Origin of the sequence: Wolbachia endosymbiont of Drosophila innubila (assembly GCF_021378375.1) — a bacterium.
Classification (GTDB): Bacteria; Pseudomonadota; Alphaproteobacteria; order Rickettsiales; family Anaplasmataceae; genus Wolbachia; species Wolbachia pipientis.
Map to the genome: position 1 here is coordinate 1 of NZ_CP076228.1, position 230,686 is coordinate 230,686.

201 protein-coding genes, 6 tRNA genes, 2 rRNA genes, 1 other RNA gene and 25 pseudogenes (1 of these 235 cut by a window edge) are annotated in these 230,686 nt (G+C 35.3%); 121 read left to right on the forward strand and 114 right to left on the reverse strand.

Going from position 1 to position 230,686, the window contains the following annotated elements; all coding sequences use genetic code 11:
* A complete protein-coding gene (gene dnaA, locus J4T77_RS00005; RefSeq protein ID WP_010962298.1) occupies window positions 1-1,383 on the forward strand; it encodes a chromosomal replication initiator protein DnaA in 1,383 nt (460 codons plus the stop codon).
* Between the two features lie 27 nt (window positions 1,384-1,410).
* On the opposite strand, the gene J4T77_RS00010 is transcribed toward dnaA, so the two are convergent.
* A complete protein-coding gene (locus tag J4T77_RS00010) occupies window positions 1,411-2,685 on the reverse strand; it encodes a metallophosphoesterase (RefSeq protein WP_190321089.1) in 1,275 nt (424 codons plus the stop codon).
* Between the two features lie 190 nt (window positions 2,686-2,875).
* Between J4T77_RS00010 and J4T77_RS00015 the strand changes: the two genes are divergently transcribed.
* From J4T77_RS00015 to J4T77_RS00050, 8 genes are all read left to right on the forward strand, one after another.
* Window positions 2,876-2,963 (forward strand) — tRNA-Leu (locus tag J4T77_RS00015).
* Between the two features lie 29 nt (window positions 2,964-2,992).
* Window positions 2,993-4,075, forward strand: coding sequence for a GTP cyclohydrolase II (locus J4T77_RS00020; RefSeq protein WP_010082649.1), 1,083 nt, complete (start codon window positions 2,993-2,995; stop codon window positions 4,073-4,075).
* A gap of 72 nt (window positions 4,076-4,147) precedes the next feature.
* Window positions 4,148-4,828 (forward strand): VirB8 family type IV secretion system protein, encoded by a 681-nt coding sequence (locus J4T77_RS00025; protein ID WP_190321090.1) that lies wholly within the window; start codon window positions 4,148-4,150, stop codon window positions 4,826-4,828.
* On the forward strand, window positions 4,815-5,615 hold the full coding sequence (virB9, locus tag J4T77_RS00030; RefSeq protein WP_174515708.1) for a P-type conjugative transfer protein VirB9: 801 nt from the start codon (window positions 4,815-4,817) through the stop codon (window positions 5,613-5,615). Before J4T77_RS00025 ends, virB9 begins: the two co-directional genes overlap by 14 nt.
* A 16-nt stretch (window positions 5,616-5,631) precedes the next feature.
* A complete protein-coding gene (locus J4T77_RS00035; RefSeq protein WP_010962301.1) occupies window positions 5,632-7,092 on the forward strand; it encodes a TrbI/VirB10 family protein in 1,461 nt (486 codons plus the stop codon).
* Window position 7,093: 1 nt separating this feature from the next.
* On the forward strand, window positions 7,094-8,086 hold the full coding sequence (gene virB11, locus J4T77_RS00040) for a P-type DNA transfer ATPase VirB11 (RefSeq protein WP_010962302.1): 993 nt from the start codon (window positions 7,094-7,096) through the stop codon (window positions 8,084-8,086).
* Window positions 8,087-8,116: 30 nt separating this feature from the next.
* Window positions 8,117-10,120 (forward strand): type IV secretory system conjugative DNA transfer family protein, encoded by a 2,004-nt coding sequence (locus J4T77_RS00045; protein WP_095742602.1) that lies wholly within the window; start codon window positions 8,117-8,119, stop codon window positions 10,118-10,120.
* 121 nt (window positions 10,121-10,241) lie between these two features.
* Complete coding sequence (locus J4T77_RS00050) at window positions 10,242-11,090, forward strand: P44/Msp2 family outer membrane protein (protein ID WP_190321091.1); 849 nt, start codon at window positions 10,242-10,244, stop codon at window positions 11,088-11,090.
* A 164-nt stretch (window positions 11,091-11,254) separates the two neighbouring features.
* On the opposite strand, the gene prmC is transcribed toward J4T77_RS00050, so the two are convergent.
* Window positions 11,255-12,094: a peptide chain release factor N(5)-glutamine methyltransferase gene (prmC, locus tag J4T77_RS00055; RefSeq protein WP_010962305.1), complete on the reverse strand. Its 840-nt coding sequence runs from the start codon at window positions 12,092-12,094 to the stop codon at window positions 11,255-11,257.
* A gap of 434 nt (window positions 12,095-12,528) precedes the next feature.
* Between prmC and J4T77_RS00060 the strand changes: the two genes are divergently transcribed.
* The 13 genes and pseudogenes from J4T77_RS00060 (at window position 12,529) to J4T77_RS00125 (ending at window position 29,112) form a co-directional block, all read left to right on the forward strand.
* The gene (locus J4T77_RS00060) at window positions 12,529-12,681 is read left to right on the forward strand and encodes a hypothetical protein (protein ID WP_007549315.1); all 153 of its coding nucleotides are present in this window, start codon (window positions 12,529-12,531) and stop codon (window positions 12,679-12,681) included.
* A gap of 525 nt (window positions 12,682-13,206) precedes the next feature.
* Entirely contained in the window at window positions 13,207-13,581 is a 375-nt protein-coding gene (rpsL, locus tag J4T77_RS00065; protein WP_006279787.1) for a 30S ribosomal protein S12, read from the forward strand.
* Window positions 13,582-13,586: 5 nt separating this feature from the next.
* A complete protein-coding gene (gene rpsG / locus J4T77_RS00070; RefSeq protein ID WP_007549313.1) occupies window positions 13,587-14,066 on the forward strand; it encodes a 30S ribosomal protein S7 in 480 nt (159 codons plus the stop codon).
* Between the two features lie 21 nt (window positions 14,067-14,087).
* Window positions 14,088-16,163, forward strand: a complete 2,076-nt coding sequence (gene fusA / locus J4T77_RS00075; RefSeq protein ID WP_190321092.1) for an elongation factor G — start codon at window positions 14,088-14,090, stop codon at window positions 16,161-16,163.
* A gap of 11 nt (window positions 16,164-16,174) precedes the next feature.
* A pseudogene (gene tuf / locus J4T77_RS00080) lies at window positions 16,175-17,348 on the forward strand (elongation factor Tu).
* A gap of 13 nt (window positions 17,349-17,361) precedes the next feature.
* Window positions 17,362-17,434: transfer RNA gene (locus tag J4T77_RS00090), tRNA-Trp, on the forward strand.
* 10 nt (window positions 17,435-17,444) lie between these two features.
* On the forward strand, window positions 17,445-17,654 hold the full coding sequence (gene secE / locus J4T77_RS00095; protein WP_006279543.1) for a preprotein translocase subunit SecE: 210 nt from the start codon (window positions 17,445-17,447) through the stop codon (window positions 17,652-17,654).
* Window positions 17,644-18,480, forward strand: coding sequence for a transcription termination/antitermination protein NusG (gene nusG, locus J4T77_RS00100; RefSeq protein WP_190321186.1), 837 nt, complete (start codon window positions 17,644-17,646; stop codon window positions 18,478-18,480). The genes secE and nusG overlap by 11 nt, the downstream gene beginning before the upstream one ends.
* Window positions 18,481-18,482: 2 nt before the next feature.
* A complete protein-coding gene (locus J4T77_RS00105) occupies window positions 18,483-18,923 on the forward strand; it encodes a 50S ribosomal protein L11 (protein ID WP_006279541.1) in 441 nt (146 codons plus the stop codon).
* 4 nt (window positions 18,924-18,927) lie between these two features.
* Window positions 18,928-19,581 (forward strand): 50S ribosomal protein L1, encoded by a 654-nt coding sequence (gene rplA / locus J4T77_RS00110; protein WP_190321094.1) that lies wholly within the window; start codon window positions 18,928-18,930, stop codon window positions 19,579-19,581.
* A gap of 12 nt (window positions 19,582-19,593) precedes the next feature.
* Complete coding sequence (gene rplJ / locus J4T77_RS00115; protein ID WP_006279539.1) at window positions 19,594-20,112, forward strand: 50S ribosomal protein L10; 519 nt, start codon at window positions 19,594-19,596, stop codon at window positions 20,110-20,112.
* A gap of 26 nt (window positions 20,113-20,138) precedes the next feature.
* On the forward strand, window positions 20,139-20,540 hold the full coding sequence (gene rplL / locus J4T77_RS00120; protein ID WP_190321095.1) for a 50S ribosomal protein L7/L12: 402 nt from the start codon (window positions 20,139-20,141) through the stop codon (window positions 20,538-20,540).
* Between the two features lie 58 nt (window positions 20,541-20,598).
* Window positions 20,599-29,112, forward strand: coding sequence for a DNA-directed RNA polymerase subunit beta/beta' (locus J4T77_RS00125; protein ID WP_190321096.1), 8,514 nt, complete (start codon window positions 20,599-20,601; stop codon window positions 29,110-29,112).
* Window positions 29,113-29,118: 6 nt separating this feature from the next.
* On the opposite strand, the gene dusB is transcribed toward J4T77_RS00125, so the two are convergent.
* Together dusB and J4T77_RS00135 are read right to left on the reverse strand one after the other, a co-directional pair.
* Window positions 29,119-30,081, reverse strand: coding sequence for a tRNA dihydrouridine synthase DusB (gene dusB / locus J4T77_RS00130; RefSeq protein WP_010962313.1), 963 nt, complete (start codon window positions 30,079-30,081; stop codon window positions 29,119-29,121).
* Window positions 30,082-30,106: 25 nt separating this feature from the next.
* Window positions 30,107-31,042 (reverse strand): Ulp1 family isopeptidase, encoded by a 936-nt coding sequence (locus J4T77_RS00135; RefSeq protein ID WP_190321097.1) that lies wholly within the window; start codon window positions 31,040-31,042, stop codon window positions 30,107-30,109.
* Window positions 31,043-31,374: 332 nt separating this feature from the next.
* Between J4T77_RS00135 and serS the strand changes: the two genes are divergently transcribed.
* Window positions 31,375-32,652 carry a serine--tRNA ligase gene (gene serS, locus J4T77_RS00140; protein ID WP_190321187.1) on the forward strand — a complete coding sequence of 426 codons (1,278 nt, stop codon included), beginning with the start codon at window positions 31,375-31,377 and terminating at the stop codon, window positions 32,650-32,652.
* Window positions 32,653-32,686: 34 nt separating this feature from the next.
* Window positions 32,687-33,958 carry a phosphoribosylamine--glycine ligase gene (purD, locus tag J4T77_RS00145; protein ID WP_190321098.1) on the forward strand — a complete coding sequence of 424 codons (1,272 nt, stop codon included), beginning with the start codon at window positions 32,687-32,689 and terminating at the stop codon, window positions 33,956-33,958.
* A 627-nt stretch (window positions 33,959-34,585) separates the two neighbouring features.
* On the opposite strand, the gene J4T77_RS00150 is transcribed toward purD, so the two are convergent.
* The 3 genes from J4T77_RS00150 to J4T77_RS00155 form a co-directional block, all read right to left on the reverse strand.
* Window positions 34,586-34,831, reverse strand: coding sequence for a hypothetical protein (locus tag J4T77_RS00150; protein WP_233641040.1), 246 nt, complete (start codon window positions 34,829-34,831; stop codon window positions 34,586-34,588).
* Between the two features lie 101 nt (window positions 34,832-34,932).
* Window positions 34,933-35,163: a WD_0033/WD_0034 family tandem repeat-containing protein gene (locus J4T77_RS07440; RefSeq protein WP_458695081.1), complete on the reverse strand. Its 231-nt coding sequence runs from the start codon at window positions 35,161-35,163 to the stop codon at window positions 34,933-34,935.
* A 38-nt stretch (window positions 35,164-35,201) separates the two neighbouring features.
* Window positions 35,202-35,924, reverse strand: coding sequence for a WD_0033/WD_0034 family tandem repeat-containing protein (locus tag J4T77_RS00155; protein WP_223823042.1), 723 nt, complete (start codon window positions 35,922-35,924; stop codon window positions 35,202-35,204).
* 393 nt (window positions 35,925-36,317) lie between these two features.
* Between J4T77_RS00155 and J4T77_RS06940 the strand changes: the two genes are divergently transcribed.
* Together J4T77_RS06940 and ltrA (J4T77_RS00160) are read left to right on the forward strand one after the other, a co-directional pair.
* The gene (locus J4T77_RS06940) at window positions 36,318-36,446 is read left to right on the forward strand and encodes a hypothetical protein (protein WP_255324786.1); all 129 of its coding nucleotides are present in this window, start codon (window positions 36,318-36,320) and stop codon (window positions 36,444-36,446) included.
* Entirely contained in the window at window positions 36,409-37,722 is a 1,314-nt protein-coding gene (gene ltrA, locus J4T77_RS00160) for a group II intron reverse transcriptase/maturase (protein ID WP_190321099.1), read from the forward strand. The genes J4T77_RS06940 and ltrA (J4T77_RS00160) overlap by 38 nt, the downstream gene beginning before the upstream one ends.
* A 101-nt stretch (window positions 37,723-37,823) precedes the next feature.
* On the opposite strand, the gene J4T77_RS00165 is transcribed toward ltrA (J4T77_RS00160), so the two are convergent.
* Window positions 37,824-38,024 (reverse strand): hypothetical protein, encoded by a 201-nt coding sequence (locus J4T77_RS00165; RefSeq protein ID WP_190321100.1) that lies wholly within the window; start codon window positions 38,022-38,024, stop codon window positions 37,824-37,826.
* A gap of 437 nt (window positions 38,025-38,461) precedes the next feature.
* Between J4T77_RS00165 and J4T77_RS00170 the strand changes: the two genes are divergently transcribed.
* The 3 genes from J4T77_RS00170 (at window position 38,462) to gatC (ending at window position 40,901) form a co-directional block, all read left to right on the forward strand.
* Complete coding sequence (locus tag J4T77_RS00170; protein WP_190321101.1) at window positions 38,462-39,328, forward strand: ankyrin repeat domain-containing protein; 867 nt, start codon at window positions 38,462-38,464, stop codon at window positions 39,326-39,328.
* A gap of 303 nt (window positions 39,329-39,631) precedes the next feature.
* Entirely contained in the window at window positions 39,632-40,558 is a 927-nt protein-coding gene (locus tag J4T77_RS00175; protein ID WP_233641041.1) for a ribose-phosphate diphosphokinase, read from the forward strand.
* The gene (gene gatC / locus J4T77_RS00180) at window positions 40,548-40,901 is read left to right on the forward strand and encodes an Asp-tRNA(Asn)/Glu-tRNA(Gln) amidotransferase subunit GatC (protein ID WP_010962323.1); all 354 of its coding nucleotides are present in this window, start codon (window positions 40,548-40,550) and stop codon (window positions 40,899-40,901) included. Before J4T77_RS00175 ends, gatC begins: the two co-directional genes overlap by 11 nt.
* Before the next feature lie 41 nt (window positions 40,902-40,942).
* Here gatC and J4T77_RS00185 read toward each other — a convergent pair whose 3' ends face one another.
* The 8 genes and pseudogenes from J4T77_RS00185 to J4T77_RS07135 form a co-directional block, all read right to left on the reverse strand.
* Window positions 40,943-42,205: a Tol-Pal system protein TolB gene (locus tag J4T77_RS00185; protein ID WP_233641042.1), complete on the reverse strand. Its 1,263-nt coding sequence runs from the start codon at window positions 42,203-42,205 to the stop codon at window positions 40,943-40,945.
* Window positions 42,206-42,210: 5 nt separating this feature from the next.
* Window positions 42,211-43,845: a ribonuclease J gene (locus J4T77_RS00190; RefSeq protein ID WP_190321102.1), complete on the reverse strand. Its 1,635-nt coding sequence runs from the start codon at window positions 43,843-43,845 to the stop codon at window positions 42,211-42,213.
* 209 nt (window positions 43,846-44,054) lie between these two features.
* Window positions 44,055-45,173, reverse strand: a complete 1,119-nt coding sequence (gene dnaJ, locus J4T77_RS00195; RefSeq protein ID WP_190321103.1) for a molecular chaperone DnaJ — start codon at window positions 45,171-45,173, stop codon at window positions 44,055-44,057.
* Window positions 45,174-45,255: 82 nt separating this feature from the next.
* Window positions 45,256-45,333: transfer RNA gene (locus tag J4T77_RS00200), tRNA-Arg, on the reverse strand.
* A 76-nt stretch (window positions 45,334-45,409) separates the two neighbouring features.
* The gene (locus J4T77_RS00205) at window positions 45,410-46,348 is read right to left on the reverse strand and encodes a hypothetical protein (RefSeq protein WP_233641043.1); all 939 of its coding nucleotides are present in this window, start codon (window positions 46,346-46,348) and stop codon (window positions 45,410-45,412) included.
* A gap of 214 nt (window positions 46,349-46,562) precedes the next feature.
* A pseudogene (locus J4T77_RS00210) lies at window positions 46,563-46,874 on the reverse strand (nuclease/transposase family protein); the annotation flags it as partial.
* Window positions 46,875-46,969: 95 nt separating this feature from the next.
* Window positions 46,970-47,074, reverse strand: coding sequence for an HNH endonuclease (locus tag J4T77_RS07130; RefSeq protein WP_190321188.1), 105 nt, complete (start codon window positions 47,072-47,074; stop codon window positions 46,970-46,972).
* 45 nt (window positions 47,075-47,119) lie between these two features.
* A complete protein-coding gene (locus J4T77_RS07135) occupies window positions 47,120-47,518 on the reverse strand; it encodes a group II intron maturase-specific domain-containing protein (RefSeq protein ID WP_190321106.1) in 399 nt (132 codons plus the stop codon).
* 169 nt (window positions 47,519-47,687) lie between these two features.
* Between J4T77_RS07135 and J4T77_RS00215 the strand changes: the two are divergent.
* Window positions 47,688-48,516 (forward strand): annotated as a pseudogene (locus tag J4T77_RS00215) (IS5 family transposase).
* Here J4T77_RS00215 and J4T77_RS06945 read toward each other — a convergent pair.
* From J4T77_RS06945 to J4T77_RS00235, 5 genes and pseudogenes are all read right to left on the reverse strand, one after another.
* Window positions 48,491-48,922, reverse strand: a complete 432-nt coding sequence (locus tag J4T77_RS06945; protein WP_369409699.1) for a reverse transcriptase domain-containing protein — start codon at window positions 48,920-48,922, stop codon at window positions 48,491-48,493. The pseudogene J4T77_RS00215 and the gene J4T77_RS06945 sit on opposite strands and share 26 nt — an antisense overlap.
* On the reverse strand, window positions 48,856-49,515 hold the full coding sequence (locus J4T77_RS06950; protein WP_317889180.1) for a reverse transcriptase N-terminal domain-containing protein: 660 nt from the start codon (window positions 49,513-49,515) through the stop codon (window positions 48,856-48,858). Before J4T77_RS06950 ends, J4T77_RS06945 begins: the two co-directional genes overlap by 67 nt.
* Before the next feature lie 567 nt (window positions 49,516-50,082).
* A pseudogene (locus tag J4T77_RS00225) lies at window positions 50,083-50,385 on the reverse strand (PD-(D/E)XK nuclease family transposase); the annotation flags it as partial.
* A gap of 52 nt (window positions 50,386-50,437) precedes the next feature.
* Window positions 50,438-51,817, reverse strand: a pseudogene (locus J4T77_RS00230) (IS4 family transposase).
* Window positions 51,818-51,871: 54 nt separating this feature from the next.
* Window positions 51,872-52,441, reverse strand: a pseudogene (locus J4T77_RS00235) (IS66 family transposase); the annotation flags it as partial.
* Window positions 52,442-52,780: 339 nt separating this feature from the next.
* Here J4T77_RS00235 and J4T77_RS06955 point away from each other — a divergent pair.
* The 9 genes from J4T77_RS06955 to J4T77_RS00275 all read left to right on the forward strand — a co-directional run bounded on the left by J4T77_RS06955 (window position 52,781) and on the right by J4T77_RS00275 (window position 61,658).
* Window positions 52,781-52,903, forward strand: coding sequence for a hypothetical protein (locus J4T77_RS06955; RefSeq protein WP_255322264.1), 123 nt, complete (start codon window positions 52,781-52,783; stop codon window positions 52,901-52,903).
* Window positions 52,904-52,908: 5 nt separating this feature from the next.
* Window positions 52,909-53,550, forward strand: a complete 642-nt coding sequence (locus tag J4T77_RS00240) for a protocatechuate 3,4-dioxygenase (RefSeq protein ID WP_010962336.1) — start codon at window positions 52,909-52,911, stop codon at window positions 53,548-53,550.
* A 96-nt stretch (window positions 53,551-53,646) separates the two neighbouring features.
* Entirely contained in the window at window positions 53,647-55,149 is a 1,503-nt protein-coding gene (locus J4T77_RS00245) for a leucyl aminopeptidase (RefSeq protein ID WP_190321108.1), read from the forward strand.
* A 694-nt stretch (window positions 55,150-55,843) separates the two neighbouring features.
* Window positions 55,844-57,031, forward strand: coding sequence for an MFS transporter (locus J4T77_RS00250; RefSeq protein ID WP_138264764.1), 1,188 nt, complete (start codon window positions 55,844-55,846; stop codon window positions 57,029-57,031).
* Between the two features lie 60 nt (window positions 57,032-57,091).
* Complete coding sequence (locus J4T77_RS00255) at window positions 57,092-57,397, forward strand: integration host factor subunit alpha (protein ID WP_010082582.1); 306 nt, start codon at window positions 57,092-57,094, stop codon at window positions 57,395-57,397.
* Complete coding sequence (locus J4T77_RS00260; RefSeq protein ID WP_006279880.1) at window positions 57,397-57,723, forward strand: MerR family transcriptional regulator; 327 nt, start codon at window positions 57,397-57,399, stop codon at window positions 57,721-57,723. Before J4T77_RS00255 ends, J4T77_RS00260 begins: the two co-directional genes overlap by 1 nt.
* 45 nt (window positions 57,724-57,768) lie before the next feature.
* A complete protein-coding gene (locus J4T77_RS00265) occupies window positions 57,769-58,365 on the forward strand; it encodes a murein hydrolase activator EnvC family protein (protein ID WP_006279879.1) in 597 nt (198 codons plus the stop codon).
* A 12-nt stretch (window positions 58,366-58,377) separates the two neighbouring features.
* Window positions 58,378-60,894, forward strand: a complete 2,517-nt coding sequence (gene leuS / locus J4T77_RS00270) for a leucine--tRNA ligase (RefSeq protein WP_010962340.1) — start codon at window positions 58,378-58,380, stop codon at window positions 60,892-60,894.
* Window positions 60,895-61,022: 128 nt separating this feature from the next.
* A complete protein-coding gene (locus J4T77_RS00275) occupies window positions 61,023-61,658 on the forward strand; it encodes a membrane protein (protein WP_010962341.1) in 636 nt (211 codons plus the stop codon).
* A 429-nt stretch (window positions 61,659-62,087) separates the two neighbouring features.
* On the opposite strand, the pseudogene J4T77_RS07445 reads toward J4T77_RS00275, so the two are convergent.
* Window positions 62,088-63,160: pseudogene (locus tag J4T77_RS07445) on the reverse strand (IS3 family transposase).
* A 136-nt stretch (window positions 63,161-63,296) separates the two neighbouring features.
* Between J4T77_RS07445 and J4T77_RS00295 the strand changes: the two are divergent.
* The gene (locus tag J4T77_RS00295) at window positions 63,297-64,004 is read left to right on the forward strand and encodes a pyridoxine 5'-phosphate synthase (RefSeq protein ID WP_190321110.1); all 708 of its coding nucleotides are present in this window, start codon (window positions 63,297-63,299) and stop codon (window positions 64,002-64,004) included.
* On the opposite strand, the gene J4T77_RS00300 is transcribed toward J4T77_RS00295, so the two are convergent.
* The 3 genes from J4T77_RS00300 to rplM form a co-directional block, all read right to left on the reverse strand.
* Complete coding sequence (locus J4T77_RS00300) at window positions 63,997-64,308, reverse strand: HU family DNA-binding protein (protein ID WP_010082594.1); 312 nt, start codon at window positions 64,306-64,308, stop codon at window positions 63,997-63,999. The two genes, J4T77_RS00295 and J4T77_RS00300, sit on opposite strands and share 8 nt — an antisense overlap.
* Before the next feature lie 146 nt (window positions 64,309-64,454).
* A complete protein-coding gene (gene rpsI / locus J4T77_RS00305) occupies window positions 64,455-64,910 on the reverse strand; it encodes a 30S ribosomal protein S9 (protein WP_233641045.1) in 456 nt (151 codons plus the stop codon).
* A 10-nt stretch (window positions 64,911-64,920) separates the two neighbouring features.
* The gene (rplM, locus tag J4T77_RS00310; RefSeq protein WP_190321190.1) at window positions 64,921-65,379 is read right to left on the reverse strand and encodes a 50S ribosomal protein L13; all 459 of its coding nucleotides are present in this window, start codon (window positions 65,377-65,379) and stop codon (window positions 64,921-64,923) included.
* A 129-nt stretch (window positions 65,380-65,508) separates the two neighbouring features.
* Here rplM and J4T77_RS00315 point away from each other — a divergent pair, with 129 nt between their 5' ends.
* The 13 genes from J4T77_RS00315 (at window position 65,509) to J4T77_RS00370 (ending at window position 76,287) form a co-directional block, all read left to right on the forward strand.
* Window positions 65,509-66,732 carry a TolC family protein gene (locus J4T77_RS00315; RefSeq protein WP_190321111.1) on the forward strand — a complete coding sequence of 408 codons (1,224 nt, stop codon included), beginning with the start codon at window positions 65,509-65,511 and terminating at the stop codon, window positions 66,730-66,732.
* 19 nt (window positions 66,733-66,751) lie between these two features.
* Entirely contained in the window at window positions 66,752-67,327 is a 576-nt protein-coding gene (locus J4T77_RS00320; protein ID WP_190321112.1) for a PopZ family protein, read from the forward strand.
* A 76-nt stretch (window positions 67,328-67,403) separates the two neighbouring features.
* A complete protein-coding gene (locus tag J4T77_RS00325) occupies window positions 67,404-67,982 on the forward strand; it encodes an RlmE family RNA methyltransferase (RefSeq protein ID WP_190321113.1) in 579 nt (192 codons plus the stop codon).
* Window positions 67,983-69,189: 1,207 nt separating this feature from the next.
* Window positions 69,190-69,918, forward strand: coding sequence for an ankyrin repeat domain-containing protein (locus J4T77_RS00330; RefSeq protein ID WP_233641046.1), 729 nt, complete (start codon window positions 69,190-69,192; stop codon window positions 69,916-69,918).
* 44 nt (window positions 69,919-69,962) lie between these two features.
* Window positions 69,963-71,492, forward strand: a complete 1,530-nt coding sequence (locus J4T77_RS00335) for an ankyrin repeat domain-containing protein (protein WP_223823066.1) — start codon at window positions 69,963-69,965, stop codon at window positions 71,490-71,492.
* Window positions 71,493-71,640: 148 nt separating this feature from the next.
* On the forward strand, window positions 71,641-71,952 hold the full coding sequence (locus tag J4T77_RS00340; RefSeq protein WP_015588824.1) for an ECH_0659 family protein: 312 nt from the start codon (window positions 71,641-71,643) through the stop codon (window positions 71,950-71,952).
* A 542-nt stretch (window positions 71,953-72,494) separates the two neighbouring features.
* Window positions 72,495-72,623, forward strand: coding sequence for a hypothetical protein (locus tag J4T77_RS06960; RefSeq protein ID WP_255324786.1), 129 nt, complete (start codon window positions 72,495-72,497; stop codon window positions 72,621-72,623).
* Window positions 72,586-73,704, forward strand: coding sequence for a group II intron reverse transcriptase/maturase (gene ltrA / locus J4T77_RS00345; protein WP_233641047.1), 1,119 nt, complete (start codon window positions 72,586-72,588; stop codon window positions 73,702-73,704). Before J4T77_RS06960 ends, ltrA (J4T77_RS00345) begins: the two co-directional genes overlap by 38 nt.
* A gap of 31 nt (window positions 73,705-73,735) precedes the next feature.
* Window positions 73,736-73,900, forward strand: coding sequence for a hypothetical protein (locus J4T77_RS00350; RefSeq protein WP_233641029.1), 165 nt, complete (start codon window positions 73,736-73,738; stop codon window positions 73,898-73,900).
* A 139-nt stretch (window positions 73,901-74,039) separates the two neighbouring features.
* Window positions 74,040-74,555, forward strand: a complete 516-nt coding sequence (locus J4T77_RS00355) for a head-tail connector protein (protein ID WP_233641048.1) — start codon at window positions 74,040-74,042, stop codon at window positions 74,553-74,555.
* 106 nt (window positions 74,556-74,661) lie between these two features.
* Window positions 74,662-75,072: a hypothetical protein gene (locus tag J4T77_RS00360; RefSeq protein WP_010962350.1), complete on the forward strand. Its 411-nt coding sequence runs from the start codon at window positions 74,662-74,664 to the stop codon at window positions 75,070-75,072.
* A complete protein-coding gene (locus tag J4T77_RS00365; protein WP_010962351.1) occupies window positions 75,047-75,436 on the forward strand; it encodes a phage tail tube protein in 390 nt (129 codons plus the stop codon). Before J4T77_RS00360 ends, J4T77_RS00365 begins: the two co-directional genes overlap by 26 nt.
* Window positions 75,437-75,501: 65 nt before the next feature.
* The gene (locus J4T77_RS00370; RefSeq protein ID WP_190321114.1) at window positions 75,502-76,287 is read left to right on the forward strand and encodes a hypothetical protein; all 786 of its coding nucleotides are present in this window, start codon (window positions 75,502-75,504) and stop codon (window positions 76,285-76,287) included.
* 463 nt (window positions 76,288-76,750) lie between these two features.
* On the opposite strand, the pseudogene J4T77_RS07450 reads toward J4T77_RS00370, so the two are convergent.
* From J4T77_RS07450 to J4T77_RS00400, 3 genes and pseudogenes are all read right to left on the reverse strand, one after another.
* A pseudogene (locus J4T77_RS07450) lies at window positions 76,751-77,827 on the reverse strand (IS3 family transposase).
* Between the two features lie 162 nt (window positions 77,828-77,989).
* Window positions 77,990-79,162: a porin gene (locus tag J4T77_RS00395; protein ID WP_190321115.1), complete on the reverse strand. Its 1,173-nt coding sequence runs from the start codon at window positions 79,160-79,162 to the stop codon at window positions 77,990-77,992.
* Window positions 79,163-79,224: 62 nt separating this feature from the next.
* Window positions 79,225-80,040: a PAS domain-containing protein gene (locus tag J4T77_RS00400; protein ID WP_190321116.1), complete on the reverse strand. Its 816-nt coding sequence runs from the start codon at window positions 80,038-80,040 to the stop codon at window positions 79,225-79,227.
* 496 nt (window positions 80,041-80,536) lie between these two features.
* Here J4T77_RS00400 and J4T77_RS06965 point away from each other — a divergent pair, with 496 nt between their 5' ends.
* The 5 genes from J4T77_RS06965 (at window position 80,537) to J4T77_RS00415 (ending at window position 82,976) form a co-directional block, all read left to right on the forward strand.
* Window positions 80,537-80,665: a hypothetical protein gene (locus J4T77_RS06965; RefSeq protein ID WP_255324786.1), complete on the forward strand. Its 129-nt coding sequence runs from the start codon at window positions 80,537-80,539 to the stop codon at window positions 80,663-80,665.
* Window positions 80,628-81,164, forward strand: coding sequence for a reverse transcriptase domain-containing protein (locus J4T77_RS06970; protein ID WP_255717892.1), 537 nt, complete (start codon window positions 80,628-80,630; stop codon window positions 81,162-81,164). The genes J4T77_RS06965 and J4T77_RS06970 overlap by 38 nt, the downstream gene beginning before the upstream one ends.
* A complete protein-coding gene (locus J4T77_RS06975; protein WP_255717897.1) occupies window positions 81,134-81,505 on the forward strand; it encodes a reverse transcriptase domain-containing protein in 372 nt (123 codons plus the stop codon). The genes J4T77_RS06970 and J4T77_RS06975 overlap by 31 nt, the downstream gene beginning before the upstream one ends.
* Before the next feature lie 100 nt (window positions 81,506-81,605).
* The gene (locus J4T77_RS00410; RefSeq protein WP_233640986.1) at window positions 81,606-81,941 is read left to right on the forward strand and encodes a hypothetical protein; all 336 of its coding nucleotides are present in this window, start codon (window positions 81,606-81,608) and stop codon (window positions 81,939-81,941) included.
* A 249-nt stretch (window positions 81,942-82,190) separates the two neighbouring features.
* Window positions 82,191-82,976 carry an enoyl-ACP reductase FabI gene (locus J4T77_RS00415; protein WP_190321117.1) on the forward strand — a complete coding sequence of 262 codons (786 nt, stop codon included), beginning with the start codon at window positions 82,191-82,193 and terminating at the stop codon, window positions 82,974-82,976.
* Window positions 82,977-82,992: 16 nt separating this feature from the next.
* On the opposite strand, the gene secD is transcribed toward J4T77_RS00415, so the two are convergent.
* A complete protein-coding gene (gene secD, locus J4T77_RS00420; RefSeq protein WP_458695082.1) occupies window positions 82,993-84,435 on the reverse strand; it encodes a protein translocase subunit SecD in 1,443 nt (480 codons plus the stop codon).
* On the opposite strand from secD, the gene J4T77_RS00425 reads away from it, so the two are divergent.
* A complete protein-coding gene (locus tag J4T77_RS00425; RefSeq protein ID WP_039964338.1) occupies window positions 84,335-84,616 on the forward strand; it encodes a hypothetical protein in 282 nt (93 codons plus the stop codon). The two genes, secD and J4T77_RS00425, sit on opposite strands and share 101 nt — an antisense overlap.
* Before the next feature lie 46 nt (window positions 84,617-84,662).
* On the opposite strand, the pseudogene J4T77_RS07455 reads toward J4T77_RS00425, so the two are convergent.
* The 3 genes and pseudogenes from J4T77_RS07455 to rsmA form a co-directional block, all read right to left on the reverse strand.
* Window positions 84,663-85,640 (reverse strand): annotated as a pseudogene (locus J4T77_RS07455) (IS3 family transposase).
* A gap of 63 nt (window positions 85,641-85,703) precedes the next feature.
* Window positions 85,704-87,197, reverse strand: coding sequence for an IMP dehydrogenase (gene guaB / locus J4T77_RS00440; protein ID WP_190321119.1), 1,494 nt, complete (start codon window positions 87,195-87,197; stop codon window positions 85,704-85,706).
* 116 nt (window positions 87,198-87,313) lie between these two features.
* Window positions 87,314-88,126, reverse strand: coding sequence for a 16S rRNA (adenine(1518)-N(6)/adenine(1519)-N(6))-dimethyltransferase RsmA (rsmA, locus tag J4T77_RS00445; RefSeq protein WP_190321120.1), 813 nt, complete (start codon window positions 88,124-88,126; stop codon window positions 87,314-87,316).
* A 78-nt stretch (window positions 88,127-88,204) separates the two neighbouring features.
* On the opposite strand from rsmA, the gene J4T77_RS00450 reads away from it, so the two are divergent.
* Window positions 88,205-88,277 (forward strand) — tRNA-Thr (locus J4T77_RS00450).
* A gap of 24 nt (window positions 88,278-88,301) precedes the next feature.
* Window positions 88,302-89,030 carry a triosephosphate isomerase gene (locus J4T77_RS00455; protein WP_015588848.1) on the forward strand — a complete coding sequence of 243 codons (729 nt, stop codon included), beginning with the start codon at window positions 88,302-88,304 and terminating at the stop codon, window positions 89,028-89,030.
* 74 nt (window positions 89,031-89,104) lie between these two features.
* Here the strand turns inward: J4T77_RS00455 and dprA are convergent, their stop codons facing one another.
* Window positions 89,105-90,193 carry a DNA-processing protein DprA gene (dprA, locus tag J4T77_RS00460; RefSeq protein WP_190321121.1) on the reverse strand — a complete coding sequence of 363 codons (1,089 nt, stop codon included), beginning with the start codon at window positions 90,191-90,193 and terminating at the stop codon, window positions 89,105-89,107.
* Between the two features lie 61 nt (window positions 90,194-90,254).
* Between dprA and J4T77_RS00465 the strand changes: the two genes are divergently transcribed.
* The 10 genes and pseudogenes from J4T77_RS00465 to J4T77_RS00510 all read left to right on the forward strand — a co-directional run.
* The gene (locus J4T77_RS00465; RefSeq protein WP_010082601.1) at window positions 90,255-90,629 is read left to right on the forward strand and encodes a ferredoxin family protein; all 375 of its coding nucleotides are present in this window, start codon (window positions 90,255-90,257) and stop codon (window positions 90,627-90,629) included.
* 193 nt (window positions 90,630-90,822) lie between these two features.
* Window positions 90,823-91,071, forward strand: a complete 249-nt coding sequence (locus tag J4T77_RS00470) for a hypothetical protein (protein ID WP_223823046.1) — start codon at window positions 90,823-90,825, stop codon at window positions 91,069-91,071.
* Between the two features lie 23 nt (window positions 91,072-91,094).
* Window positions 91,095-91,607, forward strand: coding sequence for a hypothetical protein (locus J4T77_RS00475; RefSeq protein ID WP_223823047.1), 513 nt, complete (start codon window positions 91,095-91,097; stop codon window positions 91,605-91,607).
* Between the two features lie 79 nt (window positions 91,608-91,686).
* A complete protein-coding gene (locus tag J4T77_RS00480) occupies window positions 91,687-92,640 on the forward strand; it encodes a D-alanine--D-alanine ligase (protein ID WP_010082603.1) in 954 nt (317 codons plus the stop codon).
* Complete coding sequence (locus J4T77_RS00485; protein ID WP_010962363.1) at window positions 92,621-93,379, forward strand: cell division protein FtsQ/DivIB; 759 nt, start codon at window positions 92,621-92,623, stop codon at window positions 93,377-93,379. Before J4T77_RS00480 ends, J4T77_RS00485 begins: the two co-directional genes overlap by 20 nt.
* An 833-nt stretch (window positions 93,380-94,212) precedes the next feature.
* Window positions 94,213-95,319, forward strand: coding sequence for a D-alanyl-D-alanine carboxypeptidase family protein (locus J4T77_RS00490; protein ID WP_190321122.1), 1,107 nt, complete (start codon window positions 94,213-94,215; stop codon window positions 95,317-95,319).
* Window positions 95,320-95,418: 99 nt separating this feature from the next.
* A complete protein-coding gene (locus tag J4T77_RS00495; RefSeq protein ID WP_010082606.1) occupies window positions 95,419-95,733 on the forward strand; it encodes a DMT family transporter in 315 nt (104 codons plus the stop codon).
* Between the two features lie 16 nt (window positions 95,734-95,749).
* Window positions 95,750-96,094 carry a DMT family transporter gene (locus J4T77_RS00500; protein ID WP_006279756.1) on the forward strand — a complete coding sequence of 115 codons (345 nt, stop codon included), beginning with the start codon at window positions 95,750-95,752 and terminating at the stop codon, window positions 96,092-96,094.
* Between the two features lie 266 nt (window positions 96,095-96,360).
* Window positions 96,361-97,318, forward strand: a pseudogene (locus tag J4T77_RS00505) (transposase); the annotation flags it as partial.
* A gap of 138 nt (window positions 97,319-97,456) precedes the next feature.
* A pseudogene (locus J4T77_RS00510) lies at window positions 97,457-97,641 on the forward strand (IS4-like element ISWosp8 family transposase); the annotation flags it as partial.
* A gap of 141 nt (window positions 97,642-97,782) precedes the next feature.
* On the opposite strand, the gene putA reads toward J4T77_RS00510, so the two are convergent.
* The 3 genes from putA to secB form a co-directional block, all read right to left on the reverse strand.
* A complete protein-coding gene (gene putA, locus J4T77_RS00515; protein WP_190321123.1) occupies window positions 97,783-100,923 on the reverse strand; it encodes a bifunctional proline dehydrogenase/L-glutamate gamma-semialdehyde dehydrogenase PutA in 3,141 nt (1,046 codons plus the stop codon).
* Window positions 100,924-101,057: 134 nt separating this feature from the next.
* Window positions 101,058-103,643: an aconitate hydratase AcnA gene (gene acnA / locus J4T77_RS00520; protein ID WP_190321124.1), complete on the reverse strand. Its 2,586-nt coding sequence runs from the start codon at window positions 103,641-103,643 to the stop codon at window positions 101,058-101,060.
* A gap of 14 nt (window positions 103,644-103,657) precedes the next feature.
* Window positions 103,658-104,161 carry a protein-export chaperone SecB gene (gene secB, locus J4T77_RS00525; protein WP_006279761.1) on the reverse strand — a complete coding sequence of 168 codons (504 nt, stop codon included), beginning with the start codon at window positions 104,159-104,161 and terminating at the stop codon, window positions 103,658-103,660.
* Between the two features lie 164 nt (window positions 104,162-104,325).
* On the opposite strand from secB, the gene J4T77_RS00530 reads away from it, so the two are divergent.
* The 8 genes and pseudogenes from J4T77_RS00530 to J4T77_RS07460 all read left to right on the forward strand — a co-directional run bounded on the left by J4T77_RS00530 (window position 104,326) and on the right by J4T77_RS07460 (window position 111,330).
* Window positions 104,326-104,976: a Tim44/TimA family putative adaptor protein gene (locus tag J4T77_RS00530; RefSeq protein ID WP_010962367.1), complete on the forward strand. Its 651-nt coding sequence runs from the start codon at window positions 104,326-104,328 to the stop codon at window positions 104,974-104,976.
* 17 nt (window positions 104,977-104,993) lie between these two features.
* On the forward strand, window positions 104,994-105,689 hold the full coding sequence (gene dnaQ, locus J4T77_RS00535; RefSeq protein WP_010082574.1) for a DNA polymerase III subunit epsilon: 696 nt from the start codon (window positions 104,994-104,996) through the stop codon (window positions 105,687-105,689).
* Between the two features lie 44 nt (window positions 105,690-105,733).
* Window positions 105,734-106,342 carry an SCO family protein gene (locus J4T77_RS00540; RefSeq protein WP_190321125.1) on the forward strand — a complete coding sequence of 203 codons (609 nt, stop codon included), beginning with the start codon at window positions 105,734-105,736 and terminating at the stop codon, window positions 106,340-106,342.
* A 69-nt stretch (window positions 106,343-106,411) separates the two neighbouring features.
* Complete coding sequence (locus J4T77_RS00545; protein ID WP_148142727.1) at window positions 106,412-106,633, forward strand: hypothetical protein; 222 nt, start codon at window positions 106,412-106,414, stop codon at window positions 106,631-106,633.
* A gap of 299 nt (window positions 106,634-106,932) precedes the next feature.
* A complete protein-coding gene (locus J4T77_RS06980) occupies window positions 106,933-107,055 on the forward strand; it encodes a hypothetical protein (RefSeq protein WP_010962370.1) in 123 nt (40 codons plus the stop codon).
* Between the two features lie 95 nt (window positions 107,056-107,150).
* Entirely contained in the window at window positions 107,151-109,538 is a 2,388-nt protein-coding gene (gyrB, locus tag J4T77_RS00550; protein ID WP_010962371.1) for a DNA topoisomerase (ATP-hydrolyzing) subunit B, read from the forward strand.
* A 93-nt stretch (window positions 109,539-109,631) separates the two neighbouring features.
* Window positions 109,632-109,889: a hypothetical protein gene (locus J4T77_RS00555; RefSeq protein WP_010962372.1), complete on the forward strand. Its 258-nt coding sequence runs from the start codon at window positions 109,632-109,634 to the stop codon at window positions 109,887-109,889.
* Between the two features lie 364 nt (window positions 109,890-110,253).
* Window positions 110,254-111,330, forward strand: a pseudogene (locus J4T77_RS07460) (IS3 family transposase).
* A gap of 122 nt (window positions 111,331-111,452) precedes the next feature.
* On the opposite strand, the pseudogene J4T77_RS00575 reads toward J4T77_RS07460, so the two are convergent.
* The 17 genes and pseudogenes from J4T77_RS00575 to J4T77_RS00655 form a co-directional block, all read right to left on the reverse strand.
* A pseudogene (locus J4T77_RS00575) lies at window positions 111,453-112,780 on the reverse strand (IS4-like element ISWen1 family transposase).
* 178 nt (window positions 112,781-112,958) lie between these two features.
* Complete coding sequence (ispG, locus tag J4T77_RS00580; protein ID WP_070356735.1) at window positions 112,959-114,239, reverse strand: flavodoxin-dependent (E)-4-hydroxy-3-methylbut-2-enyl-diphosphate synthase; 1,281 nt, start codon at window positions 114,237-114,239, stop codon at window positions 112,959-112,961.
* 25 nt (window positions 114,240-114,264) lie between these two features.
* Window positions 114,265-114,885 carry a TRP75-related protein gene (locus tag J4T77_RS00585; RefSeq protein ID WP_070356736.1) on the reverse strand — a complete coding sequence of 207 codons (621 nt, stop codon included), beginning with the start codon at window positions 114,883-114,885 and terminating at the stop codon, window positions 114,265-114,267.
* 197 nt (window positions 114,886-115,082) lie between these two features.
* Window positions 115,083-115,628, reverse strand: a complete 546-nt coding sequence (locus tag J4T77_RS00590; RefSeq protein WP_190321127.1) for a hypothetical protein — start codon at window positions 115,626-115,628, stop codon at window positions 115,083-115,085.
* A gap of 155 nt (window positions 115,629-115,783) precedes the next feature.
* Entirely contained in the window at window positions 115,784-117,898 is a 2,115-nt protein-coding gene (locus J4T77_RS00595; protein ID WP_010962378.1) for an FtsK/SpoIIIE family DNA translocase, read from the reverse strand.
* Complete coding sequence (locus J4T77_RS00600; protein ID WP_006279515.1) at window positions 117,899-118,177, reverse strand: YggT family protein; 279 nt, start codon at window positions 118,175-118,177, stop codon at window positions 117,899-117,901.
* A 193-nt stretch (window positions 118,178-118,370) separates the two neighbouring features.
* Window positions 118,371-118,610 (reverse strand): type II toxin-antitoxin system RelE family toxin, encoded by a 240-nt coding sequence (locus J4T77_RS00605; protein ID WP_233641050.1) that lies wholly within the window; start codon window positions 118,608-118,610, stop codon window positions 118,371-118,373.
* On the reverse strand, window positions 118,601-118,822 hold the full coding sequence (locus tag J4T77_RS00610; protein WP_190321128.1) for a hypothetical protein: 222 nt from the start codon (window positions 118,820-118,822) through the stop codon (window positions 118,601-118,603). The genes J4T77_RS00605 and J4T77_RS00610 overlap by 10 nt, the downstream gene beginning before the upstream one ends.
* Window positions 118,823-118,994: 172 nt before the next feature.
* A complete protein-coding gene (locus tag J4T77_RS00615) occupies window positions 118,995-119,216 on the reverse strand; it encodes a type II toxin-antitoxin system RelE/ParE family toxin (protein WP_233641051.1) in 222 nt (73 codons plus the stop codon).
* Window positions 119,197-119,418, reverse strand: a complete 222-nt coding sequence (locus tag J4T77_RS00620) for a hypothetical protein (RefSeq protein WP_190321130.1) — start codon at window positions 119,416-119,418, stop codon at window positions 119,197-119,199. Before J4T77_RS00620 ends, J4T77_RS00615 begins: the two co-directional genes overlap by 20 nt.
* A 98-nt stretch (window positions 119,419-119,516) precedes the next feature.
* Window positions 119,517-119,822 (reverse strand): type II toxin-antitoxin system RelE family toxin, encoded by a 306-nt coding sequence (locus J4T77_RS00625; protein WP_310732675.1) that lies wholly within the window; start codon window positions 119,820-119,822, stop codon window positions 119,517-119,519.
* Window positions 119,791-120,009 carry a hypothetical protein gene (locus J4T77_RS00630; protein WP_190321131.1) on the reverse strand — a complete coding sequence of 73 codons (219 nt, stop codon included), beginning with the start codon at window positions 120,007-120,009 and terminating at the stop codon, window positions 119,791-119,793. The genes J4T77_RS00625 and J4T77_RS00630 overlap by 32 nt, the downstream gene beginning before the upstream one ends.
* 200 nt (window positions 120,010-120,209) lie before the next feature.
* Window positions 120,210-120,647, reverse strand: a complete 438-nt coding sequence (locus tag J4T77_RS00635; RefSeq protein ID WP_006279412.1) for a ClpXP protease specificity-enhancing factor SspB — start codon at window positions 120,645-120,647, stop codon at window positions 120,210-120,212.
* Window positions 120,648-120,668: 21 nt separating this feature from the next.
* Window positions 120,669-121,008, reverse strand: a transfer-messenger RNA (tmRNA) gene (gene ssrA / locus J4T77_RS00640).
* A gap of 124 nt (window positions 121,009-121,132) precedes the next feature.
* Window positions 121,133-121,723: a CvpA family protein gene (locus J4T77_RS00645; RefSeq protein ID WP_190321132.1), complete on the reverse strand. Its 591-nt coding sequence runs from the start codon at window positions 121,721-121,723 to the stop codon at window positions 121,133-121,135.
* Window positions 121,724-121,780: 57 nt separating this feature from the next.
* Window positions 121,781-122,377 carry a riboflavin synthase gene (locus J4T77_RS00650; protein ID WP_010082169.1) on the reverse strand — a complete coding sequence of 199 codons (597 nt, stop codon included), beginning with the start codon at window positions 122,375-122,377 and terminating at the stop codon, window positions 121,781-121,783.
* Between the two features lie 181 nt (window positions 122,378-122,558).
* Window positions 122,559-124,287, reverse strand: a pseudogene (locus J4T77_RS00655) (hypothetical protein).
* A 146-nt stretch (window positions 124,288-124,433) separates the two neighbouring features.
* Here J4T77_RS00655 and pheS point away from each other — a divergent pair.
* From pheS to metK, 6 genes are all read left to right on the forward strand, one after another.
* The gene (pheS, locus tag J4T77_RS00660) at window positions 124,434-125,477 is read left to right on the forward strand and encodes a phenylalanine--tRNA ligase subunit alpha (protein ID WP_190321134.1); all 1,044 of its coding nucleotides are present in this window, start codon (window positions 124,434-124,436) and stop codon (window positions 125,475-125,477) included.
* A gap of 54 nt (window positions 125,478-125,531) precedes the next feature.
* A complete protein-coding gene (gene glmU, locus J4T77_RS00665; protein ID WP_223823048.1) occupies window positions 125,532-126,770 on the forward strand; it encodes a bifunctional UDP-N-acetylglucosamine diphosphorylase/glucosamine-1-phosphate N-acetyltransferase GlmU in 1,239 nt (412 codons plus the stop codon).
* A 1,158-nt stretch (window positions 126,771-127,928) separates the two neighbouring features.
* Window positions 127,929-128,231: a 50S ribosomal protein L21 gene (gene rplU / locus J4T77_RS00670; protein WP_010082251.1), complete on the forward strand. Its 303-nt coding sequence runs from the start codon at window positions 127,929-127,931 to the stop codon at window positions 128,229-128,231.
* Window positions 128,232-128,241: 10 nt separating this feature from the next.
* Window positions 128,242-128,511, forward strand: coding sequence for a 50S ribosomal protein L27 (gene rpmA / locus J4T77_RS00675; RefSeq protein WP_010082252.1), 270 nt, complete (start codon window positions 128,242-128,244; stop codon window positions 128,509-128,511).
* Window positions 128,512-128,520: 9 nt separating this feature from the next.
* Window positions 128,521-128,597: transfer RNA gene (locus J4T77_RS00680), tRNA-Ile, on the forward strand.
* Window positions 128,598-128,654: 57 nt separating this feature from the next.
* Window positions 128,655-129,827 (forward strand): methionine adenosyltransferase, encoded by a 1,173-nt coding sequence (gene metK / locus J4T77_RS00685; protein WP_190321136.1) that lies wholly within the window; start codon window positions 128,655-128,657, stop codon window positions 129,825-129,827.
* Between the two features lie 193 nt (window positions 129,828-130,020).
* Here metK and J4T77_RS00690 read toward each other — a convergent pair.
* Window positions 130,021-130,849, reverse strand: a pseudogene (locus J4T77_RS00690) (IS5 family transposase).
* Between the two features lie 115 nt (window positions 130,850-130,964).
* On the opposite strand from J4T77_RS00690, the gene J4T77_RS00695 reads away from it, so the two are divergent.
* From J4T77_RS00695 to ruvC, 4 genes are read left to right on the forward strand one after another with little or no spacing between them, the layout of a single operon-like run.
* Entirely contained in the window at window positions 130,965-131,552 is a 588-nt protein-coding gene (locus tag J4T77_RS00695; RefSeq protein WP_223823049.1) for a TenA family protein, read from the forward strand.
* A 44-nt stretch (window positions 131,553-131,596) separates the two neighbouring features.
* Window positions 131,597-132,256: a TenA family protein gene (locus tag J4T77_RS00700; protein WP_010962391.1), complete on the forward strand. Its 660-nt coding sequence runs from the start codon at window positions 131,597-131,599 to the stop codon at window positions 132,254-132,256.
* Between the two features lie 47 nt (window positions 132,257-132,303).
* Window positions 132,304-133,131, forward strand: coding sequence for a cytochrome c oxidase subunit 3 (locus J4T77_RS00705; protein WP_190321137.1), 828 nt, complete (start codon window positions 132,304-132,306; stop codon window positions 133,129-133,131).
* Entirely contained in the window at window positions 133,132-133,620 is a 489-nt protein-coding gene (gene ruvC, locus J4T77_RS00710; RefSeq protein ID WP_038199503.1) for a crossover junction endodeoxyribonuclease RuvC, read from the forward strand.
* 44 nt (window positions 133,621-133,664) lie between these two features.
* On the opposite strand, the gene ruvX is transcribed toward ruvC, so the two are convergent.
* Together ruvX and J4T77_RS00720 are read right to left on the reverse strand one after the other, a co-directional pair.
* The gene (gene ruvX, locus J4T77_RS00715; RefSeq protein WP_010082183.1) at window positions 133,665-134,132 is read right to left on the reverse strand and encodes a Holliday junction resolvase RuvX; all 468 of its coding nucleotides are present in this window, start codon (window positions 134,130-134,132) and stop codon (window positions 133,665-133,667) included.
* Window positions 134,133-134,435: 303 nt separating this feature from the next.
* Window positions 134,436-134,621, reverse strand: a complete 186-nt coding sequence (locus tag J4T77_RS00720; RefSeq protein WP_138264918.1) for a hypothetical protein — start codon at window positions 134,619-134,621, stop codon at window positions 134,436-134,438.
* 696 nt (window positions 134,622-135,317) lie between these two features.
* On the opposite strand from J4T77_RS00720, the gene gatB reads away from it, so the two are divergent.
* Together gatB and J4T77_RS00730 are read left to right on the forward strand one after the other, a co-directional pair.
* Window positions 135,318-136,742, forward strand: a complete 1,425-nt coding sequence (gene gatB / locus J4T77_RS00725) for an Asp-tRNA(Asn)/Glu-tRNA(Gln) amidotransferase subunit GatB (RefSeq protein ID WP_190321138.1) — start codon at window positions 135,318-135,320, stop codon at window positions 136,740-136,742.
* 261 nt (window positions 136,743-137,003) lie between these two features.
* Window positions 137,004-139,145: an ankyrin repeat domain-containing protein gene (locus J4T77_RS00730; RefSeq protein ID WP_369409701.1), complete on the forward strand. Its 2,142-nt coding sequence runs from the start codon at window positions 137,004-137,006 to the stop codon at window positions 139,143-139,145.
* 91 nt (window positions 139,146-139,236) lie between these two features.
* Here J4T77_RS00730 and J4T77_RS00735 read toward each other — a convergent pair whose 3' ends face one another.
* The 6 genes from J4T77_RS00735 to J4T77_RS00760 form a co-directional block, all read right to left on the reverse strand.
* Window positions 139,237-139,656 (reverse strand): YqaA family protein, encoded by a 420-nt coding sequence (locus tag J4T77_RS00735; protein WP_010962395.1) that lies wholly within the window; start codon window positions 139,654-139,656, stop codon window positions 139,237-139,239.
* Window positions 139,657-139,662: 6 nt separating this feature from the next.
* Window positions 139,663-141,036, reverse strand: a complete 1,374-nt coding sequence (gene cysS / locus J4T77_RS00740; protein WP_190321140.1) for a cysteine--tRNA ligase — start codon at window positions 141,034-141,036, stop codon at window positions 139,663-139,665.
* A complete protein-coding gene (locus tag J4T77_RS00745) occupies window positions 141,029-141,685 on the reverse strand; it encodes an exopolysaccharide biosynthesis protein (RefSeq protein WP_233641052.1) in 657 nt (218 codons plus the stop codon). Before J4T77_RS00745 ends, cysS begins: the two co-directional genes overlap by 8 nt.
* 90 nt (window positions 141,686-141,775) lie before the next feature.
* Window positions 141,776-142,432 (reverse strand): exopolysaccharide biosynthesis protein, encoded by a 657-nt coding sequence (locus J4T77_RS00750; RefSeq protein ID WP_190321142.1) that lies wholly within the window; start codon window positions 142,430-142,432, stop codon window positions 141,776-141,778.
* A gap of 166 nt (window positions 142,433-142,598) precedes the next feature.
* On the reverse strand, window positions 142,599-142,766 hold the full coding sequence (gene tatA, locus J4T77_RS00755; protein ID WP_190321143.1) for a twin-arginine translocase TatA: 168 nt from the start codon (window positions 142,764-142,766) through the stop codon (window positions 142,599-142,601).
* Between the two features lie 128 nt (window positions 142,767-142,894).
* The gene (locus J4T77_RS00760) at window positions 142,895-143,668 is read right to left on the reverse strand and encodes an ABC transporter ATP-binding protein (protein WP_190321144.1); all 774 of its coding nucleotides are present in this window, start codon (window positions 143,666-143,668) and stop codon (window positions 142,895-142,897) included.
* 147 nt (window positions 143,669-143,815) lie between these two features.
* Between J4T77_RS00760 and J4T77_RS00765 the strand changes: the two genes are divergently transcribed.
* Window positions 143,816-143,892 (forward strand) — tRNA-Arg (locus J4T77_RS00765).
* Window positions 143,893-143,993: 101 nt separating this feature from the next.
* On the opposite strand, the gene uvrC is transcribed toward J4T77_RS00765, so the two are convergent.
* From uvrC to def, 10 genes are all read right to left on the reverse strand, one after another.
* Window positions 143,994-145,811 (reverse strand): excinuclease ABC subunit UvrC, encoded by a 1,818-nt coding sequence (gene uvrC / locus J4T77_RS00770; protein WP_190321145.1) that lies wholly within the window; start codon window positions 145,809-145,811, stop codon window positions 143,994-143,996.
* Complete coding sequence (gene glyS, locus J4T77_RS00775; protein WP_233641053.1) at window positions 145,795-147,912, reverse strand: glycine--tRNA ligase subunit beta; 2,118 nt, start codon at window positions 147,910-147,912, stop codon at window positions 145,795-145,797. Before glyS ends, uvrC begins: the two co-directional genes overlap by 17 nt.
* A gap of 3 nt (window positions 147,913-147,915) precedes the next feature.
* On the reverse strand, window positions 147,916-148,755 hold the full coding sequence (locus J4T77_RS00780; RefSeq protein ID WP_190321147.1) for a glycine--tRNA ligase subunit alpha: 840 nt from the start codon (window positions 148,753-148,755) through the stop codon (window positions 147,916-147,918).
* Window positions 148,756-148,799: 44 nt separating this feature from the next.
* Window positions 148,800-149,558 carry a phosphatidylglycerophosphatase gene (locus J4T77_RS00785; RefSeq protein ID WP_190321148.1) on the reverse strand — a complete coding sequence of 253 codons (759 nt, stop codon included), beginning with the start codon at window positions 149,556-149,558 and terminating at the stop codon, window positions 148,800-148,802.
* 146 nt (window positions 149,559-149,704) lie between these two features.
* Window positions 149,705-150,700 (reverse strand): porphobilinogen synthase, encoded by a 996-nt coding sequence (hemB, locus tag J4T77_RS00790; protein ID WP_190321149.1) that lies wholly within the window; start codon window positions 150,698-150,700, stop codon window positions 149,705-149,707.
* Window positions 150,693-151,718, reverse strand: a complete 1,026-nt coding sequence (gene nuoH, locus J4T77_RS00795; RefSeq protein WP_038199678.1) for an NADH-quinone oxidoreductase subunit NuoH — start codon at window positions 151,716-151,718, stop codon at window positions 150,693-150,695. Before nuoH ends, hemB begins: the two co-directional genes overlap by 8 nt.
* Window positions 151,702-153,750, reverse strand: coding sequence for an NADH-quinone oxidoreductase subunit NuoG (nuoG, locus tag J4T77_RS00800; protein WP_190321191.1), 2,049 nt, complete (start codon window positions 153,748-153,750; stop codon window positions 151,702-151,704). The genes nuoH and nuoG overlap by 17 nt, the downstream gene beginning before the upstream one ends.
* 5 nt (window positions 153,751-153,755) lie before the next feature.
* Window positions 153,756-153,968, reverse strand: a complete 213-nt coding sequence (locus J4T77_RS00805; RefSeq protein ID WP_006279675.1) for a hypothetical protein — start codon at window positions 153,966-153,968, stop codon at window positions 153,756-153,758.
* 935 nt (window positions 153,969-154,903) lie between these two features.
* Window positions 154,904-155,725: a uracil-DNA glycosylase gene (locus J4T77_RS00810; protein ID WP_010082207.1), complete on the reverse strand. Its 822-nt coding sequence runs from the start codon at window positions 155,723-155,725 to the stop codon at window positions 154,904-154,906.
* Window positions 155,715-156,254 carry a peptide deformylase gene (gene def / locus J4T77_RS00815; RefSeq protein ID WP_190321150.1) on the reverse strand — a complete coding sequence of 180 codons (540 nt, stop codon included), beginning with the start codon at window positions 156,252-156,254 and terminating at the stop codon, window positions 155,715-155,717. The genes J4T77_RS00810 and def overlap by 11 nt, the downstream gene beginning before the upstream one ends.
* Before the next feature lie 138 nt (window positions 156,255-156,392).
* Here def and ftsA point away from each other — a divergent pair, with 138 nt between their 5' ends.
* A complete protein-coding gene (gene ftsA, locus J4T77_RS00820; RefSeq protein ID WP_190321151.1) occupies window positions 156,393-157,631 on the forward strand; it encodes a cell division protein FtsA in 1,239 nt (412 codons plus the stop codon).
* A 132-nt stretch (window positions 157,632-157,763) separates the two neighbouring features.
* The gene (gene map / locus J4T77_RS00825) at window positions 157,764-158,546 is read left to right on the forward strand and encodes a type I methionyl aminopeptidase (protein WP_095742848.1); all 783 of its coding nucleotides are present in this window, start codon (window positions 157,764-157,766) and stop codon (window positions 158,544-158,546) included.
* A gap of 27 nt (window positions 158,547-158,573) precedes the next feature.
* On the opposite strand, the gene J4T77_RS00830 is transcribed toward map, so the two are convergent.
* A complete protein-coding gene (locus J4T77_RS00830; RefSeq protein WP_010962408.1) occupies window positions 158,574-159,821 on the reverse strand; it encodes an MFS transporter in 1,248 nt (415 codons plus the stop codon).
* Window positions 159,822-160,039: 218 nt separating this feature from the next.
* On the opposite strand from J4T77_RS00830, the gene rsmH reads away from it, so the two are divergent.
* Window positions 160,040-160,984, forward strand: coding sequence for a 16S rRNA (cytosine(1402)-N(4))-methyltransferase RsmH (gene rsmH / locus J4T77_RS00835; RefSeq protein ID WP_010962409.1), 945 nt, complete (start codon window positions 160,040-160,042; stop codon window positions 160,982-160,984).
* Complete coding sequence (ftsL, locus tag J4T77_RS00840; protein ID WP_010962410.1) at window positions 160,981-161,292, forward strand: cell division protein FtsL; 312 nt, start codon at window positions 160,981-160,983, stop codon at window positions 161,290-161,292. Before rsmH ends, ftsL begins: the two co-directional genes overlap by 4 nt.
* A gap of 301 nt (window positions 161,293-161,593) precedes the next feature.
* Here the strand turns inward: ftsL and J4T77_RS00845 are convergent, their stop codons facing one another.
* Window positions 161,594-161,893 carry an NADH dehydrogenase ubiquinone Fe-S protein 4 gene (locus J4T77_RS00845; RefSeq protein ID WP_010962411.1) on the reverse strand — a complete coding sequence of 100 codons (300 nt, stop codon included), beginning with the start codon at window positions 161,891-161,893 and terminating at the stop codon, window positions 161,594-161,596.
* Between the two features lie 145 nt (window positions 161,894-162,038).
* Between J4T77_RS00845 and J4T77_RS00850 the strand changes: the two genes are divergently transcribed.
* Complete coding sequence (locus tag J4T77_RS00850; RefSeq protein ID WP_010962412.1) at window positions 162,039-162,650, forward strand: 50S ribosomal protein L25/general stress protein Ctc; 612 nt, start codon at window positions 162,039-162,041, stop codon at window positions 162,648-162,650.
* Window positions 162,650-163,198, forward strand: coding sequence for an aminoacyl-tRNA hydrolase (gene pth / locus J4T77_RS00855; RefSeq protein WP_070356754.1), 549 nt, complete (start codon window positions 162,650-162,652; stop codon window positions 163,196-163,198). Before J4T77_RS00850 ends, pth begins: the two co-directional genes overlap by 1 nt.
* 2 nt (window positions 163,199-163,200) lie before the next feature.
* Here pth and J4T77_RS00860 read toward each other — a convergent pair whose 3' ends face one another.
* Both J4T77_RS00860 and ubiH read right to left on the reverse strand, forming a co-directional pair.
* Entirely contained in the window at window positions 163,201-164,163 is a 963-nt protein-coding gene (locus tag J4T77_RS00860; RefSeq protein ID WP_006279689.1) for an IS481-like element ISWpi4 family transposase, read from the reverse strand.
* 441 nt (window positions 164,164-164,604) lie between these two features.
* Window positions 164,605-165,753, reverse strand: a complete 1,149-nt coding sequence (gene ubiH, locus J4T77_RS00865; protein ID WP_010082229.1) for a 2-octaprenyl-6-methoxyphenyl hydroxylase — start codon at window positions 165,751-165,753, stop codon at window positions 164,605-164,607.
* Window positions 165,754-166,321: 568 nt separating this feature from the next.
* Between ubiH and J4T77_RS00870 the strand changes: the two genes are divergently transcribed.
* Entirely contained in the window at window positions 166,322-166,951 is a 630-nt protein-coding gene (locus J4T77_RS00870; RefSeq protein ID WP_010082230.1) for a hypothetical protein, read from the forward strand.
* Between the two features lie 74 nt (window positions 166,952-167,025).
* On the opposite strand, the gene J4T77_RS00875 is transcribed toward J4T77_RS00870, so the two are convergent.
* The 3 genes and pseudogenes from J4T77_RS00875 to J4T77_RS07155 form a co-directional block, all read right to left on the reverse strand.
* Window positions 167,026-168,048 (reverse strand): Mrp/NBP35 family ATP-binding protein, encoded by a 1,023-nt coding sequence (locus J4T77_RS00875; protein WP_190321152.1) that lies wholly within the window; start codon window positions 168,046-168,048, stop codon window positions 167,026-167,028.
* Window positions 168,049-168,055: 7 nt separating this feature from the next.
* Window positions 168,056-168,367: pseudogene (locus J4T77_RS00880) on the reverse strand (nuclease/transposase family protein); the annotation flags it as partial.
* A 95-nt stretch (window positions 168,368-168,462) separates the two neighbouring features.
* A complete protein-coding gene (locus tag J4T77_RS07155; RefSeq protein WP_190321188.1) occupies window positions 168,463-168,567 on the reverse strand; it encodes an HNH endonuclease in 105 nt (34 codons plus the stop codon).
* A 373-nt stretch (window positions 168,568-168,940) separates the two neighbouring features.
* On the opposite strand from J4T77_RS07155, the pseudogene J4T77_RS07465 reads away from it, so the two are divergent.
* Window positions 168,941-170,028, forward strand: a pseudogene (locus J4T77_RS07465) (IS3 family transposase).
* Between the two features lie 48 nt (window positions 170,029-170,076).
* On the opposite strand, the gene J4T77_RS00905 reads toward J4T77_RS07465, so the two are convergent.
* The 7 genes and pseudogenes from J4T77_RS00905 to J4T77_RS00935 form a co-directional block, all read right to left on the reverse strand.
* On the reverse strand, window positions 170,077-171,480 hold the full coding sequence (locus J4T77_RS00905) for an NAD(P)H-dependent flavin oxidoreductase (RefSeq protein WP_138265073.1): 1,404 nt from the start codon (window positions 171,478-171,480) through the stop codon (window positions 170,077-170,079).
* A 347-nt stretch (window positions 171,481-171,827) separates the two neighbouring features.
* Window positions 171,828-172,415: a dephospho-CoA kinase gene (gene coaE, locus J4T77_RS00910; protein WP_006280338.1), complete on the reverse strand. Its 588-nt coding sequence runs from the start codon at window positions 172,413-172,415 to the stop codon at window positions 171,828-171,830.
* Between the two features lie 295 nt (window positions 172,416-172,710).
* A pseudogene (locus tag J4T77_RS00920) lies at window positions 172,711-173,888 on the reverse strand (ribonuclease D).
* A gap of 37 nt (window positions 173,889-173,925) precedes the next feature.
* On the reverse strand, window positions 173,926-174,060 hold the full coding sequence (locus J4T77_RS06985; RefSeq protein WP_010962423.1) for a hypothetical protein: 135 nt from the start codon (window positions 174,058-174,060) through the stop codon (window positions 173,926-173,928).
* A 710-nt stretch (window positions 174,061-174,770) separates the two neighbouring features.
* Window positions 174,771-177,264, reverse strand: a pseudogene (gene mutS, locus J4T77_RS00925) (DNA mismatch repair protein MutS).
* A gap of 274 nt (window positions 177,265-177,538) precedes the next feature.
* Window positions 177,539-178,345 (reverse strand): ankyrin repeat domain-containing protein, encoded by an 807-nt coding sequence (locus J4T77_RS00930; RefSeq protein WP_010962425.1) that lies wholly within the window; start codon window positions 178,343-178,345, stop codon window positions 177,539-177,541.
* Window positions 178,346-178,530: 185 nt separating this feature from the next.
* A complete protein-coding gene (locus J4T77_RS00935; RefSeq protein ID WP_006279522.1) occupies window positions 178,531-178,713 on the reverse strand; it encodes a hypothetical protein in 183 nt (60 codons plus the stop codon).
* Between the two features lie 397 nt (window positions 178,714-179,110).
* Between J4T77_RS00935 and J4T77_RS00940 the strand changes: the two are divergent.
* A pseudogene (locus J4T77_RS00940) lies at window positions 179,111-179,817 on the forward strand (TerC family protein).
* Window positions 179,818-179,849: 32 nt separating this feature from the next.
* On the opposite strand, the gene guaA reads toward J4T77_RS00940, so the two are convergent.
* The 3 genes and pseudogenes from guaA to J4T77_RS00955 all read right to left on the reverse strand — a co-directional run bounded on the left by guaA (window position 179,850) and on the right by J4T77_RS00955 (window position 185,326).
* Entirely contained in the window at window positions 179,850-181,412 is a 1,563-nt protein-coding gene (guaA, locus tag J4T77_RS00945; RefSeq protein ID WP_233641060.1) for a glutamine-hydrolyzing GMP synthase, read from the reverse strand.
* 978 nt (window positions 181,413-182,390) lie between these two features.
* Window positions 182,391-184,175 carry a ribonucleoside-diphosphate reductase subunit alpha gene (locus J4T77_RS00950; RefSeq protein WP_233641061.1) on the reverse strand — a complete coding sequence of 595 codons (1,785 nt, stop codon included), beginning with the start codon at window positions 184,173-184,175 and terminating at the stop codon, window positions 182,391-182,393.
* Between the two features lie 75 nt (window positions 184,176-184,250).
* A pseudogene (locus tag J4T77_RS00955) lies at window positions 184,251-185,326 on the reverse strand (class I SAM-dependent DNA methyltransferase).
* Window positions 185,327-185,661: 335 nt separating this feature from the next.
* Between J4T77_RS00955 and J4T77_RS00960 the strand changes: the two are divergent.
* Both J4T77_RS00960 and rrf read left to right on the forward strand, forming a co-directional pair.
* Window positions 185,662-188,427: ribosomal RNA gene (locus tag J4T77_RS00960) — 23S ribosomal RNA — on the forward strand.
* Window positions 188,428-188,493: 66 nt separating this feature from the next.
* Window positions 188,494-188,600, forward strand: a 5S ribosomal RNA gene (gene rrf, locus J4T77_RS00965).
* An 85-nt stretch (window positions 188,601-188,685) separates the two neighbouring features.
* Here rrf and J4T77_RS00970 read toward each other — a convergent pair.
* The 3 genes and pseudogenes from J4T77_RS00970 to rpmH form a co-directional block, all read right to left on the reverse strand.
* A complete protein-coding gene (locus J4T77_RS00970; RefSeq protein WP_010082134.1) occupies window positions 188,686-188,949 on the reverse strand; it encodes a hypothetical protein in 264 nt (87 codons plus the stop codon).
* Window positions 188,950-189,034: 85 nt separating this feature from the next.
* A pseudogene (rnpA, locus tag J4T77_RS00975) lies at window positions 189,035-189,310 on the reverse strand (ribonuclease P protein component); the annotation flags it as partial.
* 67 nt (window positions 189,311-189,377) lie between these two features.
* Entirely contained in the window at window positions 189,378-189,512 is a 135-nt protein-coding gene (gene rpmH, locus J4T77_RS00980) for a 50S ribosomal protein L34 (RefSeq protein ID WP_006279898.1), read from the reverse strand.
* 107 nt (window positions 189,513-189,619) lie between these two features.
* Here rpmH and pstC point away from each other — a divergent pair, with 107 nt between their 5' ends.
* The 4 genes from pstC (at window position 189,620) to J4T77_RS01000 (ending at window position 193,198) form a co-directional block, all read left to right on the forward strand.
* On the forward strand, window positions 189,620-190,708 hold the full coding sequence (gene pstC, locus J4T77_RS00985; RefSeq protein ID WP_038199744.1) for a phosphate ABC transporter permease subunit PstC: 1,089 nt from the start codon (window positions 189,620-189,622) through the stop codon (window positions 190,706-190,708).
* A gap of 101 nt (window positions 190,709-190,809) precedes the next feature.
* On the forward strand, window positions 190,810-192,237 hold the full coding sequence (gene atpD, locus J4T77_RS00990) for a F0F1 ATP synthase subunit beta (RefSeq protein ID WP_190321193.1): 1,428 nt from the start codon (window positions 190,810-190,812) through the stop codon (window positions 192,235-192,237).
* A 12-nt stretch (window positions 192,238-192,249) separates the two neighbouring features.
* Window positions 192,250-192,594: a F0F1 ATP synthase subunit epsilon gene (locus J4T77_RS00995; protein ID WP_233641063.1), complete on the forward strand. Its 345-nt coding sequence runs from the start codon at window positions 192,250-192,252 to the stop codon at window positions 192,592-192,594.
* A gap of 424 nt (window positions 192,595-193,018) precedes the next feature.
* Complete coding sequence (locus J4T77_RS01000; protein WP_223823054.1) at window positions 193,019-193,198, forward strand: ankyrin repeat domain-containing protein; 180 nt, start codon at window positions 193,019-193,021, stop codon at window positions 193,196-193,198.
* Window positions 193,199-193,291: 93 nt separating this feature from the next.
* Here J4T77_RS01000 and J4T77_RS07470 read toward each other — a convergent pair.
* Window positions 193,292-194,271, reverse strand: a pseudogene (locus J4T77_RS07470) (IS3 family transposase).
* A 105-nt stretch (window positions 194,272-194,376) separates the two neighbouring features.
* Entirely contained in the window at window positions 194,377-195,087 is a 711-nt protein-coding gene (locus J4T77_RS01015; protein WP_010082280.1) for a class II aldolase/adducin family protein, read from the reverse strand.
* Between the two features lie 280 nt (window positions 195,088-195,367).
* On the opposite strand from J4T77_RS01015, the gene J4T77_RS01020 reads away from it, so the two are divergent.
* Window positions 195,368-195,991 (forward strand): hypothetical protein, encoded by a 624-nt coding sequence (locus J4T77_RS01020; protein WP_190321158.1) that lies wholly within the window; start codon window positions 195,368-195,370, stop codon window positions 195,989-195,991.
* Here J4T77_RS01020 and tsaB read toward each other — a convergent pair.
* The 3 genes from tsaB to J4T77_RS01035 form a co-directional block, all read right to left on the reverse strand.
* Window positions 195,986-196,561: a tRNA (adenosine(37)-N6)-threonylcarbamoyltransferase complex dimerization subunit type 1 TsaB gene (gene tsaB / locus J4T77_RS01025; protein WP_190321159.1), complete on the reverse strand. Its 576-nt coding sequence runs from the start codon at window positions 196,559-196,561 to the stop codon at window positions 195,986-195,988. The genes J4T77_RS01020 and tsaB overlap by 6 nt on opposite strands.
* The gene (locus tag J4T77_RS01030; protein ID WP_006280118.1) at window positions 196,561-197,691 is read right to left on the reverse strand and encodes a cation:dicarboxylate symporter family transporter; all 1,131 of its coding nucleotides are present in this window, start codon (window positions 197,689-197,691) and stop codon (window positions 196,561-196,563) included. The genes tsaB and J4T77_RS01030 overlap by 1 nt, the downstream gene beginning before the upstream one ends.
* Before the next feature lie 128 nt (window positions 197,692-197,819).
* Entirely contained in the window at window positions 197,820-198,809 is a 990-nt protein-coding gene (locus J4T77_RS01035) for a ribonucleotide-diphosphate reductase subunit beta (RefSeq protein WP_006280119.1), read from the reverse strand.
* 131 nt (window positions 198,810-198,940) lie between these two features.
* On the opposite strand from J4T77_RS01035, the gene J4T77_RS01040 reads away from it, so the two are divergent.
* The gene (locus J4T77_RS01040; protein ID WP_190321160.1) at window positions 198,941-199,279 is read left to right on the forward strand and encodes an outer membrane protein assembly factor BamE; all 339 of its coding nucleotides are present in this window, start codon (window positions 198,941-198,943) and stop codon (window positions 199,277-199,279) included.
* A 472-nt stretch (window positions 199,280-199,751) separates the two neighbouring features.
* Here J4T77_RS01040 and J4T77_RS01045 read toward each other — a convergent pair whose 3' ends face one another.
* On the reverse strand, window positions 199,752-199,898 hold the full coding sequence (locus J4T77_RS01045) for a hypothetical protein (RefSeq protein ID WP_233641064.1): 147 nt from the start codon (window positions 199,896-199,898) through the stop codon (window positions 199,752-199,754).
* A gap of 78 nt (window positions 199,899-199,976) precedes the next feature.
* Window positions 199,977-200,597, reverse strand: coding sequence for a hypothetical protein (locus J4T77_RS01050; protein WP_022626225.1), 621 nt, complete (start codon window positions 200,595-200,597; stop codon window positions 199,977-199,979).
* A gap of 172 nt (window positions 200,598-200,769) precedes the next feature.
* On the opposite strand from J4T77_RS01050, the gene J4T77_RS01055 reads away from it, so the two are divergent.
* The 4 genes from J4T77_RS01055 (at window position 200,770) to J4T77_RS01070 (ending at window position 203,067) form a co-directional block, all read left to right on the forward strand.
* Complete coding sequence (locus tag J4T77_RS01055; RefSeq protein WP_038199734.1) at window positions 200,770-201,801, forward strand: PDDEXK nuclease domain-containing protein; 1,032 nt, start codon at window positions 200,770-200,772, stop codon at window positions 201,799-201,801.
* 76 nt (window positions 201,802-201,877) lie between these two features.
* Window positions 201,878-202,024, forward strand: coding sequence for a hypothetical protein (locus J4T77_RS01060; protein WP_190321162.1), 147 nt, complete (start codon window positions 201,878-201,880; stop codon window positions 202,022-202,024).
* The gene (gene recO / locus J4T77_RS01065; protein WP_010082260.1) at window positions 202,008-202,730 is read left to right on the forward strand and encodes a DNA repair protein RecO; all 723 of its coding nucleotides are present in this window, start codon (window positions 202,008-202,010) and stop codon (window positions 202,728-202,730) included. Before J4T77_RS01060 ends, recO begins: the two co-directional genes overlap by 17 nt.
* A 172-nt stretch (window positions 202,731-202,902) precedes the next feature.
* Window positions 202,903-203,067, forward strand: coding sequence for a hypothetical protein (locus J4T77_RS01070; RefSeq protein WP_010962440.1), 165 nt, complete (start codon window positions 202,903-202,905; stop codon window positions 203,065-203,067).
* Between the two features lie 122 nt (window positions 203,068-203,189).
* Here the strand turns inward: J4T77_RS01070 and J4T77_RS01075 are convergent, their stop codons facing one another.
* From J4T77_RS01075 to J4T77_RS01135, 13 genes and pseudogenes are all read right to left on the reverse strand, one after another.
* The gene (locus tag J4T77_RS01075; RefSeq protein WP_190321163.1) at window positions 203,190-204,572 is read right to left on the reverse strand and encodes a PleD family two-component system response regulator; all 1,383 of its coding nucleotides are present in this window, start codon (window positions 204,570-204,572) and stop codon (window positions 203,190-203,192) included.
* Window positions 204,544-204,840 carry a Sec-independent protein translocase subunit TatB gene (tatB, locus tag J4T77_RS01080; protein WP_010082258.1) on the reverse strand — a complete coding sequence of 99 codons (297 nt, stop codon included), beginning with the start codon at window positions 204,838-204,840 and terminating at the stop codon, window positions 204,544-204,546. The genes J4T77_RS01075 and tatB overlap by 29 nt, the downstream gene beginning before the upstream one ends.
* Before the next feature lie 4 nt (window positions 204,841-204,844).
* Window positions 204,845-209,569, reverse strand: a complete 4,725-nt coding sequence (locus tag J4T77_RS01085; RefSeq protein WP_233641158.1) for an NAD-glutamate dehydrogenase — start codon at window positions 209,567-209,569, stop codon at window positions 204,845-204,847.
* A gap of 27 nt (window positions 209,570-209,596) precedes the next feature.
* Window positions 209,597-212,158, reverse strand: a complete 2,562-nt coding sequence (gene clpB, locus J4T77_RS01090) for an ATP-dependent chaperone ClpB (RefSeq protein ID WP_190321164.1) — start codon at window positions 212,156-212,158, stop codon at window positions 209,597-209,599.
* Between the two features lie 388 nt (window positions 212,159-212,546).
* On the reverse strand, window positions 212,547-212,690 hold the full coding sequence (locus J4T77_RS01095) for a hypothetical protein (RefSeq protein WP_173862902.1): 144 nt from the start codon (window positions 212,688-212,690) through the stop codon (window positions 212,547-212,549).
* Between the two features lie 446 nt (window positions 212,691-213,136).
* A pseudogene (locus J4T77_RS07165) lies at window positions 213,137-213,382 on the reverse strand (PD-(D/E)XK nuclease family transposase); the annotation flags it as partial.
* A gap of 62 nt (window positions 213,383-213,444) precedes the next feature.
* Complete coding sequence (typA, locus tag J4T77_RS01105) at window positions 213,445-215,274, reverse strand: translational GTPase TypA (protein WP_010962447.1); 1,830 nt, start codon at window positions 215,272-215,274, stop codon at window positions 213,445-213,447.
* Between the two features lie 105 nt (window positions 215,275-215,379).
* Window positions 215,380-215,976, reverse strand: a complete 597-nt coding sequence (pyrE, locus tag J4T77_RS01110; protein WP_190321165.1) for an orotate phosphoribosyltransferase — start codon at window positions 215,974-215,976, stop codon at window positions 215,380-215,382.
* 3 nt (window positions 215,977-215,979) lie between these two features.
* Window positions 215,980-217,164, reverse strand: a complete 1,185-nt coding sequence (locus J4T77_RS01115) for a dicarboxylate/amino acid:cation symporter (protein ID WP_010082165.1) — start codon at window positions 217,162-217,164, stop codon at window positions 215,980-215,982.
* Window positions 217,165-217,362: 198 nt separating this feature from the next.
* Window positions 217,363-218,688 carry a dihydroorotase gene (locus J4T77_RS01120; RefSeq protein WP_022626228.1) on the reverse strand — a complete coding sequence of 442 codons (1,326 nt, stop codon included), beginning with the start codon at window positions 218,686-218,688 and terminating at the stop codon, window positions 217,363-217,365.
* Window positions 218,689-218,810: 122 nt separating this feature from the next.
* On the reverse strand, window positions 218,811-219,698 hold the full coding sequence (locus J4T77_RS01125; protein WP_223823056.1) for a hypothetical protein: 888 nt from the start codon (window positions 219,696-219,698) through the stop codon (window positions 218,811-218,813).
* 84 nt (window positions 219,699-219,782) lie between these two features.
* Window positions 219,783-220,612: pseudogene (locus J4T77_RS01130) on the reverse strand (IS5 family transposase).
* A gap of 20 nt (window positions 220,613-220,632) precedes the next feature.
* The gene (locus tag J4T77_RS01135; RefSeq protein WP_223823057.1) at window positions 220,633-220,968 is read right to left on the reverse strand and encodes a hypothetical protein; all 336 of its coding nucleotides are present in this window, start codon (window positions 220,966-220,968) and stop codon (window positions 220,633-220,635) included.
* Between the two features lie 168 nt (window positions 220,969-221,136).
* Between J4T77_RS01135 and J4T77_RS01145 the strand changes: the two genes are divergently transcribed.
* The 6 genes from J4T77_RS01145 to J4T77_RS01165 all read left to right on the forward strand — a co-directional run bounded on the left by J4T77_RS01145 (window position 221,137) and on the right by J4T77_RS01165 (window position 226,036).
* Window positions 221,137-223,263, forward strand: a complete 2,127-nt coding sequence (locus J4T77_RS01145) for a heme lyase CcmF/NrfE family subunit (protein ID WP_190321166.1) — start codon at window positions 221,137-221,139, stop codon at window positions 223,261-223,263.
* 173 nt (window positions 223,264-223,436) lie between these two features.
* Entirely contained in the window at window positions 223,437-224,387 is a 951-nt protein-coding gene (locus J4T77_RS01150) for a hypothetical protein (protein ID WP_233641066.1), read from the forward strand.
* A 246-nt stretch (window positions 224,388-224,633) separates the two neighbouring features.
* Window positions 224,634-224,762 (forward strand): hypothetical protein, encoded by a 129-nt coding sequence (locus tag J4T77_RS06990; RefSeq protein WP_255324786.1) that lies wholly within the window; start codon window positions 224,634-224,636, stop codon window positions 224,760-224,762.
* Window positions 224,725-225,525, forward strand: coding sequence for a reverse transcriptase domain-containing protein (locus J4T77_RS01155; RefSeq protein WP_233641067.1), 801 nt, complete (start codon window positions 224,725-224,727; stop codon window positions 225,523-225,525). Before J4T77_RS06990 ends, J4T77_RS01155 begins: the two co-directional genes overlap by 38 nt.
* Window positions 225,526-225,557: 32 nt before the next feature.
* A complete protein-coding gene (locus tag J4T77_RS01160) occupies window positions 225,558-225,704 on the forward strand; it encodes a hypothetical protein (protein ID WP_233641028.1) in 147 nt (48 codons plus the stop codon).
* Window positions 225,701-226,036 carry a hypothetical protein gene (locus tag J4T77_RS01165; protein WP_233640986.1) on the forward strand — a complete coding sequence of 112 codons (336 nt, stop codon included), beginning with the start codon at window positions 225,701-225,703 and terminating at the stop codon, window positions 226,034-226,036. Before J4T77_RS01160 ends, J4T77_RS01165 begins: the two co-directional genes overlap by 4 nt.
* 361 nt (window positions 226,037-226,397) lie before the next feature.
* Here the strand turns inward: J4T77_RS01165 and gatA are convergent, their stop codons facing one another.
* A complete protein-coding gene (gene gatA / locus J4T77_RS01170) occupies window positions 226,398-227,867 on the reverse strand; it encodes an Asp-tRNA(Asn)/Glu-tRNA(Gln) amidotransferase subunit GatA (protein WP_190321271.1) in 1,470 nt (489 codons plus the stop codon).
* 389 nt (window positions 227,868-228,256) lie between these two features.
* Between gatA and mtaB the strand changes: the two genes are divergently transcribed.
* The gene (mtaB, locus tag J4T77_RS01175; protein ID WP_190321270.1) at window positions 228,257-229,483 is read left to right on the forward strand and encodes a tRNA (N(6)-L-threonylcarbamoyladenosine(37)-C(2))-methylthiotransferase MtaB; all 1,227 of its coding nucleotides are present in this window, start codon (window positions 228,257-228,259) and stop codon (window positions 229,481-229,483) included.
* Between the two features lie 66 nt (window positions 229,484-229,549).
* The gene (locus J4T77_RS01180; protein ID WP_190321269.1) at window positions 229,550-230,461 is read left to right on the forward strand and encodes a P44/Msp2 family outer membrane protein; all 912 of its coding nucleotides are present in this window, start codon (window positions 229,550-229,552) and stop codon (window positions 230,459-230,461) included.
* Window positions 230,462-230,468: 7 nt separating this feature from the next.
* Here the strand turns inward: J4T77_RS01180 and J4T77_RS01185 are convergent, their stop codons facing one another.
* A protein-coding gene (locus J4T77_RS01185) for a type II secretion system protein GspD (protein ID WP_223823097.1) crosses the window boundary here: on the reverse strand, window positions 230,469-230,686 show its final stretch. 1,270 nt of this gene lie beyond the right edge of the window; only the last 218 of its 1,488 coding nucleotides appear in the window; its start codon lies off the right edge, out of view; the stop codon is at window positions 230,469-230,471.

A 230,686-nucleotide genomic window follows, 5' to 3' on the forward strand; every position in this document is an offset into this window, starting at 1 on the left:
ATGAACTTAACTAGCCCTAAGGTTTCTACTATGTTTTTTGATCAGATTATTACAGTAACGGATCACAATGTTACTTGGGAAAAAATCCAAAATTGTCTTTATAATCTTTATGGAGAAGCAACATATAATAGCTGGCTGAGTTCACTAAAATTTGTCAGTAGCAGAAATGGGGAAGTTCTTTTATCCGTGTCAACAAGGTTTATAAAAGAGTGGATTACAGTTCATTACATGAAAAAAATATTATCATTATGGCAAAGCGAAGATAAAAGTATACGTTCTATTGATATTCAAGTAATTGAGGAGAGGAATTCAAATTTTAATGTTATACTAAAAAACAGAGAGGAAAGTAATCATAATCTTGGTTCGCCGCTGGATCCAAGGTTCACCTTTGATAATTTTGTAGTGGGAAAGCCAAATGAATTAGCATTTACGGCGGCAAAGCGTGTGGCAGAATCTATAGATCCAATATTAGGCAGCAATCCTTTGTTTCTATATGGTGGAGTGGGACTTGGTAAAACACATCTAATGCATGCTATAGCTTGGCACATAGTCAATTCCCCATCAGCAAAAAGAAAAGTGGTGTATTTATCAGCAGAGAAATTCATGTACCAATATATTACAGCGCTGCGAAGCAAAGATATTATGTTATTTAAAGAGCAATTTAGATCAGTAGATGTATTGATGGTAGATGATGTGCAATTTATCAGTGGTAAAGATAGTACACAAGAAGAATTTTTTCACACTTTCAATGCATTGATAGACCAAAATAAACAATTGGTTATATCAGCTGATAGGTCTCCTAGTGATCTTGATGGAGTGGAAGAAAGAATAAAATCACGACTCGGTTGGGGGTTGGTGGCAGATATTAATGAAACAACTTTTGAATTAAGGCTTGGTATATTGCAGGCAAAAGTGGAGCAGATGAATATGTATGTTCCGAAAGATGTCCTAGAGTTTTTAGCAAGGAACATAAAATCTAATATAAGAGAATTAGAAGGAGCATTAAATAAGGTTACCCATACCTCATTAATTGGAAGAAGTATGACGGTAGAATCAGCTAGTGAAACCCTAATCGATCTTCTTAGGTCAAATCATAGGTCAGTCACAATAGAAGAAATACAAAAGAAAGTAGCTGAATTTTTCAATATAAAGGTTGCAGATATGCAATCCAATAGAAGGCTTCGCAGTCTTGCAAGGCCAAGACAAATAGCTATGTATTTTGCCAAAAAATTTACGCAAAAAAGCCTACCAGATATTGGGAGAAACTTTGGTGGCAGAGACCATGCTACTGTTATACATGCAGTAAAACAAGTAGAAAATTTTATAAAGACCGACTCAAAATTTGCTGATGAAATCAATCGATTAAAAAAAATGTTTAAGTAGCGTTTTTAAAATAGCTAATAACAAATCCTAAAATGAATCGACTATAGTTTTAATCCGTTTAAGTTTAAAATCTTCTGTTAGCTTCGCAGAATACATTTCCTTATTGTGTTGATTATAGAAGGTAAATTCGTGATCATCTAAATTTAGTATTGCAAAGCCAAAGCCAAAAAAGTTTCTAACCTCGTGTGCTAAGTAGTTTTTACCATTTGAATAGTCAAATTCTACATTTTGATAAACAGATTCTTGATCTTGAGCGTGTAATGATGCACCACCGTTTCCAACTATAATTTGGTCTGGAACATTATCCATTAATAAAATCTGGGCTATATGAATGTGGCCAGAAACTATGGTAGTAACATTGCTTGGAAATTTATCTCCAAAAGCTTCGATTTGTGTAAGATTACCATGGCTTTTTAATGTCAAAAATTCTTTTTTTGGAGATCTCCAAAGCGGTTTATGAGTTAAAAACCACATGGGCTTGTCAGAACTATTTTGTATCAATTTATCAAATTGCCTCTCAAAAGCATCAATTGTGCTTTGGGTTGTAAAAATATCCTCACCGGATGAAGAGTCGAAGATAAAAAATTTCATCGGTCCAGCATCTAAGGACCAACTAGAAACGAAGTTTCCACATTTTTCAGACGAAAAGGGGTATGAATCTAGATACCTGAACCATCCTTCATAAGCTCTATCACAACTCTCATGGTTTCCACGAACAAAAAGGAAAGGGGATTGTGATAAAATATCCTTTGCAGGCTCAAACCAATCAGCGTACCAAACTTCTTTATTATATCCATAAATATCGCCACACTTTTTTGTATTTCTACATTTTGTTTGTCTATAATGATAATCACCAACATGGATAATTAAATCTGGTTTATGAAGGGCGATTGAATCTAAATTTTTTTTTAAAGGCCAGCTATCTACCGAATTACATTCCTGCTGAAATAACATATTTATTCTACAGCCCGTGTCACCAATGAAAGCAATTTTATTAACCTTTTTTGGTAATATAGGAACCCGTAGATCCTCAATACTAATGTTTTTGGCACTTGTTTGTACTGTCAGTTCACAAACTGTTTCGTTATGACCACCATTGTTAATTAAGCTGCGATTCAGCATTTCTGTTTCCTTGCCATCAACATAAACAATGGGACACATGTCATTGTCCGTAATTGCGCGTATGCTTAGTTTATTTTCTGGGATAACTTGAGACCATGTGTATAATATTTGTGCATGGACGAAATGAAAGCTAGTTATAAGAGAGAGAGCTAAAAAAATAAAGATATTAGCTATATTCATTTGTATAAAAACCTAAGTTAAAAATTAGTAGTAAGGTTATCTTAAATGATTAAAATTTATAATCACAAAATTCATAATCAAATTATACAAACAATTTCTAAATTATTCTAGTATCAGATTGACACTCTAGATGAAAAATTCTAAAATGATTAAGTAATTTAAAATAATTATATAAAAACTAGAATATAGTGCGGCCGTGGTGGAATTGGTAGACACGCAGCGTTGAGGTCGCTGTGGCTCATAAGGCCTTGGAAGTTCAAGTCTTCTCGGCCGCACCAGTTTTTATCGCTGTTTAATATGGGTAAAAATGTTTATAGGAAATCAGAGTAGCAATAAGGTAGAAAGAGCTATCAGCGAAATCAGGCGCGGTCGGCCAATTGTAATATATGATGAAAGTAATTACCTATTGTTTGCTGCTGCTGAGGCTTTAGAAAGAGATTTATTTAATCAATACAAGCTTACATCAAGTAATGTATATGTTACTTTAACTTCAAGTAAGGTAAAATACATATCTCAGAATAAAGAACATAACAGCAAACGTCTGTTGGTGAATAATTTTGATGAACTGCTCTATTTAATAAACTGTTCAAAGGAAGATTGCATAAAAGAGTTGCAATGCTCAAAGACAATAGATGAATGTGCTATTGCCTTGCTTAAGTTCTCAGAATTATTGCCATACGCGTTAGTGGCTGATATGACTTTTGAGAATAACCATGAAATGCGAAATTGGTGCGAGAAAAATGACGTTATTGCACTGGACACGTCATTCATAAATAATTTTCAAGAAAATCAGGATGTATATGAAGTGTGCAAAACATCATTATTTTTAAAACAGACTCAAGAAGTAAATATCATATCTTATAGAACCGAAAGTGGTGGAAGAGAACATCATGCAATTATCATTGGCAATCCAGATAAAGATGACGAACCATTAGTGAGAATTCATTCTTCGTGCTATACGGGTGACTTGTTAGATAGCTTGTCATGCGATTGCAGAAGTCAGTTACATCAAGCAATTCAAATGATAGCTGACTCTGGAAGTGGTATTATATTGTATTTGATGCAAGATGGAAGAGGCATTGGTTTAACTAATAAGTTAAGAGCGTACAGTATGCAAAGAGGACATAATCTTGATACTGTTGATGCAAATAGAATATTGGGTTTTGAAGATGATGAAAGGAGTTTTGCTGTTGCAGCTAAAATGCTTAAGAAATTGAACATTAACAAAATCCAATTACTTACAAACAATGATAGGAAATTGTCAGAATTGGAAAGTAGTGGTATAGGAGTTACAAAGTGTCTACCACTTATTGTGGAACGTAATAAATATAACGATTCATATATGGAGACAAAGTTTGGTAAATTAGGCCATAGATTAAGAGTTTTTTAGCTTTTTTGCTGTAACTACTTTGTTAATTTGCTATGTTTATTAACATAAGTTAAGATTTTTAGGAATACTAAAATGCTAAGATTTTTTAAGCGAGAAAAAAATACTGAATCCTTAGATAAGGATATAAATTGGAATTCAAACCGCTACAGCACAGTTATTGCTCAAAGGAATATTCTACTTTTATTTGCATTAATATTATTAGCAACGATCTCTATCAGCATATTAGTCATATTTAAAATTAGCACAAGTAGCACTATTGAGCCATTTGTTATAGAAATTGACAAGAAATCAGGAATAGTGCAATTGGTTGATCCTGTCACAGTAAAACAGTATTCTGCAGATGAAGCGCTAAACGATTATTTTATTTCAGAGTATATAAAAGCAAGGGAGGTTTTTGATCCATATCATTATAATTATAACTATTATACAAAGGTGAGGTTGTTTTCCTCACCTGATGTGTATAATGAATTTAGAAATTATGTAGGATCGCAGAATATGGATGATCTTTTTAATTTATATTCAGATACCAAAAGTGAATTTAAAATTCGCTCAATTCAAAAGTTGGGTAACGATGCTCTTCAGGTGAGATTTTTTGTGGAATTTACACGGAAAGATAGAAGTTCTACGAGAAAAAATAAGATAGTTATTATGTCATATAGATATGCATCGCTTGAAATGGATGATCAGCAAAGATATATTAACCCATTAGGATTTCAAGTTATTTCATATAGAGTAGATGATGAATATGTATAGGATATTATTAGTTTTAGCTTTACTTGTAAGTGGCAATTTAAACGCATCCATTAATTATAATGAGCCTATTTCTATAGATAGTAGAATAAAGACTTTTGTGTATAGCCCTAATGAAGTATTTACGGTGGTTTTTAGTCAGGGTTACTATTCTTATATTGAATTTGCGGAAGGAGAAAAAGTTAAAAATATCGCTGTTGGTGATGCATCAAGTTGGAAAATTAATCCTTATGACAATAAATTGCTTATCATGCCATTTGAAGTTAGTAGTCGCACTAACATGATTATTACGACAACTAAAAAAAGAAATTACATTTTTGATTTAATCTCAAGGCCAAACTACGATAAATACCCGGATACTGATGCTAAGAAAGTAGATCACGATTATTCTGCTGAAAAGGATATATCTTACGTAGTACGTTTTTATTATCCTCAAGAAGAAGGTGAATTTGATGTTGATTTAGATGAGGTTTCTTTACCTACTCAAATGCAATATACTACAGACAAGCTAGAAAAAATAATACAAGAAAATGATACGAAGTACAATTATACATATATTGATGAAGGTGGTAATGCGGATATAGTTCCGATCGAGTTATTTGATGATGGTTATTTAACCTATTTAAAATTTAGAAATAATAATAAAATACCTCAGGTTTTTGTAGAAGGGGAGGATAAACCTTGTAAAAGGCTGTTATTTGATGATTATGTTATAATAAAAGGAGTACATAAAAAGCTATTTATGCGTTATGAAGATGGTGAAGTTGAAATTATAAATAGGTCACTTTAGCTGTGGTACATGCAATATGAATAAAGAAAGGCGTAACAATTCAGAAGATGAATCAGAAATAGAGAATAAGGTAGTAACAGTTGGCTCTAATCAAGGTCATAGGGCATTGATGGTCATTATTTTAGTGCTTCTGGCTGGTGGAGTGTATTATCTCTATTTTAGTCCTTCTCCTAAAGAGGGTTCAGAAGTTATTAAAAAAGAGGAAACAAAGCAAAACGTTCAAGAATTGAAAGGAAAGTTGGAACAAGTTCCAGATAATGTAATGGTTCCTGAAAGAATAATAACTGATCCCTTACCACCCTTACCTCCTCTTCCTACACCACTAATCATACCAGAAATAAAACAAATTAGAAAAGAAGAAGTGATGAAAAAAGAAGAAGAGAAACCAAAAGAAACTCCTGTGTCAAATATACCTATTTTGCCAAAGCAAAATTTTCCTTCTAGTAATGTTATGGGCAATTTACCTACCTCGTTTCCTACAATAGGGGGTGGCGGTTATCCTAGAGACAGACGTAGTGCACAGATGTTGACAATTTCAGGTGGTAGTGGAGAGAACAAGGCTGCTGATGCTATTTTATCCGACACTTCAGCACAATCGAGCAAAGCTACCAGAGTAGGAAAGCTTGGTTTAATGATTACTCAAGGTAAAATTATTGATGCTGTTCTTGAAACTGCAATAAACTCTGATCTGCAAGGAATGCTGCGTGCTATGGTGAGTAGAGATGTTTATGCAGAAACTGGTGATACAGTTTTAATACCTAAAGGCTCAAGATTGATAGGCAGTTATTCATTTGACTCGAATGTTGCTAAATCTCGTGTAAATATAAACTGGAATAGAGTGATTCTGCCACATGGAATAGATATTGCAATCTCATCACTTAGTACTGACGAGCTTGGTAGAGCAGGAATAGCAGGAATAGTTGATAACAAAATAGTAAGTGCGTTATTCTCTTCGGTGACACTTGCTGGTGTTTCGATTGGTTCTGCTGTTATAGGGCAAAAGGCTTCTAATCTTGTTGATACGCTAACTGTCAGAGATGCAGTAAAGTCTATCACTGCAACCGAAATAGATTTTTCTTCTCTCCAACTCATTATTGACCCAGAAAAGAAGATATCTAGTGACAAATGGAAATTAGGCCTTGGGGCTATCGGAAGAATTCGGAGTGCCAAAAGCAGACAAGATTTACTAAAAATAATGAAAGAGGAAATAGCAAAAGCACTAGGAATTGAAGAAGACGAGGTAAATATAAGCCTGGAAATTGTAAATCAACTGTTAGAACAAATTCAAAGAAAAAGCAAGTCTGTTTATGATGAAGCAATCGGGAAATCAATCGAGGATTTTTCTAAAGATATGCGGGATGTAGTGGGCAGATATACAGATAAAAAACCAACTATTTATGTTGATCAAGGCACTGCATTGAAAGTATTTGTTAACCAAGATATAGTATTTCCTCCACAGGCAATATTAAATCAATGAAATGAACTATGCTGCACTTGATACATATTTGGAGCCATTACAAGGCATATTTCAAGAAGAAGGCGTAAATGAAATATCAATAAATAAGCCAAAGGAAGTATGGATTGAAAATCGCGGTGAAATAAGGTGTGAAAAATTAGAAGTATTCGATCTTAACCATTTGAAATCTCTTGGCAGACTGATTGCTCAAGCTACAGAACAAAAACTTAGCGAAGAAGCGCCGTTACTTTCGGCAACATTACCAAATGGTTATCGTATACAGATAGTATTTCCGCCAGCATGTGAACCTGATAAAGTAGTCATGTCGATTCGTAAGCCTTCTAGCATGCAGTTAGCACTCGATGATTACGAAAAAATGGGGGCTTTTTCTGAAACTGTTACAGAAGCAACTGATAATCCAGTTGACCGTCATTTGGATTTATTGTTAAGGCAAAAAAAAATAAAAGAGTTTTTAGAATACGCTGTAATAAGTAAGAAAAATATTATAATTAGTGGTGGAACTTCCACTGGTAAGACTACTTTTACTAATGCTACTTTGCGTGCTATTCCAGATGAGGAAAGAATTATTACTGTTGAGGATGCAAGGGAAATCGTTTTGAACGATCATCCCAATAAAGTCCATCTAATTGCCTCTAAAGGAGGGCAGGGCAGAGCAAAAGTAACCACTCAAGATTTGATAGAAGCGTGCTTACGTTTAAGGCCAGACAGAATAATAGTTGGTGAGCTCCGTGGAGCGGAAGCTTTTAGTTTTCTTAGGGCGATAAATACTGGTCACCCTGGATCAATATCAACCCTTCATGCGGATAGTCCAACAATGGCCCTTGAGCAAATAAAACTGATGGTTATGCAAGCAAACCTTGGCATTCCTCCAGACCAAATTATACCATACATTAGAAATGTGATTGATATTGTTATTCAGCTAAAAAGAACCGGTGGGGGCAAAAGAAGCATTTCTGAGATATTATTTACTAGATCTGCGAGCGAAAATGCTTAAATTTATACATAAGTTAAGGAAGAGTAGTTTATGAGTAATAGAAATCACCTACGTAATATTCTCATAGGAGGTGTAGTAGCTTTTAGCGTACTTGAGTTTTGCTTCTATCTATCTGGTATATTGTTTGTTCTGTTTGCTGATGGTCCGGATGCTGTGGATTTTAAGGCAATTAATCCTAGTTTGACGCCTTTCCCTCAAGCTCTTTGGCCAACGATTTTTGATCATATACAATATTGTTGGCATCATCCAGAGTTATATAGCCTTGAGCTCAAAATCACATTAATTATATCTTCTGCACTGCCTATCATTGTTTTAATGATTATCTTATGGAATTTAAGAGAAAGGATAATTGAGTGGCGACCATTTAAAAAGAAGGAATCACTTCATGGAGATTCGCAGTGGGCATCAGAGAAAGACATACGAAAAGCAGGATTAAGAAGCAAAAAGGGATTATTGCTTGGTAAAGATAAAAGAGGATACTTCATTTCTGATAGGTTTCAGCATGCATTGTTATTTGCACCTACAGGTTCTGGTAAGGGTGTTGGCTTTGTAATTCCTAATTTATTATTTTGGACTGACTCGGTAATTGTACACGACATAAAATTAGAAAACTATGAAATAACAAGTGGTTGGCGAGAACGACAAGGACAAAAAGTATACGTATGGAATCCAGCGCAGCCAGATGGAATAAGTCACTGTTACAATCCATTACAATGGATTAGTGAAAAACCTGGGCAGATGGTTGACGATGTGCAGAAAATAGCTAACCTAATCATGCCTGAACAAGACTTTTGGCAGAATGAAGCAAGAAGCTTATTTGTTGGAGTGGTATTATACTTACTTGCTGCACCAGAGAAAGTTAAATCTTTTGGTGAAGTTGTGCGTACGATGCGTAGTGATGACGTGGTTTATAATCTTGCTGTTGCTCTTGATACAATGGGTAAAATACTACACCCTGTAGCATATATGAATATTGCAGCTTTTTTACAAAAAGCTGATAAAGAAAGGTCAGGTGTTGTATCAACCATGAACTCATCACTTGAATTGTGGGTAAACCCATTGATTGATACTGCAACTGCGTCAAGTGATTTTAATATTCTAGATTTTAAAAAGAAGAAAATTACAGTTTATGTTGGTTTAACTCCTGACAACTTGACTAGGCTCAGGCCTTTAATGCAGGTTTTTTACCAACAGGCAACTGAGTTTTTATGTAGAAAATTGCCATCGGATGACGAGCCTTATGGCGTATTGTTTTTAATGGATGAGTTTCCTACACTTGGAAAAATGGAGCAATTTCAAACAGGTATTGCATATTTTCGTGGTTATCGAGTTAGGTTATTCTTAATTGTTCAAGATACTGAGCAGCTCAAAGGAATATACGAAGAAGCAGGGATGAACTCCTTTTTGTCAAACTCGACTTACAGAATAACTTTTGCAGCCAATAATATTGAAACAGCTAATTTAATATCGCAACTTATAGGAAACAAAACTGTACAACAAGAATCGTTGAATAAGCCTAAATTTTTAGATTTAAATCCTGCTTCAAGGTCATTACATATCTCTGAAATACAGAGAGCATTGCTATTGCCTCAAGAAGTTATTATGTTGCCACGTGACGATCAGATAATTTTAATAGAGTCGACTTACCCAATTAAATCAAAGAAAATTTTGTACTACAGTGATACCACCTTCACAAGAAGGCTGCTCAAACAAACTCGTGTGCCTACACAAGAACCATATGACCCAAACAAAGTTCTTTCTGCCGCTGCGAGCAAAGATAAGGTTAATAACGAGGGGAATAATGTTCTTGAGGGACCTAATTCAGTTGATTATCCTGCTGAAACTAAAACCGAAGATGCAGTATATGATGAATCAGATGAATTTGCAGACGAAGATATTGATGATGAAGATATCGACGATAAGTTTGAAGATGATGACGAGGAAGATGAGGATAGGAGCGATGATGGGTTTGATGACGAAGAAGAGGAGGATGAATTTGAAGATGAGGATAAATTAAAAAATGACGAGAAGTAAGGTTAACTTTGCCTATTTTTAGCTCAGAAAAGTGCAAGTTATGCAAATAATTAGGTTTTTCATATTAAGCCATTTTTAATTAATTAGTATTAGATTAGCTATTTTAACTAGGGGAGTAGTAATGATTAGTAAAAAAACATTAGCGGTTACAGCATTTGCTTTATTGTTGTCACAACAATCTTTTGCAAGTGAAACAGAAGGGTTTTACTTTGGTAGTGGGTATTACGGTCAATATTTAAATAACACAAGCGTACTAAAAACAAGCACTACAGGTATCAAAAATTTGTCTATAAATGACAGGGGTGCTCAGAACACAGAAGGTCAGTCACTAAGTGAGTATAAAGGAGATTATAATCCACCTTTTGCTGCAAATGTGGCATTTGGTTACACAGGGGAATTGGGTAACAACAGCTATAGGGCTGAATTGGAAGGGATGTATTCTTCTGTAAAAGTGGATAATATTGGTTTAACAAGTAGCCAAATAACTGTTTCATACCTAAAGGAGACTGATGAGGATTCTGATAAAAAAACTTATCTCTATGGTGCTGCAGTTAGTCATGACCAAATTGAGAACATATCTGTAATGGCAAATGTTTATCATCATTGGAAAAGTGACCGTTTCTCTTTTTCTCCTTACGTTGGTATTGGGATCGGTGCAACAAGAATGACGATGTTTGAAAAACCGTCAATAAGACCCGCAGGTCAATTAAAAGCTGGCTTTGACTATCGCATAAACGAAGATGTAAATATGCATATCGGATATAGAGGTTTTGGTGCTATTGGTAGCGATATTAAGCTTACAGCAAAAAGGTTAGGACAAGTGGTAGACGACTTTAATAATAATAAAAAAAAGAAGCTTAATCCTAGCTCAGGTAGCAAAGTAACTGAGGAAATAAATATAGGTAATCAACTATTTCACACACACGGTATAGAGGCTGGTCTTACTTTCCATTTTGCCAGCAAAGCTTAAACATGTTGCCCTTTAAAAAATGCATAAAACCGTTCCTGTCGTCCTATGGCTTGACCATAGGATCTAGTGAAATATAGATCCAAGTAGTCACGCTACTTGGATGACTAGGTAGAGGGTACTGGGATGATATAGGATAATATGGGATGAAGGCAAAAAAACATTAGCTATGTTCTTTTCACAACAATGCATCTCTTCATTCCCGCTAAGTCATATACATATTCCTGAAAAGCTAATTCGTATGAGGGGATTATTTTGTCAATATTGCTTTGATCTTCACCTATCTCCAATATCGCAAACCCATTTTTTTTAAGGCACTTTCTCAATATTGGAAAAATGCTCAAGTAACAGCTCAAACCATCAATACCACCATCAAGGGCAATTCTTGGTTCCTTTTGCACTTCAGCTTGCAAGTCTTTCAATTTGCTTCTTTTAATATATGGAGGATTACTGATTATAAGATCGAATGAACCTCTGCACTCTGTCCACGAACTTGGAAATATTTTGGCTCTGCTGAGAAGATCATGTTTTTTTGTGTTCTGATAGGCAACTTTATATGCTTCCAAGCTTTTTTCAAAACCGACGCCAACAGCATATTCATACTCACTAAGTACGGATATCAATAAACAACCTGTGCCTGTACCAAAATCTGCAATTTTTAGTTTCTGTTTTTTGTTTGGGTAATATTTTAACACTGCTAGGATTATTGTTTCACTATCTGGCCTTGGATCTAAAACATGCTGGTTAACTATAAAATTTTTACTCCAGAATTCACGATTACCTATTATTTGCGATATTGGATATCTTTCCGCTCTTTTTTTTGTTAATTTCCAAAATAAAAGTTCTTTCTCCATCGGCACTTGATCAGCATGGTTCACAATTATAAATGATCTTTCCACTCCAAGTACGTGCTGCATGATGATTTCACAATCTAAATGTGGTGATTCAACTTTATGTGACGATAATAACTCCGATCCTTCTTGAATTAAAGTGCTGATTGTTTTCATTATTCTAAAAATATGTTTCTTTCAGCCAAAAATAGCAAGATGAGCTTCCAGTTTAGGGTAGCTGCACTAAATCCCAGTGTCAAGCACGCAGCTGTACGAACATTGCAATTTGCAGATCCAAGTAGCTTGACTACTTGGATCCAGCTAAGTTGGTGAGCATAAAAGTATAGCTAATGCGAGCTTTACGTCATACCGTCACGGTATCTCTAGATTCCGCTAACACGTAGCGGGACGACGAGGTCAGGGTGTCATCCTAGTACCTTCTCCTGTCATCCCAGTGCCCTGACTACTTGGATCCAGGAAAAAGAATGGTGTCATCCAAGTAGCCTCCCTCCCCTGTCATCCCAGTGCCCAGACACTGAGATCCAGAAAAGTTTGCTTGTAAGCAAGCAAACTAGCACAGAAAGTGGTTACAACATTTTCGATGAGATTATATGGAAAACTGGATTCCAGTGTCAAGCACTGGAATGACACCTTCCTGCCCAGTTCATGTTGCCATAAATATTAAGAAATTTACCAAGCAAAAAAAAGGCAAAAGAAGCCCTAGTCATTGTCTATTTTCAGTATTGGCGTTTTTTAAGTCTTAAACACTGCAATTTAGCTGCTTTTAAATGCAACTCACCTTAGTTTAAATGTTTAAGAAATTTACTAAGCAAAAAAAAGGCAAAAGATATCCCGTATTAGCTAGTTGTCACTCTCTAATCTTGCAAATTGGCGTACTATACTGTCTTAAACGCTTTATAAGCGCGTTTCAGCTTATATAGGTAAAAACCCAGAAATGTTGTGAAGAAGTAAAGTGTGCATAGTGCAAAAAATTAAAAATAAGACGCCAATTACGTAATACTGTTGTCATTTAATCTGCACAGATTGAAGATAAATGAATACCTTCAGTACCATGATAATGGGGCTGGCGAAGGGTGTCAAGTAAGTTTTTTCGTTTCTACTGAATGACAGTTGTGGCTTGGGAGGTAGTGCAAGAAGTCTACTGATGGCTTTCAAGGCAGTTGAGCTTAATTATTAGAGTAGTAATGTTTATTTTTATATTGACTATTGAGGTTTATTATTTTATAACTAAAAACTTAGTTATTTTAATGAGCTTGAGTTTATAACATATGCCTACGATAAATCAATTAATACGTAAGGGTAGATTAGGATTGACCCATAAGAAAAAGGTACCAGCTTTGGGAGAAAGCAACCCTCAAAGGAGAGGTGTTTGCACTAAGGTGTATACTACAACTCCTAGAAAGCCTAACTCAGCACTCCGTAAAGTAGCCAGAGTAAAAATTAGTGGGTATGGTGAAGTGACGGCTTATATACCTGGTGAAGGTCATAATTTACAAGAACACTCTGTTGTTTTGATACGTGGTGGGCGGGTTAAAGATTTGCCAGGTGTGCGTTATCACATAATAAGAGGTGCCCTTGATCTGCGTGGTGTGCAAAATCGAAAGAAAGCTCGTTCAAAATATGGTGTAAAGAAATCTGGTTAAAGTTTATGGCTCGTCGGAATAAAGCAAAAAAAAGAGAAATAAGTCCTGATTCGCGTTACGGCAGTGTTTTGCTGATGCGTTTCATTAATACAATCATGAAATGTGGTAAAAAATCTACTGCAGAAAAGATTATCTATGACGCTTTGTCTTTAGCTGAAAAGAAAATAGGCGAAGGTGGGTTATCAATTTTTGAGACAGCAGTAGGAAATGTTACTCCTTCTATAGAAGTGCGTTCTCGACGCATTGGTGGTGCAACTTATCAAGTACCTGTTGAAGTTCGACAAGATAGAGCGGTTTCTTTAGCGTTAAGGTGGATTGCTAAAGCAACTTCTGCTGCTCGAAAAAAGAGTGGAAAAACCACTGTTGATTGTTTGCAATCTGAAATACTGGATGCTTATAATAAACGCGGTGGTGCGTTTAAGATGTGCGAAGAAAAATATAAAATGGCTGAAGCTAATAAGGCATTTTCTCATCTTCGTTTTTAATGTTAGCTAATTAATTGTGATATGGAAATTGGAATATCTAAATACAGAAATATAGGGATAATGGCTCACATAGATGCTGGTAAGACTACCACAACAGAGCGTATTTTATTTTATACTGGTAAGCAAAATAGAATTGGTGAAGTGCACGATGGTGCAGCTTCTATGGATTGGATGGAGCAGGAAAAAGAGCGTGGTATTACAATCACATCTGCTGCAACAACATGTTTTTGGAATGATCATAGGGTCAATATAATAGACACTCCTGGTCACGTTGATTTCACTATTGAAGTTGAGAGATCTTTAAGGGTTTTGGATGGTGCAGTTGCTGTATTTGATGGAGTTGCTGGAGTTGAACCTCAATCTGAGACAGTGTGGCGTCAAGCTGATAAATATAGCGTTCCTCGTATCTGCTTTGTTAATAAGATGGATAGAATAGGGGCAAATTTTTATCGATGTGTTGATATGATAAAGACGAAGCTTGGTGCAGCACCTTTAGTTATTCATTTACCAATAGGGAGTGAGAAAGATTTCAAAGGTATAATTGACCTTATTTCTATGAAAGCCATTATATGGCAAGAAGAAACGTTGGGCGCTAAATTTTCTTATGAAGATATTCCTTCTGATTTGCTTGATAAGGCTCAAGAATATCGAAATCTTTTATTAGATGCTGCAGCTGAGATGGATGATGAAGCGATGAATACTTACTTTGAGTCTAATGATCTGCCAGTGGATTTACTGAAAAAATGCGTGAGAAATGGGACCATTAAAGGAAAATTTGTTCCTGTGTTATGTGGATCAGCTTTTAAAAATAAAGGCGTACAACCACTTTTAGATGGTGTGATTGACTTTTTACCTTCTCCTATTGATGTTGATGTAATTGTTGGAATTGATCCTAAAGATTCAGAAAAGAAAATTGAGGTCAAACCTTCAGAAAAAGAGAAATTTGTTGCTCTTGCATTTAAAGTGATGACGGATAAATTTGTAGGCAGCTTGACGTTTATCCGTATTTATTCTGGTAAATTAAAGTCTAAATCTACCATTTCAAATGCGTTAAAAAACGAAACTGAAGGGATTGGCAGAATGTTACTTATGCATGCAAATAACCGAGAAGATATAACTGAGGCTAGGGCTGGAGATATAGTTGCTTTAGTTGGGCTAAAGAAAACAACCACCGGAGATACTTTATGTTCTGTTGATTTTCCTATATTATTGGAGCGTATGGAATTTCCTGAGCCTGTTATTGAAATTGCTGTAGAACCTAAAACCACTTCAGATCAGGAAAAATTAGGTATTGCTCTAAATAGGTTGGTTGCAGAAGATCCTTCTTTGAGAATGTCAGTAAATGCGGAAAGTGGCCAGACTATATTGAAAGGCATGGGTGAGCTCCATCTTGAGATTATTGTTGATAGAATGAAGCGCGAATTTAACATTGAGGCTAATGTCGGTGCTCCTCAGGTTGCATATCGTGAAACTATCACTAAATCTGTTGAAATTGATTACACTCATAAAAAACAATCTGGTGGAGCTGGTCAGTTTGCTAAGGTTAAAATAAAATTTGAACCTCTTGAGCCTGGTTCTGGGTTTCAATTTGAAAGTAAAATTGTAGGTGGTGCTATTCCAAAAGAGTATATTCCTGGGGTAGAAAATGGCTTGGAGTTGATAAAAGAAGGTGGTATAATTTCGGGATTTCCGTTGATTGATTTTAAGGCTACCCTTCTTGATGGTGCTTTTCATGAGGTTGATTCTAGTCCTTTAGCTTTTGAACTTGCTGCTAAAGGTGCTTTTAAAGAGATGGCAAATAAAGCTGGTCCAAAAATGCTGGAGCCTATAATGAAAGTTGAAATCATTACTCCTGAAGAATATATGGGTGATGTTATGGGTGATATAAATAGTAGAAGAGGAAATGTTGCTGATATGCTCGATTTAGGTAATAATAGTAAAATAATTACTGCTTCGGTACCTCTTGCAAATATGTTTGGTTATATCAACGTTTTGCGTTCTATGTCTCAGGGAAGGGCGCAGTATAGTATGCATTTTTCTTGTTATGAGCAAGTGCCACAATATGTGGTTGATGAGTTAAAGTTAGAGTATAATTAAGGGTAATAATTATGACAGCAATAGTGGAAGCATTTGGAAAGCCGCATGTAAATGTGGGAACAATAGGACATGTGGATCATGGAAAGACGACGTTAACAGCGGCGATAACGAAGCATTATGGAAATTTTGTAGCGTACGATCAGATAGACAAAGCGCCAGAAGAAAGGAAGAGGGGGATAACGATAGCAACAGCGCATGTTGAGTATCAGACAGAGAAAAGGCATTATGCACACGTTGATTGTCCTGGACACGCTGACTATGTAAAGAACATGATAGTAGGTGCAGCACAGATGGATGCGGCGATATTGGTAGTGTCGGGGGTTGATGGGCCAATGCCACAAACGAGAGAGCATATATTGCTGGCGAAGCAGGTAGGTGTTGGATATATCGTGGTGTATATAAATAAAGCTGATGTTGCTGATGCTGATATGATAGATTTAGTAGAAATGGAAGTGAGGGAATTACTGAGTAAATACGGATTTCCAGGGGATGAAGTGCTTGTGGTGGTTGGTTCAGCGCTCAAGGCGCTGGAGGATGACAGCAGCGAATATGGAAAGAAATCAATAGATAAATTGATGGAAAAGTTAGATGAATATGTAGCGGTTCCACCAAGGCCTGTGGATTTACCATTTTTATTGCCAATCGAAGATGTATTTTCGATATCGGGGCGAGGAACAGTGGTAACAGGAAGAATAGAGAAGGGAGAGATAAAGACGGGAGAAGAGATAGAGATAATAGGTCTGAAAGCGACGCAAAAGACGATATGCACAGGTGTTGAGATGTTTAAGAAGTTGCTGGATAAGGGAAGTGCAGGACTCAATGTAGGAATATTGTTAAGAGGAACAAAAAGAGAAGAAGTGGAGAGAGGGCAAGTATTAGCGAAACCGGGGACGATAACACCGCATAGAAAGTTTAAGGCGGAGGTTTATATATTAAAGAAAGAGGAAGGAGGAAGGCATACACCATTTTTTTGCGAATTACCAGCCACAGTTTTATTTAAGGACAACGGATGTAACTGGGAGCATAAAATTGCTAGATGGGAAGGAGATGGTAATGCCAGGAGATAATGTGAGTGTAGAAGTAGAATTGCAAGTACCGATAGCAATGGATAAGGGATTGCGTTTTGCGATAAGAGAAGGCGGTAGAACTGTTGGTTCTGGTGTTGTTTCTGAAATTTTGGAGTGAGAGTTTGAGTTATAGGAGTGTAGCTCAATTGGTAGAGCGCTGGTCTCCAAAACCAGAGGTTGTAGGTTCAATTCCTATCGCTCCTGCATTAATGTTGTGGTGGAAATGTTAAAAAGTTTGTGTGGTTTTTTCTGTGATATAAAGCAAGAAATACGAAGAATTGCTTGGGTAAAGAAACAGGAGGTGTTGTCATCTCTATTTGTTGTAATGATTGTTATATTATGCTTTTCGATTTTCTTCTGTTTTGTGGATTTTATGTCTCTTTACGTAATTAAGGCTTTATTTGGAATTATTTATGGAATGTGAATATAAATGGTATATCATTAAAGTTGATTATGGATATGAGCAAAACATACGCGAATTGGTAAGTAATGCTGTTTATTTTAAGGAAGTGTTTATTCCTTATCAAACGGTATGTAATTCAAAGTCTGATATAAAAGAATTATGTGAAGTGTATGTATATATGCATCTGTGTGATGAAAGCAAAAATATTTTGAATCAAACGCCTGGATTCTGCAGTGGCGAATCTGGTGATTTTGAGATGATTTCAGATGATGAGATAAGTTTAAAGTGTAAAGAATTTAATAGATATAAATGGTATATCTTGAGAGTTGCTTCCAATTGTGAAGAGAAAGTGCGCCAACATATATTGGAAAATTCTATGAGATTGGGTGTTAATGATTACTTTAAGGAAGTTTTTATTCCATATGAAGAGCTAAGTGAAGTAGAGTTGAAATCTAAGAAAATTGCTACACGAAGGAAATGCTTTCCTGGTTATGTCTTTTTATACGTGAATTTATGCGATGAAGTATTGAATTTTATCAATAATATACCAAAATCTCTTAAGGTTTATGGATTTTTGAAAAACGGTAATATTCCAAAGGTGATTTTGGATGATGAGATTCACTCAATGTGTAATGCACTTTATAATGCTCAAGAGACAAAGAAGTTAGGTTATGGTTATGAAAAAGGTGAAAAAGTGAAAATTAATGATGGTCTTTTTCAAAATTTTACTGGTAAGGTAAATATGGTAGACGATGAGAAAAAAATTATTAATGTGGAAGTATCGATTTTAGGTAAGCCGACAATAATAGAGCTTGATCTGGCTCAAGTAGAGAAAATAGAGGATTAATTATGAGTGTTATAGTTGCTAAGATTAACTTACTTATGGAAGCTGGGAAAGCAGTTCCAGGACCGAAAATTGCTTCAGTACTTGGTCCACGTGGTATACCTGTTCCTAAGTTTTGTGAAGCTTTTAATAAAGTTACTAGTGCTGCTAACGCTAATTATAAAGTAGGCGATTTAGTAACAGTGCGAATTTCCATAAAGGATGATCGCTCTCATGATTTTACTGTCAGCGGTCCGCCTGTGGCTTATTTACTTAAGCAGGAGGCTAAATTAAGTAAAAGTTCTGGTAATCCTGGTAAAGAATTAGTGGCTAAATTACCTATGTCTGCTATAATTAAAGTAGCAAAGTGCAAGATGGTTGATATGAAAGTGGATAATGAAGATTCAGCAGTGAAAATGGTTGTAGGCACTGCAAAATCTATGGGTATAGAAGTTGTGGAAGGTTAGGTAAATGAATACATATAATGATAATCCTAAGCAGTGTTTGAAGAAGATTGTTGAGTCTGCTTCAGCAAGATTTAATGAATCAGTTGATATTGCGGTCAATTTAGGCGTAGATTCACGTAAATCTGAAGAGCAGGTGCGTGGTACAGTAGTTTTGCCTAAAGGTATCGGGAAGAATATTAAAGTAGCTGTTTTCGCTCAAGATAAACATTTATTAGAAGCTGAAAAAGCTGGTGCTGATATTGCAGGAGGAGAGGATTTAGTTGAAGAAATAAAAAAAGGTAGAAAGTTAGATGTTGATTGGTGCATTACTACTCCTGATTTTATGGCAAAAATCACTCCTATTGCAAAAGTATTGGGTGCTAAAGGGCTGATGCCTAACCCTAAATTTGGTACTGTGACTTCTAACATTGCAGAAGCTATTAAAACCATTAAGTCTGGTCAGGTAAAATTTAGAACAGATAAAAATGGTGTTATTCATGGTAAATTAGGAAATATTAAATTTGATATTGATGACTTGCTAGAAAATTTAAAAGCCTTTCTTAAAGTAATTAAAGATAATAAACCTATTTCTGCGAAAGGAATTTACTTTAAGGGTGTTTTTTTAAATTCAACTATGGGTAAAGCTTATAAGATAGGCAAAGTGGAAGATATAATTTAAGGGAGTGATACCGTGAAGCGTAAAGATAAGGATGAATTTATACAGAGCACAATAAACGTATTTGTAAATAATGATTTCTTGATATTAGTAAATTTTAAATCTATAAATGCTAATGATTCATTAACTCTGAGGAATAGTCTGAAGTCTATAGCAGGTGGGGTATTAGTAGTTAAAAACACTCTAGCGCGCTTGGCTTTGGAAAGGACTGGTAAATTCTCTTATTTATCAGGCAAATTTTCCGGTCCTGTTGCTATTATATACTCTAGTGGCATAGTAGAAGCTGCAAAATTAATAGTTGATTTTACTAATGCTAACAAAGAAAAAATGTCTGTGATTTGCGCAGCTCATTTAAATGAATTGTTAACAGTGGAAGATGTTAATAAACTGGCTAAGTTGCCTTCTCTGGATGAATTGCGTGTTAAAATTATGCGTTTAATATCTTATGATATTCCTGCTCGGTTAGCGTTGTCTATTAATTCATCTTCTATGAGGCTTATGAGAGTTTTGGATTATTATAGTTCTAAAAAATAAATTTGTTGTTAAGTAAGGTGGTAATTATGAGTAATGTAACAAGTGATTTGGTTGATAAAATATTATCTTTAAGCCTATTAGAGGCTTCTGAACTTGTAAAAGTTTTAGAAGAGAAAATAGGGTTGCCTGCTGGTTCTTTTCTTGGTGGAGCTGTTGGTGCTGGGGCGCCTATTGGTGATAATGCTGCTGCTCCTGCTGCTCAAGAAAAAGCTGAGTATAAAGTTGTGATTAAAGAAATTGATGCGAGTAAAAAAATAGGAGTTATTAAAGCTGTGAGAGAGGTTAATTCTACATTGGGTTTAAAAGAAGCAAAAGAGTTGGTTGAATCTTTACCTAAAGATTTGACTGCTAATGTTCCTAAAGACGAAGCAGAAAAAATCAAGCAAAAACTTATTGAAGCAGGAGCAACTAAAGTGGAGCTTGAATAATATTTAATGTATTAATTTTATATTGATATAGCTCTTTTAATTAGTTTGGGGTATTTTAATGGTTGATTCTTCTTATATGTACGCTTCTGGTGCTTTTGTTCCTAGAGTTTCTTATTCTAGGTCGATTGATTTAAAAGATTCTTTATTGGATTTGGTTAAGGTTCAAAAAGAATCATATGATTCTTTTACTCCTAAGAATAAGGGTAATGAAAGACTTGAAGTTATCTTTCATACAATCTTTCCAATAAATGATCCTTTGCGTAGGGCTACTATTGAGTTTATAAGTTGTAGGGTAGATGATCCTAAGTATGATGAATCTGAGTGTATAAAGCGTGGTGTAACTTTTTCTGCTCAGGTTATTGCTTCTATACGTCTTGTTGTTATGCAGGATGGTATTTCTCTTGATGAATATAAATCGATTAAAGAGAGTGGAGATCATTCTAAACTTGCAACCGTTGTAAAATCTATAGAAGAGCAGAAAGTCCACTTTTGTGGGTTGCCTATGATGACTGATAAGGGCACTTTCATCATTAATGGTGTGGAAAAAGTTATCGTCTCACAAATGCATAGGTCTCCTGGTGTATTTTTTGATAGCGATAAGGGAAAAACTTACAATTCTGGTAAATTGATCTATTCTGCTAGAATTATTCCTTATAGGGGTTCTTGGCTTGATATTGAATTTGATGTTAAAGACCATTTGTATTTTCGTGTTGATAGAAAAAGAAAATTGCCAATTTCAGTTTTATTAAAGGCGTTGGGTCTATCAAATAATGATATACTCGATAGATTTTATGAGAAAATAAAGTATGTAAAACATAAAGATGGTTGGAAAGTGCCTTTTGTTCCTGATAAATTTAAAGGAGTGAGGCTGCCTTTCGACTTAATGGATATTGAAGGTAATGTGCTGCTTAAAGCTAACGTTCGTATTACCTCAAGACTAGCTAAAAAGCTATATGATAATGAATTGAAAGAGTATCTGGTTCCGTTTAATTCTATATGTGGTTTATTCCTCGCAGAAGATTTAATGGATAGTGCTAGCTCTACGAAAATTTTATCTGCTGGTGAATCTATAAAGCTGGAAGACATAAAGAAGCTTGAGTTATTATCTGTAGATGAAATATCAGTGCTGAACATAGATAATTTGTTTGTTGGACCTTATATATTAAATACGCTTTTCTTAGATGAAAACATGTCTTATCAGGATGCACTATATGAAATATATAGAGTTTTGCGTCCTGGTGAAGTTCCTGTTTTAGAGATAGTAGAAGAGTTTTTCCGTAATCTTTTCTTCAGTCCGGAATATTATGATTTGTCTAACATTGGTAGGTTGAAGCTTAACTCTTACCTTGGATTAAATTATGATGAGGATTTAACTGTTTTAACGCATGAAGATATTATTGAAATTGTGAAAAAAATAGTATTGTTACGTGACGGTCAAGGATCTGTAGATGATATTGATCATTTAGGAAACAGAAGAGTAAGATCAGTTGGAGAGTTTATAGAAAATCAATTTAGAACTGGGTTGTTGAAATTGGAACGCGCAATAGTTGATTCTATGTCCACTTCTAGTTTAGATAAAGTTTCTCCATCTGATTTTATTAATCCAAAAGTGTTAACTAATGTCTTAAGAGATTTCTTCAATTCTTCTCAATTATCTCAATTTATGGATCAGACTAATCCGTTATCTGAAATAACACATAAAAGAAGGTTATCCGCGTTAGGTCCTGGCGGTTTAACAAGAGAACGGGCAGGATTTGAGGTGCGTGATGTTCATCCAACTCATTATGGAAGAATTTGCCCTATTGAGACTCCTGAAGGGCAAAATATAGGGTTAATCAACAGCTTAGCTATATACGCGCGTATTAATAAATATGGTTTCATTGAAAGCCCTTATAGAAAAGTAGTCAATAGGGTTGTTACTGATCAAATTGAGTATCTTTCTGCTATAGACGAAGGCTCACATCATATAGCTGACACTAGCGTAAAGCTTGATGAAAATAATTGCTTTGTTGATGACATGCTATACTGTAGATATGCTGGTAGCTTCGTCATGGTAAGTAGCGACCAAGTTAGTTACATTGACGTATCTCCTAAGCAGGTAATATCAGTTGCAGCTTCCTTGATTCCATTTTTAGAAAATGATGATGCTAATAGAGCATTAATGGGCTCAAATATGCAACGTCAGGCCGTACCTTTATTGAAGCCTACCGCTCCTCTGGTTGCTACTGGTATGGAGTCTTTTGTAGCTTCTGGCTCTGGTGCTGTAGTTTTAGCAAAACGCGATGGCATAGTTGATAGTTCTGATAGTAACTCTATAGTTATACGTGCTTTTGATAAAGAAAGGGTTAACTACTTGGACGTAGATATTTATCATCTAAGGAAATTTCAGCGTTCTAACCATAATACTTGTATTAATCAAAGACCGCTAGTGTGCGTAGGTGATTATGTTAAAAAGGGTGATGTAATAGCTGATGGTCCTGCAATTAACAGTGGTGAGTTGGCGCTTGGTAAAAATTTGCTAGTCGCTTTTATGTCTTGGCAAGGTTATAATTTTGAAGACTCTATTATTATTTCTAGTGAAGTTGTTAAAAAAGATCTCTTTACTTCTATTCATATAGAAGAATTTGACTGTGTTGTACATGATACCCCTTTAGGATCAGAAAAAATAACTCGTGCTATACCTGGTGTTAATGAAGAAAATCTATATCACTTGGATGATAATGGTATAGTGAAAATTGGTACAAGAGTTGGTCCAGGCTATATTCTGGTAGGTAAAGTTACACCTAAACCTTCTCTTTCATTGCTTCCTGAAACGAAGTTATTAATGACAATTTTTGGTGAAAAGTCATTCGATTGTGCGGATTCCTCTTTATATACATCTCCAGATGTTGAAGGGACAGTAATTGATGTACAAGTCTTTACACGCAGGGGGGTTGAAGAAAATGAAAGGGCATTACTCATCAAACAAAAAGAGATAAATGACTTTGAGGAAGAGCGAGATTATATAATCAATGTTACTAGTGAATATTTCTATGATGAACTGAAGAAACTTCTTATTAATTCTGGTTCTCAAGATCGAGAAAAATTTGACTCTATTGAACGTGAGCAATGGTGGGGTATAGGATTAAAAAACCAATCCATTTCTGAGCAAGTTAAGAGCTTAAAAAAAGATTTTGATGAAAAAGTATCACATGCAATAGCACAGTTTAAGCGAAAAGTAGAAAAATTACATGAAGGTTATGACCTGCCTCAAGGTGTGTCGATGTCAGTAAAAGTTTTCATTGCTGTGAAACATAGTCTGCAACCAGGGGATAAAATGGCTGGTAGACATGGAAATAAAGGTGTGATTTCTCGAGTTGTGCCAGTGGAAGATATGCCTTATTTGGAAGATGGTACTCCTGTTGATATTATTCTTAACCCTCTTGGTGTTCCTTCACGAATGAATGTAGGGCAAATACTGGAAACGCATGTAGGTTGGGCTTGTAGAAAATTAGGGGAAAAGGTAAGTAATATTCTCGATGAGATCAATAAGATCAAAAGTGCTTTTTGCAAGGGAATTAGGTCCCTTAACGATGATAATTTTACACAATTTGCAGTAGCATACCTTGATAATAAAAAAATTGAAAATATTGATGATGATGAAATAACGGCTTCTGTTTTAAATACACCTAATAAGAATGCACTAAATGACGAGTTGAATGAGTTAGTAGAGAACTATTTGAACTCTTGTAAAAGTTCATACAGCAATTTACGTAACTTCCTGATTGAGGTTTATAGCTATGGCAATAACGTATCTATCTGTAATGATATTCGTAATATTAGTGATAATAATCTCATTGAATTTGCACGCAAATTACGTGATGGCGTTCCTGTTGCTGCACCTGTATTTGAGGGTCCAAAAGATGAACAAATAGCAAAATTATTTGAACTTGCTGGTTTAGATAACTCTGGACAAGCTGTATTATATGACGGTTGCAGTGGTGAAAAATTCGACCGCAAGGTTACAGTTGGTTACATGTACATGCTTAAGTTGCACCACTTGGTTGATGGTAAAATTCATGCGCGTTCAGTAGGGCCTTATAGTTTGGTTACTCAACAACCTCTTGGAGGAAAATCTCATTTTGGTGGTCAGCGTTTTGGTGAAATGGAATGTTGGGCATTACAAGCCTATGGTGCTGCTTATACTTTGCAGGAAATGTTAACTGTGAAGTCTGATGATATTAATGGTAGAGTTAAGATTTATGAATCGGTAATAAAAGGTGACAGTAATTTTGAATGTGGAATTCCTGAATCCTTTAATGTGATGATAAAAGAACTACGTTCTTTATGTTTAAATGTAGATTTAAAGCAAAATGATGTAGTGATTGAAGATATATCTCACACTAACATTGCACAACCTTTTAATGAGGTTAGCATATCGATTGCTAGCCCTGAAAGTATTAAGCGTATATCTTGTGGTGAGATAGAAGATGTTTCAACTGCAAATTATCGTACGTTCAAAGTTGAGAAAGGTGGATTATTTTGCCCTAAGGTTTTTGGCCCTGTCAATGACGATGAATGTTTATGTGGAAAATACAAAAAAAGAAGACACAGAGGTCGCATATGTGAAAAATGCGGAGTAGAAGTTACATCTTCTAAAGTAAGAAGAGAAAGGATGGGTCATATAGAGCTTGCATCTCCTGTTGCTCATATATGGTTTTTGAAATCGCTTCCTTCAAGAATTGGAGCATTATTGGATATGTCTCTCAGAGATATTGAGAATATTTTATATAGCGATAATTATATCGTAATAGATCCTCTTGTTTCGCCTTTTGAAAAAGGTGAGATTATTAGTGAAAAAGCTTATAATGAAGCTAAAGATAGCTATGGGATCGATAGTTTTGTAGCTATGCAAGGTGTTGAAGCTATAAGAGAGTTGCTAACGCGCCTTGATTTACATGAAATTAGGAAGGATTTAAGACTAGAATTAGAATCTGTTGCTTCTGAGATAAGAAGAAAGAAAATTATAAAGAGATTGCGTATTGTTGAAAACTTCATTAAATCTGGAAATAGGCCTGAGTGGATGATACTTACAACTATACCTATTTTACCACCTGATTTGCGTCCTTTGGTATCGCTTGAGAGTGGTCGTCCTGCAGTTTCTGATCTGAATCATCATTATAGGACTATTATTAATAGAAATAACAGGTTGAGAAAATTGTTGAGCTTAAATCCTCCTGAGATTATGATTCGTAATGAAAAAAGGATGTTACAAGAAGCAGTTGATTCTCTTTTTGATAATAGTCGTCGTAATACTTTGGTAAATAAAGCTGGTGCTGTTGGATATAAAAAGTCCATTAGTGATATGTTAAAAGGAAAACAGGGTCGTTTTCGCCAGAACCTCTTAGGAAAAAGGGTAGACTACTCTGGACGTTCTGTAATAGTTGTTGGTCCAACTTTGAAACTAAATCAGTGTGGATTACCAAAAAGAATGGCTCTTGAACTATTCAAACCTTTTGTTTACTCAAAGCTTAAGATGTATGGTATGGCTCCAACTATTAAGTTTGCTAGTAAGTTGATAAGAGCAGAAAAACCAGAAGTTTGGGATATGCTTGAAGAGGTAATAAAAGAGCATCCTGTTTTGTTGAATAGAGCGCCTACGCTACATAGACTTGGTATTCAGGCTTTTGAGCCAATCCTTATTGAAGGCAAAGCAATACAGCTTCATCCGCTTGTCTGTACGGCGTTTAATGCTGATTTTGATGGTGATCAAATGGCAGTGCATGTGCCAATTTCATTGGAAGCTCAGCTTGAAGCTAGGGTGTTGATGATGTCCACTAATAACGTTTTAAGTCCTTCTAATGGCAGACCGATTATAGTTCCTAGTAAAGATATAGTACTTGGTATATATTATCTGACTTTACAAGAACCTAAGGAAGATAATTTACCATCTTTTGGTGCTTTTTGTGAAGTTGAGCATTTCTTGAGTGATGGTACTTTACATATTCATTCTAGTATAAAGTATAGGATGGAGTATATTAATAGCAGCGGTGAAACTCACTATAAAACTGTTTGTACAACTCCTGGCCGTTTAATATTATGGCAAATTTTTCCTAAGCATGAGAATCTAGGCTTCGATCTAATAAATCAGATATTAACAGTCAAGGAAATAACTGGTATAGTTGATTTGGTATATCGTAACTGTGGTCAAAGTGCTACAGTGGCATTTTCTGATAAATTAATGGTACTTGGCTTTGAGTATGCCACATTTTCTGGTGTCTCTTTTGGTCGTTGTGATATGGTTATACCTGAAACTAAAGCTACACATGTTGATCACGCGAGGGGTGAAATTAAGAAATTCTCTATGCAATATCAAGATGGGCTAATAACTAGAAGTGAGAGGTATAACAAGGTTATAGATGAATGGTCTAAGTGTACGGATATGATAGCTAATGATATGTTAAAAGCAATATCTATATATGATGGAAATAGTAAGTACAACTCAGTGTATATGATGGTTAACTCTGGTGCAAGGGGTTCTACTTCACAGATGAAACAGCTAGCAGGAATGCGAGGGCTCATGACCAAACCTTCTGGTGAGATTATAGAAACACCTATAATTTCTAATTTCCGTGAAGGATTGAACGTATTTGAATACTTTAATTCTACTCACGGTGCGCGTAAAGGTTTAGCTGACACTGCACTTAAAACTGCAAACTCTGGATACTTAACTCGTCGTTTAGTTGATGTATCTCAAAATTGCATAGTTACAAAGCATGACTGTAAAACAAAAAATGGTCTTGTTGTGAGAGCTACAGTTGAAGGAAGTACTATAGTTGCATCTCTAGAGAGTGTTGTGCTGGGTAGAACAGCTGCAAATGATATATATAACCCAGTGACAAAAGAATTATTAGTAAAAGCAGGGGAATTAATTGATGAGGATAAAGTAAAGCAAATCAGCATTGCAGGTCTTGATGTTGTAAAAATTAGATCGCCTTTAACTTGTGAAATAAGTCCTGGTGTATGTTCTTTATGTTATGGAAGAGACCTTGCAACTGGTAAAATTGTTTCAATAGGTGAAGCAGTTGGTGTTATAGCTGCTCAATCTGTTGGAGAGCCAGGTACTCAGTTAACGATGCGTACTTTTCATATAGGTGGAGTAATGACTAGAGGCGTTGAATCCTCGAATATTATAGCTTCTATTAATGCTAAAATAAAGTTAAACAATAGTAATATAATTATAGATAGAAACGGAAATAAAATTGTGATAAGCCGTTCCTGTGAAGTCGTGTTGATGGATAGCCTTGGTAGTGAGAAGTTGAAGCACAGTGTACCTTACGGCGCTAAGCTTTATGTAGATGAGAGTGGGTCAGTAAAAATTGGCGATAAAGTTGCGGAATGGGATCCTTATACATTGCCTATTATCACGGAGAAGACTGGTACAGTGTCTTATCAGGACTTAAAAGATGGAATTTCGATCACTGAAGTGATGGATGAATCTACAGGAATATCAAGCAAAGTAGTAAAAGACTGGAAATTGCATTCTGGTGGAGCTAATTTACGTCCTCGTATTGTGCTGCTTGACGATAATGGTAAAGTAATGACACTCGCAAGTGGCGTTGAAGCATGTTATTTTATACCAATCGGTGCAGTGCTCAATGTACAAGATGGCCAGAAGGTTCATGCAGGTGATGTTATTACAAGAACACCAAGAGAGTCAGTTAAAACTCGTGATATTACTGGTGGTTTACCGAGGGTTATAGAGTTATTTGAAGCACGTCGTCCTAAAGAGCATGCTATTGTTAGTGAGATAGATGGCTATGTAGCGTTTTCTGAAAAAGACCGTAGAGGAAAACGCAGTATATTAATTAAACCTGTAGATGAACAAATTTCTCCAGTTGAATATTTGGTATCAAGAAGTAAGCATGTAATAGTCAATGAAGGTGATTTTGTACGTAAAGGTGATCTATTGATGGATGGTGACCCTGATCTCCATGATATTTTACGTGTGCTTGGGTTAGAAGCTTTAGCGCACTATATGATTTCTGAAATACAGCAAGTTTATAGATTGCAGGGTGTTCGTATAGACAATAAGCATTTAGAGGTGATCTTAAAACAAATGCTACAAAAAGTGGAAATTACTGATCCTGGTGATACTATGTACTTGGTTGGCGAAAGCATTGACAAGCTGGAAGTTGATAGGGAAAATGATGCTATGAGTAACTCTGGCAAGCGGCCTACTCATTATCTTCCTATTCTGCAGGGGATTACTAGGGCAAGTCTTGAAACTAGCTCCTTTATTTCTGCTGCCTCTTTCCAAGAGACAACAAAAGTACTTACAGAAGCAGCATTCTGCGGGAAGAGTGATCCTTTAAGTGGATTAAAAGAAAATGTTATAGTAGGAAGATTAATTCCTGCTGGTACAGGTTTGATTATGAATAAGATCAGAGCACTTTCACTTTGTGATAATGTGGATAAATATGAAAAATATTTTGATATTGAAACTTATGACGAGGAATGGTTGATGGATAATGGTTGTCATTTACACTTTGGTGAGGAAGAGAGCGTAGTGGCATACGATCAGTCGAATTGAGTACAGCTAGTGTGTCTCTTGACCAAAAAAGCCAATAATATTTTCTTTCACTTCTGTGCTATCTGTCATGTTATTTACTCTCACACGAAATTCAGATGAGCCTTGAAGCCCGCTACTGTACCAACCTATGTGTTTGCGGGCCATCTTTATTCCTGTGTCATTTCCATAGTACTCAAGAATATTGTCGTAATGCTCGAGTATGATGCTTAATCTCTCTGAAGCTGTTGGCTCAGAAGTTTCACTTCCACTGAGAAAGTTCATTGCTTGATTAATCAGCCAAGGTTTACCGTAGGCACCACGACCTATCATCACTCCGTCTGCTCCAGATTCTTTGAGAGCATTCTGAATATCATTTAAATTTTTAATATCGCCATTTACTATAACTGGAATTTTCACTTGCTCTTTAACATTTCTAACGAATTTCCAATCTGCTTGACCATTATAAAGCTGCGCTCTTGTTCTTCCATGCACAGTGATCATTTTTGCTCCTAAGTCTTCGGCAATTTTCGCAAGTCTCGGGGCATTGCGATTTTCATCGTTCCATCCAGTGCGCATTTTCACCGTAACTGGCATATTCACTGCTTTGACCACAGCTTCAATTATCTCAGCGGCTTTTTTCTCATCACGCATTAGCGCTGATCCTGCATAACCGTTTACAACTTTTTTAACAGGGCAACCAAAGTTTATGTCTATAATTTTTGCTCCCATGTCCTCGTTTAATTTTGCAGCCTCCGCCATAACATCTGGCTCACACCCAGCAAGCTGCACAGCAGTTAATGCATCGACTTTTGCTTTTTGCAAACTCTGGCGAGTTTGCATAATCATAGCTCTGCTTGCGATCATCTCTGAAACTAACAAACTTGCACCAAGTTTCTTCACAATACTTCTAAACGGATAATCAGTCACTCCAGACATTGGAGCTAAAATAACTGGAGAATCAATTGTCAAATTTCCTATTTGGAGGGGCATAAGGTCAATGGTAATTTTTCATTGATTACATAATGCAACACAAACTTGCATTCTCCCTTGAAATAGAAGACTGAGATGTTTTCGTCCTTGGCGGACGCTTACGATTTCTTAGATCTTCCTTACATTTCTCATCTTCCATAAGCGCTCTTGTAAATTCTTCTCTTTTCTCATTCAAATCAAATTTATATTCTGATAACTTTTTGTCAATTTCGTCAAATGATTTGTCTTCGTTAAGCATTTGTGTAATTTTATGAGCATTTTCTAACGCAAATATTCCACAGTTATACCCGTCACTTTGCTGCTTAGTTGGGGAAATTCTTATGTCTAATACCCATTCCTCTTTTTGCAGTTCTCTTTTAACAATATTTAGCACATTATCTGGCAATTGATTACCAAATGAGTCACAGTAATAAGCTCTAAATTTTTTATCACCTGCATCAGGTTTAATAACCAAAATTACCCAATGATTGTTGTTAATATGAAGAACCGAAGTAAATATCAATTTAGAATTTTGTTTTAATTCACCTCTATAATTCTGAAGAAATTCTTTTGTGAGTTCGTCCCAACCATTAGAATAGCTAGGAGCAAGAAAATAGACATTATTATTACTATGTTCACTTTGTGAGTACCCATACACAACTCTTGCAATATGTGTAATGTCATCATCACATAACCAGTAAGCATAATTTCCTCTGTTTGTCTGATGCACAAGAGTGTCCAAATTTTCATGAAACTCTTTACCACCCAAACCACTATCTTTTGAAGCAATAGAACTTCTGCGACTACTGTTCTCTGAAACAGTTGACCCATCTTCATTATCTGGTCCAGGAAAAATACCACTATCCTCATCTGGAGTTTTTTGCTCACCTTGACTTGCTCTTTTTCCATTAATATAACCCTTCGCTAAGTAAAATAAAGGTTCAACAACCATTTTGTATGCTACTGTAAGAATTGTTCCCATTAAAACCCAAATTACGGGGTTAGAGATGAGCATAGCAAGTGGAAAGGTCAATAGAGGGGATCCTATTACCGCCCCTAAACAGCCAGCAGCGAATGTGGCTGCTAGGCATACACAAGTAGCGTAGATAACGAATTCCTAACCAGCAAAGTAAGTGCTCTCTTTCTGATTATTTTTTGTAATGCCCAACATACTACACCCTATGAACGCTAAGTTAATTAAATTTAAACAAATTCTAACAAAAAAATCAACCATAATAATTTTAGTAGTATGAGAATATATTGAATATTAAGAGCTTTTGGAGTACAGTAACAATGTTAGTAATAGCACAATATATGCACGATATAGAATATATACGCAAAAACCCTGAAGGATTTGAAAAGGCAATGAAAAGCAGGGGAATTAGAGAATCTACTGCGGAAGAGATATTAGAAATCGATCACGAGAAAAGATCATTAACCACTAAACTGCAGGATTTGAATAGGCAGCGCAATGAAATCACAGAGGAAATAAAAAAGCTTAAAATGAGCAAGAGCCCCTGTGAAGAGCAAATAGAGTTGTCAAAAAGCATCACAAATGAGATGGAGGCAATCAGCTTAAAAGAACAAGCAGAAAAGGATAAGTTAGTGAATGTTTTATCTAACTTGCCGAATATTCCTGCGCAAGATGTGCCAATAGGCGCAGATGAGAACTCTAATTTAGAGGTGAGAAGATATGGAGGAAAAAGACAGTTTGATTTTGTACCAGAATCTCATTATGAACTCGGAGAAAAATTAGGTTTAATGGACTTCGAACAAGCGGCGAGAATTTCCGGATCAAGATTTACGATATTAAAAGGACAGTTAGCTAAGCTTGGACGAGCGCTAATAAATTGTATGCTTGAAATGCATGTTAATGAATTTGGCTATACTGAGGTGTACCACCCGGCTTTGGTGAAAAACGAAGCTATGTATAATGTTGGTCAGCTACCGAAATTTTCTGACGATTCGTATTTAACTATCGACGAATTGAGGTTGATTCCCACAAGTGAAGTGTTTTTAACAAATTTAGTTGCTGACAAAATAATGGAAGAAAAAGAACTGCCTATTCGCTTTACTGCATATTCGGAGTGCTTTCGTAAAGAAGCAGGTAGTGCAGGTCGCGATACCAGGGGCATGATAAGGCAACACCAATTTGGTAAAGTGGAGTTGGTAAGCATCACAACTGAAGACCAATCAAATGATGAGCTTGAGCGTATGATGAGTGTTGCTGAAGAGATATTAAAAAAATTAGAATTGCCATACAGAGTAATGCTGCTTTGCAGTGGCGATATGGGTTTTGCTGCACAAAGGACTTATGACATAGAGGTATGGTTACCTGGGCAAAATAAATATAGAGAAATATCAAGCTGCTCAAATTGTGGTGCATTTCAAGCAAGAAGGATGAACGCTAAATACTCTTCAGAAACTGATAAAAAGATGAAAAAATATATTCACACTTTAAACGGCTCAGCTTTAGCTATAGGAAGAACGATTATTGCCATAATGGAGAATTATCAAAATTCTGACGGGTCGATTGCAATACCAAACGTGTTGCAAAAATACATGAGTAATGATACTGTTATAAGCAAATAATAATTTTGACATATAGAAAAGCGAGGAAATAAAGATGAAGGTTCTGGTTATAGGTTCTGGTGGGCGTGAGCACGCTCTACTTTGGGCTCTAAAAAAATCTCCTATCTTGACTGAGTTATATGTAACTCCTGGTCGCCAAGCTATGAAAGATCTTGGGGCTCTTGTGGATGTAAATATTCAAAATTCAGTGGATGTTACACAATTTTGCAAGAGAGAAAATATAGAGTTGGTTGTTATTGGTCCAGAACAACCAATAATTGATGGGCTTGCTGATGATTTAGTTGCAGAGGGAATAAATGTTTTTGCTCCAAGTCAAGCAACTGCAAAACTTGAGGGATCGAAGTCTTTCACCAAGGGACTATGTAAGCGATATGGTATACCAACTGCCAAGTACGAGTGTTTTGTTGATGAAGGGTTAGCTAAAGATTTTGTACGTAGCAATAAAATAAAGTTTCCACTTGTAGTGAAAGCAAATGGAATTGCAGCAGGAAAAGGGGTGGTTATATGTAATACAGAAAGCGAAGCTTTTTCAGCAATAAATTCAATGCTAGTGGAGAAAAAATTTGGTGAATCAGGTGAAGAAATAATCATAGAAGAGTTTTTAGTTGGAGAAGAAGTAAGTTTTTTTGCTCTTATTGATGGGTTGAAAGTAGTAACTCTTGGGTGTGCAAAAGATTATAAGAGAGTTGATGAAAGTAATGAAAGCCAAAATACTGGAGGTATGGGGTCGTACTCATCACCTTCAATTATAAGTAAGGACATGGAGCAAAAAATTATCCAAAAAATAATATACCCTACAGCTCAAGCATTGGTTAACATGGGTACGTCTTATAAAGGAGTACTCTTTGCTGGTTTAATGATTTGCAAAGATAGCCCAAAACTTCTCGAGTATAACGTTAGATTCGGTGATCCAGAAACGCAATCTATATTACCTAGATTTGATTCAAATTGCGATTTGTTAAAATTGATGTTGTCAGTTGCAGAAGGAAAGTTAAATGTCAAAATGGTGGAACTTAACAACAAATCTACAGTTTGTGTAGTTGTTGCAAGTAAAGGCTATCCGGGTGATTATCAAAAGGGAGAAGTAATTAAAGGATTAGATAAGATTGAAAGCATTCCTGGTGTGTTGGTGTTTCATGCTGGTACTAAATTCGATGAAAGTGGTAACTTAGTTTCCGGTGGCGGAAGAGTGCTAAATATAGTAGCAGAAGGGAGCACTATAGAGGAAGCCAAAAGTAAGGTGTACTCAGCATTAAATTTTTTAGAATGGCCAGGGGGCTTCTTCAGATACGATATCGGTAGTTAATGTTAGCTGTCGGTTAGCAGGTGGTTCACAGAAACGAAAAACTTCCTTGACAAACTCCGCCAGCCCCCTTATCATGAAACTGAAGCTATTGTATTTGCTTTCGCCAATCTGCAGATTAAAAGGTAAGGATTACTTAATGTATCGGCGTCTTATGTTCAATTTTTTGCAGTATATAGATACTGTATGTCTTTACAAAACTTCATCTACATCTAGATTTTTATCTAAATAAGCTGAACGCGCTTATAAAGCGTTACAAGACATCAAAAAATGCCAATACTCGACAGAGATAGTAAAAGACTAGCTAACTCGGGGGTTCTTTGTCTTTTCTTCTGCTTAGTAAATTTCTTAAACATTTGCAGCGTAAGTTAGTTGCAATTAAAAGCGGCTGAATCTCGCTTGTCAAGCGTTTAAAACATAAAAAACGCCAATATTTTAAAGCGGATAATAACCCCAGGGCTTCTTTTGCCTTTTTTTTGTTTGGTAAATTTCTTAAATATTTATGGCTAAACGACAATCGTCATCCCGCAGCGGGATCTAGAGATACCGCGGCGGTATGACGTAGGGAAACCTTTCTTGGGTTAGCTATAAAACTAATCAGCATCTTGTTTAGCACATATAAATTAAGTTTCACAAATATAGTGCTAAACCTTGAAAATATGTTATAGCTACTTCTTCCAATTTAGTGGTGGGTTTTGACAGTACACATGTTATTTTACTAGCTACCAACTCAAGTGTCACAGAAGTTGCAATCACTGCATTTATATTCTGTACTTTAACATTTACTCTACTTTCTATTAGAGGCTTTACCCCCCTTACATCATTACGTACAGCAGTATGATTTATTTCATTTTCAATTCCACTACTATGCTGCAACAAGATATCCCCATTAACTTTTATTTCAACATTTTTGTCACTGCTACCATTGTTAAAATTTAATCCCTCATCTCTTCTACTTTGTCTTTTTTCTTTTAATTTTAATTCAGTTTCTCTTTTATCAAGGGTAGGAAATGGGATGTGAGTTTTTTCCTGACCATCTTGATTATAGCTCTTGTTGTATTAAAAGCTTCGTTGCTTTTACATGATATTGTATAAGTAAGTGGTGTGTAGATTTTTTCTTCACTATCTGGATATTTTATAGTTATTGTTGCATTAAGAATGTCTTTCAGAATATCATTTTCTCTAGCTATGTCTAAAATTTTTTGAATAACTTTGCGATCATGTAATGCGGCAAGTAACTTATCAGTTACTTTTTGATTATTTTTATGGTTATTGTTGTGTTAAGAATGTCTTTCAGAATACCGTTTTCTTTAGCTACTCTTAACATTTTCTCAACAGCTATACTATCTTTACGTAGTATAGCATAAGCAAGTGGTGTGCAAGTTTCTTCCTGACCATCTGGGTATTTTATAGTTGTTGTTGCGTCAAGAATGTCTTTCAGAATACCGTTTTCTTTAGCTACTCTTAACATTTTCTCAACAGCCATACTATCTTTACGTAGTATAGCATAAGCAAGTGGTGTAACAGTTACTCTCCGACCATCTAGACATTTTATAGTTATTGTTGCGTTAAGAATATCTTTCAGAATACTGTTCTCCTTAGAGACTTTTAAAATTTCTTCAATAGCTATACTATCTTCATATAGTATAGCATAAGCAAGTGGTGTAACAGTTGCTCTCCGACCATCTGGATATTTTATAGTTGTTGTTGCGTTAAGAATATCTTTCAGAATACCGTTTTCTTTAGAGACTTTTAAAGTTTCTTCAATAGTTTTGCTATTTTTACATAATATGGCATAAGTAAGTGGTGTGCAAGTTTCTTCCTGACCACCTGGATATTTTATAATTGTTGTTGCGTCAAGAATGTCTTTCAGAATACCGTTTTCTTTAGCTACTCTTAACATTTTCTCAACAGCTATACTATCTTTACGTAGTATAGCATAAGCAAGTGATATAATAGTGTGCGCCAAGAAGTGCGTAAGGAACAGTTGGTGAAAATCCAACACGGGTAAAGCTTAGCCGGCAACCTGGAACAAACCATTATGCTGCGTAAGGTAACGAGCGTAGTAAAGCTAATGGAATGGACAACATAGGGTGCAACGAAAGTGAAGGTATTGAGTCCCGTAATTCACGCGTCATGGGGGCTGACACTTTACATTTGGTGGAAGGCAACATGGGTAATAACGCTAAGGCAAGATATTACTCACCTCATCGGGATCGAAGGCCGCGTCATGTGTTGAGATGGACCTTACGTGAACTTGGGAGATCCTTTGTATTCCTGTAAGGGTACTCTGGAACAAGTCAATAAAGGCGAGGACTGGAGGAAGATGCAAAGGAAGTCGGACTAATTGATAGTACTCGGAGTGTGGGAAAGCCACATACAAGGGGAAGCGGTTAGCAATATAGTGACTGGTATAGGGATTGCTATACCAATACAACAGAGATTAGAGGAGTATGCAAGGAAAACTAAACCAGATAGCAGTAAGGGCTAAGCAAGATAAGCGAGTAAAATTTACATCATTAGTTCATTTGATTAATGAAGAGAATCTTGCAGAGTGTTATAAGGAACTAAAACGCAACAAGGCTTGTAGTATAGATCGTGTGACAGTGGAAGCTTATGGAGAAAATCTAGAAGAGAAACTTAAAACACTAGTGGATAGTATGAAGAGAAAACAATATCAACCGCTACCAGTGAAAAGGGTATACATACCCAAAGCCGGGAGCAAAGAGAAGCGCGGTCTCGGAATACCATCAACGGAAGATAAGTTGGTACAGGTAATGCTAAAGAAGATATTAGAAAATATTTATGAAGCAAACTTTATGGACAGCTCGTATGGATTTCGACCAGGAAGAAATTGTCATCAGGCGATAAACGCTCTAGATAAAGCAGTTATGCACAAACCAATTAACTATATTGTAGAAGTGGATATCAAGAAGTTCTTTGATAATGTTCAACATAAATGGCTAATGAATTGTCTAAGGGAACGAATAGCTGACCCAAATTTATTGTGGTTAATAAAACGATTTCTAAAGGCAGGAATAGTCGAAGTTGGATGTTATAAAGCAACCGATCAAGGCACACCACAAGGTGGTATAGTAAGCCCTGTATTAGCTAATATATACTTACACTATGTGCTGGACTTATGGTTTGAAAAGAAATTTAAGCCAAAAGCCAGAGGATATTTACAGCTAATAAGGTTTTGCGACGATTTTGTAGTTGGCTGCGAGAGGGAAGAAGACGCAAAAGAATTTCTAGAATTACTGAAACAAAGACTAAGTAAATTTGGGTTGGAAATAGCTGAAAATAAAACAAAAATAGTAAAGTTTGGTAAGAAAGAATGGTATCAAGCAGAAAGAGAGAAACGTAGGACGGCTAGCTTCAACTTTCTAGGATTTACACATTATTGTGGAAAAAGTCGTAATGGTAAACTTATGATGAAGCAGAAAACTTCAAAAATAAGCCTAGCCAGAAAGATTAAAGAAATCAAAGAATGGTTGAAGATGGTACGAAGTCGTATCTGTTTCAAAGATTGGTGGCAGAAACTTAAAGCCAAACTAACAGGACACTATAGCTACTTCGGAGTTAGCGGAAATTATCGGTGTTTGATTCAATTCTATCGACCGGTAACAAAGTTAGCATTTAAGTGGATAAACCGACGTAGTCAAAAGAAAAGTATGGATTGGGAACAATTTATACACTATTTAAAAGTAAATCCATTACCAAAACCAAAGGTATATGTTTCTTTATACACAGGAGCACTAGTGTGAACGCTGTATTGTGGAGCCGTGTGCGGGAAATCCGCAAGCACGGTTCTTTTGGGGAGACTATGGTTATGAGACCAAATCGCTGGTTTCAAGGTCATGAGTCTCTACCAGACTGATTCTTTACCCCGATGTTTACTTACTTCCGTAGTAAGAATCCTTTGTTTTTCCTTTTCAGATATTTTTTCTAGTTCTTCAGCAATGCTACTTTTTTTGCCTTCTATTTTTGATGCTAATTTTAAAATACTTTTTTCATCTTTCTCTTTCAATTTCGAATCGTTTACCTGATGAGTCATTTTTTTTCTCAAGGTCTTTCTTATTAAACTAAGCATAACATTTTCTCTCTTCGTGGTTATAATATTTGCTTTTATGAATCAGTTGTGTTGATAATGTATTAATTGCATAGTTCAGACATTGTTTTATAAAGCAAAATTTTAGTAGACCGCCTTACAAGAACGTTTCTTGCTAATTCTGAATCCGAAAAAAGGACGCAGTAAAGTTATTTGTAAGGGAAGAATGAAACTTGTAGCTATAGCTAAACTGACTTACGATAATTTGAAAAACCGTCATCCCGCTGCTTGTTAGCGGGATCTAGAGATACCGCGGCGGTATGACGGTTCGCAGTGGTATGACGGTTCGCGGCGGGATGACGATAAGCTCGTCATCCCGCTACATTAATATTGTATTAATAAAAACTTAATAATAATCCTTAATAATATATGAACTAACATGTTTGCAATTTCGTATGACAGAGGAAACAAAAGATGGATATGCTTCCTTATACGTTGCAATTCAGGAAGGTAATATTGAAGCTGCAGAACTACTAATAAAATGTGGCACAAACGTCAATGATCATTATGAACGCAATCGTACGCCACTGCATATTGCCATCGGACGCAAACAATTAGAAATAGCAAAATTGCTGATAAAAAATGGAGCAAACGTTAATGCAAAAACTCAAAATCATGGTAAAGATGATCTAACACCAATGCACTTTGCAGTTTTTGCAAATACGCCAGAATTTATAGAATTACTAGCTAGCCATGGTGCATTGATTAATGAAAGAGAAAGTACCGAAGGGTATACTCCTCTTCACTTTGCTGCTTTATATGGGAACAAAAATATAATACAAGCCTTAATTGATAAGGGACAAGATATTGAAGATATGGACAATAATGGGCGAACAGCTCTGTTTTTAGCTGCTAGGCAGTGCACTGAAGCAGAAGATGATAGCAGAATAGAAATTATCAAGTATTTGATAGACAAGCTCAAAGCAGATGTAACAAAGAAAGACAATAATAACAATGCAGTACTCTTTCCTGCCGCTAATAATTGCCCTGGAAAAGTGGTAGAATTCATCATTGAGCAATATATAAAAATCTTTGAGTTAGAGAATTTTATCAACCACAAAAATAATGATGGAATGGATGCTTTGGATATTGCGCTGAATAGTGGAAACGAGAAAGCTATTGAAGTATTAAGATCATATGGAGCAGATATCAAGAATAAGGTAGATGGTAGCATTCAAAAAATTACTGCAGAAAAACCAAGTAGTACCCTAGACAGAGCAGAAAGTGCAGAGGTAGCGCCTCCAATTAAGCAAAGAGTATAAAGCTTTTTATAAAGCGATTATAAATTTCAGTAAGTTGCAGAGGCTCTACAATGGGAAGTGTAGTATGTTAGCAGATACAAATGACTAGATAAATTATATTTCATTAAAGTCATTTATCTTGAAACATAAGCAGGATTTTGTATAGTTGTTTCAATTTGGGTCTATATATTGAAACAACGCGTGAAAATGACAGGTCATTGTACAAGAGGTATCTAATTCACCGACAAGAATGCTAGATAAAGACACTTACATTTCAATTATTTCACAATTTCTGTATAATCTTAAAAACTCAATTAGTGCGTTATGAAGATAATAATAGGTAATGCTAGTAAGGAATTAGGGGAATCAGTAGTTAACCGGCTAGATGTTCAACCATCCTCTGCTTGGATATCAAAGTTTACCGATGGTGAGGTAAATGTAGAAGTAGCAAATGATCTATATAATCAAGAAGTATATATAATACAATCTCTTTCTCCCCCTGTGAATGATAATCTTATGGAGCTTCTGCTTATAATTGATGCAGTAAATAGATTAGGAGCCAAAAGGATAGTAGTAATTATCCCTTATTATGGATATAGCAGGCAAGATAGAATTATCAAGAACAATAATGTGCAGTCTGCTTTAAGTGCCAAATTAGTTGCAAATCTTATTCAAACTGCAGGTGCAAGTAGCGTTGCAGTTATTGATTTGCACTCAAGTCAAATTGAAGGATTCTTTGATGTACCGATAACTAATTTGAACTGCTTTGAAGCATTTGTTGACTCTATACACACAGAAAATTTGGCAATTGTTGCACCTGATGTTGGAGCAATTGGCAGAGCACGTGCTTTTGCAACGACTTTAGAGGAAAAGTACAAGATAGGGTTAAATGATAAGATTATTGTAGTAGATAAATATAGGGAGAAAGCAGGCACATCTCAAGTAATGAACATAATAGGAGAAGTTGCAAATAAAAATTGTGTCATTGTTGATGATATAGTTGACTCTGGTGGAACATTGTGTAATGCAGCTCTTGCTTTAAAAGGCCACGGAGCAAAGTCCGTAATTTCATGCATCACACATGGCGTGCTTTCAGGAAGTGCAGTTGAGAAAATTTCTTCCTCTTCTTTAGATAAATTAGTGATTACGGATACCATACTTCACAAATTTGAAAAAACTGGTAAAATAGAAGTTGTTTCGGTCGTAGATATTTTAACTCACTTTATCCAAGGAGGTAAAGATGCCAGCTAAGTCAACAGAAGACGTTATTACTTCACTAATAGAATTTGCAAATAAGAGAAAAATAACAATTACCAAAGAAGAAATGCTTAAAATTGCACAGCTTGTAAGGATTAAGTTATCAAATGACGAGATTGATCACTACTCCAAAGAACTGACAATGCTGGATTGGATACATGATACTTTATTGCAAGTTAATACTGAAGGTGTTTCTCCTATGCGTTATGGCAGCATAGACAAGGACATTCATGTACGCGATGATGTTATAAATTCTCAAAACATTAAAAAAGAGATATTGTCCAATACAAAACCTGAGCATGGGTATTTCGTAGTGCCAAAGGTTATAAGCAATTAAAGTAAAATAAGGCTCATATCAAATCTATAATAGATCTACTTTCAAAAATAAGACCAATCCGGTAAAGAAGCATTTGTGGGAGTGGAAACCATTTTTTGATCTTTCTTTACTAAGTCTACTAAATATAGTTTAGAGTTGCTTGGTGATTCTGTTCTTGTAAAAATGATTTCTCTACCATTTGGTAACCATGCCGGGGATTCAATTTTATGCCCCTCTGAAAGCAGACGTTCTTCTTTGCCATCTGGCTTCATAACTCCTATGTAAAATTTTCCTGACTGAATCTTTGTAAAAGCTATCAGATCTCCTTTTGGCGACCAAACAGGCGTAGCATATCTTCCACTTCCAAAACTAATTCTTTTAGGTTTTTTACTTTTGTTAGTAAAATCGATAACGTACAGTTGCTGACTCCCACTTATATCAGAACTAAAAGCCATATACTTTTGATCTGGAGAAAAAGAGGGAGAAGTGCTTATAGCTGAACCTTTAGTAATTTTTTTTGTTCGTTTACTACTTAAATCCAAAGATAATATATTCGTTTCACCACCCAATGAGTGGGAAATTAAAAGAGATTTACCATCGGGAGAAAATCTTGGTGCAGAAACAACTCCTTCAAATGCGCTGATTATTGATTCAGTGTTATCTTTTAAATTTTTTAATATTATATAACTTTTACCATTTGCGTACGAGATATAAACAATACCCTTTCCATTTGGTGAGAATCTCGGTGTTGACACAAATCTATCGCCATTTGTTAAGTATTTTATATTACTTCCATCTTGATTCATCACAGCAATTTTACGCACAGATTTGTAGTTGCTATCTTTTTCTTCAGCGATATACGTGATTTTTGTGTTGAAGTGCCCTTTCTCACCAATTAATCTATCATGTATCACATCCGAAACGAGGTGACCAATTTTTCTCCAGTCTTTTGCTGGAAAAACAACTGACTGAGTAAGTAATTCTCTTTTTGTAAAAGCGTCAAATAAACGAAATGATAGCTCTAATGCACTACCAGATATTTCGCTTAAACTTACTGTGACTACAGTATCGCTTTTCCAAGATTTAGATTCAGCTTCCGCGCCACGTTTTACATTAAATAAGCCACAATTAGATAAATTTGTTCCTATTACCTTTGCAATATTTTCGCTTAATTCGCTTTCCAACGCTGTTTTACATGTACATTTAGATACAACAAGACCAATGTTACCAACACTGCTTTTTTTTATATCAACATATAAAGCAGCTTTTGTAAAATAAGGAATAAATAACGAAATAAATAACACCAGATGAACGAATAGCTTCATTCATTTCATACCTGTTCTATCTGAACCTCAATTATAGGCCTTTTTAGTAAATATTCCTTTAAGATACTCAATATTGAACTTTCAATCTTATTTTGAATTTTTTTTGTTGGCTGCAAACTAAACAACGACTCAACTTTCTTGACAATTTTCTGTATGGTAGCTGCATCTTCTAGCACTTCAAAAACACCAGGTACAAATACTTTTGGTTTAGCAAGCAATTTATTTTTCTTGTTTACAACTGCTGTTACCACAATAACTCCGGCATCTCTCATTCTTTTACGCATTTTTATAACACTGCTCTCCGGATGACGTAGCAACATACCATCAATACCAAAGTAGTCAACATCAATTGAATCAACCTTTCCTCCGTTCTCCAAATTAACAATATCACCTGGTGCAATCATTATTGCTTTTGCCACACCGCACTCTTTAGCAAATTTTACATGTGCATGCGTGTGAATATATTCGCCGTGAACTGGAATAGACATCTTCGGTTTTATTAAAGAATACATTTCCTTTAGCTCTTCTCTTGTTGGATGCCCAGAAGCATGAACATGCTCTGTTTTTTCAGTAATAACTTCTACCCCCATCTCAATAAAGGCATTGAGCATGTTGTGCGCACGAGTTTCATTTCCAGGAATGATTTTTGACGAAAAGATCATGGTATCACCTTGCTGCATTTTAAATGCTTGATGACTCTTAGCAGCAAGTCTTGCGGTAGCTGCCAGTGGCTCACCTTGACAACCTGTGCAAAGTAGCACCAGTTCTTCCCTTGGAAAATTTACTGCTTCCTTTGCTTCAAGAAACTGAGGAGAATCAGTTAAATAACCACTATCTTGCGCAACTTTCACTATTCTCCATAAAGATCTACCAAGTAAAACTACTTTTCTATTTAGTGCTTTTGCAGCTTGGCTTATCGTTTCAATTCGTGCCACATTTGAAGCGAATAGCGAAACAGCAACTAATTTTTTAGACCGCTTTATTATGTTATAAATATTATTATAAATTTCACCTTCTGACTCAGGGTGATGCTTGCTTAATATATTGGTTGAATCGCAAATTGCTGCAAGCAGGTCACCTTTATCGCCAATTTCTTTTAGACGCTCCATATTAGAAGTTAATCCAACAACAGGTTTTGGATCAAATTTCCAGTCTCCGGTATGGAGTGCACTACCCATTTCAGTGCTAATTAATATTGAATTTGCCTCAGGAATTGAATGAGTTACATTTATAAACTCGACGGTAAAAGGACCCAAATTTATGCTGCCATTTATGTCTACCTCTTTCACAGGCACTATACCTTCCAATCGAAATTCTTTTAGTTTCTCTTTAAGAAAATTAACCGTAAACTTTGTTGTATATATGGGGCACTGCAACTCTTCCCACAAGCGGGGCACTGCACCGCAGTGGTCCTCATGTGCATGTGTAATTATTATTCCAAGTAAATCTTTTTTTCTTTGAGCAATAAAATCTATATCAGCAATGAGCAGCTCAACACCTGGCATAGTTTCATCTGCAAAACCAACACCAAGGTCGATCATAATCCACTTACCTTGGTAATGATATAGGCTAACATTCATCCCGATTCTTCCTACTCCCCCAAGCGGAAGAAATAAAAACTCATTTTTGTTTATATTCATTAAATTTAAATTATTAAAACCTGAGAATAGCAAAACTTCGACCTTAAATAAAGAAATTTATTGCTTTTACATAGTTTTAAGGAACTAAGAAGTTTCTGTTGGCTAATAATAACACTATTGTTAAGTTTTCCATTAATAAGGTCAAAGAATTGCAGGATTAAATGAAAACCCGTAAACAGTTACCCCTTTAATGTCATTTAGCAGATTTCTTATTTTTTTTTTACTTTACTAAAAAACCCTTCAGATTGCTGTTGTACACTTGCATTTTCCTCTTCTTCAAGCGCTTTTAATAGTTCAATTTGCTTTTTAGTTAAATTTTTTGGATTTAAAGTCTCAACTATTACCTGTACGTATAAATCACCACGAGCATGTGAGTTCATATATGGCATACCCTTTTCCCTACAACGTAGTTTGGTACCAGTTTGAGTGCCTTCAGGGACCTTTACTTTTATTTTAGCTCCATCAATTGATTGAATATCGATTTCACCACCAAGCACTGCTAGTGTCATTCTTATAGGCACTTTACAGTGTAAATCTGCTTTATTTCTAGCAAAGATTTTATGGAAAATTATTTTCACGTATACGTATAAATCTCCACTTTTTCCACCTTTTGTTCCAGCTTCTCCTTTACCACTTATCCTTACCTTAGCTCCTTCTTCTATGCCTTTTGGAATTGAAACGGATATATTTACTTCATCTCTTCTACGTCCACTTCCATCACATTTCTTACATTTGTTTTGTATTATTTCTCCTTCCCCATAGCATGTAGTACATGTTCTTTCGATGGTAAAAAAGCCTTGTTGAGTTCTAATCCTACCGCTTCCCTGGCATGTGTGGCACTGAACTGGTTTAATTGCTCCTTCGCCACCTGTGCCTTGGCATGTATCACATTTTACATTTGTCACATAATGTATAGGCGCTTGTATTCCTTTAAATGCATCTTCTAAGGTAATTTCAAGATCATAACGTAGGTCTGCTCCAGATACTCCTGTTGTACTTCTTTTTGCTCTCGATCTACTTGCACCACCACCGAATCCTCCACCAAAGAAGTCATTGAATATGTCGCTAAAATCTCCTGCAGAGCTAAAGCCTTGAAATCCACCAGAAGCACCTTCGTGGCCATAACGGTCATAGCCTGCCCTTTTCTCAGAGTCAGACAGAACTTCATATGCAGCTGTTACTTCTTTAAATTTTTCCTCTGCTTCTTGATTGCCAGGATTTCTATCAGGATGATATTTTAATGCTAATTTTTTATACGCTTTTTTTATCTCATCAACACTGGCATTTCTGCCTACTTCCAGCAGATCATAGTAGTCTTTTTTGCTCATATATAATAGTTTAGTGCTTAACCTTTAAAGATAGGTATTACATATATTAATTTCAAGTGTGACTTCTGTTTCCTATAAAATGTGGTGCACCCTGAGCGACTTGAACGCCCGACCTTTTGATCCGTAGTCAAATGCTCTAATCCAACTGAGCTAAGGGTGCTTTCACAAAGTTAACTTTAGCAGGTTTTGTAGCTTGATTCAATTAATTTGGCTAAAAATAAAACTATTGATTTCTATCATACATGAACCTTATAATTCTCAGGCTGCCATTTCGTATTAGAATTATCAAATTCACTACGAGGAGGAGCAGTTGGAGCAGTTGGAGTAGTTGGAGTAGTATTAGGATCGTAAGAAGGTGGTGCATCATAACGAGGAGAATCTCCATAACCATGCCCTTGTCTAAGATAGCTATCTACCGCTCCTTTAGCTTTCTCGATATTTTCTAATTCTTCCTCATGCTTCATATGAAAAGCTAAACCACCAGCAAAACATACGAGAGAATTAACGCCAAGGATAGCTAAACCCCACACTGGTAAGACTGGGTAAACAGCACAAGCTACCAAAGCTGCCAAAGAAACAACGCCAACCGCAAATTCTATATTTCTGAACGTTTTAAATTTACTATCCAGGTAATCTATTTTTTCTTCTTTTCTAGCCACTTTTCTGCTGCTGTTATACCAAAAACACATACCAGCATGGAAAGCAACACACACAACTGCAGCTACTATACCCAAAGCTAATAGCTTTCTACTGTCTTCTGATTCTTTTTTATTCTCTTTTCTCCCTTGATGAGTGGTATTACCATTGTTAATATTCGTTATATTATTAACCGTAGTGTGACCACGTCCACCGAATAAAGAATCCATCCAGCATTGTAATAGCAAATAATCCCAAAAATCTAAACCTCTATTGTGTACATGTATATGTGTAATCTGAGAGCCTGTAGGTTGTGCGTTATTCCCTGCGTTATATTGATCATTTCTGCTTCCTGTATCGTGCCTATTGCTTGAACTTGGATGTGTAAATTCTTCATACACATTTTTAAAATTCTCCTTGCTCCAAGTTAAATTCGGTGTATTATTACAATACTCTAGAAACCCTTCAATATTATTATCACCTAATTTCTTTATATAGGCTAACGCATACCTTTTTAAAACACTATTACTTGCTACCATCAATACCCCCTTAAGTTAAGGTTAAATTAATAAATATTTATTATAACAAGATAACATCTACTTGTCAACTTGAGCCTGATTCAAGTATCCGTTCAGAGTGTGGCAGAAGAACTTATTCAAATAAAGTAGGTGGTAAAATATAAACATTTTATAAAGTGAAAAATGGACTTTTTAGACCACTGCCGAGCTAAAAAAGCCCTGAAAAACGTGATACTTAGGCCACTTCTTGCTTAAGCTGTACAATTTCAGCTTGAGAAAGGCCAGTGGATTCAGCTATTAAATTAACAGATACACCAGCTTTAAGTAAATTTTTTGCAACTTCGATTTTTCCTTTCTCTATACCTTCCTCAAGTTTGTATTCAAGAATGGCTTCTTCTTTCCGCAGATCCATTATTCTTTCTTCATATGCTACTAAATCTTTTTCATTCCAGCTAAACCTGTCTAATTCATCGTAGGCTAACTTTATTATTGGTGCTTTTTCTGCTATTTTCCTTAAGTCTTCTTCCGCAGTTTCATCTGCATATTGTTGTCTAAGTGAAGAAGGTCGCCCCTCCTCACTCGACTTCAAAACCGTACGTGAGACTTTGCGCCTCATACGGCTTCTCTCCAATTTGGAGCTTTTCATGCACACCTCCTGTGTAATTCATCGTGACAATGTCCATGTAACAAAGATAAGTTTTTGATCATGTTGTTTCGTCTATTCCGGTCTTTGTGATGTATTTCTATTGTATCATCACTTTTAAACCATAGTCTACAATTATCACATTTACTTTATTGTAACTTCAATAGTTTTATTACTCTTAATGGCTTATCTGGTATTTTTCTCAGACGTTTACCCCAATAAACCCAATCACCATCATATGGAGATCTGGTTTTTTGCACTTTGATATGTCGTTTAATAACATGATCGCTGTGTATAATAAAATGTATCTTGTTACTTGTCATAAAACGCCAGTTATCGTTATTATACTTTTTAAAGTATTTTCTTTTTATCCAGCATTTCCCTTTGTTTGGGTACCTAAAGACTGCCCACTTCCAGAGCTTTCTATGTATAGTATTATCCAATGAGCTAAAGATTTTACATGAAACTACCGAAGAGTAATATTGACTCCATCCTCTGTTTATTGGATTGAGATTCCTTATTATTACTTCCTGTGGCGCCCCACGCATTTCTCTAAGTTTATGTTTAATAGCAAATGTATGCTGCTTTATAGAATTACGACTTGGTTTTATTAATAATGTGTAACCTTTTTTACTTTCTTTTGTTGGATATTGTCTTAGAGGTTGTCCGGAAACAAGTAAAAGGCTATAATATCTGAAATTTTAGTACGGGGTAAAGATGAGAAAAAAGTATCCAACAGATCTAAGCGAAAGGGAATGGGCAAGAATAGAAAAACACTTCAGAGTATCATACAAGAAAGAGGAAGGCTGCCAAAGTATAGCAAAAAAAAATATTAGAAGCAATTTTCTATGTATTGCGTACAGGGTGTCAATGGCGGTATTTACCAAATGATTTTCCGCTATGGAAGACTGTGTATGAGCAGTTCAGGCAATGGAAGAAGCAGGGAATTTTTGAGAAAATGAATTATGAAATTACAAAATATAGTAGAAGAAAAATAGGAAAGAATGAGCAGCCGAGTGCCTGTATAGTAGATAGTCAATCTGTAAAGACTACAGAAAAGGGGGATCAAAGCTATGATGGAAGTAAAAAGTAAAGGGTAGAAAAAGGCATATAATTACAGACACTCAGGGTTTTATACTAGGTTGTTACGTAGGCGCTGCTAACGAAAATGATAGAGATGGTATTAAAATAGCATTAAACAATATGAGAACAAAATATACTAAAGTTAAAAAAATGTGGGCTGACATGGGATACCAAGGAAGAAATTTAAAGAATCACATAAAGGAAGAATATGACATAGATATTGAAATTGTTAAAAGGCCTCCATGTAGATTTTGGGTGCACAAAGATACGCCACCTGAGCTACTACCAACAAGAGAACAAGGGTTTAAAAGTACAGCCAAGAAGATGGGTTGTAGAAAGGACTTTTGCTTGGGTTAATAGGAATAGAAGGCTATCGAAGGAGTATGATTTACTCACAACATCCACTGAGAATTTCATATACCTAGCTATGAGTAGGGTTATGTTAAAGAGGGAATATGCTTGAATTTACTAGTTTCCGAACAACCTCTTATTGAAAATCCAAGAAAATCAAATCCTGGTTTTGTTTCGTCAATGGTTCTTAATGTATGAGAAATTCTTGTTTTAGAGGGCTTTAATTTTAGTCCAATGGTTTCTAACCATTCTTCAACTAAAATTTTTGCTTTAAGAATAATCTCTTCGTTTTCATGTATGATGACAAAATCATCACAGTAGAAAATTACACTAATAGACTTTTGCGCGTTTTTATGCGATATCCTACCATATTTTCTTTTCATGCATTGAAAGAGTTCGTTTGTTAGTGCTTTTTTGACATGTTGCTCTAATCCGTGTAATGCAACACAAGCTAGCAACGGTGCCTCCTTGAATTGTACCACGTTTTGTGGATTGAAGCTTTCCACCTTCCATAACACCCGCTTCTAACCATCCTCTTATGATTTTCTTTAACGCTGGTGTGGTTTTCAAGCAGTTTATTATGGTTAATATTGTCAAAGCATCCAGAAATATCAGCATCTAATACATATGCTGTTTTCTGTTTTAGCACATTAAATATGGCTTCAATTGCATCATGACATGATCTACCAGGTCTAAAACCATAAGTGTTTGGCTCAAGTTTTGCCTCCCATTCTGGTTCCAACACCATTTTTACAAGTGTTTGTTTTGCTCGACACGATATAGTTGGTATACCAAGCGGGCGATATTCCGATGGCTTACCAGGTTTTGGGATCCAGACACGTCTTGATGGCTTTGCTTTCTCTCTTATATCTAAGGAGTTTGCCAATTGCAATCTTTCTTTTTGACTAAGGTTAGCTTTTCCATCAATACCTGCAGTTTTTTTCCCTCTGTTGTCCTGAGTTACCCTTCTAACTGCGATCGTTCTTGCACTTGTTGATTTGAGTAATAATCTCTGAAGGTTGTGCATCTTTTTGATATCATTACATTTAGAGGCTTGGTAAATTCGTTTTTGTAGCTTAAATGAAGATTTCTTCAGCTTTCGCCAAGGAATTCCATTCCATTCATACCTAGCTTTTTGCTAGTCCATAACATATTCACTACTATTCACCACTTTACCTTCCAAATTAAAGTGTTTACGTCTGCATATCCCAGATATTACTTTGGGCATTAGCTTCTTAAATAATCCTTCCACATAGCGGCTTGTGGTTGGCTACCTACTTATATTTAATGAATATAAGAGCTTTTATGTGGTTACTCCGTTCCATAGCTTCGTTTCACGTTAAACTTAGATTCCTACTATTTGCCGGAAGCTGGGAACATCAATAACTAAAGTCTTCAATCTTTAGTTCCCCTTTTGCTTCGTACCATTTTGGTCTATGCGTAGTTCAACCTCTTTTCGCATACTATGCTTTGACGACAATTCAAACATAGGTTCCTCTCGTAATCATATCTAACTCTGTTTGCAGGGATTCACCATGAGGTTTAGTGTTACCTACTTTTATCTCATGCTTGCATCCCAAAGGTTGCCATCCTTTGAAATGTGAGACATACATTATCCCCGATGTCTAGGGAAGATGGAATTTAACCATCACAAAACCACGGCTTTCCGGGTCGCACTGAAGAAAAATAACCAACGATCCACTATGCTTTCTAGCTGTTCTTCCTTATTCTTAGGAAATTTAGGTAGTTCAATAAATACAAATTGAAAATCTTTTAAGTCATGCTCATAGGTTTTCTCATCTCTTATAGTGTGGCTGGATATATAATCAAGCTTATCAGGAAATAAATTACAATTAGAGATAGCAATAAAGAAAACCTTCTTTAAATCAATGTACTTACCAGATTTATCAGCTTGCCTTGAGTAAGCCTTAGCAGCATATAGTTGAGCTCGTTTCTCAAAACCTTTATCACGAGCAAACTGATCAGGTAAGGAAGCAGTATTACTACTACTCCCTCCCTTAGAAACCTTACTATTACCCACAAATATGAGGTTCATGAGCAAGCCTCCATCCTTCTGCTAGATCAAAGAGACGTCTCCACCCTTTCCAAAGAGTAATTGGTCCTGGTTTTGGGTCGCTTTTTCTTGCTAAATGACCTCCAAGTTCACGAAACGGCTTCTTTTATAGTAGGGGCTATATTTGGACATGGTTTCCTGTGTATTTTAACATATAAAACTTTCCATTCTTCCTCAGCTAATAAGGCAGTACATAGTAATGTTGGGTTAGTTCTTGCAATTGATGTAATAAAGAAAATTCTCCAAGCAATAATGCTCATGACTGTTAAATACCTCATTAATCTTTCTGCTGTTCCAAGTCTACATTCCTCAACTTTGAGACCAGATTTTAAAATCTTATGCAATATCTCTATTTTCCATCTCAAACAATACCAACTAACTTTTTCAACAGCTTCTTCAAAAGTACTGACCGGAAAAAAGCATCCACTCTAGAGGACTTGCTTCGGGAGGAGAGTTTTTTTCAACAACATGAATTGCGTGAAGTTGTAGACTCTGTCGGTTTATATTTTATGTGACCTTCTTTACATTTTATATGGCCTTCATGTGATAAATTTTCCGAATCTAATTTCTAAAAACGCTGTCCTTTTTTGCTTGTTATCTCTAGCAGGGATTTCAACTTCTACTTTTCCAGCGCAAGGGAGGCCTTGGATAAATGACCATAATTTTTGCTTGTTCCTGGTATGCATGAATTTTTTATTTACATTTCTGTTGTGGCGAGCTCTTACTAAAATTGCTGAGTTAAGATTATGTGCAAGTTCAAAAAAATCATGCATATCTGCTTCTCTGTCACATACAGTTATAGCTTCGGTTTGGGCCAGATCTATAATATTATTTGTTTTCTTTAAACTTTCTAGCCATTTCATACTTTCTTTATCCTCAATATGAACGTTGTTACGATGGCTCTTTAGTCTTTTTTCTTCTTCAGAAATGAGTTGCCTCGAGTAAATCTTTTGATCCAGTATTCCCAGCTTCCGTACTAACAGCAAGGGCTGTATGCATTACTGCTCCTTTTCCAGCAATAGTTCCCAATCCGCTTATGGCTTGAGTATGAAATATAAGTTGTATCTTGAATCACAAGAATTCTTTTATGAGCTTTTGTTCTTTCAACTGTTTTATCAATGTGTGAAGCTAGAATATCGACTTCTTTTACGTTCTCATTTTGAAAAAAACGTTATGCTGCTTTTGCTTCTGACCAACTTCCGCATGCCTCATTAATTGAGCTTTCAGGTAAACTTATCAAACTATCAGCAATCTTTACTAATCGGTCAGTTAATCTTTTATCTCCAAGTACAGCATCTCCAAATTCATTTTTAGCCCATTCATTACTCTCGTTTGCCATTTTTATACCCTCAATATTTGCAAACTTTAATATTGTAATACTTTATTTATAAGTACATTTATATTTGTGGGTAATAGTAAGATTTGATATGCTGCCAACACTTATGTTCAAATTAAAAATGTCATTTATGATACTAGCCACTTCACGCTTTGAGTTTTTGTAAAATCCGCTGAGTGCTGCAATTATAGACTTAACCCTTGGACCAAATGTATCTGGCGTAACACCTTCTGGTAACTTGCTACTTTTTCTTTTTCTGCATCTCCAACAACGACCATGTTCCAATTACTACATAAGGCCTAATTTCCGGAAGATCAACTTTTTGGTGAACATAAGGTTTTTCGCATATTACAAGCTCTCCTCCGCATTCGCAAATATTAGGCAACTCTATTTTTACTACTTTATCCGCTTCCATTGTGGCATGAAAATTTCCTTTATGCCCAACCTGATCGCCAACATTCCTTTCGCTTTTTGGCTTGTCCTTTTTTATTTTGTATAGCTCTTTTGAGCTGGGCAGGGATGAGTTTTTGAATTTAAACCGAGCCTTTCCTTTAATTCAGCGTTCTCTATCTTTAAAGCTTTATTTTCTGCTTTTAAGTTTTCTATCTCTGCTTTCAGTTTTTCTATTTTTGCTGTAAATTTTTTTGCAAAGTTCTCAAAGGTTTACCACATTACCTCACTTTTGCTCTATGATTATCTTTATTATCTTGCTTTGTCTACCTTATTCTACCACTCCGCTGAACGGATACAATTTACTAAACAGAAAAAAAGGCAAAAGAAACCCTAGGGTAGCTAGTTATTCACTATCCATTTTTTAAGTTGGCGTTTTTTAATGTTTTAAATAGCGCGTTTCAGCTTGTGTAGGTAAAAACCTAGAAATATTGTGAAGACATAAGGTGCACATAGTGCAAAAAATTAAAAATAAGACGCCAACTACGTTGTTTTCTTGCTGTTTAATCTGCACAGATGAAGATAACTGAATACCTTCAGTTTCATGATAAGGGGGCTGGCGAAGGGTGTCAAGCAAGTTTTTTCGTTTCTATTTCCAATAAAAGTTTGTTATATGGTTATGCAAGAAGTCTATTATAAATGAAATGAATGTGAAAAATATCTTGTTAGCACTTTTAGTACAAATGATATTCAGTTTGCCGCTATTTGCAGCTGATCCTGTTTTGCTCAACTGCATTAAAACTCCGGAAATATATGACCTTGATGCAAGGCCAAAAAATTTTAGCTCTTCAAACAATTTAAGAAGGAAACCTGGTTCTCCAAATAGTGCAATAGGGGAATTAATACACATAGTGGGTAGAATTACTGATATAAACTGCTTACCAATACAAAATGCTGTAGTTTCTATATGGCACGCGAATTCACGCGGCGTGAACCATTACGATAAGAATATAGAGGATGATCTGAATTTTGCTGGATCAGGAAGGTTTGTAGTGAATAATCTTGGCTATTATAATTTTATTACGATAGCACCTGGTAAAATTGGTGATAGAGCTCCACATATCAACTTTCTAGTTCAACATCCGGATTTTCCAGAATTCACAACGCAAATGTTTTTTGCTGACCATAATTGCGATAATTGCGCTGATCCTGTTCTTGAAGATTTTGTTAGTAATGGGCTTGCAAGCCTTCTCATAACACCATTTACTTACAGTGATCAGGTCATAAAAACCTATACGTTTAACATTACCTTGGGCGGATATAATAAGTTCTCTAATAAAAGATAAAAAACCTTGCATGTAAGGGAGTCCATAGTAAACTTAAGTGTTATTGTACTTAGGATGTATATGAAAAATATCTTACTGATGTTTTTGCTATGTTTTATGTACAGTTTACAATTATTTGCAACGGAGATACCAGCAATGAAAATAACAATTTCTAAAATTTCGCCCGATTTTAAAACAATAGTAATGGGTTTATTTGAAGACAACGAAACCGTAAATGATGGCGGAGTTTTGCAAGGAAAACAGGTCATAGATAATATAAAGCAATTTAGCGATTTCAATGGAAGTTTTGGTGAATTTTTCTCTACTGCTTTGCCAGAAGAAAAAAATGTTATAGTTGTTGGACTGGGTAAGAAGGATGAATGGAATGAAAATAAAGAATTAAATATTGGTGGTAAAATATATTGTGAGCTAAGCAGATTAAAAATTAAAAAAGCAGCGGTTTTAATCGAAGGTAGTGCAGCAAATGTTGCATATGGTGCGTTTCTGCGTAGTTTTAAGTTTGATAAGTATAAAACTAAAAAGGATGAGAAAATTACAGAGGTAGAGGAGATTACCGTATTAGTAAAAGATGAACAATTAAGTAATGCTGAAAGATCATTTGAGCACTTAAGGCAAGAAGGTGAGAGTATATTCCTTGCGCGCTCTTTTATAACAGAGCCTCCTAACATTCTATATCCAGAATCCTATGCTGATCATATAAAAAAAGAACTTACTAAGCTTGGCCTTGAAATCGAGGTGCTTGATAAAAAGCAGATGGAAGAGAAAAAAATGGGAGCCTTGCTTGGAGTTGCACAAGGAAGTAGTAAAGAACCAAAATTAGTAGTGATAAAATGGAATGGAGCTTCTAAAGAACAAAAGCCTATAGCTTTTGTTGGTAAAGGTATAACGTTTGACACTGGTGGAGTATCACTCAAACCTTCACGTGGTATGGAGTCAATGAAATATGACATGGCAGGCTCTGCTACTGTGGTTGGGGTGATGCATGCTTTAGCAGGACGAAAAGCAAAAGTAAATGCGATCGGTATGGTCGCACTTGCAGAAAATGCAGTGGGTGGTAATGCTCAAAGACCAAGTGATGTAGTAACTTCAATGTCTGGACAAACAATAGAAGTGTTGAACACCGATGCAGAAGGAAGGCTCATACTTGCAGATGCTTTATGGTATACGCAAGATAGATTCTCACCAAAATTTATGATTGATCTTGCAACTTTAACTGGTGCTATAGTGGTTGCACTTGGAAATAACGAATATGCTGGTCTTTTTTCAAATAATGATGAATTAGCAAACCGTCTGATTGATGCAGGAAATGAAGTAAATGAGAAGTTATGGCGTTTTCCTATGAATGAAACTTATGACAAAATTATTGATTCACCGATTGCTGATGTTCAAAACATCGCTCCTGCAGGCTCTGGTGGAGATAGCATAATGGCTGCACAGTTTTTACAGCGTTTTGTGAATGAAACTTGCTGGGCACATTTAGATATCGCAGGCACTGCTTGGCACGAGAAAGGTACTGACATTTGTCCAAGAGGAGCAGTAGGTTTTGGTGTAAGGTTACTTAATAAGTTGGTTGAGAAGTACTACGAAGCCAATGATTAAAGGTCTTTATACTGGATTTATGGCTTAGCTACATGAACGTTTATTTTCGAGGCGCAGCAAATGAAAGTAGCTGATACATATTTCTTTTTTTCTGGATTCCAGTGTCAGCTACTTTCATGACACCCTGACAACCGTCATCCAGCTACTTGTTAGCGGCTGAGATACCGCGAATGAATCGCGGTATGACGGTTCGTGGCGGCGTGACGATAAGCTCGTCATCCCGCTGCTTGTTAGCGGGATCTAGAGATACCGCGGCGGTATGACGTAGGACTGCTGTCATCCCAGTGCTCCTTTTTTTGTCATCCAAGTAGCCTCCTATGGTGTCATCCCAGTGCCCAGACACTGGGATCCAGTTGAGCTATTTCAACAAAAATACTGCATTTTGAGATGAACGTTTATTTTCACCAGATTATTTACAAGTATAACAATTAAAGTCTGGATTCCAGTGTCAAGCACTGGAATGACACCGTCTTGGATGGAAACCAGTGTTGGCTACTCGGATGACATCATAGGGGCGCTGGGATGACACCCTGACAATCGTCATCCCGCTGCTTGTTAGCGGCTAAGAGATACCGCGGCGGCATGACGTAGGGAAACCGTTTTTTGGGTTAGCTATAACAGTAGTCAGGAAACAATAGCTTAAAAAGAGACTTAGTGTTAAATTTCTAATAGATTACTTATAAAAATAAATCTTATGGAAAGCAGAGCTAAGGCTTGGTTCATTTGGCTGATTAGTAACTTGGTTGTTATATTCAGCAACATGCAGATAATTTATACCTTTATAAGTGTAAATCTCGAAAAGGAACTTGGACTTACAATCGCGCAAGTTGCACTGGCTAATTCAGCATATACTTGGACTTTCGCCATCTTACAATTTTTTAGTGGAGCAACGTTTAATGTTTTTTCCAGTAAAAAAATTTATTTTTTCTCGTTATCAACTATGATCTTGGGGTTTTTTGTCCTTATTAATAGTGACAATTTCTCCCATTTGATTTTGTCTCAAGTGTTGATTGCAACTGGAGCATCATTTGGTTTTATTGGTGCTGCTCACACAAGTAGCATATGTTTTTCCGCTGCCCAATTTGGACTAATGTTTTCACTAGTGCAGACAATTTCAAGCCTTTCTGCTTTGGTAATTCAAATACTGTTCTCTAACTTGCTTGCCGAAGATGCATATTGGAAAAATCTGATTGTATGCATAATACTATTTGGTGTGTTGATATTTGTACTTACGCTTTTTTGTCCAAACACACTTCCAGAAAGCAGCTCAGAAAAGCGCACAATAAAAAGCTCTATGAAGACAGTAATGTGCTCTATATTAACAGTGCTAAAATTAAGAGATATCTGGATAACTTCAGTGGTGGGTGCTATTACTTTTGGAACATTTTTAGCACTTAATACCTTGTGGGCTCCAAGGTTACTGGGCAACTCAGAACTCAATGCAATGGAGTCAGGTATAGCAACTGCAATACTATGGCTTGGTCTTGCAGTTGGTGCTCCAATTGCAGATCGAATCTCAAACTTATTTAAAAATAGGAAACATGTAATTTCTGCTTTTGCTTTATTGCAAGGCGTCTCAATTATTATTTTACTATACAGCCATTTAACAGTCCACGTTGTGTACTTTTGTATGTTAATGTTCGGGTTTTTTGCGGGAGGACATATGCTTAATTTTACTGTCGGCAGCGAGATTGTGAAACGAAAATACATCAGCACATCATCATCCATTATCAATGGATTTATGTTTATTGGCAGTGGAGTTATAGTGTCAATGTTAGCACTTTTTACAGATCATAAAATGGAACTTTTTGCAATATTTGCGATATTGATAGTTGCCGGTATTTTAAATTATGCAACAAAAGAGACATACTCTAAAAAATAAAGTAGCTGAATCTCGAGTCGATTGCTATATTATATTTACGTATTGTAATATTTATCAATAATGGATCACGTTACAACAAAAGACACAACAGTAACTAAGGCAACGATAGCTGGAGATATAAACCAAGAAATAGGATTATCAAAGGAAGACTATGTTTCGATAATAGATGATATATTGGACGAAATAAAGACAAGCTTGGTAAAGGATGGAATAGTAAAAATATCGTCATTTGGAACATTCTTGGTTAAGAAAAAGAAGGAAAGACCAGGAAATATACCAAATACATCGGAGAAAGTGATGATTCAGGCAAGAAATTCAGTTTCTTTTAGGCCTTCAAAAATTATAAAAAAATCAATCAATAATTAATGAACAAGGAAAAATTATTTTATACGATTGGGGAAGTAGCTGAAGAGCTACATTTGGAACAGCATGTTTTGAGATTTTGGGAAGGTCAATTTCATCAAATTAAGCCTACAAAGCGTAAAGGAAGAAGGCTATATGATCGCAAGTGTATAGAGGCCATAAAGAAAGTAAAATACATGCTATATGATAAAGGATATACAATAAAAGGAGTGCAAAAAGAATTTGGTAATGATATAAAAGTCACAAAGAATTTGTTGCAAGAACTCACCGATTTGAGGGACTATTTAACTAGTAAAATAAATAACGAGGAAAGTAACAAGCAGGCGTGAAACACTACGTCTCGCTAAAATTTTGGAGTTTTGTGAGAGTTTAAAATGTGGCATATAGCCTCATTTCTTATGTTATTAGCAATATTAATAGGCTGTGGCCTGCAAAAACCTGCACCTGTGCTGCTTAAAGGCGAAGAATTTTACGGAAAAAGAGATCTGGAATATACAAGAGAGTACCATTTAATTAGGGAGCCTTCAGTGCAAAAAGAAAGTAGAAAAGCCATCATAAATAGGATATACAAAGATAACAATAATACACAAAATGTGGGGGTAAATTGTAAATTTGTAATGCCAGTTAAAGGTTCAGCTACCTCTTCTGATGAAATGTGTAAGGATGGTATAAAAATTGCTGCTCAAAATGGAACGAACGTAGTTTCCTCTGCACCAGGCAAAGTGATATATGTAGGCAAAGGGCTGAGATGGTATGGGAATTTAATTATAGTGGAACACAAAGATAATTACATGACTGTGTACTCCTATTTAAAAAACATACATGTTGAAATTGGCGATAAAGTAAAGCAAGGTCAAGTAATTGGATCTGCAGGTAAATCAAGCACACAAGATAAAGATCCACAGATGTGTTTCACAATACGACATAATGGCCAAGCGGTTGATCCTTTGATGCATATGAACTGTAATTGAATTTGGATTTATATGAAATATGATTTTAAAAGTGTTGAAAAATTTTATCAAGATAAATGGGATTTTTCTGTAAGCAAGAGTGGTAAACAAGAAAAGTGTTACGTGTTGGAAATGTTTCCATATCCATCTGGTAAAATTCATATGGGACACTTACGTAACTATGCAATAGGGGATGTGATAGCGCGTTACAAGAGAGCTAATGGATTTGAGGTTTTGCATCCAATTGGCTGGGATGCGTTTGGATTACCAGCTGAGAATGCAGCAAGGGATAACAATATTAGCCCCGAAACATGGACAAAAGAGAATATAGATAATATGCGTACACAGTTGAAATCTATAGGTCTTTCTTATAATTGGGAGCGTGAACTCTCCACATGTGAACCTGACTATTATAAACACGAACAAAAATTTTTCCTGGATTTTTTAAAGCATGGGCTTGCCTATCGAAAAGAGTCATGGGTTAACTGGGATCCAGTGGACCAAACAGTGCTTGCAAATGAACAGGTGGTTGATGGAAAAGGATGGCGATCAGGTGCAGTTGTTGAAAAACGTAAGTTGTCCCAATGGTTTTTAAAGATTACTGATTTCGCTGAAGATTTACTCAAGTGCCTGCAAAGTTTGAAAAATTGGCCAGAAAAAGTCAAAACAATGCAGGAGCGTTGGATAGGAAAATCTGAAGGAGCAACTATAGAGTTTGAAGTAGTTGGCCTGAATAAGAAATTAAAAGTTTTTACAACTTATCCTCATACTTTGTTTGGGGCTTCTTTTTGTGCAGTGGCAGCAGAGCATCCTATTGTGCAGGATTTAAAGAATGGTTCTTCTGTTGTCATCCCAGTGCTTGACACTGGGATCCAGGAAATAAAATCAAAAAGAGAGAACGATGAAAAAATAGGAGTTTACACCGGATTAAACGTCAAACATCCATTTCTTGATAAGGAATTGCCGCTTTACATAGCGAATTTTGTGTTGATGGAATATGGGGAAGGCGCGATTTTTGGTTGCCCTGCACATGATCAGCGTGACTTTGAATTTGCACAGAAATATAATTTGCCGATAATTCCCGTTATTTCTTCAGCCCACTTAGGTGTCATTCCAGCGCGTGACCAGAATTCTTACAATGGATCCCAGTGTCAAGCTACTCAGATGACAAAGGAGGCGTATACTGGAGACGGGACAATGTTTAACTCCGAATTCTTAAACGGATTAATGGTTAGTGAAGCAAAGGAAGCCATAGTTAAAAAATTTGAAGAAAAAAAAATAGGCAAAAAAACAATAAACTATCGTTTGCACGATTGGGGAGTTTCAAGGCAGCGTTATTGGGGATGCCCTATACCTATCATATATTGCAAAGATTGCGGAACTGTTCCAGTGCCAGAAAAAGACCTTCCTGTAGTTCTACCAATAGATGTAGAATTTACAAGTGGTGGCAATCCGCTGGATAAGCACCCAACTTGGAAATTTGTTGATTGTCCAAAGTGCGGAAAGCAAGCAGAGCGTGAAACTGATACATTCGACACCTTTTTTGAATCTTCCTGGTATTTTGCTGCATTCTGTAGTGAAGATAAATCAATAGACAAAGATGCATGTAATCGTTTTATGCCTGTTGATTATTATATAGGTGGGATAGAACATGCAATTCTGCATTTGCTTTATTCAAGATTTTTCTGCCGTGCTTTAACCAAATGTGGCTATTTTGATATTAAAGAGCCTTTCTCTACTTTAATCACTCAAGGAATGGTCTGCCATGCAACTTATAAAGACGAAAATGGTAAGTGGCTATTTCCCGCAGAAGCAAAAGAATTAATAGCGCGAGGTGCAAAAGTTCAAGTGGGCAAAGTTGAAAAAATGAGCAAATCGAAAAAGAATACAGTTGACCCAAACTTTATCATAGAAAAGTATGGTGCTGATACTGCTCGCTTGTTTGTGTTGTCCGACACTCCTCCGGAGAAAGATATGGAATGGTCCGATGATGGCGTGGAAGGTTGTTCTCGTTATGTAAATAAATTGTGGCGTATGGTCATGCAGCTAAGACCTGTAAATATACACTATGATAATGAAAATGTTACGGGTGGACTTCTGGAGTACAGAAAAAAAATTCATAAACTCTTACACGGACTTACAGATGACTTGGAAAACTGCAGATTAAACTGTGTAGTGGCAAAATTTCGTGAGATGACGAATTTAATAGCTGAAATAGACGTAAAAACTGGAAAATCTCTTATTGATGAAGGTATATGTATATTAATCAGAGTAATCGAACCATTCATACCACATCTAGCTGAAAGCCTATGGCAAGAAATAGGAGGTCAACCTTGGCCAAAAGCTGATGAATCATTATTAGTTGACGATACGGTAACTATAGCAGTGCAAATCAATGGAAAATTACGTACAACAATCAAGGTGGCAATTAACTTACCTCAAGAAGAATTGAAGAAAATAGCGATAGACTCTGTGTCCAGTAAGATCGATCAAAGCAAAGTTCGCACTGTATATGCTGTACCAAATAAGATAGTAAATATAGTTATATAAAAGACCTGAGTAGTACGTTTTATATAATCTGATTTTATGGCTATACTTTTTTTGACATGTAGTTATATCTTTTTTAATATAAAGGATATATACTTATGCATTATATATTTTTTTGTATGAGGAGTTATATGAAAATAAAGAGATTGTGCGTTTTGGCTGTGTTGCTTACTTCATCTCTAGCAGGTGCAGCTAGTAATAGTGCAAGTAAGTCAGAAGATAAGTACTATGCAGGTTTAAACTTTGGTGCTGGTTGGGGTGGTGGCTTTAAAATGAAACCTGGTGTTGTTCTTGGTTACCATTATGACCAAAACTCTAAATTTGAACTTGAGGTTCTCAGTAATATTAAGTCATTAAAGAGCATAGGAGCTAGCTTATTGGCAAACTACCGCTTCTATCCTGACCTTGATATTGATCCCGTTAAACTATATGTCAGCGGAGGTTTAGGAGGATATCTCCAAATAACACCTTTTGGCTTTGGTGTTAGTGATACAGTTGATGGTGATGGCAATAGTTCACAAGAAGAAAAAGAAAAGGAAGAAGAAACACAAGGTGCTCCAGAATCAGGTGGTGAAGCTGCTGGTTCATCTGTAGTAGATAAAATACTGAGTTCTATTTCCTATAAACTAAAGTTAGGTGTTGATTATGAAATTACTCCGCAGATAATTGGTGCAGTTGGTATGACCATGGGTGGGCAACTAAGTGGTATAAAAGCAAAACAAATACCAGATGCAACTCTAGAGATAGGGGTACGTTATAATTTTTAATGCTGCTACTTAGTTCATAAAGGTAGAGACGATGTTGAGGATGAAATAAACAGCATTAAAAAAAATCCGAAAACGTATTTTCGAATATGGTTTTGAACGCTAGCTATAGATTAGAAAAATAACAAGAAAAAGGGTAAACATACTGTAATTGCTGTTGAATGATGGAGTCCATTATTTTAGCACGAAGTAACGAATTCAGTAGAATAAGTTCTTCAAAAATAATTTAAACTTTTATTAGTAGGAGCAGTCTCATGGAATATTATAGCGATCTCACTAAAAGAAACTTTTATAAGTATCGTTGATGAGAAAGGAAAAATTGTTAAGGAAGAAGTTGTTGCAAGAGAAAGTAAGGCAATAGCTGAATTTTTTCTTGGTCAAGGCAAAAATGACCTTACCCAGAAAAAGTGGAGAGAAAGTGTGGAATGTTTTTTACAAAAAGAATGATGCATCAAATTGTTCTGGAATGCAATAGTTAATAGTGACGTTGTTTGTTATAAAAAATTTCTATGTATTCAAATATTGCAGTTCTAGTTTGTTGAGCAGAGTGTTGTGAAGTATCAATAAGTATTTCTCTTTTCAATGAGCTAAAGAAGCTTTCTGCAACAGAATTGTCGTAACAACAGCCTTTATTACTCATCTATATTCTTTACAGCTAAGAGATATTGATACCCTTGCGCAGTATATTGTGAACCTTGGTCACTGTGCAGCAGTAGATTTTTAACAGGTTTACGCCTATTAATGGCCATTAATAAAGAGTTCATAACCAATTGTTTATTTATTGCACTACTCATTAACTACCATACGTGAGAATTATTGCTGCCAAATATAGCCATCCCTCCTTGGTTTTGATGTAAGTAATCCCATACTTTATTTGGTTGATCAACAATAAAGTTTTGATCTAGTATATTGGGAGCTACAGCTCTATTATCTGTTTGTTGTTTTTAATTTTAAACTTTCTTCTCAGTATAGCCCTGATGTCATTTTTCTGCATAATACTTTGCACCGTTTTCAAATTGCAACTTTTACCCAAAGCCTTCAATTCAGCATGAATTTTAGAGCTCCATATCTACATTTAGAAACTTGATATATTTTTTGAATAGCTGCGAGTAGCTCTTTATTTGCTGATTCTCTACTGCTTATTTTTCTTGTGGTCCACTTATAGTAGCCACTAGCAGAAAATCCTACATAATTCCTGTACTTTATAGCAGTTACTATATAAAAAATATTTTACTCTTTTGACTGGCCAGGGCTTTTTTTTAATGTCTCTTTCCCTTGTTACTCTTGCTTTGTAAATCAAACCTCTCTTTGTCATAAGGTGCTACATCTGGAAATGCATTTGCCGCCGACTTTTTTTCGTTGTGTTTCTTTATCCATTTTCCTAATACACTATCCCTTATTCCTAGATCTCTTGCTACTTTTGCAACTGGTTGACCTACCTTTCTTTGTTCATTTGCCAGTTTAACAGCTTCCAATTTGAATTCTGCTGTATATTCTCTTACCATTTCTAATCCTCCAAAATTTTATTTTACCCAAAAAAACTCTTTTCTTTCTCTCCACTTTTTCTGGGTAAGGTCAAACAATGACTATGCAAAAAACCTAATAACATGTATAATCTATAAATAATTTCTGAGGTAGATTGTGAAACTAGGTGTTAATATCGATCACGTTGCAACCCTCCGCAACGCACGTGGAACTTCTTATCCAGATCCATTGAAAGCAGCAGAAATAGCCATTGACGCTGGAGCAGACTTTATTACTGTACACTTACGAGAAGATAGAAGGCATATTAGAGATGAAGACGTATTTAACCTAAAAAAAAGCATTAGCACTGAGCTAAATCTTGAAATTGCAGCCACGGAAGAAATGCTTGAAATAGCAAAAAAGGTAAAACCCTATTCGATTAGTATAGTACCAGAAAAAAGAGAAGAATTAACAACCGAAGGTGGCCTGGATATCGTGAATATGCACAGTAAACTTTCTAGTATAATAGAGGAAATGCATAGCTCTAGCATAAAAGTCTCACTGTTTATCGATCCAAATATTGATCAACTAAAATATCTTGAAAAGCTAGGGACAAAACCTGACATAATAGAAATTCACACAGGGGATTACTGTGATAATCCATCAGAAAAAAAGTTACAGTTAATTACTAATGCTGCAGAGTACGTCAATAAATTAGGAATAGAATGCCACGCAGGACATGGCATAACTTATAAACACGCTAAGAAGATGACAAGAATATCTCACATCTCAGCTCTTAACATAGGCCACTATTTAATTAGCGAAGCTGTATTTTACGGCTTACACAGCGTAGTAAAAACAATGAAAATGACAATGTCTAACTAACTGCTGCTTTTTCCTTCTCATTTAAAATACTTAAAAGAGTTTGGCTTGCTTTAAATTTTACCCTTGTCTTTTTAGGAACAGTCATGATCTGACCACTTTGGGGGTTACGACATTGTTTTTCCTGACTGATAGCAGTAGAAAATGTTCCTATTCCATGCAAACGTATTTCACCTTTCCCATGCAGCTCATTCTTTATTATTTTAATAAACGCATCATGAATCTTGCTCAAATCAGATTTTGTTATATCTATATTCTGACTAGAACAATCTTCCTTTAATTGTTTTATTATATCTTCTTTACTCATAAATTACCTTAATATTGAAAAAATCACATAAATAGCATATTATGTTGACACCGATAGTCAACTAAATTCATCACAAAAATAGAGGATATCATACATTTTTGCAAATATTTGTATAATACTTACAAAAAAACACCCCTATAAAATAACTATCTCTTAGAAAATTGACACTTTTTCCGAGCTTTATGTTGACCATATTTCTTACGTTCAACAACACGTGAATCTCTAGTTAAGAACTCACCATTACGTAGTATAGAATGCAAATCTTGGCTTACACTACTTAAAGCTCTGCTTATTCCATGAGCTAGAGCACCTGCTTGACCAGATAGCCCTCCACCTTTTACAGTTGCAAATACATCGTATTTATCCAATGTGGAAGTTGCAACAAATGGCATTTTTACTATTTGGCACACTGACTCTCTTTTAAAATAAGAAATTAGATCGCCTTTTTTGTTAACACTAAATTTTCCACTCCCCGGCTTTATCCATACTCTTGCTACAGATTCTTTTCTTCGGCCTGTAGCATATAAACGACCAAGCGAATCAACTGCTGATTTAATTGTCTTTTCTGACCAATCATTGTTATTTATTGTAAAACTCTTCATTTTTACTCCATTACTTTTTATTTTTACGATTCAAAGAGGCAAAATCTATCTTTTCAGGTTGCTGTCCTTGATGCTTATGCTCTGAACCAGAATAAACATACAAATTTTCAAAGCGTCTACGTGCCATAGGCCCATCATCAAGCATCCTTTTCACTGCCATTTCTATTACACGCTCAGGAAATTTGCCATTTAAAATATTATCTGGAGTAGTTTTCTTCAAACCACCAGAATAACCTGTATGCTTATAGTAAATTTTATCTTTAAGCTTCTTTCCGGTGAAATGCACCTTTTCTGCGTTGATAATAATTACATTATCGCCACAATCCATATGAGGTGTATACTCAGGTTTATGCTTTCCACGTAATAGTGTCGCTACAAATGCTGCAAGCCTCCCTACCACTAATCCTTCTGCATCCATGACAAACCACTTTTTATTGATTTGTTTCTCCTTTAAGAAAAAAGTCTTCATTATTTGATCCAACAATAGTAAGCTATGATATACTTAATTTCTCAATAGTGTCAACAATATTAGTTATTGATTATTAAAGTAATTTATGTTAGTAATTGAGCTGCGCAACCAATATGCATAAGAATTAGAATGTTTCGATTGATTATCACACTTGCGATCATTTTTAATACTATAAGTTGCTATGCAACCGATGTGGGAGAAGTGATAAGCAAAGCCATCAAAAATAGCTCAAAAATAAAGTCTCAATTTTACCAATATAAAAGCGCAGAAAAACACTATAAATCTTCTGGTTTAGCTGGATTTTTACCTGACATTAATTTGCAATACAATTTCGATAGTAACTTTAATCTTGATACATCTGAAAAAAAACTTACATTGCGCCAGAAATTAATCGATGGCGGTGGTACCTTTGCCACATTCAGTCGATCAAGCCATCTTCTCAAAGCAGAAAAGATGCGATTTCAGCAATTAAAACAAGAGCTTGCACTTAATGCTGTGAAAGCATATGTTAATGTTTTACAAAAGACAGAAATATTAAAGCTCAGAGAACATAAAGAACGCGTTTCTTTGGAACATTTGTCAGCTATGAAAAAACGCTTTTCCCTTGGAGAGGTAACCAATGCTGAAGTTTTGTTAGCAAAAGCAAAATTTTCGTCTTCTATATCCGAAAGAGTTGATGCTGAAGGTAAATTAAAGTTGGTAAATATTGCTTATTATCATTTGATTGGCGAAGATGCTGATGACCTTTCTGAAGCTAATGATAAACTACCTTCTGTTCCAGAGTTAAATGAATGTTTACAGTTAGCAAAAATCAATAATTTATCTCTAAAAGCAGCAGTTTATCAAAAAAGAGCAGCCGGAATGGAAGTGATTGCTGAAAGCTCCAAGTGGCTTCCTTCTTTAAATCTAAGTGCAAGCAAAAATTTTGGGGAGGATGGTATGAAGGTAGACAAACTATTAGAAAATGTTCATGTAGTTTTTACTCTTGATGTTCCAATCTTTAAGAGAGGAGTTAATGCTTTTGGTGTCAGTAAAGCTAAAATGGATGCAAAAAAATCTACCTACGATTATTATGAAACGGTAAAAAATATAGAACAAGCAGTTGTAAATGCTTGGAATAATGTGTTGACAGCAAAGGCCATTATCAAAGCAAGTCAAGAAGCGGAAAAAGCAGCAGCTCTAGCATTGGAAGGAGTTGAGCAAGAAGTAAACTTAAATTTAAAGAGTACATCTGACCTTTTGGACACTGAAGATGCATTATTTAAAGCACGTTCAGACTTAGTTGAAGCAAAAAGCAATTATGTGATTAGTGTTTACAACTTGCTTTTTATGATAAATAGTATAAACCTCTAAATTTAATGGTATTAGCACTATGCATGATGAACAAGGTAATCAATCTGTAAAAGATATCCTAGAAGATATAAAAAAAGCTATATCGGGTAAAAACGCGAGTAACGATAAAGCAGAAATAAAGGATGAAAATGATGATGTGCTATACCTTGAGGAAGAGTATCCAGAAGAAATAGAAGAAGATGGCAAAAAAGAAAATAATGAAAAAGAGGACATTGATAATGATGACCAAAGTGAGGAAATGGCTTGCAACAATAACCAATTTAATGGCCATAGCTACAATTCAGAAGAAAAAAAAGATATTTATTTGTACGATAATATCCAAATGAGTAATAACACAGCGAGTAATAGCGGCTTACAAGCGCAAAATAACGATCATCTAATTTTAAAAGAGAATATGGAAGAGATCAAAGCGTTGCTTGGAAAAATGCAAAACGAATTACAGCATAAACAACAAAAAAAAGCGAACCTTACTGTTGAAGAATTAGTTACATCTCTTTTAAAACCTCAGCTCTCAGAATGGCTGAATAAATATCTACATGCACTGGTAAAAGAAGTAGTTGAAAAAGAGCTTAAAGATATAATCAATAATAAGTAGGGTATTAGCAATAAAAACTAGAGTAAAGACGGCTAGAGGCAGAAAACTATCTTCAACAAGGTGGCTACATCGTCATTTGAATGATCAGTATGTGCAAAAAACTAGCAAGGATGGTTATAGGTCACGCTCAGCATATAAGCTGGTAGAAATGGATAACAAATTTAAATTATTCCAAAAAGGGCAAAAAATTATTGATCTTGGTGCTTCTCCTGGTGGATGGTCACAAGTTGCATCTCAGAAAGGTGCAAATGTGGTTGCTCTTGACATAAAACCAATGAACGCAATTAATGGAGTAGAGTTTATACAATGTGATATTATCAATGAGTTTGAAATTTTAAGAGAAAAATTCAAGGATCAAAAATTTGATGTAATTTTATCTGACATGGCGCCCGAATCTTGTGGTTTAAAATCGTTGGATCATATCAGAATTATGCTTTTATGCGAAGCAGCGCTCAATTTTGCAAAGCATTTCTTGAGTCATGGTGGCACGTTTGTAGTAAAAATTTTCCAAGGAGAATCTGACAAAGATTTTTGTAACGAGCTAAAAAAAATGTTTAAAACAGTAAAATACTTTAAACCAAAGTCAAGTAGATCTGAATCTACAGAAATGTATTTGGTAAGTTTAGGCTTTATTGGCAGCAAAACTTTTATATAATATTAATCTAGGTAGTCCGCAGAAACAAAAAAACTTACTTAACACCCTTCGCCAACCCCCTTATCATGAAACTGAAGCTATTGTATTTGCTTTCGCCAATCTGCAGATTAAAAGGTAAGGATTACTTAATGTATCGGCGTCTTATGTTCAATTTTTTACAGTATATAGATACTGTATGTCTTTACAAAACTTCATCTACATCTAGGTTTTTATCTAAATAAGCTGAACGCGCTTATAAAGCGTTACAAGACATCAAAAAATGCCAATACTCGACAGAGATAGTAAAAGACTAGCTAACTCGGGGATTCTTTGTCTTTTTTTCTGCTTAGTAAACTTCTTAAACATTTGCAGCGTAAGTTAGTTGCAATTAAAAGCAGCTGAATCTCGCTTGTCAAGCGTTTAAAACATAAAAAACGCCAATATTTTAAAGCGGATAATAACCCCAGGGCTTCTTTTGCCTTTTTTTCATTTGGTAAATTTCTTAATGTTTATAGCTAAACGACAATCGTCATCCCAGCGGGATCTGGAGATACCGCGGCGGTATGACGGTTCGCGACGGCATGACGATAAGGTTTATATCTTGTCATCCCAGTGCTTGACACTGGGATCCAGGAATTTTATTAAGTTGGTGAGCATAAAAATAGCTGTTTTACGTTAAAATACAATGTTTTGATGATTATGGAAGGGCTGGATTCCAGTGTCAAGCACTGGAATGACACCATAGGGGCACTGCCATCATAAAGGAACCAGTGTCGGCTACTCGGATGACATCATAGGGGCCGCTGGGATGACACCCTGACAATCGTCATCCCGCTACTTGTTAGCGGGATCTGGAGATACCGTGACGGTATGATGAGGGAGAACAGTTAGCGAATGAGATACCGCGAATGAATCGCGGTATAACGGTTCGCGGTGGTATAGTAACTCGTCATCCCGCTACTTGTTAGCGGGATCTGGAGATACCGTGACGGTATGATGAGGGAGAACAGTTAGCGGATGAGATACCGCGAATGAATCGTGGTATGACGGTTCGCGGTGGCATGATGTAGGACTGCTGTGACACCATTATAGAATGAACCAGTGTCAGCTACTTGCATAGAAAATGTTTATGACTAATTTTTAGATCAAACATGGAATTTCGACAAACTTAACTTTTTTGTGAGATGGTTCAGCAATAATAAATAAATTGAGAGGAAAGGTTACGGCAATGGAAAAGAAAAAGTTTTTTGAAATAATAAATGAGGTAAGCAAGAGTGAAGGTTTAAATGAGAATAATTTACTTGAAAGAATAGGGAATAAGCTAAAAGATGCAGACTCAATAGTATATAGCACTTATAACAATTTGAAGATAGATAAGATGCTCAGTATATTAGATTCAGACAAAATTGTAAATTATATGTTGGTACATCTTGCTGTGGAATGTAACAGTGTACCAATAGTAAAACTCCTACTAGCAAAGGAAGCAAAAGTTAATGAACCAATATATGAACTTGATGAAGCTAAGTCTAAGCTAACTGCTTTGCACATTGCTGCTTTGCATGGTCATCAAGAGATAGTTCAGCTTTTATTGAATAATGACGCAAATCCTTTACTAAAAGATAGTCAAGGCCGAACTCCAAGGGATATTGTCGGCGATGTAGAAGGTAAAAAGGCTATAATAAAAATGTTAGAGGAAGGAGAACAACGTTATGCTGAGACAAGAGCTACGAGAAGACAACCTTATAGACAAGGCACTTTACTGCAGCCTAATAATAAAACTCCAGGAAATTTAGCTTTGAACGGAAATAACGTAACTGCTGCAGTACAAACATGGGTGCAAAACATCAGGAAGAGAATAGTAGAATTACACCAAACAACAAAAAAGTCTATGTACAAGATGAGGATGAACAGACTTCTTCAAACTCAATCGTTAATGAAAACAATACAGACAAAGTAGATGATACATTAGAAAAAGAACAGGCTATAAGAGAAAGAGATGCTATGGCGCAAAAGTTGCAAGAGGCAGAACAAAGACTTGCCAATAATCAGAAGCGCATAGAACATAATGACTTGCACAGTCAACATCCAGAGCAGTATACTACATATAATGGGGAACAGACCTTTTTAAATAAAAGTAATAGTGGCGATAGTGGAATATATTTTGATGCAGATGAATCTGAAGCTTTAGGCCAATCTATATTAGAAAATGGAGAAGATATTAATGCACAAGATAAAGATGGCGTGACCCCTTTACATTATGCTGCTGCATATGGTTGTGTAGAGATTGCAGAATATCTAGTAGAAGGTGGAGCAAATGTTAATGCACAAGATAAAGTTGAGCATACTCTCTTATATTATGCTCTTGCAAATGACAATAAAAAATTAGCAAAGCTTTTGATAAAGCATGGAGCAGATCGCTCATTGATAAAGGATGAAGACCTAATAGATAGACTAAACAGTATGTGTGATCAGCCATCTGAGGTTGTACCTAGTACCTTTTCTCATTCCAAAACACACAACGCAACGGAAACTCCAGAAAAAGCAGAAAAGGTTGAAAAACGTAAAGCTAAGTTAAAAGAATTACGTACTCAGCTAAAGGATGAGCAGAAAAAGAATGAATTGCTAAAACAAAAAATACAAGATCTAGAAAGTAAAAACACAACGCTTAATAGTGAATTAGAAAAAACAAAAACTAAAACAGACGAAGTACCATTAGAAAAAGCGCAAAAGGAACTAACAGAATTGAAAAGTTATATCACTGGACATGGAGCTAGGCTGGACACACTGGAGAAACTCAATGAAGAGAATGAATCACTAAGACAAGAAATAAAAAATCTAAAAAATGAAAACACAACACTTAAGGGTGAATTAGAAAAAACAAAAACTAAAAAAAACGAAGTACCATTAGAAAAAGCGCAAAAGGAACTAACAGAATTGAGAAATTGTGTCACTGAACATGAGACTAAATTGGAAGTACTGGAGAAACTCAATGAAGAGAATGAATCACTAGAACAAAAAATACAAGATCTAGAAAGTAAAAATACAACACTTAATAGCGAATTAGAAGAAAACGAAAATAAGCATTCTAAAACAAAAGTGTTGTTAGAAAAAGCGCAAAAGGAACTAGCAGAATCAAAAAGTTGCATAGTTGGACATGAGACTAAGTTGAAAGAATTCAATAAAGAGAATGAATCACTAACACAAAAAATAAGAAGTCTGGAGAATGAAAACACACCACTTGATGGTGAACTGGGCAAAACTAAAACAAATGAAGTGTCACTAGAAAAAGTAGGAAAAAGACAATTTTCCCCAAAAGTTGCCTATGCGAGCCTTGCAGCTATGTTAGCAGTAGGTGCTGCTCTTAGTATTGCTTCCGGATTGTCTGCTCTATTAATAGTTGCAGCTTCTGTGGTATCTGCACTGATAGCTGGTGGCATTACATACACAATATCAAAACCCATCGCTGAACCAAAACCTACCACTGAATTGAAAGAAGTGAATATTCAAGATTCAGCACAACGGTGTTTGTAAAATTTAATTTGTACACTTGCTATAGATTCCAGCGCGTGACGCTGGAATGTAGTAAAAAGTATTTGTAAGTTACACAGTAGTGTGAATTTTTTACTTCGGTAGTTTTTCATTGTCATTATAATCATAATAATAGTTGAGTTTAATTGATATGAAAACTTTTACGAAAAATTTTAAAAATAACGAAAAAAAGCTAGAGGAGTTTAATAAGGAAATTGAAGATATAACAACTATAGCTCAAGATAAATTTGCACATGAACTTGAAAATATCGCATATGACAGTGTGCAAAAATTTCGCAGTCTGCTTGCTAAAGAGTTAAACTCCACCTTCAATAATATTCATTCTCAAAATGTCAATCTACTAAAATCCAGCCTAGTTGAATATGCTATAAGTTCAAATTTTATCAACAAAAAAGGAGAAACAGCTTTAATACGTTCTCTTCTTAATATATTCATACGATAAAGCACTCAGAGTTGTTGCTGCGCCAATTTAACTTAATGTTGCATGCAAGCTGCATAGCTAAAGTAAGTAAGATTTGCCCCACGCTGTCACGAGGTAAACCTTACTTATTCTAGCTATATCAAAAAGGAGGGTTATTATGTGTGCGCCAAGAAGTGCGTAAGGAACAGTTGGTGAAAATCCAACACGGGTAAAGCTTAGCCGGCAACCTGGAACAAACCATTATGCTGCGTAAGGTAACGAGCGTAGTAAAGCTAATGGAATGGACAACATAGGGTGCAACGAAAGTGAAGGTATTGAGTCCCGTAATTCACGCGTCATGGGGGCTGACACTTTACATTTGGTGGAAGGCAACATGGGTAATAACGCTAAGGCAAGATATTACTCACCTCATCGGGATCGAAGGCCGCGTCATGTGTTGAGATGGACCTTACGTGAACTTGGGAGATCCTTTGTATTCCTGTAAGGGTACTCTGGAACAAGTCAATAAAGGCGAGGACTGGAGGAAGATGCAAAGGAAGTCGGACTAATTGATAGTACTCGGAGTGTGGGAAAGCCACATACAAGGGGAAGCGGTTAGCAATATAGTGACTGGTATAGGGATTGCTATACCAATACAACAGAGATTAGAGGAGTATGCAAGGAAAACTAAACCAGATAGCAGTAAGGGCTAAGCAAGATAAGCGAGTAAAATTTACATCATTAGTTCATTTGATTAATGAAGAGAATCTTGCAGAGTGTTATAAGGAACTAAAACGCAACAAGGCTTGTAGTATAGATCGTGTGACAGTGGAAGCTTATGGAGAAAATCTAGAAGAGAAACTTAAAACACTAGTGGATAGTATGAAGAGAAAACAATATCAACCGCTACCAGTGAAAAGGGTATACATACCCAAAGCCGGGAGCAAAGAGAAGCGCGGTCTCGGAATACCATCAACGGAAGATAAGTTGGTACAGGTAATGCTAAAGAAGATATTAGAAAATATTTATGAAGCAAACTTTATGGACAGCTCGTATGGATTTCGACCAGGAAGAAATTGTCATCAGGCGATAAACGCTCTAGATAAAGCAGTTATGCACAAACCAATTAACTATATTGTAGAAGTGGATATCAAGAAGTTCTTTGATAATGTTCAACATAAATGGCTAATGAATTGTCTAAGGGAACGAATAGCTGACCCAAATTTATTGTGGTTAATAAAACGATTTCTAAAGGCAGGAATAGTCGAAGTTGGATGTTATAAAGCAACCGATCAAGGCACACCACAAGGTGGTATAGTAAGCCCTGTATTAGCTAATATATACTTACACTATGTGCTGGACTTATGGTTTGAAAAGAAATTTAAGCCAAAAGCCAGAGGATATTTACAGCTAATAAGGTTTTGCGACGATTTTGTAGTTGGCTGCGAGAGGGAAGAAGACGCAAAAGAATTTCTAGAATTACTGAAACAAAGACTAAGTAAATTTGGGTTGGAAATAGCTGAAAATAAAACAAAAATAGTAAAGTTTGGTAAGAAAGAATGGTATCAAGCAGAAAGAGAGAAACGTAGGACGGCTAGCTTCAACTTTCTAGGATTTACACATTATTGTGGAAAAAGTCGTAATGGTAAACTTATGATGAAGCAGAAAACTTCAAAAATAAGCCTAGCCAGAAAGATTAAAGAAATCAAAGAATGGTTGAAGATGGTACGAAGTCGTATCTGTTTCAAAGATTGGTGGCAGAAACTTAAAAGCCAAACTAACAGGACACTATAGCTACTTCGGAGTTAGCGGAAATTATCGGTGTTTGATTCAATTCTATCGACCGGTAACAAAGTTAGCATTTAAGTGGATAAACCGACGTAGTCAAAAGAAAAGTATGGATTGGGAACAATTTATACACTATTTAAAAGTAAATCCATTACCAAAACCAAAGGTATATGTTTCTTTATACACAGGAGCACTAGTGTGAACGCTGTATTGTGGAGCCGTGTGCGGGAAATCCGCAAGCACGGTTCTTTTGGGGAGACTATGGTTATGAGACCAAATCGCTGGTTTCAAGGTCATGAGTCTCTACCAGACCAATAAGATCTACTTCACCAAGAATATCTGTGCAACGTAAATCTAAGCCTGAATCTTTTCCAGTTACTTTAGAAGAGGTTAAATCTTTTTTACGCATTGAGAACGACCAGGATGATAAGTTGATTTCAGATCTAATTTTTATGGCAACTGATTACGCTGAATGGCATATGGAAAAGTCACTGGTGAAACAAACATGGCAAGTTTCATATGAAGATTATGTACCTCGTAGGATCTATTTAAGCTATGGCCCTGTGAGTAAGATAGTATTGGCTACTGCAATGATGTCTAAAAATCAAGAGAAGAGTACACTTAAGTATTATTTTAGTGATGTAGGGGGCTATGTTGAGTTTTTCAATTGTTTGAATGCAATAAGAGTTGATGTTGTATACGAAGCTGGTTATGACAATGTTCCTGAGCAGATAAAACTAGGTATTATGCGGCATGTTTCTGCTCTTTACAAAAATCGTGAATCGGAGGTAAGTAGCCATTTATCTGAAGTGAAGAAGGTATATTCTCCATTTCGCGAACCAAAGGTTGTTTTGTAGCTCTTTCTGGTCATTCAAACTGGGCTACTACGTCATACCGTTACGGATAGATCTCGCTAACAAGCAGCGGGATGACGAGTTTCTATATATCTTTCGAGGGTTAATTATGAAAAAAATTCAAGCTATAAACGAGTTGTACAGTAGCATTTATGAAGCACTAAAAGCAAACTCTGATTTAAGGAAATATGTTACTAACATTTATGACTACTTACCTAAACAGGTCACCATTCCTTACCTGAGATTGTGTGTAGTGAATTATAATAACCTGCATATGCTGTCCAATTTTGCTACAAAGGCAAGATTTTCATGCGACATATATACTTATCATATAGACAGTATGTTTGCCATTATAAGGCATATTAACTTGATACTTAAGAGCATTGAAGGTTTTAATAATGAGGCCATTTTAGAAAGTAATTGTGCTATGGATCAGCACGATGAAATTTTACATTCAACAATTAATTTTGATATTTTAATAAAAGGAGGTGATAATGAGCAAATTACAGCTAAAAATTAAAGATCATGACAATAATTTTATTGTGTTAAATAATATAAGAAACCTAAGGTTTACTTTGCGTAATAACAGAGAAGAGGTGAAAGATATTTCTTCTTTTGGCTGGAGGAAAGTGCTCGATTGTGCTGGAAGCAGACACATTACGATAAAAATTAATGGAATTTTAGACTCTGTATTAGCTGATGAATTATTACGTAATTCTGCTATGCTAAACTCTAATAATGATTATGAAATTAGTTTTAATGCTAAGGAAAAGATAAGGCTTAGGTGTTCAGTTGAATTGTATGAGAGGTATTATGATCCTGTTACTTTTGACAGCTTTACTGTAGTTTTAAATAGTGCTGAAGTTGTAAACGCTTTTCATTAATGTTAATTTAATTTTTTCATATACAATAATAACTGGTGAGAATTTTAACTAAATTAAAAAAAATCATGAATGACGAAAACCTTTTCGAGGAAGACGGTGATAATATTGAAGAAAATAACGATGATAAAAGAGAGAGAAGTTTAGAAAATGAAAATCAGCAAAATCAAGAAGAACAACACAAAGAGGAAGATAAGCAATACATAATACAGTATATTCAAGACTATTTGAAAGTTTTTGAGGATATTCTAAATCAGGTCGACGAAGGAATTGATAATTCGGATAGTTACGAAAGGACTATGCAAATAAAGCGAAGCATAGACAGGCTCATAGAGACTTTATATAGTCAGGCTGCGTCCGAAGATATTGATGCAGAATTTGAAACTACCAAACACACTCGCGATAAATCAGAATCTATGAAAAGAGTTAGAGAGAAGAGAAGAAAGCAAGTGATAGAAGAAGTATTAAGTAGCATGTTTGCCCAGCAACAAAAGGAGCTAATGAACGCTAAACACTTAAGTCATGGACATGAAACAGCAAAAGATGGGGATGTCCACGAAGCAAAGGAAAAAGTGAAGTCTTCAATCAGGGGAGTGTTGTTTTCGGTGATTGCTCATAGGATGGATCCAAGAAGGAGGGCAGGGGAAACTGCTGACGGTAACGAAAAGCAAGCTCATATATATGGCAGGGAAGCAGTTGGTGGAGCTTTAGGTGCATTGTTAAAAACGTTTTTAACAGCAGTTATTGCCGTTGTGCGTGAAATTGCTAAGCCACTTCAGAAACCGGAAACATCTTTTGCAAAACAAGTTGAAGAAAGCAGAAACGCAGATTCACAAAAGGGTCGATCTGTGTAGATTTCTCCTTGTAATAATCTTTCGATTCTACTGTCTGTTAATTCAAATTAGGGTTATAAAATTTTAGAAGCCAGCTCTTATATAACCAATTTATAGCAAGAAATTACGATACAAAAATCAGCGTCCGTTAGAAAATAAACATAACACAGGGTGATAGAGTTGCCCCTATCCATAAGCGTCAGTTAAGCTCAAAATTGTAAGCTTAAAATATGGTTAAATAATTATTAATAATAGTATATAATTATTAACGTTTTTCAGGCATTTTTGTTATGGGTGCGCCAAGTAAGCGTTTAGAATACAGTTGGTGAAAATCCAACTTAGGCAAAGTCTAGCCAACAGCCTAGAACAGACCATTATGCTGCGTGAAGTAACGAGCGTAGTAAAGCTAATGGAATGGACAATATAGGGTGCAATGAAAAATGACCTTACCCAGAAAAAGTGGAGAGAAAGTGTGGAATGTTTTTTACAAAAAGAATGATGCATCAAATTGTTCTGGAATGCAATAGTTAATAGTGACGTTGTTTGTTATAAAAAATTTCTATGTATTCAAATATTGCAGTTCTAGTTTGTTGAGCAGAGTGTTGTGAAGTATCAATAAGTATTTCTCTTTTCAATGAGCTAAAGAAGCTTTCTGCAACAGAATTGTCGTAACAACAGCCTTTATTACTCATCTATATTCTTTACAGCTAAGAGATATTGATACCCTTGCGCAGTATATTGTGAACCTTGGTCACTGTGCAGCAGTAGATTTTTAACAGGTTTACGCCTATTAATGGCCATTAATAAAGAGTTCATAACCAATTGTTTATTTATTGCACTACTCATTAACTACCATACGTGAGAATTATTGCTGCCAAATATAGCCATCCCTCCTTGGTTTTGATGTAAGTAATCCCATACTTTATTTGGTTGATCAACAATAAAGTTTTGATCTAGTATATTGGGAGCTACAGCTCTATTATCTGTTTGTTGTTTTTTAATTTTAAACTTTCTTCTCAGTATAGCCCTGATGTCATTTTTCTGCATAATACTTTGCACCGTTTTCAAATTGCAACTTTTACCCAAAGCCTTCAATTCAGCATGAATTTTAGGAGCTCCATATCTACATTTAGAAACTTGATATATTTTTGAATAGCTGCGAGTAGCTCTTTATTTGCTGATTCTCTACTGCTTATTTTTCTTGTGGTCCACTTATAGTAGCCACTAGCAGAAAATCCTACATAATTCCTGTACTTTATAGCAGTTACTATATAAAAAAATATTTTACTCTTTTTGACTGGCCAGGGCTTTTTTTTTAATGTCTCTTTCCCTTGTTACTCTTGCTTTGTAAATCAAACCTCTCTTTGTCATAAGGTGCTACATCTGGAAATGCATTTGCCGCCGACTTTTTTTCGTTGTGTTTCTTTATCCATTTTCCTAATACACTATCCCTTATTCCTAGATCTCTTGCTACTTTTGCAACTGGTTGACCTACCTTTCTTTGTTCATTTGCCAGTTTAACAGCTTCCAATTTGAATTCTGCTGTATATTCTCTTACCATTTCTAATCCTCCAAAATTTTATTTTACCCAAAAAAACTCTTTTCTTTCTCTCCACTTTTTCTGGGTAAGGTCAGTTTACTGGCCTCTCCATGAGTGAGATTGAAAAATTAAGTGTGAACGGTTACCTTGGATGACAGAAAAGAGTGTTGGAAGGAGGCAATATTAAAAACTTAATTTCAGTCCAGCCAAGAGCACATAACCAGAGTTGTTATTTTCTATTTTAGGTTCTTTGGTACTAAATTTTACAATATCGAAATAGTATGAAGTACCTAAAAAAAGAGAATTTTCAAGGCTTAAAGCATATGATGTTAACTCGTTTGTACCTTCGCCTGCAATATCCCTACCACTACTAAAATATGTTAAGCTTGATTTGTAAGAATCAGAATGGTAAGCGATACCTGCATTCATATAATACGTATTATTTATTTCAGGATTACGCCTCTCACCAGATTCATCACCATTACCATACGAAAAAATGCAATCAAGATCGAACAATTTTAGCTTCAAACCAAAATTCCAGTGCAGTAATTGATTGCGACATTCATAATTTTTAGAAGTTCCATCTGAGCAACCAGTTAAATTTTCTCTTGCAAATTCACCAGTCAAAGCAGTAGTAAAACCTATATCATTTGACAAGCTGTTTTTATAGGAAAGGCCAGCAGCAATTAAATTGCTGTACTGTAAGTTATTTTTTCCTGGAACATAACTGAATCCGAGTTGAAAGTTATAGATTTCAGGGGAGATGTAGTTAATTGATGATTGTTTTAACCCTAGTTCGAGTTCATTATAATCGCTATAAATATTGGGCTTGACCCAGAACACCTTGTCTTGATTATATCCAGGGTCACCATCTTTTTTATGATCACCGCGCAAATTTGCATAGTTTGTCCAATGACCATTTACTCCTCCAGCAGCTGCATAAATTTTTGAAGTGTTAATTAACATGCTCTGACCAACTAAACTTCTTTTACCATATTCAATTGATCCAAGTTCCTGGTTTTTTATGATAAAATACCATTCCTCCATGTCTAACTTTTCTATGTCTAACGCTTTTAGGTTTGCAATACCAGAAACCCCTGCCTTAACATTAACCCCCATTTGAGTATTTGGATAAACTTGCTGTAAATAAAGAAAGCGCAAGTATGAATAACTTGAAGTTTTATCCTTAGGCTTAGCATTGAAAGAATCTCTGTTGAAGGCGTAGCCGAATCTCAAATCTACTTTTCCGTCTAGTTCTGCATAAAATATTTCCTTATCCAAAATTGTTTTAGAGCTAGCACTATTCTGCAAAAACAATGATGAAAGCAGTACTACCAGGTAGTACTTTAACTTCATAAATAAACTTAAATCTTTATAAAAATTTAAGTTTAAACTCAATATAAATAAAAAACAACTTTTCAGAAGGCACCGCTGGTAGATTTTGCTGCCTGTTTTTGAGCTATATTCCCATAAATTATTGATACACTTGGTAATTTTCGCTTTAATAACTGCTTATTAATGGCAGAATGTATACGATTAATTATTTTAGATATACTTTTTACATCGCAGTTAATCAAAACAAAAAGCACTTTATTCTCATCAATATACCCTAGAAAATCATCACTACGGCAATTTTTATAAAAATGTTCTATGATAACTTTCAGTGCATTATTTGTCTCACTACAGCTACTATTTAAGCCAATCACTCCTATAGCTGCATTAATTTGATGTTGAAAGGCAAAATTTAATATAACGTATAACTCTAGAATAGTGGACTCATTGCCCGGTATATCGAATAAGTCATGGTTTTTATATTTTTTACCCATTAGATATTTATCTCTAAAGATTCCTAGTTTATGGGACAAACTGATATCACGTATTAATAGCTCATAATTTATTTTATTACTGGCAAATTGTGCAGTGCGGAAAACTTTTACTTTTATCCTGATATCTTCTCCCTTAGCATCAATTAAGGAAAAATCTATCACTTTAGGTAGTATATCAAGTAAATCGTGTCCATTTTCGGTATACTCTAAATAATTCTTCACGTTGTCAGCTGCTCTTGTGCTTAAGATATTAATTAATGGCTTATTAAGCAAATTCTTCTCTTCATATTTTAACAAATCCCTTGCAACTTGATTGAGCCCTAAAATTAACACGTTTTTTTTCTTATTATCCTGATAAACAGATACCACAGCATCATCTTTTCTTCTTGCAGTTATGAAATCATCCATACTTTCATTCTATACAGCGTATTTATAAGTATAATAAGATTATATTAAGATTTACTTACTTATTAATATGCTTAATTGGGTATAGACAGAATGTGTGCGCCAAGAAGTGCGTAAGGAACAGTTGGTGAAAATCCAACACGGGTAAAGCTTAGCCGGCAACCTGGAACAAACCATTATGCTGCGTAAGGTAACGAGCGTAGTAAAGCTAATGGAATGGACAACATAGGGTGCAACGAAAGTGAAGGTATTGAGTCCCGTAATTCACGCGTCATGGGGGCTGACACTTTACATTTGGTGGAAGGCAACATGGGTAATAACGCTAAGGCAAGATATTACTCACCTCATCGGGATCGAAGGCCGCGTCATGTGTTGAGATGGACCTTACGTGAACTTGGGAGATCCTTTGTATTCCTGTAAGGGTACTCTGGAACAAGTCAATAAAGGCGAGGACTGGAGGAAGATGCAAAGGAAGTCGGACTAATTGATAGTACTCGGAGTGTGGGAAAGCCACATACAAGGGGAAGCGGTTAGCAATATAGTGACTGGTATAGGGATTGCTATACCAATACAACAGAGATTAGAGGAGTATGCAAGGAAAACTAAACCAGATAGCAGTAAGGGCTAAGCAAGATAAGCGAGTAAAATTTACATCATTAGTTCATTTGATTAATGAAGAGAATCTTGCAGAGTGTTATAAGGAACTAAAACGCAACAAGGCTTGTAGTATAGATCGTGTGACAGTGGAAGCTTATGGAGAAAATCTAGAAGAGAAACTTAAAACACTAGTGGATAGTATGAAGAGAAAACAATATCAACCGCTACCAGTGAAAAGGGTATACATACCCAAAGCCGGGAGCAAAGAGAAGCGCGGTCTCGGAATACCATCAACGGAAGATAAGTTGGTACAGGTAATGCTAAAGAAGATATTAGAAAATATTTATGAAGCAAACTTTATGGACAGCTCGTATGGATTTCGACCAGGAAGAAATTGTCATCAGGCGATAAACGCTCTAGATAAAGCAGTTATGCACAAACCAATTAACTATATTGTAGAAGTGGATATCAAGAAGTTCTTTGATAATGTTCAACATAAATGGCTAATGAATTGTCTAAGGAACGAATAGCTGACCCAAATTTATTGTGGTTAATAAAACGATTTCTAAAGGCAGGAATAGTCGAAGTTGGATGTTATAAAGCAACCGATCAAGGCACACCACAAGGTGGTATAGTAAGCCCTGTATTAGCTAATATATACTTACACTATGTGCTGGACTTATGGTTTGAAAAGAAATTTAAGCCAAAAGCCAGAGGATATTTACAGCTAATAAGGTTTTGCGACGATTTTGTAGTTGGCTGCGAGAGGGAAGAAGACGCAAAAGAATTTCTAGAATTACTGAAACAAAGACTAAGTAAATTTGGGTTGGAAATAGCTGAAAATAAAACAAAAAATAGTAAAGTTTGGTAAGAAAGAATGGTATCAAGCAGAAAGAGAGAAACGTAGGACGGCTAGCTTCAACTTTCTAGGATTTACACATTATTGTGGAAAAAGTCGTAATGGTAAACTTATGATGAAGCAGAAAACTTCAAAAATAAGCCTAGCCAGAAAGATTAAAGAAATCAAAGAATGGTTGAAGATGGTACGAAGTCGTATCTGTTTCAAAGATTGGTGGCAGAAACTTAAAGCCAAACTAACAGGACACTATAGCTACTTCGGAGTTAGCGGAAATTATCGGTGTTTGATTCAATTCTATCGACCGGTAACAAAGTTAGCATTTAAGTGGATAAACCGACGTAGTCAAAAGAAAAGTATGGATTGGGAACAATTTATACACTATTTAAAAGTAAATCCATTACCAAAACCAAAGGTATATGTTTCTTTATACACAGGAGCACTAGTGTGAACGCTGTATTGTGGAGCCGTGTGCGGGAAATCCGCAAGCACGGTTCTTTTGGGGAGACTATGGTTATGAGACCAAATCGCTGGTTTCAAGGTCATGAGTCTCTACCAGACCATATGGAATGGCTTTGTTGTAGAAGAATCAAGATTACTGTTTATAGACTTCAAGTTACTGCAAAAAATATTTTAAAACATAGTGATATCTTGACTTTACCTAGTTAATATTCCAAATTATAAAAAAACAGATAGTTCTATGACGACAAGTCTATTACAAGGCAAAAAGGGATTAATAACCGGAATAATAAATAAGAGATCAATAGCATACGGTATAGCAAAAACTCTCTCAGAGCACGGAGCAGAACTTGCAATCACCTACCAGAATGAAATAATAAAAGAAAAACTATCACCAATAGCAGATGAACTAAATGTGGAGCTAATATTACACTGCGACGTTTCAAATGAAAAAATCATAGATAACGCTTTCGAAATAATAGAGAAAAAATGGGGTACTCTTGACTTTTTGGTGCATGCAATAGCATTCTCCGATAAAAATGAGTTAGATGGTAAATATGTCAATGCTTCACTGGATAACTTCCTCAATGCAATGCATATATCGTGCTATTCTTTTACTGCTTTAGCGCAAAGGGCTGAAAAAATGATGTCAAATGGTGGTAGTTTACTTACTTTATCTTATTATGGCGCTGAAAAAGTTATGCCAAATTATAACGTTATGGGTTTATGTAAAGCGGCACTTGAAGCAAGTGTAAAATATATAGCATGTGATCTCGGGCCACAAAATATCAGAGTAAATGCAATTTCCGCTGGTCCAATCAGAACTTTAGCATCTTCTGGAATAAGCGATTTTCACTCCATATCAGAATGGAATAGAAATAACTCTCCGCTCAGACGCAATGTTACAATAGAGGATGTTGGCAAGGCAGCGTTATACTTATTAAGCGACTTAAGTAGTGGCACTACTGGAGAAATTTTGCACGTTGATTCAGGATATAACGTTGTGGGAATGAAGGTGGTTGACTGAGATCTAAATCCTTAATTCAAAGCGCTAGTTCCTTCGGGTTCATACACAACTCTATCAGGAGTTTTGTGACTGTGATTGCAGAAAACATCGAACATAAAATTCCTATTGATAGAGTGACAGAAAAGCCTCTTATTGCTCCACTGCCAATAATGAACATTATTCCTGCAGCAATTAATGTAGTGATATTTGAATCCAGTATTGTCTTTATAGCGTTTTTAAACCCTTCTTCAATAGCACGTTCCACTCTCTTGCCAGATTTGATTTCCTCACGAATTCGCTCAAATATTAAAACATTTGCATCCACCGCCATACCAACAGTAAGTGCAATACCGGCAATTCCAGGTAAAGTTAGAGTTGCTTCAAGCAGAGTGAGAATTGATAATATAAGAACTACATTAGAAAAAAGTGCAATAGAGGCCAATACACCTAATTTGCCGTAAGTGATGATTATAAATAAAGCCACGGCTATAATAGAGATTGTTGCTGCCATTTCCCCTGCCTTTATTGATTCTTCTCCAAGACTTGGGCCAATGTTTTTTTCTTCAATTATTTTAAGTGGTGCTGGCAGTGCTCCAGATTTTAAAAGTATTGCAAGTTCGCTTGCTTGTTTTTCAGTGAAATTACCGCTAATTTCTCCCTCTCCATTTAAAATTGGCTCACGTATTGTAGGTACTGTTAAAACTGTGTTATCCAGAACAATTGCAAAAGGCTTTCCTACATTTTCTTTAGTGATTTTCGCGAATCTTTTACTCGCTATACTGTCAAATTTAAAATGCACTGTCGGTTTACCTAAATTGCCGAATCTAACTGATGCGTTAACCAGCGAATCACCACCTATTTCAGTTTTGCGGAATATTGGATAAGAATTACCTAAAGAATCCTTGAGCATGACAGTGGTTTCATGGTCTATATCCTGCACCTTGGCTATGTTAGTGTTTGCCAAATGAAAAGCTAGCTTAGCAGTTTTGCCAAGCAGAGATTTTATCTGCTTGGTATCTTCTACTCCAGGCACCTGCACTAATATTTTATTCTGCCCTTGTTTTTGAATGCTGACTTCCTTTGTGCCAAGTTTGTCCAAACGGCGCTGGACATTGTTTATTGATTCTGCAGCTACTTCACTGATCAAAGAATTTTTATAATGTGGTTTATACGAAATGAGAATCGAAGAATCTTTTCTATTTAGCTCTAAATTTGGATTTATCGCATTAATCAACACAGATGCTTTTTTATAATCATCAATACTATTTAAAGTTATAACGCTATTTTGTACGTTAGATTCAATATTTTTTGTTAGCAATGTCTCTTTTATTTCGTTAGCTAGCATGCTTAGCTTTTCCTTAAAATAGAAGTCTAAGTCTATGTTTAAAAGCAAAGATGCCCCTCCTTTCAGGTCAAGGCCTAAGTTTATTCTTTTTTTCGAAATAAAAAGCTTATTATCAAAGAAATTTGGCAGTGTTATGTATAAAGCAAATAAACAGATGCATAATACTGAAAAAGATTTGACTATAAGTCTGTTATACATAAGTTGTAGGTTTAAAATTGTAATAATTGATTGTAAGTTAAAAATAGATTTTTGTAAAATTCTCTATTTGACCTTACCCAGAAAAAGTAGAGAGAAAGTTAAGACGTTTTTATCATGAGAATAAATTGTGCAGGAATGCAATAGTTAATAGTAGAATGTCTACGTTATTTGTTATAAAAGATTTCTATGTATTCAAATATGGCAGTTCTGGTTTGTTGAGCGAGAAGTATCAATAAGCAGCTCCCTTTTAAGTGAACTTTTCTGCAACAGAGTTATCGTAACAACAGCCCTTATGGCTCATGCTGGAAATGATGTTTTTTGTATTCAATAGAAATTGGTAATTTTGAGAGGTATACTGTGACCCTTGATCGCTATGTAACAGCAGATTTTTATCGGGTTTGCGTTTATCAACGGCCATCAATAAAGAATCTATAACTAATTATCATGTTACTCATTAACCACCATGCGTGAATATAGGTCAATTATTGCCGCCAACAACCTTCTTTAGTTTTTATGTAGGTAATCCCAAACTTTATTTGGCTGATCAGTAGTAAAATTTTGATCCAATGTGTTCGGAGCCACAACTCGGTTGCTTATTTGCTGTTTTTTATTTTTGAACCTTCGTCTAAACTTGGCTTTAATGCCATTTTCTTGCATAACACTTTGTACTGTTTTAATTTTTGCCTAAAGCTTTTAATTCAGCGTGAATTTTAGGGGCTCCATATCTGCATTTAGAAGCTTGATGTATTTTTTGAATATCTGCTAGAAGCCCTTCTTTTGCTAATTCTTTACTGCTTTTTTCCTTAGCAACCCATACCACCAGTACAAAACCCTACATAGTTCCTGTGTTTTATAGCAATTTCTATATAAAAGAATACTTTACTCTTTTTCTTTGCCCAGGGCTTTTTTAAGATGTCTCTTTCTCTTATTAGCTCTTTTTTAGATCAAATCTTTCTTTGTCATAAGGAGCCTTTGCCTGGAAATGCGTATGCTCCAGACATTTTCCATTATATTTTCTTACTTAACATACTGCCATCTATACCTAGATCTTTTGCTATTTTTGTACTTGCTTGACCTGTTTCTTTAACCAGCTTAACAGCTTCTAATTTGAATTCTGCTGTATATTCTCTTCTATTTGTCATATTTTGAAAAAACGTTTTATTTTACTCCAAAAACGTCTTAACTTTCTCTCTACTTTTTCTGGACTACTCCGAATCGGTTGACAAATTGGACGTTTGATAAGCATAATTTGGAGCTTCTTGTGTAATAACTATATCATGAGCGTGACTCTCTCTTAATCCTGATGCAGTAATAGTAACAAATTTACAATTTTTTTTCATCTCTTCTATATTCCTATTACCAGTATACCCCATTGCAGCTTGCAATCCGCCAATCAATTGATGGATTACTCCTGAAGCTGGACCTTTGAATGGAACTCTTCCTTCCACTCCTTGTGGAACTAATTTGAGTTTTGAATCTTTATCTTGAAAATAACGGCTAGCTGAACCTCGTTTCATTGCACTAATAGATCCCATTCCTCGATAGCCTTTATATGCTCTGCCCTTATACATAATAATCTCACCTGGGCTTTCGTCAGTGCCAGCAAAAATCGAACCAATCATCACAGAGTCAGCACCAGCTGCAATAGCTTTTGCAACATCTCCTGAGTATTTTACCCCACCATCAGCAATTAGTCTGACGTTTCTTGCTCTACACGCCTCTGCAACATTCTTGATTGCAGAGAATTGTGGCACACCAACACCTGTAACTATTCTGGTTGTACAGATTGATCCTGGTCCTATTCCAACCTTCACTGCATCAACACCCGCATCAATCAACGCTTCAGCAGCCTCCTTTGTTGCAATGTTTCCGCCAATTAATTGCGTATTAGGATACATCTCTTTTATTTCCCTAATGGTATTGATAACGTTTTCGGAATGACCGTGAGCAGTATCCACAACAACTACATCAACTTCTTCTCCGATCAAAGCTTCACATCTGTCTATACCATCTTTTTTACCAGTGCCAATTGCAGCGGCAACTCTGAGACGCCCTTTACTGTCTTTACATGAATTTGGGTATCTATTGTATTTTTCAATGTCTTTAACCGTAATTAAACCTATACAACAAGAATTTTCATCTACGACCAAAAGCTTTTCTATTCTATTTTCATGCAACAATTTCATTGCTGAGGCACTATTCACTCCCTGCTCCCGCACTGTCACTAACTTATCTTTTGTCATCACTTCGGAAACTTTTACATTCATGTTCTGGTCTTCAATAAATCTCACATCTCGGTTAGTTAAAATTCCAACTAACTTGCGTTGATCGACTACAGGAATGCCAGAATAATTGTGCTCTCTCATTAATGAAATTGCTTCCGCAACTGTTTTATCCGGTGAAATCGTAATTGGGTTATACACGATCCAACTTTCATATTTTTTCACCCTTCTCACTTCTAAAACTTGTTCATCTATTGATAAATTCTTATGTATGCAACCTATCCCTCCATGTTGGGCAATAGCTATTGCAAAGCCCGATTCAGTAACAGTATCCATTGCAGAGGATATGAGAGGGATATTTAGTTCTATACTATTTGTTAAATAAGTTTTTGTATCTGCATCGCAAGGCAATATATTAGAATAGGCTGGCAAAAGAAGTATATCGTCAAACGAATAACAAGCTTCCATTTTTTTCATAGGCTTTATTTAAAGCTTATACGCCAATTAATTAAATTGCAATAGGCAAAATTAGCTAGGAGCCTTTAATTGTATAGCTCTAACTGTTTTTAGGAGAGAGAAAAGCTATATAGTTGCTAATACATTTTATTGCATAATAAGCATTCTACATTATTTGCCAGCAAACAGAACTGCTCAATAGTTAAGTTTTCTGGACGTTCATTTCCACTCAATTTAGCGTTTTCAAGGACAGTTTCAGCGTGGTTCGTTATATTTTGCAAGCTATTTCTCAGCATCTTTCTTCTTTGAGCAAAAACAGCACGTATTAATTTTATTAAGGTTTCCAAGTTTACTACAAACTTTGGGGTAGGCAAAGGATTTACTGTAATTACTGAAGAATGTATTTTTGGTCTTGGAAAAAACTCTTTAGGTTCAATATCAAATTCCTTTTTTATATCGCATAGTAACTGGCTTAGCACTGATAGAGGACCATAATCTTTAGAATTGGGTCTTGCTGTAATGCGATCTGCTACCTCTTTTTGAAACATTAATGTCAAACTCGTAAAAAATTTTATACTATCTAACCACTTTAAAAATAACGCTACCGAGATATTGTAAGGCAAGTTAGCAATAACTTTAACTGGGCGCTCTATCAGCTCTTCTTCTATAATATGCAGTGCATCCGCTTCTATAATTCTATACTTTCCTTGATGCTCATTTAGCAGTTGGTCATGGTGTTTTACTAAATCTCTATCTTTTTCTATAGAAAGTAGAGACTTTGGATTATGCACCAATATTTCTCTTGTTAATGCACCATATCCAGGACCAATTTCAATGACATTAAAATTTTCCAGACTACCAGGTAAAGCGACGATTTTTTTTGTTATCTCACTCGATAAAATAAAATTTTGCCCTAGACTCTTTTTTGGCTTCAGTAAAAATTTTTTCATATTATTTTCATTATACAGTATTTTAAAAATTAGTTGACGAAAATTCATTGATAATTGTATATTATTAATGTGTTTAACGCCGGCTTAGCTCAATTGGTAGAGCAACTGACTTGTAATCAGTAGGTTGTCAGTTCAAGTCCGACAGCCGGCACTCTCGCCCATATAAGTAAAGTTGATGTCCTTTTTAATAGTAGCAAATTGGAAAATGAATGGAATGCGTTCTTCATTTGTTGACTTTATAGGCAAACTTAACAACAAGAGCAACGAAATTACCTCTAAGCTAGTGATTTGCCCTCCTTTTACGTCATTTCCAAGCAGTATAGAGTTGAACAATAATATTAATATAGGAGCACAGAATTGCCATCATAAAAAGTTCGGTTCTTACACAGGTGAAATTAGTGCAGAAATGTTAAAAGAACTAGGGTGTACTTACGTAATACTTGGGCATTCTGAAAGGGCTAATGAAAAAGATAGTGAAATAAAACTTAAGTCGGAAATAGCAATAGAATCAGGCTTACACCCAATTATCTGTGTGGGTGAAAATTCAGAAGATTATAAGAATGAAAAAACAAAAGAAGTAATAGAATATCAATGCAAAAACCGTTTGCCAACACACGGTGAATATACCGTAGCATATGAGCCAATATGGGCAATAGGCACAGGTCATGTGCCAAATAATGATGCAATTGCTAAGGTGATAGAGGTAATAAAATTGTGTACTAGTAAAAAACACATTATATATGGTGGTTCAGTCAGTTCAGAAAATATAGAAAATTTGCTCAGTATCTCAAATTTATCAGGAGTTTTAATTGGCAGTGCAAGCTTAGATTTCGATCACTTTTATAAAATTATACAACAAGTTGAAAAAAAGTTTTCTCTTATCAATTCTAAAATCAGCAACTAAGAATCCTATAACAAATGGCATCATTTCAGTGTCAAGCATATGTCTGTACGAGCATCTAGTATAGCTAAAGTAATCTAGAAAATTAACGATATTTTATTCCCCGGTGAACGCTCTATTTTGTTTTCCAACTCTAGTTCTAAAAGAGCCATTAGAGCTATGTTGGTAGAAAGTCCGCTTGCTAATATAAGTTCATCTATATCAACAGGTACAGAGTTAATATGATCAACTATAACAGATTTTGCCTGTTGTAATTTTTCTTGTTTTTGGTTAACAAAATGGTGCTCAACATCAAATAGGTTTTTTTGCTGCGGAGGTAAACTAAACCTAATACTCTCTATTATGTCATCAGCGGATTCGATAAGCTTAGCACCGTTTTTAATTAAATAATTACTACCACTACAGCGTGAATCTAAAGGGAAACCAGAAACTGCAAACACCTCTCTCCCTTGATTTAAAGCAAAATCTGCTGTTATTAGAGAGCCAGAACGTTTCGATGCTTCAATCACTGCAACACCTAGCGATAGGCCAGATATAATTCGATTCCTTTGAGGAAAATACTGAGGCTTTGGTTTAGTAGCAAATGGAAGCTCAGTAATTACTAACCCACCGTTCCCAGTGATTTTTTTGTATAGATCAAAATTCTCTTTTGGATACACCACATCAATTCCGCTTGCTGTAACAGCAATAGTGGGATGATTTTTGTATATTACACTGTTTGCTGCAGTATCAATTCCTCTTGCAAGTCCAGAAACGATAATAAAACCAGCTTCGCTTAAATCAAGTGCCAACTTATTGGCAAAATTTCTTCCATTCATTGAACAGTTACGCCCACCGATTATTGCAATTATCTCACGGCTTAATAATGATATATCACCAAGCGCAGTTATTACAGGAGGACAACTAGGGATATTTCTTAAAAGATCAGGGTAATCTGGGTCACATGCGGGTATAATTTTAGCTCCAATTCTTTCTGCATTATTGATTTCTTCTCGTGCATCTTGAATGCCATACACCTTATCATTAGCCACCCTATTGAGATATTTTAGCACCTCATCTAGCGATCCGTGTGTTCTTAGTATACTAAAAAACTTTATTGGTCCTATGGTTCTAGCCAGGCTTAACCATACTTCTAATTCTTTGTTGTTCAATTTATTTATCTTCATAAAAAGCTTGAATTTCTTATCAATTTAGTGTACCCAAGATAATGCAAATATACAGTGTTTTATGACGCATTTTGTTACAGATAAATGCATAAAATGTAAATATACAGACTGCGTGGAAGTATGTCCCGTTGACTGCTTCTATGAAGGCAAAAACATGCTCGTGATTAACCCAGATGAATGTATTGATTGCGGAGTGTGCATACCTGAGTGTCCAGTAGATGCAATTGTAACTGATGATTCCATAAAAGATATTTTAGAACTAGATGAAGAGTTGCTGAGCAGCGAACAAAAAACTTTCAAGTTATTTTACGATATAAATGTAGAATACTCACAAAAGTGGCCAAATATTACAGCTAAAAAACAACCCCTCTATACTGCAGAAGAGTATAAGGAAAAAAAGGATAAAACAGCTTATTTTGATGAAAATTTAGAATAATGCTACTGAAGGAAAAGAAACTTTTTGTATTTCAGGGTTGTTGTTTTTGGTTGCTGAAAATAGTTGCGTTATCTAAGTTGTTATGCTGATAAATTAGTATCGATTAATTTAAGGATTAAGGAAAAAGGCTTATTGACTTTTGAAATATTTGATTATAAAACTAGCTGTTAGCATTAAATCTTGGGGGTAAGTTATGAGTATAAATAAAAGAGAAACCATTAAAAAGATTGAAGGGTTACTTTTTCAAGCGAACGGTAATCTTGAAAAAGCATGTGATCTATTATCAACAGTAGAGTTAACCGAAGATGATATTAAAATATTGCTGGAAGAGATGATAAAAGAGTATCATAGCTTGTTTGAAAAGATTTCTTGGAGTTGTGGAATTACTGCAGGCAGTGCACAAGATGCCAACGCAAGCAGCTTCAACGAAGTTTTTAGCTAGGTTCAAAAGAGTTAGCATTGGCAATGACGTCAGATCTCAGAAAGTCTTATGATCAAGAATTATTTAAGAAATATAAAAAAGAAGAAATGTCTTATCCTGAAGGAGAAGGAGTACAATTTATTAGAGAATTGAGAGTTCTAAGTAGAATACTTACTATATCTTTAATAAGGAAACTTGATGAAGTTTACAAGTTTACTCCAGAAGAAATTGAGCGTTTGAAGGAATATATGTTAGTTAGCAACTATGATATAAGCAAAAGTCTTTCTGATATAGACAAATATATGCATGCACTATCTGCCTTAATTAGAAACTCTTCACTTGATACAAAAAAGATATTTGAGCTAAATAATCGAATGATAATACACACTACAGCCTTAATTGATTTAGTAACTAGTGGAGTAGTGAAAAAAGAAGAAGCAAAAGAACAATCTGCTGAGGATTTAGAAAAGCTTATCTGTGAACAGTATAAAGGTGCAGCAAACACGCCACTACCGTTGCAGAGCACGCTATTTGAAGTGGATAAAAAAAGTGCTTGAAGAAAGTTTATAGTTAGCCAAAGTAGGTATTTAATAAGCTTAATGTAACCATTATGTATGCTATATAGCAAAACATAGAATGCTTATGATTCCAACTATAGCAATTTTAAGTGGTGGATTTTCTTGTGAGAGAGAAATATCGCTTATGAGCGGAAAAGCAGTGAAGAAGGCGCTCGATAGCCTTTCATATAATGCAATAGAAATAGATGTTGACAGCAATATTGCTGAAAAGCTTAAAAAAATTAATCCGGGCCTTGCTTTTATCGCTCTGCATGGACCTTATGGTGAAGATGGCTGCATTCAAGGTTTATTGGAAATCTTAGGTATAAAATATACACACTCAGGAGTTATGGCTTCTGCCGTTGCTATAAATAAAGTGATGTCAAAGCATATATTTCGATCCCTTAATATCGACACTCCAAAAGGTTATGTAATTAGCCGAGAAGATGTACTAAAAAATAATATTAAAATCGATTATCCGTACGTCTTAAAACCAATTAATGAAGGTTCAAGTATTGGAGTGTACATAATTTTCTCGCACGAGGATTACTTAGAACTGAAAAATAATAGTTCTACTATAATGGAAAAGATGATCGTAGAAGAATACATACCGGGCATAGAGTTACATACTGCTGTATTGCTGGATGAAGCAATTGGCACTATAGAAGTACGACCAAAAAATAAATTCTATGATTATGAAGCAAAGTATACAGATGGATTTGCAGAACATATATTTCCTGCTAAAATTCCTGACAATATATATAAAATGACCTTGGAACACGCACTGAAAATACATCAATTTTTAGGATGCAAAACTATTTCCCGCTCAGATTTCCGTTATAATCCCAAAAATAACACTTTAAAAATGCTTGAGATTAATACACATCCTGGCTTTACTGAGTTATCGTTAGTGCCAGAAATTGCAAAATTGGCAAAAGGAATCAATTTTAATGAATTAGTTAAAATTATTATTGAAGATAGTTTGCAGCACAAAAATATTAGGGATTTAAGTCATGTTGAGCAGTATTACTAGAAGCCAAAGGAGTTTTTTGCGTAAGTGTGCCTTGGTTGTTATCACAGCACTTTTTCTTACGCTAATACTTTACAGCTCACTTGATAAAATAATAAATCGATTTAATTACTACTTTACTTGGTACAATGACTGCCTATCTAGTTTATTACTCAGTAGTGGATTTTCAATCGACGAAGTAGTCGTGAGCGGCAATAAATTTACAAACAAAAAGGATATTCTAAGTTTGACAGATAGAACGCAACCTATCCTGTATATATCACTTTCAAAACTTGCCGGTAACATACAATCCGTAAGCAGATGGATAAAACACGTAAGAGTTCACAGAATTTTGCCCAATACTCTACACATTAATATAGATGAGCATAAACCGTTTGCTCTCTGGAAAGATAATAACAAAACCTCGGTAATTGATTTTGAAGGTAAAGTGATCGTAGATGACTATCTAGTAGATGATCTTGTTGTAATTACAGGACAAAACTCATTATCAAACCTAGAATTTGTTAAAGATGTGTTAGAGAGTAAAACTCAATTAAGTGACCACATTTCTTCTTTTGCTTATATAGGGAATAGAAGATGGAATATCATACTTGATAACGATTCCACAGTAAAACTGCCTGAAGATAACCCTTATAGTGCATGGGACTATTTAAACCACTTACACAATACAACTGATTTTACTTTCAGCGATTGGAGTATTATTGATATGCGTATTACTGATAAAATCTTTGTGAAGAGGTGATCTGCTGTAATCCAAGTAGCCCCTTTTCCTGTCATCCCAGTGCCCAGACACTGGAATCCCGCCGCGAACCGTCATACCGCGATTCATTCGCGGTATCTCTTAACATAGATCCCTTATTTAACCGCCATACCTTAACATAGATCCCGCTAACACGTAGCGGGATGACGAGGTTATCGTCATGTCACCGCGAACCGTCATACCGTCACGAACCGTCATACCGCGATTCATTCGCGGTATCTCAGCCGCTAACAAGAGATCCCGCTAACACGTAGCGGGATGACGGTTGTCGTTTAGCTATAAATATTTAAGAAATTTACCAAACGAAAAAAAAGGCAAAAGAAACCCCGTGGTTGGCTAATTACTTACATTATACTTTCAAGTATGGCGTTTTTTTATTCTAAACGCTTAATAACCGCGATTTAGCTGCTTTTTAATGCAACTAACCTTTAGTCATAAATGTTTAAGAAACTTACTAAACAGAAAAAAAGGCAAAAGAAACCCTAGGGTAGCTAGTTATTCACTATCCATTTTTTAAGTTGGCGTTTTTTTATGTTTTAAATGCTTTATAAGCGCATTTTAGCTTATATTAGGTAAAAACCTAGAAATTTTATAAAGACATAAGGTACACATAGTGCAAAAAATTAAACATGAGACGCCAGATACGTGAGTTTTTTTGTCATTTAATCTGTACAGAGAAGATAAATAAATAGCTTCAGTTTCATGATAAGGGGGCTGGCGAGGTTTGTCAAGGAATTTTTATGCAAGAGATCTATTGAAATGCCCCTGTAAAATTATACTATTAATTAGTACACTATAAATTTAAAATTATAGATATGTTAAGCAAATTGGTAATTTTGCTATTAGTTTTTATACTTCCTTTTTCTTCATACTCATACCAGTTTAGAACCAAAGCAAAGCAAGCAGTAGTCTTAGATTTAGCTTCAGACTCATTCATTTTTGACCATAATTCTGATGAAAAAATGGCCCCATCTTCAATGAGCAAGCTAATGACTTTATATATAGCCTTCGATTATCTAAAAGCTGGAATAATACACATGGAGGATAAATTTCGAGTAAGTAGAAAAGCGTGGGAAAGGAGAGGCTCTTCTATGTTTTTGAAAGAAGGTCAATCCGTTACGGTGAGGGAATTACTTGAAGGAATTACAATAGTCTCAGGCAATGATGCCTGCATAACACTAGCCGAGGGCATTGCAGGATCAGAAGAGAATTTTGTGGCTGAAATGAATGAAGTTGCACAAAATTTGAATCTGAATGACAGTCATTTTGTCAACTCAAGCGGGTGGCCAGATGAAGATCATTTTATGAACGCAAAAGACTTGGTAATGCTGGCAAAAAGGATTTTCACCGATTTTCCTGAATATTATGATTTATTTTCCGAACAATATTTGACATATAATGAAATTGTACAAAAGAATAAAAATCTTCTACTTTTTCACGATATTGGGGTTGATGGCTTAAAAACCGGTTATACAAATGCTGGTGGTTACGGCATTGTAGCATCTGCAAAACGAAATGATAGGAGAATTTTTGCTGTCGTAAATGGTTTAAACACTGAGAAAGAGCGAATAGAAGAAGCAAAAAGATTGATACAATACTCCTTAAATCATTTTAACACTAAGAAAATATTCGTTAAAGACAGCGTAGTTGAGGAAGTAAATGTTCTCTATGGAAAAGATAGAAAAGTGCCTATTACAGTTGCAAACGATGTTACCATAACTTACAACCGCAAATTGCATGACCAAATTAAGGTGCGTATTGAATATAAAGATATGATACCTGCACCCATTAAAAAAGGTCAAGAAGTGGGCAAAGTTTTTGTAGAAATACCAGGTATTGAGCAACAAACTACACCACTTTATGCAGCAAATGACGTGCAGGAATTGAATTTCGTAGAAAAGTTTTTTAGGATGTTGTTTTAAGTTTGATATTAAAGCAATTCCGAAAGAGAGATCTATTGCACTTTAGTGTAGTTTTAACTAACAATTTCTGTTACAATACAAGATTGAAATGTTACGAAAATGTGCTGGTTGTATTTGTTGCTGTCTAGTATCCTAGAGATACTGTGGGCTGTAACGCTAAAGTTTAGTAACAGTTTTACTAAAGTTGTGCCTTCGATTGCAACATTGGTAATTATGATCATTAGCATTTACTTTTTATCTCTTGCAGCATGCTTTCTACCTATTAGGGTATGCTATGCAGTTTCCTCTGGAATATGCACAATTGGAATAACTATAATTGGTGCAACCACTTTCACAGAGAATATTAATTTATCTCAAGTTTTATGTATCGTTTTAATTGTAATAGGAAGCATAGGGCTAAAGCTCTCTATTTAAACCTAAAAATTTATGCATGAATTGGATATATTTACTCTTATCGTCACTAATTGAAGTGTTCTGGGTCATAACACTTAAGCATAGTTATGGATTTACTCATCTCGTACCATCAATAATTAGCATACTCTCCATGGCTCTTAGTACATATTTACTTTCGCTCGCTACACGTTCTATACCTATCGGAGTATGCTATGCAATTTGGACTGGAGTGGGCGCTATAGGAGCTTCGATACTTGGAGTTTACCTATTTGATGAACCAGTTAATTTATTCGAAGTAATATGCTTTATTTTAGTTACATTCGGGATTATAGGATTAAAATTGTTTGATACTGCAAAACAAACTGTTGATAAAATGGAATAAAAGATCCCACTGGGATGAAAGAAGCAGATACTCCATATTGTCATGCAAATTGGAATCCAGACTTTTTTCTATATAGCATGGTGAAGACGGGAAACCGTAACCGTTCACACAATGGCGTCAACTTAAGGAAAAATATCAGCGATAGTGTATAAAATTTCTCTCCAAATTTTTTATCATTAAATTATCCAAAGAGTGCAAGGGACAGCACTTTTGTTTCTATTTTATTGCAACAAAAAAGTTTAAAATGTGTCTTTTTTAGGTGAGGCATGCAAAAAGGAAAAGATCTTATCTTACAAATTAAAAATGCAATATACTCGAAAACTTTTCAGAAAATCCATTGTGTTGAGTTTTACACGAACAAGAAAACTTCCTTTTTCGACAGTATTTTCTATGATTTTAAAGTTAGTTAAAAAAAGTTTGGGAATAGAATGTGAACTTATGGAGCCATTGACATGTACCCTCAAAGCAAGCTTTTTCTAAAGCAAGGTATAAGATTTGCCATACAGGCTTTTTCAAGAATTTAAGCATCCAAACAGCCTATCAGGATGAACCTGAGTTGGAGAGGCTATAGACTTATTGCAGCAGATGGTTCTGGTATGAGATTACCCAGCTCTGGGGAAATTGTATCCGAGTTTGAACCAAATGGAACAACAGGCACCATTGGCAATTTGTTTGTTGATTTGTGTACTTCATTGATTTGCAGTGCTCGTCTTGCAGCTTGGAATATAGGTGAACAAACGTTGGCGGCAGAGCAATTACCCGAAGTTATCACTCAAATGCGTTTATTAAATCAAGAGAAATTATTATTTATCTATGATCGTCTTCAGTAAAATTCATTCAGCAGCATTATAATTTGAAGTAGATTTTATTTTTCGCTTGCAAAAAGAAATTATAGTAAGCTATGGGAACGCTGGCGAATTAGATTTTGATTTTATATTAGAAAATGAAAAGCTAAAAATAAAATGAAAGGACAGAAAGTAAGAGTTATAGTGCTGACATTAGCCAACTGAGAAACAGAGTTTTTGACCGAGACTTTGGAGCAAAGCTTATGTGTTAAGGTGGCACATAGAGGAGTGCTATAAACGACTCAAAGTAGGAGCAGAGTTAGAGAATTTTTCTGGAGAGGCTGTATTACAAGAATTTTGGGCAAACTTGGTCATGTGCAATATATTATCGCTTCATATGTGTGATGCACAAGGGCCTTGGAACCCAGATCAAATTACTGATACCAATTCCCACTGCACAATAAACGGATAGATAACAATGGAAAAAAAAGCCATACTATTGCCTTTCTTTCTCACTCCACAATTAAATAACTCTACAATATCGCTTATTTGATTCACTAATAATGAGAATTGGTATGAGTATCGTTTAAATTTTTCAGTTTTATTTGGTGTAATGAGGCAGAAACTCTATCAGGTACTTATTGCGCCAAAAAACTTTCAAGCCCTTTTTAAGTATACGCGCTAAAGTTAAAATCCGACCGGGACAGCCGCAATAAAGTAGATAAGCCTAAACGCCATCATGTCTTTAGGAGAGTTTGCTAATGAAAGTTCTTAAGTTGACGCCATTGGCTGAACGGATACGATTTATTTCAGTGCATGAGCTGGTCCTTTTCGGGTTTTAGCGCTGTGTACATAACTGCACGAACGTCTAGTTTAGGGGTAAGAAAAATTAGGGCCCGCAAATTAATCCAAACACATAAGTGTAGTGTTACCACCAAATGCTGTAGTGTTAACACTTACAACTTTTTCTGTAGAAAAACGCTGTAAATAATGAGGACCACCAGCTTTTGGCCCAGTGCCAGATAGTCCTCTACCACCAAATGGTTGTATCCCAACTGCTGCACCTATCTGGTTACGGTTGATGTAGACATTTCCAACTGATATTTTTTTACTTATAGTGTCAATTTGACTTTGTATACGACTCTGCAAAGAAAACGTAAGCCCATATCCAGTACTATTTATATCACTTATAACTTCATTTAATTGTGACTTGTTAAAACGTATGATATGTAAAATAGGACCAAATACTTCTTGCTTTAATTGCGAAATTTTTTGTATCTCATAAATATATGGAGGAAAGAAATAACCATTATGAGAATTTGTATCCATGGGTACTTTAAATAACAGATTTGAATCTTCGTCCTCTGACATTTTTTGCGTATGTTGAGTTAGCATATCGATAGATGCTTTGTCAATTATTGGACCAATATCAGTACTAAGTTGTATTGGGTCACCAATCTTGAGTTCTTGCGCTGCACCGCATATCATTTTTATCTGCTTCTCTGCTATGTCCTCTTGAATAAACAGCACTCTAAGTGCAGAACAGCGTTGACCACTGCTACGAAACGCAGAAAGCAAAGCATCCATAGCCACTTGCTCTAAAAGAGCAGAGCTATCAACTATCATAGCATTGAGCCCTCCTGTTTCAGCAATAAGTGGCACAATAGGACCATCCCTATTTGCAAGCATTTTATTGATTATTTGAGCAGTTTGTGTTGAGCCAGTAAAAGCTACTCCGGCAATTCTATTGTCTGGAACTAATATTTTGCCTAAATATCCACCATCCCCAGGAATGAGGTGTAACACATTCTTTGGTATCCCAGCTTCATGTAGTATCTTAACAGCTTCGTAGGCAATAATCGGCGTTTGCTCTGCCGGTTTTGCCAGCACTGCATTACCTGCTGCAAGTGCAGCTGAGACCTGCCCAATGAAGATAGCGAGCGGAAAATTCCACGGTGATATGCATAAGAAAACTCCTCTGCCTTCAAAAAAGATGAAGTTATCTTCACCTGTTGGGCCCGGCAATTTTTTCCAGTCGCTCAGTTCATTTTTTGCTATCATTGCATAATAACGCAGAAAGTCGATTGCCTCTCTTACTTCTGCTATTGCATCGGATAAAATTTTTCCTGCTTCCACAATCAGAATGTAAATTAACTCTTTCATCCTTTCCTCAAGCAAATCTGCAGCTTTTTCAAGGCATTTAGCGCGCTCTTCTGCTGAAACATTCTGCCACTTAGCAAAAGCACTGTGTGCTATTTCAAGAGCGTTTAAAGCTTGATCGCTTGTTGCACTTGACACTTCTCCAATTACATTTTCCAAATGTGCAGGATTCACTACTTCGATAAATTCAGCATTATCAAATAGTGCTTTTCCATCAATTATTGGTCCAATTTGCCACTTTTTTTCACTAAAACCCTTTATATCATCTGCAAATTGTGAGACTATCACAGAATCACTAATATCCATCCCCAAGGAATTTTTTCTTTCTGGTCCCAAAATATCTTGTGGTAATGGAATGCCTGGATGAGGTTCATAATTAAAATTTATAGCTTTTTCCAGTGGATCTGAAATTAACTCATCGATTTTAACGTTAGGATCACTTATTTGATTAACAAACGAACTATTAGCTCCATTTTCAAGAAGGCGTCTTATAAGATAAGGCAACAAGTCACTATGTTCCCCAACGGGTGCGTAGACACGACAGCTAACATTTGTTGCAAGCTCTGACATTGCATAATCATATAAGTCTTTTGCCATTCCATGTAAGCGTTGAAATTCAAATCCAGGGTGGTTTTTATCAGCAAGTTCCATGATAGAAGCAAAAGTATAGACGTTATGAGTTCCAAAGCATGGGTAAAAGCTGTTTGGTTTACTCAAAAGTTTCTGTGCGCACACGAAGTAAGATACGTCAGTATAGCTTTTTCTTGTAAATACTGAGTAATCATTTAATCCCAATTCTTGCGTACGCTTGATTTCTGAATCCCAATATGCACCTTTTACAAGCCTCACCATAATTTTGTGCTTTGATCGGATAGCAACATCTTCAACAAAGTCAAGAACAGATAAAGCGCGCTTTTGATATGCTTGCACAGCCAAGCCAAGCCCTTCCCACTCAGAAAGTGATTCATCAAGCCGTAATTGTTCAAACAAGATTAAGGACATTTCAAGCCTTTCTGTTTCTTCTGCATCTATGCATAATGAAATGTTGTATTTTTTTGCTTCATGACAAAGCTCTAGCAGTTTAGCTCTCAACTCTTCAGCTATATTATCGAATTGACCAAATTCATAACGTGGATGTAACGCAGACAATTTGATTGAAACTCCATGCGATTTAAAACAATCATTTATTTCAGTGGATTCACCTATAGCTTTTATTGAGTGCATGTATGAATTAAAATACTCTTCTGCATCTTCAGCTGTGTGAGCAGTTTCGCCAAGCATATCAAAAGAGTATAAAAACTTACTATTGTCATCTAGTTTTGCATACCTTAAAGCTTCTTCTATGGTTTCTCCAACAACAAAATGATTACCAAGCATAGACATTGCTTGTTTTACTGCTTTGCGAATGATCGGTTCTCCTAAATTCTTAAGTAACTTAGAAATTGCGTAATAGAACTTCGAATCGCCTTCATTATCTCTCAATATACTGCTACCTATCATCAAGCTCCATGTGGAAGCATTGACAAACAACGAAGAAGAGTGCCCTAAATATTTATTCCATTCCTGATTGGCAATTTTATCTTTGATTATTTCGTCTATTGTATAATCATCTGGTATTCTAAGTAGTGATTCAGCAAGGCACATCAATGCTATTCCTTCATCATTGGAAAGCGAGTATTGCTGCATAAAGGAATCTACAATACTTAATTTATTGTGTTTGATTTTTTCAATAACTTGTTTTGCAATATTATAAATTCTATTTTTTGAATCAGCCGAAAGCTCTGCTTTTTCTACAAGATAACGTATATAACTCTTTTCATCAGTACGATAAAATCCTTGTAAACGTTTTCTGAGTTCATTAGGTTCTTGTATAGAGCTTATCATATATAATTATCTCCAAAAAATACTCCGACACCATATGTATGGTGAAATTATATCATAACTTTGCGCAGAGCAAATTGCTATTTACAAAGGGATCAGGGCTGGCTAAAAGAAGTCCATGCAATAACTTCACTAAATCAAAAAGATTGTGCAAGTATGTAGCTCAACACTCCACCACACATCAAGTATTTAGTCTCAGTTGCGGTTTGTACACAGCATTTGAGTTGAATTGATTGTTCAGAATTATCCTTTCCTTTGATGATACATTCTAGATTTCCACCTGGCACTATTTCACCTTTTATGCTTATTACCTTACTACCATCAAATATCTTTCTGGTTATTCCATTTTGGAATATAAGTGGAAGAACACCCATACCAACTAAGTTGGACCTATGTATACGCTCAAAGCTTTCTGCAATTACAACTTTAATCCCCAACAATAAAGTACCCTTTGCTGCCCAATCCCTACTTGAACCTGTGCCATACTCCTTTCCTGCCACAATGATGAGAGCTTCCTTGTAGCGCATCGCCGCATCAAAAATTGGCATAGTTTCTTGAGAAGGAATATATTTTGTATATCCACCTTCGGTGCTAACCATTTCATTTTTTATTCTAATGTTAGCAAAAGTCCCACGCATCATTACATTGTGATTACCACGGCGAGACCCGTATGAATTGAAATCCCGTGGTTCAATTCCAAGCCCTTTTAAATATAGACCGGCAGGACTACTCGAGGCAATATTTCCCGCAGGGGAAATATGATCAGTAGTTATGCTATCGCCAAACATTGCTAATATTTGTGCATCCTTTATATCGATTTTATTATTTTTAGGTGATAAGTTATCAAAATAAGGCGGATTTTGTATGTAAGTACTGTTTGCATCCCAATTATAGATTTCACTTTTTTCACACTTTATCTTCCGCCAATGTTCATCACCAGAAAAAACATCCTTATACTTTTGTATAAACATCTCACGTGTTACCACACTTTTAACACAATCTTCGATTTCATTGTTTGTTGGCCATATATCTTTGAGATAGACATCATTTCCATTCTTATCTTTGCATATTGAATCTTTTGTCAGATCAATTTGCACAGTACCAGCAAGTGCATATGCAACAACAAGTGGCGGAGATGCCAAGTAATTAGCTTTGACTAACGGATGAATTCTTCCTTCAAAGTTACGATTGCCAGATAAAACTGCAGCAACGGTTAAGTTTTTGTTTTTAATGCCATCTTCTATATCTTTATTAAGTGGACCAGAATTCCCAATGCAAGTTGTGCAACCATATCCAACTAGATTAAAACCCAAAGCATTTAGATCTACCTGCAATCCAGACTTTTCTAAATATTCTGTTACAACTTGTGACCCTGGAGCAAGAGAAGTTTTAACCCAAGGCTTTGATTTTAATCCAAGTTTAATTGCATTACGAGCTACAAGACCTGCAGCAATCATCACACTTGGATTTGAAGTATTAGTGCAGCTTGTTATTGCTGCAATAACTACACTTCCATCTTGGAGTTTATCGCTTTCCTTTGACTCATTAACTGAAAATGATTTAGAAAAAGACTCTGCCACTTGTGAAAGAAAAACCTTATCTTGTGGTCTTTTAGGACCAGCCATTACTGGCTTCACGCTCGATAAATCAAGTTCTAGTGCGTCAAAAAATGCTAACTCATTATTGCCACGCCACAATCCTTGCTCTTTCGCATAAGCCTCAACTAACTTAATCAGCTTTTCTGGTCGCCCTGTTAAATGTAAATAATCGAGTGTTTTCTGATCAATTGGAAAAAACCCACAAGTTGCACCATACTCTGGGGCCATGTTTGCTATAGTGGCTCTATCTGCCAAAGATAAATAATCTAAACCATCACCATAAAATTCTACAAACTTACCAACAACGCCTTTTGTTCTTAGGATATTGGTAACCGTCAGCACTAAATCAGTCGCAGTTACTCCTTCCGGCAGTCTGCCAATTAATTTAAATCCAACTACTTCTGGAATCACCATACTAATTGGTTGACCAAGCATCACAGACTCAGCTTCTATGCCTCCAACACCCCAACCAAGAACTGATAACCCGTTAACCATTGTAGTATGGCTGTCAGTACCAACTAAAGTATCAGGATATATGACTCCATCATTATTACACACAACTTGCGCTAAATATTCAAGGTTCACTTGGTGGCAAATCCCTGTGCCAGGCGGCACTACTCTAAAATTTGTGAAGGACGATTCTCCCCACTTTAAAAATTGATATCTCTCCAAATTTCTTTTTACTTCTAACTCAACATTCTTACTGAATGCGGAAACACTTCCATAACTATCTACTTGAACAGAATGGTCAATCACAAGATCAACCGGTACAGACGGATTTATATTGCTTGGGTTTCCTCCATTTTTCTTAACATAGTCCCGCATTGAAGCTAGATCAACAACAGCAGGAACCCCTGTAAAATCTTGCATCAACACCCTTGCTGGTTTATAGCTAATTTCGTGATTAGTGTGTTTATTAACGCAGTCTGCTAGTACTCTTATGTCATCTAGCTTTACGTTTACTCCATCTTCATTGCGCAATAAACTTTCAAGCAGAACCTTAAGTGAGCAAGGCAATTTAGTCACATCTATTCCTAAAAATTCACTAGCACTACTTAGGCTAAAATAGTTGTATGACTTCCCGTCAATGTTTAAAGTCGTTTTTGCATTTAAAGAATTGTTCATCCTATCACACTATATTAGTTAAAATTGGAATTACTACCGTTACTTTTTTGTTGTTGACCTTGCTGCTCATACATAGTTTCAAAATCTATAGGATCTAGCATCAGTGGGGGAAATCCACCACTACTTGTAACTCTTGCAATTATTTCTCTTGCAAAAGGGAAAAGAAAAGTAGGTCCGCCAATAAACAAAGCTTGTCTTACCTCTTCCTCACTCAACTCTTTTAAATTTTCTATTGAAAAAATGCCACAATATTTCGTCTCACAAATGAAAGCTACACCATCTTTTATGCCTTCATCTTTTACCGTTGCTTTGACTTCTATATGCAAAGTAATTTCATGAAAAGATTTTTCTTCATTCACTTCTTCTTTGTTTTTCGTCCCTTCTAATTTTGCTGAATTGATATTAACCATTACATTAATATCTGGAGCTTTACTAGAAGAAAGGAATGGCGAATTCGGATTCTCAAATGATAGATCTTTAACATATTGACCGTGAATTCTCATTTTTTGTTGTGGCATTTCTTACGTCTCCTTTAATTAAGTTGAGATATTTAATACTTTCTTATATAATATATTCATTTACAAACGAATAGCAAACCTGATTATAAGTTGATATGAAAAACATATTTTCATTAATAATTAATAATGTTCGGATACTTTATATGCCAAGGAGTTGAGTTACTATGATAGAGCTTGTAATATATGCTTTATTAGCGGCGTTCATTTTTTCACGTTTGTATAATTCTTTAGGAAGGTCAGCCAACCTCAACCTAAAAAAGCTAACTAATGTATTGGATGTAAGCCGAAGTAGAGAAGATGTAGTAGAAAACATTGAGGGTTACATTGATAGCAATGATGAAAATTCAATAAAAGTTACTTATAAACAAATATTAAAAAAAAACAAAGATTTTTCTATTTCCCACTTTATAGAAGGTTCAAGCATAGCTTTTGAATTAATAATAAAATGTTTCAATCAAGGAAATTTGTCTCAGTTAAAACCACTTCTCGATAAAGACTTATATGATAATTTTGCAGAGAAGATTAAACATCGTAAAGAGGTGCACGAGTCTATAATTGTTTCTATCGTTTCACAAAAGATTTTAGAAATAAAGCTAGTAAAAAACGCAGTGTTTATTGCAGTATATTTCCTTTCAGAGCAAATTAACTTCGTTAAGAACAATGAAGGAGATATAATATCAGGTAGTACATCCACTATTAATAAAGTTGAGGATGTATGGCAATTCAAAAAAAATGTTAATTCATCAGACCCAAGCTGGTTGCTTGTTTCTATTCACTATAAAAAGACAAGTAACGATAAGACAAATGATAAGTAAGATGAGTTTTATTTGAAATGGAAAGCAAGCTACGCGAAATAGTACTTGACACTGAAACGACAGGTCTTGACACTGAATCTGGTCATCGAATTATTGAAATAGGGTGTGTGGAATTAATTAACCGCATTCCAACAGGTAAAGTATTCCATCGGTACCTTAACCCAGAAAGAGATATACCTTATCACTCGTTTAAGATTCACGGTATTAGTGAAGAATTTTTAGAAGATAAACCATTATTTTCAGATGTTGCACTTGAATTTCTTGACTTTATATCTAATGATATTTTGGTAATTCACAACGCTGAATTCGATGTTAAGTTCCTTAACATGGAGTTAAGCAAGCTGAATGCTAGGTTAATTTCCTCAGACAGAGTGCTAGATACATTACCTCTTGCGAGGAAAAAATTCGCAGGATCACCTGCTTCTTTGAATGCATTATGTAAGCGTTTTGATATATCGCTAGAGAATAGAGAATTGCACGGAGCACTAGTTGATGCTCAATTGCTTGCAAAGGTATATGTTGAACTTACAGGAGGGTTACAAACCTTTCTGTTTGATAATGAATGCAATCAGGACAGTAACTCCACATTCGTTCAGCATAAAGTACGTAATCTAACTCCCAGAGAACATTTACCAAATAGTGAAGAAATTGATGAACATAAGAAACTGTTAGACAAAATTAACAATACACTTTGGAATAAATATATTGAATAGGTTAACCAATAAAGATACAATTCAATTTTACTGAGAGCATTCTAATGGTAAGGTTTATAAGATTATTATCTAATGTGCTAGCAGCATTAGCAGTTGTTTTTTTAGGTTATTGTTATTTCACTAAAAAAGGCATATTTGCCCCAGCAGCGATTCACAACGCAGAAGTTAAGATAGGCGGAGGTTTTTCTTTAATTAATCAGGACGGACAGATCTTGCGCAGTAGTGATTTTAAAGATAAATACATGATGATTTTCTTTGGGTTTTCCTCATGCAAAAGAATTTGCCCTATGAACCTTGGAATAATTTCAGAAACACTTGCAAAGTTAGATGAGAAAACTAACAACAAGCTACAAACATTCTTCATCACAGTCGATCCTGAGCGCGATAGCACGGAAAGACTTAAAGAATTTCAGCAGCAATTTGACCACAGAATACAAATGTTAACTGGTGAAAGAGAAAAAATAGACGAAGTAATTGCAAAGTATAAAGTATATGCTAGCAAAGTTGGTGGAGAAGAAGAAATCAACCATTCTTCAATAATGTACCTTATTGGCCCTGGAGGAAAATATGTTACACACTTTGCAGCTGATTTAAATTCAGACGAAAGTCAATCTGATAAGATTTTGGCTGAGATAAGAAAATACGTAAACTGAATTATAGATTTTTCTGTTAATTAGTCGAGCATGCAACTGCATGAGCATTATGATTTGAGAGCAATCTCCATGGGAAGACACACACAACTGTACGAACGTTGTAGTTTGGGAGCAATTCCCACCAGTGGGGTGTCATCCCAGTGCCCAGACACTGGGATCCAGCTTCTATGCAACTTAATTAAAAACGTTTGTTTTAGCGTAAGACAACTACCTTTAGCTCATCAGCTCAGTTATAAGCAAAATTTCTGGATTCCAGTGGGCTTTGTTGCATCGCTACTTATGAAAGGCTAACTATAGTTAGGATTATAAGTAACTTATTGAAAATCTTGTTTTTTTGCAATCAATCTGATCAAATTTAAGAATAGTAATTTATTATTTACATTAATAAATTTAATTCTATTGAAAATAGCTAAAGCATTGAAATTCTTGAATTTTAGCCGGATTAGTGAGTGGTAGTGAAATTTCTTTTACTCAAATTTAGGTATTCACTGACCGTTCTTGTTATAAATACCAGAATAATAAGCTACTGATATTCTCCATCTTTTTTATCTTTAATCCATCATAGCTAGCGATGCAACAAAGCCATTCCAGTGTCAAGCACTGGAATGACATCATCTGTTGTGCAATTTACCTTCAAAAATGAATGTTCGTACAGTTATGGAAGACACATTGGAATGACACTATTTGCTGTCTTCAAAAATAAACATTCGTAAAGTTGTGCTTTTAATATGGGTTATCAGTTTAAAAATGTTGCTAATCAGCATATATGAATGTAATATTAATTAACATTCATAAACGAAGCAATACCATGGAAAATAGTTATAATGCCGATGCAATAAAAATCTTAAGGGGTCTTGATGCTGTAAGGAAACGTCCAGGTATGTATATTGGTGACACTGACGATGGATCTGGCTTGCACCACATGGTATATGAGGTTGTTGATAACGCAATAGATGAATCTTTAGCTGGGTATTGTGATAAAATTGAAGTTAGCATAAATAAAGATGGTTCAGTATCAGTAACCGACAATGGTCGTGGCATTCCAACTGACATTCATGAAGAAGAAGGAATATCAGCAGCAGAGGTAATAATGACTCAACTCCATGCTGGTGGTAAATTTGACAGCAATACCTATAAAGTTTCTGGGGGATTACATGGTGTTGGAATCTCAGTTGTGAATGCATTATCAAGCTGGTTGGAATTAATTATTTGGCGCAATAAGAAAGAACACTTTATGCGTTTTGAAGATGGTGAGTCTATTGAACCTTTAAAGGTAGTCAACGAAAATACAAACAAAAGAGGAACTAAAGTCACGTTCATGCCATCAACAGAGACTTTTAATGGCATTAATTTCAGTTACTCAACGCTTGAAAGTCGTATAAGAGAATTAGCATTTTTAAATTCAAATATCGACATTACTTTACGTGATCTGCGCAATGAACCATATACAGAATCTCATTTCAATCAGAGCAATCAATCTAAAGACAATTTTGGTACAGCAAATTTTGTGCAGTATTTAGATAAGAATAAGACACATGTAACTAAAATTGCCAGTATGAAAGGAGATGCAGAAGATCTTGGCATCAGCTTGGAAATATCGATGGAATGGAATGATTCCTACTATGAGAATATGTTGTGTTTCACTAATAATATACGGCAACGAGATGGTGGTACGCATTTGGCAGGATTTAGATCTGCACTAACTAGATGTATCAATACCTATGCAACTAATGAAGGGTTTTTAAAGAAAGCAAAAGTAAATTTAACTGGAGAGGACGTTAGAGAAGGTTTAACTTGTGTTTTATCTCTTAAGATGCCTGATCCTAAGTTTTCTTCACAAACAAAAGATAAACTAGTTAGTTCTGAAGCACGTGCAGTTGTAGAAAGTATAGTTTCTGATAAATTGAGCACAATCCTTGAAACTGATCCCAAATTGGCAGCAAGCATAGTAGAAAGAGCAATCAGGTCAGCAAAAGGAAGAGAAGCTGCAAGAAAAGCGCGCGAGCTAGTTAAAAGCAAAAACAATATTGATATTGCAACTCTGCCAGGAAAGCTTGCTGATTGTCAGGAAAAAGCTCCTGAGTTATCGGAATTATTTATAGTAGAGGGTAATTCAGCAGGTGGTACTGCAAAGCAGGGGCGTAATCGTAAAACACAAGCAGTGCTTGCCTTAAGAGGAAAAATTCTAAACGTAGAACGTGTAAGTTTAGATCGTATTTTTTCATCTGCAGAAATAGGCTCTTTAATTACTGCAATTGGTGCTGGAATAGGGAGTGAACACTTCGATATTGAAAAAGCTAGATATCATAAAATTATCATCATGACAGATGCAGATGTTGATGGTTCACATATAAGAACTTTGATTCTAACTTTCTTTTTTAGACATATGCGTGAAGTTATTGAAAAAGGTTACTTATACATAGCACAGCCACCCCTCTATAAAGTTACAAAGAATGCCAAAGACACTTATATTAAAGATGACGAAACTTTTGAAGAGTATATAATAAACTCAGCAGTTAAAAGATTAACACTAAGTGGTACAGCTACAGAATTTAACAACTTGCGCCTTATTTTGAATAAATGCGTTAGCACTTCTAATATTAGCAAAAATTATGATAGAGAAATACCACAAAATCTCTTAGAGTCATTGCTAATTTTAAGTAAAAAGAATGCTCTATCATCGGCTGATGAGATATTAAAGTATTTGAAGTTAATGTACAGCGAATACACTTGGGAAGTGGAAATAAAAGATGAAGAAAAAGAAATTCATATCTCTAAATTGTTTCAAGGGTTGGCAGACAAATATATATTTGCGCTTAGTATGCTTGAAGGCAAAGATATGCAAAACATATTAAGTTTGCTTGATGGTATAAGTAATTTATTTAATGGTGATTCATTTTTAAAGTCACAAGAAACTGAAATAAGAATCACTTCTCCAAGTACGCTTGCAAAAATAATAATGGACTATGGTAAAAAAGGTTTAACTCTGCAGAGATTTAAAGGTCTTGGTGAAATGAATGCTGATCAGCTATGGGATACTACGTTAAATCCTGAGGCTAGAACTTTATTAAAGGTTGAAATAAAAGATTGTGAAGAAGCTGATTCCATATTTTCAATATTAATGGGTGATATAGTTGAACCACGCCGTGATTTTATTAATAGCAATGCACTTAATGTGCATGATGTTGATATTTGAACTTTTAGCAAAATGTACGAACGTTACGGGTTTAAGCAAAGACTGTGTCATTCAAGTAGCTGACACTGGTTCCTTTATAACGGTGTCATTCCAGTGCTTGACACTGGAATCCAGGTTGCTCACAAGCAAACTAGCATAGAAAGTGGTTACAACGTTTTCGATGAGATTGCAGAAAGGCTGGATTCCAGTGTCAAGCACTGGAATGAAAGCAGTCCTACGTCATGCCGCGATTCATTCGCGGTATCTCTAGATCCCGCTAACAAGCAGCGGGATGACGGTTGTCAGGGTGTCATCCCACTACCTTCTCCTGTCATCCCAGTGCCTCCCTCCCCTGTCATCCAAGTAGCTTGACACTTGTATCTTTATGATGTGAGGCATTAGAGCTAAAATACCTCACAGGGAGGGTGAAGCTGATGCAACGCTAATGCCATTAAGGCCGAATCCCAGATTTTGCTTCCCTCCCATAGAGTTATAGCTCTTCTCATAATAATCCCAATAAGGTAAGAATGGATTTATGGTAGAGGGGTTTGTATGCCAGCAGCGTATAGTTACGACTTAAGGAAAAAAGCAATGGAAGCAATGGAAGCAATGGAAGCAATGGAAGCATTGGATGAAGGAGAAAGTAGAGCAACTGTTGCCAAGTGACCTTACCCAGAAAAAGTGGAGAGAAAGAAAAGAGTTTTTTTGGGTAAAATAAAATTTTGGAGGATTAGAAATGGTAAGAGAATATACAGCAGAATTCAAATTGGAAGCTGTTAAACTGGCAAATGAACAAAGAAAGGTAGGTCAACCAGTTGCAAAAGTAGCAAGAGATCTAGGAATAAGGGATAGTGTATTAGGAAAATGGATAAAGAAACACAACGAAAAAAAGTCGGCGGCAAATGCATTTCCAGATGTAGCACCTTATGACAAAGAGAGGTTTGATTTACAAAGCAAGAGTAACAAGGGAAAGAGACATTAAAAAAAAAGCCCTGGCCAGTCAAAAAGAGTAAAATATTTTTTTATATAGTAACTGCTATAAAGTACAGGAATTATGTAGGATTTTCTGCTAGTGGCTACTATAAGTGGACCACAAGAAAAATAAGCAGTAGAGAATCAGCAAATAAAGAGCTACTCGCAGCTATTCAAAAAATATATCAAGTTTCTAAATGTAGATATGGAGCTCCTAAAATTCATGCTGAATTGAAGGCTTTGGGTAAAAGTTGCAATTTGAAAACGGTGCAAAGTATTATGCAGAAAAATGACATCAGGGCTATACTGAGAAGAAAGTTTAAAATTAAAAAACAACAAACAGATAATAGAGCTGTAGCTCCCAATATACTAGATCAAAACTTTATTGTTGATCAACCAAATAAAGTATGGGATTACTTACATCAAAACCAAGGAGGGATGGCTATATTTGGCAGCAATAATTCTCACGTATGGTAGTTAATGAGTAGTGCAATAAATAAACAATTGGTTATGAACTCTTTATTAATGGCCATTAATAGGCGTAAACCTGTTAAAATCTACTGCTGCACAGTGACCAAGGTTCACAATATACTGCGCAAGGGTATCAATATCTCTTAGCTGTAAAGAATATAGATGAGTAATAAAGGCTGTTGTTACGACAATTCTGTTGCAGAAAGCTTCTTTAGCTCATTGAAAAGAGAAATACTTATTGATACTTCACAACACTCTGCTCAACAAACTAGAACTGCAATATTTGAATACATAGAAATTTTTTATAACAAACAACGTCACTATTAACTATTGCATTCCAGAACAATTTGATGCATCATTCTTTTTGTAAAAAACATTCCACACTTTCTCTCCACTTTTTCTGGGTAAGGTCAGTCAAACCTCCATTTTTTTTATATCAATTTATTACTTTTTTTTCGGTTTGACACACTTTTTTGAACCATACGCGTCAAGTTAAGAGATTGTAAGTAAATTCAGGGAAGTTAAGGTAGATACTCTAGTTTTTCTGTACTTGTCTTTTAATGAAAATCGAGACCAAGTTATGGTAAGCTTTTTAAGAAAAACTTTCAAACTATTAACTTTATTCTTTAGTGCTAAAAATAACTCTATAACCCGCCTTTTTAGCTCAATAAATGCCTTTGTTAAGCTAAGTTCTGTATTCTTTTTCACTTCTGTGCAACCAACTATGCCGTGAAATATAAGAATTGCGCACAATTTAGCATATAGTTCACATAATACTCTGCATGGCTTTCCTTTTAGCTTATCAAGTCTGATATGGCTTTTATACAATTTAAATAATAACTCAATTTGCCACCTTACTCTGTAAATCGTTAATACTTGCTCAGCACTAATTTTATTTTCTGGAACATTAGTTATAAATATTGACCAGTTCAACAATTTTTGATTTCTTTTAGAGGATGTATATCCCTGCGATCTTGCTAATCTATTAGCTTTCCTTCTTCTGGCCATAGACTGTTCTTCAGTTAGTTTCTGACATATAATTCTTACTCTAATTTTTGCTTCTTTTCCTAACAATACCTCGTTTTCTAAAAAATAACTTATCCTCTAAACATTCTAATAACTCCATTTTTGATTTGTTTCTACATCATATATGTTGGTATCGGTTTATAACGACTTATGAAATAAGCTCCTATTTCATTGATTTGTTTAAAAGAACTTGGCACAAAATAACCGAGATCAGATATTAGCAAATCATTGCTTAATATATTACTTAAATGTTTCCTATATCCCTGGTCTGATCTTACTCCCTCCGTTAAATTAAGTTGGTCTATTATCTGATTCATGTAGTCGAAAACTAATTGTAACTTTATTCCAGATTTAGTATTGCTTTCATAGCCACTGTAGCTAGTACCATAACCTTTATACATCTCTTCCATACTGTTAGGTAGAGTAATATAGCTACTGTCCAATAATTTAACACTATTAAATTGCTGTAAGATTTTGCAATCAACTTGCAAGATATTTTTGAAGAGAAGCACAGATTCATTATACATCCTTTTCATAAATTCCACTGCTTCTTCAGTAAATCTAAAATCCAAACCTTGTTTTGTTATATCTATCGAGTCCTCGTTTAGTAATTGACACATTGTTTCTACGCTACAATTATCAACCCCTATATTACCCAAGACCATGGCTTTTACGAACGATGAACCTTTTAGCTTTCTCTTTCTTTTTATAAACCTTGTTGTAATTGAGATTTTGTCTGCTTTTTCATTAAAAAATTCTTTGAGCTTTTTTGATAAGCTAGTTATTTTATTCATTGGTTCTCTCACTAAAAGTATTTCTGGGAGAACTTATACCTTATTATTCTATCTCTTTCATACCTTTATTTCCTTAACTTGACGCGTATGCTTTTTTGAACATTCCCAACGAAAAAAGAAAAACAAGGTTTAATTTTCTTTTTTATTTGCGATTTATCTATTAATTAACCGTGAAAGGTTACGTGTAATGCTTCTTCACATAATTATCAATAATTGCCTTAAATTCTTCAGAGACATTATCACCTTGTAAAGTTTTGAAATATTTGCCGTTTTTGTAGACTGCTGAAACAGGTTTTTCTCCATATCCAGGTAAGCTGATTCCCAAATTTGCGTGTTTGCTTTCTCCAGGACCATTTACTATGCATCCCATAACAGCAATGTTCATATGCTCTACACCTGGATTTTTTTTCTTCCACATCGGCATATGAGTTTTTATATAGCCATTCACCTCTTCAGTTAATATACGAAAACGATCGCTACTCGTGCGCCCACAACCAGGACATGAATTAACCTGAGGGTTAAAGTGTCGCAAGCCTATAGACTGCAATATTTCCTGACACACCACCACTTCATTAGTACGCGATTCACCAGGACGTTGAGTCAAAGAAGCCCGTATTGTATCTCCAATGCCATTTTGCAATAAATAAGTAAGCCCTGCTGCGGTATTTACCACACCTTTATTGCCCATACCAGCCTCAGTTAAACCCAAATGCAGCGCATAATTGGAAGATTTTGCAAGTGCCATATAAACTAAAATTAAATCTTGTACTTTGCTAACTTTACATGAAATGATTATTTTGTTTGAATTTAGACCAATTTCTTCAGCTTTTTTTGCACTATCAAGAGCAGACATTACAAGTGCTTTGCGCAGTATAACATCAGAAGGCCTTGAATTACTAAGCGAAGAGTTTTCATCCATCAATTTTTGCAAAAGGTATTTATCAAGACTACCCCAATTTACCCCAATTCTAACCGGAAGATCGTGCATTATTGCATACTCTATCACCCTTTCAAACTTCTCATCACGTTTGTCGCCAAAGCCTATATTGCCTGGATTGATTCTAATTTTACCCAGCATTTTGATGTTGTCTGGATAATCTTGAACTAATTTATCTAGCTCATATTGACCGCAGCCTACCAATATTTTACCGTCAAAACCTTCTTTATTTATCTCTTCTACTATATAAGGTATTGCTCTTGCTACCTCCTCTGAGTTCAAGGCAATTCGCACCAATTCTGAACCTGTACGCGCTAGTTCTGTTATCTCTTTTGCATAATGTTTTGCGCTACTTTTTATATTATCAGCATCTATATGCACGCCAAGCGCCATAGATTGTACAACTACAGGATTATTTCCGCCTATCTTTACTTTTCCAACTTCTACAACATGAGTTTTGTGCCTGGAAATCTGCGATAATTCATATGTATTATCATTCAATATCAGGTCTTTATCTAGCATATTATTAATGGCCAATATTGTGATACTATTTTACTGTGTCAGCTACACTGCCAAATGAACTTGAACCATTCAAACTATAAGCATCTACGTTATCCAAATTAGCAATAGAATCATGTGAGCACGTTCTTCTTGATGGAGTTTCTTTTATAGTGACATTTATAGGAGAAACTTTCTTTTCTCGTGTTGAAGTAACTTTCTTCTCTTCTTGTTGTTCACTTTCATGCTGCTTATTTTCATACTGGAAAACTGACTCTTGATCTATAAATACAGCACCCCTTAAACGTGCGATATTAATACCATGCTGATTTATCATAGTGCTCTCTTCATCGTCGACTATGCAAGCTTCCATGTCATTTGGCTCATTATCAAGACTAGCAATTTTTTTCTCTTTTAATTTTTTGATTAGATCTTCTTTATTTATAGCTCGATCTTGTAATTTTTTTTTCTTGAGCAATTCCCTACGCTTCTCATACAGTTTATATGACTCAGCAAAATCCTCATCTGTATGAAAGTTTGCACCACCAGGGTTACCAGGAGGTATGTATCTCTTACTGAGCTTAGATTTAGCTTCAGCACTATGCACAGTAAAAAAGCTAGAAACCAAAAACATTAATATAAATAAAATTTTAGAAAAAACCCTAAGCATATGGTGCTATAGTAAATATCGTGTTTTAAAAGATAGCAATTAACAAACTTTAAGTAAACCAGAATCTTTACTAACTTTACAATACAAATATTTTTCTAAAAAGTGATATGTTTGCTATCAAAAAAACCTACGCAGACTAAGAGAAGAGTAAGGTGTTACAAGTTGCGTAACACCTTTTCAAGAAAAGTGTTATGCAGCTATATGTTTGCAACTTTTAAGTTATTCTGTAGTTTTTCAGTACCATCGGTAGTATCTACATTATTAAGTTTTGCGTCTGGCGTATCTTTAGATAAGTCGTTTTTTTTCTCTTTATCAAGCTTAACTCCCTGATAGATACAGAATGCAACAAAACTAGTTATTGCTATTGCGGCAACAGCACTGACTATGATACAAATTGCCATTATTTTTTGTTGATCTGCTACTGCCTCTGCAAGTGTTTCCACTTTTTCTTGCAGGCCGTTTAAGTGCTCTTGCATAGCTTGAAACTGCTTAGTACCAATCTTGTCTTCTAATGCACTAAAAACTTTTTCAAACTGCTCAACATCTATCTTTTGAGCTTCTTGCCATTCTTTTAATGCACTAAATACCTCTTCAAACTGTTTAGCATCTATCTTTTGAGCTTCTTGCCATTCTTTTAATGCACCAAAAACTTTTTCAAACTGCTCAGCATCAATTTGTTGACTTTCCTGCAATGCTGTTATATCTGACTCATCAAAGCCAAGTACCCATTTAGTTATAACCATTTTTAACCCCCTAGTTAATTAATATATTATAATTTTACATTCCAAATGTTTAAATTATTATTAAATCAATTGTCATTATGTATTGATCTTTTAATAATTTCGTTTGACTTGCTTTTTGAAAGTGCGAAAACTTAAATTAAGGTATTACAAGATTGTTATTCAACCAATATCTCTCTTTTCCCTGAGTAATTTGGAGCGCTGACAATACCTTCCTTTTCCATTCTTTCAACGATGTTTGCTGCTCTGTTATAGCCTATTCTAAGCTGCCTTTGAATGTAACTGGTTGAAACTTTTTGATCTCTTTGAATGATGGCTACTGCTTGGTTATAGAGGTCATTTTCTTCATCCTCCGTTTCATCGTGTGACTCTGTAGAAGAATTTTCATCTTCTTTAGTGATTTCCTCCATGTAGTTTGGCTCACCTTGCATTTTCAGATGATCAACTATATCTTGCACCTCATTATCACTTACAAATGGGCCGTGAACTCGAATGATCTTACCACCAGAGGCCATATAGAGCATGTCACCCATGCCGAGCAATTGTTCAGCCCCTTGTTCGCCAAGTATTGTACGGCTATCTATCTTAGAAGTAACAGCAAAACTGATTCTCGTTGGAAAGTTCGCCTTTATCACACCTGTGATCACATCCACAGATGGGCGTTGTGTTGCCATTATGATGTGTATTCCTGCAGCACGAGCCATCTGAGCTAAGCGTTGAATAGAGCACTCTATTTCTTTGCCGGCAACAAGCATCAAATCTGCCATTTCATCCACGATCACTACAATATACGGAAATGTTTCCATCTTGATTGGTATTTTTTCAAACAGAGGTTTGCCTGTTGTTGAGTTAAAGCCAATCTGCACAACGCGCTCCAATTCTATTCCACTATTCATCGCTTCTGTGATTCTTTGGTTATAGTTTATTACATTGCGCACATTTAAATAGGACATCATGCGATAGCGATTTTCCATTTCTTTCACTATCCACTTAAGAGCGACTACAGCCTTTTTTGGCTCTGTTACCACTGGCGTTATTAGATGCGGTATTGCATCATATATTGAAAGCTCAAGCATTTTTGGGTCGATCATTATCATCTTACATTCATCAGGACTTAATCGATAAACGAGTGAAAGAATCATAGTGTTAATCGCAACTGATTTACCAGACCCTGTGGTTCCAGCAACGAGCAAGTGGGGCATTTTAGTTAGATCTGCAATAACTGGTTTTCCACTTATTTCTTTGCCAAGCGCAATTGGGAGATTTAAGTTTGCATTTTGGTATTCTGGGGATTCAAGCAAATCACGCAGCATTACAATTTCCCGTTCCTTGTTCGGCAACTCTATTCCCATAGCATTTTGCCCACGAATTATTGAAATACGTGCAGAGAGTGCACTCATCGAACGTGCAATGTCATCTGCAAGGCCAATTACTCTTGCAGATTTCGTGCCAGCTTGTGGTTCAAGTTTGTACAAAGTCACAACCGGCCCATAGCATACACTGATAATTTTTCCTTGCACGCCAAAATCACTCAGGACTTGTTCCAGCAGAGATAAATTTTTATTGCTCTCCATTTCATTTAGCTGTTTTCTCTGCAAAGACTCTTCTGCTTTAGAAAGTAAATGGATACTTGGAAACTTAAACTCACTTAAAACCTCCTCGGTAGCTTTTTTCTGTCTTTCTTTTGGTTGTTGTTTAGTAGTGATTTTAGTTCTATGTTTTTCTTCTACTACTAATGGTGCAATTGAATACTCAGTAGTTTTATGTGATCTGAAGAATGGAACATTTACAAATAAGCAAGCTATTTTTTTACATAAGAAGAATAGAGAGTAAATTGTTCTCTTCCAACCAACAGATCCTACAAGACCTATTGATGTTACTATCACAAATATATAAAACGGGCAGTTATTAATTAGTGCATTCCCTATTATTCCACTGTGTCTGTACCTTGCAGTGATGCCTAGCGAAAGTTGTGGTAGTATAGCACATATCCCTAAATTGATTAATATTAAATAGAGAATTTTTAGCAGCCTTTTTGATGGCCTGAAGATCAACAAGTAAACTATGGTTGTAGCTATTGTAACACTAGTTAATCCAAGAAATTGAACCAATATATCAGCTAAATATGAACTTACTATTCCACCTAAATTTGTCACTTCCTCATTTGTAGCTGTGTTTAAGGAAGGATCTTTATAGTTATAGCTAAAAACTGATATATATATATATATTAAAAGGGATAGATATATTGCTGATTTTAGATATTTTTTTAACATCTACCTAAAGTAGTAAGCTACTGTATATTTTACAAAGTGAATTGTTATTAGCAATATCATTATAGATAAATCTAATCCGTTGAACGGTGGTATATATCTTCTAATAATCTTTAGTGGTGGATATGTCAATTGGTTCAAGATGTGCATTATGCTACTGACAGTTTCATTATATATGTTCACCATATTAAGTTTAACCAGCCAGTTTAGGACAACCCAACATATTAGAATGAAGCTATAAAGATCAAGTAACGTATTGAGTAGATATATGATTGGATGCATACATATCTATTACACGAAAGTTATATAAAAGACAAGTATTTAGCCTTTTCAAACTCAAAATGTTGTTTTTGCTGAACCAAAAAAAACTTCATTTTTTGAGCTGCGCAAAGCCACCTAAAGTAGAGAATGGACAAGGAAGGAGGGGTGTATAATATATATTAATGTTGATATTTATTTCTTATAAATATCATCTCTATGTCCTATCTCTATGATCTAATTGATTTACTCTGTAAATTACACGATAGTCACCAACTCTTAGCCTTCTACATCCTTTTAAGTTATGATGTAGTGGTTCACCAAAATTTATTGGGTCAACTGTAAGACGTTCTTTTATAGCTTTTTGAACTCTTAGCCTTATTATCTTTGGAAGGTTTGGTAAATCTTTTTCAACAACACTCTTTAGAGACTTAACCTTGTAACGCTCTAATCCCACTTAATATCTTCAAAATCAACTGTTTCTGCACCTTCAACATCACGCTCATCAGAAATTTTAGATACTAAAAAATCCTCCATTTCAAGCTCAACTGCTTCTCTAAATAGTTTTCCTGCTAATTCTTGAACGGGCTGTTTAGTAAATTCAGATAATTCAGCAAGATGCTTTAAAGTTCCTTCGCTAAGAGCTATGTTAATGCCTGAATTTGCCATATGTTTTACCAAAGTCCACTAATAATTATACAACATTTTTTTTAATTTTTCAATAAAGAAAGGAGTGGTGTATAAAAATATATTTAATGTTTCAGTAGGTCCAATATTGCCTGCTTGTAAATATTGTCCCTGTGTCCTATTAAAACAATAATTACTATACGTTTTACAGTATTTACACGGTAGACAATACGATAATCATCAGCAACTTTATTCTTCTATGTTCCTTTAATCTCTTGCGTAGCAACACACCGTTACCAATAGGATCAGTCTCAAGATACTCTTTTATTGCATCTTTAATACTTGGCTTTACATCTTCCGGCAAGGAAGGCAAATTTCTTTTAAGAACATGCTTTAGATATTTAATGGTGTATTGCTTATTTCCAGATGTCTTCACTATCCTCTACTTCTTCTGCATCATCAGAATTTAACTCCCTAATAATTTTGGAAAATGCAATATCTTCCGCTTCAAGTTCGATTGCTTCCTTGACTAGCTTTTCTGTTAATTTTTGAACAGACTGCTTGGTGGCTCTAGCTAGTTCAACAAGATGCTGCGAAGTTTCTGGGTTGAAAGCTACACTAACTTTTGAATTTACCATCAGTTTTACCAAAGTCTACTACTATAGCTATTTTACAACATTTTTTTTAATTTTTCAATAAAGGAAGGAGGGCTGTATAAAAATATATTTAATGTTTATCAAGTAGCCTTCTCATAAATGGTGTCTCTATGTCCTGCTGTAGCAACAAATACCTTATGTTTTGCAATATTTACAGTATAAATAATTCGATAATCACTAACCCTTATTCTTCTATACCCTTTTAGCCTGCCACGTAATGGTTTACCAAATTTAATTGGATCAGTTGTAAGCCGCTCGTTTATCGCTTTTGTAATCCTTGATCTTATTGTTTTTGGAAGATTTAGAAAATCTCTTTCAGTAAAGTTTTTTGAGTAGACAATATCGTATTTCAGTTTATGTCCTCTCCCTTTCAGATAGTACTGTATTCCAGTCTACATCCTCACATTCCTTAATAGTTTTATATAACGCAATATCTTCTACTTCGCACTCGATTCCTTCGATGACTAACCTTTTTGCTAGTTCTTGAACGGATTCCTTGGTGATTTCAGCTAACTTAGTAAGGTTATGTGAAATTTTTGGGTCAAAAGTTATACTAATTCCTGAATCTGTCATATGTTTTACCAAAGTCTACTAATAATTATACAACATTTTTCTGAATTTTTCAATAAAGGAAGTTGATGATATGTAAGAAAAATTTTGCCACCTGCGTTAATAAATAATTAAAGATTTAGCATATTTATCTACCCTCTATTCTATTACTTAAGTTAGACCACTTTTTTCTATTAATATTTTTTATTTATAAAGATGAGCAGTTACTCATCACGCAGTTGATCTATGGATATAATACTACCGTTTGATAGTTTTTCAGTACATTTTTCACTTTTGTATTCTTTATCAGAGTCGATACTGATTTTGTCAAATATTAAAACATCTCCTGAAATTTTATCACGAAACTCACTAATAGCAAAAAACGGTATAGTAATTCGCTCTTGTTTTCCTTGAAAACTCAAACTGACGCTAAATTTATCCTCAGAAACTTTTAAATCATAGAATTGATGCTGTAATATAATAAGCATTTGAGTAGGGTATGACTTTTTCAAACGATCTGGCATGGTCACACCATTAAAATATGTGAAAAATAATATTTCTAAGTGAGGGATAAAACCATTACCTGATATAACATCTAAAGTCTTTTTGATAACTTGAAACTTAGCAGAATTAAGCAGTTTTTTGTAATCTGTTTGCTCCATATAACTTTCACATACGTAAATTTTGGGGAACTTCTGTTACCCGGCGTTCCCTGAACCGTGCTTATAGCAATGAAGTTATAGTGCTTAAATTAAGCAGCTATTGCGTCGACATTGTCTTCAGCAGCAAAATTATCGTTTGCATTTAAATTATGAACTCTTAGCGGTGGTGTCTAACCGAGCAAAGCTACCATCTTTACTATGCATGTCGATTCTTATTCGTCCCCATATAAATTAAAAAACATGGTGGAGACGCCGAGTACTGCCCTCGAGTCCAATACACCTATTACAAGGTAATTTTATTGCTATAGTACACAAAATGTACATAGCTATTATATAGCAACATTAAATAAATGTCAAGATATTATGACCTTAAGTTGATTTATTGCTAAAACAAAATTAATATTTCCAGTAAAAAATTCTGTGCTCTTAACCTGACACATATGGCTTTTTGAATACTCCCAATGAAAATATTTATAAATAAATATTTACTCTTCTTTTTTATTGTTTTTAGGTTTTTCTTGATCAACCATTTCTCCACCGATCTCTTTTATTTTTAGTATCAACGACTCTGGTACATACATGTCAATTACTTCTTCTGCTGTCACAAATAAAGCCTGATAAGAGTGTGAATTTATTATCCAATTAGGCAATATGTCTTCTGCTTCTATTTTATACTCTCCCTCTTTTTTGTCATATACTGTGTAGCAATATAAGTGCACAGCAAAAAATAATACATAAGAGAGCAATATTCCTTTAAGCACTCCGAGAAAGATTCCAGTAACTCTATCGATAAACCCCAACCTTATGGGTGATAATATGTACATTAGCCAGTTATTTATTATCATGAATATAAGATTAAGTATAATAAATACAGAGATTGTAGAAAGTATGTTTAGTGTAACTTTAGAATCAAAATATTTACTATAATTTGGAGCGAAAAAATCATAGTGATTAGCTGTCAGAAAGACCGATAAAAATAGAAACATTAGTGCGCATAGCTCTTTTATAAAGCCTCTAGTTACCGAGATTATTACGCATAGAACAACAATGAAGGTAATTAGGCTATCGAAAAGCATGTTTTATATCTATATGGTTTTCAAGATATAATAGTTGTAAATAACAAGGTTGTAAAATTAATTGTATTTATGCTGCATCAATTGATCTAAATACCTAGCGATCATGTCAATTTCTAAATTCAAATAATCATTTACTTTGTTGTACTGAAAAGTTGTATTTTCCCATGTATAGGGAGTGATATTTACTGTAAATTCCTGATTAATAACTGAATTCACTGTGAGGGAAACCCCATCTAGTGTAACGGAGCTTTTTTTTGCAACAAATTTAATTAATTCTTGTGGGCACGATAGTTTGATTTCATGAGAATCTAAATTTTGATTAATTGTTAAAAATTTTACTATCCCATCAACATGACCCTGAACCAGGTGGCCATCGATCTTATCGCTTAATCTCATTGCTTGTTCGAGATTTATTTTTTTTCCTATTCTCCACGTATTTAAGTTAGCAACCTTCATAGTTTCTTGAGATGCTTGGACTGTAAATGTATCGCTCATTATATCAACAACAGTTAAACACACACCAGAGCAAGCTATTGAATCTCCTTTATTTATAGAGGATAAATTTTGTGTCTTGATATGGAAAATTTGATCAGAGTTGGAGTGAGTGGTAGTATCAGTTATAGTCCCGATATCCGTGATAATTCCTTTAAACATATGGTGAAAATAAATAATTTTACCATGAAAAATTTTTTACAACAACTTATTTCTATTTTGTTATAGTTAAAGTAATTCTGGTTTACCGACAATTTAAAAAACGACAAATTCGTCATCCCGCTACGTGTTAGCGGGATCTAGAGATACCGTGACGGTATGACGTAGGAAAACTGAGCCTGCACTAGCTATAGGCGCGAGAAAGGGGATCATTTTCACTTACTTGTTCAATAGATTCTATAGAATATTCAGAATATATGAAATAAGCCAAACTCAGAACACATAATGCAGTTAATATTGGTAACCCTATGTTCAATGCTAGCCCAATACTTTCTCTTTTTTCTGGTGGCACTAATCCTTTTAACATTGACACTTTTCCTAACGGAAAATGCCATAAGCAAAGTGTTGATGCAGATGCTACTATTATAAATAGACAAAAATAAGCCTTTTTTGAGGAAAATACAGTTTTTAATGATGATTTGAGTGTAATGTTAGTAGGTGGTAGAGTTTTAGCTTCATTTGTTGCTGGTGAAAGATCTTTAATTGGTAAAGGGTTTGTAGATTTATGAGGAGTATTTTCATGTTGTGGAGAAGGTTGTTGTATATAAACACCTGAAACTAATTTAAGCAATTGCTCTTTTTTCTATATACTTGTTTTTGTAAATATTCTTTACCTAAAAGTGAGTTACTAAGAGGTTGTGGCCTTTCGAGTATCTGTAATACTTCTGATATCTCGCCTGGCTCTAATATTGCATGTAATTGTTTATCTTGAAAGTAAACAATATTGAATACTGAGCTGAAAATATTGCAAAATGTTTCTGGATCTTGATTTTTGTATCCACTCATCACTTCAATAAATATTTTATCGAGTTTTTTCCCCTGTGCTCAATTTGGTTATCTATCATAGCTACTCTAGCATCATTTTGTGCTTGTTTTATGGCTAATGGTTTTTCTTTTTCTGATAGTTCTTTGGTCTGCTTTTTTGACTTCTTTTTTCTGTTAGCCTTAAAATACTCTGTGTGCGAAGTAGTTTGACCTACATTCTGTTCTGCTTCTTGAGGTATTGGATTTTCTATACTACCCCCTGTCATCTGAGTAGCTTGACTACTTGGATCCATGTTTCTTTTTTCCTGGTCAAACGCTGGAATAACACCAAATGGTATATTGTTGCTCTGTATAGAAAATTTTGGCAATTGTTGGGAAAAGAATTGTGACGTATTAAAAAAATTGGGTAGACAGAAAAAAGATCTAAACCAGAAAACGTTTTCATGCATTGCAGCAACTACTATCGAAACACGTGTAACTTGTTTTCCATTATTTGTTACATCGAAGCCAAATGAGCCTGTAACTGGTACGATTTGTTTATTTTGTGCATTTTTTTGGTTAGTTTCACTCTGTTCTTTTTTGTCTTCATTTTCAGTTTTTTCTGCATGTTGTAGCTTTTCATTTAGAAATAACTCGATTTGGTACAAGTTGTCCAGGTTAATGTTTTCAACGTCTGTTTGTAGCGTTATCGTTGTGCCCTGCAGAAGGATTTGAGGCGGAGCACTATTTACGAATTCTTCTACAGTTTTATAACTGTTAGTTTTACAGTAGTTATTATATAGTTCACTGCTTTCTTTGGGCACTTTTATGTTGGCTGTAAAATTTTTTTCCCGGGAAAGGCAGATTTTGAAAAAATTAATTAAAGAGTTTATTCGAAATAATCTTATATTAAAGGTGTCTTTATCTGTTGCTGTTAGCTCAAATGAAAATTCTTGTATATTACTTTCAATACTTCTCGAGCGAATAGTACTGATCTTAATTGTTTCGCTAGAAAATGCTTTACTTATGTTTCTGGATTTTTCCTTAAAGAGCTTAGGTAAATCCTCTATTTTATACTTATTCTTAGTTTCAGTATTACTGTTGTGCATAGTTGATACAGCAAATTCATCAACGCAAAGGTAAATAAAAAAGATTAATCAGTCAATAAATTAATAATCAGAATAGGGCAATTTTTCGGATTGTTGATGATATTTAAAATTTCACTATAATGAAAGTTTAAGCCAGCGTTTTTAAGATGAATAAAGAGTTATTAGATGACATACTTTCACTTGAAGATAAAGCAGTTTCCGAAATTGAGAATGCTTCTTCTTTACAAGATTTAGAAAAAGTTAGGCTATCATATTTGGGAAAAAAGGGTGTAATTAAAGCTTATTTTGACAGCTTAAAAGAGATAGAAGACGCAGGAAAAAAGCGCAATTTAGGCGAAGTTATCAACGTTTTACGTAATAAGCTAGATCAGCTTATAATGAATAAGGAGAATATACTAAAAGCCGAAGAAGTTAACTTTAAATTGCAGAACGAGGCAGTTGATATCACGTTGTCTGCGAGGCCAGAAAAAATTGGCAAGGTCCATCCACTCAGTAAGGTTCTAAATGAAGTAAAGCTTATTTTTGCACATATGGGTTTTAAGGCAGTTGATGGTCCTGACATTGAAGATAAATTTCATGTATTTGATGCACTGAATACTCCAAGTCATCATCCTGCACGAGAGGAGCAAGATACCTTCTACTTAAAGAATAAAATAGATGATAAAAGAATGGTACTGCGCACTCACACCTCATCTGTACAGATTAGAACCATGGAAAAAACAAAAAAATTCCCAATTAAAATAGTAGCCGCAGGTAGAGTATACAGAAACGACTTTGATGCAACTCACACCCCTATGTTCCATCAAATAGAGGGGTTATATGTCGATGAGAATGTCAATATGGGCCAGTTAAAATTTACTATTCATCACTTCCTTAATAAGTTCTTTGGCGATAAAGGGCTGAAGATACGTTTTCGTAATAGTTTTTTCCCTTTTACCGAGCCTTCTGCGGAAGTGGACATAAGTTATAAAGGTAGTAAATGGATAGAAGTACTGGGATGCGGTATGACGCATCCAAATGTATTTCAAAATGTTGGAATAGACCATACTAAATACAACGGTTTTGCGTTTGGCATTGGTATAGAAAGGCTTGCAATGCTAAAATATCAAATTAGCGACTTGAGGAGCTTTTATGACAACAAAATCAGCTGGCTTGATCATTACGGTTTTCATTTTTCATCTTTAAGATAAGTGATAAGTAAAACTCATACGTTCGTTATACTTGCTTCAGGGCATGGCAGGCGGATGAATTCAGATTTGCCTAAGGTCCTACACAAAATAGGCAGTTTTTCCATGCTCCAGCATGTCATTTACAATGCAAAACAGTTAAATTCTGAAAATATTGCTGTTGTAGTTGATCAGCCTTTAATTGAAAGACTAAAGTGTTTTAAGGATATACAGTTAATTACACAAGAATTAACACTTGGCACGGGAGATGCGGTCAAAACTGCGATGAGAAACCTAAGAGAATTGCCAGATTCAGGCATAGTTGTTGTGCAGTATGGGGATACTCCGCTCATAAAAAGCAGCACAATAACTAAAATGATTAGTTATTTAGAAGGCAAGGCTCTAGTTTGCCTAGGTTTTAGGACAAGCAATAAAGAATACGGTAGGTTAATTATTGAGAATGGTTCCTTAAGAGAAATCGTAGAAGCAAAGAGTGATAAAAATAATCATGAAGAATTTCTTGCAAATGCTGGAATAATGGTTGCATGTGCAAAGAATTTACGTGAATTGGTGGAGAAAATAGAGTGCAATAGCTCAACTCATGAATATTACTTGACCGATATAGTTTCCATTGCAGTGAAGAGTAATTTAAATGTCGGTTACGTTATTACCGGTGGAGAAGAAGCAACGGGAATAAATAACAGAAATGACCTTATAAAAGCTGAGTTTTACTTTCAAGAAAATAAAAGAAAAATTTTTACCGACTCCGGAGTAACGCTTGTTGCACCAGAGACTGTTTTCTTTTCTCTTGATACGCAAATTGCCAGAGATTCAGTTATTTACCCATATGTTTTTTTCGGTACTGGAGTGAAAATAGAGTCTGGTGCGAAAATACTGCCATTTTCGCATTTAGAAAACTGCTTAATTAAAAGTAATGCTGAGGTCGGTCCATTTACCAGAATACGCGGAAACACAACAATTGGTAATAAGGCAAAAATAGGAAATTTTGTGGAAGTGAAAACAAGTGAAGTTGGTCAAAACACTAGAATAAAACACTTAAGTTATATAGGAAATGCTAAAGTAGGGCAGGAGAGTAATATAGGAGCAGGCACTATTGTTTGTAATTATGATGGGAAAAATAAACATGAAACGAATATAGGGAGCAATTGCTTTGTTGGCGCCAATAGCTCACTAATTGCGCCGCTTAATATTCATGATGAATCTGTAATTGCAGCAGGTAGTGTTATAGTTGAGGATGTACCAGAAAAAAGCCTTGCAATAGCAAGAGAAAAGCAAGTAACTAAGAGAATAAAGTAGTCTAATTTAATTATGTTGTTGTGTCATTTTTAATATTAGACTTCTTGCATAACCATATAACAAACTTTTATTGGGAATAGAAACAAAAAAACTTTCTTGACAAACTCCGCCAGCCCCCTTATCATAACAGTGAAGCTATTGTATTTGCTTTCGCCAATCTGGAGATTAAAAGGTAAGGATTACTTAATGTATCGGCGTCTTATGTTCAATTTTTTGCAGTATATAGATACTATATGTCTTTACAAAACTTCATCTACATCTAGATTTTTATCTAAATAAGCTGAACGCGCTTATAAAGCGTTACAAGACATCAAAAAATGCCAATACTCGACAAAGATAGTAAAAGACTAGCTAACTCGGGGGTCCTTTGTCTTTTTTTCTGCTTAGTAAATTTCTTAAACATTTGCAGCGTAGGTTAGTTGCAATTAAAAGCAGCTAAATTGCAGTGTTTAAGACTTAAAAAACGTCAATACTGAAAATAGACAATGACTAGGGTTTCTTTTGCCTTTTTTTTCATTTGGTAAATTCCTTAATGTTTATGGCTAAACGACAATCGTCATCCCGCTGCTTGTTAGCGGGATCTATTGCTGAGATACCGCGAATGAATCGCGGTATGACGGTTCGCGGCGGTATGACGTAGGACTGCTGTCATCCCAGTGCGTGACACTGGAATCCCAAAAAAGGATGATGTCATCCTAGTGCTCCTTTTTTTGTCATCCTAGTGCTCCTTTTTTTGTCATCCTAGTGCTCCTTTTTTTGTCATCCTAGTGCTCCTTTTTTTGTCATCCTAGTGCTCCTTTTTTTGTCATCCTAGTGCTCCTTTTTTTGTCATCCTAGTGCTCCTTTTTTTGTCATCCGAGTAGCTGACACTTGGATGACATCGTCATAAAGGAACCAGTGTCAAGCTACTCGGATGACAGGAGAAGGGGCTACTTGCATGACGGTGTCGGTAAACTTAGAGCTATAATAACTATTTGCCTTTTTTCTGCTTAGGTTATGCAAGAAGTCTACTGTCTGAGAAAAGGTAGATAAAAGATGAAAACAGATAGAAGTATTTTAGTAGCTCAAAAAGAACGTTAAGTCATGCTTTTTATTTATATTGACAGCGTATATGACATCGTTTATGATTAAAGTTAATAACAATAATTTATATTTATCATGTTTGCAGTAATTGAGACTGGTGGAAAGCAATATTTAGTAAAAGAAGGTAGTATAATAAAGGTAGAGAAGTTAGAAGCTGAAGAAAAAAAAGAGGTGGAAATCAATAAGGTGATTTGTATTTCAAATAGTGGCTTATCTTATTCATCTAATGCTACTGTTAAAGCTGAAGTGTTGGAGCAGTGCAGGGGGGAAAAAATTATAATCTTTAAGAAGAAAAGAAGAAAAAATTACCGTAGGAAAACTGGTCATAGGCAGTATATAACTGTTCTTCGTATAAATGAAATTAGTCTTCAAAAGTAAGAGGTAAGATATGGCAACTAAAAAATCAGGTGGTAGTTCCTGTAATGGTAGAGATTCAGCGGGTCGTAGGTTAGGAATAAAGAAGAATGGGAAGGTTATTCCTGGTAACATAATTGTGCGCCAAAGAGGCACAAAATTCCATCCTGGAAAGAATGTTGGTATAGGTAAAGATCATACGATTTTTGCTAAAATAGAAGGCTGGGTCAGCTTTAGAAGATCAGCAAATAAAAAGACTTTTATTGATATCTTGCCTACAGATAATATGAAAGCTTCAGCTTGAATAAATCAGGGGTCTGTAGCTCAGGTGGTTAGAGCGCACGCCTGATAAGCGTGAGGTCGGAGGTTCAACTCTTCCCAGACCCACCATTTAGTAGTTACTAACTGTGTTTTCTATAGCGGTTTTGATATTGTATAAGCAAAAACATGAATTTATATAAAAATTTAGTAACCAGTGAATCAGTGGCGGCTGGTCATCCAGATAAAGTAGCAGATCAAATTTCAGATGCAATACTTGATGAGTACCTTTTTACTGATCCTTTTGCGCGAGCTGCAATAGAGACTTTAGTCACCAAAGATAACGTTATTATAGCTGGGGAAGTGTTTAGGCCTAACATCAAAAATAGCAGGATTGAAAGTATTGTACGGAATACAATAAAAGATATTGGTTACAAGCACGATGGGTTCCACTGGAGAAAAGTGAAAGTAAATATATTGCTGCATGAGCAATCAAATGACATTGCAATAGGGTTGGATCAAGGTGCTGGAGATCAGGGCATAATGTATGGCTATGCAACAACAGAGACAGAAAACCTTATGCCGGCACCCATTTTTTATGCACACTCGATTCTGAAAAATATCATGAGCGCAGTTAAAGAAGCAAAACTTGGTCCAGATGCAAAGTCACAAATCACTTTGGCATATGAGAATAACCTCCCGGTACGTGCTGAAAGTATTATTGTCTCAATACAGCACCCTGAGGATTTGGATCAATCAAAAGTAAAAGAAATAATTTACCCTTACATAGTTTCATCTTTACCTGAAGGATGGATGTGTCCTGAGGAAAATCTCTTAGTCAATCCAACTGGTAGATTTGTTATTGGTGGACCGGTTAGTGATTGTGGATTAACCGGACGAAAAATTATGGTTGATACTTATGGAGGTTATATTCCACACGGTGGAGGAGCGTTTTCCGGAAAAGATGCAACCAAAGTTGATAGATCTGCGGCTTATATGGCAAGATATCTTGCTAAAAATATTGTCTTTGCAGGTTTGGCTGAACGTTGTCTTGTGCAGCTTTCTTATGCAATTGGTGTATCAAAACCTACTTCATTCTATATTGATACATTTGGTGCGAATAAGGTAGAGGAAAGAGTAATTAAAAAGTTTATCGAGAATAATATAGATTTATCAACAAAAGGCATAATCAAGCATTTATCGCTTAATCATCCTATATATAAACGTACAGCCTGTTATGGACATTTTGGTAAAGAGTCAGAAAGTGACGGTGGATTTTCTTGGGAAAGCATAAACTTGTCTGCTGATCTTCGTAGAGAATTCAATATAGAAGGTAATAGTAAAATTTCTTTAGATTGCTAAAATTTTTGATTTACAGCCCCATATTTATATACTAGCTTATTGTTAAAGCATAGCACGCTTTTTCATAATAATTATACCATATTAGTAATAATTTTTATATTCAATTTTTATTGTGAGGCTTATAAAGTGTATAACGAAATAGAAGGAGAACTGTACAACGTAATTGTAAGAGGTTGTCCGGAAACAAGTAAATTCAAGCATATTCCCTCTTTAACATAACCCTACTCATAGCTAGGTATATGAAATTCTCAGTGGATGTTGTGAGTAAATCATACTCCTTCGATAGCCTTCTATTCCTATTAACCCAAGCAAAAGTCCTTTCTACAACCCATCTTCTTGGCTGTACTTTAAACCCTTGTTCTCTTGTTGGTAGTAGCTCAGGTGGCGTATCTTTGTGCACCCAAAATCTACATGGAGGCCTTTTAACAATTTCAATATCTATGTCATATTCTTCCTTTATGTGATTCTTTAAATTTCTTCCTTGGTATCCCATGTCAGCCCACATTTTTTAACTTTAGTATATTTTGTTCTCATATTGTTTAATGCTATTTTAATACCATCTCTATCATTTTCGTTAGCAGCGCCTACGTAACAACCTAGTATAAAACCCTGAGTGTCTGTAATTATATGCCTTTTTCTACCCTTTACTTTTTACTTCCATCATAGCCTTTGATCCCCCTTTTCTGTAGTCTTTACAGATTGACTATCTACTATACAGGCACTCGGCTGCTCATTCTTTCCTATTTTTCTTCTACTATATTTTGTAATTTCATAATTCATTTTCTCAAAAATTCCCTGCTTCTTCCATTGCCTGAACTGCTCATACACAGTCTTCCATAGCGGAAAATCATTTGGTAAATACCGCCATTGACACCCTGTACGCAATACATAGAAAATTGCTTCTAATATTTCTTTTTGCTATACTTTGGCAGCCTTCCTCCTTTCTTGTATGATACTCTGAAGTGTTTTTCTATTCTTGCCCATTCCCTTTCGCTTAGATCTGTTGGATACTTTTTTCTCATCTTTACCCCGTACTAAAATTTCAGATATTATAGCCTTTTACTTGTTTCCGGACAACCTCTAAAAGAGTTTTCTGATCTTATTGATAAAATAAAAGAACACCCTTTTAATGTTGAATTGATAAATAATACATTAGATTATGAAAAATTCAAATTCTACCTTCAGCAGGATTTTCTGTATTGTATAGATTGCGCTCGTGCTTTTTTAATTGTTGCAGCTAGAGTTGATGATATTGAAATGATGAGTAGTTTAATCAATTTGGCACAAGGAGCATTTTATGTTCGAGAACAGTATAAAAAATATTTTGAAGATTGTGATCTATCTGATGATCACAAAAAGTCAAGAGCTTGTTCTGCCTTTACTGACTTTTTCATGAGTGCCGCATATCACAATTCTGTTAATGAAGCTTTAGTAGCATCTTATTCTTGCTTTAACATATACCAAATCGTTATACGCCATATGGTAAATGAGATAACAACTAAAGGGGTTAAAAATAACAAATACAAAGAGTGGATCAACATTTATAGTAGCGAAACAGTAAATGCTGTAATTGATGAGGTTACTGATATTACAAATAAGCTATATAAAAAAGCTAGTGACTGTGAAAAAAAGAGGATGTATGAGTTTTTTAAGAAAGGGCTGGAATTAGAAATAATGTTTTGGGATGAGGCATATTACTCTAATATATCTAGCAAAGAATATTAGCAGCGGATTATTTACGTTAACTTGATCTTTTATCGGTAACTACAGTGTTCAGTGGCATAATTAGGAGCTGTTACGGGTCAAATCTTTTAAAGGATATAATTGAGCATCCTTTTAATGTTGAGTTAGCGAATAACACCCTAAATATAGAGAACTTCAAATTCTATGCTCAACAAAAGACGTTGTTCTTAGGTGATTATATTCGTACCACCTTAATTACTGCATCCAAAATGGAAGATTATAGTAGTATTATCTCGCTTGCTGAAGTAGCCCAAAGAGTAGTGACTGTTAATAGAATGCTATATGACTACTACTTTACTATGTACGGTATAAGTCGCGAAAAGAAATCTCTTGAGTGTTTTAATTTCACTAATTTTCTTTTATCCATCTCGCATAGTAATACCTATGAGGCTATGACGGTTTTGTATTCTTGCATGTTTATATACGAGACTGTCGTTGATAGCATGAAAAATAGATTCAAGAAAAATAATAGATATAGGGATTGGTTTAATTTTTGTTACAGTGATTCAGTAAAGTCTGGATGCATTATTTTGGAAAATATTGTTGATGGATATTGCAGCAGAGCAAGAGAAAACGAAAAGAGCAGAATGCTTGAGTTGTTTAGAATAACTGCACAATTTGTGTTAGATTTTTTGAACGGTGCATATAATTTTTCAAGATTCAATCAATTTCCTAAGGAACATTGACAATTTTAAGCTAATTTGTATCCTTAATAAGTATTTTTTAAAATGCTATGAAAAGTAAAGAACATGATTTTCATTTAGTGGATCCAAGCCCTTGGCCAATTGCTGTATCAGCAGCAATTCTTATTCTTGCACTTGGATTAGTTGGCGCGCTTCATAAACAAATTGTCGGAATGTTTTGTTTAGTTTTGGGAATCTCCGCAGTATCAGGGGTGCTGTTTTATTGGTGGAGAGATGTAATAAGGGAGGCCATTTATGACAAATGTCACACTGCCATTGTAAAACATGGACTCAAATTTGCAATGTACTTGTTTATTCTCTCGGAGGTCGTATTTTTTATAGTGTTCTTTTGTTCATTCTTTAAAGCCTGGCTTGATCCAGTTTTTTTATTTGAGGCGTTTTCTCCTGCAAAAAAAGTTGAATGGCCCCCTGAGGGAATTTTGCCACCTGATCCGTGGTCACTACCATTCATGAATACATTAATATTATTGCTTTCTGGTACAACAATTACTTGGGCAAATCACTCTTTACTTAAAAATGATAAAAAGAGCATGATTAAAATGCTGTCCATAACTATATTGCTTGGAGTTTTTTTTATAATAGTGCAAGCAATAGAGTATCATGAAGCGAGTTTTTCTCTACAAGAAACAGGAGAAAAGCTTATTTATACATCCAATTTTTATATGATTACCGGTTTTCACTGCGCACACGTTATAATAGGAATAATATTTTTATCAGTGTGTTTATTTAGAGCACGGAAAGGCCAATTTACACTTCAGGACCATTTGTGCTTTGAGTTTGCCTCCTGGTATTGGCACTTTGTAGATGTAGTCTGGATATTTTTATTTTTGTTTATCTATTGGTTAAGCGTTTATTAAGTGGTTAAAATAATAGGTCTAGATCCAGGAATAAGCAAGACTGGGTGGGCCATTATCAGCCTGAACGAAAAAAATAATATTGAATTTTTGGGCGGCGGTACCATATCAACTGATGGTAAATTGGGTACAGGTGAACGCCTACATATAATTTTTGAACAATTAAAGAAAGTAATTTCCCTATACTCTCCGAATGAAGCTGCGGTGGAGAAAATTTTTGTTAATAAAAATCCTAAATCTTCACTAACTTTAGGATATGCAAGAGGGGTTGTAATTTTAGCGTTAAAAATAACAAAGCTAACTATGAATGAATATGATGCAAACTATGTAAAAAAAAGCATTACCGGAAATGGCCATGCTGATAAGGATCAGATTATATTTATGGTGAAGCAAATAGTTAAAAATTTGAGTATAAAATGCCACCATGCTGCTGACGCTCTTGCTGTAGCAATTTGTCATGCTTATACGAAAGGTTCTTGTTTTGTTGAGTAACTTTTATATGGGATTCAGTTTGAAGATTTCCAGATCTGGAAAAACTATTTGATTGTATTTATCTTGTCTAACGTTCGTTGCAAAATAATACATGCGGAGATTTTATCATCTATTTTTTTCGATTTTGTGATTGATATTCCAGTAATTTTTAGTGTATGAGTTGCGATAGATGTTGAGAAGCTTTCGTCTTGTAAGTATATATTTACTTTATATTTTTTTATTATTTTATTTGCGAATTGGATTATAGTTTTACACCATTTAGTTTCTTGCTCGTCCATTTTTAATGGTAGTCCTATTACCATTGATCCAGATTCATTTTCTTTGAATATTCTATGCAGATAACCTAAATCTTTGCTCATATTTTTTCTGTGATATATGCTATGAGCTGTGGCTATGAGCTGTGTTTTATCGCTAAATGCTATGCCTATTTGCTTTTCTCCCATGTCAAGGCACATTATGCGCTTATCTTTTGGAATAGACTTTAGAAATTCATCTGGATTTCTATGTAGCATCTATTAGACTTCCTTTAAAGTGACCTTACCAAAAAAGTGGAGAGAAAGTTAAGAAAATTTTTTACAAAAAGAATAATGAATCAAATTGCTCAGGAATGCAATAGACTTCTTGCATAACCCAAACTAAGTAGAAAAAAGGTATCATCTAAGTAGCTGACACTGGTTTCCATCCAAAAGGGCAGTGCCCCTATGATGTCATTCCAGTGCTTGACACTGGAATCCAGACTTTAATTGTTATACTTGTAAATAAGTCTGGTGAGAATAGACGTTCATCTCAAAATGCAGTATTTTTGTTGAAATAGCTCAACTGGATTCCAGCGTCACGCGCTGAAATGACACCTTTGTGTTTGCATAGCTGTACGAACATTGTGATTTGAGAGCAATCTCCACAAGGGAGGATGTCATTCCAGTGCCCAGACACTGGAATCCAGGAAAAAGAATGGTGTCATCCAAGTAGCTGACACTGGGATCCAGAAGACTTAATTTCAACCAAATAATAAAGGCTGGATCCCAGTGCTTGGCACTGGAATGACAGCAATCCTACGTCATACCGCAATTCATTCGCGGTATCTCGGCCGCTAACAAGTAGCGGGATGACGGTTATCGTTTAGCTACAAACATTAAGAAAATTTACCAAACGAAAAAAAAGGCAAAAGAAGCCCCGTGGTTGGCTAATTACTTACATTATACTTTCAAGTATGGCGTTTTTTTATTCTAAACACTTAATAACCGCGATTCAGTTGCTTTTAAACCGCAACTAATCTAAATTATAAACGTTAAGAAATTTACTAAACAGAAAAAAAGGCAAAAGAAACCCTAGGGTAGCTAGTTATTCACTATCCATTTTTTAAGTTGGCGTTTTTTTTATGTTTTAAACGCTTTATAAGCGCGTTTCAGCTTATGTAGGTAGAAGTTTGATAAAGACATAAGGTGCACATAGTGCAAAAAATTAAACATGAGACGCCAGATACGTGAGTTTTTTTGTCATTTAATCTGTACAGAGAAGATAAATAAATAGCTTCAATTTTATGATAAGAGAGCTGGCGAAGCTTGTCAAGTAATCTTTTGCATTTAACCCGTTTCTATGGGTAAAACAATCTGCATACCACTTAGCTAACATGAGTTTTGTTTTGACTTTTTGTGCTAATTTTGCAGAATATTAAGATTATCATTTAAATAAAATACATGACGAAAGAGGATTGGGAAGCGGTAATTGGGCTTGAGGTGCATGCTCAAGTTTCTTCTAATACGAAGCTATTTTCTAGCTCATCAACGGAATTTGGTGCTGAGCATAACACTCAAGTTTCTCTAGTTGATGCGGCAATGCCAGGTACGCTGCCAATACTAAATTATTACTGCATAGAGCAAGCAATACGCACTGGTCTTGCACTTTCTGCAGAAATTAATAAGTATTCTTACTTTGATCGGAAAAATTATTTTTATCCTGATTTACCGCAAGGTTACCAGATAACCCAGTTTTTTGAGCCAATAGTTAAAAATGGTAGAGTATTTATCAACGACAATGAAAAGGAAATAAGAATTGCGAGAATTCATTTAGAGCAAGATGCAGGAAAGAGCGTTCATGAGGAAAGCAAAACTTATGTAGATTTAAATCGTGCAGGGGTTGCTTTAATGGAAATTATTTCAGAACCAGATCTCCGTTCATCTGCGGAAGCTGCAGAATGCATGAAAAAATTGAGGCAGATTTTGCGTTACATTGGTTCGTGTGATGGTGATATGGAAAAGGGATCACTTCGTTGTGATGCAAATGTTTCTGTCCGCCTAAAAGGCAGTAGTACATTTGGCACTCGTTGTGAAATAAAAAATCTGAACTCGATACGTTATATTGTGCAAGCTATAGACTATGAAATACAAAGACAAATTGAAATTTTAGAAAGTGGAGAAGAAATAAGTCAAGATACCTTATTGTTTGACGTTGCTTCGGGAAAAACAAAAGTGATGAGAAGCAAAGAGGATGCAAGCGATTATAGATACTTCCCTGAGCCTGATTTATTACCTGTTGAGGTAAGCCAGGATAAAATTGATTTAATTCAATCATCTTTGCCCGAGTTGCCAGATCAAAAAAAGCTGCGATACATTGAGGAATTGGGTATCAATGAATACGATGCAAACGTCATTACCTCCGATAAAGCAATTGCTGATTATTTTGAGGAATTGATAAAAAAACATGATTCAAAGCTCGCCGTTACCTGGTTAACCGTAGAGCTTTTTGGTCGTTTGAATAAAGCAGGTATTGATATTGTGAGCTCCCCAATCAAAGCAAATGCTTTGTCCGAACTCTTAGATTTTATCGTTGATGGAACAATCTCTGCTAAACTTGGCAAGCAGGTATTCGATAGTATGTTTGAAACTGGCAAACCTGCATCTTTAATTATAGAAGAGCAAGGCCTAAAACAAATAACCGATAGAGGTCAAATATCAGAAGTTATCGACAAAATCATCAATAACAACCAAGATAAAGTTCAAGAATACAAAAGCGGTAAAACAAAGTTATACGGATTCTTTGTCGGCGAAGTTATGAAACTTACCAAGGGAAAAGCCAGCCCTGATGTCGTGAATTCAATTTTGAGTGAAAGATTAAGTAATTAGTCACATTTTTTTATTTACATAACAGCACATCTCGTAGATATTCTCAGATTTACGCTACGATATCTGTATATCATGACATATAACTTTTTTACCATTTGTTGGTACTATTTTTAAAATTATGTGAGGTTGAGGATGCTTGAAGATCATCCTGTTTAGGGGGCAAAATGTTCTCGCCATGGTATTGACTATCAAGAGTTGTGGCTCATATTATTTCTCATGCGTGTGATGGATAAAAAATGTCCTTTCCGCTTAGCTACAGAATTGAAGTCAGCTGCAGGCTTTGATGATGTTGTTCTCCAATGTAAGCAAAATAAAACAACAATACATAGGTTTGTGCAAGTCAAACACAAACAAGATGGAACTGAAAAAATCAGTGTAGGTAGCTTATTAACAAAGAGTGGTGAGTTTAATTTGTTGAAATACTTTATTGCTTATTTAAAGATCAAAAGTAATGGAAAGTTTAAGGGTGAGATGAAGTATTTTGCTATTGTTACGAATATTGATTTTGATTTCACAGATTCAGCACAACATGAAGTGAGAAAGCTGAGAATGATGTCGAGTGGAAAGAATAAAGAAAAGGAAATTTCAGTTATAAGAATAGACACACAAGATGAGTTTCTGGATGTAGGTGATGGTGTAAGATATAAATTTGATAATAGTATTATCTCATACTTGCAGGAAAATAAGGATTTTATAAAGGGTAAGGTAGGTAGAGAAGTCAGTGATAAAGAAGTCGAAGACTTTTTAAATGAACTAGTGTTTGCGGTTAATTTGCCCAATGAAAGTCAGCTAAAAGAATTGTTTAAAGGTGAGATGAGTGGTAGATTGGCCAAAAAGTTTGGCTATGTTGGTGACAATGAAATCTTTTGCAATGACCTTCTGGAGAAAATATCAGACTGGGTGAAAGATATAAAAGGACGTTTTCTTTCGCCAGAAGAAGGAAAAGAATTTTTCCAAAAAGTGGAGCTATGGGCCAGCACTCTATGTGGGATAGAACGAGGGGTAAAGAAAGGGAATAAAGGAATTGATAAAATAGCAAAACAACAGCATAAGGATAGTAAAACACTGAATGAAATACATGCAGCTGTAACAGCGCAAAATAACAAGCAAAGACCCCATAAGAAACCTTATGGTCCTCGTGACAAAAAATCGAAAGCAAGAGAAGAAGGAGATATAGAAGAATCAGATGAATTTGATGAAATAGAAGCTTTAGAATTTGTTAAAAGGGCTTTGAATATAGAAAACAATTTACAGAATAAGGAAATAAAAAAGCTAGCACAGGAACTACAATATTCCCAATTGGCTTTAAAACTAGCGGTTACATATATTAGTGAAGAAAATATTGTATTTAGTCATAGGGGTAGAAAAAGGATTAGAGTTGGTGGCTATCTGAAAAAGTGTGAAAAGATAGCAGAGAAGCTACTTGACTTTAAGTCCGAATATAAAAGTGATCGTTATGCTAAGGCAACTTTCATAACTTGGAAAATTACAATTGATGCTATAGTGCAAAAAAAATTTGGGCCGGAAGCATTGAGCATTCTCGAGATAATGGCCTATTTTTCTCCTAATGAGATTTATATAGAAGAAATCTTTTCACAGCAAGTAGCTAATGATAAAGAAGCGTTGTGGAATGCTGTTGAGTTACTTAATCGATATTCAATGATTAAATTAAGGAAAGGAGTAGTAAATATTTACAGACTAGTGCAAAAGGTGACTAGATTAAAATTACAAGAGAAAGGCCGAGAAGAAGAGGTCTTAAGGAAAGCTCTAGAATTGATAAACAGTTATGATGTATTAATAGATAATTCTATTGTTGCATCTGTTTGGGGATATGTGAGTAAGTATGGTGAGTTAATTGACGAATTTTACTTTAATCCTATTTATGGTAAATGGAAATATACACCGTTGCATTCACTTGCCGAAAGTGGCAGTTATGAGGCAGTTAGGTGCGTATTAACACATATGGAAGAAAAACACCCAGATAAATTTAATTGTGTTGTTAATGCTAGGGATGGATCTGACAGCACTCCATTGTGTTCAGCTGTTGAGAGTGGAGGATTGGACATAGTGCAATATTTTATCAATAAGGGTGCAGATGTCAATGCTAAGAGCAGATATGGTATCACTCCGTTACATCAGGCTGTTTATGATGGAAGGGTTGATATAGTAGAATACCTTATAGGCAAAGGGGCGGACATTAACGCTAAAGATGAAAATGGCAACACTCCGCTACACTTTGCTGCTATTATGGGAAATTTTGACACGGCTAGAGTGCTACTAAAACGCAAAGCAGATGTTAATGCTAAGAATAATAGGGGAATGACAGCATTACATTATGCCACTGATTTTGATCATAGGGATCTTGTGGAATGGCTTTTAGCTCATGGTGCATCCATCCTGTGACTACTGAAATTTTGCATTTAATTTATAGCTCCGCTTCTATCAGGGCATAGGATGACAGAAGTGGGCTTTAATGGCTGTAGTACTATAGCTGTTATACTCCAAAAGTAAGTATTAGATATAACAAATAGAAGAAATTAGATAGAATGATTAAAGGGGCAAGGGTATAAAGGTTTAACTTAAAATAACCTGATAAAATTTGAATCACACTTCCAAGTGCTGGCACCCATGAAAGTAATGTAACTGCACAAATCAGTAGATTTTTTACGATTTTTGGTGTTTTATGCTCGTTCTCTAGTTTGCGGTATGATTTTCGTATAGAGATTGTTATTCTACCTAAATACCAGTTAACTATTCCACCAAGGCTTGATCCTAGTACTCCAAAAAATAACATCAGTAGTGGAGTGTGATACGACCTGAAATAAAGCATGGTATTGAACACAAAACCTTGATGTATGGGTAAGACTAATGATGATACTAGACTATCTGTGAATAACAGAAAGTAATTTTCCATATGAGTTTACCAGGTTGTTGTACCATCTTCATTGTCAGAAATTGTAATCCCCATTTGTTTCAACTGATCCCTTATTTTGTCTGCAGTATCGTAATTTTTATTTTTTTTTGCAATTTTTCTTAAGTCTATCAACCTTTCTATTTCTTGATGATTTACATCCACAGCAAACCACTTTTCATAATTTGACTCAAGAAGACCAATAAATCTGGCACTCTTAACAAAACTCTCAGTTAATTTTAGCTTTTCACTTTCATTACTCATTTTGTTAATTTTTGCAGCCATTTCATGTAATATAGCTAGAGCTTCAGGAATGTTTAAGTCGTTTTTTAAAGCGTCTATAAAATCTTTAGAAATCTCTGCGTTACTTTCATCAATATTTATTGTATCTAAACCACGTGATAGCCGATAAAATTTATTTAAGGTTTCCTGTGCGTCAGAAATAACGTTTTCTGTCCAATCAAGTGGTTTTCTGTAGTGAGTTTTGAGCAGTGCATAGCGTATTACTTCACCCTTTATTCCACTATCTAGCAAATCTCTTACTTTGACTATATTAAATAAGGACTTGCTCATTTTCTCTTCATTTACTGTAAGAAAACCGTTATGTATCCAGTATTTTGCAAACATTGATCCAGCAAATGCAGACTTACTCTGTGCAATTTCATTTTCATGGTGAGGAAATTGTAAATCTATGCCGCCACCATGAATATCAAAATCTTTGCCAAGGTAAGCATATGACATTGCTGAGCATTCTATATGCCATCCAGGTCTGCCCTCTCCCCATGGGCTATTCCAATAACTTGAAAGTTTGTAGTCAATATCATTTGCAGGCTTCCACAGCACAAAATCTCCCGGGTGCTTTTTATTTTCATTAACTTCAACTCTGCTACCTGGAACCAATTCATCAGTTTTTTTTCCTGATAAAGCACCATATTCATGGTAAGATTCTATATTAAAATACACATGTTTGTCAGATTCATAAGCGTGGCCTGATTGTAGCAAATGTTCAATTAATTTTATAATATAATCTACGTTTTTCGTTGCTTTTGGCTCGTGTGTTGGCTCTGCACAATTTATGCTTCTCATATCTTCATGAAAAGCCTTGGTGTAATATGTGCTGATACTTTCTATGTTGCTATTTTTTTCACTTGCTGCATTAATTATCTTATCATCAATGTCGGTTATGTTACGCACATAGGTAACTTTGCCATAACAAAACTTAAGTAGCTGAAATAACACATCATACACAACAACAGACCGTGCATTGCCTATATGTGCTGTGTCATATACTGTTGGTCCGCAAACATACATTTTCACATGATCTTTATCGATAGGTGTAAAAAGCTCCTTTTTTTTTGTTAAGGTGTTGTAAAGCCTAACCATATACGAAGCTTTTGAGAAAAGAAAATGCCCCAATGATAAGTTGTGGCCCTTTGACTACTACAACAAGAGTAAGCAATAGCCCACACAATGATATTAAAACTCCCAATATGGATAGAAACCCATCTTTACTCATAATGCCAAGCGAAATAAGAGTCGTACCAATTGCAGGAATGAAGTTAGTAAGAGGCAATGGAAGAGCTATCGATAATGCAGAAAGCAACATTACAAAAGCTAAAATCTTTTCACCGGGCCCATAGAAAATGAAAGACAGTCTTGGCTTCATGAATTTTTCTATTTTTTCTAATACAGGGGAAGTTTTCTCTACCACAAGAGCTAGTGTTGAACGCTGAAAAGATCTTCTTTCTAGCCAACTGGGCATCCAAGGAGAATCAAATCCAAATAGAAGCTGCAGTGAGAATAAGATTAAAGGTATAGAAAGAATAGTTGTATAACCAGGTGGAACCGGTATAGGCACCGATAGCGGCAAGGAGAAGATGATTATTAAAATACTAAAACCGCGCTCATGCAAAGCTGTTTTAATGTCAAACAAAGTTACTTTATTGCTATCATTGTTATTGGTATCTGCAACCTCTTTTAGAATATCAGAAGCTAGTTTATCACTTTTAGTCAACTTATCATTTTTTGACACGAAAAACCTTTGATAAAAATAATTCTTAACACAATTATTGTTTTATTTCAATATGCATTATTCATTTTGCGCTAGTAATTCGTTCTTTTGTTAAAGTGTTGTAAAGCTTTTAAGAAGAGAAAGTGCTCCGGTTATAAGTTGTGGTCCTTTGACTATTACAACAAGAGTAAGCAACAACGCGCACAATGATACTAAAACTCCCAATATGGATAGAAACCCGTCTTTACTCATAATGCTAAGTGAAATAAGAGTTGTGCCAATTGCAGGAAGGAAGTGAGTAAAAGGTAATGGAAGAGCTATTATTATTGCACAAAGCAACATCATAAAAGCCAGAATCTTCTCACCAGGCCCATAGAAAATGAAAGACAGTCTTGGCTTCATGAATTTTTCTATTTTTTCTAATACAGGGGAAGTTTTCTCTACCACAAGAGCTAGTGTTGAACGCTGAAAAGATCTTCTTTCTAGCCAACTGGGCATCCAAGGAGAATCAAATCCAAATAGAAGCTGCAGTGAGAATAAGATTAAAGGTATAGAAAGAATAGTTGTATAACCAGGTGGAACCGGTATAGGCACCGATAGCGGCAAGGAGAAGATGATTATTAAAATACTAAAACCGCGCTCATGCAAAGCTGTTTTAATGTCAAACAAAGTTACTTTATTGCTATCATTGTTATTGGTATCTGCAACCTCTTTTAGAATATCAGAAGCTAGTTTTTTATCTTTAGTTAGTTTCTCACTTTTTTGCACAATTATCCTTTAATAAAATATTCCTCTTAAGCTAACATAGTTGTTGCTGTATTTCAATATTTGTTATTTATTTCATACCAACACTTCATCTCTTTCATTCTTTAACCTGACTAAGTTTTTAAACAGATGACATGCACTAAGGTGCATGTCACGAAGTATGAGGACGCTAACGATCTGGTTCATTAAACGATAATTTTTCTGAGTCCTTAAGCTCCTGTTTAAGGTTTTTGATGCCTTTTCCTAAATCACCCATAACTTGCGGTAATCTGCCTGCACCAAACAGAACTAAAATTATTATTAAGACTAGAAACAATTGCCATGGTCCTAAACTCATTTTCACCTCCATTTAAAATATTGACCTTTAAATATTAAAACTTGACTGAAGTCAAGTAACACATAGATTATATCACCTTTATTTAATTATAAATCAAGGTTTTTTAATTATTTTATAACAATCCCAAACTAGATTATTTTCTTGCAGCGAATAAGTGGAAACTTTTCGCTTAACTGTAGAGTAGAAGAGAGCTCACTCAAAAACTTTGCTAGCGTATCATCTTTAGGCTTATGGTATATATCGCTAGAAACTCCTGATTGAATAATTTTACCATTTTTCATTACGTAGATAAAATCTGCAACTTTCAATGCTTCTTGCGGGTCATGAGTTACCATTAGCACAGGGATATTTTTACTTCTAAAAAGGGACAATATATGTTGTCTTATTCGGCACTTGAGCAGTATATCTAAATTAGAAAATGGTTCATCTAACAACACAACATCAGGGTTTTGTGCCATCACTCTTGCTATTGCAACTAATTGTTGCTGTCCTCCAGATAAGGCATTAGGGTACATATTTTCATATTTTTCTATATTGAGTAACTTCAAGATTTCCAATGCAATTAGGTGCTTTTCTCTCTTGGAAGAGCTGCGGATAGCAAAGGTTATATTTTCTACTACTGTTTTATGAGGAAATAATGCAGAATGCTGAAAAATCAATCCGATATTTCTATGCTCTATAGCGACTGATGCCTTATTACTTGCAACTAACCTATCATTTATAAAAATAGTTCCAGATTTTGGATTTTCTATCCCCGCAATTAATTTCAAAATTGTTGACTTGCCACAGCCAGAATGCCCCAATAAACATGCAACATTTCCTTTCTTTACTTTAATGTTTATATTGCTTAAAGCAAAGTCGTTTTGATTGTTATAGAAATAACCAATATTGTTAACTAGCATTAATCTTACTTAAACCATGTTATTAAATATAATAGCATTATACTCAAGAAGTACAGAAATGTTTTTTGTCGTCATAAATTGGTTATGCAAGAAATCTAGAAAAGAAAGGATTTTTTGCTATAATTTTACATGAATGGTAGGAAATACGGGACTATAGCTCAGCAGGATAGAGCGTTGGACTCCTAATCTGAAGGTCGTGCGTTCGAATCGCACTAGTCCCACCACATTGCTTCACAAATTTTATGGAGATTTTTTTTCACAAATACGCACACCTTTTTTTGCGGTTTTAAGATATAAATTCCCTAATAATAAAACGGGTTTTGTGTCATTCCAGTACTCCTCTCTTATAATTCACGTATTTAAGAATGATTTCTGCTAAACCTTTACTAATTCCAGGTACGTTTTGAATTTCAGCCAGAGAAGCTTTGCTTATATTTTTCACTGAACCAAAATAAGACATCAACGCTTTTTTTCTTTTGTTGCCAATGCCGGGTATTTTGCTTAATTGTGAAACTATAAACTGTTTATCGCGTTTTTTTCTATGTGAAGTTATCGCAAAACGGTGGGCTTCATTACGCAGCGATTGTAAGTAAAGCATGACTTTGCTGTCATTTGCCAGACTGAATTCTTCCCTGCCCAGCATATAAAATCTTTCATTTCCTGCGTTACGATCAGGACCTTTTGCCATACAAGCAAAAGGAACGTTTATATTCAATACTTCCAGTACATTCTGTACTATGGAAACATGTCCTGGTCCACCATCAATCAGTAAAAAATCAGGTATTATGCCTTTTATATTGCCGGAGAAACGTCTGGTTAGCACTTCCCTCATCATTTTATAGTCATCGCCTGAAAATTTTTCCTTTATAGTAAATTTTCTGTACTCACTCTTTAAAAAACCCTCCTGCCCTGCAACAATCATCACACCAATTTGCTGGCTTCCAGAAATATGGCTATTATCATAAACCTCGATACGCTTTGGAATGTTTGGTAACAAGAAGATTTTGCTAAGCTCCTCAAGCTTTTCTAGGTTATTTCTATAATCGATAAGCTTCTGCTCTAAGCTATGCTGAGAGTTATCATAAACAAATTTCAATAAATCACGCTCTTTTTTATTCTTTGCATGCAGAACTTTTACTGGCTTTTGAGCAACCTTATATAGTGCTTGTTCTATAATTTCCTTATCCACAATAGAATCTGGAACGTAAATTTGTATTGGAGGTATGTTAGCTGAATTATAAAAATTGACCAAAAAGGTGGATAAAATTTCATCATTTGAGTGATCACCACAGTTCTCGGCAAAGTAAGGAGTGCTGCCGTAGTTGTCTTTATTTCTAAACGATAACACACTAATACATGCTAGATCCTCTTCACGTACAATACTGAAGAAATCTGCATCTTTTTCAAAAGAAAAATCCGTGTGCTGTATTTGAATTTGCTCAAGAAACTTTACCCGATCTCTATATATAGCAGCAAGCTCATAGTTTTCTTCACTGCTGCACTTTCTCATTGTGAAAAGTAACTGTTCTTTCACTTCCTTATTTCTTCCAAGCAATGTATTTCGTGCCTGTTTTACTGATTGGCAGTAGTCGTCTTTTGTGATTTTGTTTATGCATGGTGCTGAGCAGCGCTTAATTTGATATTCAATACATGGTCTTTTTGTTGAGGAAAAGTATTGATCTGAACATACTCTTAGGAGAAAAGCTTTTTGCAATGACAATATAGTTTGCTTAACAGCAGCGGCAGATGTAAAGGGACCATAATAATGAAACTCATTTTTCTTAAATTTGCCTCTATATTTTGCTATTCTTGGATAATCGTGCTTGGAAATTGTTATATAAGGATAAAATTTTCCATCCTTGAGCACAATATTATAAAGTGGTTTCAATGATTTTATTAGCTGTGCTTCAAGAAGCAGTGCTTCGATTTCATTCTCAGTGATGAATATTTCAACCTTAATAACCTGTAAGAGCATAACTCTAATTCGTTCAGAAAGGTTTTCGAATTGAAGGTAGTCGGATAACCTTGACTTTAAGTTTTTTGCTTTTCCAACATATAAAACTTTATTCTTATCTCCAACCATCTTATACACGCCACAGGATTGTGGAGATGATTTGATTTGTTCTTTATATTGCCTGAGCATTTATCCATTGTTTAACCTGTATGAGGTTAAAATCTGCTACTAAATGAAAGATGGAAACTACATTTTCAAGCAAAGATAATCTGTTTCTTCTCAGCTTATCAGAATCACAGTTAATCTTTATACTGTCCATAAACTGATTGATAAACGGAGCAAAACCAGCAAGTTCATCAAGTGCTACATTAAAGTGGTTATTTTTTATCGCTTGTTTTATGTTTTTACAAGCAGTTATAGCACAATTTGATAGCGCAATTTCTTCACTTTCAATCAAAAACCTCTTACCGTAAGATGCACTATAAGTAGTGCCATCACTTTTCCTTGCTTTGCTCATCATGTTACTGACTCTTTTGTAAGTGCTTAGAATTTGTTCACCTTCTGGAGTACTAAGATAACGATCCAATATAACAGTTCGCTTTTCTGCTGTCAGCAGATCATTAATATCGATTTTATATAGTATTGAATCTACAACATCTTGCCTTATATCTCTATTTTTTAAAATAACCTTGAATCTTTCTAAGCAAAATCTAAATACTAGTTCTGAAATTTGTTTTCTATTCGGCTTATCAACTGACGCTGTATTTTTATTAAATAGAAGCCTTGAATATAAAGATACTGACTTGTCTATCATTAGCCTAATTGGAACATGCAAATTATTTTCAAGTATTGTTCTAATTATACCAATTGTCATTCTCCGCAAACCAAATTGATCATACGAACCAGAGATTTTCTCACCTGCTGCAATTAAACCAACTAAGCTATCCACTTTGTCTGCAATTGACACAGCAATTGCAGAAGGAGATTTAGGACACTCTTGCTCTGGCCCGATTGGCTTATAATGCTCAGTTATAGCTTCCACTACTTCTTTATCTTCTTGAAAATAAGAAGCATAATATCCACCCATTACTCCTTGTAATTCTGGAAACTCTCTGACTATCGATGTTGCCAAATCAGCTTTTGCCAAATATGCAGCACGTTCAACTTTTATCAGCGAAGCATGTGGAATAAATATAGCTATATACTTTGACAGAGCCGTAATACGCTTCACCTTTTCCCCCACGCTGCCAAGTGAAGCATGAAATAATATCGAACCTAATTTTTTGACATAATAATCTAGATTTTCCTTTTTATCTTGAGATATTAAAAATTGGGCATCAGCAAGACGTGCTTCTAATATTCTTTCGTGCCCTTTAACAACTTCACCATTGTTGATGTTGACAACAGTGACAAAGTGTGAAATTCTCTTTCCATTACTTAAAGCAAGGTATTTTTGTTGTGTATTAACTATACTAAGTATTACTTCCTTCGGTAATCCAAATGACTTTTCTTGATTCACTTCACCAAGCAGTACGATTGGCCACTCTATAAGCCCTGTCAATTCATTTAGTAAATAATCATTTTTCTCAAGTTGTAAATTCTGCTCTTTTGTGAATTTATTAATCTGATCTAGTATAAATTGCTTTCTTTTGTCCATTTGGAGAATTACACTGTTTTTTTCTAGCAATTCAAAATAGTCTTTAGGTGCTTTAACAGTTAACGCTGTACCACTTGAGAGAAATCGATGGCCATATGTTGTGTTAGATGCTGTGATCCCTGCAAAAGACACAGGTATTATTTCGTCATTTAAAATGCATAAAATGTTTTTGATTGGCCTAACCCACCTTTCTTTTCCTTCGCCCCATCTCATGCTCTTCAACCAAGAAAAGTTTTTGAGCATTTCCTCCAGTTGATTTTTGAGGAATTCTCTGATGTTAAATGAGCAGCTTTCTCTTTTAATGAAGTAAAAATCCTCATTATTTACTTTTCGAACGAGCAAATCTTCTTCATTTTTCTGATATTTTCTTAAAAAACCTTCGATAGCACTTTTTGGTGCGTTAATGTTTGGTCCCTTAACTTCGTTATTGGAATCCTTTAGCTCCAAAGCATTTATGTTGTCGACAAATAGGGTAATGCGACGTGCCGTTATAAAAACCTCCATTGATGTAAATTTTACATTATTTTTGTTAAAAACATTGGCAATACAGCTTTTAACTTGAGTTGCAACTACATTCTGCATTCTCGGTGGTATTTCTTCTGAAAGGCACTCAAATAATAACTGCAACGACATACGCTATTTACTCATGTACAATTCACAACATTTTTTTGTTAGCTCTCTAACTTTACCAATATAAGCTGTACGTTCATTCACACCAAGCACACCTCTTGCATCAAGCAGATTAAGTAGGTGACTAGTTTTAATACATTGATCATAGGCTGCCATTGGTAGCTCCTTTTCAATAAGGAACTTACACAATTTTTCCGTATCTTCGAATTGCTGCCGTACCACTTTAGTATCATAATAATCTAACGCTAGATAAGAAAATTCATATTCTCTTTGTTTAAAAATATCTCCGTAAGTTACACCGTTATCGTTCCAAATTATATCGTAAACATTATCTACACCTTGTATGCACATTGCTAAACGTTCCAACCCATATGCCACCTCACCAGGAATCATCTTGCAGTCAATCCCTCCAACTTGCTGTATATAAGTAAGCTGTGTTACTTCCATTCCATTGCATGTAACTTCCCATCCAAGTCCTGATGCACCAACGCTCGGATTTTCCCAATCATCTTCAACAAACTTAATATCATATTTTTCTGTAGATATGCCAAGAACTTTTAAGCTATCTAAATAGACGTCTTGTAAATTATTACCAGATGGCTTTATTATAACTTGATATTGGTGATGTTGATACAAACGATTAGGATTATCACTATAGCGTCCATCTGCTGGCCTAATTACTGGTTGTAGATATGCAATTTTTGCCGGTTTTGTATCAATTGCAGACATAATTGTTGCAGGATGTAATGTGCCAGCACCAACTTCAGATGTGTATGGGTGAAGTATAACACATCCTTCACTAGCCCAAAAATCTTGTAACTCTTTTATTATACTTTGTAAGTTCACACAAATTGTACACTTTTTATACTAAATATATAAATAAATAAGTACTATTCAATACCTATTTTTTTAACAGTATCATGTAAATAATCACCTAAAACTGCTGAACTTTCCCTCACATACTGAATTATGCTTTTATTTAGGACAATTGCATCATGCATAGTTAAATCGCAGAATATAAATGCTGTTAAATACAGTAAAATCACCGCATAAAATGTGTGAAAAATCCCCTCAAATGTAATTGACATTGCATTATTATAGCTGAGCTGTATTGAACTTATTGGCCATGGTTTTATCACTTCTACGACATTAAAAAATACGTAAGGTATCATAAGAAAAAAGAAAAAGTGCATAAAATCATTAAACCAAAATGGGCATTGAAACATCTGCTTACATATATTCCCATAGAGTTTACTTACAGCATAATAAATCGACATCATTGCCGGCATTGAAAGTGCTACAGTCAGTACTTGCCCTGACGCTATTTGTATTACTATTTCTTCACCACTGTTTGCTGAAGGGTCTTGAGCATGAAAAATAAATATTCCAATTAATTGCATTACTAACATAACTATTGCCAATTTTGTAAAAACAGCAGCTACAACTATTCCTGAATTTGGCATTTTATATAGTAAGTATTCGCCTCCATATGTAAGAATTAATATAACATCGACAATAAATAATATTAAAAAAGAAGACCAATAGTTCTGCCAACTTGGTAAATATCCTATTCCTAAAAGAGAGCTTACTGTTTTAGCAGGAAAAACCTTGCCTAGCATCTTTCCCAAAAATTTAAAAAAAATCCCCATGTTCTAAGTAACACTTGGTTTATATTATTTATAATACTGTATTGTAACGGACTTATCAACAACTTAAAACATGTATTGGAAAACTTTAAGTAATATGCAGCAACAGTAGAAGAACGTGCGCCAAAAATTTAATAATTTTATAGGGCTTATGCACTTAAATTTTTTGCAATATCAAGTGCAGCGTAAGTGAATATTGCACTTGCACCCGCACGTTTGAAACCAATCAAAGATTCATAAATCACCTTGTCATAATCTAGCCAGCCATTATTTGCAGCAGCTTTTATCATTGCGTACTCACCGCTTACTTGGTAAGCAAAAATCGGAAAATTAAACTTATCACTTGCTGTTTTGATAATATCTAAATATGGCATACCTGGTTTAATCATAATAAAATCTGCACCTTCATTTATATCCATTTCAATTTCGCACATTGCTTCGTGCGCATTTTTATAATCCATTTGATAACCACTTTTGTCTATAGAATGTGATAGCCCACATGAACCAACGACTTGCCTGAATGGAGCATAGAAGCTAGAGCAGTATTTCACTGCATAAGATAATATTAATACGTCTTGAAAGTTGTTATCATCTAATGATTTTCTGATTCTTCCTACTCTACCATCCATCATATCAGAAGGAGCAACTATATCACATCCTGCCTTCGCTAAAGCAAGTGCTTGCTTACACAGTACTGATATAGTTTCATCGTTTTCTATATCCATCTGATTATCTTTTAAAATGCCGTCATGGCCATGAATAGTGTATGGATCCAGTGCAACGTCTGCAATAATACCAATTTCAGGTACCTTTAATTTTACAGCACAAATTGCTCTGCAGATTAAGTTGTCAGAATTATATGCTTCTTCAGCGTTTTCAAATTTTAGTTTACTATCAACTACAGGAAAAATTGCAACAGCATTAATTCCTAAATCTTTAGCTTCCTTAACTATAGACACTAATCCATCTATTGAATAACATTTTACGCCTGGTAAGCCAGAAATTGGTTCAGTTGTTTCTTCTCTGTCATGAACAAACAGAGGAAGAACCAGATCATTTACTGATAAACTATTTTCACTTGTTAAATTGCGAACCCATTTGCTCGAGCGCCTGCGTCTTAATCTTGTATTTGGAAAATTAAACATTGGATCCAGGCAAGTTCCCAGTAAAGAGCAACACCCCTGAAATGAGTATCACCCAAAGCACCGATATTGGTAGAAATACTTTCCAACCAAGGCGCATTAGCTGATCATATCGATAACGAGGTATTGTTGCTCTAATCCAAATAAATATAAACAAAAGTATAACTATTTTCAAAATGAACCAAATTAAACCTGGAATTTTGTAAAGTAAACTGAACTCCAGCGGCGGATACCATCCTCCTAGAAAGAATATCGTCATCATAGCACTTGCTAGAATCATATTTGCATATTCTCCAAGAAAAAAGAGGGCAAAAGGCATGGATGAATATTCAACGTTATATCCAGAGACAAGCTCTGCTTCAGCTTCTGGTAAATCAAATGGGTGACGATTAGTTTCTGCAAGCAAAGAAATAAAAAATATTATTCCTATAGGCATTAGTAGCAAATCAACCCAAAATGGCATATTGTGTTTCGCTACCACCATCTCTCCAAGATTTAATGTTCCAGTGGTAATAACGACTGCAGCAACTATTAAGCCTATTGAAACTTCATATGAAATCATCTGAGCAGCCGACCGTATAGCGCCAAGGAATGCATAATTGGAGTTGCTTGACCAGCCTGCAATAATCACGCCGTATACTCCCAGCGACGATATAGCTAGCACGTAAAGCACTCCAACATTAATATTTGCTATAACCTTAGGAATAACTACTTGCTGGCCATTTTCTACAATTACTTCAGCACCAAACGGTATAACTGCCCAGGCAATTAATGCCAAGATAAAGGTAAGCATTGGAGCCATAATGAACAGTATGGTGCTCGCTCTAAATGGTATTATCGGCTCTTTAATCAGTAGCTTAATAGCATCTGCAAATGGCTGCAATAGCCCAAAAGGTCCAACTACACTCGGGCCGTGCCTTAATTGAATTGCAGCAAGGACCTTACGCTCAAAGTATGTCAAATATGCAACTGAAAGTAGTAGCGGTACTAAAATAAATAAAATATTAACTAGTGTGTTCATAAAAAGCTTTAGTACAATCTGCCATTATTTTTGAAGCGCGACTTATTGAATCCGTCATATAAAAATTACACTCCTTTAAAGTAAAAGGTGTATCACTTAAATTTATTTTACCATTGCTAATTGGCACCCATGTGTTTTTTATCACTTGATCAGCATTTCTAAACTGTGGACCGATAGTATCTAATTTTTTTCTCACGTCAAATAAACTATCATATGGTAAGGAGAGATCCAAATATTGCGAGAGATTTTTAATAATTAACCAGTCCTCCTTTGCTTCACCTGGAGGAAATACAGCTAAATTTGTTCTTTGCACTCGACCTTCAGTGTTTACATAAGTTGCATATTTTTCTGTATATGCAGCACCAGGCAAGATAACATCTGCCACATGTGCACCCTTATCACCGTGATGACCTTGATAAATTACAAATGTGTTTTCTAACTTTGATGTGTCAATTTCATCTGCACCAAGAAGATAAACAACTTCTATTTCACCACTTTCTGCATGTTCCAATATTTGATTAATATCCCTTTCGCCTTTTTTAGGAACAAACCCAATATCTAGCCCACCAACTCTTGCTGCAGCTTTATGCAGCACATTAAAGCCATTCCAGTCATCTCTGACCATGTTAAATTCTTCTGCAATTTTGCCAGCTAGAATTAGAATTGATTCAGAATCGTCTCTTACTAATGCATCTTGACCGATAATCAGCATAGGGCTCTGAGCAGCACTCAGCAGCTTACAGAACTTATGATTTCCATTTGCTATTTCACTCAAAATATCAGGATTATCGCCCAATTTCTCAACATGATACAAATATTCAATGTTAGGACCAACACTTGCAACAGGAAAGTTGCCCTGTAAATATCTCTTTCTCAATCTTACGTTAATGATCGGTGCTTCTATCCTTGGGTTTGTATTTATAAGCAGACACAAATCCGCATTCTCTATACCTTCAATAGTGGTATTGAACACATACGATCCACGATTATTTGGTATAAGTTTTGCACCATCCTGCCTGCAATCTATATTTCCCGAGCCGAGCTTCTGCATCATTTCTTTAAGTAGAAGCATAGACTCACAATCTGCTAAATCACCTGCAATTGCAGCTATTTTATTTGATTTTGTATTCTTTAATTTCTTTGCAGCAGCAGTTAATGCCTCATTCCAATCAACTGGGGCTAATTTACCATCTTTTTTTATATAAGGTCGATCAAGACGCTGAACTTTTAGTCCATCATAGGCAAAGCGGGTTTTATCTGATATCCATTCTTCATTTACCTCTTCGCTCAGCCTTGGTAATATCCTCATAACCTCCGGGCCACGATAATCAACTCTAATTGCGCTACCCACAGCATCTAGCACATCTATAGTCTCACAATGTGATAGCTCCCATGGACGCGCTGTAAAGGAGTAAGGCTTTGAAGTTAAAGCTCCTACCGGGCAGAGATCTATGATATTTCCGGATAATTCAGAACTAATATGCCTTTTTATGTAAGTGCTAATCTCTACATTTTCTCCCCTTCCGATTCCTCCAAGTTCATTTGTACCTGCAACATCAGACAAAAATCTAACACACCGAGTGCAATGAATGCATCGATTCATCGCGGTCTCAATCAGTGGTCCGAAGTGTTTTTTTGGCACAGCCCTCTTATGCTCATCAAGTCTGCTGGTTCCTTTCCCATAAGCCATCGTGATATCTTGCAAATCGCATTCACCACCCTGATCGCAAATTGGGCAATCAAGCGGGTGGTTAATTAGCAAAAACTCAAGCACACCTTCACGTGCTTTTTTAACCTTAGGGGTATCAGTGTGAATAACCATCCCTTCTGCAACTGGCATTGCACAAGAGGCTACTGGTTTTGGAGGTCCACCCTCCACTTCAACCAAACACATTCTGCAATTACCAGCAATTGCTAAACGCTCATGATAACAAAAACGTGGAATTTCAACGCCCACGACTTCACAAGCTTGAATTATAGTGAGCCCATGCTCTACTTCACATTCCTTAGAATTAATAGTAACTTTAACCACAACTATTATACAGCTTCCCACTTTATAGGATTGCCGCTTACCTCATCTTCAACCAGATTGCCGTTGTCATATTGAGCAGACATATAATTCATGCGCGAATCACGATCTATATATCTAACAGGTTTTACCGGTTTATCTTTATACATTTTTTGCTCAGCTTTCTTACGCTGAGTAGGGTTATTTTTACTAGCTGTCTTTGCTTTCCCACCTGCTGCCATATAAACTCCTAAAAACTTTTCATTCTATTTTAACACTTAAGTATATAGCGTCAATATTTAATAACTTTAAAATTTCAATAGATCTCTTATTATAATCATTTTACAATCATTGTTTAAATAAAAAGTTACCCCTTGATGCCATTCCAGCGCATGACGCACAGCTGTACGAACATTGCAATTTGCAGGCAATTTGCGTGGCAGATTCAAGTAGCTGACACTGGTTTCCATCCAAGACAGCAGTAGCCCTTTCGGTGTTATTTCAGTGCTTGACACTGAAATCCAGGATTTTGATTGGATACTGAGTTGGTAAGCATAAAAGTGTAGCTAACGCGAGCTCTACGTCATACCGCGATTTATTCGCGGTATCTCAAAGCATAGATCCCGCTGCGGGATGACGATTGTCGTTTAGCCATAAATATTTAAGAAATTTACCAAATGAAAAAAAAGGCAAAAGAAGTCCTGGGGTTATTATCCGCTTTAAAATATTGGCGTTTTTTATGTTTTAAACGCTTGACAAGCAAGATTAAGCTGCTTTTAATTGCAACTAACTTACGCTGCAAATGTTTAAGAAATTTACTAAGCAGAAAAAAAGACAAAGAATCCCCGAGTTAGCTAGTCTTTTACTATCTCTGTCGAGTATTGGCATTTTTTGATGTCTTGTAACGCTTTATAAGCGCGTTCAGCTTATTTAGATAAAAATCTAGATGTAGATGAAGTTTTGTAAAGACATATAGTATCTATATACTGCAAAAAATTGAACATAAGACGCCGATACATTAAGTAATCCTTACCTTTTAATCTGCAGATTGGCGAAAGCAAATACAATAGCTTCAGTTTCATGATAAGGGGGCTGGCGGAGTTTGTCAAGGAAGTTTTTTCGTTTCTAACGATTGTTAACATGCTGCAAAAAACTATGCAAGAGGTCTACCACTTTATTAGGTATTTGTGCAGTTATTGGTGTTATCAAGATACTCCCTAATCTTCTTTAAGTCCTCCCAGGCTAAACGTTTTTGTGCCGGTTGGCGAAGTAGGTAAGCTGGATGAAATATAGCGGCTGTGGTGATTGAATTGGACAAATATTGGTTAGTGTACGTATGAAATCTACCACGCAAATTCGATATAGTTTTTGTGCTGTCAAGAAGGCTATAACATGCGATTCCCCCGACCAAAATTAAAATTTGTGGTGAAACTAGTGCAACGTGTTTTTCGACAAATGGTCTGCACATATCAAGCTCTAGGTCGGTTGGCTTTCTATTGCCAGGTGGACGCCAAAATACAGTATTGCTTATGTATACCTTAGTGCGATCAAGATTGATTGCATTTAACATTTTATCGAGCAACATTCCACTTGCACCACAAAATGGTATGCCTTGAAGGTCTTCATTTGCTCCTGGAGCTTCACCAACGAGCATAACTTTTGCGTTTGGATTACCATCGGAAAAGACAGTATTAGTTGCAGTTTTTTTTATCTCACAACCTTCAAATGATTCAACTGCACTTCTTAGTTCATCCACACTATTACATTTGCTTGCAAGTTTCCTTGCTTCGATTATCCAGTCACTTGGAAACATGTCTTTTCCATCTTTAGTGTCACCCCAGCGCGTATCTGCATCTTTCTTCTTGGTCCCAGTTTGGATAACAGAGGGTTGTACACTCTCTTTGCTCTCCAATTTTTTTTCCTCTTCACCCTCTGTTAGTGTGCAATCAACGCCCACTTCATGGTAAAATTTTAATAATTCTAGGTCTTTATTGCTCATAATGCTTTTTAACCTTTTGTGCTTTTTTCATGGCCATATCATACTTTAATTGAGATAAATGTCTAATATATAATATGCCGTTTAAGTGATCTAATTCATGCTGAATACACCTTGCAAGCCAACCACTAGCTTTTAGTGTTTGTTCTTCATTATCTAAGTCTTTATATTTCACAGTTAGATACTTTGGACGCTTAATTTCATGACTTTGCTCTGGAATTGAAAGGCATCCTTCCTTGAGAATTACTTGTTCATCGGATAATTCTGTAATCTCAGGATTAATCATGTAAAATTTGCCAGTTGAGCCATATCCTGCTGGCTCATTTTCAATCGTTTCTAGCTGAATATCCATAACAAAAATTCTCTTTAACACTCCAACTTGCACTGCAGCAAGGCCAAGACCTTCTGCATCATACATAGTTTCGAACATGTCGTTTACTAATTCTTTAATTTTATCGTTTATATCTGTTACTTCACTGGCACGTGTGATTAGTCTTTCATCAGGGGCAATTACAATTGGTAATATGGACATAAAAATTATAATTCTATGTTTTGCTTTTCCTTTTGTCCAGAATTTAGTGTATATTAAAATGTTGCTATATCTATAATAGAAATATAAATTATTAAAGGAAGCTACAATTTAAATGAAATTGCGTAATAAGGTTAACTAATGTACTCTGCAGTAATAGCAAAACCAAAGAGAAATGTTTTTGCTGTTTTAGACATAGGTACAACAAAGATTATTTGTCTAATCGTTAAGATAAATGGCAACTTCAGCTATAAAGTAACAGGAACGGGTTATAAGATTGCAGAAGGTGTAAACGGTGGATCAATAACTAATGTAAAACACGCAAATTACTCCATCTCATCAACTATAGGTTTAGCTGAACAAGTATCAGAAGAAACCATAGATCAGATATATGTGAACATTGCTGGATGTGGCATCTCATCTTTTAATGTACATAATGAAATTATTGCAGCTAACCATGAGATTTCTGAGCGTGATATAAGACGTGTAGTTTTTCAAACATTTGAGAAATATATTGAAGACAATGTTATCATTCACAATATACCACTAAAATATCACTTAGATGACATGACTGACATAAAAGAAGTTGGTGGATTGTACGGAAAAAGACTATCTGCTGATGTTAATGTTGTCACTGCTTCGCGTCCAGCGCTTACCAATATTGAAAACTGTATTACCAATAATGGTGGATTGAATATGGCAGGTTGTATTGCTTCTGCATATTCTGCAGGTCTTGCCTGTCTGAGTGGAGATGAAAAAGAGTTCGGGACTGCTATTGTTGATATAGGCGGTGGGTGCACTGCAATTGGAATTTTCAAAAGAGGGAAACTTGTGTATGCAAGCAGCGTTCCAATTGGTGGTGTTCATATCACTCGAGATATTGCTTACGGGCTATGCACAAGCATAGAACGTGCAGAGTATATAAAAATACTGTATGGCAGCACTATCGTAACTTCAATAGATGAGAATGAGTACATTACAATGCAAAACAACGAAAATGATGAACCTACTCAAGTATTCAAATCTGAGCTTATTAACATCATAAGACCAAGAGTTGAAGAAATACTTGAAATGGTAAGAGAGCAATTTCAAGAGCAGAAAGATCCAATTAATAAAGTAGTGATCACAGGTGGAACTAGTCAACTCACAAGCATGAAGGAAATTGCAGGCTATATATTCAATAAGCAAGTTCGAATTGGGTGCCCTGAGTCTTGTAGCGGTCTTGATGGCGAATATGATAAAAATCCTGTATTTTCTGCTGCTATAGGCTCTATAAAGCTAATAGTTGACACTTTTTATAAAAATAATTCTGGTATTTTAGGTCAGGATGGTAAAATGAGTAAATTGTATAATTGGGTTAAATCAAAAGTTACAGTCTAGATTTCTGTTTTACCACCTTTCATACAAATGACTTGACACTAGGATCCATAGGACTTATTTTTATAATATGTAAAATTATTATGTTTATGTATTTGCGAGTAAGCGTACCAATTACAATAAGACATGGAAAATATGAACATAACTATACACTCACAAGAAGATTTTGAATTTATGCGCAAGGCTGGCAGGCTTGCTGCTGAAACTCTTGATTTCATTGCACCGTACGTAAAGGTAGGGGTGACAACTAATGAATTAAATGATCTATGCCATGACTTTATAATTAATGCAGGTGCAATTCCAGCACCACTAAATTATAGGGGGTATCCAAAATCAATCTGCACCTCAAAAAATGCCGTTGTGTGCCATGGTGTTCCTGATGATACACCGCTTAAAGATGGGGATATTTTGAATATTGACGTTACGGTGATTTTGAATGGCTGGCATGGTGATACAAGTCGCATGTTTTGGGTTGGCAAGCCATCAATAAAAGCAAAACGTTTATGTGACGCTACTTATAATGCGTTGATGGAAGCAATCAAACAAGTTAAGCCCGGCAATAAGTTAAATGAAATAGGGCTTGCTATAGAGAAATATATTAGAGATTTTGGATATTCTATCGTACGCAGCTACTGCGGACATGGTATAGGAAAAGTCTTTCATGCTCCACCAAATGTAGTGCATTTCTATGATCAAGATGAAGATCTTGTCTTAAAGGAAGGTATGTTTTTTACAATAGAGCCAATGATTAATGCTGGAAAACATGAGACTCTGCTCAGTAAACTCGATGACTGGACAGTAACAACACGCGATCTTTCACTTTCTGCTCAATTTGAGCATACACTTGGAGTAACAAAAGATGGTGCTGAAATATTCACATTATCACCTAAGAATTGGCATTTCCCACCTTATAATTAGATTTTTTTAAATTCTGCTATACTGCAACTATACTTGGTTTACTTTGGGTAATTTTGAAGAAAGCTCACCCTTAATTTGCGATATAGCAACTAGCCCAATTAATGCACAGAAAATCATGTAAAAACTAGCTGAAGTCTCTTGTCCTGTAACCTTGATAATTGTTGTGCATATAAATGGTGCAAGGCCGCCAAAAAATCCAGCAGCTATATTTCTTGATAAACCAAATCCACTGTACCGAACCTTTGTTGGAAATAATTCGCACATAAGTGCACTGACAGGACCAAGCGATGCAGCTATTGGAATTATAAAAAGAATGTGTGCCAGCAAGTAATTGCCACTACATAACATTGAAAAAACTGGATAACTCACTATTACAAAAGCTATGAATGCAAATTTCATAACTTTTTCTCTTCCTACCTTATCAGAAAGTATTGCAAACAATATTGTCAATCCTCCGAGCGCAATTTGACTCAGTATTTCCACTATATGATTAAAATGAGTATTTACTGTTAATATTTTATTCGTAAGCACATTGAAAAATACCAAATATATATAGAGAGACGCATTTTCAACCAAGTCAATACCTATTGATATTAGAACAGGCTTTTTGTAATTGTTTAATAACTCTTTTAGTGGCAATTTAGACGGATTTTTTTGTCTTTTATACTCTGGGCTTTCATCAAGTATATATCTCACATATATGCTAATTAATCCCATTGCTAAACTGAAAATGAAAGGTAATCTCCACCCCCAAGATTCAAAATCAGATACTTTTTTGCATATGAGTACCGCTATCAGGCTTAATACTGAACCAAAAATTGCGCTTAATACTTCAATGCTGCCAAAAAATCCTTTTTTGTTTTTAGGAGCATGTTCTATTAAAAATGGTGCATTTCCTGCTTCTCCTCCAAGGGATATACCCTGCAATAGCCTTAAACAAACTACCAGAATTGATGCTAGTATTCCAATGCTTTGATAACCTGGAACAAAAGCAATTAATACGGTTGATAAAGTCATTAATATAATCGAGAGCAATAAGGCAACTCTTCTGCCATGTTTATCACCAATGTGACCAAATATAGCAGCACCGACTGGTCTCATTAAGAAACCCACTGCAAACACTCCAAAAGCCTTCAATACGCTGGTTAGTTGATCATCCGATGGAAAAAACACACCACCTATTATGTTTATTAAGTGGCCAAAAAGCATGTGGTCATACCACAATAAAGTGTTACAAATCAAACTTGAAAATATTACTTTTGTTATTTGCTGCATAATTTCCCTATAGCCTGTTTGATCTTATATATAAAAAAAAATGTGAACGTTATGTGAATATTATATTAACAATATTAAACCTTGATTTTAATATTATTGCTCATATATTCCGATAAGATACCATATTTTGGCAAGAAAATCTATGTACATAAATAAAATTGATGTGAAGAGTAGAGTAGAGTAGGATATCTACACCAACTGTACTTAAATTTTTTGATATGACACACACTCCAGTTTTGTTAAAAGAGATGCTATCACTACTATCACCGCAGGATGGTGGCATATACGTGGACGCCACATTTGGAGCTGGAGGGTATAGCAAAGCAATATTGGAGTCAGCTGATTGCAAGGTATATGCAATTGATAGAGATGAAACGGTAACTAAGTTTTATGATGATTTAAGCGTTAGATATCCCGATAGAATAAAACTATTCATTGAGAAGTTTAGTAATATTAAAAGTATACTAAGCAGCGTTGAGCCATCTCCTGTCATCCCAGTACTTGATACTGGAAAAAATAACTGGTCACGCGCTGGAATGACATCAAACGGAGTGGATGGAGTGGTCTTTGACATCGGAGTTTCATCTATGCAGCTTGATAACGGAGATAGAGGGTTCTCATTTTTACATGATGGTCCACTCGATATGAGCATGGATAACTCTTCTTATATAAACGCTTCAACGTTTGTTAACGCTTTACGCGAAGAAGAAATCGCAAATACTATATATAACTACGGAGGCGAACGTCATTCTCGCAAAATTGCAAGAGCAATAATAAATGCACGGAAGAAGAAAACTATCAAAACTACATTTGAGCTTGCGGATATTGTACGTTCCGTGGTATTTCGTGGAAAAAGCAAAATTGATCCTGCAACCAGAACATTTCAGGCAATCAGAATATGGGTAAACGATGAGCTAGAAGAACTTGAAAAGGGTATTAAAGCTGCATCTGAGATTTTAAGTGAGAATGGCAAATTAATTGTCGTCACCTTTCATTCCTTAGAAGATCGTATAGTCAAAACTTTTTTTAAAGATTTATGTGCTACTGATTGCAAGACATTCTCTCTGCTAAATAAAAAAGTGATCGAAGCAAGTATAGAAGAAGTAAGTGCAAATCCGCGTTCACGCTCAGCAAAACTAAGAGCTATACAGAGGTTGTCGTGAGAACTTTCTGCATCATCTCAATAGTTATGTTTTTTCTTAGCATTGTAGGACTATTTAAGGTAAAATTACATGTTCAGTCGTTAAATAGAGAGCTAATAAAAATAAAAAGTGAAATTAATTTAGTACAAAGTGATATGAAAGTTTTACAAGCAGAATGGAGCTATTTGAATAATCCAAAAAGACTTGCAAGCCTTGTAAAGAAATACCTGAAAAATAACTCTTTAATACTGGCTAGCCAGGTTAAAAATCTTGACTCTCTAAATGGCCGCAGTGTGCTAGCACAACTTAAAATCCATGATCAACAGTGAGATTAAGTCTTATTTTTTACAGATGAGCACATCACAATAAAACTTACTTTGTATCCGTTCAGGATAGCGGCAAGGTAGTATAACCATAGAGTAAAAGTGAGTTTACAACAAATGGTGTCATCCCAGTGCTTGACACTGGGATCCAGCCTTTCCATAATCATCAAAAACATTGTATTTTAACGTAAAACAGCTATTTTTATGCTTACCAACTTAATAAAATTCCTGGATCCCAGTGTCTGGGCACTGGGATGACAAAGGAGAGCAGTGTCAGCTACTTGCATAACACCATTTGTTGTGCAACTTACTTTAGTATGAAATTGCTTGCGTAAGATTTTGGCAGCCTCTTAACATTTTTTGGCATTTCAATTATGTATTTAACGTTGCGTTTTTTTGCGTAGAATACTGCTTTTTCAAGAGAATCAAACTTTAATACAATCTGTTTTTTTGGATCTTTTGAGCCAACCCACCCCATCAAAGGTTCAATGTAGTAAGAGCCAGATTCAATTTTTAGGTGCCAGAAATTTGTATTACCTAAACCAGATTGTGTTGCAGTTCTTGTTGGTTTATAAATCCTAAAAACTACTTTATCGTCAATGCCCATAGTTCTTGTTAAATAAGCTTAAATATATATCTAAATAAATCCTTTCACAAACAATTAGTATGAAAGAATGAAGTTTGAAATAAATATTTTTATGTTATATTATTGTTAAATTATATTAAAAGGATTAGCTGAATAGGAGTAACCGATGACGCAACAGGAAATAGTAACAATTAATGCAGAGTTACGTGATATAACAAAAACAAAAGCGATGCATTCTCTAAGGAAGAAAGGAAACATCCCTGGAATCATATATGGAAAGGGCCATGATAATGTAAATTTGACATTGTCTGCAAAGGAATTCACAAAGCAATATAAGTCAGGCTCTCTTTCTGCACATTTGATAGAGCTGAATATTTCGGGCAAAAAGGAATATGCTCTTGTTCGCGATATCCAATTGCATGTAGTAAAGGATACTGTGCAACATGTTGATTTTCAGTTTGTTGATAAAGGCAGTGAAATTAAAATAGACATACCTCTATCATTTGTGAATGAAAGTAAAGCTCCAGGAATCAAATTAGGTGGAGTGCTTAATGTTTTGTGTCGTTCTATTGCTGTTAAATGCTCTCCTGATAAAATACCTCAGGTTATTGAAGTTGATTTATCCGGTAAAATGATTGGCCAATCTATACATATCAATGATGTAAAATTACCAGAAGGTGTTAAGTTTGTAGCTCATGAAGAAGAAAATTTTACCATTGTTACAATTTCTGCTGCCGATAGTGACGTTGAAGAACCTCAAGCAGAAACAGAGGAATAGTGCACCTGATAGTTGGGCTTGGTAACCCTGGTAGTCAATATGAGTTAACTCATCATAATATCGGCTTCATCGTAGTTGATACAATTTGCAAATATTGGAATTTCCATTCGTTCTCTAAAAAAGCCGATTATCTGATAACCTCTGGCATAATTAATGATAATAAAATTATGTTAATAAAGCCTTATTCATTTATGAATAATTCAGGCATCCCTGTTGCAAAAATACGAAACTTTTACAAATTATCGCTAGATAATATCGTTGTCATACACGATGACGCTGATTTGGAACTTGGAAGAATAAAAGTAAAGAAAGGTGGTAGTTCTGCTGGACATAATGGACTTAAATCCATAGATAGTTTTATTGGCAACGATTATTGGCGCTTGAGATTTGGAGTGGGTAGACCTGAAGATCAAAGAAGCTTAGCAGATTATGTGTTATCAAAATTTTCAAATTTTGATAATGTTACTCCCTTAGTGGAAAAAATAGCAAAAAATATACACTTAATGCTGCAAGGAGATAATACAGCTTTTATCAATTTGATTGTATAATATTACGAAACACAGGAAGTGTATGGTCCCAGAGTGTGATGGTGTGGATTTAGTATGAACAATTCAGGAGATTTTGTCCACTGTAAAGATATAAACTCAAAAGGTGTAAGACCCTTAAGAGTTTTGAGTCTTTTAGCATAATTGTAGGCCATAACAAAGTCATAAAGATGCTCTTTGAGTTGCTGGTGAGACTGATAGTAATACTTCTTAACAGTGGCATTCTTTAAAGTTTTGTTCATACGCTCAACTTGCCCATTTGTCCAAGGATGGCTAACTTTTGTTAGACGATGTTCAATGTCATTTTCTTCACAAGCTCTATCAAATATATGTTGAAAAGCGTATTTATGGCGTTTTTGGTTGGTAAATTGTACACTGTTATCTGTCAAAATAGTGTGGATTTTATATGGTAAAATTTTAATCAAATTACGTAGAAACTCAGCAGCTATAGGTTTTGTAGCACTTTTATGCAACTCAACATACGTAAATTTGGATGTTCTATCTATTGCAACAAACAAATATAACTTTCCTTCTTCTGTTCTGACTTCTGCAATATCAATATGGAAATAGCCTATAGGATATTGTTTGAATTTCTTTTTTGGTTTAACTTCGCCATCAACATCTGGTAGTCTGCTAATGCTGTGCCTCTGTAAGCAACGATGTAGACTAGAGCGAGTCAAGTGTGGGATTGAGGTTTGCAAAGCGTAGAGACAATCATCTAATGGCAATAGAGTATGCTTACGAAATGCAACAATTACAGCCTCCTCTTCTAAAGTTAAAACAGTTGATCTTGCATGCTTCGGACCCATATCAGCGTCTTTGGCAAAAGACCGTTTTCTCCATTTAATGATAGTTTTTGGATTAAGGTTATAGTACCTGGAGAGTTTTGCTATGCTCTCTTTACTATTTTGTATTGCTCTACGAATTGTCTCTGTTGTTTTGGCGCACCCATGTAATATTTGTCCCATAATTCCTCCTTTGATGGTATTGTTTTCTCATATTTTATCATACCATCACACTCTGGGACCATACATCCCCCCCTCCCCCCTAATTCCTATATCAAACCTTTCTTTACTAGATTATATAGTCAATATAAAAAGCCATATAAAATTGCTTCCACTGCTGCCATGAGGAAATTGCTTATTCTTGCTAACTCTTTAGTCAGAGATGACAGGGTTTTTACTGAGGAATATAACTCTCTGTCTGTTTCTATCTAAGAGCCAGTATAGCTGTGGATAAGCACGTTTATACAGATAAAAGTACTTATCCACAGCTACATCAATTTTTCTATTGACTTTTAACACAACTGCTGAACAGATACATTCGTCATCCCGCTACGTGTTAGCGGCCAAGATACCGCGGCGGTATGCCGTGGGAAACCTGACTTGCATTAGCTATAAAATAGTGATTTATATAAATCCCATAGCATGCCGAATGAAGCGTTTTTTGAGGAAATTTGAATTTTCAACTGCAATCAAGCCAAGATTTCTTAGTGCTTTAGCGCAGAATATTCTGTTGGAAAACATCCTATTTAATCCATCAGTTGCAAGCGCCATTGTAAAATTATCAAAGTATCTGTTACGTGAAATTTTCTTTAATAAATAACTACTGCCAACATCAATACCAGATGCTTTTGCGGCAACTACGTGCTTTATAATACTTTCTACATCTCTAATTCCAAGATTAAGCCCTTGACCTGCAACTGGATGAATTGAATGTGCTGCATCGCCGATAAGCAAAACTCTACCCTTATATAACTTTTTTGCGAAAACAAAACTTAAAGGATAAAGTTTTCTTTCACCCTCTAATTTTATCTCTCCTAAATAAGAACCAAATCTTTTTTTAAGCTCTATAATAAATTCTTCTTCAGACAGATCCATTAGCATTTTTGAAATTTCAGATTTTTCTGTCCAAACTATCGAAGAAGTATAGCCACCCTTCATCGGTAGAATTGCAAATGGACCGCCAGGGAAAAAACGCTCCACAGCTAAGTTTTGGTGATGCAGTTCATGCTTTACATTAAATACTATGCTACTTTGTTTATAGTCAAATTTCACTGTCGGTATAGAAAATAACTCTGGTAATTTAGAGTTTTTGCCTTCAGCACAGATAAGTAGCGATGATATTAATTCCTGGTTATTATCAAGAATCACTTCCACATATCCTGAATCACAAGCAATTGTTTTATAGGAATGTGGAGAGTATATATTCAGTTTATTTAGAAAATTATTGTTGATTGCATTCCATATAGTAGCATTGTTGATAACATAACCCATTGGCTCTTCGCTAACCATTTTATGATTGTAATGCACAGTAACCGCATCTAATATGCATATATCAAGTATTGGCTCAGCTTCACTTTCCACAAACTGCCAAATCCCTAACTTTTCCAATATTTTTTTCGAGCCTTGAGAAATAGCAAATGCTCGATTATCATCTACTACACGTGGTAGACTATTTTTTTCAATCACAGCTACAGACACAGAGTCACAACTGAGGCCAATGGCAGTAATAAGACCAAGTAACCCACCACCTGAAATGATTACATCATAATTCATTTTATTTACGCTAATTGTAAAATTATATTTTATCTGTTTTGAAAATAGTTTAAACAAACTTTATAGACAAAGACCTATAGCTAACCCAAGAAAGGTTTCCCTACGTCATACCGCGATTCATTCCATAGCTGTACGAACATTGCAATGTGGCACATAGTAAACGATGTCATGAAAGTAGCTGACACTGGAATTCAGAAAAAAGGATGATGTTATTCCAGTGCCTCTATGATGTCATCCCAGTGCTTGACACTGGGATCCAGCTTTTTCATAATCATCAAAATATTGTATTTTAACATAAAACAGCTACTTTTATGCTTACCAACTTAATAAAATTCCTGGATCCCAGTGTCTGGGCACTGCCCACTGGTGGCCCAAACTACAACGTTCGTACAGTTGTGCGCGGTATAGATTCCGCTAACTAGTAGCGGAATGACGGTTTTTCAAATTGTCGGTAAACCTAAGCCACTTTAGCTATATCATCTTGAGAACACCTAAAAGTAAACTTCTGTAATAAAATGTTAATTACTTCATGCTAAGATAGATCTTATTTTATTAAAGGTATTAGTTTATGACTACAGATTGCAAAGCAAAAATGTTAAATTGCATTAGTAAGTACAGAGAAGAACTTGGAGAAAACAAAGCAGCAATCAAACAAACTTTAACTAATGATAAAATCAATATAAGCGATCACTTTTACCAGGGTGATAAAATCTGCAACGAAGAAATATTTAATGTAGGAGGCGAGTGTCAAGATACAAAACATGGTAACTCAGAATATACGTATGATGACTGGAAGCAAAAAATTGAAAAATCTCATGCTAAAGATTTGCTAAAAATGCTACAAGATAAAGCAAAAGACAAAATATTAAAGAGTTTTGAAGATTATGAAAAGTATCATGAAAATGCTGTTGAAGCTATAAAAAGAGAATTAGACATAGATTCGAAATTAAAGGCAATATTCAGAGAAAAGCAACAACCAGAAACTGATGAAACTCGAGCATATTATGACATTATACGAGGTTTGTATGAAAATGGAGACATGGATTCTCAATTAAAGTGCAGAGATCTTGATTGTTTTGATAGAACAATAAAGGATAATCTATCCCAAAAACAATCGGAATTAACTAATATAAAGAATAACTTTTTAGATGATACACAAAACATCTTTAAATATATTCAAGTTGAAGATAATATTTGATAGACGAATATCTATTTTATAGTAAAGAGGACAGACGAATTCTTAAAGTCTCTTTGCGTAAAGCTGTGTTTTTTTTAGAATTTTACAGCTATGCAATGTTTTACTGTTTCCAAAGCAATATCTTTATAAATTTTTGCCAAATCCTCACTTAACATTAAAGGATTTCCGCAATCAGAAGCATGGCATATTTGTGGATCTAGAGGAACTCTGCCTAGAAGTTTGATGCCCAGCTCCTCAGACATTTTTTTTGCACCGTCTTTTCCAAATATGTATATTTTTGAGCCGCTTTGAATGAAATAACTCATATTTTCTACAATGCCAATAACCGGTACGCTGAGCTTTGTAAACATATCATAAATTTTGCGAGCATCGATTAAAGAGAGCTTCTGTGGAGTTGAAACTATTATCGCCCCAGTTAAGTTAAAATTTTCCATAAGACTTAAATGCACATCGCCAGTTCCAGGTGGTGTATCAACTATCAAATACTCTATATCGGACCATTTTGTTCCCATTAGCAGATTATAAAGTGCTTTTGTAATCATAGGTCCGCGCCATATTGCTGCACGATCTTTATCGATAAAATAGCCAATTGAAATAGTATGCAGTCCATACTTTTCTATAGGCATTGCTTTACTATCCTGTATTTCTGGCTTTAATTTTTCAGCGCCAAGCATTTTAGGAATTGAAGGACCATATATATCTGCATCAACCAGCGCAATTTTGTGTTTTAACTTTGCTAATGAGAGAGCAAGATTTAGCGCAACTGTGGACTTGCCCACACCGCCTTTACCAGAGGCCACAACGATTATATTTTTCACTCCTTCGATATGTAATTTAGCTTTTTGTTGCCCAGTTTGTTTTTGACAAGTAGCAACCACGGTCACTTTTGTCACCCCCGGTATAGCTTTAACAGCTTGCTCACAATTTCTTCTTAATTCTTCATTTGCTTGCGTGTTACCGGCAACTTCAAGCACAAAACCAACATCTTGACCTTTAATAATAATTGAGGATATTATGCCAAGAGCGATCACATCTTTACCGCTTTTTTGCTCTATGACTTTTTTTAAGTTCTCTCTTACAATTTTTTCGTTGATCATTAGCCTTTTAGGTGATTTCTTCCTGAAGTCGTTTAATCTCAGCTTGAGGAAGGCCGGTTGTCTGAGAGATAATATCAATAGAGATGTCAGCTTTAAGTAAATTTTTTGCAACTTCGATTTTTCCTTTCTCTATACCTTCCTCAAGTTTGTATTCAAGAATGGCTTCTTCTTTCCGCAGATCCATTATTCTTTCTTCATATGCTACTAAATCTTTTTCATTCCAGCTAAACCTGTCTAATTCATCGTAGGCTAACTTTATTATTGGTGCTTTTTCTGCTATTTTCCTTAAGTCTTCTTCCGCAGTTTCATCTGCATATTGTTGTCTAAGTGAAGAAGGTCGCCCCTCCTCACTCGACTTCAAAACCGTACGTGAGACTTTGCGCCTCATACGGCTTCTCTCCAATTTGGAGCTTTTCATGCACACCTCCTGTGTAATTCATCGTGACAATGTCCATGTAACAAAGATAAGTTTTTGATCATGTTGTTTCGTCTATTCCGGTCTTTGTGATGTATTTCTATTGTATCATCACTTTTAAACCATAGTCTACAATTATCACATTTACTTTATTGTAACTTCAATAGTTTTATTACTCTTAATGGCTTATCTGGTATTTTTCTCAGACGTTTACCCCAATAAACCCAATCACCATCATATGGAGATCTGGTTTTTTGCACTTTGATATGTCGTTTAATAACATGATCGCTGTGTATAATAAAATGTATCTTGTTACTTGTCATAAAACGCCAGTTATCGTTATTATACTTTTTAAAGTATTTTCTTTTTATCCAGCATTTCCCTTTGTTTGGGTGCCTAAAGACTGACCTTACCCAGAAAAAGTGGAGAGAAAGAAAGGAGTTTTTTTGGGTAAAATAAAATTTTGGAGGATTAGAAATGGTAAGAGAATATACAGCAGAATTCAAATTGGAAGCTGTTAAACTGGCAAATGAACAAAGAAAGGTAGGTCAACCAGTTGCAAAAGTAGCAAGAGATCTAGGAATAAGGGATAGTGTATTAGGAAAATGGATAAAGAAACACAACGAAAAAAAAAGTCGGCGGCAAATGCATTTCCAGATGTAGCACCTTATGACAAAGAGAGGTTTGATTTACAAAGCAAGAGTAACAAGGGAAAGAGACATTAAAAAAAAAGCCCTGGCCAGTCAAAAAGAGTAAAATATTTTTTTATATAGTAACTGCTATAAAGTACAGGAATTATGTAGGATTTTCTGCTAGTGGCTACTATAAGTGGACCACAAGAAAAATAAGCAGTAGAGAATCAGCAAATAAAGAGTTATTAGCAGATATTCAAAAAATATATCAAGCTTCTAAATGTAGATATGGAGCTCCTAAAATTCATGCTGAATTGAAGGCTTTGGGTAAAAGTTGCAATTTGAAAACGGTGCAAAGTATTATGCAGAAAAATGACATCAGGGCTATACTGAAAAGAAAGTTTAAAATTAAAAAACAACAAACAGATAATAGAGCTGTAGCTCCCAATATACTAGATCAAAACTTTATTGTTGATCAACCAAATAAAGTATGGGATTACTTATATAAAAACCAAAGAAGGATGGCTATATTTGGCAACAATAATCGATCTATATTCACGCATGGTAGTTAATGAGCAGTTCAATAAATAAACAATTGGTTATGGACTCTTTATTAATGGCCGTTAACAAGCGTAAACCTGCCAAAAATCTACTATTACATAGTGATCAAGGTTCACAATATACTTTGCAAGGTTATCAATATCTCTTAGCTGTAAAGAATATAGATGAGTAATAAAGGCTGTTGTTACGACAATTCTGTTGCAGAAAGCTTCTTTAGCTCATTGAAAAGAGAAATACTTATTGATACTTCACAACACTCTGCTCAACAAACTAGAACTGCAATATTTGAATACATAGAAATTTTTTATAACAAACAACGTCACTATTAACTATTGCATTCCAGAACAATTTGATGCATCATTCTTTTTGTAAAAAACATTCCACACTTTCTCTCCACTTTTTCTGGGTAAGGTCACTGACTCAATACCCAGTCAATATCCTTTCCACCAGTTCTTTTACTGCCGGTACGTAGCCATTCTCATAAAATGGATCTTGCTTAAATTTGTACACATTGTGCCCGGAAAACATGAGTTCGTTCTCAATATCACCGTCGTGTATAACGTTTTGCAGTGTTTTTTGTATGCAAAAACTACGCGGATCTGGCTTTCGTCCTGTTGAATGGTCACCATGATCTTTCCAATTGCTAAACAAACAATGGCTCAAACATCCCATACAATTGATTTGATCTTCTCTTATTTGTTTAAATTTATCTGGCGTCACAAAAATAACAGTTGAATCTGGGGTTTTCATTGCTTCTGTGTACCCTGCTTTAGTCCATGTATTTGCCAGTTCTTTGTCTTTTGCAGTAAGGTAGATCTTCCTACCTCTGCTACCCATTGCAAATTCACTATTGGATTCTTCGCTGGCATTTTCTGAAAAATTTACTTGATGTAATTTTCGTTCCTGTAACTCACGTATAAAATTATTCCTCACCGCAGATGAGTAAAACCCTGTTGGACTGAATTTATTTAAAAATACATCACCTTCTTCTAAAGTGAGTAGCTTCTTTTTCCACTCTGCAGAAATTGGGCTTTCTTTCGTCAAAAGTGGACGAGTGCCAAACTGAAAAGCTATTGGTCCAATTTGCAGATTGTCAAACCAATGTTCCCAATCTTTCAAATGCCACACTCCTCCTGCCATAACAATTGGTGTTTCTGAAAGACCGATCTCGTTCATGAAAGATCTAAGCTCTGCAACTCTTTCAAATGGAGCCTGTGGTAGCTCTGGGTCTTCACTGTTACTCAGTCCATTGTGCCCTCCAGCAAGCCATGGATCTTCATACACTACTCCACCAAGCAAATAGGAAGATATTCTTTGGTAAGCACGCTTCCATAATGCTTTAAAAGCACGCACCGATGAGATAATAGGGTAATAATAAACCTGATATTTAGCTGCAATTTCTCCAAGCCTATAAGGCATACCAGCACCGCAGGTAATACCATGAATCAAACCTTTCGCTCCTTCTAATATGCCATGAAGTACGCGTTCTGCTGCTCCCATCTCCCAAAGTACATTCATGTGTATTCTTCCATGACCTTTTGATATTTCATTTGCTATTCTTGCCTGACTAATTCCAGCTTCAATACTATACTCAATCAATTCACTATGCTTTTCATTTCTTGTTTTGCCTTTATAAATTAGTGGCACTAACTCGCCATTATCATCAATAAGCTTAGCATTTGCACCAGAAAATGTACCCACAGCATCTGCTGCAGCAAATGCTCCGCTTGATCTCCCATCACTAACTGCAATGCCTTTACCACCTTCGATGATTGGCCACACTTCCTTTCCTGAAATTACTATCTTTTTTATCTTATTTTTCAAAACTTCCTCGCAATCTTTCACTCTATTTTACTTAATTACTAAAAAAATGATAGCTGTTTATTTTTTCTTGTATCATTAAAGCTTCTGTAGCTACTCATGCTGTTGTAGTTTGAGAGCAGTTCCCATCGGAAGGGTGTCATTCCAGTGCTTGACACTGGAATCCAGTTTTTGATCAAAAATGTTGCTATAGTGCACAATCAATTTTCCTGGATCCAAGTAGTCTGGGCTACTTGGATGACACCATAGGGGGCTACTTGGATGACAGGGGAGGCTGCTGGGATCCTGACAACCGTCATCCCGCTGCTTGTTAGCGGGATCTAGAGATACCGCGGCGGTATGACGTAGAGCTACGTGTTTAGGTTTAATGAATCCACTATATCTTTTACTTGAGAAAAAACATACTCTTTGCTTACACTGGTATCGATAATAAAGTCACTCATCTTCCTTTTCTCCTCAATAGATAACTGAACATCGGAGATTAGATTAAGCTTTTCTTTATCTATGTTGCGTTCGTTAAGTCTTTGAGCTTGCACAACGCTATCTGCATGAACAAAAACAATAAGGTCGCAATATAAATAAAATTTTGTTTCTAATAGAAGTGGCACATCTAAAACTAAAAGTTTTCTATCGATCTTTTTTTCCTTGGCAATAAAAAATTCTAATTCACGCAGCACAGCAGAGTGAACCAAAGATTGAAATTGTTTCCAATTTTCATCGTAGGCTAAGAAATATTTAGACAGTACTGTTCTATCTATTTCACCATTTACTACCACTCCAGGAAAATTTTTCTCTGCATAACTTATTATGCTTTTATCCACTTTATAAAGTTGGTGTACAACAGAATCAGCATCAAATACAACAGCACCAAACTCTTGAAAGCAATTAGCTACAAAGCTCTTTCCTACCCCAATTCCGCCTGTTAGACTTATAATCATATAACAAAATACATTCGACTTCTTTTGAAACTATAGCTAAGGTTTCTCTATATATATTAACTAGATTTTCTAGATCTCAGTGTCAAGCACATAACTATACGAACATTGCAATTTGTAGGTGGTGTTATTCCAGTCTGGAATCTAGCTTTTATGTTGCATAGTGCACAATCAATTTTCCTGGATCCAAGTAGTCAGGGCTACTTGGATAACACCCTACTTAACCGTCATACCGCCGCGGTATCTCTTAGCCACTAACACGTAGCGGGATGACGATTGTCGATAAATCTAAGTTACTTTAGCAACAGTTATTCTCCACTAAATTACTCTGAATTTTGGTTATATTATTTGCGGATTTCACTGCTGAAATCTCAAATTTTGAGCTTGTGTTCAAAAATGATTCAACTGACCTGCCAAAAAAATCATATCTCCATCCCTTGAATAATTTATCTGTCTGTCCAGATATTGACCCGGTTAACTCATCTTTTGAAGAAACTAATTTCCTTGATATGTTACTTTCTTTACATTTACTATCTAAAATAATTGAGAGTATATCAAGTACAGATTTGTCATAATTACTCGATAAGGTGTTGTTTTGCTGCATCCAATTTCTCTCATTTTCATTAAAAATATTCACAAACTCTAGTAAATCCGCATCTTTTATATTTTTGTATTCCTCTTGAGATCATCTAAAATCTCATCAACATGCTCTACATTTTTTTCAATAAAATCAGCTATTACAGCATTATTGATTATTTTATTACGGTTCATATTATAGCGCTGTGCTAAGGTTTCTTGCCACTCACTAACTGCTTTAACAGTTAGTATCAATCTTGGATTTACTTCATAATTAAATTTAATCCTCTTCCATGCATCTTTTGGGCTATGTAAATACTTATTTATATCAACTATTGATTCCATCTCTTCTTGAAACCAACCCATCCTATTATTTTCTTCAAGTTTATTGCACAATATTTGGTATAGGTCATATAGGTGTACCACGTCGTTTACTGCATAATCTAACTGATCTTCGGACAACGGACGCCTTAACCAATCTGAATTTTTAGCTTTAATTTTATCCAGTGCTATTCTTTGATATTGCTCCACTACTTTTGAGTAACCAATAAAGTCATGATAATAATGACAAAACATAGCAGCAACTTGGGTATCAAAAATGGGAGTGGGAATACATTTAAACACAGTGAGTAAGGATTCTATATCCTGCCGGCAGCTATGAAACACTTTGGTTATCCCCTGATTTAGCATTATTTTCTTAATGAATGATAAATCAATTTCTGGCACTAATGCGTCTACAATAAAACTCTTCTCTCCGTAAGAAATTTGAATTAACGATAATTTTGGGTAGTAGATTAAATTATTTCTAATGAACTCCGTGTCAACTGCTATAAATTTCGGCTTTTTTGCTATTAACTCTTCACATGTATTCTCCAGTTCTGATGTTGTACTAATTAGCATATATTTTTTATTCAGTGGATTTATTTTATAATTTATATTAAATTTTTGCAATTAATGACTTCTTGCAGAACTTTCTATCACTCATTGGCATCACACAAATAGCCTTTTCCATCCCAATCCCAGTGCTTCCTTCTCCTGTCATCCCAGTGCCCTGACTACTTGGATCTAGCAAGCTTTGCTTGCAAATAAGTCTAATACGCGTCGCGTTTTATGCCAAAACACAATTGGAGTTACATGCAAAATAGATCCCAGACTGGGATGACAAAAAAAGGAGCACTGGGATGACAGCAGTCCTGCGTCATACCGCCGCGGTATCTCTAGATCCCGCTAACAAGTAGCGGGATGACGATTGTCGTTTAGCTATAAATATTAAGAAATTTACCAAACAAAAAAAAGGCAAAAGAAGCCCTGGGGTTATTATCCGCTTTAAAATATTGGCGTTTTTTATGTTTTAAACGCTTGACAAGCAAGATTAAGCTGCTTTTAATTGCAACTAACTTACGCTGCAAATGTTTAAGAAATTTACTAAGCAGAAAAAAAGACAAAGAATCCCCGAGTTAGCTAGTCTTTTACTATCTCTGTCGAGTATTGGCATTTTTTGATGTCTTGTAACGCTTTATAAGCGCGTTCAGCTTATTTAGATAAAAATCTAGATGTAGATGAAGTTTTGTAAAGACATATAGTATCTATATACTGCAAAAAATTGAACATAAGACGCCGATACATTAAGTAATCCTTACCTTTTAATCTGCAGATTGGCGAAAGCAAATACAATAGCTTCACTATCATGATAAGGGAGCTGGCGAAGGGTGTCAAGTAAGTTTTTCGTTTCTATAGCTACTACCACGATTGTATAGGTAATTCTTCACTTATAATAATGATTCAAGCCTTCAGCTCCTCAAACACTTCATTTGCTCTATTTAAAACAGAATCAGGAAAACCAGCAAGTTTTGCTACATGTATTCCATATGACTCATCTGCAATGCCTTCAATTACTTCATGTAGAAAAATAACCTCTCCGTTCCACTCTCTTATTTTTACACAAAAACATTTCACGTTCTTCAAGTATTTGCTTACTTTAGTTAATTCATGATAATGAGTTGCAAAAATGGCGCGGCACTTATTTACATTGTGAATATGTTCAATCACCGCCTGTGCAATAGATAATCCATCATACACCCCTGTGCCCCTACCAATTTCATCAAGTATCACCAAGGAACGGTCCGTTGCCTGATTTACTATCGTTGCTGTTTCGATCATCTCTACCATGAAGGTAGAATAACCAGCTGTTATATTATCCGTTGCGCCAACCCTGCTGAATATCTTGTCAATCACTCCAATATGTGCACTCTCTGCTGGCACAAATGACCCCATGTGAGCTAAAATTGCAATGAGAGCGTTTTGCCTCAAGAAAGTGCTTTTTCCAGCCATATTAGGACCAGTAATTAGATGTATACCAGCTAAATTGATGCTATTTGCAATGAATTTATCGTTAACTTCAACCACTGGATGTCTTCCGCTACAGATATTGAACTCTTTGCTGTCATCAATAATGGGTTTTACGTAATTATTTTGCACTGCAAGCTCTGCAAATGCGGTTCTAACATCAAGTTTTGCCAAAGCATTTGCAGCAAGAGCAATTTTTCAGATTCTTTAGCGACTTCACTACACAGTTCACTAAAAATTTTCATTTCTAAGCCGATTGCAGCATCACGTGCCGTAAGAATTTTATTTTCTAGTTCTTTCAATTCATTAGTAGTGTAGCGCATGCTATTTGCTAAGCTTTGCCTATGAATAAATATATCCGAAGTTATTTTGTGATTTGCCGACACTTCAACGTAATAACCAAGTATGTTGTTGTGTAATATTTTGAGTGCGGCAATGCCAGTAAGATCGCGATAAGATTCACGGAGCTTAGTTACCAACTTGTTACTGTTGTTCAATATATAAGATAACTCAGATAATTCTGAGTTGTATTTTGAGTGAATAAATCCTCCTTCTTTCACGGAACTGAGGTTATTATCGAGTATAGCACTATTTAACAGTTCAAATAGGTCTTTATGATTGCCAAGGCTTTTATGTATTGTGCTTAGTTCACTCTCGTCTGATTTTACTGTTATTCCAGCGCGTGACGCTAGCTGGATCTCAGTTTGGATGACATATTGTTGTGGGAGAGATCCATTTTCACCTGATTCAATTTTACATAAGAACTCAGACAATTCTAAAGTCTTTCCTAGGCCTATTTTCAATAGGTTCATATCCTTTGGTGAACTACGCCCTAGTATTAAGCGCGATAAAGACCTTTCAATATCCGGAATGTTAGATAATATCTCTCGTATTTTTCTGCGTGAATCATGATTATTTACAAAAAATTGAGCGGTGCTGAGCCTCAAATTGATTGCCTTGGAGCAAGCAAGGGGTGAAGCGAGCATTTGTTTGAGCAGGCGTCCACCAGAAGCTGTAACTGTATGATCAATAACTGAAATTAGTGAACCTTTCTTTTCACCAAATTGAGTTGAAAACAACTCAAGATTTCTCCTTGCTGAAGCATCAATAAGCATGAAATTTTGTTGCTTATAGGTTTTTGGGAATTCAAGCCTTGGAATAGAGCCCCTTTGTGTTACTCTGACATATTCAAGCAGTGCACCACACGCCATGATTTCTACTTTGCTGAAATTTCCTATACTCCCAAGTTCCCTGATTTTATAAAACTCGCATAATGTTCTGTGAGATTTACTATACTCAAAAAAGCTCTGTGCGTGTTGCGTAATTGATATTTTATAATTTTTTAAAATCGATCTAATTTTTTCATCCTCAGTGAATTTTTCAGAAATTAATAATTCTCTTGGTGATATACGCAATAAATCACTATCTAGAGCTTTCAAACTCGTTAAAGTGTGAAAAAATTTTCCCGTCGATAATTCAAGCCAACTAATAGCATATTCGTCATTTTGTTCAACTATGGATGCGAGATAATTATTGCTTTTATCCTCCAGTAGTGAATCTTCTATAATTGTACCTGGAGTTACAACTCGCACTACATCACGTTTTACTATGGATTTATAGCCCCTCTTTTTTGCTTCATCAGCAGTTTCTAATTGATCACAGATTGCTACTTTGAATCCTAAATCTATTAGCTTGTGCAGGTAAGATTCACTACTGTGTGCTGGCACTTCACACATTGGTATTTCTTGCCCACACGAATTACCTCTCTTAGTGAGCACTATATTCAGCAATTTCGCAGCTTTAATAGCATCATCGAAAAACAATTCATAAAAATCTCCTAGCCTATAAAATAGCAGATGATCTTTGTATTGAGCTTTCAGGTTCAAATACTGCTCCATCACAGGGGTGTTTTTTCTTTTACGAAGCTCATAATATTTTTTAATATATTGTATTGATAAACGTTATTATAGATTATATTGCACATGTGAATAACATAAATTTTAAATAGGTGTATAGAGGGGAAAATTTAAAACAATTAAATTTCTTGGATCCAAGTAGTCAGGACACTTGGATGACATAAAGAGTAGGAGTATTTGATGACAAAAAAACAAAAACACAGTTGTCATTCCAGCGCGTGACGCTGGAATCCAGAATATCCTAATTACAAGGTTTATTATTTAGTTTGAAAAATACTATAGCTTTTTCTATGTAAGTTGTGGCCCCTTTTTACCATTTGCGACAGTTGTATCATCAACAGATATTTCAGAGCTAACAGTGCTAATAGTTTTTTCTATCGCTTTAGCCTGTTCATAGTCTTGACTCAAAAAATACATGGCCAGTCCAATAGCTATACTAGCAACAAGAGAAGATGCTATCATTACACCTAGTATCATACCACCAGAAAGACTTACTGCAACACACACACCAGCTCCAAGTACAACACCAAGAAAACCACCAATTATTACGCCAGGCACCAAACTGCCTACCATAGCGCTTTCTTTTTTCGTATTAGCTTGTTTTTTCATACTTTTAATAAGCACTTCTTTTGTTTTTCCTTGAGCTAAATCTGAAGGAACTTTATTATCCGCGTTTTGTATCAAAGGATTTGCACTATATGTAACAAGCAGGGTGGTTATTTCTTCAGTTTTATTACCTATAACTGCATGATGTAGTAATGTATTTCCCTCTTCATCTTTAAAGTTTATATGAGTACGAAATTCTTCATCTAGATTTCTTATTGGGTTGTTTTTTGCATATATCCTAGATTGTATTGCTCCATCTAAGTATTGTATTACTTGTTCTAGTGATTGCTCGCCAGGATTTTGTATAAAATGAAGCAGAATTTCGTGTACTATCGCTTCCTTTGTAGTTTGTGGGCATTGTAAAGCGTAATTAAATGTCTGTGTAGTAATAACTTCTTCTTTTCTTTTTTTAAGAACAACCCTTAAATCTTCAATCGCCTTTTCACCATCTTTTATTCCAAGAATTATTGAATCCAAATTATTTATCATGCTATCCTCCTTGATTTGATTGCATTACTCATTAATAAATAATATAATAAATCCTGCTAAAAGTCAAGCAATTAATTAATAAGTTAATATAATCCTCCAAAAGGAGCTCCTTACTTTTTGTTCAGCATGTCCATTGGATCAGACTCTTTAAGCTTGCTGTTTGCTGAATTTATTCATCACAATAGCTACAATGTGCTATCGAAGTTCTCTGTAATCTTAGTTGGTTCTTCTAGAATATTCAAAATATCAGTTGCACAATAAACCCGATCTCTCTTTCCTTGAGAAGTTTGTGAAACGATGCCTAAATCTTCAAGCTTTACGATTGCTCTTTGGGCTGTTGTAAATACGACACCTAAGTTTTCAACCACTTTCCTTATAGTAAAGTAAGGGTTTAAAGACTATTCACTAAATCATTGTCCCATTCAAATTTTGGTGGCAAGGGGCTTGGTATAAATGCCTGATAACCAGCGAATACTTTGCCTGATGGTGATCCTTTAATATACATTCATTCAGCCTAGCACACTATTTTTATAGTATATATTATTTTCAAATAAAGTCAAAAATGAAAATAAGGCTTTATCTTATTTGCGTGCATGAAAATAAGAAACTCTCTTATTATTGATTTTGCTCAAAAACGAAAATAGAAGAAGCTGCTGAACTTTATATATCCTGTTTTTCTGGAGAACTGCTATAAAACTTCTGAGTGAAGTCACTTAATTTTTACACATCTATTGTAGAGTAAGAAGAACCGAATTTGAAACAAAAATGCTAACTGATGCTTGGACTTTACTGACACTTACACTACTTGAAACTATACTTAGTGTAGACAATTTAATCTTTATTTCTCTAGCAATAGATAAGGTACCAAATGCGCTGAGAGAAAGAGTGCGCCTTATGGGCCTTGGATTAGCACTATTAATGCGTTTTGTAATACTATTTTTACATCATCTATATTATCAATGCAAAAACCTATATTTCACACTGCATCAGCAAGGGATTTACTTATGATCGCAGGGGGATTATTCCTTATTGTTAAGAGCTCTATGGAGTTACGGGATGACATCTTTGTATGTAAGAAAAATAAAAAGAAAGCAAACGTTAAATCAAAATTTTTTTTAGTTGTGCTACAAATTATATTAATAGATTTAGTTTTTTCGGTTGATTCGATATTAACTGCTATAGCGCTAACTTATAACATGGTAATAATTGCTACAGAATTTACATTTTCCATGCTAGCAATGCTGTTTTTATCAAGTTATACCGCCCAGTTAATCAAATCTAACCCAGGGTTAAAAATAATCGCCATTTTATTTGTTTTACTTGTCGGTGTGTACCTCATACTTCATGGATTTCATATAGAATTACCAAAAGGATATTTGTATTCTTCATTTATGTTTGCACTGCTTGTGGAAATTATAAGCAAAATAAAGAAAATTAACCGTCATACCGCGATTCATTCGCGGTATCTCTAGATCCAGCTAACAAGCAGCGGGATCTTTTTGATTTACTCCCACTCAATAGTTGCGGGTGGTTTAGAAGTGATATCATAAACAACTCTATTTACTCCGGGAACATTATTAACAATTATACTGCCGACATTGCGTAAAAAATCCCAAAATACTAGCAAGTGTTGATCCTTATCTTCAAATGGAAATGCATCGGCTGTCATACCATCAGATGATGTTACAGCCCTTAAAGCACAAACATATCCATACGTACGACCATCTCCCATAACGCCTACAGTTTTTATTGGTAATAATACAGCAAAAGCTTGCCATATCTTATCATATAGATCGTAATTTTTCATCGTATTAATATATATTTCATCTACTTCTTGCAATATTTGCACCTTTTCTTTATCGACTTCACTTATAATCCTCACTGCAAGTCCGGGTCCAGGAAATGGATGTTGAAATATTATCTCGTCTGAAAGCCCAATTTCTTTTCCAAGTAGCCTTACCTCATCTTTAAAGAGGTAACGTAAAGGCTCCACTAACTTCAGATTCATCTTTTCTGGCAACCCACCAACATTATGGTGAGACTTAATTGTACTAGTGTTGTCTGAGGCATGCCCTGACTCAACTACATCAGAGTAGATGGTACCTTGCATCAAAAAATCCACATCACCTATTTTTTTTGCTTCTTCTTCAAACACTTCAATAAAAGTGTTACCGATAATTTTTCGCTTTTCTTCTGGATCAGTTATTCCCTTCAACCTACTCAAAAATAAATTTGATTTATCAACGTAATTTATCGGAATCTCTTTCAACATAGCGATGGTTTGGTTCTTGCGTAACAACCCAGTATCGATAAAAATACAGTTCAATTGTTTTCCTATAGCTTTATGTGTGAGAGCCGCTGCAACGCTTGAATCAACCCCACCACTTACTGCAGCGATTACTTTTTTCTCTCCTACTACATTTTTGATTTTTTCCTTTTGCTCCTCAATAAACGACTTCATTGTCCAGTCTCTTTTGCAATTTGCAATATCCAAGAAGTTAGAGAGCAATTTACTGCCATTTGTTGTGGGCTTAACCTCAGGATGGAACTGAGTACAGTAAATCTTCCGCTGTTCGTTGACAATCATTGCAATTGTTTGATTTATCACACCTGATGCGATAACAGTAAACCCCTGTGGTATAGTATCAACACTGTCCGCATGGTTCATTAATACATCCACTTCAGAATTAACATCCCAGGTATCCTTTACAATGGGGGATTCTTTTAGTATCTTGATTTTAGTTCTACCAAACTCCTGTTTGAAACTCTCTTTTACTTTTGCTCCAAAATAATGACAAATGAGTTGCTGTCCATAGCATATTCCAAGTATAGGAACGCTTGTTGCCTCATTAAGTTTTATAATTTCATGTACTACTCTACTTATTTCAGAACAATCATCATTTACAGATTGTGGTCCTCCAGAGAGAATAAACCCATTGAATTTTGATATTGTTTCAAAACTGATGTTGCTTGGAAATATCTCACAATAAACACCCATTCCTCTTACTTGTCTTGCGATAAGCTGTGTAAACTGTGAACCAAAATCAATAATGGCAATTGCTGACAATTTGCTCCTCCATATTATTTAAAATGATATCTGATAATAAAGAAAATAATGGAGTAAGTAAACCAAGACCTGTTTAAAAGCTTTAACGCGTGGTACAAGTTAGCTATATAGCTAATTTTCCTACACCATACCGCTGCGGCGCTAACTAGTAGCGGAATGACAGCAATCTACGTCATACCGCCGCAGTATCTCAGCCGCTAACAAGTAGCGGGATTATCTTCATGCTGCCACGAACCGTCATACCACCGCGAACCGTCATACCGCGATTCATTCGCGGTATCTCAGCCGCTAACAAGAGATCCCGCTAACAAGCAGCGGGATGACGAGGTATAAACTTTATCGTCATGCCACCGCGAACCGTCATACCGCGATTCATTCGCGGTATCTCGGCCGCTAACAAGTAGCGGGATGACGATTGTCGTTTAGCCATAAATATTTAAGAAATTTACCAAATGAAAAAAAAGGCAAAAGAAGCCCCGTAATTGGCTAATTACTTACATTATACTTTCAAGTATGGCGTTTTTTTATTCTAAACGCTTAATAACCGCGACTCAGCTGCTTTTAAATGCAACTAACCTTAGCTATAAATGTTTAAGAAATTTACTAAACAGAAAAAAAGGCAAAAGAAACCCTAGGGTAGCTAGTTATTCACTATCCATTTTTTAAGTTGGCGTTTTTTTATGTTTTAAACGCTTTATAAGCGCGTTTCAGCTTATGTAGGTAGAAGTTTTATAAAGACATAAGGTGCACATAGTGCAAAAAATTAAACATGAGACGCCAGATACGTGAGTTTTTTTGTCATTTAATCTGTACAGAGAAGATAAATAAATAGCTTCAATTTTATGATAAGAGGGCTGGCGGAGTTTGTCAAGGAAGTTTTTTCGTTTCTATTCCCAATAAAAGTGCGTTATATGGTTATGCAAGAAGTCTATTTACCCATTTGCTTAACTTTCTCTCTACTTTTTCTGAGTAAGGCCGCTATTGGCATGACAGACATTCATCGTAGTCAATATCTGTTTTTTGTTGCAATATTTCACTTTTTTTGAATATGTCATGCGAGACCTTATCGGCTCTCTGCATTGATTGTGATCTGCAGTAATATAAGCTCTTCAATCCTTTTTTCCAAGCAAGCATGTGTATTTTGTGCAAGTAACGTTTATGTACGTTGGCAGGTAAGAACAGATTTACTGATTGAGATTGACAAATATACGAAGTTCTATCACTTGCATGTTCTATAATCCATCTTTGGTCAAGCTCGTACGCTGTTTTAAATGTCAATTTTTCATGCTCACTAAGAAAATCTAAATGCTGAACGGAACCCTCGTTTGTTGAAATTGAAGACCATATTTTATCATTGTCTTGATTTTTTTCTGCTAATAGTTTTTGCAAGAATTTATTTCGCACTACAAATGAGCCTGTAAGTGTCTTTTGTATGAATACGTTTGCTGCGTATGGTTCTATTCCAGGGGAGGTATTACCTGCAATAATGGAGATCGAGGCAGTAGGAGCAATAGCGAGTTTGTGTGTAAACCTTTCCATTAGATCAACTTCTTTGGCATCAGAACATGCTCCCTTTTCTTCTGCTAATTTTTTAGAAACTATATCTGCTTGCTCGCGTAAATACTTAAATATTTTTTTATTCCATTGTTGTGCTGTTACTGATTCAAAAGGAACCATTTTGCTTTGTAAAAATGAGTGAAAGCCCATCACACCAAGACCAATACTGCGTTCTCTGGCTGCAGAATATTTTGCTCGCTGCATTTCATTCGGTGCTTTATTTATGAAATCTTCCAATACATTATCAAGAAAGCGCATTATATCTTCTATGAAGAGTTTATTGTCTTTCCATTCTTCGTAGTACTCAAGGTTTACGGATGATAGACAACACACAGCAGTGCGTGACTTATTCAGGTGATCATAACCTGTGGTTAAAGTTATTTCACTGCATAGATTTGACATCTTGATGTCTAAGTTGAGCTTTTTGTAAGATTCTGGCTTATTGTTATTTGTTGCATCAAGGAAAATAATGTAAGGTTCTCCAGTTTCAACTCTTGCTGTTAATATTTTGATCCATATATCCCGCGCTTTTACAGTTGAAATAACCTTATTGTTGTGAGGGCTTATTAAATTCCATTCTTGATCATTCTCAACAGCCTGCATAAATTTATCTGTTATTATTACAGCATGATGTATATTTAACGCTTTGCGATTTGGGTCACCGCCTGTTGGCTTGCGTAAATCTAGAAACTCTTCTATCTCCGGATGAGATACAGGAAGGTAGACTGCTGAACTTCCTCGCCTTAGGGATCCCTGACTAATTGCAAGTGTTAGAGCATTTTGCACTACAATAAATGGAACAATTCCTGATGTTTTGCCGCTACCCTTTACGCTTTCGCCTATTGAGCGTAAATTTCCCCAATAACTACCTATGCCTCCTCCACGTGCAGCAAGCCAAACATTTTCGTTCCATAGATCAACTATTCCCTGCAAGCTGTCTTCGGTTTCATTAAGAAAGCAAGAGATAGGTAACCCTCTCTTAGTGCCACCATTGCTGAGTATTGGTGTTGAAGGCATGAACCACAAGTTGCTCATGTAGTCATAAAGACGCTGCGCATGTTCTTTATTATCAGAATAGTAATTAGCAATACGTGCAAAGAGGTCTTGATAACTTTCATTTTCTATTAAATACCTGTCTGATAGAACTGCTTTTCCAAAGTCGGTTAATTTGCTGTCCTTTGCGTAATTAATGGTAATGTTATTCATAAAGTTCCTTTTATTCTTTTATTATATATAGGTACTTAAAAGTCATAGGTACTTAAAAGTCATTTTGAGCGATTTTTAAGTTAGGTTTTTCGGATTTTTTTGTTGATGCTGTAATGCAAACAAGATACCGTCAACCTGACTGCCATATATTTTACAGTAACTCATATAACTTATTTGCATATTTATTTCTTTTGCAACATGTTGAACATAACTTTCTGAGTGACGAAAATAGTCTCCTTTGTTTACAAAGTCAATACCTTCACCTTCCTTTCTTCTTATTAAACATACAATAATTCCTTTTTTGCTCGTAGATCTTTTTGCTAATTCCAACTCTTCTTGAAAGTCATGTAGATAATGTAGCACTTCAGCAAAGATAATTACATCATACTGCTGGTTTTTCTCTTGTTTAAGAAACTCTTTCATTTCCATATGTATTAATTCATTGTAAACAGGCTTACCTTTTATAAAGCATCCTCTTGCGATATTTAGCATTCTACTTGAAATGTCAATTCCTGTTATATGGTTTCCAATACTATTTATTTTCAAGAAATGACCACATATTCCAGTTCCACAACCAAGGTCGAGTATATTGAGCTCAGAAGTGGAGTTGTTGAAGATTTTTGTAATTATCATGTGTACAAGTTCATGCCCTCTATATTGTTTGGCAATCAACCAATGCTCAACAAAATATTCACCTGTGTAATCAAAATATTGTCTTATGAGGTTTTTTGGCAATTCTGTAATAGGCGCTGAGTTTGTCATTTTTTTTATATAGTAAGACGCCTCCTCGTGGTCATTATCTAATTTTAGTGCCCTTGTTAAATAATTATAAGCTTTGTTAGTATTCCCTACCGCAAAATGACACCTTCCGATGTTATACCAGACTATAGGTAAATGGGGGTAAAATATGCTAATTAACCAAAATCGTAACTTTGCATCTGATATGCTATCCTTATAAAAGTGATGTAAACCGATTTCAATGTTGGTGTTTAACAGGTTCTTAGATTTTTTAAGAAGCACTGTCATTTCTTTATGAAGAGTATTATATTTATTCACAATGAAGTGTTTTACTTTCTTAATATTTAATACGCCAATGAGCTTAGACATACAATTTAAAGCAACGTTTTTATAAAAGAGAGATTACTTTTCATACGTTAGAAATACTCCGAATGTTTATTATCATTTTTAGGCAATTGATTTTAACACATTTTATCTTACAAAATATCTTTTTTATTAATTTTTACTGTATATATAAGTTTACCACATATTTCTCAGATTATACTGTTTAGGATTGCTAGTATATTGTTGTTGATAATATAAGTAAATGTTTTGTGCAAAAAGGCGTTGACATATTATTTATTAGGTTATAACATATAAAAGATTAATTTAGTTTTTAGATGTTTGACAAGTTTTATGGTAGAGATTAATTTAATCTCAATTCAATTTTAATAATATTTAACTCTGCATATTCTGCATATAGTCGGATAAATAAATTATTAAGAGCACTTGATGGATGCCTTGGCGTTAAGAGGCGATGAAGGACGTGGCAGGCTGCGATAAGCTGTGGGGAATTGTCAACAAATTTTGATCCGCAGATTTCCGAATGGGGAAACCCAACTAGTTTAGCTAGTTATTACGTACTAAGTATGTAAAGCAAACTTGGTGAACTGAAATATCTAAGTAGCCAAAGGAAAAGAAATCAACCGAGATTCTGTTAGTAGTGACGAGCGAAAGCGGAAAAGGCTAGTGATTTAAGAATAAGAATTAGAATACTCTGGAAATAGTAACCATAGAAGGTGATAGTCCTGTATAAGTAGAAAGTTTTTAAATCCTTGAGTAGAGCGGGGCACGTGAAATCCTGTTTGAATATGGGGGGACCATCCTCCAAGCCTAAATACTCCTTAACGACCGATAGTGAACAAGTACCGTGAGGGAAAGGTGAAAAGAACCCCGGGAGGGGAGTGAAATAGAATCTGAAATCAAGTGCTTACAAACAGTTGGAGCTCTATATCAATTTATTGATATTTAGAGTGACAGCGTACCTTTTGCATAATGGGTCAGCGAGTTAATCTATGAAGCAAGCTTAAGCCGTTAGGTGTAGGCGTAGCGAAAGCAAGTCTGAATAGGGCGTTTTAGTTTTATGGATTAGACCCGAAACCAAGTGATCTAGTCATGACCAGATTGAAGGTGTGGTAAAACACACTGGAGGATCGAACCAGTTAATGTTGCAACATTATTGGATGAGTTGTGATTAGGGGTGAAAGGCCAATCAAACTTGGAAATAGCTGGTTCTCCGCGAAATCTATTTAGGTAGAGCGTTGTATGTATGTTGTTGGGGGTAGAGCACTGGATAGACTAGGGGGATTCACCGTCTTACCAAATCTAACTAAACTCCGAATACCAACAATTAATTATACAGCAGGCACACTACGGGTGCTAAGTCCGTGGTGAAGAGGGAAACAACCCAGATCACTATCTAAGGTCCCAAAATTACAGCTAAGTGGGGAAGGAAGTAGAAAAACCATTACAGCTAGGAGGTTGGCTTGGAAGCAGCCATCCTTTAAAGAAAGCGTAACAGCTCACTTGTCTAAATAAGTTTTTCTGCGCCGAAAATGTACCGGGGCTAAAGCTGTATACCGAAGATGTGAGTGCTTATTGATTTCGATCAATAGGCGCGGTAGCGGAGCGTTCCGTAAGTCTGTGAAGGTGGTTTGTGAAAACTGCTGGAGATATCGGAAGTGAGAATGCTGACATAAGTAGCGTAAAAGAGTGTGAAAAACACTCTCACCAAAAATCTAAGGGTTCCTACGTTAAGTTAATCTGCGTAGGGTTAGTCGGTTCCTAAGGCGAGTCCGTAAAGGAGTAGTCGATGGCAATTAGGTTAATATTCCTAAACCTCTTAAGTGTGACGGGTTTCGTATTTGTATAGATCTTATTGGATTGATCTATGCTTAAAAGAAGCTCCAGGAAATAGCACTTATATTTATGAGGCCGTACCGCAAACCGACACTGGTGGATGAGTAGAGTATACTAAGGTGTTGAAAGAATGATGTTGAAGGAACTCGGCAAATTATACCTGTAACTTCGGAAGAAGGGTAACCTGCTTTTAGGCAACTATGAGTAGGTGGCACAAAATAGGGAGTAGCGACTGTTTACTAAAAACACAGGACTCTGCAAACACGTAAGTGGAAGTATAGGGTCTGACGCCTGCCCGGTGCTGGAAGGTTAATAGGAAGGGTGCAAGCTCCGAATTGAAGCCCCAGTAAACGGCGGCCGTAACACTGACGGTCCTAAGGTAGCGAAATTCCTTGTCGGGTAAGTTCCGACCCGCACGAATGGCGTAACGATTTCTCCACTGTCTCCAACATCACTTCAGCGAAATTGAATTCCCCGTGCAGATGCGGGGTACCCGCGGTTAGACGAAGAGACCCCGTGCACCTTTACTATAGCTTTACATTGCTATTAAAAGTGTGATGTGCAGGATAGGTGGGAGACTTTGAAGTTATGGCGCTAGCTATAATGGAGTCAACCTTGAGATACCACCCTTTACACTTTTGATATCTAACTATGTTTCATTATCTGGAACTAGGACATTGTATGGTGGGTAGTTTGACTGGGGCGGTCGCCTCCTAAAAAGTAACGGAGGCGTGCGAAGGTAAGCTAGAACTGGTCGGAAATCAGCTTGATAGTATAATGGCATAAGCTTGCCTGACTGCGAGGCTGACAAGCCAAGCAGAGACGAAAGTCGGTCATAGTGATCCGGTGATTCTGTATGGAAGGGTCATCGCTCAACGGATAAAAGGTACGCCGGGGATAACAGGCTGATGGTGTTCGAGCGTTCATAGCGACGACACCGTTTGGCACCTCGATGTCGACTCATCACATCCTGGGGCTGAAGAAGGTCCCAAGGGTTCGGCTGTTCGCCGATTAAAGTGATACGTGAGTTGGGTTTAGAACGTCGTGAGACAGTTCGGTTTCTATCTGCCGTGGGTGAAGGAAATTTGAGAAGGTCTGACTCTAGTACGAGAGGACCGAGATGGATATACCTCTGGTGTACCAGCTGTTATGCCAATAGCATCGCTGGGTGGCTATGTATAGATGGGATAATTGCTGAAAGCATATAAGCAAGAAACCCTCTTCAAAAAGATTTCCCAATTAAGGCCGTGGAAGACTACCACGTTGATAGGCTAGGTGTGGAAGCATGGTAACATGTGAAGCTAACTAGTACTAATAGCCTGATTGATTTATTTGCTTTCTATATGTGTGTATGCAGTGTTAAATATTAAGTTAAAATTGTTAAGTTAGAAATTTTTATTGACTTGGTGGCTATAGCAAAAATGAACCACCCGATCTCATCTCGAACTCGGAAGTGAAACTTTTTAGCGCTGATGGTACTTGAAAAGGGAGAGTAGGTCGCCGCCAAGTTTATAAAAATTTCTTTGTTAATTAGACAGTAGGTATACTTATATTTTAACTTTCTTGTTTTGTTACTATTCTTTAAGTTTTTACTTTAACTACGATATCTTTTTTTTCTTATATGTTCTTGGTCATTTTCTACATTATTTAGCATTGTTCCTACTTCCCCTAATTGATTCCCTTTTGAAGGAGAATTACTGACTTCTGGTAATATTACATTACCTCCCACTTTTTTAAATAATTCTTCTTGTTGGCGAAATGCTGACCTCCAATCTGTTCCTGTTCCTTTAGGAAGAAATAAGAATTGATACATCTGACCAAAGCCTGTGTTATTTACCTCTTTTATATGCTCTACCATTCACCACACCCATTAACTATTTTTAAAAATTTTACCTATATTATCATAAAAAATATAGTTGTAAATACCTTAATTGAGATTTTTTTTATTTTATCTTTTTTAAGCAAATAGTTAGATCTTTTTGTAAATTTTTATAACTTGCTTGCATAATGTTTCTATGAGTTAGTATTATGTAGTAGTGCCCTATATTACTTATATTTAAAATGCTAATTTTAGCAAGCATTCGTAGTTGCCTTTTTATTTTATTTCTTTTTGCTGCTTTTCCGGTTTTTTTACTGATAGCCAGACCTACTCTAATAGTATGAATGTACTTTTCAGGTTCTCTTTCTTTTATAGCGTACAGTGATATATAAAGCCCACGATAAAAAAGACTGTTGAGTGCTAACTTATTTTTGAAAGCAGAAGAAAAATCTTTTTTTTTATACTTACTATGCGCATAATTTGTTACACCCTAATGAACGGCGCCTATTAAGGATTTTTCTTCCAGCTCTTGTTGCCATACGTGAACGAAATCCGTGTCTGCGCTTTCTTATCAAATTTTTTGGTTGAAATGTTCTCTTCATTGTTTTTATATTAATATAATTATTTATTTTAAATTGTTTTACTTTATTGTCAAATAATGGTGAACTTGTATGACATTTTCGTAGAATAAAATTTGATGCATGGAAGAATGAATTCGGTGATAGTCATACCTGTCTTACTAATCCTTTTATTTTGTTTTAGTAGGTTTCAAGAAGTAAATAAGGTTAAATCTTATCTATATCTTAGTTGTGTATGGATGCTAACTTGGTTGTTAGTATTCTATAATAATTGTTTTGTAACTTTTATTTCTATAGCGTTACTTTTTTTCATGCTTGCTTTTATCTTTAAAAATAAAAGAAATAAGATAATAAAACTTTCGTTATTTGTGGCTTTGGCCATATCATTTTTTATCACTTTATTTATAATGCTGTCTATTTTTATTCAATCCATTAGTTTTTTTAATAAAGTAGCTATTTCAGAATTCTTGTTTTGCTTGAAATGGGGCCACAATGTAGTCACTATCAATGAAGAGAAGATAGGATGTTTTGGTATAGCGCCGCTTTTAGTTGGTACATTACTTATAACTATTATAGCAATGTTAGTTGTCGTTCCGCTTGGTTTATTTTCTGCAATATATATTAGTGAATATGCGAGTGAGAAAGTGCGTTATATTGTTAATACAACTTTGCAAGTTTTGTCTGCTATTCCTACGGTTGTATATGGATATTTCGCGGTTGTGTTTTTGTCTTTCTTTATAAAGCAGGTAGCAAATTTTTTTGGTTTAAGTATACACTCAGAAAGTGCCTTAGTTGCCGGTTTATCGATTGGGATAATGATTCTTCCTTTTATTATTTCTTTACTCGAAGATGCCATAAGATCTGTTCCAAAAAGCTTGCGTTATGGCTTCATGGCACTTGGTGCAACTCCAGCGGAAACTATATGGCATATAACAATACCTTATGCAATGCCTACAATTTTAAGTGCAATTTTATTGTCAATTTCAAGAGTGATAGGTGAAACAATGATTGTGCTAATGGCTGTGGGAATCAACGCAAATTTGACTTTTAACCCTCTTAATTCAGTTACTACCATTACCGTGCAGATCGCTACATTACTTACCGGAGATCAGGATTTCAATAGTGTACAAACTCTTGCTGCTTATGCGCTTAGTTTAGTATTGTTTATTATTACTTGGCTATTAAATGCATTTGCATTGTTTGTAATGAAGCGTAACTAGTAAGCGTTTTAATGTTGCAAAATTTCTATTAATAATATAAAATTTATTTTCTTTAGAAGTTCTTTTATGGAATTATAGTGTTAGGTGATAAAAATAAAGAGATGAATATAGGTAGAGCGATTAAGGTAACTCAAGCAGTTGTTGATATAAAATTTGAAGGTGAATTGCCTAAAATATTTAATGCTTTAAAAAGCAAACTAAAATATAAGGATAAGGAGCTGGTTTTAGAAGTTTCGCAGCATATAGGTGACAATATAGTTCGTTGTATTGCTATGGATAGCACAGATGGCATGTCAAGGGGGGATGAATTTGTTGATACAGGTGCACCAATATCGGTGCCAATTGGGCGTTCAACTTTAGGAAGGATTTTTAATGTTGTTGGAGAGCTTATAGATGAGTGTGGTCCACTGAAGGGAAAGTATAACTTAGAGCCTATACACAGAGCACCTCCAAGTTTTACTGAACAGAGAATACAGGAAGAAGTTTTAGTTACGGGAATAAAAGTTATGGATCTTCTTGCACCTTATCTTAAAGGAGGAAAAATTGGCTTATTTGGTGGAGCCGGTGTTGGTAAAACAGTCCTAATAATGGAATTAATTAATAATATAGCAAAAGCTCATAAAGGATTTTCTGTGTTTGCCGGGGTAGGGGAGAGAACGCGTGAAGGTAACGATCTTTATCACGAGATGATCACTTCAAATGTAATAAATATAAATGAGCATGAAAAATCTCAAGCTGTTTTGGTTTATGGTCAGATGAATGAGCCTCCTGGAGCAAGGGCTAGAGTTGCTTTAACAGCACTTACTATGGCAGAGTATTTTCGTGACCGTGAAAACCAAGATGTTCTATTTTTTGTGGATAATATCTTTAGATTTACACAAGCTGGTTCTGAAATTTCTGCTTTACTTGGAAGAATACCGTCAGCTGTTGGTTATCAGCCAACCCTTGCAACTGATATGGGTGCAATGCAAGAAAGAATAGCTTCAACAACTTCTGGCTCTATTACTTCTGTGCAAGCTATATATGTTCCTGCGGACGATTTGACTGATCCAGCCCCAGCAACTACATTCTCTCACCTTGATGCAACCACAGTGTTGTCAAGGCAAATAGCTGAAATGGGAATATACCCTGCTGTTGATCCACTTGATTCAACTTCTCAGTCTTTATCTGCTGAAATCATTGGTGAAGAACATTATAATGTAGCTTCTGAGGTGAAACGTATATTGCAAACTTATAAATCACTGCAAGATATTATCGCAATACTTGGTATGGATGAGCTATCTGATGAAGATAAAATTATTGTTGATAGGGCTCGGAAGATTCAGAAATTTCTTTCTCAACCTTTTCACGTTGCAGAAATATTTACTGGCATGCCTGGTAAATTTGTTTCACTTTCTGATACTGTTTCCAGTTTTAAAGGGATTGTTGAAGGCAAATATGATCACTTACCAGAGGCTGCTTTTTATATGGTGGGGAATATAGATGAAGCAATAAAAAAGGCTGAATTAATACAAGCTGAAGCTAAATAAAAGTTAAAGATTATGAATACTTTTAAAGTGCGATTTTTCTCTCCTGATGATCAAATTTCATTCAGTGGAGTGGTTTCTCTTTCAGTAACTGGGCTCGAAGGGGAGCTTATGATTTTAGCTCACCATGCTCCTTACTTAATTTATTTATTGCCTGGTATGATTACTGTTAAAATGAGTAACCAAACAGAAAAGAAGGTTGTAATTGATAGTGGCGTATTAGAAGTTGCAAATAATAATTGTAGCATTATAACAAGTCAAATTCAGGTTTTTGATCGTGCAATTCATGATGAGAAATCGTTTAAAAATAAGAGAATTAGTATATATTTAAGTTATCTTGATGAGAAGTTTCTTTCTTAGTTATTTTAGGCAAAAAGTCAATTATCATTCAAGTGGCTATAAGATTTTTGCTCAGGGGGCTCTTTTTTGTCATCCCAGAAACCCCGGGGTGTCATCCCAGTGTCGGAGTACTTTAGGTGTATGATCCCAGAGTGTGATGGTATGGGACCATACACCTAATCAAATAAAAATTAAAGAAGGAGAGTTGGTTGTAACGGTTGGAGATAACGACTTTGTTTTACCTGGAATTTACGTTGGATAAACTACAAAAAATAACAGGTAAAAATCAACGTAAATTTAAGATAAATCGATTTTATTAGTATTATTAAATCAAAATCTGTTTTTAATTAATCAATAATACTTTTTACATATTTTCATCCCCTTTCATGGATTTTTAATTTTATAGATGATATCTAATATTATTAGAAGCATTGTAAAATATCTTATGAGAAAAGTTATAAAATATATTAGCATTATTGGTATTGCATGTTTAGTATTGTTATTTTTTATATCTAATGTGGAAACACGCGTAAAAACACAGGAAGAACAATTATTCCTAGCTGTAGAAGATGGTAATGCACAAGAAGTAAAACTATTACTCAAAAATGGTGCAGACCCAAATTGACCTTACCCAGAAAAAGTAGAGAGAAAGTTAAGACGTTTTTATCATGAGAATAAATTGTGCAGGAATGCAATAGTTAATAGTAGAATGTCTACGTTATTTGTTATAAAAGATTTCTATGTATTCAAATATGGCAGTTCTGGTTTGTTGAGCGAGAAGTATCAATAAGCAGCTCCCTTTTAAGTGAACTTTTCTGCAACAGAGTTATCGTAACAACAGCCCTTATGGCTCATGCTGGAAATGATGTTTTTTGTATTCAATAGAAATTGGTAATTTTGAGAGGTATACTGTGACCCTTGATCGCTATGTAACAGCAGATTTTTATCGGGTTTGCGTTTATCAACGGCCATCAATAAAGAATCTATAACTAATTATCATGTTACTCATTAACCACCATGCGTGAATATAGGTCAATTATTGCCGCCAACAACCTTCTTTAGTTTTTATGTAGGTAATCCCAAACTTTATTTGGCTGATCAGTAGTAAAATTTTGATCCAATGTGTTCGGAGCCACAACTCGGTTGCTTATTTGCTGTTTTTTATTTTTGAACCTTCGTCTAAACTTGGCTTTAATGCCATTTTCTTGCATAACACTTTGTACTGTTTTAATTTTTGCCTAAAGCTTTTAATTCAGCGTGAATTTTAGGGGCTCCATATCTGCATTTAGAAGCTTGATGTATTTTTTGAATATCTGCTAGAAGCCCTTCTTTTGCTAATTCTTTACTGCTTTTTTCCTTAGCAACCCATACCACCAGTACAAAACCCTACATAGTTCCTGTGTTTTATAGCAATTTCTATATAAAAGAATACTTTACTCTTTTTCTTTGCCCAGGGCTTTTTTTAAGATGTCTCTTTCTCTTATTAGCTCTTTTTTTAGATCAAATCTTTCTTTGTCATAAGGAGCCTTTGCCTGGAAATGCGTATGCTCCAGACATTTTCCATTATATTTTCTTACTTAACATACTGCCATCTATACCTAGATCTTTTGCTATTTTTGTACTTGCTTGACCTGTTTCTTTAACCAGCTTAACAGCTTCTAATTTGAATTCTGCTGTATATTCTCTTCTATTTGTCATATTTTGAAAAAACGTTTTATTTTACTCCAAAAACGTCTTAACTTTCTCTCTACTTTTTCTGGGTAAGGTCACTACTTGGATGACAGATAGTAGTGCGAAAGTCTCTTACAACTTACTTTTAATTAGTCTAACCCATGCGTGCCAATCCCTCTCACCAAGATTGCTTTCAAAAGATAGGAGATCCTTTACAGCTTTTGAGCAAATTTCTTCACTTGGAATTGATAACTCCTTATTCATTGCTAACGTTAAACATTGAGTTTTGCACGCTTGTTCTAAATGATACGAGTAAAACATTGCTTCTTGTATAGTCCGACCACACGTTATAGATCCATGATTACGCATTAACATGACAAAATTTTCTTTCAGATCAGCTATTAACCTCTTTCCTTCTGTATCGCTAAGTGCTAGGGAATTATAATTATGGTAAGAGATTTTATTGTAAAAGTGCAGTGCCCATTGACTTATAGGAAGCAGCCCATCTTTGAGAGAAGAAACCGCTACAATAGAAGGTGTATGCAAGTGAAAAATTGCTTGAATATCTTTCCTTGCTTGATAAACAAAACCATGAATTATATAGCCAGTTCTATTATATTGATATTCTTTGCCTTCAATTACATCTCCATCAAATGATACTTTCATTAACGAACGTTCATCTACTTCATCAAAACGCATACCAAACGGATAAATATAAAACGACTTTTGATCTTCAGAACGCACTGAAAGGTGAGTATATGTATGATCATCGAACTTAAGGTAGGACAAAATCTGATAGGCATAGACTAGATCCCTTTTTACTCTGCTCTTTGTTAACAACACAATCCTCTGTTAGAATCTTCTGAAGGTTTATACGCGAAAAGAGACTTGTAGTAAACTAATAAGTCTATGCCACTCTGTCTTGCTTTCTGAATACCAAACACTTTTGTGTTGTAGCTTGCTTAAAAATAGTTATCGTTATTATAGAGTTTATATACAGAATTTATGTTTTTAAATTACATAATATCTTAACTGCAAAAGTAATTTTCTATATAATATTTCATATGTTTTAAAGCTTCATTTTTATGTTATTATAAATGTAAGTTTCAAGATTGAAAATAATATGATAAATATTAACACAAAAAAACAGCCAGCAGGATTTTTCATATATCTCTCTGGTCTTTCGGGAAGAGGTAAACTTTCCACAGCAATAGAATTATCTAATATGATAAACGCATTAATTGTAAATAGTAAGTTCTATAACAATGTTCAAGCTTGCTCTATATACGATGGTGTCTTTGAACGTGATCAAATACCTAAAGAAGTTCAAGATAGAATATATGGCATTATGCAAATTATGCTTCAGGTAATAGAAAATTATCCAATTCACTCAAAAAATTACATATTTATTGATGAGTTGATGGAAAATAATGACCAGAACATGAGGATGTATGATTCAATAGTAAGGCTTAGTAAAAAAATGAACACAGAAATCCTTCCTGTGGTACTTAGGTGTGATCTACCGACATTACAAAAGCGTATTGCATTAAAAAGGCAAAGAAAAAATAGGAAGGTGATTAATCTAAATAGCATTGTAGAGAAATTTAGGACTGACGATTTATTTATACCACCAAGTGCCATAGAGATAGAAAATTCAGATATGAGTATAAAAGAAGTAGCTCAAGAGATAGTAAACCAGATGCACAAGCTTAGTAACATTGCATGTACGCGAAAGAATAGTCTATAATGATTTCATATACTGAGGCTCATTTAAATATAGAGCTTCAACTTCATTTAATTTTTGCTTGTTCTCTAATCTATAACGGACTAATAGCCCTGCATGGCTAGCATTTAAATTGCAATCCATATGTGTACTGCTTGTAGCGTGACACTGGGATCCAGGTGCAGATAGTGGCAATAAATTGAAATCAAATAACTGCGTATAAAACCCTTGAGCATTTTTGACTATAGCTCTGATATTTTTTTTGTTATTCGTACAAAGCAAAGATATTGCGTAGGCTTGAACTTCCAGCGCATTAACTCCGTATAATGGCTTATTTGTAGCAAGATTTATACCTTGTGCAGCTGATATACCAACTCTAATTCCAGTGAAACTTCCTGGTCCAACTACTACCACTAAATGATCTATTTTATCATAATTATAGTTGTGCTTATCAAACAAAGTATTCAGAATTTGAAAAAATGATTCTGCATGATTGTTGCTGGCGGAATTGTGCTCTACAAAACAGTTACCATCATAATCAACTATTGCTATTGAACTACCAATACCTACAGTATCAATCGCTAAAATAGACATTACTTAAGCTTATCATAGAGTTTTGTAAACATTATAGCAAAGGCACCATTACCCATAACGTTTGCTGAAGTGATTATTGGATCAAACACTATATACAGTGCTGTGATTAACGAAAGCATTTCTGGAGAAAATTTGAGGTATTTCTCAAGAATAGGTAGCATTACCATAATTCCTCCTGCCGGAACTGCCACGATAGCAAACTTAAATAACAAAAAATAGAGAAGGAAAGTTACATAGTCTGTTGTGCACAATGAATAACCGGAGGCAATTATCATTGATAATATTATAATAAAAAAGCAATCACCTACTAAATGAAAGCTAGCAGTTATTGGCACAACAGACGATGCTATGTCAGGTTGCTTTACATTTTTTTTGCTTCCTTCAAGAGTAAGCGGCATAGTTGCATTACTAGACATTGTGCTCATTGCAGTAATAAATGCCGGTATCATATTGCCTATACTAGCTATCCAGCTTGTGATCTTGAATGAATTTGCTGCTCCATATAAGAGGAAAACATAAAGGTAGGTTGCAGATGCTATAATAATGAAAATTATTGAGTAATCCTTAAATATTATAGATAAAACTTGATCATGCTGCATTTTTAAAGCAAGCCCAAGTACAAATATTGGAATAATCGGCGTCAAAAACGTCTTCAAAATAAAGAGAGTTAAATCTAACATTTTGTTCGAAAGCTCTCTGCTTTTTTTGGGTAGCAGTGTGGACACTACTATGCTGGACACAAATCCACAAGCAAGGGCATAAAAATTAGAAAGCAATGCAGGCAGTCTAAACGACCATAAGGGAACAATTGTTTCTTCATACGTTATATCTTGTATTGAATAAGTGTTTTGTATGATAAAATGCCCAACAGAATAAGCTATTAAACTTGAAGCCAGATTCGATAAGAAGATCATTATAATAAGTAACAATATGAACTTTATAGCTGACTGCTTAAGATTGTTAACACTGCTAAAGATTAACGCAAAAATAATAAAAGGCATTATAAATAGCAAAACCTCTTTTATACTAAGGCTCGTTGAGTACAAGAAGGTTTTTACTTCCATTGGAACTAAATGACCAAAGAATGCAGCTGAAGTGATGACCGTGAGTAAGATTAATAGTTGTAGCACGTTCTTATATACCAATGTCCTATGGACATACATATGGTAAGTTAGTTGTTAAGTAAAGCAAAACTGTCTAAACTGCACAGCAAATGGTGTAATGAAAGTGGAATGACAAAAAAGAGTGAAATTAGCATTCACTTATTATTCGTGTCATTTTCAGTAAAAGCTTCTTCCCACGTGCCTTGAGTTGCTGCGCGGCTATACTCTGTTACTCTATTTTCAAAGAAATTCGTATGTTCAACGCCATTTAGTATTTCATCAAGCCACGGAATAGGATTATCATTGACATCATATATGGACTCAAGACCTAATTGCATTAACCGTCTGTTTGCTACGTAGCGTATGTAATTGCGCACTTCTTCTGCGGATAGTCCTTCAACATCTCCTAAATCAAAGGCAAGCTTTATGAATTCGTCCTCAAGTTCAACGATGGTGCGACATGCAGAATATAATTCCTCTTTAAACTCGTTGTCCCAAATTTCATTATTCTCTTTAATAAATGTATTAAATAACATGATAATTGAATTGGTGTGCAAAGTTTCATCACGGGCTGACCAGGCGATTATCTGCCCCATTCCTTTCATTTTTCCAAAACGTTGGAAATTGAGCAAAATTGCAAATGATGCAAATAACTGCAACCCTTCAGTGAATGCACCAAACACTGCTAGAGTTTTAGCTACATGTTTTTTATCGTGTTTTTTGCTTTCCTCGAATTCTAACATATATTCATATTTCTTTCTCATAGCATCATACTTTAAAAATGCTTGATACTCACTTTCTGGCATGCCAATTGTGTCTAAAAGATAAGAATAAGCTGCAATGTGTATGGTTTCCATATTGGAAAAGCTTGCAAGCATCATGCATATTTCTGTTGGCTTAAATATATTTGAATAATGCCTCATGTAGCAGTTATTTACTTCAATGTCTGCCTGAGTAAAAAATCTAAAGATCTGGGTTAGTAGATTTTTTTCTACACTTGAAAGTTTAGTTTTCCAATCCTTCACGTCATCAGCGAGCGGAACTTCTTCAGGTATCCAATGGATTCTTTGTTGCTGCAGCCACGCATCATACGCCCAAGGGTAATTAAAAGGTTTGTATATTGGATCTGCTTCTAACAATGACATAAGACACCTATTATTTTCTAAAGTAAATATTATATTAAGTGATATTGAGAATCAGTCAATTTAACTTTTTTGAAATTTGACGGCAGATAATTTATTAGTGTATTATAGCTTCAAGTAATTTATCAACAGAAATGCGAGTATTAATATCTTTTATTTTATTATTTACAGTGAGCTGCACTCACACTATTCACAATCACGGAGCTCCTGGCATTAGTGTTGAATTGTGGAGCAAGATAAAAGTAGGTGACGATAAAGAAAAAGTGGTTCACACTTTAGGATCACCAACATTAGTATCAAAGTTCGATGACAATGTTTGGTACTATGTCTCATATAAAATTAAACAAGCCAATTTTTTAGGAAAAAGGAAGTATAGTAGTAAGTCTCTGCAAATTTCATTCGACCAGGACGGTAAAGTTGAAGATACAAAAGAAACTGACATCTTAGAGAGATCTTTTGCTGTTTCTGATTGAAAGTTTGCTCAGATCTTCCTACGTCATACCGCGGTTCATTCCATAACTGTACGAACATTGCGATTTGGGCCTACCAGAAGGGTGTCATGAAAGTAGCTGACACTAGTTCCTTTATGACGGCAGTGCCCAGACTACTTGGATCCAGGAAACTTAATTGCAAGTAATGCATTGGGTTTGGTAAGTATGGGTTTTGCGTTATAGAATGAAGCACTTTTGGTGAATTTGTAAAGAAAACTGGATCCCAGTGGGCTTTGTTGCATCGCTAGCTATGATGGATTAAAGATAAAAAAGATAGGGAATATCAGTAGCTTATTATTCTGGTATTTATAACAAGAACGGTCAATGAATACCTAAATTTGAGTAAAAGAAATTTCACTACCATTTACCAATCCGGCTAAAATTCAAGAATTTCAATGCTTTAGCTATTTTCAATAGAATTAAATTTATTAATATAAATAACAAATTACTATTCTTAAATTTGATCAGATTGATTGCAAAAAAACAAGATTTTCAATAAGTTGCTTATAATCCTAACTATAGTTAGCCTTTCATAAGTAGCGATGTAACAAAGCCATCCCAGTGTCAAGCACTGGGATGACACCATTTGTTGTAAACTCACTTTTACTCTATGGTTATACTACCTTGCTGCTATTCTGAACGGATACAGTGGGCTTATTAAATTATAGAATTACTTTAGCTATAGAATAAAATCTAGTGTTACTTCACGCCAAATGTGGTGGTGCTGAGTAGGCAAGCCGGTCAATGGGCTACATTTATATACTGCACGCATTGCATTATCTGCTATCGACCTGAAAAGTGGATTATTTCGATAGGAATCACTGTCTGCTACATCCGCCATAATTATCTCGCCTTGACTGGATAACAATAAGTTAATTTTTATATTAAAATTTTCTTTGTAAGCTATGCTTTCAGGAATGCTCCAGCATTTTGTGAGCTTGTCTCTTATAGAGTTAATAATTTCTGTTACAACTAATTCATCCTTTTTGCTCTCAACGCTTTTTTCGTTTCCTATTTCATTTTTTGCCCCTCTAACATCCCTTCTTAGTTTTTTCTCTACACTTTTTTTTCTTTTTGGAATTGGAATGAATTCTTTACCCTCGTTAATAATGACTTCTTCTTGCATTTCGATAATTTGCCTCGGTTGTGCTACAACAGTGTGCTCAACTATTTCTTTTTTCCTTTGTGGTATAGGAACAGCTAACGTATCATTCGTTTGGGCTTTTGTTGAAGATAACGAAAAAAGCAAAAAACAACATAAAGACAAAAAAAGAATATAATTCGAATAGAAAAAACGCATATGTTAAGCAGCTTGTTTTACTGGTTTAAAGCTAATATTGCACGTAAAGTCAATATATTTTAGTTGATGGACGAGTTTGAAGTCAATAAGGAATCCCTTCAAAGCTGAAGGCAAGCGGAAGATTGTCTTCTCGACAGACAAAGGAATTGTATAATGGATTAAAAGGAATCGTATGACAAAAATTATAGCAAAAGAATATACAGAATTTTTAGAGCAATTGAAGGATCATATTGCAACAAACCGTTATAAAGCAGCACTTGCAGTAAATAGTAAGCTTATTTTGCTTTACCACCATATTGGTACAGAGATCCTAAAACGCCAAAAAGAACATACCTGGGGAGCTAAGGTAATTGATCAATTAAGTAAGGATTTGAGAAGTACATTTCCAGAAATGAAAGGCTTTAGCATGAGAAATCTGAAGTATATGCGTAAGTTTGCCGAAGAATATCCTGATGTTGAATTTGTGCAGGAGCCTCTTGCACAATTAACTTGGTATCACAATATCACTCTTTTGGAAAAAATAGAAAGTCATGAAATAAGATTATTTTATGTAAAAAAAGCTATTGAACATGGCTGGTCACGTAACATTATGGTGATGCAGATAGAACTTGGACTACATAAACGTCAAGGAAAAGCAATAACTAATTTTAAAGAAAAATTACCATCTCCACAATCCGATCTAGCACATTACACATTAAAAGATCCGTATATTTTTGATTTTTTAAGTATAGGTAAGGATGCTCATGAAAGAGAAGTAGAAAAAGGACTCGTAGGGCATATGGAAAAATTTCTGTTAGAACTCGGTGAAGGATTTGCATTTGTTGGTAGACAATTTCATTTAGATGTTGGTAATAAAGACTTTTATATTGATTTATTATTCTATCATTTAAAGTTACGTTGCTTCGTAGTGATTGAACTAAAAGATAAGGATTTTAAGCCGGAATATGCTGGTAAAATGAATTTTTATCTTTCTGCAGTTGATGATTTACTGAAGCACTCGACAGATCAACCTTCTATAGGGTTAATCTTATGTAAATCTAAAGACGATGTACTTGCTAAATATACACTCCGAGACATGAACAAGCCAATAGGGCTAGCAGAATATCGAATAACTGAAAATCTACCAGAGAACATAAAAACAGCTTTACCGACGATAGAAGAATTAGAAGCTGAATTATCCAAAATTTCAGACGAGGAAAAGTAATGTTACTAAAATCATTCAAACAATTATTTAGCAAACCAAAAGCTCAGTATGAAATGCATCAGGCTCAGGAAGAAGAGTGGCAGCCAATAACTTACTCTCTCATAGCCTTGAAACTTTGGAAGCAAACAGTAACGGAGTAAGTGATTTTTATGGATTATACGCTCTAGGTGCACTATCCTATATATCATACGGTCAATACACTCTAAATGAGATGGAAAGATGAAGGCATCATTATAGCTGCTAAAAAATACGGCGATAAAAACTTAATTCTTTCTCTGTTTACAAAAAATCATGGAAAGCGCAGGGGATTAACTAAGCTAACAAACAATAGCAATTATAAGTTTCAGATAAGTAATCTATTACATGCAGAATGGAGTGCTAAGTTACCTGAAAATCTAGGTTTTTTTAAGTGCGAATTAATCGAATCTCCATTCCATCATTTCTTTCAAGATAGGTTAAAAAGCATTACTATTGTTTCTTTCTCCTCTATTTTAGAAAAAGTGCTTCCAGAAAGTGAACCCTGTGCCATGCTGTATGACAATTTTCGATATTTCATCGATGTAATTAAACACAACAATCAGTCTTGGCAAAGCCATTATCTTAACTTAGAGCTTCTGCTTCTTACGCAATTGGGATTCAAGTTAGACTTATCCAAATGCGCTGTAACAGGTGTTAAGGAAAATTTACAATTTATTTCTCCAAAAACTGGTAGAGCAGTGTCAAAAAAAGTAGGAGATTATTATGCAGATAAACTCCTACCTTTTCCACAAATGTTACATGATGTATACAATAATAACCTACAAAACAGCTACTCATTCCAAGAATTTCAGTTAGGACTGAAAGTCACAGGATATTTTTTAAATAAGTATCTATTTTTGCAGTTAAACGTGAAATTTCCAGAGCTGAGAAACCTCATGTTGTCGCTTTAATCTTAGCAGTCCTACGTCATACCGCGATTCATTCGCGGTATCTCTTAGCATAGATCCAGCTAACAAGTAGCGGTATGACGAACTTATCGTCATGCCACCGCGAACCGTCATACCGTGATTTATTCACGGTATCTCTTAGCATAGATCCAGCTAACAAGCAGCGGGACGACGGTTGTCAGGGTGTCATCCCAGCGCCCCTATGATGTCATCCCAGTGCCCAGACACTGGGATCCAGAAAAGTTTGCTTGTGAACAAGCAAACTAGCATGGAAAGTGGTTACAACGTTTTCGATGAGATTATATGGAAAACTGGATTCCAGTGTCAAGCACTGGAATGACAAGGTATAAACCTTATCGTCATGCTGCCGCGAACCGTCATACCGCGATTCATTCGCGGTATCTCAGCATAGATTCCGCTAACTAGTAGCGGAATGACGGTTGTCGGCAAACTTAAGCCACTTTAGCTATAGCCAGTAACCACTCTATTTCTACCACTGTTTTTTGCTTTATATAAATATTTGTCGGCACGTACTATAAATTCTTTAATATTGTCAAGGTCAGATTCTTGCATTTCTGCAATTCCAATGCTCACAGTTACATCGTGGGTTGTATTTTTATCCGCAAGTATAAAAGGTTTTTTAGCAATAATTTTTCGTATTCTCTCCGCAATAGTATACGCATCTGATACATTGGTATCTGGCATTACAACAACAAACTCCTCACCACCAAACCTAGCTAGTAAATCTGTCACTCTGATATTTTCAGAAATTCTTTTCTGTATTTGCTTTAAAAGTTCATCTCCAGCACTATGCCCAAAACTGTCATTCACTATCTTAAAATAGTCTATATCAAGTATCATAAGAGACAACCTTCTATCCTTTTCCACAGAGTCCTTAACAATGTTTTTTAAGTGTGCATCAAAATATCTTCTATTATAACAGTTAGTTAATGGGTCCTTTATAGACATTTCCGCATTATTAAATAAATTCATTCTCAAGGCATCTTGATATCTTTTGCGTTTTACTTGCGAATTAACCCTTGCTATTAGCTCACCCTCATCCAAAGGTACTGTTAAATAATCATTAGCACCTACATCAAGTGCTTTTACTAAATTGTTTTTATCATAATCCTCAGAAAGAATCAGAATTGGTGTATAACGTGTTTCCACCTTACTACGAAACTCAGAACACAAACGCAAGCCGTCAGTTTTTGAAAATTGCATATCAGAAATGATCAGGTCGTAACCATTCTCAATACCAACCTTCAATGCTTCCATTGGATCACTCAGTATTTTAATTGACCTAAAGCGTTGCTTTAATATATTATATATCTGCTCTGCTTGATGAACATCCTCATCTATAACAAGTACGTTAGCATCAAAAATCTGATTGGAATAATCCATAATACTGTTTCCTGCGACTCCACCAATCTCAGCGTTAGTTTCTCCTCTCAAACGCAATTCATCGATAATCATCTTTAAGCGTGTGAGAGACTTAATTCGTGAAGATAAAGCAGTTTCGTTTATTGGTTTAGTCAGAAAATCATCCGCGCCAGCATTAATACCTTGCACTCTATCATGAGTATCATGCAGCGCAGTTACCATAATTATTGGAATATGGGTTGTCAAGGGATCACTCTTTAGCTCCTTACAAACTTCAAAGCCATTCATCTTTGGCATCATGATATCAAGTAATATAATATCAGGCTGCTGCTTTGCTACTAAATCTATAGCTTCTTCACCATCATGAGCTACGATAACCGTATAGTACTCTGCTTTTAGTCGAGCTTCTAAAAGCTTGACATTAGATAGTACATCATCTACTACCAGAATCTTCGCTGTCATTATCTTTAGATGTATTATCTATATCGTAAGTAGGATAAAGCTTACCATTTTTACCAACTATGTAATTTACTTTCTCAGTATTACACTCTTTATATAAGTCTTCAATTCCGGCATCCTTCAATAACCTTCTGGCTTTTAACCTTACAATTGTAAAATACCTATATATAGTCTTAATAAAATCAATAAATACAGGTACCTTATTTTTATCAAGAACAATTATGCTCACTAAAGCTACAACTAAAATTTCTGAAAGACCTATATTGAACATTTTCCTATGAAGCAAGTACTTTAATCCTTCTGATTATAAATATTAATTTGCTTAAATCAAGTTTAGAAGCAACCATCTCATCTAAAAAACTATTATAACGTTCTATGTAGTCCTTATCATTACAAGCCCAGGTTTGAACCTTATCTTCAGGGTTATCAGTAGCTTTTATGACTTTAACAGCTAGCTTGTGATGGTAATTGCTTAAATCGTCCAATAAATCATTAACTAAGCTGCGATCCCAATAAGAAGAGCGGCTTTTCATCTTGATGGCAATTGTCCTAATCAGATCGAATCTTAACAGCGACTTTAACTCAAAGTATATTTTACCAGCATCAAGAATGGACAAAGATGTCTGTTCAGCAACAGATATAATATCCAGTGCATAAGTAAGAACGCACAGGTCAGCAATTTTTTTTGCTAGATCTTTATCTATATTAAGTTCCACTAAAGAAGTGTATCCATGATTATAGACCTTTAACTGGTGTTCATCTAAAACATCATGGCCTAAAGTTTCAATTGCATCTTTAAATTTTGTAACATCATCCAATTCTACAAAGCTAAGATTTTTTACTAACCAAAACGATACTCTGCCAATAAATTTCTGCACATTTCTCACTATTTGCAAGTATGAGTTAATATCAATTTTTCCATCCAATTCATCAATTTTCTGCCACAGGTTATTTAAATCATATAGGTGGTTAACAACGATATATATGTTAACTGCTTCGTGTACCTTAATTCCAGTATTCTCAACTAAATTATTAATAAATATACAGCCCATCCTATTTACAACATCATTTGCAATGCAAGTGGAGATAATTTCTCTACGAAGTTGGTGTTTTAATATGAAATCCTTAAACTCTGTTAACATCTTTTTAGGAAAATAACCTAGCAAGTAGTCATTAGATATAAGATCTTTTTCAGGCAGATCGGAATGTATAATTTTATTTTTTATTGCTGTTCTAGCATAAGATATTAGAATAGAAAGCTGAGGAGAACTGAAACCTTCTGCACCGGTTAACATCCTTGCTACCTCTTCGTCAGCTGGAAGAAATTCTACGCTTCGGTTTAACAGCCCAGATTTTTCTAAACTGAGCAGTAACCTGTGGTCCTGCTCCAATCTCTCTTTAGCTTGCAAACACTCAAGAAGTAATGCTTTTGTTTCAATTCTGTTGTGGTTCTCAAGCACCTTGGATGCAACTTCATCCACCATACTTGCCAGTATTTCATTCCTTTTTTCTAAAGAAATACCCCCTGCTTTCATAGCTGAAACAAATGCAATCTTAATGTTAACTTCAAGGTCCGAACATATCACTCCGGCTGAATTATCAACAAAATCTGCATTGATATATCCACCTCTTTCAGCATATTCTATTCTCCCAAGCTGTGTACAACCAAGATTTCCACCCTCTATAAACATAGAAGCTCTAATATCCTTACCGTTTACTCTTAATTCATCGTTTGCTTTGTCACCGACCATGCTATGACTTTCACTCTTTGCCTTAACAAACGTGCCGATTCCTCCGTTCCATATGAAGTCCACTTCTGCTTTGAGTAGATATCTAATCAAATCACTTGGAGATAACGTATCTTCCGTTATGTCAAAGCATTTTTTCATTTCTTGAGAAAGATTTACTTGCTTGCTGCTACGCTCAAATACCCCGCCACCCTGAGAGATCAAATCTTTGTTATAATCCATCCAGGTTGAAAATGGTAACTTAAAGAGACGTTTACGTTCTGTGAAACTCTTTTCTGCATCAGGATTTGGATCAATAAAAATATGCATATGGTTAAATGCGCCGATTAAATGTATATTTTTTGAAAGCAGCATACCGTTTCCAAATAGATCGCCAGCCATATCCCCAATTCCAATAACAGTTGCATCCTGGTAAATATCCTTATTCATTTTCCAAAAATGCCTCTGTGCTGCAATCCATGCACCTCTTGCTGTAATACCCATTTTCTTATGGTCGTAACCTACTGATCCACCAGATGCAAATGCATCGCCAAGCCAAAAGTTATATTCAGAGGCTATCTGGTTGGCATAATCAGAAAATGAAGCAGTTCCTTTATCAGCAGCAACCACGAGATATGGATCATCTTCATCATACCTAATCACATTCTCTGGTGGAATTATTTTACCATCAACCACGTTATCAGTAATATCAAGCATTCCTCTGATAAAACTCTTATAGCACTCAACACTTTTCTCTCTTAAAATATTCTTATCTTTATAAGCTTGCTTTATTACAAACCCACCCTTTGCACCAACAGGGACAATAACCGCATTTTTTGTCATCTGAGCTTTCATGAGCCCCAAAACTTCAGTGCGAAAATCTTCCGTCCTATCCGACCACCTTAAGCCACCACGGGCTAATTTCCCTCCTCTTAGATGTATTCCCTCAAAAAGGTTTGAATAAATATACAATTCACGATACGGACGAGGATCAGGTAAACCATTTATTTTACTTGAGTCAAATTTTGTAGATAAATATGGTTTATCGTCTTGATAATAACTGGTCCTTAAAATAGCCATTATCAAGTTAAATATCGAGCGCAAAACGTAATCATGTGAAACATTGCTGATCTCTTTTAGAAGTTCCTCAATTTTTTCTCTGACAATGTCCGTAGTTTCTGCTCTATCAATGTCTATGTTAGGATCAAATCTTGCATGAAATAGTTGTATCAAATACTTTACTATTTTTGGATGCTCTGAGACTACCTTTTGGATATATTCTGGATTGTAGTTAAATGACGTCTGCTTTAGGTAAGCACTTAACGCTCTAACCAGAAGCACTTCTTTCCACTTGAGCCCAGCAATAATGATCAAACTATTGAAATAGTCATTTTTAATTTCCTTGCTAAACACTTTCGCAAGTGTTATTTCAAATTGCTCTTTTAGAGTAATGTTGTCTATTAATTCATCGACTCTTGACAACACAAAATGGTGTATCCATATTCCACCGTTAATTTCTATGTAATAGCCATTATGAGATAGAATTTTAGCTCCCAAATTCTTAGTGATCCTTAATATCTTCGATAATTCAAGGCCTCCATTGTTTGGAGTATAAACCTTTAATTGATAGTTAAGATTATCACGAGTAAGTCTTAAATCGACCTCGCTAACTCCTTTCTTCCTCACTATCTCCAATTTTTTCATATCGTAATATGCGTCATGAGGTTCGAAACTCTCTTGATAGCTTATTGGAAATGCCTTGCAATAACGGATGAATATATCCTCAACAGTGCTAAAAGTATTGTATAAATTGTCTATAAAACGATCTTCCCACTTTTCTGTAATGTTTCTTAATTTGTTTTCGATACGCAAAACTTCATCATCAAGAACGCTAGCATTTTTGGTCTTTAGCACTACATGCAATTTCATCAAATCATATTCATTGATAATGTGATTGTTATAAATATCTGAACTTCCTGCACTTGTCTCATCCTTCAATATGTCACGTATCTTGAACATTAGCCTAGCGCTAGCATAACGCATCGGTATCAGCACTATGCAACTAATAAAATCCCCGACTCTTCTTAAAAATAATCTGACCCTTGGCCTAATCGCAAGAGACATGATCGAAATGCAAATTTTAAATAATTCGTCTTCATTTGATTGGAATAATTCATCACAAGAGAACACTTGCAAAATAGAAATCAAAGCTTTGTTATTGTGGCCCCCGGTTACAAACCCTGCATTTTTTTCTATAACTTTAACTTTATCTCTTATTATTGGAATAGTTCTAATATCTTGGACCTCCGCTACAGAAGTAAATAGCCCGAAAAAACGCCGTTCCTTTACCACATTACCCTGGTCATCAAATTCTTTTACTCCTATACAATTCATGTATGTACGCCGATGGACTATTGAGATTAGATCTGGTCTCAATATGTATAGGGAATCAAGGTTTGCAGAAGGAATCAACGTACTTTGACCTACTCTCATCAGGCCAAGGTCCTTTTTGCTGTCACAGACGAGTTTTTCATCTTTACCAGCAATATATTCTTGATAACCTAGAAATACGAAGTTATTATTCTTTAACCAAACTAGAAAATCTTTTTGCTCTTGATTTCGGTCTGGTGTCATTCCAGTGCGTGACACTGGAATCCACGTGTCCTTTTCCTGGATCCCAGCTGGGATGACAGAAAGACTTGCCTCATCAAGTTTCTTGAGCATTAAGTGCCAATCTTTCACAACGCAATTAACCGCTTTCAGCGTTTTCTGTAGAGATTCTTTTAATGTATCAACAAAGCTGTCACTTATACCTTTGATAATTACATATATGACTGACTCTTTGACTCCATTGCTTTCTTCCAAAGAGTAAATCTCATCTATTAGGCCATCTTTTCTTTTAATGTTAATTATGCTATTGCTGTAATAGCATATGGTTAAATCGTGCGACTTAATAGTTGCAATAACGGAGTCAACCAAAAATGGCATATCATCGTTTGTTATCTTAATCGTGGTAAAATCGCCTTCTATTCCTGGTATATCATCTATATTGCTTACTACTAACTTACTTTCATCTTTCTCTTTTTGAGAAACAAAATTGTAAGCATCGTTTACAATATATAGCAAAAACTTATCATTGGCTTTTAGGTCGCTTTTATAAACAAAACTATAAAAATACTTAATAAATTTTTTAATTTTTTCTTTATCTTGCTGATTTTCTTGATCAGCTAACTTAAATAAAGACTCAGTGTCAACATTATGATCTATACACATTTTTTTTAACAAAAATACACAGTGAACTTAACCCTTTTTAACTAAGATTTCATTATCAAGAGCGTACACTATTAGCTCATCATTTTCTACTACTTCCCCTGATAAAACTAATTTAGCTAAATTATTTTGAATACACTCTTGTATAACCCTTTTTAAGGGCCTTGCTCCATATTCAGGGTCATAGCCAGTTTGTGCTATTAGTTCTTTAGCTTCCTGCAACAAACTTATACTCAGTTTACGCTTAGCAAGTGTTTTTTGTAAATAAGAAAATTGAACATCTATAATTTTATAGATGTCATCTCTGGTTAAACTGTGGAATATAATAATTTCATCCAGCCTGTTTAAAAATTCTGGACGAAATGCTGATTTAACTATTTGCATCACTTCATTTCTTACAGAATCAACATTCCCTTTTAGCATTATCTCAGCGCCAAGGTTAGAAGTTAAAATCAGTATGGTGTTGCGAAAATCGATTAATTTACCATGACTATCAGTGAGTCTACCCTCATCCAAGATTTGCAGCAATAGATTAAATATATCTGGATTTGCTTTCTCGATTTCATCAAACAGAATAACCTGATATGGCCTTCTTCTTACCGCTTCAGTTAATCTGCCACCTTGTTCATAGCCAACATACCCTGGAGGCGCGCCAATTAACTTTGAAACAGAATGTTTTTCCATATATTCTGACATATCAAAACGCAAAAGCGCTGATTGATCGTCAAACAGAAATTCAGCTAAGGCTTTCGCAAGTTCGGTTTTACCAACTCCAGTTGGACCTAAAAATAAAAATGAACCAAAAGGCTTATTGGTATCTTGCACCCCAGAGCGGGAGCGCCTAACTGCATTACTTATCGCTTCTATTGCATCTTTCTGCCCTATTACTCTTCTTCCTATTTCATTCTCCATGTTAAGGAGTTTTTCCTTTTCACTATGCATCATATTATCAACTGGAATTCCCGTCCACTTTGAAACAATGTTTGCAATATCATCTCCAGTCACTTCTTTCTTTAAGAAACTATCAGTAACCTTTTCCTGATTTTTTAATTCATTCTCAAGCTGAGGGATCACACCATACATCAGCTCTCCTGCCCTTCCCAAATTCCCACTACGCTGAACTAATTCCAACTCTTTTCTAGCGTTATCTAATTTTTCGGCTGTTTCTTGTATTCTAGCTATTTTATTCTTTTCCATCTGCCATTTGCTATTCAAGTCAGCAAATTTACTGTTTAGATTTTCGATCTCTTCATTTATCTTTTTTAAACGCTGTTTAGAATTTTCATCACTTTCTTTTTTTAGAGCCTCTGCTTCAATCTTTAGCTGTATAACCTTTCTCTCAAGTTCATCAATAACTTCAGGCTTGCTATCCATTTCAATTCTCACCCTACTTGCTGCTTCATCAATCAAATCAATTGCTTTATCAGGTAAAAACCTATCTGTTATATATCTATTGGATAACGTTGCAGCAGCAATTATTGCACCGTCTGTAATTCTTATACCATGATGCACCTCATATCTTTCCTTCAAACCCCTGAGTATTGAAATGGTATCAGTTTCAGTTGGTTGAGAGATAAACACAGGCTGAAAACGCCTTGCAAGTGCAGGATCTTTTTCTATATGCTGACGATATTCATCTAAAGTTGTGGCTCCTATACAGCGAATTTCTCCACGCGCAAGAGCAGGCTTCAGCAGATTCGAGGCATCCATTGCACCACTTGTTGCTCCTGCTCCAACTAAAGTATGAAGCTCATCTATAAACAAGATAACTTTTCCCTCCGCTCTCGAAAGCTCATTAATAACTGCTTTTAACCTTTCTTCAAATTCTCCTCTAAACTTAGTGCCAGCAATTAGTTCTCCAAGATCCAAAGCTAAGACCTTTGCATCATGCAAACCAAGTGGTACATCGTTTGCAACAATTCTATTTGCAAGCCCCTCAACTATTGCAGTTTTTCCAACACCAGGTTCACCGATCAGCACTGGATTATTTTTTGTCCGCCTCAGTGATACCTGCATAGTTCTTCTGATCTCTTCATCACGACCAATTACAGGATCAAGTTTTCCTTGCATAGCAAGCTCTGTAACATCTTTTGTATATTTCTTTGCCGCATTTAATTTTTCCTCACTGTTTGGCGAGTCCGCACTGCTGCCCTTTCTCATTTCTGCAACAACTGAGTTCAGTTTTTGTGGAGTCACACCATTCTCTGCCAGAATTTTGCCTACAGTATCATCTTTTTGTGCAGTGAGGCCATGCAGTAAACGCTCGACAGCAACAAATGAATCTTTATTTCTCTTTGCAATACCAATTGAATCTTCAAAAACTTTTGCTATTTCTCTTGAAAGTTGAAGGCCACCACTTCCTGGACCTTCAATTACTGGCAACTTTTTTATTGCACTATCCACAGCATCGGAAATACTCTGCACATTTCCACCACAAGCGTTTATCAAATCCTGAACTAAACCTGATTCATCTTCAAGCATCACTTTTAGTAAATGCTCAGGCATAAAAATCTGATGCCCAGCTCCCAACGCTTTCATTTGAGCACTTTGAATTAGACTTTTTGCTTTTTCGGTAAATTTATTTAAGTCCATAACACCAGTTAAATTCGTATTTGCTGATGTATATAACAACTGATTTCATAAATTTAAACCTAAAGTTGTTTATTGTTAGGTATGAAATTTAAAACTTTCTTAAAAAAGGAACTATCATAGTAACCATACAAATATCTTGTATCTCAAGACCTTTGGTTTTTGTTGCTGAAAATGGTTGTATTATTTAAGTTATTAACAATATACAATACTAAGTTAATGTAATTTATTTGGAGATGACAGGAAAATTTATTGTAACTTTATATTTTAAATAGAATAAAGTTCTTTTGTTAGTATTGTCCTTTTTGTAAAAAATATTCCTAATTTCTTCATCATTTCTGTGGGTAAGGTCATCTGCTTCTCTACCTTAAGTGGTTAACAAAGTTTCTTGTCATGAAGGACCAAATGGAAGTCTGCTCGTTTTCACGCGAATTAATGTTACAAATTCTATCCATTTCGTTACAAAATGGCATTCGCTTTCTCCATTATCCTTTACCTGCACATCCATCAGCATTCCTTGCGGGTTGCCTGCCATATAGGCGAAAATACAGGCTTATCCTGTTCCTTTTGTCATACAATAGTGGGTTAGGTGGCTTCTCTATACCGGTGGAATTATTATTTGCGTACATCCAGAAATGAAAAATGTCACATTACCTTTTGGTCGGAGCTTATCAGCATCTTTAGCTCTTTAATCGTTACGATACTTATGAAGCTTCACTTACGTTCACCATACCACTAAGCCTAGCCCTCCAACCACATGATGCTTGTAGTTTATGCTTTCTCTCACGATTGAGCATCTTCTTTATCAAGAGGAGGTTCATTGTCCGCATCGCTTGGCACCAACCGGTTACCCGATTCGCACTGATGCATAGACTCAGATGGCAAAACATCTGGTTTAATAAGTTTTAGAACTCTTTTAGTTTCTTTCTGAAGGAATTCCTCTCCTTTTAAACAATATGACCGAAGACTTTCAGGTCGCACCATTTCAATAATTAGCTGGGTTCCAGCAGAATCAGTACAGAAAACATCAACAATACTTTGTTTTTTAGAGGCAATCTCAGCATCCATGATAGTGCTGAGAAATTCTATTTCTTCTATTTCATCTTTGCCAGCGAAGCCCAATATATCATTGAGAAAGTGAATGAGAATATCTTTATTTTTCTCAGTGCCAAATATTCTCTTGAACGCGAAATTGTTTTTTGGATCGAGAAATTTCGAAAAGGCCATAATTAAATACAATTAGGAGACGAATAATTATACACTATTTTTCGCAAATGTTCAACCTCTGATTACTCCTTATTCTTTGCCCTTCCTGCACGCTTACGTTCATTTGGATCAAGGAATTTCTTGCGTAAACGTATAGATTTTGGAGTTACTTCCACCAATTCATCATCATCTATATACGCTATCATATCCTCCAGTGTCATTATCTTTGGTGGAGTGAGCTTTATAGCTTCATCACTACCTGAAGCTCTTACGTTTGTTAATTGCTTACCCTTTAACACATTTATCTCCAAATCATTGTCACGGCTATGCTGGCCGACAACCATGCCACAATATACCTTATCCTGTGGCTTAATAAACATAATTCCCCTGTCTTGCAAATTGAAAATTGCATATGCCACAGCCTCACCCTTATCTGTAGAAATTAAAACTCCATTGCGCCTTCCAGAAATTGGACCTCTATGTGGAGCATAACTGTGAAATAAACGGTTAATTATGCCTGTGCCACGAGAATCAGTTAAAAACTCTCCTTGATAACCGATTAATCCTCTTGATGGCACTAAAAACGTTAATCTTGTCCTGCCATTACCAGAAGGTCTCATGTCAGTTACTTCACCTTTACGGAAGCTGAGTTTTTCCATGATGATTCCACTATATTCATCATCTACATCAATTACTACTTCCTCTATAGGTTCAAGTTTTTTACCGCCTTCTTCTTTAAATAACACGCGAGGGCGTGATACCGAAAGCTCAAAACCTTCTCTCCTCATATTTTCAATTAACACTCCAAGCTGTAACTCACCACGCCCACCTACTTCAAATGCTTCACCGCTTGGTGCCAAAGTCACAGTAATTGCAACATTTGTTTCTGCTTCCGCATATAAACGATCCTTTATAGCAGTTGAAGTAAGCTTTGTACCTTCTTGCCCAGCAAAAGGTGAATCATTAACGCTCAGAGTAATCGCCATTGTTGGCGGATCAACTGGAGTTGAGCTTACTGCAGTTGTAACTTCTGGTGCTGCTATAGTATCTGAAACCGAAGCTTCCTCAAGTCCTGCAATTGCAATTATGTCTCCCGCCACAGCTTGTTCTACTGGAATGCGTTTCAAGCCAGAAAATGAGAGCAACTTAGTTAATCTTCCTCGTTCAATTACTTTGCCATCGAGGTCAAGCACCTTAAGATCTGAATTGACTTTTGCAATGCCCTGATAAACCTTTCCTGTCAATATTCTGCCAAGAAATTTATCAGACTCAAGTAGAGTGACCAACATAGCAAAAGGTGCATTTTGATTATAAACAGAAGGTTTTATATAATCTATAACCGTTGAAAATAATGGGCTTAAATCTTTTCTTTCATCAGAAAGCTCCTTAGCACACCAGCCATTTCTACCTGAAGCATACAACACTGGAAAATCTAGCTGCTCGTTGGTTGCATCAAGGTTAAAAAATAACTCATATATTTCATTTAATACTTCATCAATTCTGCTATCTGGTCGGTCGACCTTATTGATTATCACAATTGGCTTCAAATTTGCTTTTAGTGCTTTTGAGAGCACAAATTTTGTTTGTGGCATGGGACCTTCTGCAGCGTCAACCAGCAGCAACACACCATCTGCCATGCACAATACCCTTTCCACTTCCCCACCAAAGTCCGCGTGCCCTGGCGTGTCAATAATATTGATCTTTTCATCGCCCCACATTATTGATGTACATTTTGCAAGTATTGTAATTCCGCGTTCACGCTCTTGATCACCACTATCCATCACTCGTTCTTGAACTTCTTGATTCTCGCGGAATGTGCCACTTTGTTTTAACATGTTATCAAGTAAAGTAGTTTTACCGTGGTCAACGTGTGCGATTATTGCTATATTTCGGATCGATTTAAATTCGTTCATTTTCTATCATTTCAAAATTAATTTAGTAATAAGTATACATAAAATACACTTGGAGTAAATAACTAAAGCTGTGTATAAATGCTGTGTTTCCAAGATATTATAGGATTACTTTGTTAAATATTCCCTACTCCCAGGTTTTGTTATGGGTAGTTGTTTTAATTCACTTGGAAGTTCTTCCTCGCTGTAGTTTTTGATGTTCAGTTCAATCAAAGATATGACAGGAAAAGGCAGTTTCGTTTCACTATTTCTCTTTATCAAAGAAGCTTCAGCAACAACTTTACCTCCTTCCCCTTCTGCACATTCCACTGCTTCAAGTGAAGATTTACCTGTGGTTATTACATCTTCAATGAGCAATATTTTCTCACCCTTTTTGATCTTAAATCCACGGCGTAATTCAAACTTACCATTAACGCGCTCGCAAAACATTGTCTTTATTCCAAACTGCCTGCCAATCTCATAACCCACAATTATTCCACCAATTGCAGGAGATAATATTAAATCTATGGAGCTATTTAATTCTTTTTTTATTTTATCTGCTAATAATGCGCAAACTTTCATGGCTCTGCTTGGATTTTCAAAAATCTTCGCACACTGTATGTATGTGTCACTATGCAGCCCGGATGATAAAACAAAATGCCCATGCAAAATTGCTTCTGCTTCTTTAAATTCTTTTATTATTAGGTTATTTTCGTCTAATATCATTTTTTAAGTTTCACTATTACATTCTTTATTAATTATCTGAGTGATACAAACATCAGACCACACATTTATTGCAGTTTCAAACATATCGATGATTGTATAAATAGGCAAAATCAGTCCCATAATATGCAGAGGAACATTCATCGACATGAGATAACTGGTTGCCATAAAATAGCACCCCATCGGCACTCCAGCGTTACCAATTGCAGCCCCTGTAGCTAAAAAAATCCATATCAACATTTCGCTTAAGGAAAATACGTATCCGTTCATTTCTGCAACAAACATTACAGTGATTAGTATAAATGCAGCACATGCATTCATGTTAATTGTTGTGCATATTGGTAAAATAAAAGACGATAATTTCTTTGGCACCTTTAGCTTGTTCTGCACACATTCTATAGTTGTTGGCAATGTTGCACTGGATGATTTAGAAAAAAACGCAAGTGTGAGTGCTGGCATAACCCCTTTCAGCGTTTGAATTGGTGATATGCCTTTATACCACATAAATAGCGGTAAAATCAGAAATGCCTGCACAAAATTTGCAGACATTATGCAAACAAAATACCATAAAAGATTGTAGAACTCACTACCGCCTTTTAATTCATGCAAAAAACATGTAATAAAAGACCAAACAGCAAGCGGAATAAATTTTAATAACCCTTGAGCAATTTTAAGTAGCGTATCAAAAAGTGCAGAGAATACTTGATATAATATATCCTGCTTTTCTTTTGAAAGTGAAACAATAGCTCCACCCATCAAAAAAGCGATTAATATGCTACCAATCATATTATTTTCAAGAAAAACTTGCACAAAATTAGAAGGAATGAGTGATTTTAAATATGAAAAATAACTGTGGTTATTGCTGTTAATACTCCCTATTGTATTACTTATGAAATTTTTTCTTGCTGGATCTATTAACAAATAAAACGATAATGCAACAAACGCAGCTATAATAGTTGTAAGCAGAGTATAAAATAGTGTTTTCTTAACTAAGACTTTGATTTCAATTGAGTCTTTGAGTCCGGAAATTGTGGAAACTATGGATAAAAAAACCAGAGGTAAGCTTATTAATTTGAGCAAGCTGATAAAGATATCACTAAATAGCTTTGCTATTTCAAATATGATTTCATTGTTTAGGTAGTAAGCAACTATTGCAAGCAGTATAGAAAAAAGTATTGCAAACTTGTGCATTGAAAATAAAACTTCAAAGTAACATTATACAATAATTTTGCTGTTTTGGAATCAGATTGATAGACAAAATAACTTTACAGATTAGGGAAAGATAAGAGGATGTGTTTATTCGGAGACAGTGTAAGATTTCTTAATTTAAATTTAGGTGCACTTAGCCCATTCTGGTGATAACAAATTGGAATAGATAAGATATGATAACTAACTCTTCTGCGAGTATATAGTTTTGCCGGACACAACAGTACGTACTACGTGTCCTTTTACTTTGCGACCATCGAAAGGAGAATTCTTTGATTTACTAGCAAAGTTGTCAGTTTTAATTTCCCATTCATGATTGAGGTCAACTAAAATTAAGTCTGCAGCAAGGTTTTTTTGTATACGACCACGTGGTATGTGTATTATATCTGCAGGCTTATATGTCAATTTTGCAAGCACATCAAGTAGACCCATTTGCCCACTGTGATAGAGTTCAAGTGAAAGGGGCAGCATTGTTTCAAGACCAACAATACCAAATGCAGCATTTTCAAGTGGTAGATCTTTAGAACTACGATCATGCGGAGCGTGATCAGTTGCAATGCAATCAATCACACCTGTCTTTAAACCTTCAACCATAGCTAAACGATCTTCTTCAGTGCGAAGCGGCGGATTCATTTTTGCAATTGCTCCATGTTGTTTTACTATATCTTCAGTCAAAGTGAAGTGATGAGGGGTTACTTCGCACGTAACATTTAATCCCAAATCTTTTGCACGTTTAATAGCATCAAGTGAATCTTTTGAAGAGACATGTAGAATATGGTAGTGCACATTTTCCATATCCTTCATTAGCAGTATATCGCGATTTACCATAACCGATTCTGACGCACTCAAGATCCCCTTTACTCCCAATTCTTCAGAAATTTTACCTTCGTTGATTGCGCCACCAGCAGATAAATTTAAATCTTCTGCATGTTGAGCAATAGGAACATTCAGCATACTTGAATAAAGCAGCGCCTGTCTCATAATCATTGGGTTCATAACTGGCATGCCATCATCGGTGAACCCAACCGCACCTGCTTCCTTTAAAAGTGCCATTTCAGTCAGGTGTTCTTCCGAAGTGGTGATTTTAGCGTAAAATTCAACGTTTACATGTGAAGTTTCAAGTGCTCTATATTTCAAATATTTAGCCAAAATAACGCTATCAATTGCTGGAACAGTGTTTGGCTGACAAACTACAGTTGTAACTCCCCCCGCAGCTGCAGATTTGCTGCCTGTATATATAGTTTCTTTATGTTCCTGGCCTGGTTCACGAAAATGTACGTGAATGTCAATAAGGCCTGGCATTAGAACAAGCCCTTTACAGTCTATTGTTTCATCAACTCCACTTGTTGAAAATAATGATTCACCAAAGTCAACAATTTTATCCCCTTCAGTCAATAATGAACCTTTTATATCAAGTTTAGTTTCCGGGTCGATAATACGAGCATTAGTATACGCAATTTTATAGCCTTCCTTTTGCCCTGTTTGCAACAAATCCCAAGTTTGAGTCATTATATTTGAGTATCGATTATAAAATAAATCTAAAGTTTTTTTAATAAAACACAACCAAATTAAAACACAGACTAAGAGCTGTCTTGAATTAAAGTGCTTTCATTACCCTAAAGATTTGGTTCTTATAACCTAGTTAGCTCAGTTTTAACGTTAATGTGTGAAGCTCTGAGTTCTGTTGAAGGATTTTCCAGCTGAATATCTAGCTCATTCTGTATGTTCGATAAACAAATTAAAGCTGAATCAAAAATTTCATCACACTGCTTTGCTTCATGTATATCATCAATTATTTCCTCGAATTCTTCCACATCATCCATTTCTTGCGGCGCACTTTTTAATATCGCTTTTATTTGGTTTAAGTTTTGACGAATTTTCTCCTGATATCCAACAATTCTCTCTTGATATATATCAATCATTTTTTGACATGCGTTGCCTCTAAATGGATGTTCTTTTTTCTCTTTTATGTAAGAACTTTGAAAGTCTTTACAGTTAAGGATTGCTTCTCTATGTTTTTTTATGTCATTAATTGCGCTGATTATCGACTTATCTATTTTCTTTAAATTTTCTTCCCGTTCTTCTCTTTTAATTATACTTTTGGATTCATTTTTTATCTGGTTCATTTTGTCATACAGGTTTCTGCATCCTTTGTAAGATGCCATTGGTTGTAACATTCCTTCTTTTACACCTTTATTGTAAAAATTCTTCAACTCATCACTTGATAGTATTGTTATAGCATCTTCCCTTTTACCTTGTGATTTAGGATACTTTTTATTCAATAAACTAACATGATTTAACAAGAAATCTCTAACTAGCCCTTCTTTTTTTACTTCGGATAATCTTTCTAGTGTTTCTATATATTTCAGAGTTTCCGCAAAGAGCTGTCCACCAGAGGGAGCAAATCCTTGAAGTGATTTACTCTGTGCTTTACAAAAATCGGTTTGTAAAAAATCTTCAGCTTGTTTTTTTATTACTGAAAGTTCATTAAAGGCTTTTTCTGGATTGATTTTTCTCAAAATACTAATAGCTTTTCTAATCGCTTTTTCTCTCTTTTTATTATCTTGCTTTTCATTTAAGAGGTTGTCCGGAAACTAGTAAATTCAAGCATATTCCCTCTTTAACATAACCCTACTCATAGCTAGGTATATGAAATTCTCAGTGGATGTTGTGAGTAAATCATACTCCTTCGATAGCCTTCTATTCCTATTAACCCAAGCAAAAGTCCTTTCTACAACCCATCTTCTTGGCTGTACTTTAAACCCTTGTTCTCTTGTTGGTAGTAGCTCAGGTGGCGTATCTTTGTGCACCCAAAATCTACATGGAGGCCTTTTAACAATTTCAATATCTATGTCATATTCTTCCTTTATGTGATTCTTTAAATTTCTTCCTTGGTATCCCATGTCAGCCCACATTTTTTAACTTTAGTATATTTTGTTCTCATATTGTTTAATGCTATTTTAATACCATCTCTATCATTTTCGTTAGCAGCGCCTACGTAACAACCTAGTATAAAACCCTGAGTGTCTGTAATTATATGCCTTTTTCTACCCTTTACTTTTTTTTACTTCCATCATAGCTTTGATCCCCTTTTCTGTAGTCTTTACAGATTGACTATCTACTATACAGGCACTCGGCTGCTCATTCTTTCCTATTTTTCTTCTACTATATTTTGTAATTTCATAATTCATTTTCTCAAAATTCCCTGCTTCTTCCATTGCCTGAACTGCTCATACACAGTCTTCCATAGCGGAAAATCATTTGGTAAATACCGCCATTGACACCCTGTACGCAATACATAGAAAATTGCTTCTAATATTTCTTTTTTGCTATACTTTGGCAGCCTTCCTCCTTTCTTGTATGATACTCTGAAGTGTTTTTCTATTCTTGCCCATTCCCTTTCGCTTAGATCTGTTGGATACTTTTTTCTCATCTTTACCCCGTACTAAAATTTCAGATATTATAGCCTTTTACTTGTTTCCGGACAACCTCTAATATGAGATGTTCAGTTTTGGTAAAAGCATTACCTTGATCACTCTTTGCAATGTTACAAACGATGTTTTTTACAACTTCTTCGGTTGCTGCATAATCTATTTCTTTTGCAAAGCAGTCAACAAATGATTGCCAAACTTTTTTATTAACAAGTTTACTTGTCTTATTTTCAAAATCTTCTATATCTTTGAATCCTAAAATAGTATAGAGATTTTTTTCGATTATTGGTTCGGCATGTTGTTTTGCCACTTTACCTTTTATATTGAATGGAAATTTACTAATCTTAGTTGTACCCACAATATTACCTCAATATTAACGCTATCTATAAAAGTATAAAGATTTAATATTTAATTTTTAATTAATACTAGCACAGCTAACTACGGGAGCATTATGCTAGCATCAATTAACACTTTAACTTCTAACTTGTCATCAGTAATATTGTTTATATAAAAACTATAATTTTTTATGCCTGAACTTGGGAATATATTGCTATTGCTAGCCTGCTTATTGTCTTTGACATATTTGTTTTTACCGCTTAGTTCTTGTCGGTTTATTACCACTGCCATATTTTTTTGTGTATCAGCGTCAATGGCTATTTTGATCTACTGCCACATTACAAATGATTTTTCACTTGAAAACGTATACTACCACTCACACACAACAAAACCTTTGATCTACAAGATTTGTGGTGTTTGGGGAAACAAAGAAGGGTCCATGTTGCTTTGGACCTTAGTGCTTGTCATGTATTTATTACTAATGGATATTTATATACCTTCTGTCATCCCAGTTTCCCCCTCTGTCATCCCAGTCTCTTCTTCTGTCATCCCAGTGCCCAGACACTGGGATCCAGACAATTTAATTGCAAATGAGTACATCAAATGGCAGTGTAATAAAAACTGGATTCCAGTGTCAAGCACTGGAATGACACCAAAACGAACTAATGGTAGTAAATTAAAAAAAATATCTCTTATCACTCATGGGCTGATTTGCTTTTGTTTTTTGCTGTTCACTTTAATTGAATCCAGCCCCTTCACTAAAATGCCAGGCATTGAAACAGATGGATTGGGTTTTAATCCGATATTGCAGGATATAGGCCTTGCTATTCATCCACCGATATTATATTTGGGGTACCTTGGATTTAGCGTTCCTTTTTCGCTCTCTATAGCTGGATTAATTTTAAATACTGAAGGAAATGTTTGGGCTAAAATTGTCAGGCCTTGGGTACTTATTTCTTGGTCGCTGCTCACTTTGGGCATCAGCTTGGGTAGCTGGTGGGCATATCGCGAACTTGGGTGGGGTGGATTTTGGTTTTGGGATCCAGTGGAAAACGTTTCTTTGATGCCGTGGCTAATTGCAGTAGCGCTGACACATTTGTTGCTCGTGGTACGGAATTTCAATGTTTTAAGGAACTTTGCTATTTTACTTACGCTTACAACTTTTATATTGAGTGTGACTGGAACATTTCTAGTCCGCTCAGGAATACTTACCTCAGTGCACACGTTTGCAGATGACCCAAGATATGGACTATATATATTAGCTCTACTTGGTGTAATTACAGTCAGTAGCTTAGTAATATTTGTAGTATTTACGAGAAAAAATCACACGCCTGCGATGTCATTCCAATGCTTGACACTGGAATCCAGAAAGAAACTTGCTACTCAAGTGACAGAGGGTAGAAGATTCTTTTCACGCTTTACGATGATACTGATGAACAATTTATTATTCATCACTGCCTTTTTCATCGTGTTCGTTGGCACTTTATACCCTACAGTGCTTGAGTATTTAACCGGTGAATTAATTTCAGTTGGAGCACCATATTACAATTCTTTATTTAACTCTATTGCACTAGCTATTCTAGTGCTCACCATGATCGGGCAATACTGCAGTTGGCAGGGAAATAGTCTATTGCCAATATTCCGTGAATATAGATTTTCATTCTGCAGTGCTGCAGCTATTTTGCCGTTTATCTTTCACATGGAGCTAATAATTGTGCTATCAATTACTATCTCCATAGCATTATTAATCTTTGTTTTAGAAGCATACAGTAAAAGAATTCGTTTATTTAAGGTAGCATTTGGTGAATCAATTTTATTAGCAAGAAGAGTTTCTAAGTCCTACTATGCAATGATGCTTGCTCATGCTGGAGTGGCAATTCTAGTGCTTGGTATAGCTTATTCAGTTGGTTGGCAGGAGAAAAAAGAAAATTACTTAAAAATAGGGGATAGCATAACAGTCAATAAATTTAAAGTTACTTTACGCAATATTGAGCTAATAAAAGAAAAAAATTTCCATGCAGTGAGGGGTACAATGGATATCAGGAATTTGCTGAATAATAAGATATTAGGTGAAGTAACTCCTGAATATAGATTTTACCTTGCGGAAGGTCAGAAAAATGTTGAAAGCAGTATCTACCACAATTTGCTTTCTGATATTTATGTTGTAATTGGAGAGATTGATAAGAGTAAGAGCAAAATCGCAGCCAAAGTGCACTATAAACCTGGAATGTCTATAATCTGGCTTGGATCCTTTCTTATCGCTTTTGGTTCGCTCCTTGCTGCTTTTCCTTTTAGTGGACGAGCAAGGATTGTCTAGCTGTCGTGGATTTATTAACAACGCTCCTAGGTCCAGAGTGCAACGTATGAGAAATTACCGAGCTATAGATACTGATTTGCAAAGGTTAGAACCAAAGAAAGTTATATTTTTTTATTGACAGACCTATATATTACGATATTCACTAAGGGATTAGTGAGTAATGGTTATACAATATGAATGGTGGGGTATCAGGCAAGGAAAAAGTTATACGCACTCCTTTCGATTTTAAGGAGCCTTACAGCGATTGGCGTCAAATTTTTAAACGTCCTAATCAACAGTATAACCCTTCCAACTATGATTCGTCGAGCGAAATAAATGAACACGATATAGAAACTCAAAAGATTGAAGAAGGTGATGGCCATGATTCAGGTATTAGTTCCGATGATGAGGATGACCGGACAACTTATACAGCAGTACAATTAACTAATGATTCTCTTGATAGCCAAAGATATACAGGAATATGCATTCCAACACCAACTGATGGTTGGGTAGGTGAAAATAATCATCAGACTGGTTTATCAGGTGATTTGCCAGACGTGAGTAATAATCCACAAATTTTTGAAAGTACTGATTCAGTACAGCTAGATAATATTGTTTTTAGCAATCTAATTCAGCTTTCCTTGATTAGTCAAGAGCATAATTCTATCTGCAATGATCATGTAATTTGTGATTCAGGTCACAATTCTGACGATGAGGATCAGATTCCAGAGGACTTTCCTTCAAGGAAACGAGTACGATCGATTGAAATTGATCAGTTTGAACCGTTGTACAAGAAGAGGAAAATAGAAGCACAAAATAATCAAAAATATACAGAAAATGTATGTAATCCAACAAATGGTGGTTTGTTAGGTGAAAGTGATAATCCACAAACTTTTGAAAGCGATCCTTTACAGCATGGTAGTAATGGTTTAGGTTATAACTTCAATGGTTATAGTCAAGCAACTTATAGTAAATTAAGTGCTTCAGATCAAGAAGAGGGTCAAGGCTATTCTTTAGGTGGTTCTTGTGAAAATAAAGAAAATTTGACAAAGGGCGCTGGTGGTAGTAATCAGACTTTTGAAGGTGAACAGAAAAGCTCAGAATTTCCGAAAGTTGACAATTGGTGTGCGCCAAGAAGTGCGTAAGGAACAGTTGGTGAAAATCCAACACGGGTAAAGCTTAACATTTGGTGGAAGGCAACATGGGTAATAACGCTAAGGCAAGATATTACTCACCTCATCGGGATCGAAGGCCGCGTCATGTGTTGAGATGGACCTTACGTGAACTTGGGAGATCCTTTGTATTCCTGTAAGGGTACTCTGGAACAAGTCAATAAAGGCGAGGACTGGAGGAAGATGCAAAGGAAGTCGGACTAATTGATAGTACTCGGAGTGTGGGAAAGCCACATACAAGGGGAAGCGGTTAGCAATATAGTGACTGGTATAGGGATTGCTATACCAATACAACAGAGATTAGAGGAGTATGCAAGGAAAACTAAACCAGATAGCAGTAAGGGCTAAGCAAGATAAGCGAGTAAAATTTACATCATTAGTTCATTTGATTAATGAAGAGAATCTTGCAGAGTGTTATAAGGAACTAAAACGCAACAAGGCTTGTAGTATAGATCGTGTGACAGTGGAAGCTTATGGAGAAAATCTAGAAGAGAAACTTAAAACACTAGTGGATAGTATGAAGAGAAAACAATATCAACCGCTACCAGTGAAAAGGGTATACATACCCAAAGCCGGGAGCAAAGAGAAGCGCGGTCTCGGAATACCATCAACGGAAGATAAGTTGGTACAGGTAATGCTAAAGAAGATATTAGAAAATATTTATGAAGCAAACTTTATGGACAGCTCGTATGGATTTCGACCAGGAAGAAATTGTCATCAGGCGATAAACGCTCTAGATAAAGCAGTTATGCACAAACCAATTAACTATATTGTAGAAGTGGATATCAAGAAGTTCTTTGATAATGTTCAACATAAATGGCTAATGAATTGTCTAAGGGAACGAATAGCTGACCCAAATTTATTGTGGTTAATAAAACGATTTCTAAAGGCAGGAATAGTCGAAGTTGGATGTTATAAAGCAACCGATCAAGGCACACCACAAGGTGGTATAGTAAGCCCTGTATTAGCTAATATATACTTACACTATGTGCTGGACTTATGGTTTGAAAAGAAATTTAAGCCAAAAGCCAGAGGATATTTACAGCTAATAAGGTTTTGCGACGATTTTGTAGTTGGCTGCGAGAGGAAGAAGACGCAAAAGAATTTCTAGAATTACTGAAACAAAGACTAAGTAAATTTGGGTTGGAAATAGCTGAAAATAAAACAAAAATAGTAAAGTTTGGTAAGAAAGAATGGTATCAAGCAGAAAGAGAGAAACGTAGGACGGCTAGCTTCAACTTTCTAGGATTTACACATTATTGTGGAAAAGTCGTAATGGTAAACTTATGATGAAGCAGAAAACTTCAAAAATAAGCCTAGCCAGAAAGATTAAAGAAATCAAAGAATGGTTGAAGATGGTACGAAGTCGTATCTGTTTCAAAGATTGGTGGCAGAAACTTAAAGCCAAACTAACAGGACACTATAGCTACTTCGGAGTTAGCGGAAATTATCGGTGTTTGATTCAATTCTATCGACCGGTAACAAAGTTAGCATTTAAGTGGATAAACCGACGTAGTCAAAAGAAAAGTATGGATTGGGAACAATTTATACACTATTTAAAAGTAAATCCATTACCAAAACCAAAGGTATATGTTTCTTTATACACAGGAGCACTAGTGTGAACGCTGTATTGTGGAGCCGTGTGCGGGAAATCCGCAAGCACGGTTCTTTTGGGGAGACTATGGTTATGAGACCAAATCGCTGGTTTCAAGGTCATGAGTCTCTACCAGACGTCAAGCAAGTTTTTTCGTTTCTATAAATCTGGATTTCAGCGTTATGCGCTGGAATGACAACGTGAGGTAAATTTTTCAACATCCCAAAATTACAGAATTCAGTCTGTTTAATTAAGTGTGAACTGTTACACGAAAATTTTGTAAACAGATTAATATACCCTGTTTTTGCTATTCATCTAAAAATGGAACCATAGAGTACGTTGAGGAGCGTAAGCAAATTTTAATGCAAAAATTACTATCAAAAAATAGATTATGCAAGAGGTCTAATTATTCTGCCGCAATTTTGCTCTATCACACTTGCCACATTTAATATTCCAGCTTCATCATAATAATTTCCAATCACTTGCAAGGCAAGTGGTAAACCCTCATTGGAGAGCCCAACAGGAACAGAAATAGCAGGCAATCCTGCCAGACTTGCCGGCACAGTAAACACATCATTGATGCACATAATTAGCGGATCTGGCTTTTCATTTAAGCCAAAAGCTTCTGTTGGAGCAGATGGCACAAGTATGTAATCTATTTTTTCAAACGCTTTTATAAAATCATTTCTGATTAATGCCCTGATACACTGTGCTTTTTCGTAATATTCATTGTAATGACCTGAGGAAAGCGCATAAGCGCCAATTAAAATTCTTCTTTTCACCTCTTTACCGAAACCTTCTGCTCTTGTTAGTGAATACATTTCTTCAAGGGTATCAGCATCAACCCTGAACCCATAACACACACCGTCATAACGAGCAAGATTGGATGAAGTTTCAGCAGAACAAATTAAATAATAGACTGGTATTGCATATTTAGTATGTGGCAGAGTAACGTCAACAACTTCAGCGCCATTTTCTTTTAAATAGGAAGCAACTTTCTCCCAATTATGGACTATTTCCTCTGAAATTCCATTCATCCTATATTCTTTTGGTATACCAATACGCTTACCCTTGACATCACCATTTATAAAGCTAGAAAATTTAGGCACTGGCTTTTCGCTTGATATTGAATCTTTTGTATCATAGCCACAGATTGCTTCCAGCATTAATGCTGAATCAGAGACAGAACGAGTAATGACTCCTGCTTGATCTAGAGAACTCGCAAATGCAATCATACCAAAACGCGAGCATCTTCCATAAGTTGGCTTTATTCCAACCACTCCACAATAAGCTGCTGGTTGGCGCGCAGATCCACCGGTGTCACTCCCTAGTGCTCCAGCGCATAAAAATCCAGCCACCGATGCTGCAGATCCACCAGATGATCCACCAGGAACAACTTTTTCCCCATCGCTTTTTCTAATCCACACATTTTCAACAGGGCCAAAATAGCTATTTGTGTTCGCAGAACCCATAGCAAATTCATCCATATTAAGCTTACCGAGCATGGCTACTCCACTTTTTAAAAGCAAGTCAGACACCGTAGATTCGTAAGTCGGAACGAAATTTTCCAGCATTTTTGAGCATGCTGTTGTTTTTATTCCTTTTGTACAGAATAGATCTTTGATGCCAACTGGTACACCCATGAGCGGCGAGATTAAATCATCCTTTTGCCTAGAGAAATGTTCATCTGCAGCTTTAGCAGCTTTCATTGCTATCTCTGGGGTTTTTGTTATAAATGCATTTAATTTCTCATTTTCAACCGCACTGATGTGCGCCTCTACGAGTTCAACGGCAGAAAAACTCTTTTTTTTGAGCCCGTCATGCATTTGTGTAATACTTAACTTTCTTAGTTCATTCATCAATATTTAATTTTTAGCAAGACGTTAATTATAACATGGCACGATAAAAAATCCATACATTTATAGTTACAGCTAGAAATGTAGCTAAGGTAACTTAGATTCACCGACAATCGTCATCCCGCTACTTGTTAGCGGCTAAGAGATACCGCAGCGGTATGACGTAGAAGCTATACTTTTATACTCACCAACTCAGTATCCAATCCGGATTGTATCTTAAAAAGGTCAAAAGACTATAATAAGCAAAGGAGTGATACTGTGTCTGAGTGAAAATCGTTGAGATCCCAGTGTCTGCTGCTTGCATAGCATTTATTTACAAAAAAATAGTCATGCAAGAGACTTTGCTTGGATATTTGATATAATTTAGGTCTATTAAAGCAAAAAATACTAACATGAATAAAGTGATAACATTTGGTTGTCGTCTAAATTTTTACGAGAGCGAGTTAATCAAAGAAGCATTAAAAAAAGCAAAGAGAGAAAATGTTGTTGTGGTGCATAGCTGTGCAGTGACAAACGAAGCAGAACGTCAGGTAAAGCAAAAGATACGTAAGATTTACAAAAATGATCCAAATAAAGAAATTATCGTAGTTGGTTGTGCTGTTCAGTTGGATCCAGAAGTTTACAGTAGCATTCCTGGTGTAAGTAAAGTGCTCGGTAATCAAGATAAGCTAAAAGCTGAAAATTACTTACTAAATGACGATAAAATCTTGGTCAGTGATAACCAAGTAGAACCTGTTCTAATTAATGGATTTGAAGATAAGTCAAGGGCATTTATTGAAATTCAAAATGGTTGTAATCATAGCTGCACATTTTGTTCAATTACTGAGGCAAGAGGGAATAATCGATCTGTGCCAATAAACAGTATTATAGAGCAAATCAGGATCTTTGTAGAAAATGGATATCAAGAAGTAGTGTTTACAGGGGTTGATATTACTGACTTTGGTACAGATTTGTTGGGTAAGCCATCACTTGGTTCAATGATTAGGAGAGTTTTAAAGGATATACCAGAGTTGAAGAGGCTAAGACTTTCCTCTATCGATGTTGCTGAAGTTGACGACGAATTAATGGATTTAATAGCTAATGAGTCAAGACTTATGCCTCATTTACATTTGAGTCTACAATCTGGTAATAATTTAATACTAAAGAGAATGAAGCGTCGTCACAACAGAGAACAAGTGATAGAATTTTGTCATAAAATGAAGAGCTTGAGGCCTAATATAGCATTTGGCGCTGATATTATTGCTGGATTTCCAACAGAAACTGATGAAATGTTTCAGGATACAGTTGATTTACTGAAAAAAACAAATATAGTTTACCTACATGCTTTTCCATATTCAGAGCGGAAAAATACACCTGCTGCACGAATGCCACAAGTACCAGAGAATGTGCGTAAAGAACGAGTAAAAAATTTAAGAGAAGTAAATAAAGAAATTATGAGCAGTTTTTGTCAATCCTTGATCAACACTAAGCAAAGTGTTCTGGTTGAGCAAAATAATGTCGGTAGAGCAGAAAATTTTGCATTAATAAAGCTTGAATCAAAAGCTCAAGCCAAGAGTATTGTGAAAGTTAATGTTAAAGGAGTGGAAAATAATTATCTAATTGGAAATATTTTTTCTTAATTTTTGTACATTGAAGAAATATACGATATAGTAATTATACTGTAAATGATAATTGTGAATTCATTTATGATAACTAGAATATCTATTACTTTATTTTTGATTTTCATTTCATGTGTCTATTTTTTTATTACTTATATTAGTAATGATACACACATTGAGCAAGTACAACCCTTAAAATTAGAAACAGACAATAATAAAAGTGTGATACGTTCTGAGGAGGTTACTGCAAAAGAAATACCAATAAAATATCAAGAACTTGAAAGTAGTCCACCTTCTGTTTTCCAAGTAGCTGATCAGAAAAATATGTGGTCACGTATTGCAGATCAAGCTGAGCCTACAAAAGAAAAATCAAAAAAACTTGATTTTTATGTTAGCGCTAACGGTGGTAAGGTATACCATGATAATTCAGAAATATTTGTAAAGGGTATACAAGAAATAGGAAAAAGAGTCCTAACTTTAGTTGAAAGTCATTATGGTTTTATAATAAAAAATATAGTGGCAGATGAAATTAAAAGTATACAGCAATTTGATGGTAAATTTGATTTCCAGTGGTTTAGCAGCATGTCTTTAGGTTACTATGCTGGAGAAAATGGTAAAATTGATTTTGAAGCCGCGTATTCTATAGCCAATATTGAAGATAGTAATTCTCCTCCGGTATTTGATAAATCAGCAAGTATATTTGCGTTTTTGTTAAACTTCTATTATAATCCCAGCGTTCAGGATACACAATTTGCTCCGTACATCGGTCTTGGTATAGGACCAACAGTTTTTAGATTAAAAAGGATTAATGGGTCACCCCAAAATTCAATGCCACTGAATGTTCCTTGGTTTGCTTATCAAATAAAACTTGGTGTTGATTATTCAATAATCCCAGAAATCAAAACCTTTCTCGGCTATCGTTACTTTAGCGTTCCGATACCTGTTGCAGATGACATATCTACTCACAATATTGAAGTTGGTTTGATATTTAATTTTTAGTGATAATTTAATATATATATAAATTCTTATCTTTTCTATCTAACAAACCAAATGTTGGTACGATTGTTGCTTTTAAAAAAATGACAGTTTCTACTGTTCTAATATTATTCGCTAGCCTTTTTGATTTCTGATGCAATAAGCTTTGCTTATCTTCTCTATGTTCTATAAGCCCGCCGATTACCATAATTTCACCGCTCTTAATTTTTAACATAGAGTTCATTTCTC

Coding starts and splice junctions, on each gene's coding strand:
- J4T77_RS00845 (WP_010962411.1), bottom strand. CDS start 161,893: ATGGGCATTGACGATAAAGTAGTTTTTAGGATTTATAAACCAACAAGA.
- J4T77_RS00470 (WP_223823046.1), top strand. CDS start 90,823: ATGAGTATAAATAAAAGAGAAACCATTAAAAAGATTGAAGGGTTACTT.
- J4T77_RS01075 (WP_190321163.1), bottom strand. CDS start 204,572: ATGACAGCGAAGATTCTGGTAGTAGATGATGTACTATCTAATGTCAAG.
- J4T77_RS00875 (WP_190321152.1), bottom strand. CDS start 168,048: ATGATCAACGAAAAAATTGTAAGAGAGAACTTAAAAAAAGTCATAGAG.
- J4T77_RS00340 (WP_015588824.1), top strand. CDS start 71,641: ATGAAAACTTTTACGAAAAATTTTAAAAATAACGAAAAAAAGCTAGAG.
- J4T77_RS01120 (WP_022626228.1), bottom strand. CDS start 218,688: ATGACTCAAACTTGGGATTTGTTGCAAACAGGGCAAAAGGAAGGCTAT.
- J4T77_RS00930 (WP_010962425.1), bottom strand. CDS start 178,345: ATGATAAATAATTTGGATTCAATAATTCTTGGAATAAAAGATGGTGAA.
- J4T77_RS00105 (WP_006279541.1), top strand. CDS start 18,483: ATGAGTGTTATAGTTGCTAAGATTAACTTACTTATGGAAGCTGGGAAA.
- J4T77_RS00060 (WP_007549315.1), top strand. CDS start 12,529: ATGGAAAACTGGATTCCAGTGTCAAGCACTGGAATGACACCTTCCTGC.
- hemB (WP_190321149.1), bottom strand. CDS start 150,700: ATGTTTAATTTTCCAAATACAAGATTAAGACGCAGGCGCTCGAGCAAA.
- J4T77_RS00370 (WP_190321114.1), top strand. CDS start 75,502: ATGAATGACGAAAACCTTTTCGAGGAAGACGGTGATAATATTGAAGAA.
- J4T77_RS00455 (WP_015588848.1), top strand. CDS start 88,302: ATGTCCTTTTTAATAGTAGCAAATTGGAAAATGAATGGAATGCGTTCT.
- rplA (WP_190321094.1), top strand. CDS start 18,928: ATGAATACATATAATGATAATCCTAAGCAGTGTTTGAAGAAGATTGTT.
- uvrC (WP_190321145.1), bottom strand. CDS start 145,811: ATGCTCAGGCAATATAAAGAACAAATCAAATCATCTCCACAATCCTGT.
- J4T77_RS00785 (WP_190321148.1), bottom strand. CDS start 149,558: ATGGGGATTTTTTTTAAATTTTTGGGAAAGATGCTAGGCAAGGTTTTT.
- J4T77_RS00610 (WP_190321128.1), bottom strand. CDS start 118,822: ATGGCAAATTCAGGCATTAACATAGCTCTTAGCGAAGGAACTTTAAAG.
- dnaA (WP_010962298.1), top strand. CDS start 1: ATGAACTTAACTAGCCCTAAGGTTTCTACTATGTTTTTTGATCAGATT.
- J4T77_RS00335 (WP_223823066.1), top strand. CDS start 69,963: ATGGCGCAAAAGTTGCAAGAGGCAGAACAAAGACTTGCCAATAATCAG.
- dnaJ (WP_190321103.1), bottom strand. CDS start 45,173: ATGAGCAAAAAAGACTACTATGATCTGCTGGAAGTAGGCAGAAATGCC.
- ruvX (WP_010082183.1), bottom strand. CDS start 134,132: ATGCTACATAGAAATCCAGATGAATTTCTAAAGTCTATTCCAAAAGAT.
- J4T77_RS00950 (WP_233641061.1), bottom strand. CDS start 184,175: ATGAATAACATTACCATTAATTACGCAAAGGACAGCAAATTAACCGAC.
- gyrB (WP_010962371.1), top strand. CDS start 107,151: ATGGAAAATAGTTATAATGCCGATGCAATAAAAATCTTAAGGGGTCTT.
- J4T77_RS01150 (WP_233641066.1), top strand. CDS start 223,437: ATGAATGGTGGGGTATCAGGCAAGGAAAAAGTTATACGCACTCCTTTC.
- J4T77_RS00970 (WP_010082134.1), bottom strand. CDS start 188,949: ATGGTAGAGCATATAAAAGAGGTAAATAACACAGGCTTTGGTCAGATG.
- ispG (WP_070356735.1), bottom strand. CDS start 114,239: ATGCTAGATAAAGACCTGATATTGAATGATAATACATATGAATTATCG.
- dprA (WP_190321121.1), bottom strand. CDS start 90,193: ATGAAGATAAATAAATTGAACAACAAAGAATTAGAAGTATGGTTAAGC.
- nusG (WP_190321186.1), top strand. CDS start 17,644: ATGGAATGTGAATATAAATGGTATATCATTAAAGTTGATTATGGATAT.
- J4T77_RS00805 (WP_006279675.1), bottom strand. CDS start 153,968: ATGGCAGCAGGTGGGAAAGCAAAGACAGCTAGTAAAAATAACCCTACT.
- J4T77_RS00320 (WP_190321112.1), top strand. CDS start 66,752: ATGCATGATGAACAAGGTAATCAATCTGTAAAAGATATCCTAGAAGAT.
- J4T77_RS00410 (WP_233640986.1), top strand. CDS start 81,606: ATGATGAAGCAGAAAACTTCAAAAATAAGCCTAGCCAGAAAGATTAAA.
- J4T77_RS00125 (WP_190321096.1), top strand. CDS start 20,599: ATGGTTGATTCTTCTTATATGTACGCTTCTGGTGCTTTTGTTCCTAGA.
- J4T77_RS00045 (WP_095742602.1), top strand. CDS start 8,117: ATGAGTAATAGAAATCACCTACGTAATATTCTCATAGGAGGTGTAGTA.
- def (WP_190321150.1), bottom strand. CDS start 156,254: ATGTCCATATTACCAATTGTAATTGCCCCTGATGAAAGACTAATCACA.
- J4T77_RS00850 (WP_010962412.1), top strand. CDS start 162,039: ATGACGCAACAGGAAATAGTAACAATTAATGCAGAGTTACGTGATATA.
- gatB (WP_190321138.1), top strand. CDS start 135,318: ATGACGAAAGAGGATTGGGAAGCGGTAATTGGGCTTGAGGTGCATGCT.
- J4T77_RS00645 (WP_190321132.1), bottom strand. CDS start 121,723: ATGCTTTTCGATAGCCTAATTACCTTCATTGTTGTTCTATGCGTAATA.
- J4T77_RS01055 (WP_038199734.1), top strand. CDS start 200,770: ATGACAAAAATTATAGCAAAAGAATATACAGAATTTTTAGAGCAATTG.
- J4T77_RS00365 (WP_010962351.1), top strand. CDS start 75,047: ATGAGCAAATTACAGCTAAAAATTAAAGATCATGACAATAATTTTATT.
- J4T77_RS00600 (WP_006279515.1), bottom strand. CDS start 118,177: ATGCATCCAATCATATATCTACTCAATACGTTACTTGATCTTTATAGC.
- pstC (WP_038199744.1), top strand. CDS start 189,620: ATGAATTCGGTGATAGTCATACCTGTCTTACTAATCCTTTTATTTTGT.
- J4T77_RS00630 (WP_190321131.1), bottom strand. CDS start 120,009: ATGACAGATTCAGGAATTAGTATAACTTTTGACCCAAAAATTTCACAT.
- virB11 (WP_010962302.1), top strand. CDS start 7,094: ATGAACTATGCTGCACTTGATACATATTTGGAGCCATTACAAGGCATA.
- J4T77_RS06955 (WP_255322264.1), top strand. CDS start 52,781: ATGAAGATAACTGAATACCTTCAGTTTCATGATAAGGGGGCTGGCGAA.
- pyrE (WP_190321165.1), bottom strand. CDS start 215,976: ATGATATTAGACGAAAATAACCTAATAATAAAAGAATTTAAAGAAGCA.
- J4T77_RS06970 (WP_255717892.1), top strand. CDS start 80,628: ATGCAAGGAAAACTAAACCAGATAGCAGTAAGGGCTAAGCAAGATAAG.
- glmU (WP_223823048.1), top strand. CDS start 125,532: ATGAATTCAGATTTGCCTAAGGTCCTACACAAAATAGGCAGTTTTTCC.
- J4T77_RS01035 (WP_006280119.1), bottom strand. CDS start 198,809: ATGTCATTGTTAGAAGCAGATCCAATATACAAACCTTTTAATTACCCT.
- nuoH (WP_038199678.1), bottom strand. CDS start 151,718: ATGAACACACTAGTTAATATTTTATTTATTTTAGTACCGCTACTACTT.
- coaE (WP_006280338.1), bottom strand. CDS start 172,415: ATGATTATAAGTCTAACAGGCGGAATTGGGGTAGGAAAGAGCTTTGTA.
- J4T77_RS00135 (WP_190321097.1), bottom strand. CDS start 31,042: ATGGGAACAATTCTTACAGTAGCATACAAAATGGTTGTTGAACCTTTA.
- J4T77_RS00620 (WP_190321130.1), bottom strand. CDS start 119,418: ATGGTAAATTCAAAAGTTAGTGTAGCTTTCAACCCAGAAACTTCGCAG.
- J4T77_RS00010 (WP_190321089.1), bottom strand. CDS start 2,685: ATGAATATAGCTAATATCTTTATTTTTTTAGCTCTCTCTCTTATAACT.
- gatA (WP_190321271.1), bottom strand. CDS start 227,867: ATGAATGAACTAAGAAAGTTAAGTATTACACAAATGCATGACGGGCTC.
- J4T77_RS00250 (WP_138264764.1), top strand. CDS start 55,844: ATGGAAAGCAGAGCTAAGGCTTGGTTCATTTGGCTGATTAGTAACTTG.
- J4T77_RS00400 (WP_190321116.1), bottom strand. CDS start 80,040: ATGGATGATTTCATAACTGCAAGAAGAAAAGATGATGCTGTGGTATCT.
- J4T77_RS00185 (WP_233641042.1), bottom strand. CDS start 42,205: ATGAAGCTATTCGTTCATCTGGTGTTATTTATTTCGTTATTTATTCCT.
- J4T77_RS00020 (WP_010082649.1), top strand. CDS start 2,993: ATGTTTATAGGAAATCAGAGTAGCAATAAGGTAGAAAGAGCTATCAGC.
- atpD (WP_190321193.1), top strand. CDS start 190,810: ATGAATATAGGTAGAGCGATTAAGGTAACTCAAGCAGTTGTTGATATA.
- J4T77_RS00500 (WP_006279756.1), top strand. CDS start 95,750: ATGAATTGGATATATTTACTCTTATCGTCACTAATTGAAGTGTTCTGG.
- J4T77_RS01095 (WP_173862902.1), bottom strand. CDS start 212,690: ATGGCAGGCAACCCGCAAGGAATGCTGATGGATGTGCAGGTAAAGGAT.
- gatC (WP_010962323.1), top strand. CDS start 40,548: ATGCCAGCTAAGTCAACAGAAGACGTTATTACTTCACTAATAGAATTT.
- J4T77_RS01000 (WP_223823054.1), top strand. CDS start 193,019: ATGAGAAAAGTTATAAAATATATTAGCATTATTGGTATTGCATGTTTA.
- tatB (WP_010082258.1), bottom strand. CDS start 204,840: ATGTTCAATATAGGTCTTTCAGAAATTTTAGTTGTAGCTTTAGTGAGC.
- ltrA (WP_190321099.1), top strand. CDS start 36,409: ATGCAAGGAAAACTAAACCAGATAGCAGTAAGGGCTAAGCAAGATAAG.
- recO (WP_010082260.1), top strand. CDS start 202,008: ATGAGATGGAAAGATGAAGGCATCATTATAGCTGCTAAAAAATACGGC.
- J4T77_RS00205 (WP_233641043.1), bottom strand. CDS start 46,348: ATGGTAGCAAGTAATAGTGTTTTAAAAAGGTATGCGTTAGCCTATATA.
- serS (WP_190321187.1), top strand. CDS start 31,375: ATGCACGATATAGAATATATACGCAAAAACCCTGAAGGATTTGAAAAG.
- rplU (WP_010082251.1), top strand. CDS start 127,929: ATGTTTGCAGTAATTGAGACTGGTGGAAAGCAATATTTAGTAAAAGAA.
- J4T77_RS00595 (WP_010962378.1), bottom strand. CDS start 117,898: ATGTTAAAAAAATATCTAAAATCAGCAATATATCTATCCCTTTTAATA.
- rpsL (WP_006279787.1), top strand. CDS start 13,207: ATGCCTACGATAAATCAATTAATACGTAAGGGTAGATTAGGATTGACC.
- J4T77_RS00170 (WP_190321101.1), top strand. CDS start 38,462: ATGACAGAGGAAACAAAAGATGGATATGCTTCCTTATACGTTGCAATT.
- rsmA (WP_190321120.1), bottom strand. CDS start 88,126: ATGAAAAAATTTTTACTGAAGCCAAAAAAGAGTCTAGGGCAAAATTTT.
- J4T77_RS00860 (WP_006279689.1), bottom strand. CDS start 164,163: ATGGGACAAATATTACATGGGTGCGCCAAAACAACAGAGACAATTCGT.
- tsaB (WP_190321159.1), bottom strand. CDS start 196,561: ATGTCTATTTTAGCGATTGATACTGTAGGTATTGGTAGTTCAATAGCA.
- J4T77_RS00530 (WP_010962367.1), top strand. CDS start 104,326: ATGATAGAGCTTGTAATATATGCTTTATTAGCGGCGTTCATTTTTTCA.
- J4T77_RS00265 (WP_006279879.1), top strand. CDS start 57,769: ATGTGGCATATAGCCTCATTTCTTATGTTATTAGCAATATTAATAGGC.
- putA (WP_190321123.1), bottom strand. CDS start 100,923: ATGATAAGCTCTATACAAGAACCTAATGAACTCAGAAAACGTTTACAA.
- J4T77_RS00545 (WP_148142727.1), top strand. CDS start 106,412: ATGGGAAGACACACACAACTGTACGAACGTTGTAGTTTGGGAGCAATT.
- J4T77_RS00590 (WP_190321127.1), bottom strand. CDS start 115,628: ATGGTTATAACTAAATGGGTACTTGGCTTTGATGAGTCAGATATAACA.
- J4T77_RS00830 (WP_010962408.1), bottom strand. CDS start 159,821: ATGCAGCAAATAACAAAAGTAATATTTTCAAGTTTGATTTGTAACACT.
- J4T77_RS00585 (WP_070356736.1), bottom strand. CDS start 114,885: ATGCTTAGGGTTTTTTCTAAAATTTTATTTATATTAATGTTTTTGGTT.
- J4T77_RS01145 (WP_190321166.1), top strand. CDS start 221,137: ATGCCTGAACTTGGGAATATATTGCTATTGCTAGCCTGCTTATTGTCT.
- J4T77_RS01155 (WP_233641067.1), top strand. CDS start 224,725: ATGCAAGGAAAACTAAACCAGATAGCAGTAAGGGCTAAGCAAGATAAG.
- J4T77_RS00245 (WP_190321108.1), top strand. CDS start 53,647: ATGTACAGTTTACAATTATTTGCAACGGAGATACCAGCAATGAAAATA.
- clpB (WP_190321164.1), bottom strand. CDS start 212,158: ATGGACTTAAATAAATTTACCGAAAAAGCAAAAAGTCTAATTCAAAGT.
- typA (WP_010962447.1), bottom strand. CDS start 215,274: ATGAACGAATTTAAATCGATCCGAAATATAGCAATAATCGCACACGTT.
- dusB (WP_010962313.1), bottom strand. CDS start 30,081: ATGCCCCTCCAAATAGGAAATTTGACAATTGATTCTCCAGTTATTTTA.
- J4T77_RS00425 (WP_039964338.1), top strand. CDS start 84,335: ATGTTTAAAAGCAAAGATGCCCCTCCTTTCAGGTCAAGGCCTAAGTTT.
- J4T77_RS00995 (WP_233641063.1), top strand. CDS start 192,250: ATGAATACTTTTAAAGTGCGATTTTTCTCTCCTGATGATCAAATTTCA.
- leuS (WP_010962340.1), top strand. CDS start 58,378: ATGAAATATGATTTTAAAAGTGTTGAAAAATTTTATCAAGATAAATGG.
- J4T77_RS00735 (WP_010962395.1), bottom strand. CDS start 139,656: ATGGAAAATTACTTTCTGTTATTCACAGATAGTCTAGTATCATCATTA.
- J4T77_RS01165 (WP_233640986.1), top strand. CDS start 225,701: ATGATGAAGCAGAAAACTTCAAAAATAAGCCTAGCCAGAAAGATTAAA.
- J4T77_RS01020 (WP_190321158.1), top strand. CDS start 195,368: ATGATAAATATTAACACAAAAAAACAGCCAGCAGGATTTTTCATATAT.
- J4T77_RS06975 (WP_255717897.1), top strand. CDS start 81,134: ATGGCTAATGAATTGTCTAAGGAACGAATAGCTGACCCAAATTTATTG.
- fusA (WP_190321092.1), top strand. CDS start 14,088: ATGGAAATTGGAATATCTAAATACAGAAATATAGGGATAATGGCTCAC.
- J4T77_RS00260 (WP_006279880.1), top strand. CDS start 57,397: ATGAACAAGGAAAAATTATTTTATACGATTGGGGAAGTAGCTGAAGAG.
- J4T77_RS00870 (WP_010082230.1), top strand. CDS start 166,322: ATGACTACAGATTGCAAAGCAAAAATGTTAAATTGCATTAGTAAGTAC.
- rpmH (WP_006279898.1), bottom strand. CDS start 189,512: ATGAAGAGAACATTTCAACCAAAAAATTTGATAAGAAAGCGCAGACAC.
- J4T77_RS07135 (WP_190321106.1), bottom strand. CDS start 47,518: ATGCGTGGGGCGCCACAGGAAGTAATAATAAGGAATCTCAATCCAATA.
- guaB (WP_190321119.1), bottom strand. CDS start 87,197: ATGAAAAAAATGGAAGCTTGTTATTCGTTTGACGATATACTTCTTTTG.
- J4T77_RS00810 (WP_010082207.1), bottom strand. CDS start 155,725: ATGAGCAATAAAGACCTAGAATTATTAAAATTTTACCATGAAGTGGGC.
- J4T77_RS01050 (WP_022626225.1), bottom strand. CDS start 200,597: ATGCGTTTTTTCTATTCGAATTATATTCTTTTTTTGTCTTTATGTTGT.
- J4T77_RS00475 (WP_223823047.1), top strand. CDS start 91,095: ATGACGTCAGATCTCAGAAAGTCTTATGATCAAGAATTATTTAAGAAA.
- secB (WP_006279761.1), bottom strand. CDS start 104,161: ATGCCACAACAAAAAATGAGAATTCACGGTCAATATGTTAAAGATCTA.
- pheS (WP_190321134.1), top strand. CDS start 124,434: ATGAATAAAGAGTTATTAGATGACATACTTTCACTTGAAGATAAAGCA.
- J4T77_RS00175 (WP_233641041.1), top strand. CDS start 39,632: ATGAAGATAATAATAGGTAATGCTAGTAAGGAATTAGGGGAATCAGTA.
- J4T77_RS01040 (WP_190321160.1), top strand. CDS start 198,941: ATGCGAGTATTAATATCTTTTATTTTATTATTTACAGTGAGCTGCACT.
- J4T77_RS01085 (WP_233641158.1), bottom strand. CDS start 209,569: ATGTGTATAGATCATAATGTTGACACTGAGTCTTTATTTAAGTTAGCT.
- ltrA (WP_233641047.1), top strand. CDS start 72,586: ATGCAAGGAAAACTAAACCAGATAGCAGTAAGGGCTAAGCAAGATAAG.
- rpsI (WP_233641045.1), bottom strand. CDS start 64,910: ATGAAGAGTTTTACAATAAATAACAATGATTGGTCAGAAAAGACAATT.
- J4T77_RS00315 (WP_190321111.1), top strand. CDS start 65,509: ATGTTTCGATTGATTATCACACTTGCGATCATTTTTAATACTATAAGT.
- cysS (WP_190321140.1), bottom strand. CDS start 141,036: ATGGTTAGGCTTTACAACACCTTAACAAAAAAAAAGGAGCTTTTTACA.
- rplM (WP_190321190.1), bottom strand. CDS start 65,379: ATGAAGACTTTTTTCTTAAAGGAGAAACAAATCAATAAAAAGTGGTTT.
- J4T77_RS00485 (WP_010962363.1), top strand. CDS start 92,621: ATGTTGAGCAGTATTACTAGAAGCCAAAGGAGTTTTTTGCGTAAGTGT.
- J4T77_RS00540 (WP_190321125.1), top strand. CDS start 105,734: ATGGTAAGGTTTATAAGATTATTATCTAATGTGCTAGCAGCATTAGCA.
- J4T77_RS00035 (WP_010962301.1), top strand. CDS start 5,632: ATGAATAAAGAAAGGCGTAACAATTCAGAAGATGAATCAGAAATAGAG.
- purD (WP_190321098.1), top strand. CDS start 32,687: ATGAAGGTTCTGGTTATAGGTTCTGGTGGGCGTGAGCACGCTCTACTT.
- J4T77_RS00275 (WP_010962341.1), top strand. CDS start 61,023: ATGAAAATAAAGAGATTGTGCGTTTTGGCTGTGTTGCTTACTTCATCT.
- rpmA (WP_010082252.1), top strand. CDS start 128,242: ATGGCAACTAAAAAATCAGGTGGTAGTTCCTGTAATGGTAGAGATTCA.
- ftsA (WP_190321151.1), top strand. CDS start 156,393: ATGTACTCTGCAGTAATAGCAAAACCAAAGAGAAATGTTTTTGCTGTT.
- rsmH (WP_010962409.1), top strand. CDS start 160,040: ATGACACACACTCCAGTTTTGTTAAAAGAGATGCTATCACTACTATCA.
- virB9 (WP_174515708.1), top strand. CDS start 4,815: ATGAATATGTATAGGATATTATTAGTTTTAGCTTTACTTGTAAGTGGC.
- rplL (WP_190321095.1), top strand. CDS start 20,139: ATGAGTAATGTAACAAGTGATTTGGTTGATAAAATATTATCTTTAAGC.
- J4T77_RS00190 (WP_190321102.1), bottom strand. CDS start 43,845: ATGAATATAAACAAAAATGAGTTTTTATTTCTTCCGCTTGGGGGAGTA.
- J4T77_RS00330 (WP_233641046.1), top strand. CDS start 69,190: ATGGAAAAGAAAAAGTTTTTTGAAATAATAAATGAGGTAAGCAAGAGT.
- J4T77_RS00465 (WP_010082601.1), top strand. CDS start 90,255: ATGACGCATTTTGTTACAGATAAATGCATAAAATGTAAATATACAGAC.
- J4T77_RS00255 (WP_010082582.1), top strand. CDS start 57,092: ATGGATCACGTTACAACAAAAGACACAACAGTAACTAAGGCAACGATA.
- dnaQ (WP_010082574.1), top strand. CDS start 104,994: ATGGAAAGCAAGCTACGCGAAATAGTACTTGACACTGAAACGACAGGT.
- J4T77_RS00300 (WP_010082594.1), bottom strand. CDS start 64,308: ATGAGTAAAGAAGATATAATAAAACAATTAAAGGAAGATTGTTCTAGT.
- J4T77_RS00025 (WP_190321090.1), top strand. CDS start 4,148: ATGCTAAGATTTTTTAAGCGAGAAAAAAATACTGAATCCTTAGATAAG.
- J4T77_RS00495 (WP_010082606.1), top strand. CDS start 95,419: ATGTGCTGGTTGTATTTGTTGCTGTCTAGTATCCTAGAGATACTGTGG.
- J4T77_RS00395 (WP_190321115.1), bottom strand. CDS start 79,162: ATGAAGTTAAAGTACTACCTGGTAGTACTGCTTTCATCATTGTTTTTG.
- mtaB (WP_190321270.1), top strand. CDS start 228,257: ATGAATAAAGTGATAACATTTGGTTGTCGTCTAAATTTTTACGAGAGC.
- metK (WP_190321136.1), top strand. CDS start 128,655: ATGAATTTATATAAAAATTTAGTAACCAGTGAATCAGTGGCGGCTGGT.
- J4T77_RS00490 (WP_190321122.1), top strand. CDS start 94,213: ATGTTAAGCAAATTGGTAATTTTGCTATTAGTTTTTATACTTCCTTTT.
- J4T77_RS00760 (WP_190321144.1), bottom strand. CDS start 143,668: ATGCTAGTTAACAATATTGGTTATTTCTATAACAATCAAAACGACTTT.
- J4T77_RS00240 (WP_010962336.1), top strand. CDS start 52,909: ATGAATGTGAAAAATATCTTGTTAGCACTTTTAGTACAAATGATATTC.
- J4T77_RS00360 (WP_010962350.1), top strand. CDS start 74,662: ATGAAAAAAATTCAAGCTATAAACGAGTTGTACAGTAGCATTTATGAA.
- J4T77_RS00635 (WP_006279412.1), bottom strand. CDS start 120,647: ATGGAGCAAACAGATTACAAAAAACTGCTTAATTCTGCTAAGTTTCAA.
- J4T77_RS00650 (WP_010082169.1), bottom strand. CDS start 122,377: ATGTTTAAAGGAATTATCACGGATATCGGGACTATAACTGATACTACC.
- acnA (WP_190321124.1), bottom strand. CDS start 103,643: ATGAACAATTCTTTAAATGCAAAAACGACTTTAAACATTGACGGGAAG.
- J4T77_RS00050 (WP_190321091.1), top strand. CDS start 10,242: ATGATTAGTAAAAAAACATTAGCGGTTACAGCATTTGCTTTATTGTTG.
- ubiH (WP_010082229.1), bottom strand. CDS start 165,753: ATGAATTATGATGTAATCATTTCAGGTGGTGGGTTACTTGGTCTTATT.
- J4T77_RS00705 (WP_190321137.1), top strand. CDS start 132,304: ATGAAAAGTAAAGAACATGATTTTCATTTAGTGGATCCAAGCCCTTGG.
- glyS (WP_233641053.1), bottom strand. CDS start 147,912: ATGTCGTTGCAGTTATTATTTGAGTGCCTTTCAGAAGAAATACCACCG.
- tatA (WP_190321143.1), bottom strand. CDS start 142,766: ATGAGTTTAGGACCATGGCAATTGTTTCTAGTCTTAATAATAATTTTA.
- J4T77_RS00415 (WP_190321117.1), top strand. CDS start 82,191: ATGACGACAAGTCTATTACAAGGCAAAAAGGGATTAATAACCGGAATA.
- map (WP_095742848.1), top strand. CDS start 157,764: ATGAACATAACTATACACTCACAAGAAGATTTTGAATTTATGCGCAAG.
- rpsG (WP_007549313.1), top strand. CDS start 13,587: ATGGCTCGTCGGAATAAAGCAAAAAAAAGAGAAATAAGTCCTGATTCG.
- J4T77_RS01180 (WP_190321269.1), top strand. CDS start 229,550: ATGATAACTAGAATATCTATTACTTTATTTTTGATTTTCATTTCATGT.
- prmC (WP_010962305.1), bottom strand. CDS start 12,094: ATGAAAACAATCAGCACTTTAATTCAAGAAGGATCGGAGTTATTATCG.
- J4T77_RS01115 (WP_010082165.1), bottom strand. CDS start 217,164: ATGCACAAGTTTGCAATACTTTTTTCTATACTGCTTGCAATAGTTGCT.
- J4T77_RS00480 (WP_010082603.1), top strand. CDS start 91,687: ATGCTTATGATTCCAACTATAGCAATTTTAAGTGGTGGATTTTCTTGT.